This window comes from Rheinheimera sp. B2H12, assembly GCF_059620065.1.
Window position 1 is genome coordinate 113697 of the sequence record NZ_CM184363.1, and the last position, 230686, is coordinate 344382.

The 230686-nt window shown below is 49.7% G+C and carries 216 protein-coding genes, 8 tRNA genes, 3 rRNA genes and 2 pseudogenes (2 of these 229 only partly in view); 162 read left to right on the plus strand and 67 right to left on the minus strand.

Annotation, left to right across the window (positions count from 1 at the left end; genetic code table 11):
- Window positions 1-251: the 3' end of a signal peptidase I gene (lepB, locus tag AC53GJ_RS00555; protein WP_496730598.1), read on the plus strand. It extends 340 nt beyond the left edge of the window; 251 of the gene's 591 nt are visible here — the last part of the coding sequence; its start codon lies beyond the left edge, outside the window; its stop codon occupies window positions 249-251.
- Window positions 252-365: 114 nt separating this feature from the next.
- On the opposite strand, the gene AC53GJ_RS00560 is transcribed toward lepB, so the two are convergent.
- Entirely contained in the window at window positions 366-2354 is a 1989-nt protein-coding gene (locus tag AC53GJ_RS00560; RefSeq protein ID WP_496730599.1) for a transporter-like protein, read from the minus strand.
- Between the two features lie 198 nt (window positions 2355-2552).
- On the opposite strand from AC53GJ_RS00560, the gene proB reads away from it, so the two are divergent.
- Together proB and AC53GJ_RS00570 are read left to right on the plus strand one after the other, a co-directional pair.
- Window positions 2553-3668 carry a glutamate 5-kinase gene (proB, locus tag AC53GJ_RS00565; protein ID WP_496730600.1) on the plus strand — a complete coding sequence of 372 codons (1116 nt, stop codon included), beginning with the start codon at window positions 2553-2555 and terminating at the stop codon, window positions 3666-3668.
- A complete protein-coding gene (locus AC53GJ_RS00570; protein WP_496730601.1) occupies window positions 3665-4948 on the plus strand; it encodes a glutamate-5-semialdehyde dehydrogenase in 1284 nt (427 codons plus the stop codon). The genes proB and AC53GJ_RS00570 overlap by 4 nt, the downstream gene beginning before the upstream one ends.
- An 89-nt stretch (window positions 4949-5037) precedes the next feature.
- On the opposite strand, the gene AC53GJ_RS00575 is transcribed toward AC53GJ_RS00570, so the two are convergent.
- The 6 genes from AC53GJ_RS00575 to leuA form a co-directional block, all read right to left on the minus strand.
- Window positions 5038-7149 carry an InlB B-repeat-containing protein gene (locus AC53GJ_RS00575; protein ID WP_496730602.1) on the minus strand — a complete coding sequence of 704 codons (2112 nt, stop codon included), beginning with the start codon at window positions 7147-7149 and terminating at the stop codon, window positions 5038-5040.
- Between the two features lie 154 nt (window positions 7150-7303).
- Window positions 7304-7867, minus strand: a complete 564-nt coding sequence (locus AC53GJ_RS00580) for a hypothetical protein (RefSeq protein WP_496730604.1) — start codon at window positions 7865-7867, stop codon at window positions 7304-7306.
- A 142-nt stretch (window positions 7868-8009) separates the two neighbouring features.
- The gene (gene leuD, locus AC53GJ_RS00585; protein WP_496730605.1) at window positions 8010-8612 is read right to left on the minus strand and encodes a 3-isopropylmalate dehydratase small subunit; all 603 of its coding nucleotides are present in this window, start codon (window positions 8610-8612) and stop codon (window positions 8010-8012) included.
- Window positions 8609-10036: a 3-isopropylmalate dehydratase large subunit gene (leuC, locus tag AC53GJ_RS00590; protein WP_496730606.1), complete on the minus strand. Its 1428-nt coding sequence runs from the start codon at window positions 10034-10036 to the stop codon at window positions 8609-8611. The genes leuD and leuC overlap by 4 nt, the downstream gene beginning before the upstream one ends.
- Before the next feature lie 4 nt (window positions 10037-10040).
- A complete protein-coding gene (gene leuB, locus AC53GJ_RS00595) occupies window positions 10041-11111 on the minus strand; it encodes a 3-isopropylmalate dehydrogenase (RefSeq protein WP_496730607.1) in 1071 nt (356 codons plus the stop codon).
- Between the two features lie 32 nt (window positions 11112-11143).
- On the minus strand, window positions 11144-12697 hold the full coding sequence (gene leuA / locus AC53GJ_RS00600) for a 2-isopropylmalate synthase (RefSeq protein ID WP_496730608.1): 1554 nt from the start codon (window positions 12695-12697) through the stop codon (window positions 11144-11146).
- Window positions 12698-13193: 496 nt separating this feature from the next.
- On the opposite strand from leuA, the gene AC53GJ_RS00605 reads away from it, so the two are divergent.
- The 7 genes from AC53GJ_RS00605 to AC53GJ_RS00635 all read left to right on the plus strand — a co-directional run bounded on the left by AC53GJ_RS00605 (window position 13194) and on the right by AC53GJ_RS00635 (window position 19949).
- Window positions 13194-13280: transfer RNA gene (locus AC53GJ_RS00605), tRNA-Leu, on the plus strand.
- 104 nt (window positions 13281-13384) lie between these two features.
- The gene (locus AC53GJ_RS00610) at window positions 13385-14614 is read left to right on the plus strand and encodes an adenosine deaminase family protein (RefSeq protein WP_496730609.1); all 1230 of its coding nucleotides are present in this window, start codon (window positions 13385-13387) and stop codon (window positions 14612-14614) included.
- A gap of 1228 nt (window positions 14615-15842) precedes the next feature.
- Entirely contained in the window at window positions 15843-16037 is a 195-nt protein-coding gene (locus AC53GJ_RS00615) for a hypothetical protein (protein ID WP_496730610.1), read from the plus strand.
- A gap of 196 nt (window positions 16038-16233) precedes the next feature.
- On the plus strand, window positions 16234-17652 hold the full coding sequence (locus tag AC53GJ_RS00620) for a sensor histidine kinase (RefSeq protein ID WP_496730611.1): 1419 nt from the start codon (window positions 16234-16236) through the stop codon (window positions 17650-17652).
- The gene (locus AC53GJ_RS00625) at window positions 17649-18242 is read left to right on the plus strand and encodes a hypothetical protein (protein ID WP_496730612.1); all 594 of its coding nucleotides are present in this window, start codon (window positions 17649-17651) and stop codon (window positions 18240-18242) included. The genes AC53GJ_RS00620 and AC53GJ_RS00625 overlap by 4 nt, the downstream gene beginning before the upstream one ends.
- Window positions 18243-18244: 2 nt before the next feature.
- Window positions 18245-19597, plus strand: a complete 1353-nt coding sequence (locus AC53GJ_RS00630; RefSeq protein ID WP_496730613.1) for a sigma 54-interacting transcriptional regulator — start codon at window positions 18245-18247, stop codon at window positions 19595-19597.
- A 34-nt stretch (window positions 19598-19631) separates the two neighbouring features.
- Window positions 19632-19949, plus strand: coding sequence for a DUF2288 domain-containing protein (locus AC53GJ_RS00635; protein ID WP_496730614.1), 318 nt, complete (start codon window positions 19632-19634; stop codon window positions 19947-19949).
- Between the two features lie 25 nt (window positions 19950-19974).
- On the opposite strand, the gene AC53GJ_RS00640 is transcribed toward AC53GJ_RS00635, so the two are convergent.
- Window positions 19975-20682 (minus strand): hypothetical protein, encoded by a 708-nt coding sequence (locus tag AC53GJ_RS00640; protein WP_496730615.1) that lies wholly within the window; start codon window positions 20680-20682, stop codon window positions 19975-19977.
- Between the two features lie 859 nt (window positions 20683-21541).
- Here AC53GJ_RS00640 and AC53GJ_RS00645 point away from each other — a divergent pair.
- From AC53GJ_RS00645 to AC53GJ_RS00690, 10 genes are all read left to right on the plus strand, one after another.
- Entirely contained in the window at window positions 21542-21733 is a 192-nt protein-coding gene (locus AC53GJ_RS00645) for a hypothetical protein (protein ID WP_496730616.1), read from the plus strand.
- A gap of 156 nt (window positions 21734-21889) precedes the next feature.
- Window positions 21890-25729, plus strand: a complete 3840-nt coding sequence (locus AC53GJ_RS00650) for a two-component regulator propeller domain-containing protein (RefSeq protein WP_496730617.1) — start codon at window positions 21890-21892, stop codon at window positions 25727-25729.
- A 93-nt stretch (window positions 25730-25822) separates the two neighbouring features.
- Window positions 25823-26614, plus strand: coding sequence for a DeoR/GlpR family DNA-binding transcription regulator (locus AC53GJ_RS00655; protein WP_496730618.1), 792 nt, complete (start codon window positions 25823-25825; stop codon window positions 26612-26614).
- A 2-nt stretch (window positions 26615-26616) separates the two neighbouring features.
- Complete coding sequence (glmS, locus tag AC53GJ_RS00660; protein WP_496730619.1) at window positions 26617-28446, plus strand: glutamine--fructose-6-phosphate transaminase (isomerizing); 1830 nt, start codon at window positions 26617-26619, stop codon at window positions 28444-28446.
- A 327-nt stretch (window positions 28447-28773) separates the two neighbouring features.
- Window positions 28774-29034 (plus strand): hypothetical protein, encoded by a 261-nt coding sequence (locus AC53GJ_RS00665; RefSeq protein WP_496730620.1) that lies wholly within the window; start codon window positions 28774-28776, stop codon window positions 29032-29034.
- A 7-nt stretch (window positions 29035-29041) separates the two neighbouring features.
- Window positions 29042-29908, plus strand: coding sequence for a hypothetical protein (locus tag AC53GJ_RS00670; RefSeq protein WP_496730621.1), 867 nt, complete (start codon window positions 29042-29044; stop codon window positions 29906-29908).
- 132 nt (window positions 29909-30040) lie between these two features.
- Entirely contained in the window at window positions 30041-30625 is a 585-nt protein-coding gene (locus tag AC53GJ_RS00675; protein ID WP_496730622.1) for a Tn7-like element transposition protein TnsE, read from the plus strand.
- A 243-nt stretch (window positions 30626-30868) separates the two neighbouring features.
- Window positions 30869-32239 (plus strand): DNA cytosine methyltransferase, encoded by a 1371-nt coding sequence (locus AC53GJ_RS00680; protein WP_496730623.1) that lies wholly within the window; start codon window positions 30869-30871, stop codon window positions 32237-32239.
- A 3-nt stretch (window positions 32240-32242) separates the two neighbouring features.
- Window positions 32243-33835 (plus strand): ATP-binding protein, encoded by a 1593-nt coding sequence (locus AC53GJ_RS00685; protein ID WP_496730624.1) that lies wholly within the window; start codon window positions 32243-32245, stop codon window positions 33833-33835.
- Window positions 33832-36087, plus strand: a complete 2256-nt coding sequence (locus AC53GJ_RS00690) for a Z1 domain-containing protein (RefSeq protein WP_496730625.1) — start codon at window positions 33832-33834, stop codon at window positions 36085-36087. Before AC53GJ_RS00685 ends, AC53GJ_RS00690 begins: the two co-directional genes overlap by 4 nt.
- A gap of 79 nt (window positions 36088-36166) precedes the next feature.
- Here AC53GJ_RS00690 and AC53GJ_RS00695 read toward each other — a convergent pair whose 3' ends face one another.
- Complete coding sequence (locus AC53GJ_RS00695; RefSeq protein WP_496730626.1) at window positions 36167-37153, minus strand: hypothetical protein; 987 nt, start codon at window positions 37151-37153, stop codon at window positions 36167-36169.
- Between the two features lie 316 nt (window positions 37154-37469).
- On the opposite strand from AC53GJ_RS00695, the gene AC53GJ_RS00700 reads away from it, so the two are divergent.
- Window positions 37470-37937 (plus strand): GNAT family N-acetyltransferase, encoded by a 468-nt coding sequence (locus AC53GJ_RS00700; protein WP_496730627.1) that lies wholly within the window; start codon window positions 37470-37472, stop codon window positions 37935-37937.
- Between the two features lie 103 nt (window positions 37938-38040).
- Here the strand turns inward: AC53GJ_RS00700 and AC53GJ_RS00705 are convergent, their stop codons facing one another.
- The 4 genes from AC53GJ_RS00705 to AC53GJ_RS00720 form a co-directional block, all read right to left on the minus strand.
- Entirely contained in the window at window positions 38041-40740 is a 2700-nt protein-coding gene (locus AC53GJ_RS00705; protein ID WP_496730628.1) for a TonB-dependent receptor, read from the minus strand.
- A gap of 174 nt (window positions 40741-40914) precedes the next feature.
- Window positions 40915-43806: a TonB-dependent receptor gene (locus tag AC53GJ_RS00710; protein WP_496730629.1), complete on the minus strand. Its 2892-nt coding sequence runs from the start codon at window positions 43804-43806 to the stop codon at window positions 40915-40917.
- A gap of 142 nt (window positions 43807-43948) precedes the next feature.
- Window positions 43949-44974 (minus strand): FecR family protein, encoded by a 1026-nt coding sequence (locus tag AC53GJ_RS00715; protein WP_496730630.1) that lies wholly within the window; start codon window positions 44972-44974, stop codon window positions 43949-43951.
- Window positions 44975-44988: 14 nt separating this feature from the next.
- Window positions 44989-45561, minus strand: coding sequence for an RNA polymerase sigma factor (locus AC53GJ_RS00720; RefSeq protein WP_496730631.1), 573 nt, complete (start codon window positions 45559-45561; stop codon window positions 44989-44991).
- 264 nt (window positions 45562-45825) lie between these two features.
- On the opposite strand from AC53GJ_RS00720, the gene AC53GJ_RS00725 reads away from it, so the two are divergent.
- From AC53GJ_RS00725 to AC53GJ_RS00740, 4 genes are all read left to right on the plus strand, one after another.
- The gene (locus AC53GJ_RS00725; protein ID WP_496730632.1) at window positions 45826-46932 is read left to right on the plus strand and encodes a hypothetical protein; all 1107 of its coding nucleotides are present in this window, start codon (window positions 45826-45828) and stop codon (window positions 46930-46932) included.
- A gap of 421 nt (window positions 46933-47353) precedes the next feature.
- A complete protein-coding gene (locus AC53GJ_RS00730; protein WP_496730633.1) occupies window positions 47354-47755 on the plus strand; it encodes a hypothetical protein in 402 nt (133 codons plus the stop codon).
- Window positions 47745-49037, plus strand: a complete 1293-nt coding sequence (locus AC53GJ_RS00735) for a hypothetical protein (RefSeq protein WP_496730634.1) — start codon at window positions 47745-47747, stop codon at window positions 49035-49037. Before AC53GJ_RS00730 ends, AC53GJ_RS00735 begins: the two co-directional genes overlap by 11 nt.
- Window positions 49034-49219 (plus strand): hypothetical protein, encoded by a 186-nt coding sequence (locus AC53GJ_RS00740; RefSeq protein WP_496730635.1) that lies wholly within the window; start codon window positions 49034-49036, stop codon window positions 49217-49219. Before AC53GJ_RS00735 ends, AC53GJ_RS00740 begins: the two co-directional genes overlap by 4 nt.
- An 81-nt stretch (window positions 49220-49300) precedes the next feature.
- Here AC53GJ_RS00740 and AC53GJ_RS00745 read toward each other — a convergent pair whose 3' ends face one another.
- A complete protein-coding gene (locus tag AC53GJ_RS00745; protein WP_496730636.1) occupies window positions 49301-50188 on the minus strand; it encodes an AraC family transcriptional regulator in 888 nt (295 codons plus the stop codon).
- A gap of 207 nt (window positions 50189-50395) precedes the next feature.
- On the opposite strand from AC53GJ_RS00745, the gene AC53GJ_RS00750 reads away from it, so the two are divergent.
- Genes AC53GJ_RS00750 through AC53GJ_RS00760 form a run of 3 tightly spaced genes read left to right on the plus strand, consistent with a single transcriptional unit; the run spans window position 50396 to window position 52543 of the window.
- Window positions 50396-50797 carry a PadR family transcriptional regulator gene (locus AC53GJ_RS00750; RefSeq protein WP_496730637.1) on the plus strand — a complete coding sequence of 134 codons (402 nt, stop codon included), beginning with the start codon at window positions 50396-50398 and terminating at the stop codon, window positions 50795-50797.
- A gap of 1 nt (window position 50798) precedes the next feature.
- Complete coding sequence (locus AC53GJ_RS00755) at window positions 50799-51353, plus strand: HAAS signaling domain-containing protein (protein ID WP_496730638.1); 555 nt, start codon at window positions 50799-50801, stop codon at window positions 51351-51353.
- Between the two features lie 26 nt (window positions 51354-51379).
- A complete protein-coding gene (locus AC53GJ_RS00760) occupies window positions 51380-52543 on the plus strand; it encodes a metallophosphoesterase (protein WP_496730639.1) in 1164 nt (387 codons plus the stop codon).
- A 7-nt stretch (window positions 52544-52550) separates the two neighbouring features.
- Here the strand turns inward: AC53GJ_RS00760 and AC53GJ_RS00765 are convergent, their stop codons facing one another.
- On the minus strand, window positions 52551-53126 hold the full coding sequence (locus AC53GJ_RS00765; protein WP_496730640.1) for a LytR/AlgR family response regulator transcription factor: 576 nt from the start codon (window positions 53124-53126) through the stop codon (window positions 52551-52553).
- 494 nt (window positions 53127-53620) lie between these two features.
- On the opposite strand from AC53GJ_RS00765, the gene AC53GJ_RS00770 reads away from it, so the two are divergent.
- Window positions 53621-54799 (plus strand): acyltransferase family protein, encoded by a 1179-nt coding sequence (locus AC53GJ_RS00770; RefSeq protein ID WP_496730641.1) that lies wholly within the window; start codon window positions 53621-53623, stop codon window positions 54797-54799.
- 10 nt (window positions 54800-54809) lie between these two features.
- Here AC53GJ_RS00770 and AC53GJ_RS00775 read toward each other — a convergent pair whose 3' ends face one another.
- Window positions 54810-55877 carry an alkene reductase gene (locus AC53GJ_RS00775; protein WP_496730642.1) on the minus strand — a complete coding sequence of 356 codons (1068 nt, stop codon included), beginning with the start codon at window positions 55875-55877 and terminating at the stop codon, window positions 54810-54812.
- A 26-nt stretch (window positions 55878-55903) separates the two neighbouring features.
- Window positions 55904-56209: an ArsR/SmtB family transcription factor gene (locus tag AC53GJ_RS00780; protein WP_496730644.1), complete on the minus strand. Its 306-nt coding sequence runs from the start codon at window positions 56207-56209 to the stop codon at window positions 55904-55906.
- 230 nt (window positions 56210-56439) lie between these two features.
- Here AC53GJ_RS00780 and AC53GJ_RS00785 point away from each other — a divergent pair, with 230 nt between their 5' ends.
- Both AC53GJ_RS00785 and AC53GJ_RS00790 read left to right on the plus strand, forming a co-directional pair.
- Window positions 56440-56961, plus strand: a complete 522-nt coding sequence (locus AC53GJ_RS00785) for a lipocalin family protein (protein ID WP_496730645.1) — start codon at window positions 56440-56442, stop codon at window positions 56959-56961.
- A 98-nt stretch (window positions 56962-57059) separates the two neighbouring features.
- Entirely contained in the window at window positions 57060-57368 is a 309-nt protein-coding gene (locus AC53GJ_RS00790; RefSeq protein WP_496730646.1) for a hypothetical protein, read from the plus strand.
- On the opposite strand, the gene yjjG is transcribed toward AC53GJ_RS00790, so the two are convergent.
- Window positions 57320-58000 (minus strand): pyrimidine 5'-nucleotidase, encoded by a 681-nt coding sequence (yjjG, locus tag AC53GJ_RS00795; RefSeq protein ID WP_496730647.1) that lies wholly within the window; start codon window positions 57998-58000, stop codon window positions 57320-57322. The genes AC53GJ_RS00790 and yjjG overlap by 49 nt on opposite strands.
- 133 nt (window positions 58001-58133) lie before the next feature.
- Here yjjG and AC53GJ_RS00800 point away from each other — a divergent pair, with 133 nt between their 5' ends.
- The 5 genes from AC53GJ_RS00800 (at window position 58134) to rluF (ending at window position 60923) form a co-directional block, all read left to right on the plus strand.
- A complete protein-coding gene (locus AC53GJ_RS00800; RefSeq protein ID WP_496730648.1) occupies window positions 58134-58328 on the plus strand; it encodes a ribosome alternative rescue factor ArfA in 195 nt (64 codons plus the stop codon).
- Window positions 58329-58448: 120 nt separating this feature from the next.
- Window positions 58449-58871 carry a DUF1801 domain-containing protein gene (locus AC53GJ_RS00805; RefSeq protein WP_496730649.1) on the plus strand — a complete coding sequence of 141 codons (423 nt, stop codon included), beginning with the start codon at window positions 58449-58451 and terminating at the stop codon, window positions 58869-58871.
- A gap of 2 nt (window positions 58872-58873) precedes the next feature.
- Window positions 58874-59224 (plus strand): VOC family protein, encoded by a 351-nt coding sequence (locus tag AC53GJ_RS00810; RefSeq protein WP_496730650.1) that lies wholly within the window; start codon window positions 58874-58876, stop codon window positions 59222-59224.
- A 3-nt stretch (window positions 59225-59227) separates the two neighbouring features.
- A complete protein-coding gene (locus tag AC53GJ_RS00815) occupies window positions 59228-60055 on the plus strand; it encodes a PhzF family phenazine biosynthesis protein (protein WP_496730651.1) in 828 nt (275 codons plus the stop codon).
- A 112-nt stretch (window positions 60056-60167) separates the two neighbouring features.
- Entirely contained in the window at window positions 60168-60923 is a 756-nt protein-coding gene (gene rluF, locus AC53GJ_RS00820) for a 23S rRNA pseudouridine(2604) synthase RluF (RefSeq protein WP_496730652.1), read from the plus strand.
- A 37-nt stretch (window positions 60924-60960) separates the two neighbouring features.
- Here rluF and AC53GJ_RS00825 read toward each other — a convergent pair whose 3' ends face one another.
- The 4 genes from AC53GJ_RS00825 to trxA form a co-directional block, all read right to left on the minus strand.
- On the minus strand, window positions 60961-62022 hold the full coding sequence (locus tag AC53GJ_RS00825) for a DUF3083 family protein (RefSeq protein ID WP_496730653.1): 1062 nt from the start codon (window positions 62020-62022) through the stop codon (window positions 60961-60963).
- 240 nt (window positions 62023-62262) lie between these two features.
- Window positions 62263-63558 carry an NAD(P)/FAD-dependent oxidoreductase gene (locus tag AC53GJ_RS00830; RefSeq protein WP_496730654.1) on the minus strand — a complete coding sequence of 432 codons (1296 nt, stop codon included), beginning with the start codon at window positions 63556-63558 and terminating at the stop codon, window positions 62263-62265.
- A 231-nt stretch (window positions 63559-63789) separates the two neighbouring features.
- Window positions 63790-65058 carry a transcription termination factor Rho gene (gene rho / locus AC53GJ_RS00835; protein ID WP_496730655.1) on the minus strand — a complete coding sequence of 423 codons (1269 nt, stop codon included), beginning with the start codon at window positions 65056-65058 and terminating at the stop codon, window positions 63790-63792.
- 204 nt (window positions 65059-65262) lie between these two features.
- The gene (trxA, locus tag AC53GJ_RS00840) at window positions 65263-65589 is read right to left on the minus strand and encodes a thioredoxin TrxA (protein ID WP_496730656.1); all 327 of its coding nucleotides are present in this window, start codon (window positions 65587-65589) and stop codon (window positions 65263-65265) included.
- 158 nt (window positions 65590-65747) lie between these two features.
- On the opposite strand from trxA, the gene rhlB reads away from it, so the two are divergent.
- Both rhlB and gppA read left to right on the plus strand, forming a co-directional pair.
- Window positions 65748-67019 carry an ATP-dependent RNA helicase RhlB gene (rhlB, locus tag AC53GJ_RS00845; protein ID WP_496730657.1) on the plus strand — a complete coding sequence of 424 codons (1272 nt, stop codon included), beginning with the start codon at window positions 65748-65750 and terminating at the stop codon, window positions 67017-67019.
- 49 nt (window positions 67020-67068) lie between these two features.
- The gene (gppA, locus tag AC53GJ_RS00850; RefSeq protein ID WP_496730658.1) at window positions 67069-68529 is read left to right on the plus strand and encodes a guanosine-5'-triphosphate,3'-diphosphate diphosphatase; all 1461 of its coding nucleotides are present in this window, start codon (window positions 67069-67071) and stop codon (window positions 68527-68529) included.
- A 46-nt stretch (window positions 68530-68575) separates the two neighbouring features.
- Here gppA and hemB read toward each other — a convergent pair whose 3' ends face one another.
- The 11 genes from hemB to AC53GJ_RS00905 all read right to left on the minus strand — a co-directional run bounded on the left by hemB (window position 68576) and on the right by AC53GJ_RS00905 (window position 77998).
- The gene (hemB, locus tag AC53GJ_RS00855; protein WP_496730659.1) at window positions 68576-69583 is read right to left on the minus strand and encodes a porphobilinogen synthase; all 1008 of its coding nucleotides are present in this window, start codon (window positions 69581-69583) and stop codon (window positions 68576-68578) included.
- Window positions 69567-70367 (minus strand): GGDEF domain-containing protein, encoded by an 801-nt coding sequence (locus tag AC53GJ_RS00860; RefSeq protein ID WP_496730660.1) that lies wholly within the window; start codon window positions 70365-70367, stop codon window positions 69567-69569. Before AC53GJ_RS00860 ends, hemB begins: the two co-directional genes overlap by 17 nt.
- Window positions 70361-71194, minus strand: a complete 834-nt coding sequence (locus AC53GJ_RS00865; protein WP_496730661.1) for a TatD family hydrolase — start codon at window positions 71192-71194, stop codon at window positions 70361-70363. Before AC53GJ_RS00865 ends, AC53GJ_RS00860 begins: the two co-directional genes overlap by 7 nt.
- A 4-nt stretch (window positions 71195-71198) precedes the next feature.
- On the minus strand, window positions 71199-72008 hold the full coding sequence (gene tatC / locus AC53GJ_RS00870) for a twin-arginine translocase subunit TatC (RefSeq protein WP_496730662.1): 810 nt from the start codon (window positions 72006-72008) through the stop codon (window positions 71199-71201).
- Complete coding sequence (tatB, locus tag AC53GJ_RS00875; RefSeq protein WP_496730663.1) at window positions 71986-72363, minus strand: Sec-independent protein translocase protein TatB; 378 nt, start codon at window positions 72361-72363, stop codon at window positions 71986-71988. The genes tatC and tatB overlap by 23 nt, the downstream gene beginning before the upstream one ends.
- Window positions 72363-72674 carry a twin-arginine translocase TatA/TatE family subunit gene (gene tatA, locus AC53GJ_RS00880; protein WP_496730664.1) on the minus strand — a complete coding sequence of 104 codons (312 nt, stop codon included), beginning with the start codon at window positions 72672-72674 and terminating at the stop codon, window positions 72363-72365. Before tatA ends, tatB begins: the two co-directional genes overlap by 1 nt.
- Before the next feature lie 99 nt (window positions 72675-72773).
- Entirely contained in the window at window positions 72774-74402 is a 1629-nt protein-coding gene (ubiB, locus tag AC53GJ_RS00885; RefSeq protein WP_496730665.1) for a ubiquinone biosynthesis regulatory protein kinase UbiB, read from the minus strand.
- A complete protein-coding gene (locus AC53GJ_RS00890) occupies window positions 74403-75029 on the minus strand; it encodes a ubiquinone biosynthesis accessory factor UbiJ (protein ID WP_496730666.1) in 627 nt (208 codons plus the stop codon). It lies immediately after the preceding gene.
- Between the two features lie 2 nt (window positions 75030-75031).
- A complete protein-coding gene (gene ubiE / locus AC53GJ_RS00895; protein WP_496730667.1) occupies window positions 75032-75811 on the minus strand; it encodes a bifunctional demethylmenaquinone methyltransferase/2-methoxy-6-polyprenyl-1,4-benzoquinol methylase UbiE in 780 nt (259 codons plus the stop codon).
- 61 nt (window positions 75812-75872) lie between these two features.
- The gene (locus tag AC53GJ_RS00900; RefSeq protein ID WP_496730668.1) at window positions 75873-76976 is read right to left on the minus strand and encodes a DNA alkylation repair protein; all 1104 of its coding nucleotides are present in this window, start codon (window positions 76974-76976) and stop codon (window positions 75873-75875) included.
- Between the two features lie 5 nt (window positions 76977-76981).
- Window positions 76982-77998, minus strand: a complete 1017-nt coding sequence (locus tag AC53GJ_RS00905; protein WP_496730669.1) for a GGDEF domain-containing protein — start codon at window positions 77996-77998, stop codon at window positions 76982-76984.
- A 342-nt stretch (window positions 77999-78340) separates the two neighbouring features.
- On the opposite strand from AC53GJ_RS00905, the gene AC53GJ_RS00910 reads away from it, so the two are divergent.
- Window positions 78341-80086 carry a DUF885 domain-containing protein gene (locus tag AC53GJ_RS00910; RefSeq protein ID WP_496730670.1) on the plus strand — a complete coding sequence of 582 codons (1746 nt, stop codon included), beginning with the start codon at window positions 78341-78343 and terminating at the stop codon, window positions 80084-80086.
- Window positions 80087-80231: 145 nt separating this feature from the next.
- Window positions 80232-80753, plus strand: a complete 522-nt coding sequence (locus AC53GJ_RS00915; RefSeq protein WP_496730671.1) for a hypothetical protein — start codon at window positions 80232-80234, stop codon at window positions 80751-80753.
- 13 nt (window positions 80754-80766) lie between these two features.
- On the opposite strand, the gene AC53GJ_RS00920 is transcribed toward AC53GJ_RS00915, so the two are convergent.
- Entirely contained in the window at window positions 80767-81006 is a 240-nt protein-coding gene (locus AC53GJ_RS00920) for a hypothetical protein (RefSeq protein WP_496730672.1), read from the minus strand.
- A gap of 59 nt (window positions 81007-81065) precedes the next feature.
- Window positions 81066-81524 (minus strand): EVE domain-containing protein, encoded by a 459-nt coding sequence (locus AC53GJ_RS00925; RefSeq protein ID WP_496730674.1) that lies wholly within the window; start codon window positions 81522-81524, stop codon window positions 81066-81068.
- 221 nt (window positions 81525-81745) lie between these two features.
- On the opposite strand from AC53GJ_RS00925, the gene tesB reads away from it, so the two are divergent.
- A complete protein-coding gene (tesB, locus tag AC53GJ_RS00930) occupies window positions 81746-82624 on the plus strand; it encodes an acyl-CoA thioesterase II (protein ID WP_496730675.1) in 879 nt (292 codons plus the stop codon).
- A 57-nt stretch (window positions 82625-82681) separates the two neighbouring features.
- On the opposite strand, the gene plsB is transcribed toward tesB, so the two are convergent.
- The gene (plsB, locus tag AC53GJ_RS00935) at window positions 82682-85129 is read right to left on the minus strand and encodes a glycerol-3-phosphate 1-O-acyltransferase PlsB (RefSeq protein WP_496730676.1); all 2448 of its coding nucleotides are present in this window, start codon (window positions 85127-85129) and stop codon (window positions 82682-82684) included.
- 185 nt (window positions 85130-85314) lie between these two features.
- On the opposite strand from plsB, the gene lexA reads away from it, so the two are divergent.
- From lexA to AC53GJ_RS00960, 5 genes are all read left to right on the plus strand, one after another.
- A complete protein-coding gene (gene lexA, locus AC53GJ_RS00940) occupies window positions 85315-85941 on the plus strand; it encodes a transcriptional repressor LexA (protein ID WP_496730677.1) in 627 nt (208 codons plus the stop codon).
- 284 nt (window positions 85942-86225) lie between these two features.
- On the plus strand, window positions 86226-87374 hold the full coding sequence (gene coxB, locus AC53GJ_RS00945) for a cytochrome c oxidase subunit II (RefSeq protein ID WP_496730678.1): 1149 nt from the start codon (window positions 86226-86228) through the stop codon (window positions 87372-87374).
- 3 nt (window positions 87375-87377) lie between these two features.
- A complete protein-coding gene (gene ctaD / locus AC53GJ_RS00950) occupies window positions 87378-88985 on the plus strand; it encodes a cytochrome c oxidase subunit I (RefSeq protein WP_496730679.1) in 1608 nt (535 codons plus the stop codon).
- A 12-nt stretch (window positions 88986-88997) separates the two neighbouring features.
- Complete coding sequence (locus AC53GJ_RS00955; RefSeq protein ID WP_496730680.1) at window positions 88998-89582, plus strand: cytochrome c oxidase assembly protein; 585 nt, start codon at window positions 88998-89000, stop codon at window positions 89580-89582.
- A complete protein-coding gene (locus tag AC53GJ_RS00960) occupies window positions 89575-90456 on the plus strand; it encodes a cytochrome c oxidase subunit 3 (protein WP_496730681.1) in 882 nt (293 codons plus the stop codon). Before AC53GJ_RS00955 ends, AC53GJ_RS00960 begins: the two co-directional genes overlap by 8 nt.
- Before the next feature lie 3 nt (window positions 90457-90459).
- Here the strand turns inward: AC53GJ_RS00960 and AC53GJ_RS00965 are convergent, their stop codons facing one another.
- Window positions 90460-90669, minus strand: a complete 210-nt coding sequence (locus AC53GJ_RS00965; protein ID WP_496730682.1) for a DUF2909 family protein — start codon at window positions 90667-90669, stop codon at window positions 90460-90462.
- A 26-nt stretch (window positions 90670-90695) separates the two neighbouring features.
- Between AC53GJ_RS00965 and AC53GJ_RS00970 the strand changes: the two genes are divergently transcribed.
- From AC53GJ_RS00970 to AC53GJ_RS00990, 5 genes are read left to right on the plus strand one after another with little or no spacing between them, the layout of a single operon-like run.
- On the plus strand, window positions 90696-91412 hold the full coding sequence (locus AC53GJ_RS00970; RefSeq protein ID WP_496730683.1) for an SURF1 family protein: 717 nt from the start codon (window positions 90696-90698) through the stop codon (window positions 91410-91412).
- Window positions 91413-91934 carry a redox-active disulfide-containing membrane protein gene (locus tag AC53GJ_RS00975; protein WP_496730684.1) on the plus strand — a complete coding sequence of 174 codons (522 nt, stop codon included), beginning with the start codon at window positions 91413-91415 and terminating at the stop codon, window positions 91932-91934.
- Window positions 91931-92968, plus strand: a complete 1038-nt coding sequence (locus AC53GJ_RS00980) for a COX15/CtaA family protein (protein ID WP_496730685.1) — start codon at window positions 91931-91933, stop codon at window positions 92966-92968. The genes AC53GJ_RS00975 and AC53GJ_RS00980 overlap by 4 nt, the downstream gene beginning before the upstream one ends.
- Window positions 92968-93879: a heme o synthase gene (gene cyoE, locus AC53GJ_RS00985; RefSeq protein WP_496730686.1), complete on the plus strand. Its 912-nt coding sequence runs from the start codon at window positions 92968-92970 to the stop codon at window positions 93877-93879. The genes AC53GJ_RS00980 and cyoE overlap by 1 nt, the downstream gene beginning before the upstream one ends.
- Window positions 93880-93898: 19 nt before the next feature.
- On the plus strand, window positions 93899-94540 hold the full coding sequence (locus tag AC53GJ_RS00990; protein ID WP_496730687.1) for an SCO family protein: 642 nt from the start codon (window positions 93899-93901) through the stop codon (window positions 94538-94540).
- Here the strand turns inward: AC53GJ_RS00990 and AC53GJ_RS00995 are convergent.
- The gene (locus AC53GJ_RS00995; RefSeq protein WP_496730688.1) at window positions 94531-95565 is read right to left on the minus strand and encodes a polysaccharide deacetylase family protein; all 1035 of its coding nucleotides are present in this window, start codon (window positions 95563-95565) and stop codon (window positions 94531-94533) included. The genes AC53GJ_RS00990 and AC53GJ_RS00995 overlap by 10 nt on opposite strands.
- A gap of 463 nt (window positions 95566-96028) precedes the next feature.
- Between AC53GJ_RS00995 and AC53GJ_RS01000 the strand changes: the two genes are divergently transcribed.
- The 6 genes from AC53GJ_RS01000 to AC53GJ_RS01025 are packed head-to-tail and all read left to right on the plus strand — an operon-like array spanning window position 96029 to window position 102140.
- Window positions 96029-97024, plus strand: coding sequence for a Gfo/Idh/MocA family protein (locus tag AC53GJ_RS01000; RefSeq protein ID WP_496730689.1), 996 nt, complete (start codon window positions 96029-96031; stop codon window positions 97022-97024).
- Window positions 97025-97033: 9 nt separating this feature from the next.
- On the plus strand, window positions 97034-98044 hold the full coding sequence (locus AC53GJ_RS01005; protein ID WP_496730690.1) for a glycosyltransferase family 4 protein: 1011 nt from the start codon (window positions 97034-97036) through the stop codon (window positions 98042-98044).
- Complete coding sequence (locus AC53GJ_RS01010; protein WP_496730691.1) at window positions 98041-99459, plus strand: NAD(P)-binding domain-containing protein; 1419 nt, start codon at window positions 98041-98043, stop codon at window positions 99457-99459. The genes AC53GJ_RS01005 and AC53GJ_RS01010 overlap by 4 nt, the downstream gene beginning before the upstream one ends.
- Window positions 99452-100345: a DMT family transporter gene (locus AC53GJ_RS01015; protein WP_496730693.1), complete on the plus strand. Its 894-nt coding sequence runs from the start codon at window positions 99452-99454 to the stop codon at window positions 100343-100345. The genes AC53GJ_RS01010 and AC53GJ_RS01015 overlap by 8 nt, the downstream gene beginning before the upstream one ends.
- Window positions 100342-101043 (plus strand): HAD family hydrolase, encoded by a 702-nt coding sequence (locus tag AC53GJ_RS01020; RefSeq protein ID WP_496730694.1) that lies wholly within the window; start codon window positions 100342-100344, stop codon window positions 101041-101043. Before AC53GJ_RS01015 ends, AC53GJ_RS01020 begins: the two co-directional genes overlap by 4 nt.
- The gene (locus AC53GJ_RS01025; protein WP_496730695.1) at window positions 101040-102140 is read left to right on the plus strand and encodes a DegT/DnrJ/EryC1/StrS family aminotransferase; all 1101 of its coding nucleotides are present in this window, start codon (window positions 101040-101042) and stop codon (window positions 102138-102140) included. Before AC53GJ_RS01020 ends, AC53GJ_RS01025 begins: the two co-directional genes overlap by 4 nt.
- Before the next feature lie 34 nt (window positions 102141-102174).
- Here the strand turns inward: AC53GJ_RS01025 and AC53GJ_RS01030 are convergent, their stop codons facing one another.
- Complete coding sequence (locus tag AC53GJ_RS01030) at window positions 102175-102399, minus strand: hypothetical protein (RefSeq protein ID WP_496730696.1); 225 nt, start codon at window positions 102397-102399, stop codon at window positions 102175-102177.
- Between the two features lie 15 nt (window positions 102400-102414).
- Window positions 102415-102993, minus strand: coding sequence for a Fe-S biogenesis protein NfuA (gene nfuA, locus AC53GJ_RS01035; protein ID WP_496730697.1), 579 nt, complete (start codon window positions 102991-102993; stop codon window positions 102415-102417).
- Between the two features lie 127 nt (window positions 102994-103120).
- Between nfuA and AC53GJ_RS01040 the strand changes: the two genes are divergently transcribed.
- Window positions 103121-105700 (plus strand): M14 family metallopeptidase, encoded by a 2580-nt coding sequence (locus AC53GJ_RS01040; RefSeq protein ID WP_496730698.1) that lies wholly within the window; start codon window positions 103121-103123, stop codon window positions 105698-105700.
- Here AC53GJ_RS01040 and AC53GJ_RS01045 read toward each other — a convergent pair.
- Window positions 105691-106437 carry a ComF family protein gene (locus tag AC53GJ_RS01045; RefSeq protein WP_496732744.1) on the minus strand — a complete coding sequence of 249 codons (747 nt, stop codon included), beginning with the start codon at window positions 106435-106437 and terminating at the stop codon, window positions 105691-105693. The two genes, AC53GJ_RS01040 and AC53GJ_RS01045, sit on opposite strands and share 10 nt — an antisense overlap.
- A 52-nt stretch (window positions 106438-106489) precedes the next feature.
- Here AC53GJ_RS01045 and bioH point away from each other — a divergent pair, with 52 nt between their 5' ends.
- The 3 genes from bioH to AC53GJ_RS01060 all read left to right on the plus strand — a co-directional run bounded on the left by bioH (window position 106490) and on the right by AC53GJ_RS01060 (window position 108688).
- The gene (bioH, locus tag AC53GJ_RS01050) at window positions 106490-107260 is read left to right on the plus strand and encodes a pimeloyl-ACP methyl ester esterase BioH (RefSeq protein ID WP_496730699.1); all 771 of its coding nucleotides are present in this window, start codon (window positions 106490-106492) and stop codon (window positions 107258-107260) included.
- A 124-nt stretch (window positions 107261-107384) separates the two neighbouring features.
- Window positions 107385-107699 (plus strand): excinuclease ATPase subunit, encoded by a 315-nt coding sequence (locus tag AC53GJ_RS01055; RefSeq protein ID WP_496730701.1) that lies wholly within the window; start codon window positions 107385-107387, stop codon window positions 107697-107699.
- Window positions 107700-107707: 8 nt separating this feature from the next.
- Window positions 107708-108688 (plus strand): putative metalloprotease CJM1_0395 family protein, encoded by a 981-nt coding sequence (locus AC53GJ_RS01060; RefSeq protein WP_496730702.1) that lies wholly within the window; start codon window positions 107708-107710, stop codon window positions 108686-108688.
- Between the two features lie 101 nt (window positions 108689-108789).
- Here AC53GJ_RS01060 and AC53GJ_RS01065 read toward each other — a convergent pair whose 3' ends face one another.
- From AC53GJ_RS01065 to AC53GJ_RS01075, 3 genes are all read right to left on the minus strand, one after another.
- Window positions 108790-111105, minus strand: a complete 2316-nt coding sequence (locus AC53GJ_RS01065) for a Tex family protein (RefSeq protein ID WP_496730703.1) — start codon at window positions 111103-111105, stop codon at window positions 108790-108792.
- A 287-nt stretch (window positions 111106-111392) separates the two neighbouring features.
- On the minus strand, window positions 111393-111878 hold the full coding sequence (greB, locus tag AC53GJ_RS01070) for a transcription elongation factor GreB (protein ID WP_496730705.1): 486 nt from the start codon (window positions 111876-111878) through the stop codon (window positions 111393-111395).
- 59 nt (window positions 111879-111937) lie between these two features.
- On the minus strand, window positions 111938-113251 hold the full coding sequence (locus AC53GJ_RS01075) for a mechanosensitive ion channel family protein (protein WP_496730706.1): 1314 nt from the start codon (window positions 113249-113251) through the stop codon (window positions 111938-111940).
- 274 nt (window positions 113252-113525) lie between these two features.
- On the opposite strand from AC53GJ_RS01075, the gene ompR reads away from it, so the two are divergent.
- Window positions 113526-114251 carry an osmolarity response regulator transcription factor OmpR gene (gene ompR, locus AC53GJ_RS01080; RefSeq protein WP_496730707.1) on the plus strand — a complete coding sequence of 242 codons (726 nt, stop codon included), beginning with the start codon at window positions 113526-113528 and terminating at the stop codon, window positions 114249-114251.
- Window positions 114252-115589, plus strand: a complete 1338-nt coding sequence (envZ, locus tag AC53GJ_RS01085; protein WP_496730708.1) for a two-component system sensor histidine kinase EnvZ — start codon at window positions 114252-114254, stop codon at window positions 115587-115589. It begins immediately after the preceding gene.
- 125 nt (window positions 115590-115714) lie between these two features.
- Here the strand turns inward: envZ and AC53GJ_RS01090 are convergent, their stop codons facing one another.
- From AC53GJ_RS01090 to hslR, 3 genes are all read right to left on the minus strand, one after another.
- Window positions 115715-117253: a phosphoenolpyruvate carboxykinase gene (locus tag AC53GJ_RS01090; RefSeq protein WP_496730709.1), complete on the minus strand. Its 1539-nt coding sequence runs from the start codon at window positions 117251-117253 to the stop codon at window positions 115715-115717.
- 348 nt (window positions 117254-117601) lie between these two features.
- Window positions 117602-118453 (minus strand): Hsp33 family molecular chaperone HslO, encoded by an 852-nt coding sequence (gene hslO, locus AC53GJ_RS01095; protein ID WP_496730710.1) that lies wholly within the window; start codon window positions 118451-118453, stop codon window positions 117602-117604.
- 7 nt (window positions 118454-118460) lie between these two features.
- Window positions 118461-118874, minus strand: a complete 414-nt coding sequence (gene hslR, locus AC53GJ_RS01100; RefSeq protein WP_496730711.1) for a ribosome-associated heat shock protein Hsp15 — start codon at window positions 118872-118874, stop codon at window positions 118461-118463.
- A 231-nt stretch (window positions 118875-119105) separates the two neighbouring features.
- Here hslR and gspC point away from each other — a divergent pair, with 231 nt between their 5' ends.
- From gspC to AC53GJ_RS01160, 12 genes are all read left to right on the plus strand, one after another.
- On the plus strand, window positions 119106-120008 hold the full coding sequence (gene gspC / locus AC53GJ_RS01105) for a type II secretion system protein GspC (protein WP_496730712.1): 903 nt from the start codon (window positions 119106-119108) through the stop codon (window positions 120006-120008).
- A 24-nt stretch (window positions 120009-120032) separates the two neighbouring features.
- On the plus strand, window positions 120033-122135 hold the full coding sequence (gspD, locus tag AC53GJ_RS01110) for a type II secretion system secretin GspD (protein WP_496730713.1): 2103 nt from the start codon (window positions 120033-120035) through the stop codon (window positions 122133-122135).
- Window positions 122136-123635, plus strand: a complete 1500-nt coding sequence (gene gspE, locus AC53GJ_RS01115) for a type II secretion system ATPase GspE (protein ID WP_496730714.1) — start codon at window positions 122136-122138, stop codon at window positions 123633-123635.
- Window positions 123635-124858 (plus strand): type II secretion system inner membrane protein GspF, encoded by a 1224-nt coding sequence (gspF, locus tag AC53GJ_RS01120; protein WP_496730715.1) that lies wholly within the window; start codon window positions 123635-123637, stop codon window positions 124856-124858. Before gspE ends, gspF begins: the two co-directional genes overlap by 1 nt.
- A 4-nt stretch (window positions 124859-124862) precedes the next feature.
- A complete protein-coding gene (gspG, locus tag AC53GJ_RS01125) occupies window positions 124863-125297 on the plus strand; it encodes a type II secretion system major pseudopilin GspG (protein ID WP_496730716.1) in 435 nt (144 codons plus the stop codon).
- Window positions 125297-125983, plus strand: coding sequence for a prepilin-type N-terminal cleavage/methylation domain-containing protein (locus tag AC53GJ_RS01130; protein WP_496730717.1), 687 nt, complete (start codon window positions 125297-125299; stop codon window positions 125981-125983). Before gspG ends, AC53GJ_RS01130 begins: the two co-directional genes overlap by 1 nt.
- Entirely contained in the window at window positions 125973-126353 is a 381-nt protein-coding gene (gene gspI / locus AC53GJ_RS01135; protein WP_496730718.1) for a type II secretion system minor pseudopilin GspI, read from the plus strand. Before AC53GJ_RS01130 ends, gspI begins: the two co-directional genes overlap by 11 nt.
- Window positions 126346-126948, plus strand: coding sequence for a type II secretion system minor pseudopilin GspJ (gspJ, locus tag AC53GJ_RS01140; protein WP_496730719.1), 603 nt, complete (start codon window positions 126346-126348; stop codon window positions 126946-126948). The genes gspI and gspJ overlap by 8 nt, the downstream gene beginning before the upstream one ends.
- Window positions 126948-128054 (plus strand): type II secretion system minor pseudopilin GspK, encoded by a 1107-nt coding sequence (gene gspK / locus AC53GJ_RS01145; RefSeq protein ID WP_496730720.1) that lies wholly within the window; start codon window positions 126948-126950, stop codon window positions 128052-128054. Before gspJ ends, gspK begins: the two co-directional genes overlap by 1 nt.
- On the plus strand, window positions 128051-129262 hold the full coding sequence (gene gspL / locus AC53GJ_RS01150) for a type II secretion system protein GspL (RefSeq protein ID WP_496730721.1): 1212 nt from the start codon (window positions 128051-128053) through the stop codon (window positions 129260-129262). The genes gspK and gspL overlap by 4 nt, the downstream gene beginning before the upstream one ends.
- Window positions 129259-129723: a type II secretion system protein M gene (locus AC53GJ_RS01155; protein ID WP_496730722.1), complete on the plus strand. Its 465-nt coding sequence runs from the start codon at window positions 129259-129261 to the stop codon at window positions 129721-129723. Before gspL ends, AC53GJ_RS01155 begins: the two co-directional genes overlap by 4 nt.
- 72 nt (window positions 129724-129795) lie before the next feature.
- Window positions 129796-130554 carry a type II secretion system protein N gene (locus AC53GJ_RS01160; protein WP_496730723.1) on the plus strand — a complete coding sequence of 253 codons (759 nt, stop codon included), beginning with the start codon at window positions 129796-129798 and terminating at the stop codon, window positions 130552-130554.
- Between the two features lie 73 nt (window positions 130555-130627).
- On the opposite strand, the gene yrfG is transcribed toward AC53GJ_RS01160, so the two are convergent.
- Window positions 130628-131296, minus strand: coding sequence for a GMP/IMP nucleotidase (gene yrfG, locus AC53GJ_RS01165; protein ID WP_496730724.1), 669 nt, complete (start codon window positions 131294-131296; stop codon window positions 130628-130630).
- Between the two features lie 141 nt (window positions 131297-131437).
- Between yrfG and nudE the strand changes: the two genes are divergently transcribed.
- From nudE to AC53GJ_RS01180, 3 genes are all read left to right on the plus strand, one after another.
- The gene (nudE, locus tag AC53GJ_RS01170) at window positions 131438-132016 is read left to right on the plus strand and encodes an ADP compounds hydrolase NudE (RefSeq protein ID WP_496730725.1); all 579 of its coding nucleotides are present in this window, start codon (window positions 131438-131440) and stop codon (window positions 132014-132016) included.
- Window positions 132003-132821, plus strand: a complete 819-nt coding sequence (cysQ, locus tag AC53GJ_RS01175) for a 3'(2'),5'-bisphosphate nucleotidase CysQ (RefSeq protein ID WP_496730726.1) — start codon at window positions 132003-132005, stop codon at window positions 132819-132821. The genes nudE and cysQ overlap by 14 nt, the downstream gene beginning before the upstream one ends.
- Before the next feature lie 681 nt (window positions 132822-133502).
- Window positions 133503-134198 carry an HNH endonuclease gene (locus AC53GJ_RS01180; protein ID WP_496730727.1) on the plus strand — a complete coding sequence of 232 codons (696 nt, stop codon included), beginning with the start codon at window positions 133503-133505 and terminating at the stop codon, window positions 134196-134198.
- 97 nt (window positions 134199-134295) lie between these two features.
- On the opposite strand, the gene AC53GJ_RS01185 is transcribed toward AC53GJ_RS01180, so the two are convergent.
- Both AC53GJ_RS01185 and AC53GJ_RS01190 read right to left on the minus strand, forming a co-directional pair.
- On the minus strand, window positions 134296-134613 hold the full coding sequence (locus AC53GJ_RS01185; RefSeq protein ID WP_496730728.1) for a CcdB family protein: 318 nt from the start codon (window positions 134611-134613) through the stop codon (window positions 134296-134298).
- Window positions 134613-134858, minus strand: a complete 246-nt coding sequence (locus AC53GJ_RS01190; RefSeq protein WP_496730729.1) for a type II toxin-antitoxin system CcdA family antitoxin — start codon at window positions 134856-134858, stop codon at window positions 134613-134615. The genes AC53GJ_RS01185 and AC53GJ_RS01190 overlap by 1 nt, the downstream gene beginning before the upstream one ends.
- Before the next feature lie 159 nt (window positions 134859-135017).
- Here AC53GJ_RS01190 and AC53GJ_RS01195 point away from each other — a divergent pair, with 159 nt between their 5' ends.
- The 3 genes from AC53GJ_RS01195 (at window position 135018) to AC53GJ_RS01205 (ending at window position 136076) form a co-directional block, all read left to right on the plus strand.
- Window positions 135018-135389 carry a nuclear transport factor 2 family protein gene (locus AC53GJ_RS01195; protein WP_496730730.1) on the plus strand — a complete coding sequence of 124 codons (372 nt, stop codon included), beginning with the start codon at window positions 135018-135020 and terminating at the stop codon, window positions 135387-135389.
- A 139-nt stretch (window positions 135390-135528) separates the two neighbouring features.
- Window positions 135529-135786: a type II toxin-antitoxin system Phd/YefM family antitoxin gene (locus AC53GJ_RS01200; RefSeq protein ID WP_496730731.1), complete on the plus strand. Its 258-nt coding sequence runs from the start codon at window positions 135529-135531 to the stop codon at window positions 135784-135786.
- Window positions 135774-136076, plus strand: a complete 303-nt coding sequence (locus AC53GJ_RS01205; RefSeq protein ID WP_496730732.1) for a type II toxin-antitoxin system RelE/ParE family toxin — start codon at window positions 135774-135776, stop codon at window positions 136074-136076. Before AC53GJ_RS01200 ends, AC53GJ_RS01205 begins: the two co-directional genes overlap by 13 nt.
- A gap of 242 nt (window positions 136077-136318) precedes the next feature.
- Here the strand turns inward: AC53GJ_RS01205 and AC53GJ_RS01210 are convergent, their stop codons facing one another.
- A complete protein-coding gene (locus AC53GJ_RS01210) occupies window positions 136319-136648 on the minus strand; it encodes a winged helix-turn-helix transcriptional regulator (protein WP_496730733.1) in 330 nt (109 codons plus the stop codon).
- 89 nt (window positions 136649-136737) lie between these two features.
- Here AC53GJ_RS01210 and AC53GJ_RS01215 point away from each other — a divergent pair, with 89 nt between their 5' ends.
- The 3 genes from AC53GJ_RS01215 to AC53GJ_RS01225 all read left to right on the plus strand — a co-directional run bounded on the left by AC53GJ_RS01215 (window position 136738) and on the right by AC53GJ_RS01225 (window position 138010).
- A complete protein-coding gene (locus AC53GJ_RS01215; protein ID WP_496730734.1) occupies window positions 136738-137025 on the plus strand; it encodes a YciI family protein in 288 nt (95 codons plus the stop codon).
- A gap of 399 nt (window positions 137026-137424) precedes the next feature.
- Window positions 137425-137787, plus strand: a complete 363-nt coding sequence (locus AC53GJ_RS01220) for a DUF1801 domain-containing protein (RefSeq protein ID WP_496730735.1) — start codon at window positions 137425-137427, stop codon at window positions 137785-137787.
- Between the two features lie 55 nt (window positions 137788-137842).
- Entirely contained in the window at window positions 137843-138010 is a 168-nt protein-coding gene (locus AC53GJ_RS01225; protein ID WP_496730736.1) for a hypothetical protein, read from the plus strand.
- Between the two features lie 98 nt (window positions 138011-138108).
- On the opposite strand, the gene AC53GJ_RS01230 is transcribed toward AC53GJ_RS01225, so the two are convergent.
- Window positions 138109-138384: an EAL domain-containing protein gene (locus AC53GJ_RS01230; RefSeq protein ID WP_496730737.1), complete on the minus strand. Its 276-nt coding sequence runs from the start codon at window positions 138382-138384 to the stop codon at window positions 138109-138111.
- 300 nt (window positions 138385-138684) lie between these two features.
- Between AC53GJ_RS01230 and AC53GJ_RS01235 the strand changes: the two genes are divergently transcribed.
- Window positions 138685-139869, plus strand: coding sequence for a metallophosphoesterase (locus AC53GJ_RS01235; RefSeq protein WP_496730738.1), 1185 nt, complete (start codon window positions 138685-138687; stop codon window positions 139867-139869).
- A gap of 158 nt (window positions 139870-140027) precedes the next feature.
- Here the strand turns inward: AC53GJ_RS01235 and AC53GJ_RS01240 are convergent, their stop codons facing one another.
- Together AC53GJ_RS01240 and AC53GJ_RS01245 are read right to left on the minus strand one after the other, a co-directional pair.
- Window positions 140028-140264: a YheU family protein gene (locus tag AC53GJ_RS01240; RefSeq protein ID WP_496730739.1), complete on the minus strand. Its 237-nt coding sequence runs from the start codon at window positions 140262-140264 to the stop codon at window positions 140028-140030.
- Window positions 140264-141268 (minus strand): hydrolase, encoded by a 1005-nt coding sequence (locus tag AC53GJ_RS01245; protein WP_496732745.1) that lies wholly within the window; start codon window positions 141266-141268, stop codon window positions 140264-140266. Before AC53GJ_RS01245 ends, AC53GJ_RS01240 begins: the two co-directional genes overlap by 1 nt.
- Window positions 141269-141361: 93 nt before the next feature.
- Between AC53GJ_RS01245 and AC53GJ_RS01250 the strand changes: the two genes are divergently transcribed.
- Both AC53GJ_RS01250 and AC53GJ_RS01255 read left to right on the plus strand, forming a co-directional pair.
- A complete protein-coding gene (locus AC53GJ_RS01250; protein ID WP_496730740.1) occupies window positions 141362-141871 on the plus strand; it encodes a hypothetical protein in 510 nt (169 codons plus the stop codon).
- Window positions 141864-143462: a GMC family oxidoreductase gene (locus AC53GJ_RS01255; RefSeq protein ID WP_496730741.1), complete on the plus strand. Its 1599-nt coding sequence runs from the start codon at window positions 141864-141866 to the stop codon at window positions 143460-143462. The genes AC53GJ_RS01250 and AC53GJ_RS01255 overlap by 8 nt, the downstream gene beginning before the upstream one ends.
- A 112-nt stretch (window positions 143463-143574) precedes the next feature.
- On the opposite strand, the gene AC53GJ_RS01260 is transcribed toward AC53GJ_RS01255, so the two are convergent.
- The 3 genes from AC53GJ_RS01260 to AC53GJ_RS01270 all read right to left on the minus strand — a co-directional run bounded on the left by AC53GJ_RS01260 (window position 143575) and on the right by AC53GJ_RS01270 (window position 146205).
- Entirely contained in the window at window positions 143575-143709 is a 135-nt protein-coding gene (locus AC53GJ_RS01260; protein WP_496730742.1) for a DUF3149 domain-containing protein, read from the minus strand.
- Window positions 143710-143783: 74 nt separating this feature from the next.
- On the minus strand, window positions 143784-144311 hold the full coding sequence (locus AC53GJ_RS01265) for a TIGR02444 family protein (RefSeq protein WP_496730743.1): 528 nt from the start codon (window positions 144309-144311) through the stop codon (window positions 143784-143786).
- The gene (locus AC53GJ_RS01270) at window positions 144301-146205 is read right to left on the minus strand and encodes an ABC transporter ATP-binding protein (RefSeq protein WP_496730744.1); all 1905 of its coding nucleotides are present in this window, start codon (window positions 146203-146205) and stop codon (window positions 144301-144303) included. Before AC53GJ_RS01270 ends, AC53GJ_RS01265 begins: the two co-directional genes overlap by 11 nt.
- Window positions 146206-146308: 103 nt before the next feature.
- Between AC53GJ_RS01270 and AC53GJ_RS01275 the strand changes: the two genes are divergently transcribed.
- The gene (locus AC53GJ_RS01275; protein WP_496732746.1) at window positions 146309-146515 is read left to right on the plus strand and encodes a YheV family putative zinc ribbon protein; all 207 of its coding nucleotides are present in this window, start codon (window positions 146309-146311) and stop codon (window positions 146513-146515) included.
- A 54-nt stretch (window positions 146516-146569) separates the two neighbouring features.
- Here the strand turns inward: AC53GJ_RS01275 and AC53GJ_RS01280 are convergent, their stop codons facing one another.
- Entirely contained in the window at window positions 146570-146809 is a 240-nt protein-coding gene (locus AC53GJ_RS01280) for a SlyX family protein (RefSeq protein WP_496730745.1), read from the minus strand.
- Window positions 146806-147789: a WD40 repeat domain-containing protein gene (locus AC53GJ_RS01285; RefSeq protein WP_496730746.1), complete on the minus strand. Its 984-nt coding sequence runs from the start codon at window positions 147787-147789 to the stop codon at window positions 146806-146808. Before AC53GJ_RS01285 ends, AC53GJ_RS01280 begins: the two co-directional genes overlap by 4 nt.
- 98 nt (window positions 147790-147887) lie before the next feature.
- Between AC53GJ_RS01285 and fkpA the strand changes: the two genes are divergently transcribed.
- Window positions 147888-148658, plus strand: coding sequence for an FKBP-type peptidyl-prolyl cis-trans isomerase (gene fkpA / locus AC53GJ_RS01290; RefSeq protein WP_496730747.1), 771 nt, complete (start codon window positions 147888-147890; stop codon window positions 148656-148658).
- Window positions 148659-148760: 102 nt separating this feature from the next.
- Here fkpA and rsd read toward each other — a convergent pair whose 3' ends face one another.
- On the minus strand, window positions 148761-149249 hold the full coding sequence (gene rsd, locus AC53GJ_RS01295; protein ID WP_496730748.1) for a sigma D regulator: 489 nt from the start codon (window positions 149247-149249) through the stop codon (window positions 148761-148763).
- Window positions 149250-149393: 144 nt separating this feature from the next.
- Here rsd and nudC point away from each other — a divergent pair, with 144 nt between their 5' ends.
- Window positions 149394-150191, plus strand: a complete 798-nt coding sequence (gene nudC, locus AC53GJ_RS01300; RefSeq protein ID WP_496730749.1) for an NAD(+) diphosphatase — start codon at window positions 149394-149396, stop codon at window positions 150189-150191.
- Window positions 150192-150434: 243 nt separating this feature from the next.
- The gene (hemE, locus tag AC53GJ_RS01305; protein WP_496730750.1) at window positions 150435-151511 is read left to right on the plus strand and encodes a uroporphyrinogen decarboxylase; all 1077 of its coding nucleotides are present in this window, start codon (window positions 150435-150437) and stop codon (window positions 151509-151511) included.
- A gap of 71 nt (window positions 151512-151582) precedes the next feature.
- Here hemE and sthA read toward each other — a convergent pair whose 3' ends face one another.
- Window positions 151583-153004 carry a Si-specific NAD(P)(+) transhydrogenase gene (gene sthA, locus AC53GJ_RS01310; RefSeq protein WP_496730751.1) on the minus strand — a complete coding sequence of 474 codons (1422 nt, stop codon included), beginning with the start codon at window positions 153002-153004 and terminating at the stop codon, window positions 151583-151585.
- A 157-nt stretch (window positions 153005-153161) separates the two neighbouring features.
- Window positions 153162-154301: an acyl-CoA desaturase gene (locus tag AC53GJ_RS01315; RefSeq protein ID WP_496730752.1), complete on the minus strand. Its 1140-nt coding sequence runs from the start codon at window positions 154299-154301 to the stop codon at window positions 153162-153164.
- Between the two features lie 97 nt (window positions 154302-154398).
- On the opposite strand from AC53GJ_RS01315, the gene fabR reads away from it, so the two are divergent.
- Entirely contained in the window at window positions 154399-155007 is a 609-nt protein-coding gene (fabR, locus tag AC53GJ_RS01320) for an HTH-type transcriptional repressor FabR (protein WP_496730753.1), read from the plus strand.
- Here the strand turns inward: fabR and trmA are convergent.
- Window positions 154997-156091, minus strand: a complete 1095-nt coding sequence (gene trmA, locus AC53GJ_RS01325) for a tRNA (uridine(54)-C5)-methyltransferase TrmA (RefSeq protein ID WP_496730754.1) — start codon at window positions 156089-156091, stop codon at window positions 154997-154999. The two genes, fabR and trmA, sit on opposite strands and share 11 nt — an antisense overlap.
- A 125-nt stretch (window positions 156092-156216) precedes the next feature.
- Between trmA and murI the strand changes: the two genes are divergently transcribed.
- Complete coding sequence (murI, locus tag AC53GJ_RS01330) at window positions 156217-157002, plus strand: glutamate racemase (protein ID WP_496730755.1); 786 nt, start codon at window positions 156217-156219, stop codon at window positions 157000-157002.
- A 3-nt stretch (window positions 157003-157005) separates the two neighbouring features.
- On the opposite strand, the gene AC53GJ_RS01335 is transcribed toward murI, so the two are convergent.
- A complete protein-coding gene (locus AC53GJ_RS01335) occupies window positions 157006-157506 on the minus strand; it encodes an RNA recognition motif domain-containing protein (RefSeq protein ID WP_496730756.1) in 501 nt (166 codons plus the stop codon).
- A 691-nt stretch (window positions 157507-158197) separates the two neighbouring features.
- On the opposite strand from AC53GJ_RS01335, the gene AC53GJ_RS01340 reads away from it, so the two are divergent.
- The 5 genes from AC53GJ_RS01340 (at window position 158198) to rrf (ending at window position 163469) form a co-directional block, all read left to right on the plus strand.
- Window positions 158198-159722, plus strand: a 16S ribosomal RNA gene (locus AC53GJ_RS01340).
- 86 nt (window positions 159723-159808) lie between these two features.
- Window positions 159809-159885, plus strand: a tRNA-Ile gene (locus tag AC53GJ_RS01345).
- A gap of 229 nt (window positions 159886-160114) precedes the next feature.
- Window positions 160115-160190, plus strand: a tRNA-Ala gene (locus AC53GJ_RS01350).
- 190 nt (window positions 160191-160380) lie between these two features.
- Window positions 160381-163263, plus strand: a 23S ribosomal RNA gene (locus AC53GJ_RS01355).
- A gap of 91 nt (window positions 163264-163354) precedes the next feature.
- Window positions 163355-163469, plus strand: a 5S ribosomal RNA gene (gene rrf / locus AC53GJ_RS01360).
- The 16S, 23S and 5S rRNA genes sit together here with 2 tRNA genes alongside, the layout of an rRNA operon.
- A 391-nt stretch (window positions 163470-163860) precedes the next feature.
- Here rrf and AC53GJ_RS01365 read toward each other — a convergent pair.
- A protein-coding gene (locus tag AC53GJ_RS01365; protein ID WP_496732747.1) for an IS630 family transposase occupies window positions 163861-164896 on the minus strand; the annotation gives its coding sequence in 2 pieces (ribosomal slippage) (window positions 163861-164437 and window positions 164436-164896; 1038 coding nt in all).
- Window positions 164897-165112: 216 nt separating this feature from the next.
- On the opposite strand from AC53GJ_RS01365, the gene AC53GJ_RS01370 reads away from it, so the two are divergent.
- From AC53GJ_RS01370 to rplQ, 59 genes are all read left to right on the plus strand, one after another.
- Window positions 165113-165904 (plus strand): acyl-CoA thioesterase, encoded by a 792-nt coding sequence (locus AC53GJ_RS01370; RefSeq protein WP_496730757.1) that lies wholly within the window; start codon window positions 165113-165115, stop codon window positions 165902-165904.
- A gap of 175 nt (window positions 165905-166079) precedes the next feature.
- The gene (locus AC53GJ_RS01375; RefSeq protein ID WP_496732748.1) at window positions 166080-167924 is read left to right on the plus strand and encodes a GNAT family N-acetyltransferase; all 1845 of its coding nucleotides are present in this window, start codon (window positions 166080-166082) and stop codon (window positions 167922-167924) included.
- Window positions 167921-168835, plus strand: coding sequence for a histone deacetylase family protein (locus tag AC53GJ_RS01380; RefSeq protein WP_496730758.1), 915 nt, complete (start codon window positions 167921-167923; stop codon window positions 168833-168835). The genes AC53GJ_RS01375 and AC53GJ_RS01380 overlap by 4 nt, the downstream gene beginning before the upstream one ends.
- Before the next feature lie 77 nt (window positions 168836-168912).
- The gene (murB, locus tag AC53GJ_RS01385; RefSeq protein ID WP_496730759.1) at window positions 168913-169908 is read left to right on the plus strand and encodes a UDP-N-acetylmuramate dehydrogenase; all 996 of its coding nucleotides are present in this window, start codon (window positions 168913-168915) and stop codon (window positions 169906-169908) included.
- Entirely contained in the window at window positions 169901-170896 is a 996-nt protein-coding gene (birA, locus tag AC53GJ_RS01390) for a bifunctional biotin--[acetyl-CoA-carboxylase] ligase/biotin operon repressor BirA (protein WP_496730760.1), read from the plus strand. The genes murB and birA overlap by 8 nt, the downstream gene beginning before the upstream one ends.
- Window positions 170896-171618: a type III pantothenate kinase gene (locus tag AC53GJ_RS01395; RefSeq protein ID WP_496730761.1), complete on the plus strand. Its 723-nt coding sequence runs from the start codon at window positions 170896-170898 to the stop codon at window positions 171616-171618. The genes birA and AC53GJ_RS01395 overlap by 1 nt, the downstream gene beginning before the upstream one ends.
- A gap of 86 nt (window positions 171619-171704) precedes the next feature.
- Window positions 171705-171780: transfer RNA gene (locus AC53GJ_RS01400), tRNA-Thr, on the plus strand.
- Window positions 171781-171790: 10 nt separating this feature from the next.
- A tRNA-Tyr gene (locus tag AC53GJ_RS01405) sits at window positions 171791-171875 on the plus strand.
- Window positions 171876-171909: 34 nt separating this feature from the next.
- Window positions 171910-171984: transfer RNA gene (locus AC53GJ_RS01410), tRNA-Gly, on the plus strand.
- Window positions 171985-171999: 15 nt separating this feature from the next.
- Window positions 172000-172075 (plus strand) — tRNA-Thr (locus tag AC53GJ_RS01415).
- A gap of 81 nt (window positions 172076-172156) precedes the next feature.
- Window positions 172157-173341, plus strand: coding sequence for an elongation factor Tu (gene tuf / locus AC53GJ_RS01420; protein ID WP_496730762.1), 1185 nt, complete (start codon window positions 172157-172159; stop codon window positions 173339-173341).
- 400 nt (window positions 173342-173741) lie between these two features.
- Window positions 173742-173818 (plus strand) — tRNA-Trp (locus AC53GJ_RS01425).
- A gap of 86 nt (window positions 173819-173904) precedes the next feature.
- The gene (gene secE / locus AC53GJ_RS01430) at window positions 173905-174279 is read left to right on the plus strand and encodes a preprotein translocase subunit SecE (RefSeq protein WP_496730763.1); all 375 of its coding nucleotides are present in this window, start codon (window positions 173905-173907) and stop codon (window positions 174277-174279) included.
- 3 nt (window positions 174280-174282) lie between these two features.
- Complete coding sequence (gene nusG, locus AC53GJ_RS01435) at window positions 174283-174822, plus strand: transcription termination/antitermination protein NusG (RefSeq protein WP_496730764.1); 540 nt, start codon at window positions 174283-174285, stop codon at window positions 174820-174822.
- A 125-nt stretch (window positions 174823-174947) separates the two neighbouring features.
- On the plus strand, window positions 174948-175376 hold the full coding sequence (gene rplK, locus AC53GJ_RS01440) for a 50S ribosomal protein L11 (protein WP_496730765.1): 429 nt from the start codon (window positions 174948-174950) through the stop codon (window positions 175374-175376).
- 3 nt (window positions 175377-175379) lie between these two features.
- Window positions 175380-176081, plus strand: a complete 702-nt coding sequence (gene rplA / locus AC53GJ_RS01445) for a 50S ribosomal protein L1 (RefSeq protein ID WP_496730766.1) — start codon at window positions 175380-175382, stop codon at window positions 176079-176081.
- 305 nt (window positions 176082-176386) lie between these two features.
- Complete coding sequence (gene rplJ, locus AC53GJ_RS01450) at window positions 176387-176881, plus strand: 50S ribosomal protein L10 (protein ID WP_496730767.1); 495 nt, start codon at window positions 176387-176389, stop codon at window positions 176879-176881.
- 67 nt (window positions 176882-176948) lie between these two features.
- Window positions 176949-177314 (plus strand): 50S ribosomal protein L7/L12, encoded by a 366-nt coding sequence (gene rplL, locus AC53GJ_RS01455; protein WP_496730768.1) that lies wholly within the window; start codon window positions 176949-176951, stop codon window positions 177312-177314.
- Window positions 177315-177493: 179 nt separating this feature from the next.
- Window positions 177494-181519: a DNA-directed RNA polymerase subunit beta gene (gene rpoB, locus AC53GJ_RS01460; RefSeq protein ID WP_496730769.1), complete on the plus strand. Its 4026-nt coding sequence runs from the start codon at window positions 177494-177496 to the stop codon at window positions 181517-181519.
- 100 nt (window positions 181520-181619) lie between these two features.
- Window positions 181620-185801: a DNA-directed RNA polymerase subunit beta' gene (rpoC, locus tag AC53GJ_RS01465; RefSeq protein ID WP_496730770.1), complete on the plus strand. Its 4182-nt coding sequence runs from the start codon at window positions 181620-181622 to the stop codon at window positions 185799-185801.
- Between the two features lie 151 nt (window positions 185802-185952).
- Window positions 185953-186330, plus strand: a complete 378-nt coding sequence (rpsL, locus tag AC53GJ_RS01470; protein ID WP_031564163.1) for a 30S ribosomal protein S12 — start codon at window positions 185953-185955, stop codon at window positions 186328-186330.
- Window positions 186331-186412: 82 nt separating this feature from the next.
- Complete coding sequence (gene rpsG, locus AC53GJ_RS01475; protein WP_496730771.1) at window positions 186413-186883, plus strand: 30S ribosomal protein S7; 471 nt, start codon at window positions 186413-186415, stop codon at window positions 186881-186883.
- Between the two features lie 26 nt (window positions 186884-186909).
- Entirely contained in the window at window positions 186910-189015 is a 2106-nt protein-coding gene (gene fusA, locus AC53GJ_RS01480) for an elongation factor G (protein ID WP_496730772.1), read from the plus strand.
- A gap of 53 nt (window positions 189016-189068) precedes the next feature.
- Window positions 189069-190253, plus strand: a complete 1185-nt coding sequence (gene tuf / locus AC53GJ_RS01485) for an elongation factor Tu (RefSeq protein ID WP_496730762.1) — start codon at window positions 189069-189071, stop codon at window positions 190251-190253.
- Between the two features lie 299 nt (window positions 190254-190552).
- Window positions 190553-192298 carry an acyl-CoA dehydrogenase family protein gene (locus tag AC53GJ_RS01490; RefSeq protein ID WP_496730773.1) on the plus strand — a complete coding sequence of 582 codons (1746 nt, stop codon included), beginning with the start codon at window positions 190553-190555 and terminating at the stop codon, window positions 192296-192298.
- A gap of 260 nt (window positions 192299-192558) precedes the next feature.
- A complete protein-coding gene (gene rpsJ / locus AC53GJ_RS01495) occupies window positions 192559-192870 on the plus strand; it encodes a 30S ribosomal protein S10 (RefSeq protein WP_008899121.1) in 312 nt (103 codons plus the stop codon).
- A gap of 29 nt (window positions 192871-192899) precedes the next feature.
- A complete protein-coding gene (rplC, locus tag AC53GJ_RS01500; protein WP_496730774.1) occupies window positions 192900-193538 on the plus strand; it encodes a 50S ribosomal protein L3 in 639 nt (212 codons plus the stop codon).
- Between the two features lie 19 nt (window positions 193539-193557).
- Window positions 193558-194163 carry a 50S ribosomal protein L4 gene (gene rplD, locus AC53GJ_RS01505; protein ID WP_496730775.1) on the plus strand — a complete coding sequence of 202 codons (606 nt, stop codon included), beginning with the start codon at window positions 193558-193560 and terminating at the stop codon, window positions 194161-194163.
- Window positions 194160-194462, plus strand: a complete 303-nt coding sequence (gene rplW, locus AC53GJ_RS01510; protein WP_068059819.1) for a 50S ribosomal protein L23 — start codon at window positions 194160-194162, stop codon at window positions 194460-194462. The genes rplD and rplW overlap by 4 nt, the downstream gene beginning before the upstream one ends.
- Before the next feature lie 16 nt (window positions 194463-194478).
- On the plus strand, window positions 194479-195303 hold the full coding sequence (gene rplB, locus AC53GJ_RS01515) for a 50S ribosomal protein L2 (protein WP_496730776.1): 825 nt from the start codon (window positions 194479-194481) through the stop codon (window positions 195301-195303).
- 19 nt (window positions 195304-195322) lie between these two features.
- On the plus strand, window positions 195323-195601 hold the full coding sequence (gene rpsS, locus AC53GJ_RS01520; RefSeq protein ID WP_053426061.1) for a 30S ribosomal protein S19: 279 nt from the start codon (window positions 195323-195325) through the stop codon (window positions 195599-195601).
- 11 nt (window positions 195602-195612) lie between these two features.
- Window positions 195613-195945, plus strand: coding sequence for a 50S ribosomal protein L22 (gene rplV, locus AC53GJ_RS01525; protein ID WP_496730777.1), 333 nt, complete (start codon window positions 195613-195615; stop codon window positions 195943-195945).
- A 9-nt stretch (window positions 195946-195954) separates the two neighbouring features.
- A complete protein-coding gene (gene rpsC / locus AC53GJ_RS01530) occupies window positions 195955-196668 on the plus strand; it encodes a 30S ribosomal protein S3 (protein WP_031568317.1) in 714 nt (237 codons plus the stop codon).
- 12 nt (window positions 196669-196680) lie between these two features.
- Window positions 196681-197094 carry a 50S ribosomal protein L16 gene (rplP, locus tag AC53GJ_RS01535; protein ID WP_068059829.1) on the plus strand — a complete coding sequence of 138 codons (414 nt, stop codon included), beginning with the start codon at window positions 196681-196683 and terminating at the stop codon, window positions 197092-197094.
- On the plus strand, window positions 197094-197285 hold the full coding sequence (gene rpmC, locus AC53GJ_RS01540; RefSeq protein WP_068059832.1) for a 50S ribosomal protein L29: 192 nt from the start codon (window positions 197094-197096) through the stop codon (window positions 197283-197285). Before rplP ends, rpmC begins: the two co-directional genes overlap by 1 nt.
- Entirely contained in the window at window positions 197285-197539 is a 255-nt protein-coding gene (gene rpsQ / locus AC53GJ_RS01545; RefSeq protein ID WP_496730778.1) for a 30S ribosomal protein S17, read from the plus strand. Before rpmC ends, rpsQ begins: the two co-directional genes overlap by 1 nt.
- A gap of 750 nt (window positions 197540-198289) precedes the next feature.
- Window positions 198290-198508, plus strand: a complete 219-nt coding sequence (locus tag AC53GJ_RS01550) for a hypothetical protein (RefSeq protein ID WP_496730779.1) — start codon at window positions 198290-198292, stop codon at window positions 198506-198508.
- Window positions 198509-198569: 61 nt separating this feature from the next.
- Window positions 198570-198767 carry a hypothetical protein gene (locus AC53GJ_RS01555; protein ID WP_496730780.1) on the plus strand — a complete coding sequence of 66 codons (198 nt, stop codon included), beginning with the start codon at window positions 198570-198572 and terminating at the stop codon, window positions 198765-198767.
- 118 nt (window positions 198768-198885) lie between these two features.
- Window positions 198886-200085: a lanthionine synthetase LanC family protein gene (locus AC53GJ_RS01560; protein ID WP_496730781.1), complete on the plus strand. Its 1200-nt coding sequence runs from the start codon at window positions 198886-198888 to the stop codon at window positions 200083-200085.
- 23 nt (window positions 200086-200108) lie between these two features.
- The gene (locus AC53GJ_RS01565) at window positions 200109-203243 is read left to right on the plus strand and encodes a lantibiotic dehydratase (RefSeq protein WP_496730782.1); all 3135 of its coding nucleotides are present in this window, start codon (window positions 200109-200111) and stop codon (window positions 203241-203243) included.
- A gap of 15 nt (window positions 203244-203258) precedes the next feature.
- Entirely contained in the window at window positions 203259-204500 is a 1242-nt protein-coding gene (locus AC53GJ_RS01570) for a beta-barrel domain-containing protein (protein WP_496730783.1), read from the plus strand.
- On the plus strand, window positions 204500-206608 hold the full coding sequence (locus tag AC53GJ_RS01575; protein WP_496730784.1) for a peptidase domain-containing ABC transporter: 2109 nt from the start codon (window positions 204500-204502) through the stop codon (window positions 206606-206608). The genes AC53GJ_RS01570 and AC53GJ_RS01575 overlap by 1 nt, the downstream gene beginning before the upstream one ends.
- 246 nt (window positions 206609-206854) lie before the next feature.
- On the plus strand, window positions 206855-207223 hold the full coding sequence (rplN, locus tag AC53GJ_RS01580) for a 50S ribosomal protein L14 (RefSeq protein WP_031568313.1): 369 nt from the start codon (window positions 206855-206857) through the stop codon (window positions 207221-207223).
- 9 nt (window positions 207224-207232) lie between these two features.
- The gene (gene rplX, locus AC53GJ_RS01585) at window positions 207233-207547 is read left to right on the plus strand and encodes a 50S ribosomal protein L24 (RefSeq protein WP_496730785.1); all 315 of its coding nucleotides are present in this window, start codon (window positions 207233-207235) and stop codon (window positions 207545-207547) included.
- A 20-nt stretch (window positions 207548-207567) separates the two neighbouring features.
- The gene (gene rplE / locus AC53GJ_RS01590) at window positions 207568-208107 is read left to right on the plus strand and encodes a 50S ribosomal protein L5 (RefSeq protein WP_496730786.1); all 540 of its coding nucleotides are present in this window, start codon (window positions 207568-207570) and stop codon (window positions 208105-208107) included.
- Window positions 208108-208118: 11 nt separating this feature from the next.
- Window positions 208119-208424: a 30S ribosomal protein S14 gene (gene rpsN, locus AC53GJ_RS01595; protein WP_496730787.1), complete on the plus strand. Its 306-nt coding sequence runs from the start codon at window positions 208119-208121 to the stop codon at window positions 208422-208424.
- A 20-nt stretch (window positions 208425-208444) separates the two neighbouring features.
- The gene (rpsH, locus tag AC53GJ_RS01600) at window positions 208445-208837 is read left to right on the plus strand and encodes a 30S ribosomal protein S8 (RefSeq protein ID WP_496730788.1); all 393 of its coding nucleotides are present in this window, start codon (window positions 208445-208447) and stop codon (window positions 208835-208837) included.
- A 15-nt stretch (window positions 208838-208852) separates the two neighbouring features.
- Window positions 208853-209386, plus strand: coding sequence for a 50S ribosomal protein L6 (gene rplF / locus AC53GJ_RS01605; RefSeq protein ID WP_496730789.1), 534 nt, complete (start codon window positions 208853-208855; stop codon window positions 209384-209386).
- Window positions 209387-209395: 9 nt separating this feature from the next.
- Window positions 209396-209746, plus strand: coding sequence for a 50S ribosomal protein L18 (gene rplR, locus AC53GJ_RS01610; protein ID WP_496730790.1), 351 nt, complete (start codon window positions 209396-209398; stop codon window positions 209744-209746).
- A gap of 6 nt (window positions 209747-209752) precedes the next feature.
- A complete protein-coding gene (gene rpsE, locus AC53GJ_RS01615) occupies window positions 209753-210259 on the plus strand; it encodes a 30S ribosomal protein S5 (RefSeq protein ID WP_442966039.1) in 507 nt (168 codons plus the stop codon).
- 6 nt (window positions 210260-210265) lie between these two features.
- Window positions 210266-210448 (plus strand): 50S ribosomal protein L30, encoded by a 183-nt coding sequence (rpmD, locus tag AC53GJ_RS01620; protein WP_496730791.1) that lies wholly within the window; start codon window positions 210266-210268, stop codon window positions 210446-210448.
- 3 nt (window positions 210449-210451) lie between these two features.
- Window positions 210452-210886 (plus strand): 50S ribosomal protein L15, encoded by a 435-nt coding sequence (gene rplO / locus AC53GJ_RS01625; protein ID WP_496730792.1) that lies wholly within the window; start codon window positions 210452-210454, stop codon window positions 210884-210886.
- A 15-nt stretch (window positions 210887-210901) separates the two neighbouring features.
- On the plus strand, window positions 210902-212230 hold the full coding sequence (secY, locus tag AC53GJ_RS01630; RefSeq protein ID WP_496730793.1) for a preprotein translocase subunit SecY: 1329 nt from the start codon (window positions 210902-210904) through the stop codon (window positions 212228-212230).
- A 22-nt stretch (window positions 212231-212252) separates the two neighbouring features.
- Window positions 212253-212366, plus strand: a complete 114-nt coding sequence (gene rpmJ, locus AC53GJ_RS01635) for a 50S ribosomal protein L36 (protein WP_082335860.1) — start codon at window positions 212253-212255, stop codon at window positions 212364-212366.
- 135 nt (window positions 212367-212501) lie between these two features.
- Complete coding sequence (rpsM, locus tag AC53GJ_RS01640) at window positions 212502-212858, plus strand: 30S ribosomal protein S13 (RefSeq protein WP_496730794.1); 357 nt, start codon at window positions 212502-212504, stop codon at window positions 212856-212858.
- Between the two features lie 11 nt (window positions 212859-212869).
- Entirely contained in the window at window positions 212870-213259 is a 390-nt protein-coding gene (rpsK, locus tag AC53GJ_RS01645; protein WP_008899098.1) for a 30S ribosomal protein S11, read from the plus strand.
- A gap of 31 nt (window positions 213260-213290) precedes the next feature.
- The gene (gene rpsD, locus AC53GJ_RS01650; RefSeq protein ID WP_496730797.1) at window positions 213291-213911 is read left to right on the plus strand and encodes a 30S ribosomal protein S4; all 621 of its coding nucleotides are present in this window, start codon (window positions 213291-213293) and stop codon (window positions 213909-213911) included.
- A gap of 27 nt (window positions 213912-213938) precedes the next feature.
- Window positions 213939-214928, plus strand: a complete 990-nt coding sequence (locus AC53GJ_RS01655; RefSeq protein ID WP_260658529.1) for a DNA-directed RNA polymerase subunit alpha — start codon at window positions 213939-213941, stop codon at window positions 214926-214928.
- 39 nt (window positions 214929-214967) lie between these two features.
- Entirely contained in the window at window positions 214968-215369 is a 402-nt protein-coding gene (gene rplQ / locus AC53GJ_RS01660; protein ID WP_496730798.1) for a 50S ribosomal protein L17, read from the plus strand.
- Window positions 215370-215499: 130 nt separating this feature from the next.
- Here rplQ and AC53GJ_RS01665 read toward each other — a convergent pair.
- Window positions 215500-216526: pseudogene (locus AC53GJ_RS01665) on the minus strand (IS630 family transposase).
- Between the two features lie 234 nt (window positions 216527-216760).
- A pseudogene (locus AC53GJ_RS01670) lies at window positions 216761-216993 on the minus strand (transposase); the annotation flags it as partial.
- Between the two features lie 816 nt (window positions 216994-217809).
- On the opposite strand from AC53GJ_RS01670, the gene AC53GJ_RS01675 reads away from it, so the two are divergent.
- The 5 genes in view from AC53GJ_RS01675 to AC53GJ_RS01695 are tightly spaced (at most 20 nt apart) and all read left to right on the plus strand, a layout consistent with a single transcriptional unit that may run on beyond the window.
- Window positions 217810-220119 (plus strand): penicillin acylase family protein, encoded by a 2310-nt coding sequence (locus tag AC53GJ_RS01675; RefSeq protein ID WP_496730799.1) that lies wholly within the window; start codon window positions 217810-217812, stop codon window positions 220117-220119.
- Window positions 220116-221813 (plus strand): cyclic peptide export ABC transporter, encoded by a 1698-nt coding sequence (locus AC53GJ_RS01680; RefSeq protein WP_496730800.1) that lies wholly within the window; start codon window positions 220116-220118, stop codon window positions 221811-221813. The genes AC53GJ_RS01675 and AC53GJ_RS01680 overlap by 4 nt, the downstream gene beginning before the upstream one ends.
- Window positions 221810-224977, plus strand: coding sequence for a non-ribosomal peptide synthetase (locus AC53GJ_RS01685; RefSeq protein ID WP_496730801.1), 3168 nt, complete (start codon window positions 221810-221812; stop codon window positions 224975-224977). The genes AC53GJ_RS01680 and AC53GJ_RS01685 overlap by 4 nt, the downstream gene beginning before the upstream one ends.
- Window positions 224967-230423 (plus strand): type I polyketide synthase, encoded by a 5457-nt coding sequence (locus tag AC53GJ_RS01690; protein WP_496730802.1) that lies wholly within the window; start codon window positions 224967-224969, stop codon window positions 230421-230423. The genes AC53GJ_RS01685 and AC53GJ_RS01690 overlap by 11 nt, the downstream gene beginning before the upstream one ends.
- 20 nt (window positions 230424-230443) lie before the next feature.
- A protein-coding gene (locus AC53GJ_RS01695) for a type I polyketide synthase (RefSeq protein WP_496730803.1) crosses the window boundary here: on the plus strand, window positions 230444-230686 show its 5' end (the start). 3048 nt of this gene lie beyond the right edge of the window; 243 of the gene's 3291 nt are visible here — the first part of the coding sequence; its start codon is at window positions 230444-230446; its stop codon lies off the right edge, out of view.

Genomic DNA, 230686 nt, shown 5'->3' on the forward strand with positions numbered 1-230686 from the left:
CGCAGCATTATGCGGTATCAGCGCAATGGCAGCCCAGCACAGTGCAAGATTTTTCCACCTGCCATAAGCTCAATCAGGTGTTTTATCTGCAAGCGGATGAATATTATTTTTTAGGCGACAATAGCTACACCAGTCAGGACTCCAGGTATTTTGGTGCTATTGCCGCCAGTCAGATAGTGGCGACATCGCTTTACCTGATTCGATCCGATGGTTCGGTTAAACAACTCGCGGTTGAATTTAACAGACAGTGAATATGTAGCCGCTGGATTGGGTTGGCCCCATGGCGGACTGCCCCAGCGCTTTGCGTTGGGTCGAGTCCGCCCTACAGCGGCCAGGCAGGCTAGGCAACATAGCAGCAGGCTGGCTTAATCCGGTTTTTTCCCACGAACCATCGGGAAAAACAGTTGCAGTGGTTGTTGTCGTGCTTGTTCCCAGACGCTGGCCAATAAGGTCGGGAGCTTGCTGATACTAGTGCCACGGGCGCGTAGTGCGACTGTGAGTGCCAGGGTAAAACTGACCCATAAATTAACAAAACCTATCAATAACACCAGTAATAACTGACCGGCAAACTGCAGCGGAGTTAAATCTGCACTGACGCTGCTGTAACCAAGATTGGCCGAAGCAAAAGCCACATGGCGGATATCCAGCGGTAAACCGGTCAGGTAACCGAGATACCCGGTCATGCCGAGCAACAGACCAAAACAGAAATTACCGGCCAGCGCCCCATAGTTATCATGCAGATAGTCGGCCAACCGACGGCGTGCACCGTCCGGCAGCAGACTGCGCAGCCATGGATGTTGGTACAACCGCACCCGCAGTTCCAGATAATTGGCTCTGTTATCAAAAAAACCTGCGATGATGCCAGCGCAAAATAACCAGACACCGGCAATAGCAGCAAAAAATAACGCGCCGTGCAGCGGAGAAATCGCATTCAGCTGATAAGTGACCTGACTGGCGCTTAGCAACGGCTCGGCTTGGCAGAATTCAACGCCCGCAGCAATCAGACAGGCCAATAACACCGCACAACTGACATTGCCCCAAACCGCACCCCACTGCGAGCGATTGACCGCAATCAATAAAGCAGCCAGTTTTTTGTGCATGGCACGGCCGTTTTCACCTTTTTCAACTTCTGCGGCAAAGCTAGCGGCTGTCATCGCCGGTTGTTTGGTGGCAATGGTAAAATGCAGGATATGCACCAGCATAAAACCAAAGCCGTAATTCAGGCTGACCAGCAAGGCATGCAAAAACGGCGGATAAGCCAGGCTTTCCAGATGCATTTTATTCAGCGCCAGTAGCGCAATAATGACCCCGGCACCACAGGCCGAGCGCAATAACCGCAGAAACTGGCTGTTGTCATGGGCAATATAATGCTCGCCATGGCCGCTGGTATTAATGGTAATACTTTTCGACAACATCTGGCTGGCACTGCGCCATAACGACAACACACTGGTTTTGGCGGCTGCATCACAGAGTAACTGCGACAGCAGCGTTCGGCTCAGTGTCGCCTGATCCGGTTCTGCATTGAGAATTCTCGCCAGTAAGTTGATCCGATCCAGCGTTTGTTCCAGCCGCTCCAGTAAATGTGCCACCGATACCGTGCTACCAACACCAGCACCTCGGCGACGCAGGCGTTCCAGTTGCTGATAACACTGACTCAGCATCACGGCAAAATGGCCTAAGTCATAAGCTACTGCTGCCGTCGCATCAAGCTGCGTCGGTTTGCGGCTGGCAATTAACAGGCTGATTTCGCGGTGCAGCGCGATAAAAGGTGAATCCGTGCTGATAAGCCTTCGGTCCAGCCGCATCAGTTCAGGTTCAATTTCTTCGGCGGCCACCCAAATCCCCAGCATTTCCAGCGCGTACCAGGCTTCATCGTGGCAATAAGCACTGAATTGTTGTTGCTGTTCGGCGGGGGCCAGTCGCCATAACTGCTGAAACAAGCTCAGCAGCTCGCTGGCACCACCTGCTGCCAGCCAGTCACTGCAGCCGCTGGCAGAGAGTTGTTGCTCCAGTACATCTTTTAAATCTGCTGTCAGCCGTGGTGCCGGATTTAGTTTGTCATAAGCCCTGGCGGTCATTTCGCGCATAAAACCACGCCTGGCGTAAATGCCAAGACTGACCAGCGCCGGGTACAGTTGCAAACCGCCTAGCCATTGCAGCAGTTGGCTGGCGATAGCGCTGGCATGGGCCGGGTTCTCGCGCAGGGCGAGGCTCAGTTTTTCCAGCCGCTGCTCGGCGGCAATCTGTTGATGAGGCTGACTCAGCCAGTGGATCAGTTGCTGACAAATCAGCGCGCCATCCGGTTGTGGCGCTAAACTGCGGACTAAAGAGACCGCGCCTTGGGTATTGTGCATAACACTCCTGTTGCTCGCTGCGTGGCGCAGCTGGCGCGCCTGGCAGTAAAAACTGTAGCCGTTCTGACCAGCGCTAACCGAACAAAGTTCGGAAAAAGCCTAGCGCCTTGTTTTACGACTGGACATATATACGGCTATAAAGTTAAGCTTTGACTGATATTTGCTCAGTGCAGCAGCAACAACAGGGGATAACATCAGATGGCGGGCCTGCGGTGGAAACGGATAGTCATTAAAGTGGGCAGTGCGCTGATTGCGCCAGCGGGCAAAGGTTGTTCGACCCGTTACCTGCTAGCCATTGCCCGTTTTATCAGTGAATGTAAATTACGGGGCACTGAAGTGGTGCTGGTGTCCAGTGGCAGCGTCGCGGCCGGCCGGGCGGCGATAGCCTTTAGCCATCAGCCGTTGCCGATCAACGTCAAACAAGCGATGGCGGCGATTGGACAGAGCCAGATGATGATGATGTGGAGTCAGTTGCTGGATTGGCCTTGTGCCCAGTTGTTGCTGACGCATGATGATTTTCGCGATCGCAAAAGATATCTGAATATCGACAATACCTTACGTACCTTACTCAGCCATCAGGCGCTGCCTATCATTAATGAAAATGACACTGTGGCGACGGCCGAGCTGAAAGTTGGCGATAACGACAATCTGGCCGCCATGGTCGCGATCCTGGTCGACGCTGATGCGCTGATTATCTGTTCAGATATCAACGGTTTATATACGGCAAATCCACGTACTGAACCGACGGCGGAATTTATTCCTCAGGTCGATGCCATCACCCCGCAAATTTATGCCATGGCCGGTGGCAGCCATCATACTATCGGTACCGGCGGTATGCTGACCAAGCTGCAAGCCGCCGCCAAAGCCACCACCCAGGGCATCGACACCCTGATCATCAACGGTCAGCAAGCCAGCAGTTTTGAAGCTTTATTGCAGGGTCAGCCAGTCGGTACCTTGTTTTGCGCCCAACCGGTGCAGCTCAGTGCAAAAAAACACTGGTTATTACACAGCAGTAAAGCCAGTGCAACTGTCACGCTGGATGCCGGTGCTGTTGCTGCGCTACTGCACAAAGGCGCTTCTTTGCTGGTGAAGGGCGTTGTGGCGCTGCAAGGAGAGTTTGATAAAGGGGATGCCATCTGGCTGGTCGATCAGCAAGGCCAAAAACTGGCGAAAGGGGTGAGTCAGTACAGTGCGCCTGAACTGAACAAAATCAAAGGAGTGCATAGCAGTGAGATCAGCGCCTTACTGGGCTATTGTCCCAGTGAAGTGGCAGTGCACCGCGATGATTTAGTATTAATGGAGCAAGCAGGATGAATCAAATCACCACAACAGCCGCCAGCGCAGTAACTTTTGACATCGCACAATTGTGCCAGCAAGCCAAAGTCGCTAGCCGGCAACTGGCGCAATTGGGCGAAGCCGACAAAAACCGCCTGTTGCTGGCGATGGCGGCTGGACTGGAAGCGGCCACGGCAGAAATTTTGGATAAAAATCAGCTGGATATGCAGCAAGCCATCCAGAATGGTTTACCGGCTGCGATGCAGGACCGCTTGTTGCTGACGGCGGAGCGGATCAGTGCGCTGGCGGCGGCGGTACGACAAATTGCCGCTTTACCGGATCCGGTCGGGCAGATCCGACAGTTGGCTCCCAGACCCAATGGTATTCAGGTTGGCCGGATGCGGATCCCGCTCGGTGTGATTGCAATGATTTATGAAGCCAGACCCAATGTCACCGCCGATGCCGGGGCTTTGTGCCTGAAATCCGGTAATGCGGTGATTTTACGCGGCGGCCGCGAAGCCTTGCAGTCCAGTCTGGCGATTGCTGCTGTGTTACAACGGGTGCTGGTACAACACCATATTCATCCGGCAGCTATTTCGGTGGTGCCGGACCCGGATCGGGCGCTGTTATTGCAGTTATTACAGCAGGATGCCTATGTCGATTTGGTGATCCCGCGCGGCGGTGAAGGGCTGATCCGCTTTGTCAGCGAGCACAGCCGTATTCCGGTGATCCAGCATTACAAAGGCATTTGCCATTTGTTTGTCGATAAAGCGGCCGATCTGAACAAAGCCCTGGCGCTGCTGGTGAATGGTAAAACCCAGCGGCCCGGTGTCTGTAATGCACTGGAAACCTTATTGGTGCATGCCGATATCGCCGCCGAGTTTCTGCCATTGGCGCAGCAAATGCTGGCGGCACATGAAGTGGAGCTGTTTGGTTGTGCTAACACCCGAGCCTTGTTGCCACAAATACAAGCTGCTGCTGAAGGGCAGTTTGATACTGAATATCTGCGTCTGGCGATGTCAGTCAAAGTGGTGGCCAGTTTTGCTGAGGCGGTCGGCCATATTGAGCAGCATAGTTCTGGTCATACTGAAGTGATTTGCACGCAGGATATCAGCCGGGCGCAGCTTTTTTTGCGGCTGGTGAATTCGGCTGTGGTGATGGTGAATGCTTCGTCGCGGTTTTCCGACGGCGGCGAGCTGGGACTGGGTGCAGAGATTGGTATTTCTACCAGTAAGTTGCATGCCTATGGCCCGATGGGGCTGGAAGCGCTGACCACCGAGAAATACCTGGTGATTGGCGATGGTCAGGTGCGGTTATAAACCACCTCTGTTGGCAGCAACGTTGTTGCTTTCTTTGTGGTGATGTGGCCAATAAGTGCAGTATGAACTTATTGGCCATGCGCAGCTGCTTAGCTACAAGCCCCCCAGTTCACACCATCTTGACTACATTCTTTTAAGATGGTCTGATCATCGCGGGTGCTTTGTTTCTCCCAGCGGCCATCGCTGAATTTATCGATCTGAACACGGTTTTTCGTTCTGTCATCGGTGGAGCGTTTGTGCCAACCGGAAACCGCCACTTTTGGCTCTTCATCAAACAACAGACCTACTTGCGACAGCCGCTCGTACAGTACTTTTAACTCCAGCTTGTCAGCTTTGTTTTGCAGATTGACCCAATCTTTTAGCTGGTTGTACTCCACATCTGTTGCTTTAAAGTCGAAGCGGCCATAATAACTGATGCCATTGTGCTGGTAATTGACTTCATAATACTTCCAAGTTGAATTTTCGAAGTTGATCGGCTGACAGGTTTTAGGATCAGTCACGTCGTCGGAATGGCCACCGTTTCTTAAGGTGTAAGTGATGCCGGTGAGCGACTTTAAGGACAGAGACTCTCCGCCGGGACAGCGGAATGTTGGGTGATTATCGCCCTTGTCGTTCCAGGTATCTTTTGTGGATTCAAAAATGGCATTGCCCCAGTTTTGTTTTTGTATTTCTCGCAGATAGACAGGTCGCACCACTGTGGTTTGATCATCGCTCACTTTGACCAGTTCTGAGATAAAGCCAGTTGGTAACCAGACAGCTGTGTCGCGATACCAAGCCTGTGGATATGCATTGTTATAATCCGATGTGCTGCCTTGATAAAACAAAGTACGGATATAAGTGGCATCCGGATATTGCTTCTTCAGCGAATCGCGATAAGCAAAACTGGCTTTCAGACCTTTCACAATGCTTTGGGCTAAATCGTAACTGGCTTTGTCCTTATTTTGGATAAAGTCGGCAAAAATTTTCTCGGCCGAAATATTGTGTTTTTGCACTATGCTACGGATTTGATCTTGTAATTCATAGCTGATGTCTTGCCGCAGTTTTTGACTGGCTTTGACAGTTTCACAGCTGCCTAAGCCGGTCTCTTGCACCTGTAATTTCTGCAAAATTTGTTCATGCAGCACTGAGGTCAATGGCGAAATATGCAGCACATCTTCATTGCTGAGTGGTTTTAGTTGCGGTGGTCGAGCCATCTGATAAGCCGCTGTAACAGGGCCGCTATCTTCGTCAATGGCGCCGACCGGTACATCGACATATAAAGTGGCATAAGCGGCACATTCCAACTGCGCTGCTGTCATTTCTAAACTGTAATCACCTTGTTGCGTTGAGACTGCTGATGGTTCATCAGCGTCTTTATTTTTATTGCCATTGAGATCCAGCCAGACGGTGGCCCCACTGACATAGCCATCAATGACTTTACCGCTGATTCTTTGGTCATTAATGCGGGCAAAACTGGCGGTGACAGTACAATTGGCTGTGACTGCTGTGGTGGTAAATTGATTATCAGTTAAAGTGCCATTACAGCCGGTGGCGCTGGCAATTTTATAACCAGCAGCGGGCGTTAGCGTAAAAGTTGTCGTTGCACCATGCTCAACAATAGCACTGGTTTGGTTCAAGCTACCGCCTGCGCTGGTGGTGGCATTGACAGTGTAAGTATTGAGTTTAAATTGCGCTGTGATGGCACAGTTGGCTGTGACAGCACCTGTAGTGTATTGATTGCCATTGAGGCTGCCATTACAACCTGACACGCTGGCTAAGCTATAGCCAGCCGGCGGTGTCAGCGTAAAAGTTGTGGTGGCGCCATGCTCAATCGTAGTCGTGGTTTGGTTTAAAATCCCGTCTGTGCTGGTGGTAGTATTGATGGTGTAAGTATTTAATTTAAAACCGGCGGTAACGGTACAGTTGGTGCTGATAGCGCCAGTCGTGAAGATATTGCCATTTAAACTGCCATTACAGCCGGAAACACTGACAAGGGAATAACCTGCCGCTGGGGTAAAAGTCAGATTAGTGCTGGCGCCCTGATTGACAGAGACGCTGTTCTGACTGGCGCTGCCGCCAGTTCCTGTTGCCACCGCCACAGTGTAAACGCTGATTGGTGGCGGTGATGGCGGCGATTTCGACTCACTGCCGCCGCCACAGGCGGTTAATAACAGCAGTAACGATGGCACCAGAATAATGTTCGACTCAGGCCGACAGAGCATAAAGTTATTTCCTTGTGTAGATGTCCGTTTTTTCATCATGCTGAAGAAAAATATCATATAAATTTATCGAAATTAACTTTAAAAGATAAAAAATAAACAAAAGTTAAATTTGTTCGACATACCAATCGACGGTTGTCGCGCTGAGGTGCCAGCTTTATTGCATCGCTGTGGGTTCTGCAGCTAAGCAGGCGATGTTCGCAAGTGCAGTCTTGAGTGTCTGTTCATCTGTCAGCAGTTTAGTTTTGACCCGGCTTTCCCAAAAATGACCACTACAGCCATCTTCAGCATTGGCCTTTTTGGCGATATATTGATGTAAGCTGCGCAAAAACCAACTGAGATCACAGAGTCGATTGCGCCAGGTTTCCAGCACCGCCATGGTGTCTGGATCTTCCGCGAGCGGCAGTGTTTGCAGTGCCCTGGGTAATTGGTAAAGCATGGACCAGCGAGCGATAATTTGTTGTTGATCCAGTCGGACTGCTGCTGGCGGATCTAATCGCAGCACGAGCTGATATTGCCTGGGTTGAATGGCCAGTGCTACGACTTCAACCATAAACATGTCGCTCAATAACATCAGTCGTTCGTTGAACCATTGCCGCCGATGATCATAATGATAGTGTCCGGCAAAACCGGTTAAATAGGCAAAACGTACACAACGGCCGGTGACATGATAATAAAGCGCGCCATCATGAGAAGCGGACGCATTCAGTAACTGAGACATGGCAGGGCAGCTTGTGCAGCAAACAGGATAAGCTAACTTTAGTTGCAAAAGTGTCATTTGCAACTATTTTGTAAATATAATGTGTTTTTAGCAGGCAATGACTCCGGCAGTCGCTGGACCTGACTGCCGGATAGGGTTTAGCTTAACCCAACCAAGGCATCGCCTGGCGGCGCTTGGTTTCATAAGCGCTGATTTGTGGGGTCAAGGTTTCACTGGCACCGATAAAATCCAGCCCGGACAACAACCGTTGTTTTACATCCTGATCAATCTGAAAGCCAACGGCGGCGTTATTGCCAAGCAGAATTTCCTGATTCGCCAGGTCAATCTGCCACTGCTGCGGGCCTTGTTTGCAGCGATTAAACAAAAACTCGATATTGCTGGCGCTCAGGCTAATCAGCAACATGCCGTTGTTGACGCTGTTGTTAAAGAAAATATCGGCAAAGCTTTCGGCAATAATCACATTAAAACCGTATTGCTGAATGGCCCAAGGTGCGTGTTCGCGCGACGAACCACAACCAAAGTTGGCTCTGGTTAATAGCACCGAAGCGCCCTGAAATTGCGGTTCATTCAGCACAAACTCCGGGTTGGCGCTGCCATCGGCCAGATAACGCCAGTCAAAAAACAGCGCCTCGGCAAAACCATCACGGCTGACTGAAGTTAAAAACTGTTTTGGGATAATTTGGTCGGTATCGACATTATTTTTATCCAGCGGGCACACCAGGCCCTTGGCGAAAATCTGGCTCATGCGTTTGCTCCTGGCTGAATGTAGCTGATATCAACAAATTTACCGGCAATAGCGGCAGCGGCGGCCATCGCCGGGCTGACTAAATGGGTGCGACTACCGCGGCCCTGCCGGCCTTCAAAGTTACGGTTGGAAGTTGAAGCACAGCGCTGGCCTGCGTCGACGCGGTCATCATTCATGCCCAAACACATGGAACAACCTGGCTCACGCCATTCAAAACCAGCGGCTTTAAATATGTCGGCCAAGCCTTCAGCTTCGGCCTGACGTTTGACCTGACCTGAACCCGGCACCACCAAGGCCCTTACGCCAGGCGCTACTTTCTGCGAACCCACCACAGCGGCAGCAGCGCGTAAATCTTCAATGCGGCTATTGGTACAAGAGCCGATAAAGACCACATCAACCGCGATATCCGTCAGTTTTTGCCCGGCCGCTAAACCCATATAGGCCAGAGCGCGACGAGCGGCATCGGCTTTAATTAAATCGTTAAATGAATCTGGGGCCGGTACCGGCTGATCCACCGCAATCACTTGCTCTGGGTTAGTGCCCCAACTGATTTGGGGTTTGATTTGGCTGCCATCAAGCCGAATTTCGCTATCAAACACTGCATCGGCATCCGAATACAATGATTGCCAGTATGCCACTGCCGCGTCCCAATGCTCGGCTTGCGGTGCATGTGGCCGGCCTTTTAAATAAGCAAAAGTGGTGTCATCTGGCGCAATCAAACCGGCTTTGGCGCCCATTTCGATGCTCATATTACATAAGGTCATCCGGCCTTCCATCGTCATGCCGCGAATGGCTTCACCACAGAATTCAGCAACATAACCATTGCCACCGGCCGTGCCCAGCTGACCGATAATCGCCAGGATCACATCTTTAGGGGTGACAAAAGGTGATAATTGCCCAGTGACTTCCACTTTTAAGGTTTTTGCCGTTTGTTGCGGCAGCGTTTGCGTCGCCAACACGTGTTCCACTTCAGAAGTGCCGATGCCAAAGGCAATAGCGCCAAAAGCACCGTGGGTGGAGGTGTGAGAATCGCCACAAACAATAATCATCCCCGGTTGGGTCAGGCCAAGCTCTGGGCCAATCACATGCACAATGCCTTGATCCGGATGATGTAAATCCAGCAGCTCGATGCCATTTTCTGCGCAGTTGGCTGCCAGTGCTTCCAGTTGTTTACGCGAGGTTTCGCCAGCGGCAGCATAACTACGCACTTGGGTCGAGGTATTATGATCCATGGTCGCGAAAGTTAAATCAGGCCGGCGTACCGGCCGTCCGGCTAATTTTAAGCCGGAAAAAGCCTGCGGGCTGGTCACTTCATGAATTAAATGCCGGTCAACAAACAACAAATCTGTGCTGCCATTTAACGAGCCAACCACATGACTTTGATAGATTTTTTGATATAAGGTTTTACCTGATGGGGTGGTCATGACGTTATGCTCCTGCCTGAATTGCGGCCACTATGGCATCGCCGACAGCGGCGGTACCATACTGAGATGTCGGGTTGATATCGCGGCTGACAATGCCGTCTGCCAGCGTTTGTTCCACGGCCGCTTCAATAGCGCGGGCAGCAGCTTCTTCACCACAGCTAAATCTCAGTAACAAAGCGGCACTTAAAATTTGCGCCACCGGGTTGGCGATGCCCAAGCCCGCGATATCTGGCGCGCTGCCCCCGGCCGGTTCATACAGACCAAAGTTGGAGCCATTCAGGCTGGCCGATGGCAATAACCCTAAGGATCCGGCAATGGCGGCCAGTTCATCCGATAAAATATCGCCAAACAAATTGTCACATAACAGCACGTCAAAATGTTTTGGTGCCCGGATCAGCTGCATGGCGGCGTTGTCGATATACATATGTTCCAGCGTGACGGTCGGATAATCCTTGGCCACCCGCTCAACCACTTCGCGCCACAGCACTGAGGTGGCCAGCACGTTGGCTTTATCAATCGACGTCACTTTATGATTGCGTTTGCTGGCGGCGTCAAAGGCGACACGGGCGATACGTTCAATTTCCGCCACGCTGTAGGTTTGAGTGTCAAAAGCAGCCGTTTCACTGCGGCCTTTTTCACCAAAATAAATGCCGCCGGTCAGTTCGCGCACACATAAAATATCCATGCCCTGGCTACTGGTGCGCGGATGTAATGGCGATAAATCGGCAAAGGCCGGATAAATTTTACCTGGCCGTAAATTGCAGAATAAATCAAAGGTTTTGCGCAGCGGTAATAACGAAGCACGTTCCGGTTGTTGCGCAGGCGGTAATTGGGTCCATTTTGGCCCGCCGACTGAACCGAATAAAATGGCGTCGCTACGCTGACACAGCGCCAGGGTCGCGGCTGGCAAGGCTTCACCATGGGCGTCGATGGCGGCGCCACCTACCAGTGCCGTTTCGGTCTGAATGCTAAACCCGAATTTAGTGGACACCACATCTAATACCTTCAGTGCTTCCTGCATCACTTCCGGGCCAATGCCGTCACCGGCTAATACTGCAATTTGATAAGTCTTCATGCTGTTCTCTGTCATTCACTGATTTTTATAGGTTAAGCCTGGCGCCGGGCTTGCTTGACGGCGTCAATACGTTTGCTGCGTTCGATCAAATTCAGCACATGGACATAAGCCAGTACCGAAGCGCGGACTATATCGGTGGCTAAACCAGCACCGTGATAGCGCCGGCCTTGGTATTCCACGATGATATCGACCTGACCTAAGGCGTTTTCACCTTCGCCTTTGGCCTGTAAGTTGTAATCCACCATTTTCAGCGGCTGGCCGGTGATGCGGTGAATCGCCTGAAATGCTGCTTCGACCGGACCATTGCCGGTGGCGGCTTCGGTCAGCATTTGCTCACCAGCCCGAATACCAACGGTGGCGCTGGCAACATGGCCGGTATGCGTACTGGAACTTAAGAAATCCAGTTGATAATGCTCATCGTCATCCTGCAGATTCTGGAAAAACACCAGTGCTTCTAAGTCGTAGTCAAACACCCGGCCTTTTTGATCGGCTAAGGTGATAAACGCGGCATAAATCTGTTCTAAATCATAATCTTCTTTGCCGTAACCTAACTCTGCCAACCGATGAGCAATCACAGCTCGACCTGAGCGTGAGGTCAGATTTAATTCGTTTTGCCGGATGCCAACCTGTTCAGGTGACATAATTTCATAAGTATTTTGCGCTTTTAACATGCCATCCTGGTGAATGCCGGAGCTATGGGCAAAGGCGTTTTCGCCAACAATGGCCTTATTAGGCTGAATTGGCATATGGCAAATCTGGCTGACCAAATGACTGGAGCGGTAAATTTCGGTGCTTTTGATGTCGGTGTAAAACGGCAGAATATCGCTGCGGGTTTTGATAATCATGGCGATTTCTTCCAGCGAACAGTTACCAGCGCGCTCGCCGATACCGTTGACGGTACATTCAATTTGGCGGGCACCCGCCTGAATGGCGCTAATGCTGTTGGCCACTGCTAAACCTAAATCGTTATGGCAGTGCACACTGATAATCGCCTGATCAATATTCGGCACTTTGTTACGTAAGCCACTGATGATCTGCGCATATTCATTAGGGATGGTATAACCGACAGTATCCGGGATATTGATAGTGCGGGCACCGGCTTTAATAGCCGCTTCGACGATACGGCATAAATCTTCTAATGGCGTGCGGCCGGCGTCTTCACAGGAGAATTCAACATCGTCGGTAAAACGGCGCGCCAGTTGAATGGCTGCCACCGCCTGTTCGGTGGCTTGTGCTAAGGTGCGGCGTAATTTGTATTGTAAGTGCAGCGGCGAGGTGGCAATGAAAGTATGAATACGACGGCGTTCGGCGTCTTTTAACGCGGCGCCACAGGCTTCGATATCCGCGCTGACAGCGCGGGCCAGGCCACAAATAATCGGTCCTTTGACGCTTTGCGCTATGGCTTGTACTGATGCAAAATCGCCAGGGGAAGACACCGGAAACCCAACTTCCATCACATCGACATTCAGTCTGGCAATGGCATGGGCCAGCTGGATTTTTTGCTTATGGCTTAAACTGGCGCGTAACGCCTGTTCACCATCGCGTAAGGTGGTATCAAAAATCCAGATTTTATCTTGGCCGTTCATGTTGTTTTCCTCTTGCTGCAGTTGCTGTTTTTCTGTTCGCTGACAAGCCTGAGGCAACAAAAAACCCCGGCTTGTGGCTCGGGGTTTTTTGCTGGATCCGGTAAACGCGTGTTACCAATGCACAAAACCCCGTGGCCTGAGTAGGAGCACGAGGAGGTTGAGCGCGATGATGGTCACAAGGTTTTGGCTTTGCATAAAATTCGGTAATTTGGTTGCCTTACTGGCGAATGTTATTAGTAATATCACGGCACTTTTGGAAATGCAACAGTATAGATGGCCAAATCAGCTGAAGTCAGGTGGGTTAACCTGAACAGTTGCTGTGAAACTGCAAACCGAATCAGTGAGTTCTGTTGCAGCATCAGGTGGATGTTTATGTTGAAAAAAACAACAAACAAGCTGATTTCAGTGAAAAATGACAAAAAGAACATGACAAACTGTTGTTATTCGGCTTAAAATGCGCGCCGTTCTGCCAGTGCTTTTCAGCACACGCAACTCTGCCCGGGTGGTGAAATCGGTAGACACAAGGGATTTAAAATCCCTCGCTCGAAAGGGCGTGCCGGTTCAAGTCCGGCCCCGGGCACCATTTCTGCTTCATCTTATTTGCTCATTTTGCTATTTTTCTCTGTCGCATCTGCCGACGACTGCTGCTATAACTAAAACCAGTTTTGTTTTGCAGTGAGCTCTGATATGCCGTTTTATTCCGCTGATTTTATTAAAGAAATGCCTAAATCTGATCTGCATTTGCATCTGGACGGCAGCCTGCGGCTGGAGTCTTTGCTGGACATGGCGAAACGCAGTAAGTTGCAATTACCTTCCGACAGCGCTGCTGGCTTAAAAGAGTTGGTATTTAAAGGCGCCTATAACAATCTGGGCGAATATTTGCATTGTTTTCAGTACACTTGTGCTGTGCTGCGCAATATGGAAAATCTGGAACAGGCCGCTTATGAGCTGGCAATCGATAACCAGAACGAAGGCGTTAACTACATCGAAGTGCGGTTTGCCCCACAATTGCTGATTGATTTACCGGCCGGTATCGACTTTGACCGGGTGATGCATGCGGTGAATAATGGATTACTGCGGGCCAAAAATGAATACAACCGCCAGGCCGTGGTGATCGCTGGCGACAAACCACCTTTTGCCTATGGCATTATCAACTGTGCGATGCGGATGTTTGGCGATAAAGGTTTTTCACCTTATTACACCAATTTATTTCAACTGATGCGCGATTTTGAACCCATGCAGGTGATTAAACTGGCCGCGATGGAACTGGTGCGTGCCAGTGTGCGGCTGCGGGATGAAGCAGGGATGCCGATTGTAGCACTGGATCTGGCTGGTCAGGAGTCGGGGTATCCGGCACATAATTTTAAAGAAGTGTATGAATATGCTCATCAACACTTTTTATTAAAAACCCTGCATGCCGGGGAAGCTTATGGTGCTGAATCGGTATTTGAAGCTATTACCGAGTGTTATGCCGACCGTATTGGCCATGGTTATTCGATGTTTATTCCGGAGATGATCAAAGATCCGGCTATTTTAGATAAACAAAAATATATCAAAGAGTTGGCTTCCTATATTGCCGACAAACGCATCGCGATTGAAGTTTGCTTAACCTCCAATCTGCAAACCAATCCAGCTATTACCGACATCAAACAACATAAATTCCGCGATATGCTGGAAAACCGGATGGCGACCGTGATCTGCACCGACAACCGTTTGGTGTCTGATACGACGGTCAGCCGCGAGTATCAGCTGGCGCTGGATAACTTTGATATTCCGCTGAAACGACTGAAAGACATTGTGGCTTATGGCTTTAAGAAAAGCTTTTTCCCTGGTAGCTACGTGGAAAAACGCGAATATGCCAAACAATGTCTGGAGTACTTTGATGTAGTGGCGCGTAAGTATGGCTTTATTTATTAAAGCCTTTTCATTGAAACGGGTCTGTTTTTTGCCATGAGCGGTCAATGGCTGGACCTTGTTGTCGGCATAGCAGCCGACTTTTGCTGTCCGTGAAAACGGACTGTTTTTTTGTTTTAGTTTGCCGCTAGCTGGCTTCAAAAAGCTTTCGCCTTTGGCGAGTACCTTTCTTTTGCTTCGCCAAAAGAAAGGTACCAAAGAAAAGGCGACCCCGGGATCGCTCGAAAGCCCGCAATAAAATCAATCGTTTGAGGCAACGCCGTAACTCGGCCGCCGCTAGCGTCGGCGGCCTCAGACACCCGGCGTTTTAAAACCTCAAACGATTAATTTTATCACGGCTCGCTTTAAGGGGACCAAGAGCAAAAGAGTTTACAAAGGAGTAATTTATTGATTTTAAATAGATTTAATTCAAAGAGTCTTTACTTCGAGCTGGAAGTTTATTGAAGTTTGACTCTATCAATCTCATTTACAATCAATATCTTAAGTGCTCGCTTTTTCTTGTAATTAATTTCCCCGTAAAGCGAGCCGTGATAAAAGCAATGGTTTGAGGTTTTAAGCTGGCGGGTGTTTGAGCAGTTCGACGCTAGCGAACTGCGAGTTACGCCAGCGCCTCAAACCATTGATTTTATTGCGGGCTTTCGAGCGATCAGGGGTCGCCTTTTGTTGGTTACTTATTTTGGCGAAGCAAAATAAGTAACTCGCCGTAGGCGAAACGCTTTTCAAAACCAGCTAGCGGCAAGCTAAAAAACAAACACCATCCGTTGTCACGGATATCAACAAAAGCAACCGTCGGCTGCTATGCCGGCAAAAGCACAACGCTATTGACCGCTCATGGCAAACCCTGACTCGCCTATAAATAAACAATTGATTTTAAATGTTTTTTCTAGAAATTTCATTTCCTTGGCAAAACTGTCGCAAATAAGATACATCGTAACTTATTGATTTTAAATAAATTAATCTTATGGTCATGATAGCTGTCGCTAATAAGCAACAGTTCCAGTCCAGCTTTGCGGGTCACTTTGTGCGTCTTTAGATTGGACTGGTTATAAGCTATTGAATTAATTGATTATTTAATTAATTTAAAAACTTGGCACAGCCTGTGCATTATTAGAGTTGTCCAGGTAAATAACGCAAGTGATACACAAGGTTCCGCTTCCGTTTTTTACCTGATGAAACTAGGTAGTCAGAATTGTAAGACCTGCAACGGCAGGCACAGTCATAGAGGTGTAAGATGGACACATTTTTAATCGCAGCAGCAGCTTTCTTTATCGTCAATGCGTTTGTGTTTGTAACTTATTTACGCAAAATCGATGTCAATGGCCCAGCCGTTCGTCAACTGGAAAAAGCCCAGTTTGCTGATGCTTACAATCGTCAAGCCAGCAAAATCCGTAAAGCCCGTGCTGCCGGTGTTGCTGCCCGCGCTTAATACCACCAAACAAATTCCCTTCAGCCGGTCTATGACCGGCTTTTTTTATGTCCAGAGACGGACGGTACAGCCTTAGACCAGACGCGACCCAGCGCAAAGACTGCCACTCCGAATCAACAAGCTGCTTTTGTGTCGGCAAAAATCCGTTATGATAGCGCGTTCACTACAGGCAGCTTGGGCCAGGAGAGCCGTTATCATGAAAATGCCATTCCAGCCTGCATCGCTCAGGCAATTTATTTTGCTCAGTTTTTTTCTGGCGCTGATCCCGCTGGCAGTGCAGTTATGGCAAAGCAATAGCGCCTTGTCGGATGTCAGCCGTTTTGCCGTGGCCGAGGCGGAAAGTTCAGTCAGCAGCGTCAAACTGACAGAGAATATGCAAAATGTGGTGGTGGATATTGAACGGGCGGTGCGCCAATACAGTATTTTGCGCACTGAAGCACTGAGCCGGCTGGCCGGGACCCATCTACACAATTATCAGCAGATGCTGAGTGGGGTTTGCCAGACGCTGAATGCCGCCTTGTTATGTGAAGAGCAACAACGTCAGGTGGCGGTGTTGCTGGAAATTTACCCCAACAGCGGCATCGAAGATTTGGCACCCTTGTTATTGAAAATTCGCCAGTCACAGGTGCAACTGACGGAATATACCTGGGATCAGCTGGAGCAGCGGCTGCAAATTCAACAAAATTATGTGGTCGATGCGCAAAATCAACTGGCCTGGCAGAGTATAGTGTTGGTGATCCTGACGCTATTACTGGTGTTGTGGGCTTCAGCCCGGATCGCATCGCCGATTAAACAGCTGGATACCATGATCCGCTCTATCGGTCAGGCCAGCCATCATTTCCCGAATGAAAAAGTGGAAGGCCCGCGCGAACTCACCGAACTGGGTGAACAGTTACGCTGGCTGGCGTCCAGGTTGCAACAACTGGAAGCACTACGGCTGATTTTACTGCGCCACGCCTCACATGAACTGAAAACGCCGTTGTCGAGTATCAAAGAAGGTTGTGCCTTATTGTCCGAACAGTTGGTGGGGCCATTAAATGCGCCACAAATGGAAGTGGTCACTTTGCTCAATGGCAGCGCCGATCGGCTCAGTCAACTGACTGAGCAGTTGCTGGATTACAACAGATTATTGCAGCAAGCCAAACCAGAATTCACCTGGCAGGACAGCCAGCAACTGCTGCAAAGCTGTTTTAATGATCATGCGTTATCGTTACAACAACGGCAGCAATTTATCGAGCTGGATTGTCAGGTCAGCCGGATTTATACCGATGCGATGCTGTTTCGGCGTATTCTGGATAACCTGATTAATAATGCTCAGGCCTATGGCGGTCAGGCCAGCCCGGTGTGGGTGGTGCTGCGCCAGCATGATAAGTTTTTATTGTTAGATGTGGCCAATAATGGCACGCCAATTCCGGCCGAAATGCGGGCCAAACTGTTTGAACCATTCCAGCGTGGCACTGCCCCAAGATTTGATGCGGTGCAGGGCTCAGGCCTTGGCTTGTCTATTGTGGCGGATTGCGCCAGATTGTTAGGTGGGATGGCGGAAATTGTCGATGTGAATTATGCCGATGTCTGTATTCGGATCCGGTTACCTTTAGTTGAGGGTTCTTTATGAAGTCGTTTTTGCGTGTCGCGGCCGCGTCTTTGTTATGTGGCACCGTACTGGCAGGTTGTCAGCAGAAGCCTGTGATGTTACCTGTGATCAGCAAACCGCTGCCGCAACCGGAAAAAGTGGTCGAACTGCCGAAGCGAGCGCCAGAGCCGGTGAAGCCGCAACTGGCGTTGCAAGACAATGCGGAAACTCTGCAGGCCTGGACTGAGTTTCGTGCCACTTTGCTTGGCATCTCCGCAAAAGAGCGTGAGGCACTGAGCCGCAGTCTGCCAGCTACAGCAGTGGCAGAACTGCAACAATTATTGATCCGCACTCATCCGGAAACACCTTACGCCATTCGTTTTAAGGCTCAGATGGAATTGGCCGGGCAATTACAGACCCTGCCAAAAGGGCTGGCTGATTTACTGCGCTGGGATCATGCCTACAACCAGAAATTACTGGAAGCCGAATCTGCCGTTAAAGCGTTAGGCCGGTTGAATGGCCAGCAGCAGGATCAGCTGGAAAGGCTGCAAAAACGCAATACCGATCTGCAGAAGAAGATTGATGCGCTGACGCAGATCGAAGCCAAATTAAATGCTGCAGGCGGAGGTTAATCATGAGTGGTAACAATGCCCGGCTGTTATTGGTCGATGATGATCCAAGTTTATTGCGGCTGATGACGCTGCGGCTGGAAGGTGAAGGCTATCGGGTGATTAGCGCGGATTGCGCCGAAACCGCGCTGACCTTGCTGGCGAAAAATCCGGTGGACGTGGTGTTAAGTGATTTGCGGATGCCAGGCCTGGACGGTATGGCGCTGTTTGATGAAATTGCCAAACGCAATCCGGGTTTACCTGTGGTGCTGATGACGGCGCATGGCTCTATTCCAGAAGCGGTGGCAGCCACCCAGCGTGGTGTGTTTGGTTTTCTGACCAAACCATTGAATAACGTTGAACTGCGGGATATCTTGCAAAAAGCCGTGCATCAGTCGCATGTGCCCAGTAAAGACGAATGGCGGCAGGCCATTGTCACTCGCAGTAAAAGTATGGAGCAGGTGCTGGAGCAGGCTTATCGGGTAGCGCAGCGCGATGTCAGTGTGTTAATCACTGGCGCCAGTGGTACCGGTAAAGAATTATTGGCCAATGCCATTCATCAGGCCAGTCCGCGCGCGCGGCGGGCTTTTGTCGCGATTAACTGTGGCGCTTTGCCGGAACATTTGCTGGAGTCTGAGCTGTTTGGTCATGCCAAAGGCGCTTTTACCGGTGCCGTGACTGAACATGCCGGTTTATTCCGTGAAGCCGATGGCGGCACTTTGTTCCTCGACGAAATTGGCGATATGCCATTGCCGCTGCAGGTAAAATTATTAAGGGCTTTGCAGGAGCGGCAGATCAGGCCAGTCGGCAGTGCTAAGTCGATCCCGATTGATGTACGGCTGATTTCGGCCACCCATCGCGATTTAAAACAGGCGATGCAAGAGCAGAGCTTTCGCGAAGATTTATACTACCGGCTGAATGTGGTGAATCTGCAATTGCCGACGCTGCGGGAAAGAGCTGAAGATATTCCGTTACTGGCGCGCCATGTACTGGCGCAAAGTGGCGAACGTCATCATGTGCAGGTCAACCGCTTTTCCGAAGATGCGATGCAGGCGCTGGTGACGGCACAATGGCCTGGCAACGTGCGACAACTGGTCAATGTGGTAGAGCAATGTGTGGCGCTGACCAGCAGTCCGGTGATCAGTCTGGCACTGGTGGAGCAGGCGCTGGCGCAAAACCGCAGTTTTTGGCCGACGTTGAGCGAAGCGCGCGATCAGTTTGAACGGCAGTATCTGATCCGGGTGCTGAAAATGGCGGAAGGCAATGTCACCAGAGCGGCTGAACTGGCCGGACGTAATCGTACCGACTTTCACAAGTTATTGAAAAAACATGAACTCAGTGCGGCACAAGTCTCAGAGCAAGAAGATACTGGCGATTAGCCGCCTTACAAGTGACCAAGCAAGAAGCGATCGTATGAACGAAAATTTTACTGTTGAACCTGAAGTCCTCAAAGCCAAAATTACCGCAGAAACGGCGCGGATCAACTGGCTGGAACTGCAGAAGTTTTATGCCGCCGGTGCTGTGCTGCAGGTCGCGGCCGGTTTGGATCTGGTGGAGGTGGCTTATGCGGTCGCCACTGATGACAAAACCCAGGTGGCTGACTGGCTGGCGCAGCAACAACTGGGCGCCGTCAGTGACGAACAAGCCGGGCTTTGGTATCAGGCCAAAACCGAACTCTGGGCTGTGGTGATATCGCCCTGGGTCTTGGTGCAGGCACCGGCGTTACATTAATGTAATTGCGGCTTTGCCTGCGCCGTTATCTGACCTGTAATTGGCTCGGATCTTCGGTGGCGATAAACAACAATCGGGTGACAGTTTCACCATTGCTGTCACCACTGGTATTAATAAAGGTGTAATTGCCATCAAAAGTTGCAAAATCGTCGATCGTTTTCTGCTCAAGCGGCGTGCTGGTTGTCAGGCTTACGGCACAGAGTTGACCTGCGCAAGCAAACATCTCACCATGGATACTAGCGCCGAAGTTGTCATACATTTTTTGCTGTAGTTTGGCTTGTCGCTCTGCTGCCTGTTCTGTGGCTTCAACCGCCGCCAGACGATCGATAACGCTCTGAAAGTCTGGATGCGTGAATAGATGGCGCAGGCTTTGTTGCACGACCGCACCATCCGAATGAAGCAACGCCGTATCCAGCGCTGTGGCAGAGCTAAAAGCCGAACCTTGGCTAAAAGCAATGGCCTGTTGTTGTTCTGCACTCAGGTTGGAATTGCTGCCCGCTGGTGGTGGCAAATGTTCAGTGCTGTCCACTGTTGCGATACTGGTGTTTGCGGTTGCTACAGTCTGAACGGTACTTTGTTTGCTGAGCGCAGCGGCGGGTTGCCCGGGTTTAACTGAGGCTGGTAACGGAGTTGCTGCAGGCTCAGCCGTATGCCAGGACTGCCAGCCAAAATAGGTTGCCAGTAAAACAAAGACGGCTGCAATCAGCCATTTCAAAGCAGTATGAACCATCATCTATCCCCTGAATAACCTGAGCTCACCTCTGGTTGCTCAGGTGTTCATCATCAATTTTTTATAACTGGCAAGAAACCTGGCCACCTACCGTCACTGTCATAGTGCCCTTGGAACATTTGCAAATCATAGGTTTGGCGGTGGCAGAAAAAACGCTCAACAGGCATACAATTAACATAACTTTTTTCATAAATGAACTCCTTTTGTTGTTTAGATTGTACTTTGTGCGATCTAGTTTATTTTTTTATTATGAATATGTGTTTTTTTTGTATAAATTGATTCTAATCGTGTTGTGTCTTCAATGCGGGATCGCGGCTCGGTGGTACAAGGCTGAGCGATAGGTCGGTCCACCAGGTGGCTATCGATTGATTTTCGTCGATTGATTTTTGAGCTGAGCTGTTGCACTGTCGCTTGGCGGCGAGTCGATTACCATTGCCATTGAAAGAAAACAGGATGCGATGAAAACGCCGCTGATAGTTGGCTAATGGGCTGAATAAAAAAAGGGGGGATAGTTACAGGCTATCCCCCAAACTGCAGAAAAGCATAAACACCGTGGAGTTTGGATCCCTCCGCAAACCGTGCAAGTACAGTTTTGTCGTCCTGACGCAAAAGACTATAACCCAGCTTTTTTCGTATTGCAAATGATTCTCATTTAATTTATGCTGATTTTATCGGTCCTTGCTGTGATAGCTGTCTGGCCGATGAGAGGCAAGCTGTCATCACTCTCATTGCATCTGGTTTATTGTGTATTTGGCTGGGTTGGACGCCAGTGTTAAACGCATGTTTGGTGTCACAGCGACCAGATGGAAGGGTAACAGCATAGCTTGTTGGTTGAGCAGAAGGTTAAACCAAGGAGAAGAGCATGGCGGGAATGGCAAATCTGGCGCTGATCCAACTGACGTTGTTACTGCTGTTTTTATTGCCTGCATTGGTATTAGTTGGCATTGATTATCTGATTTATCAGTCGCTTGACCGACGAATTTTGTTGTTAGCTATGGCACTGGGGCTGGTTTTACTCTGCTGCTGCGCGCTGGAACAATGGTTGATGCATTAACTGCGGCACTGAGATGCAACTGACAGTTGCAGACCAGGGCAAAAGCTATGATACTGCTGTTTAATCACGGGCAGTAAAGGTCGCCAACAGATGCGGTTTGGGTGGTACTGGGTTTGTCTTTTTTGCTGCTTGCATCTGTGGTTGCCGCTGATTGCTATGGCAGCCTCAGTTGCCAATACTGCAGCGTCCTCTGCTGCCATGCCCGCCACTGAAGTTTATAGCCGCTTTATCCAGCTCAATCGCGACCATCCGCAGTTATCACAAACCACAGCGCTGGTGCAGGATCAACAAGGTTTCCTCTGGATTGGCACCCAACATGGCTTGTATCGTTATGATGGTCATCAGTTAGAAAGCTTCCGCGCCGATCCCACCAATCCAACCAGCTTATCTGCCGACTGGATTTCCAGTTTGCTGGTCGATCAGCAGGGTTTAATCTGGGTTGGTACCCGCTATGGCGGTTTGAACCGCTATGATCCAGCCACTGAACAATTTCGCCGCATCCCGTTACCGCGTGATCAGGGTGCTGTCCAGCAGGTCGAAATCAGTGTGTTGTATCAGGATCCACAATTGCGGATCTGGGTCGGTACCTTTGGTGCCGGTTTATATCGCTGGCAACAAGCTGGCCAGTTACTGGAAGAAATTCAACTGCCGGTCGCTGCCAAGGCGATTGATGCGCAATTTATTAATGCACTACAACTCGATAAAGAGGGCTTTTTGTGGTTAGGCAGTGGTAATGCGCCGCTGCGCAGTCGTGGTCAGGCCGAAGGCGGTGCGATGCGCTGGCATCCGGAGCGGCTGGAAAGTCAGATTTTCAGTGTGCACAATTCTGCGTTAACTGCTGCTGCTGTGACAGCTATTAAAACCGATGTCCAGGGTCAGATTTGGCTGACCAGTTATGGCGGCGGTTTATGGCAGTTTGAGCCGACACAACAGCAATTGCTGGCTGCGCCCGGGCAACCCGAATTATTGCAAAAATCGTTGTTAACTGATTTGTGGTTCGCGCCAGATGGTGCTTTATGGCTCAGTAGTTATGACCGTGGTTTGTGGCTATTGCCAAAGTCAGCCGAGAGATGGCAGTTATTTCGTGCCAACCCGGCTGTGAAACAGCAGTTGCCCAGTAACAACCTGACGGGTTTGTTACTCGATCAACAACAAAATTTATGGTTAAAAAGCCCGGCCGGAATTTTTGCCTTAAGCCCGATGGCGCAACAAGTGCGGACTATTGGCGCTGATGCCAATAATCACCATATGCTGGCGCATCCGGATGTGTTTGGCATTGCAGCAAAAGCGCCCGGTCAATTTTGGCTGGCCAACCGCGATGGTGGTTTGGTGGAAATCGACCTGACGACCGGCAAAGTCAGACGCTGGCCGATCCAGCCAGCTGCAACAGTGGTGCATAAACCTAGTCTGTTACGGGCTGTACTGCAGGATGTGGCCGGTAAAGTCTGGCTGGGCACAGATGCTGGTTTATTCTGGCTGGATCAACAAAGCGGCGACTGGCAGTTGCAACCGCTGGTGGACGGGGATGTGCAGCCGCATATTGGTGTGCTGCTGCTCGATCAGCAACAACAACTGTGGATTGGCAGTCGCGGCGACGGTTTGTTCCGTTTTCACCCCAAGGCAGTCAGCCAATACCGCCATGATCTGGCCTCCAATGTTGGTCTAGCCAGCAATACTATCAGTACCTTACAAACAGATGAATACAATGATCTGTGGATTGGTTATACCGATCAGGGTATTTCCCGGCTGGATCAACAAAGCGGAAAAATTCAAAGCTGGCGTGAAGGTACACCGCAGGCCGCCGGTTTGACGTTCAACGGTATCCAGTTGATTTACCGCCAGGATAAAGTGCTTTGGGTAAGGGCAGGGGGAGTGAACCATCGTGTCATCCGCGATCCGTTGCAACCGAAAATCATCCAGGGTTTTAAACCTTATCTGAATCTGGCTGATCAGGATGCTGAACTGCGTCAGGCCAGCCACTTTCTCTGGTTGTACCGCAACCGGCTGGAAGGGCAGGAACTGGTGCAGTATGGTGAGCCTTATGGGTTCCAGAGCACCACCTGGATTGGCTCCTGGTGGGTGACTGCAGACGGCATGCATTTACGGGGTGGCAATCAAGGGCTGGATTATTACTGGCCGTTACAACTGCCGCAGTTGAGCACACCACTGCAGGTGCGTTTTACCGGTTTTAGTTTATTTAATAAAAAAGTGAAACCGGACCAAAGCAGCTCCCAGCCAAGCTCCCAACCGTTGCTGGAAAAAGCTATTGGTTATGCTGAACAAATTTGGCTTCAATATCAGCAGGATATGTTTAGCCTGCATTTTTCCGCGCTGGACTTTGTTGAACCAGGTCAGATCCGTTACCGCTACCGGCTGCAGGGTTTTGACCGTGACTGGATTGAAACCGATGCCAGTAGCAGAGTGGCGACTTACACCCGGCTGGCTCCAGGCAGTTATCGCTTTGAGATGATGGCGCGTAAACCAGGTCAGCAGTGGCAACAAGCGCCGGTCAGCAGCATTAAAATTGTTATCCAGCCGCCATGGTGGCTAACGCTCTGGGCCAAAATACTGGCGGGACTGGCGTTGGCTGGGGCGATTTGGTTGTTTTTGCAATTCAGATTAAGGTACGAGCGCCAAAACCGCAACCGACTGGAACAGTTGGTCAACATGCGCACCACCGAATTACAAACGCAAAATCAGGCTTTGGCGGATGCGTATCGGGATATGACCTTGCTGCAGATGCTGGCCAAACAAATTACTGCTTCGCTGGATCTGCAGGAAATCATTTATTTGTGTCAGCACAGCCTGAACCAAATTATGGATGTCCATGTGCTGGCCATCGGCATGTACCATGCTGAGCGCCAGGTGCTGCAATTCAGTCACTGGCTGGAAAATGGTCGCAAAATGGAGTTTTTTGAACTCAGTCTGCAGCCGGAGCAACAACTGGCAGCCGTTTGTTTTAATCAGCAGCGTGAAATTAATATTCGTAACCGGGAAGAGTTTTTGCATTATCTGACGGTGATGCCAGCGCCGGTCAGTGGTGCGCCGATGCAGTCGGTGTTGTATTTCCCGTTAACGGTCAACGGTGAAAGAATTGGTTGTCTCAGCCTGCAAAGTCCGACCCGCAGTGCTTTTACGCCGCCACAAATTAATCTGGTGCGCACTTTGGCCAGCCATATTGCCATTGCGGTCGCCAATGCCAATATTGTCGCCAGACTGCAACAAACCCAGCAGCAACTGGTGATGCAGGAAAAAATGGCCTCCTTGGGTGGTCTGGTGGCCGGGGTGGCACATGAAGTGAATACACCACTCGGCATTTGCGTCACAGCTGCCAGTCATCTGCAAACTGAACTGATGGCGCTGCAACAGGCGCATCAGCAAAAAACGCTGGGTGCGCAAGGCTTTGGCCATTTCCTTGATACCGCCTTGTCGGCGGCGGACATTCTGACGTCCAATACCCAACGTGCTGCCCAGTTGATTAACAGCTTTAAACAAGTGGCGGTGGATAAAACCGCGGCCACGCAGCGCGAATTTGAACTGACCTCTTATTTACAGGAAGTGCTGAGTTCGCTGCAACCGGAGCTGAACCGGAAAAAATGTAAGTTCAGTCTGTTGTCACCCCCCGGTATTCAGTTGTATACCGATGCCGGTTCGCTGGCACAATTACTGACTCACCTAGTGATGAACTCGTTACAGCATGGTTTTGCCGACTATGCAGGGCCTGGCGCCGAAATCAGTTTAGTGGTCAGCAGTAGTGCCGGCCAGGTGTTACTGGAATACCGCGATAATGGTGCCGGCATGAACAGCGATACGCTGAAACGGTTGTTTGATCCGTTTTTCACCACCAAACGCAGTGAGGGCCATAGTGGCTTAGGGGCGCATATTGTCTACAATCTGGTGACAGCGCAGTTGCATGGCAATATTTATGTCAGCAGTGAGCCTGGTCAGGGCGTGCATTACCGCATCCTGTTGCCATTACAACGCCGACCCGATTAATTTCTGCACTTGAGGTTGCAATTATCTTTCGAATAGATAAAATGCCTTTCGAGTTTAGTTAAAATCTTTCGAATCGAAATATAAGCGAACGAGATGAACAAACGCAATACCCAACAACGCCGGCGCGCTATCGTCGATTTGCTGAATGAACAGGGCGAGGTCAGTGTTGATGCTCTGGCGTTGCGTTTTGATACCTCTGAAGTCACCATTCGTAAGGATCTGACCGCGCTGGAACATAATGGCTTGTTGCTGCGCAAATACGGTGGCGCTGTGCCTTTACCGCAAGAGCTGATGACCGAAAACGGCGTCGATAAAATTTCGCTGCGCAAACAAGCGCTGGCGAAAGCGGCAGCGGCGCTGATTCGTGATCATTACCGGATTATCATCGACAGTGGCAGCACCACAGCGGCGTTATTGCCGGAACTCTCCGCCAAACAAGGGTTGGTGGTGATGACTAATTCTTTGTATATCGCCAATAGCCTGCGCGAGTTAGAACACGAACCTAAATTACTGATGACCGGCGGCAGCTGGGACGCACAGTCGGAGTCCTTTCAGGGCCAACTGGCGGAACAGGTGCTGCGGGCCTATGATTTTGACCAACTGTTTATTGGTGCCGATGGCATCGATTTACACCGCGGTACCACCACATTTAACGAACTGACCAGCTTAAGCCGGGTGATGGCTGAAGTGGCGCGGGAAGTGGTGGTGATGGTTGAATCCGATAAAATCGGCCGCAAAATTCATAATCTTGAACTGCCGTGGACGTCGATAAAAATCCTGGTAACAGACGACAAGTTACCCGACACGGCAAAAAGGCAAATAGAACAGCAGGGTGTCAAAGTGATTTGTGCCCCTGTCCAACTCAATATGGAAAAACCGGAGTAAATATGTGCGGAATAGTGGGCGCAGTAGCGCAACGTGATGTGGTGGATATCCTGGTCGAAGGTTTACGCCGGTTAGAATACCGTGGTTATGACTCAGCCGGTGTGGCGGTGATTGGTGCCGATGGTGAATTACAACGGATCCGCCGCTTAGGCAAAGTAAAAGAACTGTCTGATGCGGTGAAACTGACGCCGACACCAGGCGGCACTGGTATTGCACACACCCGTTGGGCCACTCATGGTGAGCCTTCAGAACGCAACGCTCACCCGCATGTCTCGGCGAAAATTTCGGTGGTGCATAACGGTATTATTGAAAACCACGCCCCGCTGCGTGAAATGCTCAAAGCCAAGGGTTATGTCTTTAACTCAGACACTGACACCGAAGTGATTGCTCACTTAGTGGAAGAAGAGCTGAAAACGGCCGGTTCTTTATTAGCCGCAGTGCAAAAATCTGTGAAACAATTCAGCGGTGCTTATGGCACTGTGCTGATGGACAAAACCGATCCGTCGCATTTAGTGGTGGCCCGTTCTGGCAGCCCGCTGGTGATTGGTCTGGGTATCGGTGAAAACTTTATCGCCTCTGATCAACTGGCGCTGTTGCCGGTGACCCGTCGTTTTATGTTCTTAGAAGAAGGCGATGTGGCGGAAATTACCCGTTTCAGCGTCACTGTTTATGACAAAAACGGCGAAAAAGTAGAGCGGACTGTCACTGAATCAAACGCCAGTTATGACGCTGGTGACAAAGGTCAGTACCGTCACTTTATGTTAAAAGAAATTTATGAACAGCCGCATGCCATCAATAACACGCTGGAAGGCCGCTTAAGCGCTGAATCTGTGCTGGATGAGACTTTTGGTAACGGTGCCGCGGAACTGTTCAAAAAAGTGAAACATGTGCAAATCGTCGCTTGTGGTACTTCTTACCATTCAGGCATGGTGGCTCGTTACTGGTTAGAATCTTTAGGCGGCATTTCCTGTAATGTCGAAATCGCCTCTGAATTCCGCTACCGTAAATCTTTTATCCAGCCAAACAGCCTGCTGGTCAGCATCTCGCAATCAGGCGAAACCGCCGATACCTTAGCAGCACTGCGTTTAGCCAAAGAAGCCGGTTACCTCGGCAGCTTAACCATTTGTAACGTTGCTGGTTCATCGCTGGTGCGTGAATCTGATCTGGCCTTTATGACCCGCGCTGGCACTGAAATTGGCGTGGCTTCTACTAAAGCCTTCACCACCCAGCTGGTCGGTCTGGCGATGCTGACGCTGGCGATTGGTAAATACAATGGCCTGACCGCTGCTCAGCAACAAGAGATGGTAACGGCGCTGAAATCCTTGCCAGCCAAGCTGGAAGAAACCCTGACGCTGGCCGGCAGTATCGAAACGCTGGCAGAAGAATTTGCCGATAAACACCATTCATTGTTCTTAGGTCGGGGTGATCAGTACCCAATCGCGATGGAAGGTGCGCTGAAGCTGAAAGAAATTTCTTATATCCACGCTGAAGCTTATGCCGCCGGTGAATTAAAACACGGCCCGTTAGCGCTGATTGATGCCGATATGCCAATTATTGTGGTGGCGCCGAACAACGAACTGCTGGAAAAACTGCAGTCCAACGTCGAAGAAGTGCGCGCCCGTGGCGGTATTCTGTACGTATTCGCCGACGCCAACGCCCACTTTAAATCCGACGCCACCCAGCGCGTAGTGAATGTACCCCACGTCCACCCGCTGATCGCACCAATCATCTACACCATCCCGCTGCAACTGCTGAGCTACTACGTCGCCATCATCAAAGGCACGGATGTCGATCAGCCTAGGAATTTGGCGAAATCGGTGACGGTTGAGTGATTTAAGGTTTTGATTTAAATGATGTTGCGGGGTGAAAATAAAGTTTCACCCCGCAAAATAAAGTCTCATCATTGAAAATATAGTTCAATCAAAGGAGCTACAATACTACCCACTTTGGTTGTTATTTTTTCTAATTAGGCACTCCTGTTCTCCCCGATAGCTCTCTGCACTGAACATTATTCGCTTGCCTTTCTCTTCATTAATATCGCATTTACATTTGTGAAGCTTTGACACATCTCTTTTCTGCTTTACTTTTTGTTCATGCTTGTTTCTATTTTTAGGTTGGTTTAGTCTTTATATCTACTAGGGTTTTTCGAGGAAAATTTTATGGTTATTGATAGATATAAAAAAGCGCGATTAGTTTATAAACTTTTCAAATCAAAAATTGGCGAAGAGGTTCTTTCTTCAGAAATAATAGGGTGTACTGGGTGGGCTGAAAGCAGTGTTAAGTCCTACTACACAAAGAAATGGGCCGGAGTTGTGCTCAATAGATTAGATATTGATCGTTACTTAGTTTGTATGGACATCAATATGACAGAAGAACATTATATTAACCATCATAGCCAAATTGATGATGATGTTAGGTGATATTGGTATGACTAAATTTGTTTCAGAAATTCATCCTACAGGACTTCGAGATCTTGGGGAGAACTATATTAATGCTTTCGTCACGTTTATAGACATACTTGGATTTACAGACTTAATTAGTGGTAATAGTTCCGAGGAAGTCAATCATAAACTGGACGCAATGAAATATTTCAATAATGTACCTCAGCGGAGAAGAGTCGTATATCAATCAGATGAGTTACGTCCGATGGTGTATCAATTTTCCGATTCCATTATAAGAATACAGCCTGTGCCTTCTGAATTTTCTGATAAGGATGATGTGTATATTGAGGATTTTTTAGCTGGTGAAGTCGAATCGTTACTTATCGCCCAAGGCAATTTAGCATGTAATGGCGTTTTTGTGCGCGGAGGTATTACTTTCGGAGAAGTTTGTGTAAATAAATCAAGGGTGTTTGGCCCTGCATTTATTAGGGCTTACAAGCTGGAGTCAGTGATATCGAAGTATCCTAGGATTCTAATAGACCAAAGGCTTTGCTGTGACAGAAACAACTTGATGTCGAAATTTTTTATCGGTGATCACTGGCATAAGTCGAAAGATTTCTTTTTTGAATTACTACAACGAGATACTGATGGGCAGTATTATATTCAATATTTGACTCATTTATATGAATCTGCTCGTGCATCGTCATTGGATGCTAAGAATGTTTTAATTGCACACAGGAATAATGTTCAGTATCAATTAGACAAAGCTAGAATGTCTAATTCGGAAGATGTCTCAGGAAAATATTTCTGGGTTGCTAACTATCATAATAAAATAATTGAGAGCGCGTTTTCGAACTTGGATTATAAATTTCACGAAACCACGGGTGAATCGCTTCATATAGACTTCGATTAGTAAATTTCATATTTTATTTATGTTGCGTTGTATTTTTTGTGAAAAGTTTTTTTATTGTAGGACGTAATGGTTGTCGATTAAACTTATTGATATTTGGAACTTGATTAAATCACTGGGATACTCACGCTCTCAATGAGGAACGTCCGAGATGGCTGTTTATTAAACGGTTTAATTATAGTAGTCTATTGGAATAATCGGTTTAGATGGTCTGGCTATGGCAGGAAGCTCCAAAGGTCTTTCCGACCAGGAAATCCAGAAACGGACCGTTTTATTGCGCTTATCGAAGTTATTAATGAGTTATCTAACAGCTTTGATTTAAAGCTTCGTAAGCTAAACATCCAACCGTTGCCAATTGTAAAAAGATGCAGCTACCACTTGATGAGAGATGGGCGCCCTAGATGTTATTTAGTTGCCAAATTTCAATTTTCAGGCGGCTCTGAAGTCTGCTTACTAGAGATTGATACGTCTGATGGTGCCGCTTTATTTTCAACGCTGATAATTAAAATTCATTCAGATGAAGTAAATTTAGTAAGCCAGATCATTCAAAAGACATTAAAAAAGTCTTTACGATGGAGTGGATTTAAAAATGTTCAATACACGACCGTAATGCATCCTAAATCGAGTTTTCCTTTTGATAAAAAACAAAAAATCTATTGGTCATCTAGATTAAACGAAAAGATAAAACGTCTTGTTATTGAATTACATCGCGATGTGTAAAAATAAAATCTCGATAAAATTCTTGTAAAAGGTGCAAATATTTTTATCTTTTTATCTTTTTATCTTTTTGTCTTTGGTCGGTATCTTGAGCTTATAAAAGGCAGACATTGTTATGCTTTACGAATCACTTAAAGCAGTTTGTAATATTTTTGCTATGATGATCGCTGTTTATTTATACAGCTGTTTGTGTTAAAATAAAACTAACTTTATGGTTTGTAAAATTAGTAGCAAGAGAAATTCCCAATGAGTTTAGTAAACGGATTTAAATTCATAGACTTATTTTCTGGTCTAGGTGGCTTTCACCTTGCATTGCGTCGGCTGGGAGGTCATGGCGTTTTCGCTGCTGAGTGGAAATCTAGCCTTCAGGACCTGTATGAGAAAAACTTTGGTATCCGTCCTGCTGGAGATATTACAGAAGTTCCGACTGATATGGTTCCCGCTCATGATGTGTTAACTGCTGGATTTCCGTGTCAGCCATTTTCCAAAGCTGGAGAGCAATTAGGATTTGAATGTACTAAGCAAGGTGGACTTTTTTTTAATGTTGTAGATATTTTGGAAAAAAAGAAGCCCATGTTTTTTATACTCGAAAATGTACCTAACTTGTTGAAGCATGATAAAGGAGAAACGTGGCTTAAAATACAGAAGTTATTAGGTGCCGAGGGGCTTGGTTACCATATTGATGCCGCTAAGTTATCACCTCACAATTTTGGTATTCCTCAAATCCGTGAACGGGTCTATATAGTCGGATCTTTAAAGCCATTAACTCACTTTCAGTGGCCTGAAATTATTGATGAACCTACCGCTATAGATAGTATCTTGGACGATAATCCGTCTGATGCTAAGAAGCTTTCACCTCAAGTGTTGGAATGCTTGGAAGTGTGGGATTCCTTCATTAATTCATGCCCTCAAGGCTATAAATTACCATCTTTTCCCCTATGGTCTATGGAGTGGGGGGCTACTTATCCTTTTGAAGATGAAACCCCGTATGGGCTTGTAAGTAAATCTGGAAAGTTTGGATTAGAGGCTTATAAGGGTAGCCATGGTGTGGATTTAAAAAATGCAGAGAGTGTGGTGCAACAATGGGCTAATCTTCCTAGCCACGCTCGAACAGAGCAATTTAAGTTTCCAAAATGGAAGAAAGATTTCATTAGACAAAATCGTAATTTTTATTTGGAAAATAAGGATTGGATTGATCCATGGTTACCAAAAATACTGAAATTTCCTTCCAGCTTACAAAAGCTTGAGTGGAATGTTCAAGGAGGAGAGCAGAATATATGGAACTACGTTTTACAGTTTCGAGCATCTGGCGTGAGAGTCAAGCGTAGGACAACGGCCCCCAGTTTAATTGCAATGACGGATACTCAAGTACCGATAATTGCATGGCAAAAACGCTATATGACGCCAAGAGAATGTGCGCGATTACAAAGTCTTGAAGAGTTACAAAACCTACCTAAGAGTTCAACACAGGCCTTTCACGCTTTAGGTAATGCGGTAAACTCAACTGTTGTTGAGACAGTGGCCCGGAATTTAATTTTACAGGCTGAAAATTCAAAATCTTGTATGCAAACCAGTACAAGAAGAGCAAAAAGCTTATGTAAAAAGGAGATTATCTGAGTTATGGCGGATGAGAAAAAGGAATTTCCACCAATAGAAATTCGACCTGGTGTAACTGTTTTATCAATATTTAGGTACCTCAATTACAAAGCTTGGTTTGCGTTAGCAGAGTTCATTGATAATGCTATACAAAGCAGTTTGAACAATCAGTCTGCCTTGCAGGCGCTTCATGGCGATGAGTTTAAGTTAAAAATCAAAGTAACTATAGATACCACAGTCCCTGGCTCCATAACTATTGAAGATAATGCCGCTGGTATCTCAGGAGTTGATTTCCCTCGAGCATTTCGAGCTGCAGAACTTCCGACTAATCGAGATGGGTTATCGGAATTTGGGATGGGCATGAAAAGTGCCGCATGCTGGTTTGCGAAGAATTGGAGTGTAAGAACGAAATCAATTGGCGAAACTGTCGAAAGAACAATAAATTTTGACATAAAAAATATTGTCGATAACAATTTAAATTCACTAGTTCCCGATATGTACTATTGCGATAAAAATGCACATTATACAGTTGTTACGCTTAGGAACCTGCATCATATCCCTCATGGGCGAACGATTAATAAAATAAAAGAGCATTTAGCAAGTATTTACAGGATGTATATTAACGCCAAAAAAGTAGAGATTAAAATTGGTGATGATATTCTGCAATACGATACACCATCGATTCTTAAAGCTCCAAAATACAGTGAGCCAGGCATTATAGATGATGCCACAAAAGAGCAAGTTTTAGTTTGGAGAAAAGAAATTAATTTGGCTTTAGGCAATGGCCAATCAATTACAGGATTTGTTGCTCTCAGAGAAACCGGCTCTACTCGTCTGGCTGGCTTTTCACTCTTTCGAAGAAATCGGCTGATAGTTGGTAGTGTTGATGAAAAGTATCGGCCTGATTTAATTTTTAAAAATACCAATAGCTATGCCTATCAACGTATATTTGGTGAATTGCATGTTGAAGGATTTGAAGTTAGTCATACAAAAGATGGCTTTCGTTGGGAGCAGCACGAAGAATCTATCCTCGAAAAGTTAAAAGCTTTACTTGAACAAGAGCCTTTGAATTTGATTTCTCAAGCCGAGAATTACCGAGCCCTTCCGACAAAAAAACACATCCAACAACAAGCTATTTTGGCAACGGAACTCGTTGCTCAATATATCGAAGAGCAAGTTGCACCTTTATTGGTAGATTCTAGAGCGAACCCTGCAGTTCCGCCAGAACTGTTGCCAGAGATAATGCCGAGTCCATTGCAAGCCTCAGAAAGGAAACTGTGTATTGACGATGGCTATTATGTTTGGAACATAACACTGAGAACCTCAGTTGAACCTGCTCGTAATGAATGGTTCTTGATGTCAAAGCTTGACCAGAATGAAGGCTGCAATGCAAGAACGAGATCGTTGATCATCGATGTTTCCTTAGCGCACCCTTTCTCATCCAGATTTATTGGCACCTCACATGAGAATATAGAGCTATTCCTTCGTATTGCCTCTGCTATTGGTGTGTCATTGATGCTTTCTGAGGATATTACTGGTGAGCCACCGCAAAGTGTATTGCATCATTTCAACTACCTGATGCGTGGAAAGTTAATTAAAATGGAGTTTACTGAATGACCAATTTGAAACTTACAGATGCAGTTCTAAACCCTCCGCTCCGGTGGATTCCAGAGGTCGGTGATGTAACTACACAGTTTTTGCGTAGTAAGACTAAAGATGGAAATGGCCCGAGCTACGACGAATTAACTGTAGGGGATAACTCGGTATTGCAGGAAGCTCGCAGGATTTTAGGACGATGCTTACCACCGACAGCGCCGGATGGTAGAGAAACAGGCTTAGTAGTTGGGTATGTACAGAGTGGGAAGACAATGTCTTTTGAGACAGTAATTTCTCTCGCTAGAGACAATGGATATGGCTTGGTTATCGTTTTTGCCGGAACAAAAACAAATTTACGCGAGCAGTCAGAAGACAGGTTAACTAAAGATCTGGGAATTGACGATGGTCAGAATTGGTGCCATTTTTCTAACCCTACAGATACTATGGGTTCTCAGATCCAAGACCGATTGCGAGTCTGGCGTGGAAACCCGGTAAAAAAAAGAGCGGTTTTAATTACAGTACTAAAACATCAAGATCACTTAGAAAATCTTGCTATTGTTTTAAGCTCTTTAAAATTATCCGAACTAGCTGTTCTTGTTATTGATGATGAAAGTGACCAAGCTAGCTTGAATACAAAAGCTGGTGACATTAAGAAGAGTAAAGAAAAGCCTGATGCAAGAAGCTCTATTTTTAATAAAATCTGCATAGTCAGGGATCGTATTCCGCACCATTCTTTTCTACAATACACTGCAACACCTCAAGCTAACCTGTTGTTGACTCAGACAAATATCCTCAATCCAAATTTCGCTGAGATAGTAACACCTGGAGATGCTTACACTGGAGGAAAGTCTTTTTTTAGAGATAATTCAAATCTTGTTATTGAGATTCATCCCTCTGAAGTGCCAAGTAAGGATAACCAAGTCCATTCTGTACCAAAGAGTCTCTTGAGCGCTCTTCGATACTTCTTTTTGGTGTGTGCATATCATTCTATCCATAGCGATGGAAGAATAGATAGAAATAGATCGATGATGATCCATCCATCAATGGCGACTACTTCGCATAAGTTGTATTTTGGTTGGGTAGAAAAAGCTGTAAAATCTATAGAAAAAATAGTTGAAGAAGCTCGCCACAGCTCTCCTGCCACTATTGAATCAATGTTCAAAAAGGAATATGAATCGCTAAAGGAGACGTATCCCGACCTCAATACTTTGCCTGAATTGATTAGCGCGATGAGTTCTGAGGTATTAGGCGAGTTAAGGTGCGTCCAGGTAAATGGCTCCAAAGATGCTGAAAAGAAGGTGAAATGGAAGCTAACGCCATATTGGATATTGGTGGGTGGAGCTAAGCTTGATCGTGGTTACACAGTTGAAGGATTGGCTATCACTTATATGCCTAGACCTTTAGGAAGTTCGCCTGCTGCAGATACTTTGCAGCAACGAGCTCGTTTTTTTGGTTACAAGAAAGCATACTTAGGATTGTGCAGAGTTTTCCTTCAAAAAGAAGTTCGAGATGCCTTTAAAGCTTATGTTGAGCATGAAGAGAACGTAAGGGCTATTCTCGTGAAAAAGCGTGGATTACCTTTGAGCGAATGGCGTAGGGACTTTATTCTGAGCGCTTCTTTGAAAGCAACTAGACCTAATGTCGTTGAATTAAATTCTCGGCGAATTAAAGCAAGAGGATGGCTAGTACCACAAGCATTAAATCGAGATTCTGTTGCTGTCAAATATAATCAGAACTTAGTTAGCGAGGTTGTTAGTCTCTGGAGAAGTAAGTTTCCATGTGTAAACGCAGCTGATATTGAACGCTTTAAAGGGAAACGAGATAAATCACCAAACTACGTATTTACTGGAATTCATTTGTATGAAGTATTAAATAGCATTTTGCTGAATTTTAAAGTTCATGATCCTTTCGATGCAGAGTTACATAGTGCCATTCTTATCTCGCTTGCCGAAGTATTACAAACTTGGGGTAATGTCCCAATAGATGTATATCTGATAAACAATTTGAAGTCTCAATATCGTAGTAGAACCGACGGACGTGGTTTTACAAAGAGTAATTTGAACGCCCCAATAAATCAGTATTTTAGTAACAATGCTGATGCCATCAATGATAAGAGTTTTATGTCTAACAATAATATCTCTCTTCAATTGCGGAGTTTCGACTTGGGCGCGCACGAACGTCAAGCTACCTTAGCAGACTTGAAGAATGTTGCGTGGTTCGCGTTACACATACCTACCAACTTTGAAAAGCATGTGCACGTTGAAAAAGTGTAACGGTAAATAAACGCAAGCTTTTATTGTAAGTTCGTGAGAATGATTTTTTGCATCATTCCCACGAATAACGGAGTGCTAGCTACTTATTGTTTATAACGCTAATTAACCTTCCTTTTTCTATAGCACCAGCTTTTATAACTGCATCAATTTCTAAGGTTACTGATGTTGAATCTTTGAGCGCTGCGTACATGGAGTCTAGCTCAACTTGTTTTGTAAAACCTAAATCCACCTTTAATGAAAAACTTTGTCCAGACCTTAGGTCTGTTACGTTAAACAGGAGGTATTCTGGATATTTTTTAAGCCCATCCATCGAGAATTCAGATATTAGTTCTTGCTTATCTTTTACTGGTTTTTCTGATTTGGATATTTCTTTGATATCCACTTTGTTGAGCACTACATTCCCATATGTAACTTGATCAGCATCAGATACCGAACGAACAAGCGAGGCTTGCCCTTCGGACATCGTGGACTTGATCCACTCTGTTTTTTTGCCGATATGTCTATTGGCTTCTGGTGAAATTAATTCCGATATTGTTTTGTTATGTTGTTCAAGAACTGAGACAACTAATCTGGAGTTACCCCCTAGTTCAGCTTCTTTTTGTTTTGTCTGCAAGTATTCGCTAAATGCAAAATAACCGCCTGCGCATAAGATGAGGGTAATAAATACTGCAGTTTTATGTTTGGATTCCATATTCGCCATTACGTTACCCAAGTTGTCAAACGCTCGATTTAGCCAATCATCTGAAGCTGCAGTGTTCTGTGTTGAGCCTGCAGAGATTTCAAATATAAACTCAAGATCTTTTTTCTCTGTATCTGTGAGTTTTTGTAAGTTAGTCGTGTCATATTTTGCTATCGCATAGGCCCTGGAAAACGCTTCCTGAAGAGATAAAATTCCAGACATGGCGTTTGAGGGTAGACTTGAATTATAACGTTGTCCTTTAAAATTGAATCGTAGAGTTGGCCAGCCTTCAAATTTTACATCGGTGAAAACATCAATTGACTCTTCACTTAACCTGCCTAATAAATCTAAAAACGCATTTTCCGAGTCTATGATTATCTGCGACATTTGCTGTCCTTGCTCAATCTATTGATTAGGTATTTAACACTTTTTGTACCCAATAGGAAAGTGCTGGTAACTAAATAAGCCACGAATACGAATGGTGAAACTTTATTTTCAAGTTCTTGAAGGCGCCCAATCTAATCTGGTAGCTACATGATGAAACTTTAGATTTACCAAAAGCCGTACTAATTTAGCGGGATGCGTGCTACAGGTTGTTTCATGTTAAGTCTTTATTTTTAAACGACATTAAAAAACCGATTCGCCGGGTTTTTGCTTTTATCCGCACAGCAATAAACTGAAACCAGTTATTAAAGGAAATCCCATGCAACTGATAAACCTGCGCCAGTACCCTTCGGCGATTGAGTTGATTGCGCCCTGGCATTTTGCTGAGTGGGGGGCTTTGTTTCCTGACAGGTCGCTGGCGGATTTTGCTGCTGAGTTGGCGTTGTGTTTGTCGACTGATGCGCTGCCGCAGACTTGGTTGTTACAGGATGCAGCGGGTGAGATTGTAGGCACTGGTTCTTTGCTATTACAGGATATGGCGACCAATCAACAGCTCAGTCCCTGGCTGGCCAATATTTATTTAGTGCCCGCGGTGCGGGGGCAGGGCTTGGGTCGCTCCCTGGTGCAACAACTGATGCAGCAGGCGGCTCAGCTGCAGATCCAAACCTTGTATTTGTTTACTGAAGATCAGCAGGCGTTTTATCAGCGGTTGGGCTGGCAGTTCCATCATACCGAGCTTTATGAAGGACATATGGTCAGTGTGATGCAGTGGCAGCCTGGCTGTTAAGCTGCCAAAGCTGCCACAACTGACACAGCCTTAGGTGGCAACAACAAGGCAGACAGCCCCAGTGGCTGAGACTGTCTGCCTGCGACAACATCCAACGCTAACGTCAGAACTTATACATCAGGCCCAGAATAAAATTGCGCCCGCTGGTGGTGTAAGACTGGGTGCGGTTATCCTGGAATTGACGGATATGCTCATCGGTTAAGTTATTGCCTTCAAAGGTCAGTTGCAGACTGGCTGACCAGTTATAAAAGGCTTTAAAATCAACGAAGCTGCTATCATCAAAGCCTTCAACGATATTCTGGCTTTCACCTTCACCCGTGATAAAGTCGTCGCGAAAGGCCTGGGATAACCGTAAGCCCCACAGCTCAGTTTCATAATACAGCGTGATGTTATAGGCCAGTTCTGACAAACCAGGCGGGGTCACTTTAAAAGGTTTGCCTTCGTTAAATAAGGTGGTTTCGCCGTCGGCCAGCGTCAGATTGCTGGCCAGGCCCAGATTCTGCCAGTGACCAGGCAGGAAACGCAGATCGGCCTGCGCCGACAGTTCCAGCCCTTTGACAGTGGCACCTTCGCCATTAATCGGCTGATTAACGGTAAATTCAGTCTGGGCGTTGACGCGAGGGTCAAACGCCAGAAAATCCAGCGGATAACCGGTTTGCGCGTACGGCATAGTGACTGATTGTTCGACGATAAAAGAATCCATCTTTTTATGAAAAGCGCCCAGCGAAACGCGCAGATCCTGGCCGTAATATTCCAGGCTGCTGTCAAAGGAGTCGGCGATAAAACGGTTCAGCTTTGGATTACCGGCCGCTATTCTGGTGTCCGCCACGCCCACCTGACCGGCGGCGCGCAATTGATTCAGCGCTGGTCTGGAGATATTGCGGTTGGCGCCAACACGGACCAGCCAGGCATCCGTCAGCTCCAGTGCTAAGTTAAGGCTTGGCAATAAGTCGTTGTAACTGTTATTAAATTCAACATATTCCAGCTTTTTACCGGTGTTCACTTCACCGGCCGACTTTTGCTCGGTTTGATACCAGCGTAAACCGATATTGCCGCGCAGCACCATGCCGTCCAGATCCCGGTTAAAACTGTATTTGCTATACAGCGCACTGGTATTTTCTTCCAACTGATAAACAGTACCCGGCTGATTAAAACGCGCATCCAGACTGCGCGAAATGCGGCCTGTGGCTGCTAAGGCGCTAAAAGTGGCTTCGTTATCGGCCACCGCATAAGGCCGCAGCACCGGCATTGGGTTGAGCTGAAACACGGCTTTGGGCGCATTGGCGATATTTTTCCAGTCGATGCGGTCACGCCGTTCATAACCATCAGATGCATAAGCTTTATATTGCAGGCCCCAACTGAGACTGTCTTCGCTGTCGAGCTGATAACGCCAGTCACTTTGCAAGGTCTGAAAGCTATTTTCGATGGCATCTTCGCGCACATCAGAGCGCATCAGTACCCAGGCCTTGGGATCGGCAATCTCAAAATCGTAACTGTTCTGGCCATAGTTGGCGTTGCGCCAGTCCACACTAAAGGCATGACCCACGGATTCGGCAAAAATCTTGTCGTGAATTGGCTGGGCAAAATCAGAACTTGAGGTGCCAAGCAGCAGGTCGGTGCTGAGATCATCGCTCAGTTGTATCTTGCCGGTTAACGTCAGTTGATGAAAATCGGTTTCGCCGTAGCTGACTTTTGATTCAGTGCGTAAATCCAGATTTTTAAACGAGGCATACAGCAGGTTATCGCCATCCACTGCCGCATCCACCAGTAACTGGCCAGCCGTGACATCGCCGGTAAAAGCGTTGGTGCCAGCGGTCGATAACTGGTTTTCCTGGCGGTCGTTGGATAATTTACCCAGCAAGCCGTCCAGACTCCATTGCATCCGCTCCGATGGCTGCCATTGCAATGAGGTGGTGATCCCCAACCGCTCACGCTCGTTCAGCCAGGAAGCGATATTATTGGCTCTGGGAATAAATAAACGGTTAGCGCCTTTGGCATTGATCAGCCGATCGGCAATGGCCGGATTGACAGTGGCCGCCACGTTGTTGCGGCCAAAACTGGCCTGCCGCCAGGACCAGACATGGTAACCTTTTTCCAGCGTTTCAGCGCTGGAGTAGGCGACAGAAAACAAAGCGCCAACATCGCCCCAGGTGTTGGAAAGCAAGGCTGCCAGCCGTGGGCTGGTGCTGCGACTTAAATCATTGTGCACAGCCTTGGCCGACAAAGCGCCATTCATGCCGTCAAAATCAAAAGGCCGGGCGGTTTGTAAATCAACAGTGCCGCCTAAGCCGCCTTCATCCAGGCTGGCATCATAAGATTTGTGCACATCAATGCGGTTAAATAATTCTGAGGCAAAGACGCTGTAATCAAAGTCACGGGTGCGGGAGGCGCTGCCACGCTGGTCGATGCCGGAGTCGGTGGTAAACAGCGCTTCCATGCCATTGACGCGGGTGCGGGTGAAATTTGGCCCTAAGCCGCGTAACGAAATTTGCCGGCCTTCACCTGAGTCGCGTGAAATGGTGACGCCTGAGATGCGTTGTAACGATTCGGCCAGATTTAAATCGGGGAAACTGGCGATATCATCGGCCAAAATGCTTTCAGTGACATTGTCAGACTGTTTCTTCAGCAAGGCACTTTCCTGCAAACTGGAGCGATAGCCTTTCACTGCAATATGCTCAACTTCTGCCGCCGCTGGCGCCACTGTGGCTGAGGCTGTGGTCACTGCTGCGACAGCCGGTTGGCTGAAACCTAAGGCGGTGGCGACGCAAAAGGCAACTTTGTGCATGGTACGACTGACGTTCATAAATCCGGTTCCTGTAAGTTAAATGGTCGGTGCTGACAGGCGATCCCGCTCGCCTTGCTGTTCAGACGCTGACAAGACAATCAGGCGGTACAGGTTTTTCAGCCAAACCGGCAGATTCATCAAAGTTTCATATTGCGACGTCGCAGCACGGCAGCCGCAGTGACAAAGGGCAGGTTAAAACTGCAGTTGCAAGTCAAGCTGCAGGCTGCGGCCAGAGCGGGTGAACACCAGCGGACGGTTTGGCTCTAGGCCGGCAAACATATCAATGGCCTGATCGGTCACATTCAGCAGTGCCAGCGACAGCCGAAGGTCGTTACTGGCCTGGTAATAGGCCGAGGCATCGACAAACAGCAGCGGCCGCACGCCGATAAAACCATTGATCACATCGCTGTCGGTGATGTATTGATCGCGATAGCTGCCAACCAGGCGGGCACCAGCGCGAGGTGATTGCCAATACAAACTGAGCTGGCCGGAATAACGGGATAGCGCCGGTAGTGGCCCGCGCAGTTGTTGCTGATCAAGCGGGTATTCAGTATCGCCACTGACTCTGCTGAGATGAGCCAGCACACCAAACCCCTGCGGCCACTGATAACGGCCGGCCAGCTCCAGCCCGCGCAACTGTGCGGCCGCTTGATTCACCGGTTTAGACAGAGTGAACAGTTCGCCTTGCCGATCCGGCGTCAGCAACTCTGCTGGTAAACCCAGCGCCGCATAGCTGAGCAACTGGCTGTCCGTGACAATAAAATGCTGTAATTTTTTCTGAAACAGTGTCAGCGACAGGTTATTGATTGCATCCAACTGATAAGCGAGGCTTAGATCCAGCGCATCCGCCAGCACTGGCTGCAGCTCTGGATTGCCTTGTTCCACTTTATTATCGGCAATACTGATTTCTGTACTGGCCCGCAGCTGACTGAGGCCTGGTCTGGTCAGATTCCGGCTGGCTGCGGCGCGCAATGTCCATCGCTCGCTGACATCGACGGTGAGTTGCAGGCTGGGTAACCAGTGTTGCTGGCGTTGAGTCAGCCGGCTTGCTGTGCCCGGCAGAGCTGGCGTCGGCCCTTGATCGCCTTGCCGCTCAGTCTGATCCTGCACAACACGCAGCCCGGCATCGGCTTGCCAGTTGGCAGCTGTCCACTGATAGCTGCCGTACAGCGCCCATTGTTGTTCCTGCACTGTGAAGCTGGTACCGGGTTTATTGCTCAGCGCCGTTAATTCGCGCGCAAACGGCTGGCCTGAGATGCGGCCAGACAGGCCTTGTGCCAGCACTGTGGCCAAGGTTTGTTCGACATCAGCCACCAGCATTGGCTGTGGCAGCCGCCAGGCTGGGGTGGCGCTGACAAAAGGCAGTTGCAGTGCATTGAGATCGCGCACATCGTCGCGCCGCTCAAACCCTTCGGAGCTGAAGCTTTTTAGCTGCGCGCCCAGCGTCAGTGCTGCCGGCACAGTTCCAAAGCGAGCGCTGACATTGGCTTGCCACTGCCGGTTCAGTAATTGATCTTCCCGCACATCGGCGCGGTGCAGTTGCCAGAGCTGAGGTTCGCTGAGGTCCACATCATACTGCCGCAGCGGGCTGCGCCGGTTTGGCCGGAAATCATAACTGTAGCTATGGCCGGGCGCTTGCAGAAAAATTTTATCATGCAACGGGCTCTGAAAGTCCGACTGACTAAGACTGAGATCGGCTCGATACAGCTGGTTTGGCTGTGGCACCAGGCGCATAGCCAGGCTGCTGTGCAGCACCTCGGTTTGCGCCGCCGCCAGTTTGGCTTCACTGCGGATATTGGTGTGCTCAGCTTTGCCATAACGCACAGTGCTAAACTCATCCACTGCCAGGGCGCTGAAGCGCTGGCTTTGCAGATTGGCCAGATTATATTCCTGATCGGTACTTTTCAGTTGACCGGCGATATGGGTCCAGCGCCATTCAGTGTCGGCATTGGGCTGCCATTGCCAACTGGCGTTCAGTCCGAGCCGTTGTTGCTGGCGATTGGCCAGTGTTGCCGAAGTCACAGTCGGGCCAATCAACTGGCCGCTTTGCAACAGTGCGGCTAAATCCGGTGCTAAAGTGCTGGCGGCCTGGCGGTTAAAAGCACGCCAACCCCAGTCGCGGTAACCCGTTTCAATCTGATCACTTTGCTGATAATCCAATAGCAGCATGCCGGCCAGCTGCTTGCCGCCACTGAACAGGGCGAGCTGCCAACCAGGTGAGGTGGTTGCACTCAGACTGTTGTAGTGACCTGACCACCCAAACTGAGCTTTGGCAGTGGGTTCCGACAAGGGTTCGGCAGTGTGCAGCTCAATAGTGCCGGCAATGCCGCCTTCGCTCTGGCTGGCCTGATAGCTTTTACGCAGGCTGAGCTGCTGAAATAATGCCGACGAAAACAGATTAAAATCGACATTGCGGCTGCGCTCGGCGGAGCCACGATGATCAAACACTGAATTAAAGCTGGCTAAAGTATCAACGCCATTAATTTGCACCTGAACAAACTCCGGACCCAGCCCGCGTAAGCCCAGTTGTCTGGTTTGGCCATTGTCTTTTTCCGCCACCAGCCCGGGTAAACTTTGCAGCGCATCACCCAGATTCAGTTGGGGTAAAGTGGCGAGTTCTGCCGCAAAGACGATGTCGGTGGCCAGGCCCTGCCTGGCTTGTTCGTCCAGCGCCGCCGCTAATAAGGGCGCCTGGCCTTGGACCACGATATGTTCTGCCCTGACTTTAGTATCCGCTGTGTTCGCGGCCGCCGCAGCTGGTTTGCTGGCCGTTGGCAGGATCAAAATCAGCCCGGGTTGTAACTGGGCCTGCAGGCCACTGGCAGCGAGCAGCCGCTGCAACGCTGCCTGCAACGTCCATTTACCTTGCAGTGCCGGGCTTGGCTGGGCTGGTAACTGATCTGCGGCGACCAGGGCATAGCCGGTTTGGCTGGCCAGTTGTTGCAGGGCTTCAGCCAGTGGTGCGGCTGGGATCTGCAGCGAAAACTGCTGATTTGGCAGCGATGCTGGCAAAGTTTGCGGGTAGATGTCAGGACTGGCCGCAGCCAACAGCAACAGGGACAAAACAACAGGCAAGGGCTTCAACAGCGTCGCTTCTGGGGTCTGCAACAGGTGCGACAGAACTTAAGCGACAAGTATGACAACAATATGGCTGCCACTCACACATCAGCTATTTTTTTGCGGAACGACCCTCAGTGCGGACTGAGGGGCGCTTGTCGCAGCCATGTTAGCGTGATAACCAAAGTCCGGTTTGATCCTGACGGATTTTCAACTGGTGCGTTACTTGTAAACCGTCCAGCAACAGCTCGGACTGGTCGATGGCAAAAGTGGCAGTGATCGGCAGTTGTGCCAGGCTGGCATCGGCCAGTTTGATCGGCGTTTGCCGGTAACGATTGACCTCAGCCAATACTTCAGCCAGTGGTGTCTGCTGATACCGGAGGCGACCACTGCGCCAGCTCAGAGCGCTGGCGGCATGGTAAGTGCTGATTTCGCTAAAACCATGACGTGCTGAAAAGTGGATTTGTTGCCCTTGTTGTAAGCGAGGGGGTTGCATCGGTGCCAGGTCCTGGCTGCTGACGGCGACGACACCTTCATCCACGGCCACCATAATGTCAGCCTCGCGCCGCACGCTAAAAGCCGTGCCTACAGCCCGGACCTGCAGTTGATCGGCCGTGACGACAAAAGGCCGTGCGCTGTCTTTGGCCACCTGAAAATGGGCGGCGCCATAATGCAACTGCACAGCCCGTTGTGCGGCGCTGAAACGGACCAGTACTTCAGTATGGCCGCTCAGACTGAGCACAGAACCATCCGGCAAGGTTATCTGGCGATTGCCTTGATAGCTGGACTGGTAGAGCTGACTGTCGGGTTCGGCTGGTGGCAGCAGGCCACCGAGCAGCAGCAAAGTGGTGAAAAATAAACCAAGACAGGCGGTGACGGCGACATGCCACGGGCTCATTTGCTCTGTCAGCTGTTGCCAGCCATGTCGCAGTGATTGCCAGAAGGAGCGCTGTGCTGGTGCCTGCTGCATCTGGGGCGCAAAAATCAGCGTATCGGTCAGGCCGGTATCCTGCCATAACTGCCGGGCCTGCAAAAACGCTTGCTGATGGGCTGGGGATTGCGCCAGCCACTGCTGCAGTTCTTGTTGTTGTGGTTTGCTAAAAGCGCCGGACTGGGATCTAACCAGCCATTGCAGCGCTTGGGCTGGTGGGGTGTCCGGGTTGTGTTCAGCCGGTTGTTGCGGTTCGGTTGTCATCAGGCTTTCACTTGTTATCTGGCTTGCTGCAGGACCGACAGGGCGGCGTATAATTGTCGGCAAATATCAGCCTGACTCCAGCCGGTGGCGGTGGCTATTTCGGCATAGGTTTGACCCTTCAGCCGGCTTCGGATCAGAATGTCTTTTTGTTTGTCCGACAACAGCGCCATGGCACCATCCAGTTGCTTTAGTTGATCGGCTTTGGCCGTCAGTTGTTCCGGGCCAAGTTCATCCAGCGGCTCTTCTTCCAGCACCAGCTGTTGCTGCAGAAAACCACTCAGCTGGCGCTGTCTTTTCAGCGCATTCAGTGTCTGATTGACGGCCATTTTGTACAGATAAGCTTTCGGGTTTTCAATCTGTTGCCAGTCAGCACAACTGCCAAACTTGGTGAACACATCCTGCACTGTATCTTCCGGCTCTGGCGGGCCGAAACCATAATTACGTTGTAAATAACGGATCAAATTGCCGGCATGTTGCTGATAAAGCCGACTGAGCGCTGCCTGTATGGTCAATGGGTCACTTCTTAGCCTGCTGGCTGTGGTGGCTTGCTGCGGTTTGAGCTGTTCAATAGTTGATGATGCCAGCATGCTGTTGCTCTGAAACTTATCCTGCCCCCAAGACAATCCAGCACGCTGGATTTTTCAGTGCCAAGCAAGTTTTTTTATCGATTGACTGTTTTTTAGACAAATGACTTCCTGCGTTTGCTGCCGAGCGGCATTTTGCCGCTGCCAGATGAAGTTTTGATGAAGCTTAGCCATCCGCTGAAATATCTGCCGGGCTGCTTTGTTCTGTCATTGCCTGCCGTGTTGTCAGCACGGCAGCAGACATCCATCGATTAAACAGGAGCAGATATGAAGTTGAAGATGAAACCAGTCGCCGCGCTGTTGGCGCTATGTGTGGCCAGTACCTTGTTACCAGCCAGCCAAGCGGTCGCGTCCGTCCGCTTGAATAGTCCTATTGGCCAGACCCTGCAGAGCTTAGCTGCCAATTGCCAGAATTTTACCCTGGATACCGAGCAAGACCATGTGTTTGAAATCAGTGATCATCATCAGTCAATGACGCTCAGTCACCGCTGGCCGGATGGTTCGGCGCTGGCTTTTGTCAGCCATTCTGAAACCGGCAACGGCGATCAGGGCCAGTTGCTAGCCTTTAAGCTGGCGGCGCAGCATTTTCAGCCGGGTACTGATGTGATTGGCGCCGATGTGACCTTGCCACTGCAGCATAAAATCTATTTTAGCGAGCAACATCCGTCGGGTATTGCCTGGTTACCGGCGGCCGGTGTGCCCGAGCGCGGTTATTTGCTGGTGGCTTCAGAAAATCAGCGCAAAGTCAGGGTGCACCAGTTTAGCCAGAATGGCCAGACTGTGGAGCTGGTGGGGTTAGAGCAACAACAACTGGATCAGATCACCGATGTCTGGCTGGCGCAACAAGGCGAGTACCAATGGCTGATGCTGCACAATATGAACAAAGCCACCGGCAGCGCTTATCGCGCTAAAACTGCCGATTTGTTTCAACTTGGCACGTCACGCCAGGGCGAACTGGATTTGAACGCCTTTCGGTTGATGAACCAGTATCAGTCGCCGGCCAATACCGGTTGTGGCAAGAGTCTGGGTCAGAATGCGCAATTGGTGCAGGACAGTAACCAGCAGTGGTTTGTGGTGCACACTTACACTGGCGAAACTGTCTGTGGGGCGAATTCGGGCCAGAATTTCGTCAAAGCTTATCCGGCAGCGTTCAGTGCGCAGGGTGAGTTTAGTGTCAGTACCAATACTGTCCCAGTGGCACAAACCACGGTCGGCAGTTCCACCTTACCGGATGGTCGTGGCGCCGACGGTGCGGCCGGCTTTCGTGTCAGTCAGGATGGCCGGTTAGTGATTTATCTGGGCGGCCAGTACGCCTACAATTCCTGGTTCGACTGGAAAACCGCCGCGCGCGAGTGCCGTTCGGCGAAGCGCTAATAAAGCGCAGGCAGCGAGGATTTGCCACCCGACAGCGGCAGCAGTCACGCGAACTGGCGTGACTGCTTATTGATCAGACTGAGGCAGCGCCTGTTTTGGCAGACGTTGCTGGCGGTATTGCAGTGACGTCAGTTGGGTTTCTTTTTTAAACGCCGTGTCAAACGATGATTTGGCATTAACGCCCACGTTCATGGCGATATCGAGCACTGTGGTATCGGTACTGCTAAGCAGCGCGATGATAGTCGCGTCTTCTATCGCGTTTTATGCCGTGCTGCTGCCATTGTTGTTAGCAAGGGTCAACTGTCAGGGCAGTATCAGCGCGATCGCAGGAAACAGGCTGCAGAGGTGCCTTGGCAGGCATTTGACATTTGCCAGGTTGCGGCTATTTTTTCTTCAGGTTCAGATTGGTAATAAGCATGGAATGGCGCAAAGTAATTGGATACAGCACTGGAATCGGCGAATACTGGTCCGTTATGCCTTTGGTTTGCTTGCCATTTTCTCTTCGTCTTGTTCAGTTACCTATTACGACAACAACAGTCAGACTGTGCATGTGTTTGGGTTGACCCACGTTACAATGCGGGTACCAGCTGCCAATGCCGGTCAGGTGGTAATACATCAGGTTAACACCTACGGCATCTCAGCCGGTACTTTGCGGGAAGGCGGTCAGTTGAGTGTCGGTTATAGTGAACAGACCATCCTGGATCTCAGTGATGATAAGCAGTTGTGCCTACTTTGGCCAAACGCCGATCTGATAAATGTCAAAATCAATGAAGATATATCTGATCAATTTAATGCGAAGGGAGTCTGTGATCATGTTGAATGACCGATATCTAGCAGTCGTTATTGCCATCTGCGGTCTTGCGGTGCAGTACGGCTGTGTCGGCGTTGATTCCACTATCTTTTATACCAAAACGAATCGGGGTCTGGAAGTGGGCAATCAGCCGCCAGTTGCTGCTATTGATGCGTCCAGAGATGAAGGGGTGATCACGCCGCAGTTCAGTAACGGTGCCACCTTGCCCGTGTTAGCCAGCTTTAAAACCGAAGATGATGGTTTATATGCCGGTCTGATAGGTTCTACCTTTGCAACTGGTGATGCTGCTGCGACTATGGCCAGTTTATATAGTTCATCAGCCAGTCATCCGACGGCGACCTCGGCCATGGAACTGACGGCTGCACCCACAAAGTCTGACACGGATAACACCAATCCGTTGGCGGGGCATCGGATGCGTGCGGCGATATTTTCTACTAAAACCTCACTGGGCCTCAACCTTCACTGGTCTGCTGTATCCGCAGTGGTGCCGGAGCAATTTACTTTTGGTTATAACCGCAAAGAAGTGGCCGTGCTGCCTGTGTCGTATCAGTTAAAAGATAGTAAACATTATGTCGACCAGACTTCGTTTCTCGCTACACTGGGGTTTGCTTACGATCAGTTAAACTTAGTACCGGGAGGGCAGCAAACAGATCAGCCAAAACTGCTATATCTGCAATATTTCGCGACTGGAGTAGCTGCCACCAGGTTGGCGGCACAACCGCAGGTCAGAATTAATATGCTCAATAAACTGGATCCTTCAGCCAATCTGATGTTGTCTGAGTATGCTGTAAAAGTGCTGCCAACCTTTGTCATGCTGGCTAAGAACATGGCAAAACAGGATGTTTATGCCGCAGCATTACTGGCAAAAGTACAGCAAAAAGCTTTTTCCATCCCACCTGATAGTGCAATCAACCTGTATCAGCAGGGTTCTAAAGCTGAGATTCGAATGCTTGCCAAACAACCTACGCCGGCTATCACCACCTTCGAGCCCGTTTATGCTTACCTGAGCAGGTTAAAAGATCAACTGATCCTGGCACGACAAAATCTGGACAACATGAAAACAGCGCAGGCTGAAAAGCAAACGATGACACTGTATGAACAAAATGTGACGGACGATACTTGGGTAGCTGCATGGAGCAGGCCGCCAACCGAGACAGATATTGCTGCCCTGGAGCAGAATAATACTTTATTGCAGCATGAGTTTATCACTGTCTACCAGAGTATTGCTGCAGATAACGACATCAAACAATTATTTCGTTATGTGTCCAGTCAGGTCGCAGCCGAAGGGATATGAAATTAAATGAGAAGAAAAATATGAGAACTGAAGATGATCTTCTGACAGCCAATAACTCGTCCGCAAAAAAGAACCGGCTGATGGCGTTATTAACAGGTGCCTGGTATCAACTGGACTTGGTTAAAATTGAGTTTGTACCGACTGGGAACGGCAGTGAAGGACGTTGGGTTGGCTGGTCTTAACAGGCTCACAGTCGCTGCTGCGGCAGTCCTCGTATCGTTCAACAGGGAACTGCTGCAACAGTGCAGTAAGCTCGGGGGGGGTCAGCGCCGCAAATAACTGCGCATCTGCGTCAGCAACTGAGCAGGCTCAGTGTCTTTCACATCATTCAGATACTCTTCAAAGGGCGGAAAGTCGGCCAGTTCTTCACCGCTTTGTGGTAACCAGTGGCCAAACAACCAATTGTATGGTTGTTCCAGCTTGGCATAATCGCCCTGAAACAGCAGACTGACCACAGTGCCGGCCGGCAAGGTTAATCTTTGCAGCCTGGCGGCCAGAGCTGCTGGCAACTCCGCTTCCGCTGGCACGCTGACACAGGCCATTGCTCTCAGTTGTGCTGTTGCCACTGTCAGCGGGTCATCATAATACAAACCAAAAAAGCGACTGTCTGGCCCCAGCAAGCCGGCTTCGCCAGCCTGTATCGTCAGTTTATCGAAAGTTTGGCCAATGCCAAGGTAATCGCCCTGATGCGGCAATCCAAGCAACTGCACTTGTTCAAATGCTTGAATTTCAATCGGGAACTCTTGGATCTCTGGGTGTGTACTGGGTTGAGTCATCATGTAGGTAAACCCCTTCGGTTGACTGTCCGGCAGGTTCTGTTGGCGGTAATGCTGCGGACTGATGCCATATTGTTTGCGAAAAGCCCGGCTCAGCGCAGCAGCACTGCCATAACGCAACTGTTGTGCGATCTGCTGCAGACTGTGATCACTGCGCAGCAAGTGGCCAGCTGCCGCTTGCAGCCGTAACCGCCGGACTGTCATATTGACTGGTTCTGCTGCCAGCAGGCGGTAGGTCCGATGAAAATGGTACGGTGACATCCAGGCCTGTTCCGCCAGTTGTTCTAACGTCAGATCGGCGTCAAGGTGCTGATAAATATAATCAATCACCCGCTGCATCCGCTGCTGATACTGCATTGATGTCTGTGCTTTCATCTTGTTCCTCCTGCTGCTGTTGACCAGCAATTGCAATCTAACCCAGCTTAACATGACATTGTTTGCTGTTTTTGCGTTGCTGCCAGCCACAAAAGCGGCGCGGTAATTTTAACCAAATTAAACCTTGCCAAACGTGGATACTATGTTATAGGTTATACCTTGTAATGCAAAGTATATTTCGTAGCAAACACAAAGTGAGCCCAAGGCATGAGCACTGACAAGCAGGATCCGGCAGCGCCGGAAGAACAATTAGAGCAGAAATGGGAAATTCAGTTACGTAAAGGCACGCTGGAGCTGGTGATCCTGGCGGCATTGCAGCAGCGCACTTTATATGGCCTGGAGTTATTAAAGTTGCTGCAGAGTTTTCCAAGTACCGCCATCACTGAAGGCACTTTGTATCCACTGCTGGACCGGTTAAAGCGCGAGCAGTTGCTGGACGCGCAGTGGGTGCAGGAAGGCGACATCAGACCGCGTAAGTATTATCAGCTGACCGTCCAGGGTCAGCAAAAGTTACAGCAACTGACCCGGGTATGGCGGCAGTCAGTGCAGGATATCGAATATTTATTGGCTCATCCCGGGCCGGACCTAATGCCAGCGACAGGAGTTTGATATGGACCAGAGACAAATGATCAACCAATACCTCAATACGTTACAACGTTATCTGGCCAGACTGAGTCCAGCCGAAGCGACCGAGGTGATCCAGGAAATCGAAAGCCATATTTTCGATTTAATCGAACAACATCAAGCCAATGGTCAGACGGCGGATGCGGCGGCCATTTTGCAGGGTTTTGGTGAACCACGGCAACTGGCTGCGCAGTATGTGGCGCATATCACCACAGGAGCACCACCGCCACGGGGCTTTAAAGCCATTATGCAGGTGAAAAAAACCGTTTCTACCGCTTTGTATTACAGCATGGCGCTGTTTGGTTTTCTGACCTCAGCTTGTTTACTGTTTCTGGCCGGTGCCAAGGCGTTAACACCGGATGCGGTCGGGGTCTGGGCTATGGCCGAAGGCAACAGTCTGACCATTGCTTTTTTAGCCGAGCCTTTCCCGCCGGAGCAGGAACTGCTGGGGATGACATTGATCCCGTTGGCGACCGGGCTGGGTCTGGCCTTGTTTTGGTTAACGCAGCAGATTTTGCGGGTGCTGAAACAACATAGGTAAATGATCTCTGAACAAGGAGTAGGGTGATGCGTTTAATTTTGACGAACCTAAAGCATTTTTTCGCCACCCTGCTGTTGCTGGCATTATTGGCGCTGCTGCTGGCCAGCTACTTTGGCATTGACATCGACTATGGTGATGACCGGCGGGCTTATAAAGTCGGCGATGAAGGTCCGCATATTTTTTATCAGGACGGGCGCTTGCTGCTGCAACATATCCGTGGTGATGGCGACAACGGCTTTTATCTGCAGCAACAGCGGTTGGATCCGGCACAGCCAATCCGGACTGAGGTGTATTTTCCGCTGGATGATCAATCCTTTCCGCTGCAGATCAGCAGCAGTTTTGTCACGCCGCCGGTCAGCTATCAGGATCACGAGCCTATTCTGGCGTTGTCTGATATCGAAAGCTCTTTTGCCACGCTGCGCAGTTTTTTAATCCGCCATCAGGTGATCGACAGCAAGCTGAATTGGATTTTTGGCCGCGGCCATCTGGTGCTGCTGGGCGATTTTGTCGATCGGGATGTTTCGACCACTCAGGTGCTGTGGTTTATTTATCAGTTGGAACAACGGGCGTTGGCGGCTGGTGGTCGCTTGCATTATATCCTTGGCAATCATGAAATTAAGAATTTGCAGGGCGATTTTCAGAGCGCGGCCAAAAAGTACCAGTTTGTCGCCACTGTGTTAGGGCGATCGCAAGCGGCGTTATTCGGTGAGGATGCCTTATTGGGGCGCTGGCTGGCCAGCAAAAATACCGTCGAACTGATCAATGGCCATTTGTTTGTGCATGGCGGTCTGCATCCCAAGCTGGCGACGCTGGATTTGGATTTAACCCAAATAAATCAGCAGATCCGGGCGCAGTACCGGCAGGGGTATTATCCCAAACCCAATGAAAGTGCACAAAGGATGCTGGTGTCGACCCGGCATGGCCCGGCCTGGTATCGCGGTTATTTTGACGGCAAGTTAACCCAAGCCGAAGTGGAAGCACCGCTGCAAAAATTCGGCGCCAAGGCTGTGGTGGTCGGCCACGCGCCACAATGGCGGGTGAAAACTTTGTATCAGCAAAAAGTGCTGGCGATTGGCGTGCGCCATCCCCGCGACTATCGCGGCAGCATTCCGCCGCGCAGTTCAGAGGGGTTATTGATCAAACAAGGCCAATATTTCCGTTTGACAGAAGATGGCCAGCAGCAGTTGTAGGCTGCAGCTAACAGGGTGGCGGAAACTGATTTTTAAAGGCTTCTTTATAGCGGCGTGATAAGGCTAGGGTGTCTCCACTGTGTAGTAAAATTTCGCCATCGCCGCTGCTGTCATAACGAATACTGTGGATCGCCTGATGATTCACCGCATGACTGCGATGCACGCGGCTAAATCCTTGCGCTTGCAATAGTTGGACCGTATTCGCCAGCGTGGCACGCAGTGGGTAAATTCGGCCCTGACAGTATAAGTTGACGTAGTTACCACTTGCCTCCAGCCACTCGACATCGGCAACTTTCACCAGAAATTCTTTATCCAGCTTGCGCACCAGAAAGTGCTCTGGTACGGCGATTTCAGTCGTGGTTGAGGTTGCTTTGTTGTCTGATGCCTTGTTACTTTCGGTGGCGATCAACATGGCATCGCCTTTTAACCGATGATAGATAAACTGCGCCATCTGAAATAACAGCAATAAAAACAGATAGCCCCAAACGTCTTTGCGGTATTCATAGAAAAACTCCGGTAACACAGGGCCAAAGTCATAGTTGAGTTGCTGTAGGTTGTAGATAACTTTGCGCAGCCCGACCATCAATGCCACATGGCAGATACAAAAGACAAGGCTCGCTAAAAAGTGCCACAGCAACTGTGTGGCTAACCCTGCAAAGCGCAGCGGCAGACGCCGAAACAGCCACACTAAGATTGGGAGCAACAAGAAAGTACTGCATGCACTGGTATACTCCCAGACCCAAGGTTCCCACCAGCGCAAGCTGTGGTCGGGGTCTCGGCTATATTCCAACCACACCGAACTGGCGTTAATACCGTTGTTGAGGAGCAGATACAGCCCAAAACCCAGATAACTGTAAATCCAAGGATGTTGATCAAACTTTTGAAATGCACTTATGAATCGGTTATTCGTCCCCATGAGCCGCCTTTTATCCCTTGTTACCACCGGTCAACCATCCCAAGCTGTGTTTAAACGCTGCTTTGACACAGACTGCTACAGGTGTTGAAAAGGAGGAAAGCATGACACACCTCGGATGTGAACGTCGATATGATCTAGACTGGCTACGCTGTCTGGCTTTTGTGTTATTAATTTTCTACCACACGGGCATGTTGTATGTGCAGAACTGGGATTTTCATTATAAAAGCCAGTATCTGTCATCAGGTTTGGAATACTTGATGCTGCTGGTATCACCGTGGCGGATGTCTTTAATCTGGTTGATTGCTGGTTTCGCGCTGGCGATGTTAATACAGCGCTGTCGTTGCTGGTCCGACGCTCTGCAGCTTGTACTGCGCCGTTCCTTGTTTCTGTTGTTGCCGTTGTTGATCGGCTTGTGGCTGATTGTTCCGCCGCAACTTTATGCCGAAATGGTGCAAAAAGAAGGGATTACGCTGACATACTGGCAATTTTATCAAGCATTTTGGGTGACCGAACATCCACTCTTTGCCAATGTTCAAAGCGGTGTGTGGCCGCATGTCGACGTCAACCATCTATGGTTTTTGCGCTCGTTATGGTACTTCACCCTGGGGTTGCTTCTCCTCTCACCATTACTCAACATGGCATTTATCCGGTGCTGGACTCAGCGATTGTTTAGTCTGCATTTGATGTGGTTGATTATTGGGATAAGTGCCCTGTTATTGGCAAATCGTCTGTGGCAGGACAGCGATGCAGAGCGCGACGGTCAGGGGCTGTTATTTATGGTGCTAGGGTTTTTATTGGTACGCCAACCCATTTTTTGGCAGCAGTTGCCCCGGCATCGAATCTGGTTGGGTTGGTGTTCTAGTGTGAATGCCTGCTTAATTTGTGTTGGTTATGCTTGGCTGGACCAGTCGGGTATAGGGCTGTACGCATTAAGTTTTTGTTATTCGATTCAGGCGATCTTGGTGGTTTGTTGGCTATTAGCGCTGGCGCAGCGATATTTAAATCGACCACATCCTTGGTTAGCACACGCGAATCAAATGGTATTTCCGGTGTATCTGGTGCACCAAACCATATTGATCGTTGCCGCGCTGTGGTTGACACCTTGGCAGCTAGGACCGCTATTGGAACCTCTTGGCGTATTGTTGCTCACCATCGGCGGTTGTGTGTGCTTTGTTGCGCTATTTTGGTATTTGCCACCTTGGTTGCGCTGGTTGGGCCTTTGCGTTGGGCTGAGAACCTCTCGGGCTATTCAGCCACAGTGGCATCCAAGTCTGCAGTGGTTGGGATACGCCGCAGGCCTGTTGTTGGTGTTGCCTTTGGCGTATGAATTACTGTGCTAAATGCGCCAACTTAGCGCAATGCTGTCAAGGTCGGATAATCGGTATAACCTTCAGCGCCAGCGCCGTAAAACAATTCTTTGCGGGCAGGGTTGAGTGGCGCGTCCTGTTGCAGCCGCGCTGGTAAATCCGGGTTGGCAATAAAAGGGATACCAAAAGCCACGGCGTCGGCTTTACCTGCTGCCAGCCATTGGTTGGCAGTCTGTTTATCAAATTGTTCGTTGGCAATCACCACGCCGCCAAACTGTTGTTTCAGTAGTGGTGTCAGGCTATCGGCTGCGGCATGTTCGCGGGTTGAGATAAAGGCAATTTGCCGTTGTGCCAGTTGCTGCGCGACATAACCAAAAGTATCAGCCGGTTGGCTATCACCCATATCATGCGCGTCCATTCTTGGCGCCAGATGCACGGCAACCCGGTCTTTGCCCCAAACGTCAATACAGGCGTCTGTCACTTCCAGCAGTAAACGGGCCCGGTTTTGCAGTGAACCGCCATACTGATCCTGCCGCAGATTGGTGCTGTCCTGCAGGAACTGATCCAGCAGATAACCGTTGGCGCCATGCACATGCACACCGTCAAAGCCGGCTGCTTTGGCATTGATCGCGCCCTGGCGGTAAGCGGCGACCACTTCGGTAATTTCAGCCAGTGTCAGCTCACGTGGCGTTTCAAAATCTTTCATTGGCCGCAGCAAACTGACATGACCGGCTGGTTTGACCGCACTTGGGGCCACTGGCGTGGCGCCGTTTAAATACACTGGATCTGAAATCCGGCCAACGTGCCACAGTTGCAGGAAAATCAGTCCGCCTTGCTGATGGACTGCTTCGGTCACCAGCTTCCAGCCTTGCACCTGTTCATCTGACCAAATACCAGGAGTGTCGGGATAACCCACTCCCATAGGTGTGACTGAAGTGGCTTCAGATAAAATCAGACCGGCGCTGCTGCGCTGGCGGTAATAATCGGCCATCAGCGCGTTTGGCACCCGGCCGGCACTGGCGCGGCAGCGGGTCAGCGGTGCCATCACAATACGGTTTTTTAACGTCAGGCTGCCAATCGACAGCGGATCAAACAAAGTTGGACTTGGCATTTAAGGCTGCTCCGGGTTGAAAAAGGTTATAACTGTTGTTGTAAGCGGGCTAAAAAAGCCTGGATAGCTTCTTCATCCCGCGACAAAAAACTCCATTGACCAACTTTTTTGCTGCGAATAAAACCGGCGCGCTGCAAAGTCGCCAAATGGCTGGATACGGTGGATTGTGATAAGCCGGTTTTTTGGTCAATTTTGCCGCAGCACACCCCCAAACTGAGCGGGTGTTCCTGATCTGCAAAATGCTGCTCTGGCTCTTTTAACCATTGCAAAATGTCGCGCCTTACCGGGTGCGATAACGCTTTAATCATCTCATCCAGTTCTGATTTGCTCATCAAATAGCTCCTGTGTATATCCGTATATCGCGATTAATCAAACTATATATCGATAATTATCAATATTCAATGGTTGTTTTTTGCTCTTTGTTTAGTTCATTGTTTTATATAGTAAAAATATCAATAAAATGCGGTGAGTCAGTCGTTGTGATACAAGATGGTTGTTGCAACGTATCAAGCAGCCAGGCCGCCTGCTGACAATCCAACTGAAAAAACACAGGAACATCGACATGAAGCACAACTGGTTTTTATTACTGCTACTGTTGCTGGGTAGTTGTACCGGCATCCCAGCAGGCGTCAAAGTGGTGCAACCCTTTGAACTCACATCCTATTTGGGTACCTGGTATGAGGTGGCACGGCTGGATCATCGCTTTGAGCGTGGTCTGACGCAAGTCAGTGCCGAGTATAGTATGAATGCGGACGGGACTGTCAAAGTGCTGAATAAAGGCCTGGATGCCAGTAGTGGTGAGTGGCAACAAGCCGAAGGGGTGGCTAAATTTGTTGACCGCAGTGATCAAGGCCGGCTGAAAGTGTCATTTTTCGGACCCTTTTATGGCGCCTACAATATTGTCAAACTGACGCCGGATTACAGTATGGCATTGGTGGTGGGGCCGGATTTGAGTTATGGCTGGTTGCTGGCGCGCAGTCAAACGCCGGACCCTGTGCTATGTCAGTCATTTTATCAGACCGCCCTTGAACTTGGCATCGCCGACAGTGCTTGGATTCGTTTACTGCCCTGTGACGTGGGCTGAAATCTTTGGCATCAGACGCGGGCTTGCGTTGGATCAAGCTTATGCCGGTGTTGGGGGCTATAGTCAGAGTTGACAGCCATGTCGGTCAGAGGTCTCCGATGAGCCAACCAAATCAAAGCACCAGTCGCGTCGTGAAAGATCCGTTGTTATTTTGGCTCAAAATGCTGATGACAACAGGTATCGCACTGATTTTGTCCGGTCATTATCTTTGGGTAGGCTTGCAACTGCCTGAACGCATGGGCGTGCCAGGCATTATCATCGTCGCTGGTTGCTGCGCGCTCGGGCTGATTTTATCCTTGCCGACCAAAATTTATCTGACCTTGTTGCTGATGCAGCGCGAAAGTGCACAGCAGCAGACTCAGCCTGTGGTCAGTAAAGCCGGCACTTCAAATAACGATTGCACCTGATAGGTCGGTTGAATACCTGCAGGCAACGGCAGTTGATGCCGATTAAACCAACAACTGGCAATACCGGCATTTTGCGCGCCCAGTACATCAGAATGCGGATTATCACCGACCATCAACAACTGGCTTTTATCCGGCTCGCCCAGTTTCTCCAGACAATGGGCAAAAATAGCTGGATCTGGTTTTGCCACACCCACTTCTTCAGAAATCACCAGCACATCAAAGCGATCCGCCACGCCACAATGCTCTAGCCTGGCTTGCTGCATGGCGGTAAAGCCATTCGTGATAATACCAAGCCGGGCTTTGCCGTGCAGAAAGTCCAGTAACTCGCGCGCGCCTGGCAATAAAGTACAAAGTTTGGTCATGGCTTGCAGGAAATCGGCATTCAGTTGTAAAGCGCTGACCCCAAGCTGTTGAGCATAAGGTTCAAAGCGGCGCTGTTGCAGCTCGGTCGCGCTAATCAGGCCGTCCTGATATTGTTGCCATAACGGCAGATTCAGTTGCTGGTAGCGGCGAAACTCCGGCTGGTCAAACGGCAACTGGTAATGGCTGAACAGCTGTTGCAGGCCAGCAAAGGCATCAAAGTGAAACAAGGTGTCATCGGCATCAAACAAAATATGCGGGTACTTCAGCATCAGATCTCCACAGGCGGGCAGGGCCACATCAGACAGGGCGTGACAGGCAATGATGCCAGAAAAATTGTGCTCGCAGGCTTGAGATGGGGTCAGTCGCTGTTACAATACGGCGGATGTTAATCAGGAGCAAGTGATGAAAAAAACCAAGCATCAGGCCAATACCGAACATGGTCGTGGCACAGTCCGGCATAATGCGCTGGCTGCTTTAGTCACCAGTGTGATTTTTCGCAGTCAGGTGGAGAAACCGAAAAAAGGCAAAGGTTCTTACAACCGCAAACACAATCGTCAGGGGCACTCAGGTGCCCCTGATGGTTTTTGTCTGGCCTGAACGCTCTTACCTGCCCACCCCCCGCTGTTTCCTCCCTGTGTTTTTTGTTATCACTGCCTGCATTGCCTTTGTTATCAGCCCTTGTTAGGCTAAAACAGCTTTAGCGAACCGGAGCTCGTGATGACAACCACTGCGACTGAATTTGTGCTGGCTGATTTTCTGGCACCCTTGCCAGCGACCCAGCAACAGGATTGCCTGGCGCTGTGCCAACTGCTGCAACAATTGACGGGCAGTAAGCCCAGGCTGTGGGCGGGCAAAATGGTGGGTTTTGGTCAGTATCATTATCGTTATGCCAGTGGCCGGGAAGGTGATGCTTTTTTGCTCGGTTTTGCTGTCAGTAAAACGGGCCTGACTTTATATGCCGGATGTGAGCTGCAGGTTGATGCAGAGATCATCACCCGGTTGGGTAAAGTGAAACTGGCAAAAAGTTGTCTTTATTTGAAACAACTGGCAGATGTGAATTTGTCAGTCTTAACCCCACTGTTGCAGGCCAATTGCCAGCGTTTGCAACAGTTATATCCAACAATGCGGCAAAAGGAATGACCATGCAAAGACCGGATAAAATCAATTACCTCGAGTTACCCAGTTTGGACCCGGCAGCCAGTAAAGCGTTTTTCAGTGCGGTGTTTGGCTGGCGTTTTGTCGATTATGGCCCGGATTACCTGGCATTTTTTGATGCTGGCCTGGAAGGCGGCTTTTATCGGGCCGACCAGGTGGCAACGCCAGCGCAGGGCGCTGGGCTGGTGGTGCTTTACAGCAATGATTTGGCGCAAAGCCTGGCTGCGGTGCAAGCGGCGGGTGCAGTTGTAGTGAAAGATATTTTCAGTTTCCCTGGTGGCCGCCGTTTTGAATTTCTTGAACCAGGTGGCAATCAACTGGCGATTTGGTCCGAGTAGCAGGTGAAAGCAGTCCCCACAGAGCTGCGCTTGACGCTGGTGCGGGCCTTTAGTGCCCATCCTGCCGGCGGCAATCCGGCCGGCGTGGTGTTGCTGACTGCCGGATTTGGCAGTGAACTCAGTTCGGCACAACTGCAGCAACTGGCGGCGCAAAGTGCACAGCCGGTGACGGCTTTTGTCCGGGCTGTGGCCGGGGGCTACGGGATCCGCTGGTTTACCCAAGCCCGGGAAATTAATCTCTGTGGCCATGGCACGCTCGCGGCGGCGGCGGTGCTGTTCGCGCAACAACCAGCGTGCTCAAGGCTACAATTTTTCAGTGCTTATGGTGATATTGCCGTGGCAAGGTCCAGTAACGGCTTTTGTCTGCAACTGCCCTGTTTTGCGCTGCAGCCCATCGCAGTCACTGAATTACCGCAACCTGTGACCAAGGGGCTCACCATAGCTGCCGCTGTGGGCCGTGATTTGGTGCTGGAATTGAGCTCAGCCGCAGCGGTACGGGCTTATCAGCCAGATTTTCATGCGATGCGTCAGTTACCCTGGCATGCAGTGCTGGTGACAGCGCTCTCTGACGTCATGCCAACGGCTGGGCCGCCTGGTTACCTGCTCAGATATTTTGCGCCTGGCATCGGCATTAATGAAGATCCGGCCACGGGCTCAGCGCATTGCTCGTTATTGCCTTACTGGCAGGCCAAAATGCCACAATCAGACCAGCGTTGGCAGGCGACTCAATGTTCCAGCGAAGGTGGTGAGTTTCAATTACAGGGACTTGGTTCAGTGGTGCAGTTGACCAGTCAGGCCCTGATCTGTGGTGAACGTCTGCTACAGCTGTGACTGCGCTGAGCTCAGCGCTAAAATTCCCGACTTTGCTTGCTCAAAGCCGGGCGGCATCTTAAACTTTGCCGACTTTTCTGTGGCAGGTGAGCTGATTTTGACTGGATCCAGTGTGTTATACCGTTTAAATAAATTTATCAGTGATACAGGTTTTTGCTCCAGACGCGAAGCCGACAAATTGATTGAGGCCGGTCAGGTCAAAGTGAATGGCCAGGTGGCGCTGGTAGGAACTAAAGTCAGTGCTGCTGATCAAGTTGAAGTGGCAGGTAAACCGTTGCAGAACAAACCAAAACGGGTTTATCTGGCTTACCACAAACCTGTGGGGATCACCTGTACCACCGAGCTGCATATCAAAGGCAATATTGTTGATGCGCTGAAGTATCCAGAGCGGATTTTCCCGATCGGCCGGCTGGATAAAGAATCCGAAGGTTTGATTTTTCTGACCAATGACGGTGATATCGTTAATAAAATTCTGCGGGCTGGCAATGCGCACGACAAAGAGTATGTGGTGACTGTCGATAAACCCATTCATGATGGTTTTATCCGCAAAATGGCGGCTGGCGTGCCAATTTTGGATACTGTCACTTTGCCCTGTCAGGTGACGCAAAAGTCCCGCCATACCTTCAGCATTATTTTACGCCAGGGTCTGAACCGGCAAATCCGCCGGATGACGGAATACCTGGGTTTTAATGTGACGAAATTAAAGCGGGTGCGGATTATGCACGTGCGGTTGGCTGGGCTGGCGGTTGGCCAGTGGCGTGAGCTGACGGTAGAAGAAATGGCCGTGCTGGAGCAACTGCTGCAAAGCTCCAGCAAAACCGAAGAAGCGTCACGCTTAGCGCAGTTGCCGCTAGCAGACGAAGAATAACAGGCCGGGCTGACGGCGTCAGCCCGGATACTTCAGCCTACAACTGATAGCTGATATGTTGATGGAACCGGATCACCAGATCGGTACTGGCCGGGTCCAGCCCCAGCTGCTGTGCCAGTTGTTTCATGCTTTGTTCAATTTTGTTCATAAAACGGCCGTAGCCCAGTTCCGCCATATCATCCTGACCCGCCACTATCAGCAAATGAGCGCTTTCTACCAGGTGTTCGGCTTGCCAGTGGCTGGATAATTGTGGTCTGGGTGAGGTCAGGTCGAAATTCAGCATATGTAACTCTTTGCTGCGTCTTGATTTTTCCAACAAACTGCTGCGGACTAAGGGTGTGGTGCCATCGGCTATAAAGGCCAGTCGATTTAATTCCAGCGGTGCTGTCACATCCACCAGTAATTGTTGCAGGCTCTGATATAACTGCCGGTAATCCCCTTGCTGCTGAGGTTGCAACCGCTGTTTTAACTGCCGGTTCAGTGGCAGGGTGGCGGCGGCATAGGTCATCGCATGATGTTCGGCCGGCAGTAGGGTGTCTCTGGCCAGATAACGGGCTGCCAGTGAACGCAATTTATAGCCATAACTGTTATTACAGCCTTTGGCTTTGGCAAATAAATCATAGGACAGATGCTGATGGTCACGGATTTTCACTGGCACATCGGCCAGTGGTAATAAGGCTTTAAAGTCCTGTAACACCTGGCGCACGCTGCGGTGAAATTGGGCGGCTTCAGCTCTGATATCGCTGCCGGTGGCCAGACATAACAAACTGATTTTTCGGCTGCGGTACTGGCCATCAAAATAGCTGTTTTGCGCTTCATGATAAGCCGGGTTATAAAAAAACAGGATCTGATCTGAGGTCTGAAAGCAGAAAGCTTCAGTGTGAAACCGCACCACCGGCAGTTTATCGTTGGCAATAAAATGCACATTGCGTAAACCAGCCTGTTCCGTCAGGCGAAAAAACTGCTGGCTGAGCTGCTGATAACAGCTGAGTTCATCCGGAAAAGCGGCATAAAACGCCTGGCTTAACTGAATTTCGGCCAAAATATACTGGTTATCTTTGGCTGTATCCGGAATATAGACTTTATGTTGTGAGCTCATTATCATCATCCTTTATCGGCTGCAATTAAACGGCGCTGATCCTAGCGGTTCGCCCCTGGTTTGGTATTGTTCCAGCGCAAGCTTTTTACAATACTGTGCAACCGGCAGTTGCCGCAGCACCAAGGTGACGATGCTTTAGTTGTAGTGGAAGCAAAAGACAGGCTGATGACAGAAGATGATCCCAGCCTTGTTTAAGGCTGGGAGAGTCAGGCGGACAGGTGCATATCCGCCTGATGTGGCTTAGTGCAGTTTGAGCCGCGGCCGGATAATTTTATTGATCCGGCCAATGACTGAAATCATTAAGGTACGGAACCAGCCATGTAATGCTACCTGGTGCATGCGGTACAATGAGATATAAGCCATCCGGGCAATCCGGCCTTCGATCATCATGGCGCCACCCACCAAATTCCCCATCAAGCTACCGACAGTACCAAAACGGCTTAATGAAATCAGCGAGCCATGATCATGATAATGATAGGCCTGTTGCGGTTTGCCATTGAGTGCCGCCATCAGATTTTTGGCCACCACACTTGCCATCTGGTGGGCCGATTGGGCCCGTGGTGGCACCCATTTATTCTCCGGCAACGGACAACCGGCGCAATCACCGATCACATAAATCTGGCTGTCGCGGGTGGTTTGCAAGGTTGGCAGCACCAGTAGCTGATTAATTCTGTTATTTTCCAGTCCGGCTAAATCTTTCAGAAAGTCCGGCGCTTTAATGCCAGCAGCCCATACCATCAAGTCGGAAGCTAAATGTTGCTCGCCCAATTGCAAGCCATGTTCGTCGGCAGCAGTGACTTTGGTGGAGACCCGAACATCCACCCCCAGTTTGACCAGTTCTTTGTGTGCAGCTGCGGCAATACGTTCCGGCAGGGCAGGGAGAATGCGCGGGCCTGCTTCAATCACACTGATTTTCAGCCGGTCCCGTTTCATATCGTTAAAGCCATACAGGTTCAACTCGGCCGCAGCATGATGCAGTTCAGCGGCCAGTTCGACGCCGGTCGCACCAGCGCCGACAATGGCGATATTTAAGTTATCTTTTGGATGACCGGGCGAATTGAGTTTTAAATAAGCTTCCAATAAGCGACGGTGGAAGCGCTTGGCCTGGGTTGGACTGTCGAGGAAAATACAATTTTCCGGCACACCCGGCGTGCCAAAATGGTTTGAGATACTGCCGATGGCCAGCACCAGATAGTCATAACTTAACTGACGTTCCGATAAAATTTCTTCGCCATTTTCATCAAACAACGGCGCCAGCACCACCTGACGTTGCTCACGATCTAAACTTGTCATGGTGCCGAGCTGAAATTCAAAACCATGCGCGCTGGCGTGGGCGCGGTAGGTGACCTGATCAATATCCACATCCAGCGTACCGGTGGCAACTTCATGTAGCAGTGGCTTCCAGATATGGGTCGGATTACGGTCGACCAGGATAATTTCTGCTTTATGTGGGCGGCCAAGTTTGTTACCTAAGCGGGTGGCCAGCTCTAAGCCGCCAGCGCCGCCGCCGATAATGACGATACGTGCAAGTGCCATATTGTTGTTACCAAAGTTGCAAAAGAATGTGCGCTTAAGTCAGGCTATGACAACAAAACAGGAAAAAGGTGACTCAAGCCTGGCTCCCGGCACAGTGCCGGTTGAATGGAACGGCATTATACGCCTGATTTGGTCGAATCAGCACTAAAAAATGGCCTGCACAGCCGGATATTGGCGATAAAAAAACCGGCATTGCCGGTTTTTTCAGAGTCAAGTGAAGAGCAACGAAGCTTAGTTATTTTTCTGCCGCTTCATGGCATCAAAAAACTCATCATTGGTCTTAGTCATCTGCAGTTTGTCGATCAGGAATTCCATGCAATCGGTTTCATCCATCGGATGCAGGATTTTGCGTAAAATCCACATTTTTTGCAGTTCTTCCGGCGATGCCAGTAATTCTTCGCGGCGGGTGCCTGAACGGTTGAAGTCGATAGCCGGGAATACCCGACGCTCGGCGATTTTACGTGACAGGTGCAATTCCATGTTGCCTGTACCTTTAAACTCTTCGTAAATCACTTCGTCCATTTTTGAGCCGGTGTCGACCAGCGCGGTGGCGATAATGGTTAAACTACCTCCCTCTTCCACGTTACGGGCAGCACCGAAGAAGCGTTTTGGTTTGTGCAGCGCGTTGGCGTCAACACCACCGGTCAGCACTTTGCCTGAACTTGGGATCACAGTGTTGTAAGCGCGCGCCAGACGGGTAATAGAGTCCAGCAGAATGATCACGTCTTTTTTGTGTTCAACCAGACGTTTGGCTTTTTCAATCACCATCTCGGCGACCTGCACGTGGCGGCTGGCTGGTTCATCAAAGGTGGAAGCGACCACTTCACCTTTCACCATCCGCTGCATTTCGGTCACTTCTTCCGGCCGCTCGTCGATCAGCAGCACCATCAACACACATTCTGGGTAGTTGGCGGCAATCGATTGGGCGATGTTTTGTAACAGAATGGTTTTACCGGCTTTTGGCGGCGCCACAATCAGACCACGCTGACCACGGCCAATAGGTGAAGCCAGATCCAGCACCCGGGCAGTGATATCTTCTTTACTGCCGTTACCACGTTCCATCCGTAACCGGGAATTGGCGTGCAATGGCGTTAAGTTTTCAAACAGAATTTTGTTACGGGCTTGCTCAGGACGGCCGAAGTTGACTTCGTTGACTTTCAGCAAGGCAAAATAACGTTCGCCTTCTTTTGGTGGCCGGATTAAACCAGAAATACTATCACCAGTGCGCAGGTTGAAGCGGCGGATCTGGCTCGGCGACACATAAATATCGTCTGGGCCAGCCAGATAAGAACTGTCAGAAGAGCGCAAAAAGCCAAATCCGTCGGCTAAAATTTCCACAACGCCGTCGCCGAAAATCTCTTCACCATTTTTGGCGTGAGATTTTAATATGGCGAAAATAATATCCTGCTTACGCAGACGGGCCATATTCTCCAGGCCCATGGATTCGGCCAGATCAACTAACTCGTTAATCGGCTTCAGCTTCAGTTCGGTTAAATGCATATTGATGGGTTCTTGTGTATCAAAACAGAAAGATAGCTTTTCGCTGAGCAATTGAGTTTGGATTTGAATTAGTCAACGAGCAAGCGGGTTATTAGAGAAGTTGCTGACCTACACCATAGCAGGATAAGTTTTCATCGTCCAGATAACAAAGTAAAAAAGGCGTACAAAAATACACCTTTTTTTCATTTCACAGCAAACAGAGCTTTAGATATTTTTGTCCAGGAACTCTTTTAACTGAGTTTTGGATAAAGTACCAGTGTGGTTTGCCACCACTTTGCCGTCTTTGAACAGTAATAAGGTTGGAATGCTGCGAATGCCAAATTTTGGCGCTGTCAGGTTGTTGTGATCGATATTAACTTTACCGATCGTCACCCGGCCTGCATATTCCTGCGCCACGTCGTCCAGAATTGGTGCGATCATTTTGCATGGACCACACCATTCAGCCCAGAAATCGACCAGCACCGGGCCAGTTGCAGTTAATACATCAGCTTCAAAGCTGTCATCAGAAACCTGTAAAATATGTTCGCTCATTGTACTCTCCGATAGCGCTGGCAGGGTCACTGCATATTCAGCTGTTGTAGGGGCGCAGCAAGGTTTGCACTTTTTGCTGAACTCACCCGAGAAAAATCTGGTATCAATTTTATCCTGACTGTTCCTTATTGCAAGCGTAACGGTTATGCTTAGCCGGTATGAATAAAACACACCTCACTCAGCATAAATTTGCCGACTTTGCATTGGCACCCCAGGTTCTTGCCGCATTAGATGCGCAAGGTTACAGTTATTGCACGCCAATTCAGGCGCAGTGTTTACCATTGGCATTAGCCGGTAAAGACATCGCAGGTCAGGCACAGACCGGCACCGGGAAAACCCTGGCCTTTCTGACTGCCACTTTTCACTACCTGCTGACGCATGCACCTAAAGCTTCCGGGCAACCGCGCGCCATTATTATGGCTCCCACCCGTGAACTGGCGGTTCAAATCCATCAGGATGCGCTGCTGCTGGCCAAACACTCCGGTCTGAAGCTTGCCCTGATTTATGGTGGCGAAGGCTACGATTCTCAACGGCAGTTACTGGAAAATGGTGCAGATATTTTAATTGGCACCACCGGCCGTTTGATTGACTATATGAAACAAGGTCTGTATGACCTGAGCCAAATCCAGGTTGTGGTGTTAGATGAAGCTGATCGGATGTTTGATCTGGGCTTTATCAAAGACATCCGTTATATGTTCAACCGGATGCCGGCGGCCACTGAGCGCCTGAGTTTATTGTTCTCTGCCACTTTATCTTATAAGGTGCAGGAACTGGCGTTTGAGCAAATGAATCAGCCGGAACATATCCACATTGCGCCAGAGCAAATGACCGGTAGCCGGATTAGCGAAGAATTATTTTACCCATCCAGCGAGCACAAAATTCCATTGCTGTTGACGTTGATGGAAGAAGAGTGGCCGGATAAAGCCATTGTTTTTGCCAATACCAAACACTGGTGTGAAGATATTTTCAGCTGGCTGGAAGCCGATGGTCACAGAGTTGGTATGCTAACTGGTGATGTTATCCAGAAAAAACGCTTAAAGATCCTCGATGATTTCACCAGCGGAAAACTGGATATTCTGGTTGCAACCGATGTCGCGGCGCGTGGCCTGCATATTCCAAAAGTCAGTCACGTGTTTAACTTCGACCTGCCAGACGACTGTGAAGATTATGTGCACCGCATTGGCCGGACCGGTCGGGCTGGCGAAAGCGGTAAAGCTATTAGTTTTGCTTGTGAACGTTATGCATTAAATCTGACAGCGATTGAAGACTACATCAAACACCCAATACCGGTGACTCAGTATGATGCGCAGGCATTACTGACGGATCTGAAACAGCCGAAACCACGCGTACGACGCCGGCCAGGTCAGGCCCGCCCGGCAGGACGTAATCATCCGAATGGCCCAAGACCACAACGTCCAAGACCCCGTTAATAACGGCGTTTTTACTCAGGTTCAGTCACAGCAGCAGGATATCTATGCTGTGATTGATCTTGGTTCCAACAGCTTCCACATGCTGATGGTGAAAGTGGTCGGCGGTAGTGTCCAGGTGATTGGCCGGGTCAAACGCAAAGTGCGGTTGGCGGCTGGTTTGAATGACAGCCTGGTGCTGAGTAAAAAAGCCATGACCCGCGGTTGGGAATGCCTGGCTTTGTTTGCCGAACGTTTGCAAGACATCCCTGCAGACAATATCCGCATTATTGGCACCGCCACCTTACGGCTGGCGCACAATGTTCGTACCTTTCTCACTGAAGCAGAAAAAATTCTTGGCCACCAGATAGATGTGATCTCCGGTGAAGAAGAAGCACGGCTGATTTATCTTGGCGTCGCCCACACCTCCAATTGTGAAGCCAACCGGTTGGTGATTGATATCGGCGGTGCTTCCACTGAAATTGTGGTTGGCCGTGGCTTTCAGCCATTGCTGTTATCCAGTCTGAATATGGGGTGTGTCACTTATCTGGATCGCTATTTTGCCGACGGTATGCTTAGTGAAGAAAATTTCCAGGCTGCAATTACCGCCGCAGAGACTGAGATTGCCAGCATTTCGCAACAATATCTGGCACTTGGCTGGCAAATTTCGGTAGGTGCATCCGGCACAGTGCAGGCGATGCAGGAAATTCTGGTGGCACAAGGGCTGGATGAAGTGATCACGGTCGGGCGGCTGGAAAATATTATGCAGCAAGCCATCGCTTGTGGTCAGTTAGCGCAGTTACATCTGGTCGGGCTGGCGCAGGAGCGGCAACTGGTGTTTCCGTCTGGACTTGCCATTCTGATTGCGCTGTTCCGCAGTTTGCTGATCCCGGGCATGACCCTGTCGGGCGGAGCGCTGCGCGAAGGTGTTTTGTACGGCATGTTGCCGCAGCTACAGCACACTGATGTCCGTAACCGCACCACCGCCAGTCTGATGGTGCGTTATTATATCGACGAACAGCATGCCAGCCGGGTGGCAGAAATGGCGCTGGAGTTGGCGTCACAATTGCAACCGCAGTGGCAACTGAGCAAATTTGAAGGTTTGAGTATGCTCAGAAGTGGTGCTTTGTTGCATGAGCTGGGTTTGTTGATTGAATATAAAAATCATCATCATCACGGCGCCTATATAATCAGTCATACCGAAATGCCGGGTTTTACCCGGGCACAACAACAATTGTTGATGGCGCTGGTCTACAACCACAGAGCTGATATTAACCGCGATATCATTGCGCGTCAGACCATGACGTCGGTGTTACTGGCGGTGCGGTTGACACGGTTATTGCGCTTATCGGTGGTGTTGTCGATGCGTCGGCGTTATGAAGCTTTACCGGAAGTACAAATCAGCGCCCAGGCTGAAATGCTGACCCTGATATTGCCGAAAGGCTGGTTAGAACAACACCCGCTGATGCGGGCTGAGCTGGAACAGGAAGTGTTATATCAACAGCAGGCCGGCTGGCAACTGCAGTTACGCTAAATCAGCTGTCAGTGGTTACAACCAACTGACAGCCTGTGGCTGCAGCTTATTTCTGCTGTAACCAGATCGCTGCTTTTTTCGCGAAATAGGTCAGAATGCCATCAGCTCCGGCTCGTTTAAATGCCAACAGCGACTCCATCACCACCGCTTCTTCTGCCAGCCAGCCGTGCTGAATTGCCGCCATGTGCATGGCATATTCACCACTAACCTGATAAGCAAAAGTGGGCACGCCAAATTCGGTTTTGACCCGGCGGACAATATCCAGATAAGGCATGCCAGGTTTGACCATCACCATATCGGCGCCTTCTTCCAAATCCTGCGCCACTTCACGCATAGCTTCATTGCTGTTGGCCGGATCCATCTGATAAGACTTTTTATTGCCACCTTTTAAATTACCAGCCGAGCCAACCGCATCGCGGAACGGACCATAATAAGCAGAGGCATATTTGGCCGAATAAGCCAGAATTCTGGTGTTGTGATAACCTTCTGCTTCCAGCGCTTCGCGGATGGCGCCAATGCGGCCATCCATCATATCGGAAGGAGCGACAATATCGGCACCGGCGGCGGCATGCGACAGGGCTTGTTTCACCAGAATATCGGTGGTGATGTCATTTTGCACATAACCAGACTCATCGATAATGCCGTCCTGACCATGGGTGGTAAAAGGATCCAGCGCAACATCGGTAATAATGCCAAGTTCAGGCACATGCTGTTTCAGCAAGCGCACAGCCCGTTGCGCCAGCGCATCCGGGTTATAAGCTTCTTCTGCCATCAAGGTCTTTTTACCCGCTGGCGTCACTGGAAACAGAGCGATCGCCGGGATACCCAGTGCCACCAGTTCTTTGGCTTCCTGTAATAATAAATCCAGCGTCAGTCGCTCAATACCTGGCATTGAGGCGATTGTTTCGCGCTGATTGTCACCTTCGATAATAAACATCGGGTAAATCAAATCATCGACCGTCAACTGATGCTCTGCCATCAGCCGGCGGCTGAAATCATGCTGGCGCATCCGGCGTAACCGGCTGGCAGGAAAATAACTAGAGTTTGAGTTCATCTGGGTTTCCTTCTGCTACCGTCGACTCTGCCTCTGTTGGCGGCGACGGGTACAACTTAATCTGATTGCGGCCAGCAGTTTTGGCCTGATATAACGCCTGATCAGCGGCATGAATAAAATCGGTGCTGACCATCTCAGCAGTGGCGATCGCCACATAACAGCCGACACTGACCTGAACCCGCAGTTCAGCGACTTCGGTGCTGAAGGGTTGCTCTGCGATGCTGTGACGGATTTGTTCAGCCAGGGTCATCACCCCGGCAGCATCCGTGTTGGGCAGGATCAGTGCGAACTCTTCCCCACCATAACGGCAGACATTATCGCTGCTGCGCTTGAGTAAATCCTGCACCCGTTGTGCTACACCCCGAATTACCGCATCACCTGCCAGGTGGCCGTGGGTGTCGTTGATGAGTTTAAAGTGATCGATATCCAGCATGACGAGGGCTAAAGGGCGCTTTTCCCGCCGGCTGCGTTTGAGCTCCGCCTGAAATTTTTTATCAAAATAAGCGCGGTTACGCACGCCGCTCAGCGCGTCCAGCGTATTTTGTTCTTCCAGAATGCGGTTTTTATCGGCCAGTTCGTTCAGCACCACTTGTAGTTCAAAGGTGCGGGTCTGAATACTGTCTTCCAGTCGCTCTTCGGTGTCATGCTGCCAACGGCGGTGGCGACGATAGAGTACCCAGCCACAACTGCCCGCACCCAGTAGCAGGCTAAATAGCATCAGGCTGATAAAGTGCCAGGGAAATTGGCTGAACGGTTGTAACCAGAGTTGCAGCACCGTCAGCATAGCGACTCCAGACCAAACAACAACTGACAATTCTGTCGGCTGTGCCAGCTGATATCGGCCAGAGAATAACCGCCAATGGCTGCCACTGCGCTGGCAATCGCAGGTAAAAATGCCGGTTCGTTACGACGGGGCTTAGGTTTTACAGTCAGAGTACGTGGTAACAAATAAGGCGCATCCGTTTCCAGGATCAGTCGATCTAATGGCAGATACCTTAAAGCATCCTGCAATTCACTGCCACGTCTTTCATCGCATAACCAACCTGTGATGCCAATATAAAGACCAGCATCCAGATACTGTTGCATCTGCTGACGGTTGCCGGTAAAACAATGTGCGATGCCATGGCTGATCTGATGATCCTGTAACAGCTGCAGCTGAGTGTCAAACGCGGCGCGTTCATGCAGATAGACGGCTTTGTGCAGTTGGCGGGCCAGCGTCAGCTGGGCAGCAAAGACCTCGATTTGTTGCTGCTGTGGCGAAAACATCCGGTCGAAATCAAGGCCACATTCACCAATAGCCACCACGCCAGGCTGTTGTAACTGCTGGTGTAACTGCTGCAGCCAATCCGGGCTGACGGCCGCGGCCTGATGCGGGTGCACTCCGGCGGTGCAATACAAACCAGGCCAGTTGCGGGCGAACTCGACATTCAGTATCGTTTCCGCCAGATCACTGCTAATCAGCAACTGACCACAGACGCCAGCCTGTTGTGCTTGCAACACCAACTGCGGCCGGTCAGCATCGAACTGACTGCTGAACAAATTCACACCGGCATCAAACCATTGCAGAGTGTCTGACTGCAGCTTCGCCGCGCTTGGTTGCCCGGTCCCCATCAGTTTATCGATCCTGGGCTGATTTTTCAGCGACTGCAGTTCCTTCGGTATCGACTGCAGCTGTACTCTGTTCAGGGAGTTCATCTTCATCCGGTGTCGGTTGATAAAAACGACCTAACCAAATACCCAACTCATACAGAATACACATCGGCACGGCCAGCAAGGTTTGCGACAACACATCAGGTGGCGTCAGAAACATCGCAATCACAAAAGCGATCACAATAAAATAAGGCCGTTTTTCAATCAATTGCTCTCTGGTCATCGCGCCGGTCCAAATCAGCAGCAAAATAGCCACCGGAATTTCGAAGCTGAGGCCAAAGGCAAAAAACAATTTCAGCACAAAATCGAGATAACTGCTGATATCTGTTGCTATAGTCACCCCTTCAGGCGCCACGCTGGTGAAAAAACCAAAAATAATCGGGAACACCAGAAAATACGCAAAAGCGATGCCAGCATAAAACAGGATAGTGCTGGAAGCGATCAATGGCGCAATCAGATGTTTTTCTTTGGTATAAAGCGCTGGTGCGACAAAACGCCAGATCTGAAACAGGATGTATGGCACGCTGAGCAAACAGGCGACGATAAAAGTCAGTTTAAAAGGTGCAAAAAAAGGTGCCGCCACATCGGTGGCGATCATACTGGCGCCTGCTGGCAGTACTTTCATCAGCGGTAAGCTGAGTAAGTGGTAGATATCGTTCGCAAAGTACGCCAGCGAGATAAACACCAGTACCACAGCGGCGATACTTTTCAGCAGCCGGTTGCGTAATTCAATCAGGTGACCCATCAGGCTATTAGGGTTGTGCTGGCTTTTCATGGTGTGATTCATTGGTTCCGGTTGGCGCTGGCAGCGCTGCAGGCCCTGCGGGTTCCACGCTTTCAGCTGGTTTGGCATAAGGCGCATTGACATCCGCAGCAGCCTGGCGCAGTTCAGCTAAAGCAGCCAGTTCAGCCGCGGTGAGATTGAGTAAACCTTTTTCTTCGGCGTCTTTCAGTTTTTGATGCAATTCATGGGCGCGTAACTCATCACCCAGCTCAGCTTTCATCTGCTGGCCGAATTGTTTCACGCCATTGATAAACTGACTGACGCTGCGGATTGCACCAGGTAACCGTTCCGGTCCCAGCACAATCAGCGCGACGACGCCACAAACCACCAGTTCCCAGAAGCTCATCAGACTTTATCTTGACCTGAAGTCTGGTTGGTCGCTGCTGGTTTTGCCTCAGTGGCAGTTACTGGCGACACAGGCGCTGCAGCAGGCGTAGCAGTTTGTGGTGCAGCTACGGCATCACGGCGGGGCTCAGCAGTAAAAGCAGCATCTTCCTGCTCAGGCGCAGCTTCATGCTCTTTGATTGAATTGCGGAAACCACGGATGGCAGAACCTAAATCTGTACCAATATTGCGTAAGCGCTTAGTGCCGAATAACAGTACAATAATCACCAGAATAATCAGCAACTGCCAAATACTAATACCACCAAAACCCATAATCTTTGTCCTTCACAGCTATCAGATAAATAGTATACGCCTGTGGCGCGACCGAACTCTAGTTCTGGCCACAGACGACAGGCCGATTCTAAGAAATAATTATGACAATACCGCTTTCGCTGTAAAAAACAAAGCACCAGTGGCTAACAAAGCGGCCAACAGCGGCCAACCTGTGGCTAATAACACGCAGGCAGCCAGGCCGGCACCACTGGCCAGCACTGCCATTTTCAACGCTGCCCCCTGCTGCAACTGGCGTTGTTGCAGCAATTGCAGTTGTTGCAACAGCTGTTGCTGTTGTTTTGGCTGCTGCTGTAAATAACTGTGCAATAAAGTTGGCATTTCCGGTAATTTTTCGGCCCAGAACGGTAAATTTTCTTTGATTTGCCGGAACAGGGCTTTCGGGCCTATCTGTTCTTTCACCCAGTTTTCCAAAAACGGCTTGGCGGTTTTCCACAAATCCAGTTGTGGATACAACTGCCGGCCTAAGCCTTCGATATACAACAGGGTTTTTTGCAGTAATACCAGCTGCGGCTGCACCTGCATATTAAAACGTCTGGCGGTATTAAACAGGTTCATCAGCACCTGACCAAAGGAAATTTCGGCCAGTGGTTTTTGGAAAATCGGCTCGCACACAGTGCGAATGGCGCTTTCAAACTCCTCCACACTGGTGTCATAAGGCACCCAGCCGGAGTCGACATGCAACTGCGCCACTTTGCGATAATCGCGGTTGAAAAAAGCCACAAAATTTTCCGCCAGATAGCGTTTATCTTCCCGGTTCAGCGTGCCGACAATACCGCAGTCAATGCCAATATATTGTGGATTTTGTGGGTTTTGCCTGGAAACAAAAATATTGCCAGGATGCATGTCAGCATGGAAAAAACTGTCGCGAAATACTTGGGTGAAAAACACTTCTACCCCACGTTTGGCAAGCAGTTCCATGTCAGTACCCTGAGCTTCCAGCGCGGCATTATCCGACACCGGGATGCCGTAGATCCGCTCCATCACCATCACATTTTCCCGGCTGTGATCGCTGTAAACAAAGGGAATATACAAAGCTTCTGACTGTTCGAAGTTACGCCGCAGTTGGATAGCATTGGCAGCTTCACGTTGTAAATCCAGCTCATCCAAAATGGTTTTACGGTATTCGGCCACCACTTCGCGCGGTCGCAGTCTTTTGCCATCGGGTAAAAATTTGGCGGCCATCACGGCGAGATCGGCCATCAGTGCTAAATCGGCCAGAATTTGTTGCCGGATATCAGGCCTGATCACTTTGATCACGACATCCGCCAGGCTGCCATCTGGTTGTTGTAACCGCGCCGTATGAACTTGGGCAATGGATGCGGATGCCAGTGGTGTGATGTTAAAGTCGCTGAATAACTCGTGAATATGGTTTAAGCCCAGCGCTTGTTCGATCAACTGTTGTGCTTGCTCGCCAGGGAAAGGTGCTACTTTGTCTTGCAGCTTGGCCAGTTCGTCTGCCAATTCTGGCGGAAAGAGGTCGCGGCGGGTTGATAACATCTGACCAAATTTAATCCACACCGGGCCTAAACTTTGCAGTGCCAGCCGTAAACGCACACCGACACTTTTATCTGGGTGCTGGTTGTTCAGCCAGAACATGCTTCGGCGGGCTGTTTTTGCCCACCAGGGTTGCCATTGCGCGGGGATCAGTTCATCCAGTCCGTATTGCAACAAGGTTTTTTGGATCTGGTAAAAACGGCTGAAACTCACTTATTTCCCCTTCAGAGCTGACAGTTGTTGCAACCATCTGGCTAATTGTTCAGTGCGTGCCTGTAATTGACTGACATCTGTGCTGAATTGAGCCAACTCAGCACCGACCGGGCTGAGGCGAAGTTCCTCCAGCGCCAGCGCGGCCAGTTGTTGTTCGGCACTTTGCAGTTTCAGTTGCAGTAACTGCAACAGCTGGGTCAACTGGCTGGCAATCCGGTGGGCGACAGCATCACCCACATAACCGGACAAATGTTCGGCCCAGTCTGGCTGTAATTGCTGGAAAAACTGGCTGAATTTTTGTAATTGCTGCAAATCGCCATCAATGTCGAGCGCCTGCTCGCGGATCAATCGAGTCAGTTGGCTCGGGTCCTTTAGCTGCTGCAGACTGTCGAGGCGAGTGCTGACGACACAATCGACGGCTTCCTGATGCTGGTTGAGCCAGATACCATTCGGTTGGGCAGTCAGCACCAATCGGATCTTCAAATCCGTCAGCACCACCGCCAGTTGCCGGCCTTGCAACCCTTGTAGTCTGGCCTGCGCCGCCGGATCAAGCCGGATCAACCGATTCAGCACTGGCTCGGCGATCTGGCAAAACAGCTGGGGCAATAACGCGGGCAGTGGCAGCATAGTTAAAACTTATAACCGCGGTGTAAAGCGACAATACCACCGGTCAGATTATGGTAACTGGTCTGGGCAAAGCCAGCGTGCTCCATCATTTGGCGCAGGGTGTCCTGATCCGGGTGCATCCGGATCGACTCGGCCAGATACTGATAGGACTCACTGTCATTGGCGACCAATTTGCCCATCACCGGCAGTAATTTAAATGAATAAACATCATAGACTTTGCTCAACCAGGCTTCGGTTGGTTTGGAAAACTCTAATACCAGCAAGCGGCCACCAGGTTTCAGCACCCGAAACATCGAGCGTAAAGCTGCATCTTTGTCAGTGACGTTGCGTAAACCAAAAGCAATGGTAATGATATCAAAACTGTTATCGGCAAAGGGCAAGGCTTCGGCATTGGCCTGGACATAACTGATGTTATTCACTAAACCCAGATCTCTGAGTTTGTCTTTGCCGACATTCAGCATCGATTCGTTGATATCAGCCAGTACCACTTGACCGGTCGGGCCTACCCGACGCGAAAATAGTGCGGTTAAATCGCCGGTACCGCCGGCCAAATCCAACACTTTTTGCCCAGGTCGTACGCCGCTACAGTCAATGGTAAATCTTTTCCACAGCCGGTGAATGCCCAGCGACATCAAATCATTCATCACATCATATTTGGCGGCGACCGAGTGAAACACATTGGCGACCAGCGAGACTTTTTGTTCAGCCTGCACCGTTTGAAAGCCGAAGTGGGTGGTGTTGTTCTGCGCAGTGTGGCCTGCGTCCTGATGCTGCTCTGTCATAATTGGGCCTTTGCCAGCGATAAACTGGCGCTAGTGTAAAAGATCCGACCGGTTACGCCAATCAAAAGCCGGCAGAAGTTTGTTCAGCCGCTGCCGGCAGTACCCGAAACTGTTGTTGCGCCATGATTTGACCGTTGACGATGATGCTCAGTTGATGCTCACCAGCATAATGTTTGCGGGTGGTTAAGTCTTTGAATTGGTAACTACGGCTTAATTGCAGTTCCGGTTCGCTCAGTGGTCGATCCAGCCACTGAAAAACTTTAGGTCTGCTGCCGCCATGTTTACCGGCAAAATCAATGGCGTATTCCAGTCGCAGCCGCGCAGTGGGCGCAGCACTGAGTTGTAGCTGAAAATTGAGTCGCTCGCCAAGACGGATTTCAGGCTGAGGGATGGTCAATTGCACTTTGACGGCCAATGGCTGATAGCCAAACAATTGTAGTGCTTGTGGCTGACGTTGTTTCAGTAAACCGCGCATGGCATGACGCACAATCCAATCTGTCGCCGGATGCTGACCATACCAGCGGCTGGCCACTTCCAACGCCAGTTGTGGATGATCTTTGCTGATGTCATTCAGATGATTGGCCACGCTGCGCCTGACGTAATCGCTTGGATCCGCTTTGAGCTGCTGTAAAATTGGTAATAACAGCGTTGGATCGCGTTTAAAGGGTTGCAGCGCCTGACCCCAGGGTAAGCGGGGGCGGCAACCTTCGCTGGCCAGTCGGCGTAGATGGTGGTTGTCGCTGTGTGCCCACAGCAGCATTTGCTGTAATGTTTGCGCCGGGTAACGCAGCAAAAAAGGCCGGACAGCAAATTCAGCCGTGGAAAAACAAGTAAAATGGGCTAAAGTCTGCAACGACAGTTCCGGTTCGGCCAGGCCATATTGCTCGACTAAATCCGGGAAAATAAAACCGGGGATACCGCTGAACTGACTGCTGACTGGTAACAACAGCTGGCAGGCTTCGGCAAAAGGTCGATCCAACGCCTGATACAGCGCACTGGCACAATGCCGGATCCGCTGTTTCAGTTCTAGCTGGTCAAATTCGCTGGACAGTGCCAGTGCCAGAAAGGTAGCACTGGCAAAATTGGCATCCTGCTGCAGACAGGCCGCCGCGATACGCTGCACTAACGCCGGGTTAATCTGATGTTTCAGCAGCGGCGCAGTCATCTTGCTTACAGCATCGCCTCAGTCGCGACCTGGTTGCGGCCGCGGCGTTTGGCCACTTGTAACACCTGAGTGGAGCGGGCTAAAAACTGGTGCCAGTTTTCTTCGGCCTGATATAAAGCCACCCCTAACGAGATCGTGACTTTGGGCAGGGCTTTTTTGCTGCGCGACGAGACAAAACGCAGTTTCTCCACGCCACGGCGCACCTGTTCGGCAATTTCACCGGCAGTGCGTAAGTCCACATCTGGCAACAGAATTAAAAACTCTTCGCCACCAGCACGGACTGGCAAGCCACTTTCCTGCACGTAGGCGCTGATTTTCTTCGCCACTTTGGACAGAATGACATCCCCAATATTAAAACCATAATCCTGATTAAACTGGCGGAAATGGTCCAAATCCACCGCGATGGCGGCAATTTTGCGTTTGGGATCTTCTGTCAGCCACAGGTCAACATGTTCCTGCATTGCCAGCCGATTATATAAACCGGTCAGCGGATCGACTTGCCGGTTACGTTTGAGTTGTGTCAGTTCTTCCCTCAGGGTTTCAGCTTGCTGATGGGAATGTTGCAGCTGATCTTTCAGTTTTTGCTGGCTGGTACGGACATCATAAGTGGCATCCAGCATCCGATGGAGGGTATCGCGGGCTTGGGCCGGATTTTCCGTTTTCAGTGCCACTAAGCTGTGGTCAAGAATATCGATATATTCGCTGATGGCATCGTTGGCAGAGTTGCTGGAGTCGTTCAGTTTGTTAACCAACTGGCTGACGCGGTTAACGAGCTTATCATTTTCTTTGTTGTTGGTACTGATGAAGTTGCTGTACAACTCCGTCATCACAAAATCATCAAACGGGATCCGGGCTGCCAGTTTTTGTTCGATGGTCTGACAGAGGCCCGCGTTGGCGCCGGTAATGTAATCGTAAGCGACTGTGTAGTTTACCGGGTGAGCTGCCAAACGATGCCGTTGCAAAAAGGCAATGGCCAGCGCTGCCTTTTCACCCGCTTGATCGATTGAATCCTGATACATCATGCCAAGTAAAACTCCAATGGATACTACATAGACTTAGCGCAAATGAATGGCCTTATGTTACGGAAATGCTGGCTGAACGCAAGGTCTACTGTACATCTGAGCTGATTACGTATTTAAAATAACCAGCCTGATGGTTTACGCCAAGATTTTTTTCAATTAATTGCAGATTTTTTACTAAATTATCAGTTATTTGCTGCGGTTTGATGAAGGCTTATCCGGCGGTTACAGAAAAAATCAGCTCAACAGGCAAAAATGTCAGGCAGGCTGAAAACAGTGCATGTGCAGATTTGTATACAATCAACCTAATGCACCTTTGCGAAAGCCTAACTGCGGAGAAAAACTATGCTGAGCAAACCAAGGTTACTGGCGGTATTCTGTGGTGCTGCCCTGGCAGCCTGTAGTCATCAGCCCATCGGCCCCGCCACTGAGCGCGCGGTTGATTTTGCCGTGACAGCTGATCAAATCTGGCAGCAAGTGGAAAATATCACCCCCTATGATCCAACCGCGTTGCCGGATATGTCCGCAGCCACCTTAGCCAAAGCGCAGCAACAAAGACTGCAGCTGTTAGGGCAACTGCAAAAGGTAGATGTGGCTACGTTGTCGGAACAAAACCAAATCAACCATGCGGTGCTCAGTTACCGGCTGCAAAACGACGTCGATGAATACCGTTTTGGCGCACATTACCTGCCACTCAATGCCGAGTCAGGTTTTCACAGTGATCTAACTTTTATGCTGACTGGCGCAGCATTACGGACTGAAACTGATGTGAAAAATTATCTGGCGCGGCTGGCTGCAGTGCCAAGGTATATGGCGCAGCAAACCGACTGGATGCGACTGGGACTGGCTAAAGGTTATAGTCAGCCAAAAGCTGTGTTGCAGGGCTATCAGGACGGTATCCGTTCATTTATCACGGCAGATGTCAGTCAAAGCGTATTTTACCGGCCATTACTCAAACCGGCAGCTGGCATAGATGCCAGGCAATGGCAACAATGGCAGGATCAGGCGAAAACACTGATCCGTGAACAGGTCAATCCGGCTTACCAGCGCTATTATGATTTTTTTGTTCAGCAGTATTTACCGGCGGCGCGCGATGATATCGCTGCGACAGCTTTACCGGATGGGGCTGCTTATTATCAGAACCGGCTGGAGCATTACACCACCTTAAAGCTGACGCCAGCCGCAGTGCACCAGATAGGTCTGAGCCAGGTGGCCCGGATCCGGGCTGAAATGGAGCAAGTGATCCGGCAAACCGGTTTCACCGGCAGTTTCGCCGACTTCGTGCAGTTTTTACGGACAGACCCACGTTTTTATGTCAAAACGCCTGATCAACTGTTGAAAGAGGCAGCTTATCTGTCGAAGAAAATTGACGCGCAGTTGCCAAAATTATTCCTGACCTTGCCTCGCACGCCTTATGGGGTGGCTCCGGTACCGGCGGAAATTGCACCGAAATATACCACGGGCCGATATGCCGGCGGTCGTAGTGCTGGCGAAGCCGGTTATTACTGGGTCAACACTTATGCATTGGACCGGCGGCCTTTGTATGAACTGGAAGCCCTGACGCTGCACGAAGCGGTGCCGGGTCACCATCTGCAGATTGCACTGGCCAATGAACAAAGCAATCTGCCAGCCTACCGGCGCAGTTTTTATACCTCTGCCTTTGGTGAAGGTTGGGGTCTGTACGCTGAGTATCTTGGCTTGGAAGTTGGTTTTTATCAGGACCCGTACAGCAATTTTGGTCGTCTGACCTACGAAATGTGGCGAGCGGCGCGGTTGGTGGTGGATACCGGTATGCATACCATGGGCTGGAGCCGGCAGCAGGCCATCGATTTCCTCGCCAGCAACACGGCATTATCGATGCACAATGTCACCACTGAGATCGACCGTTATATCAGTTGGCCGGCACAGGCACTGTCGTACAAATTGGGCGAAATTACCATCCGGCAATTGCGTCAGGAAGCCGAGCAAGCGCTGGCAGCTCAGTTTGATGTGCGTGAATTCCATGATGTATTGCTACGCAATGGCAGCCTGCCGTTACCGGTATTGGAACAGCAAGTACGGCAATACATCCGGCAGAAAAAAATGCAATAATGCAAGCATTAGGTTAACAGCCCCTTGGCGTGCTTGTGCTGGCTGTCATAAATCTGATATTTTTCAAAGTTATATTTCAGCGCCGACTCTGTGGTAGCATGGCGGCGCTGTGATCTGGGCAGTTGTGGAGCGGAACTGAGATTCTATGTGGACGGTACTGATTTTTATCGGCTTTTTTGTTGTAGTTGTGTTGCTGGTGATCAAAATTGATACGCTGAGTAAAGATTACCGCCGGCTGATGAGTCAATTTAAATTGCGTGATCAAGAATCCCACCATGTGCAGCAACTGACCTACGAATTGGCCGAAGAGTGCAGCCAGATGTTGTTGATGCAACTGGCGGCCGAGCGCCAACTGACCAGGTTAACGCCCAATGATCTGCAATGTCTGGAGCTGTTATGTCAGGCTATTCCAGTGATCTGTAAAGATCTGGTCAATCGGCCACAACCCATACCACAAGCGCTACAGCGTTTTCTGAAGCGGCATAGTCAGATGGAGTGGGGCGAAATGGAATTATTTCTGAATCGCCACGGCCGGCTCATTCAGTGCTGGCAAAAGAACAGTTACCCTGGATATTTACAGATGTGCCAGGCTGGCATTCTGATGGCAAAAGAAAATTCTCACCGTGACAATTTACGTCCGGTTCGGCCGCAGGCAACACCCGCTTGAGACGACGCGCCTGTCAGTGCCGGATAATGACTTTAGGCTCAGTATCAATCTGGCCATCTTGATCCACTGCAGCAATCCGATCACCAGCCGTTAATACTGCCAGGCTGAAATTGATGCTGCGCCGGACAAAAGCCAACTCGTAACCAAAACGTTGTAATTCAGCCACAGAAAACTTCTGCGCCATGTTTAATTCATTCCAGAAATAATTCAGATCTTTAGTAACTTCACGTCTTTCCTGGGCCAAGGCTGCCATCTATTTTTTACTCCATTAGCTGACACATCATTATTATTTTATGTTTGCTCACTGATACTTTATGTGTTGGTTAAAAAAAGCACAAGGTCAAACTCTGCTTTTGTTACCGGCATCACCGAGAGGCGATTGCCTTTTTTGAGTAAGGTCATCGCCGAAAGTTCCGGTTGTTGTCTGAGTTCGGCCAACGACAAAATTCGTGGAAACTGCCGGACCGGACTGATACTCACCGCATACCAGGGCCAGCGCTCTGCAGTGGCCTTGGCGTCATAATACAGGTTGCCAACTTCAAATTGGGTCGGATCAGCAAAACCAGTGGCGCTTACAGTGGCGACGCCAGCCAGACCTACTTCAGCGCAACTGGAATGATGGATCAGTACCAAATCACCTATTTGCACCTGATCCCGCAGAAAATTGCGGGCCTGATAATTGCGTACGCCGAACCATAACACCGGCTCGGTGGCTTGCATGATGTCTTGCATGCTGCATTCAGCGGGTTCAGTTTTAAATACCCAATACATGACTGCGCCTTGTGAACTCTAGTGTGACCTCTGCTGCAGAGCCTAGCAGAATCAGGTGCAACAGGGCTAGCAGCAGTCAACGGATTTCTATGGTGTTTTAACCTGATTTTGCTAATTTTGTTGCTTTTATCGGGAATATCAGCAGCCGCTGGCCGGCTTTTTGCAGTTTTGCGCTTGCTGTTGCACAATGTGTACAGACGACAGATTTTACAGGAGCTGCTATGAGCCAGGTACTCACAGATTTATTATCGTTGTTAAAGCTTGAGACCATCGAAGATGGTTTGTATCGGGGCCAGAGTCAGGATCTGGGCTTTAAAGCCGTATTTGGTGGTCAGGTGATGGGGCAGGCGTTGTCTGCCGCCAAAGAAACCATTCCGGAAGATCGCAAGGTGCACTCATTCCACTCTTATTTTTTACGGCCGGGCGACGCCGCCAGGCCGATAGTGTATGAAGTGGAAAATATCCGTGATGGCAAAAGTTTCAGTACCCGTCGGGTCAGTGCCATTCAATATGGCAAACCTATTTTTTATCTGACAGCGTCTTTTCAGGCCGATGAACCAGGCTTCAGTCATCAGGATCTGATGCCGCAGGTGCCGCCACCAGAAGCCTTAGTGTCTGATTTGGAATTTTATCGGGAGCATGCTGAGCTGATCCCGGATGCGTTACGCAGTAAATTTATCTGTGAAAAACCGATTGAAATGCGGCCGGTGGATTTCCATAACCCATTCAAACCGGCCATCAGCGCCGCGAAGCGTTATGTTTGGTTTAAAGCTAATGGGGCCATGCCGGATGATTTACGGGTGCACAAATACCTGCTGGCATACGCCTCAGATTTCAATTTCCTGCCAACGGCACTACAGCCGCATGGTAAATCCTTTATGGCGCCGAATATGCAGGTTGCGACTATTGATCATGCCATGTGGTTCCACCAGGATTTTCGGTTTGATGACTGGCTGCTGTATGCGGTAGATAGTCCGAGTGCATCTGGTGCCAGAGGGCTGGTGCGTGGACAGTTTTTTAATCGGGATGGAGTGCTGGTTGCATCTACAATGCAAGAAGGGGTGATCCGCAGTTACGAAACCGCCAGAACCCCGGGTTAACTGGCGTTGGCGCGAGCGGGCCTTTGTCGGATTGCATCCGGCAACGGCCCACACTACTCAACTCAAGCTGCTGTGATGATGGGTAATCTGGCCAATACTTTGCAGCACATCTGGCTGTAATAACGCATTGACGGTATCCAGCAAAGCGACAAAATTCAGCCCGCACTCCAGGCGATACTGTTCATCCAATACCAGATAACCGGCATCTTTTAATGCATTGACCAAGGTGGCAAACAGCTGCTTGTCATAGTACTCAGGCGAAGTTAAGCCATGCAGCGTCAGCAACCGTTGTGCCAGTTGATGGCTGTGTTGCTCCAGCTCGGCGCGGGGTAACGGCTCTTGTAATTGCAATAAATTCAACACGATGGCATAGCGTTGCAAAATAGCATCACTGTTGTGTGCCAGTAACTGTAATCGCAGATAGCCTGGTGCCTGTGGTGCCAGACAGCGATAGTGCTGGCCGTCAAAACTCAGCAACTGCTGACTGGTCAAAAACTGCAGGGTGTTGTTGACATAACGACCGAGATCATCGGGTCGCAGGAATAATTCCTGCTGTAACAATGGTTGTAACAGCTGACAAATATTCAGCAGTTGCACCTGACTGAGCTGACGATGTTGCAATAAAGCAGTACAGACCAGTGCCGGCAGCACAAATAAATGGCAGACATTGTTACGGTAATAACTCATGGTGACAGCTTCGTCATTGCTGAGTTGAATTAATTCACCAAACTCATCCTGTTGCAGCTTGATTTTATGCAGATCCAGCGCGTGTTGCACCAGCTCAGCACCTTTGCCTTCCGGCAATGTCACTGCACTGTGGTAAGGCGCCTGGCGCTGTAGTGCCAGATAAAAATCCAGTTGTTCGGTCAGGGCTGCCCGGCTCAATACATGCTGCTCAGTGGCTAGTAAACTGGTCGCAATCAGGTTGATGCTGTTTAGAGCCGCACTCTGGTTGACTCTGGTCATCACTTCATCCGCTAATTTGGCTACCAAAGGATTTAGCCATTGCGGTTTTTGCGGTTCAACCGGATTGATCGATTCCCGCCAATCCGGCACTTGTTGCTGGATAAAGGCGTTCAGCGAAATAGGTTCACCAAAGTTGACATAGCCATAGCCGTAATCTCTTAACTGACGAGCCGCCTGCAGAATACCCAGCGCAGACTCTTTAGTTTTGGCTGAACCTTTCAGTTCGCGCAGATAAGTGCTGACTTCCATCACGTGCTCATAGCCGAGGTACACTGGCACCAGCGTAACGGGCCGGTCAATACCGCGTAATAACGCCTGCACAGTCATCGCCAGCATACCGGTTTTGGGTTGCAGCAAACGACCGGTGCGGCTGCGACCGCCTTCGCTGTAATATTTCACCGCATAACCTTTGCGGAACAATTGCGATAAATACTCACGGAACACGGCCGAATAAAGTTTATTACCGCTGAAACTGCGGCGAATAAAAAATGCGCCACCGCGGCGGAAAAATTTGCCGATAGGCCAGAAATTCAGATTAATCCCGGCAGCGATATGGGGAGCGGCCAGACCTTGCTGGTAAATCACATAACTAAGCAGTAGATAGTCCATATGACTGCGATGGCAGGGCAAATACACTACTTCATGGCCCCGTTGCGCCAGATCGCGGATGACTTCTGAGCGCTGGATGTTAATACCGGTAAAAAGTCTGGCCCAGAGCCAGCTTAATAATCTGTCGCCAACCCTTAAGGTGGACTCACGATAGTCGGCAGCGATTTCTTCCAACAGCAACAAGGCCTGTGCTCTGGCCTCGGCCAGACTGATATTTTTGCTCTGTGCTTCATCGGCGATGGCTTTTTTCAACGCTTCAGAGCCGAGGAGCGCATTAAATAGGGCGGAGCGGTCTGGTTGGCGTGGACCGGTGGCGGCCAGTTGTTGGCGATAAAAATGAAAACGTGCCACCCGTAATAATTTATGTGCGGTTTGTTCGTCAGCACCATATTGATCGGTCATCTGGCGCAAAGAGACAGCGCGGGAGAATTGCACCAGTGTATGGCGGCCGGAAATCAACACCACAAATAATTTGCGTAACCAGCCAGGCGTTGCTGTTTCCGCAAACACCGCTTTGACACTGGCTTCTTTGCCGGGCGCACGGCCCCAACAAACAGACACAGGTACCAATTGTGCTTGTTGTTGTGGCTGTGCCAGATGCGCCTGTAATAATTTTTGACCTTGTTGCAACGCCAGTGTCGCTTTCGTTTCGCCCCACAACGCCGCTGGTTGTTCCAGAAACAGTGTTCTGGGCAGGCTGACATCACCTAATGGTACCTGATCTGTTGGATCTGGCAGGTTGAGCTCACGACAGACCCGGCGTAAAGTGGCTAAATCTGAGGCTGAAGCCAGCCGCGTGATATAAAACAAGGGTTGTGCTGTCTGTAATTCCAGACTTTCGGCCGGTTGTAACGGCACCACTTTATACTTAACCAGCGGCCACAAGGGCCATTGCAGTAGGCTGGCAAACCACTTTAATCGCTTAAACATACTTTACCTGCAGGCAAAAACAGCCGGATAGCATAACATGGATCAAAAATCCCGCCAATTTTGCCCTCTTTCCAGCTGTTTTCACCTCTTTGTGCCATTTTCCGTGAATTTCCGCCTGATCGGACTTGGCACTGCCAATTTCACTGTATATACTCCCAGTATTCACTGTATAGGCATTCAGCACCATGCGTCCATTAACACCAAGACAAGCCGAAATATTACAACTACTTAAAGATTATCAGGCCCATTCTGGGATGCCGCCGACGCGGGCAGAAATTGCGACTCAGCTTGGCTTTAAATCAGCCAATGCCGCTGAGGAACACTTAAAAGCGCTGGCAAAAAAAGGTTTTATTGAGATGATGCCAGGCACCTCGCGTGGCATTCGGCTGATTGAAGAAGATCCAGTCGCCAATGAACCTGAGTTTGCTGGTTTGCCACTGGTGGGGCGGGTTGCGGCTGGTCAGCCAATCCTTGCCACTGAGCATATCGAGCAGTATTACCAGCTTGATGCCAGTTTATTTCATCCCACCGCCGATTTTTTACTGAAAGTGTCCGGCATGAGTATGAAAGACATCGGCATTATGGATGGCGATTTGCTGGCTGTACACAAGACCACCGAAGCCCGACAAGGTGAAGTTGTGGTAGCTCGGGTGGAAGATGAAGTCACAGTGAAACGTTTCAGACGTGATGGCCAATTTGTCTATCTGCACCCGGAAAATAGCGACTTTAATGTGATAAAAGTCGATTTAACCCAGCAGTTTTTTGCAATTGAAGGTTTGGCCGTTGGGGTGATCCGTAATCAAACCTGGTAAAAACCCAGTAAAAACTTAAATAAACTCAATACTTTTTTGCATCAGCACTGGTCTGACCTTTTGGTTAAACCGGTGCTTTTTGTTATCTGGGGTTTACAGTTTGGCTTTTGTGGTCAATTCTTAAGCAACATCTGGAAAAGTACAGAGAACAAAAATGTTCCTGCATGGATGTTATTTATAAAAATATAATAAAAACAATAAATTGCAGAATAAGATGCGCAGCATGGGTGGTAGTGTCTGGTTCTGGCAATTTGTAATTTGCAAAATGACAGAGGAGACGTTACGTGGCGAAAGCGCATCGTTATCGCTGCTCGCTGCTATCCTTGCTGTTTGTCGAAATGGCTTCTGCCGCAGAGATGCCCCTGAATATGACTCAGGGGGTGACCGATATCAGTCAGCAGGTGTACGACCTGCATATGACGATATTTTATATCTGTTGCGCTATTGGCCTGGTGGTGTTTGGCATCATGTTTTGGTCCATTCTCCATCATCGCAAGGCAAAAGGGGTACAGCCGGCACAATTCCATGAAAGTACCAAAGTAGAAATACTCTGGACCGCCATTCCTGTGGTGATCCTGATTGTCATGGCGATCCCCGCCACTAAAACGCTGATTGCGATGGAAGACACCACAGATGCCGATGTCACTGTGCTGATCACGGGTTCGCAATGGAAATGGCATTACAAATACCTCGATTATCCGGTGGAATATTATTCTCTGCTGGCCACACCACGGAAGCAAATCGACAACAAAATAGCCAAAGGTGAGAACTATTTGCTGGAAGTGGACCGGCCGCTGGTGATCCCTACCGGTAAAAAAGTTCGTTTCCTGACCACTTCAGATGATGTGATCCACTCCTGGTGGGTACCTGCTTTTGCGGTAAAAAAAGACGCCAACCCTGGCTTTATCAATGAATCCTGGGCCATGGTGAATACCCCAGGCGTGTACCGCGGTCAGTGTGCTGAACTCTGTGGCAAGGATCATGGTTTTATGCCCGTGGTGGTGATTGCCAAAGAGCCCGCTGAGTTTGAGCAGTGGATCCGTACTGCCGCCGAAACCCAGGCCAAAGCCAAAGCCGCTGAGCAGGAGCTGCTGTCGATGAATATGTCGATGGCTGATGCCATGGCGCTTGGTGAAAAAACCTATCTGGGTTATTGCGCGGCATGCCATCAGGCGGGTGGTCAGGGTTTACCCGGTGCATTTCCGGCCTTAAAGGGCAGCAAAATGGCGACCACTTCGTCTGAGCTGGCAGCACACATTGATATTGTGTTGCACGGTAAAGCGGGCACTGCTATGCAAGCCTTTGGTAAGCAACTGACTTTACAGGAAATTGCGGCGGTGATTACCTACGAGCGCAACGCCTGGGATAACAACACCGGTGATCTGGTGCAGGCTGCTGCGATTCATACAGCAAAATCCGGCGGCAAGGAGTAACCCATGAGCACAATCACAACTGATCCGCATCAGCCAACAGATGCACACTCGCATGATGATCATCATCATGCACCACCAGCAGGCCTGAAACGATGGTTGTATACCACCAATCATAAGGATATCGGCACTTTATACCTGCTGTTTGCGCTGACGATGTTTTTTATCGGTGGCGCAATGGCGATGGTGATCCGTGCTGAATTATTTCAGCCCGGATTGCAACTGGTACAAGCCGACTTCTTTAATCAGATGACCACTGTGCATGGCTTGATCATGGTGTTTGGTGCTGTAATGCCGGCCTTTACCGGACTGGCCAATTGGTTGATCCCAATGATGATCGGCGCGCCCGATATGGCGTTACCGCGAATGAACAACTGGAGTTTCTGGATCCTGCCCTTTGCTTTTACCATTTTACTGTTATCGCTGTTTATGGAAGGTGGCGGGCCGAATTTTGGCTGGACTTTTTATGCGCCATTATCGACCAAATACAGCGGCGACAGCACGGCGTTGTTTGTGTTTTCAGTGCACATCATGGGCATATCCTCCATCATGGGTGCCATTAATGTCATCGTCACCATTTTTAACCTGCGTGCCCCCGGCATGACCTGGATGAAAATGCCGTTATTTGTCTGGACCTGGCTGATTACGGCCTTTTTGCTGATTGCAGTGATGCCAGTGCTGGCGGGCGCAGTGACCATGGTGCTGACCGATAAATACTTTGGCACCAGTTTTTTTGATGCCGCCGGTGGGGGCGACCCTGTGTTATTCCAGCATATTTTCTGGTTTTTTGGTCACCCCGAAGTGTACATCATGATCCTGCCGGCTTTTGGTATTGTTTCCAGCATAGTGCCAACTTTTGCCCGTAAACCCTTGTTTGGTTATGCCTCCATGGTGTACGCCACGTCCAGTATCGCTTTGTTGTCGTTTCTGGTGTGGGCACATCATATGTTCACCACCGGGATGCCGGTGTTTGCCGAGTTGTTTTTTATGTACTGCACTATGCTGATTGCAGTACCAACCGGTGTGAAAGTGTTTAACTGGGTGGCGACCATGTGGCGCGGCGCGATGACCTTTGAAGTGCCGATGATGTTTGCGCTGGCTTTTATTGTGTTATTCACTATTGGTGGTTTTTCTGGTCTGATGCTGGCCATTACACCGGCTGATTTCCAGTACCACGATACCTATTTTGTGGTGGCGCATTTTCATTATGTGCTGGTCACAGGCGCGGTATTTTCGATTATTGCGGCAGCTTATTACTGGTTACCAAAGTGGACCGGTCATATGTATGACGAAACATTGGGTCAATGGCATTTCTGGTGCTCGCTGATTTCGGTCAATGTGCTGTTTTTCCCGATGCATTTTGTCGGGTTGGCTGGTATGCCGCGGCGGATCCCGGATTATGCCCTGCAATTTGCCGATTTTAACGCGCTGATCAGTATTGGTGGTTTTGCTTTTGGGCTGTCGCAGCTGTTGTTTGTCTGGTTGTTGGTGAAATGTATTCGCGGTGGCGACAAAGCGACAGCTCAAGTGTGGGAAGGTGCTGAGGGGCTGGAATGGCAGTTATCATCACCACCGCCTTATCACAGCTTTACCACACCGCCAGAGATTAAATAACCGGAGGTGGCGATGTCAGCGCAACGGACTTTGAATCACAGACCATTGATCAAAAAACTGCTGTTGATCACTGCTTTGATGTTTGGTTTTGGTTTTGCGCTGGTGCCGCTGTATGACGTGTTTTGTGATATTACCGGCATCAATGGCAAAACCAGCACCATGGCCGCGACCGCTGATAAAGCGGTGCCGGATATCAAACGGCAAGTGACTATAGAGTTTCTGGCCAGACCGAATGCCGATATGCCGTGGCTGTTTCAACCCCAGACCCGCAAACTGAAAGTTCATCCGGGCGAAATTCAGCTGGTGTATTACGAAGCGGAAAACCCCACGACGGGGACCATGACCGGGCAGGCAGTACCTTCAGTGTCACCGGGGCAGGCGGCGTTATATTTTAACAAGATGGAATGTTTTTGTTTTAACCAACAAGTCCTGACCTCAGGTCAGAAGTTATTGATGCCATTACAATTTTACGTTGATCCGGCGCTGCCGGAACAATTCAGCACTATTACTTTGTCTTATACGCTGTATGACATGACAAAGCATTACCCAGCTGAAACCGTGGCGGCAAGGGTCCCAACAGGGGGCAGTGATGAGTAAAACTTACCAGAAGTACTATGTACCTGAGCAAAGTCCATGGCCTATTGTCGGTGCTGTGGCTTTATTTCTGATTGCCTTTGGTGCCGGGCATTTTGTCAATGAAGTGACCCGCGACAAAGAAGGTTACGGCAGCTATCTGCTGTTAGCCGGTGTGGCGACGTTGTTATTTATGCTGGTCGGCTGGTTTCGTAATGTGATTGATGAATCGATGCATGACCTTTACAGCGCCCAGATGGACAGATCCTTCCGGCAGGGCATGAGCTGGTTTATTTTTTCCGAAGTGATGTTTTTTGGCGCTTTTTTTGGTGCGTTGTTTTATGCCCGGCTGATTGCGATGCCCTGGCTAGATGGCGCCAGCAATAATGCGATGACAGCACAGTTGTTATGGCCGGATTTCAGCGCGCATTGGCCGATGATTAAAACACCTGGCGGCACAGAAACTAACGCTATGCCGTGGCAAGGCTTGCCGTTATACAACACCTTAATTTTATTAACATCTTCAGTGACGCTGCAGTTCGCCCATACCGCCATGGAGCAAAATAAACGGGGTCAGCTCAAGCTGATGCTGACGCTGACCGTATTGTTAGGTGCGATCTTCTTAGCTTGTCAGGCTTATGAATATATCCATGCCTATCGTGATTTAGGCTTAAAGCTTGATTCCGGTATTTATGGCAATACCTTCTTTTTATTGACCGGCTTCCATGGTCTGCATGTCAGCTTAGGTGCCATTTTCCTGCTGGTCATTTTGCTGCGGATTGTGCTGAAAAACCATTTCACTGCCCATAAGCATTTTGCCTTTCAGGCGGCGGCCTGGTATTGGCATTTTGTCGATGTGGTCTGGCTGTGTTTGTTTATTTTTGTTTATGTGCTGTAACGGCTAATAAGGTCGCTGGTGCGGGCTGATCCAGCCCAGCGCCAGTGCCAGGATCACCAGCAAAATCACTAATGCAGAAAAAAACACCCGGCGGCCGAGAAACTTAGACATGCTGACTTGGGTTGGATCATTACGCAGCATCAGATAAAGCGCGCGGAACAAATTAAAAATAATAAAGAGCAGCAGTGCAATGAGCAGAACTTTGATCAGCATACAACCTCAGGCAGCAAGGAGCGCAGATGCAGATCCGGATGTTTAAGCAGGATTTTATCGTGCGCTGGTGGTTACTGCTGATCACTGTGGCTGCTTTTTTGCTGTTAATCAAGTTATCGGGCTGGCAATGGCAGCGGGCGGAACAAAAACAACAACAACTGCAGCAAATTGAACTCTGGCAGCAACGTGGCGCGCCGGACTGGCTAACGCTGCTGAGTTATCCGCTGGCTGAGCTGGACGGTGCGCCGCTGCAAGCGCAGGTTCGCTGGCTGGCGCCGGCAGTCTGGCTGGTCGACAATCAGTTGTGGCAAGGCCGGCCAGGTTACGATGTACTGATCCCGGTCCAACTAGCGGCGGATACCCCGGCCTTGCTGGTAAATCTGGGTTGGGTGGCAGCACCAGATAGTCGGCAGCAGTTACCGCAAGTGCAGATCCCGGCGCAGTTTCAGTTGACGGGTTTACTTCGCACCAAGCTTGGTGCATTCCGGCTGGGTGATAATCTGGAAGCCATTGGTCAGTGGCCACTGCGGGTGCAAACCATTGATCCGGCTTCGTTAGCACAAAGCGTTGATTTTACGTTGTTTCATGGTGTGTTTTATCAGCAACAAACCCCGTTTTTATATCATTATCAGCCCGTGGTGTTGCCACCGGCAAAACATCGGGCTTATGCCCTGCAGTGGTTGTTACTGGCTGTTGCGGTGTTGATTGTTGCCGCCGCAGCCAGTGTCAGAAAGGAAGCTTAGATGGCAAAACATAAATTTATCGGCTTATTTGTGCTCTGCTGTTTATTACCCTTGGTTGCCGCCTGGCTGGTATTAGCCAGTGGCTGGTATCAGGGGGGGATGAACAGCAAAGGCCAATGGCTCACCACTGAAATTCGGTTGTTACCTGCAGTGCCTGCGACGGCGCCACATTGGCGCTTGGTATTTATCGCACCAGCAAGCTGTCAGCAATCCTGTGTCCAGACGTTACAACTGATGACGCAAATTCATACAGCCTTGGGTCGTAAGCAGCAGCAACTGACGTTGCTGGTCGCTGCTGCACAATTACCCGCTGGCTTAGCAGATGGATTGCCCAAGGGGGTGCAATTTCAGCCATCGGATGTAACCGGATTCCAGGTTGGTAGTCTGGTGTTGGTGGAGCAGCAAGGGCTGGCGTTGTTGCAGTACCCACTGCCACTACAGTCGCAGCAATTTCCACTGGCTGGTAAAGCTGTGATGGCTGATTTAAAAAAACTGATGAACTATGACCGGGGGCCGGTATGAAACAGCTCAGAATGCTGGTGAGTCTGTCAGTATTACTGACGATGCTGGTTATTTTGTTAGGTGCTTATACCCGGCTGACTGACGCTGGCTTAGGTTGCCCGGACTGGCCTGGTTGTTATGGTTTCCTGAAAGTCCCGCATGCCGATGAACATATTGCGCTGGCCGAGGCCCGTTTCCCAGAACGGCCACTGGAACATCACAAAGCCTGGAATGAAATGGTGCATCGTTATTTTGCCGGCACGTTGGGGCTGGCCATTGCCGCCATTTTTCTGCTGAGCTGGCGATTACAGCGCAAAGTGACGTTATTACCCACGCTGTTATTGGCTTTGGTGTTATTTCAGGCTGCACTTGGCATGTGGACTGTGACCTTAAATTTGTTCCCGCTGGTGGTGATGGGGCATTTAATGGGGGGGTTCAGTTTGTTGACGCTGTTGATGATTTACCGCTGGCAACTGAGTCAGCAACATGTCCGAACTTTGCCCGTTGAGGCCCCCAGTAGTGCCACTTTGTCAACGATGGCCATTCAACCTGATGCCGTGTCGCCAGCCTTGGCCAGAGCTGGCTGGCTGGTGTTGCTCATCCTATTGCTGCAAATCGCACTCGGTGGCTGGACCTCAGCCAACTATGCAGCTATGGCCTGCGCTGAATTGCCGGTGTGTCAGGCGGGCTGGAGCCAGCAATTGAACTTCAGCGAAGCCTTTGATTTACATCTGGGGCATCAGAATTACGAGTACGGGGTGATGAGCCAGCAAGCGCGGCAAACGATCCATATCAGTCATCGTTTTGGCGCTGTACTGACGTTGCTGGCGGTCGGTTGGTTTGCCTGGCGGTTATGGCAAGGGAAAGCGGTCACTGGCATGCATCGGTTGCCATTATTACTGGCTGGCTTATTGCTGCTGCAATTCACGCTGGGGGTGCTGAATATCTGGTGGCAATTGCCGTTGGCCAATGCGGTTGCACATAACTTTGTCGCAGCCAACTTACTGATGTGTCTGGCTTTGATTTGCGTCCAACTACAACAAAGGAGGTCGTGATGGCCCAAAGCAAACTTCTGACCGCTGCCATGCATTGGCAACTCGGCTGGCGTGATTATTATCAACTGACCAAACCAAAAGTGGTGGCGCTGTTATTGCTGACGGCCTGGGTCGGCATGATGCTGGCGCAGCCTGGCTTGCCAGAGCCGGGTTTAGTGTTGGTGGCCACTGTGGGGATTGGGTTGCTGTCGGCAGCTGCAGCAGCGCTGAATCATGTGCTGGATCAGCGCATTGATGCACAGATGGCCCGGACTTACCATAGACCGGTTGCCCGCGGGCGGATCAGTACAGAGCGGGCAGTCTGGTTTGCCTTGCTGCTGGCGTTGTTTGGTTTTGTGCTGCTGTATAGTGCGGTGAATCCGCTGACTGCCTGGTTGACGCTGGCCAGTTTATTTGGTTATGCGGTGGTCTATACCATGTTTCTAAAACGGGCTACCCCACAAAATATTGTCATTGGTGGCCTGGCGGGGGCTATGCCACCCTTGCTGGGCTGGACCGCTATGACTGGCCAACTGGCGGCTGAACCTTTATTGCTGGTGATGATTATTTTTGCCTGGACACCGCCGCATTTCTGGGCGCTGGCGATCCACCGGCGCGACGATTATGCCAAAGTGAATATGCCGATGTTACCGGTGACGCATGGCATTGAATTTACCAAGACAGCTATTTTCCTCTATACCCTGCTGTTATTTCTGGTGTGTTTATTGCCTTATCTGGTGGGGATGACCGGCGTCATTTATTTGCTGGCCAGTTCTGTGCTGAACCTGTGGTTTATGGCCTGGGCCTGGCAATTAAAGTTCGCTGCCAAGCCTGATACTGCAATCCGCACATTCAGGTTTTCCATTGTTCATCTGATGTTGTTATTCTTAGCTTTATTGATCGACCATTATCTGAAATGGACGGCGTTGTAAGTAAAATAAGAGGCAAGTCATGCAAAAAATTCTGGCCGCTGTAGTGTTGTTGGTGGCGATAGCGGCAGGGGGGGCCGCTTATCAATTCTGGCAACAAAGCCAACAACCGGTATCAGCCCTGGTGTATCCGCAAGCCCGTGATCTGCAGGAGTTTCGGCTGACCGATCACACCGGGCAAACGATCGGGCGGCAACAACTGCGCAATCAATGGACGCTGGCTTTTGTTGGCTACACTTTTTGTCCTGATATTTGCCCGATGACGATGGCGATGCTGGCTGGAGCTTATCCAAAGCTGGCGCAAGCCTTACCGGCCGGTGAAAAGCTGGCGGTCTGGTTTATTTCGGCCGATCCGCAACGGGATACCGTCAGTCAATTACAGCAATATGTCGGTTATTTTGAGCAGCCAGCCATCACAGGGCTCACCGCCAGCCATGATCAGTTGTTTCCATTTGTCCGTGATTTAGGACTGATGTATGCCATCAGTAGCAGTACTGAACCGGATTATAAAGTGGATCACAGTGCTTCTATTGTGCTGTTGAATCCGACCGGCCAGTTGGTCGCAGTGTTTAAACCAGAATTGGCGGTCGGTCAGGTGCCCTTAGTACAAAAAGAAGCATTGCTGCGGGACTTCCCGCGGGTTATTGCTCAGCTTCAGCGCTGAACAAAAACCCAAGGCTGAGAAAACCAGTAGAAATAGCCTTTTTTCTGCTGGCTGGGGGCTGTGCAGTTGTATCTGTTATGCGCCAGTTTTAACGGTGCATCGGCTTTGGTGCTGAATGTCAGTTGCTGGCCTTGCTGGGCAATGATCTGCAGCGGAATGGCTTTGCCATTAAAAAAACACTGCAGCCGGTCGGTGGCAAAATCGGCAGTGTTCACTGTCAGTTGTAAGGTCGGCGGATTGACGCTGCTGACCGGATTTGCTTTGCTGTAGTCGGTCACCGGCAGCGCCAGCGTTTTTAGTTTTGGCATAAAATGTTTCAGCGCAGCAAATTGGCTGGAAGACGGATAACGTGGGATCCGCGTCAGTGACACCCCAGGCCCAACCGCGCCGGACTGTTGGCCAATGCCAATAAATCCAAGCTCACTGACGAGCTGTTCCAGCTCGGCACTAAAATCGCCATAAGGATAAGCCAGCCACTTACGTTTCACCCCGAGTTGCTGCTCTAACTGTTGTTCGGCCAGTAAAATATCGGCTTTCACCCGGCCACGCCACTGAGCTTTGCTTTCACCGGGTTGTGGCACTGCCAGCCGGTGATGATAAGAGCTGTGATTGGCAATAATCACCCCTTCCTGTTGCATGGTTTTCACTTGCGGCCAGGTTAACACTGGCCCTTGTTGTTGATCGATCAGTGCCGGACTCAAAAACATGGTGTAAGGGTAACCAAACGCTTTCAGCAGCGGCCTTGCCGTGGTAAAGACGTTAGCAAAACCATCATCAAAGGTAATAGCAACTTCATCATCGGCCAGCGCTTCACCCCGTTGCAACTGACCGATCAGCCGGTCCAGCGGTACGACTTTCAGCTTTTGATCTTTCAGATGTTGCAACTGCGCTTTAAATTCGGCCGGCGTCACGCTGGTGCTGCTGGGGGTGTCTGCGCTGACATGGTGATATTGCAGGATCACTGCTGCTGTGGCTGCCGGTATTGCTGCCAGCCACAGTAACATTATTGACACTATCATTCGCATAAAACACTCCGCTGCAAGTTGGCCTGTGTTGGTTCAGTTCAGATAAGACAAGGCTGAGCTGGTTGGCCGCAGTGATATCAGCCCAGCGCATGGTAACCGATCTGGCGTGGCTAATTCTATCAACGTCCTGCTGATGTCATACCGGTGCGCTTTGCATTTCAGCTGACGCTGACATCACACCATAAATTGAAACAATTAATATATTTTTTTGCCATAATTTTACCTTAAATGAATTGTAGATGTCTGTTTTTTGATTTTATGCTGATTTAATCCAGACTTTTTGGCCATATTTTGGTCAGTCGGTGATATTTATTTGATAATGACTTTCATTTGTGTGCTTTTAATGGGTAACGGTGGTATAAAATTGTTAACTTTCTGCTGCGGTTGATGGTGGATTGTCCTTAGTGCAAGAGAAGCGGAAATTGATGGAGCCGAATTGGTTCTTTAACAAGCAGGAGGCTTTATGTCCACGTCTGCCATGACCATGAGACCCGGCTATCGTCCCAGGATTGTTGTGCTGGGTGCAGGTCATATGGGGAAAAAGCATATTGATACTATTTTGGCTATGCCTGAACTGGAACTGACCGGGATCTATGATCCTGCCAGTTTCAATGAATTAAAGTTACCTGAAACCTGTTATGCATTGCATCAGCAATCGGCGCAGGCTTTACCTCAGATGCTGGCATCTGCCGATCTGGCAGTGCTGGCTTGTCCGACCCGTTTTCATTTCAGCATGGCGATGATGGCGGTCGAAGCCGGATTACACTGTCTGATTGAAAAACCTGTCAGTGAACATATCCGGGATGCACTACAACTGCAGCAAAGCAGCGCTTTAAAAGATATCCGTATTGCTGTTGGGCAAGTTGAAAGATTTAATCCGGCAATCCTGGCTGCCCGCCAGTTGATTGAACAACACAGCTGGCAGCAGGTCAGGCTCTCCCGGTTGAACCCTGCCAGCCAGCGGCTAGCAACCGATTCACTGGTATCAGATCTGATGGTGCACGATCTTGATATTGCCTTTAATGTTTTTAATTTAATGCCACAACATGGCTTGCAGGTCAGTGCCAGTTCGATGCAATCAGGCACACCTGATTATGTGGTGGCCAATTATCGGACCGCCAACGGCATGAGTGTTGAGATCAGTGCCAGTCGTTTGCCGGGACCGGCACTACGTGCCATCGTTGCCACCGGCGAGGCAGGTGAACTGAGCATTGATTTGCTACGCAGGCGATGTGATTTTACGCCAAAAGACGGACAACACAGCCATATCTCCAGTTGGGGCCATTCCAATGCGCTTAAGGTTCAAATGCAGTCTTTTGTCCAGTACGCGCTGCACCGCCAACCCGGACCGCTTGCGACGCTGGCAGAAGCCTTGCAAGTCCTGACCTGCTGTAAGCAGATAGAAACTCAGGCGGTATTCGCACTCAAACAGTATCAGACCGCTCACCATCCCGCTTAAGGATCAAGCATGAAAATTATTAAACTCACTGAATATGTCTACACCGCTAGTTTTGCCCGGATCCATCCCAGTTATCTGGAAGGGTTTCCACAACGTGAAAAGTATTTGCTGGCGGGTTTTGCCAGTCTGGATGTGCATTGGTATAAACACCCGTTGTTGAATGATGCAGCGGTTATTGCACAATCCCGCGACCAGCTAAAAGCCTATATCAAACAGGAACAGATAGATTTTATTCTGTTTGATAATCCGATTTCGGCGCTGCTGCTGGATGAAGAATTGATGCGTACCGCTATCTTTGACTGTTGCGACTGGTACCTGGATTATTTTCATTGCGAGTTTGGGGCTGATGCAGACAGCAGTGCATTGCAACAGGGCTTACAACTGGCCATTGCCAACTGTCCTTATTGCATTTTTCAGAGCACCACGATCAGGGATTGGTATCTGAATGAGCGTGGAGGCCGGCCAGTGATGGCGGAACTGATTCTGCCGAACGGTTTTGATGCTGAGTTCTTTTATCCGGGTACATCCAAGCTGAAATTTGATCGGCCGACCGTGTTATTTGCCGGTAAACTAGGACTGTGGTATCAGGGTTTACGGACAGTTGCTGCGGCATTACCGGAAGGCTGGCAACTGATTCTGGTCGGAGATGGTCCCTGTCGGGAAGAATATGCCAGTCTGCCAGCTGTACACTGCACCGGTCGGCTCAGTTTGCCAGAGGTTGCAGACTACATCAGGGCGGCCACAGTCTGTGTGATGCCGGTGGATGATTGTTCTCCGATCGCAACCAGTGAATATTTGGCCTGTGGTAAACCTGTCGTGCATATGGGACCGCGGATCAACTGGATGATCCAGGATGGTGTGAATGGTTACCTGGCTGGCCCGGATGTGGCTCAGTGGCGTCATCAACTGATCACCGCGGCACAGGCATCGCCTGACATACTGGACAAGGCCCGGGCCACGGCTAAATCCTGGCTGACATTACAGCAACAGCTGAAGCAATGGCTGGAGCAATTACAATGACAGAGCCGGCATTTTTTTCTACGCTGGCGGCGCGCCAGCGTACCGGTCAATTATGGCCGGACGGTAAACCTGGTGTGGTAGTCATGGGGGCAGGCAGTAGTGGTATCGCAGCGCTGGTTGAGTTACAACGTCTGCAGTTACCTGCTCTGGCACTGGAAAGCCGTGCAGAGATCGGTGGGATTTGGAGTCAGTCACCTCATCCGGCAACTTACCCGCATTTATTGCAAAACACGGCGCCTGAGCTGACGGTTTTTGCCGAACAGCGTGCTAATTTTGTCCAGTCAGGATCGCATTTGACCCGGCAGCAATATGCGAATTACCTGAAACATTACACTGAGCACTATCAGTTAACACCGCAAATTTACACCGGTTGCACTTTGCTAAGTATTCGTCAGATTCAGGACGGGTTGGAACTTGTGGTGCAGGATAGCACCCATCCGGATCAACAGCTGTGTATTCAGGCCAGTCACTTGATTAATGCCAGTGGTCTGTACCACCAACCGCAATGGCCACAGTTGCCCGGGCTGGACAGTTATACCGGTACTTTGTGGCATTCGTCAGAGGTGGACTACCAGGTTTTGCAACAACAGCAGCAACAAGTGCTGGTACTTGGGGCGGGAAATACCGCAGTTGACATGGTGGTGTTAGCCCACCGCGAAGGCAATCAACTGAGTTTGTCTTGCCGGACCCCGACTTGGGTGTTACCGAGGCTGGTCGATAGTTTACCGTTGGATGTGCTGCAACAACAACTGAGCAGGCACTATGGAAAAACTGAGGGCAGTACACAATTCAGGAGGCGTTGTCTGGAAGCCGGCGCTTGGTATTCCGCCGGTGAGCCAGCAGTGACGGAACTGGATTTTGCCAAAGCCCGCATTTCAGTCAGCACCGAAGTGTTGCCATTGTTACAACAACAGGTCGTGACGGTTTATCCGGGCATCAGTCATATTGCCGGTCGAACCGTGTATTTTCAGGATGGACGCAGTATGCAGCCCGATTGCATCATCTGTTGCACTGGTTACCAGTATCAATCGCCAGAGTTACCTGCCGCGGCACAGACGCAACAACCTTTGGTTGCTGAAGTGCGTCACCCCACACTGGCGCAATACTGGTGTCTGGGGGCTCCGGCTGTCTGGGGGGGCTCTCCTCCGGTAGCAAAAGCGCAGGCCAGGCTGGCTGCAACGGCGATTGCTGCGGGTTGGAGCGTTGCGGAGTTAGCACGCAGGGCACAGGATGGGCCGGTTTATCAACGCACGAAACAGTTGGTCGGGCCAGGTTTTGCCGTGGTTGAATATCAGGGTTATCTGGATTTTGTGGCCGCGCTTTGTGCAGATAGCATGTCGCCCGGTGCTGCGCTGGAAGGAGCGGCTTGTCAGGTTCCTCCTGTCAACATCACACGGGAATCCTATTATGTCTGAACCGCATTATCCGCTAAAAGCCATGCTCTGGAAGCTGCTTGACAGCTTTATTCTGAGTGTATTGTTGCTGCTGGGGACTCTGCTGGCGAAAGATTCGAATCCGTTACAGGTGGTATTTCTGGTCAATCTGCTGGCTGCAACTTTTGCTATCATTTGCTGTTCGCACGGGCAATGGCAGCGGATCAAACCGTCCAAACCCAGCCTGCATTTTATTCGTGGCTTGCTGGGGGTCACCTCAACCGTTTGTCTGTTGTGGGCACTGCAGTATTTACATTTCGCTGAAGTGACTGCGATTGGCTTCCTGACGCCTGCCCTGACAGCAGTTCTGGCATTATGGTTGTTTGGCGAACAGAAACGCTGGACCGATTTTATTGTACTGGCACTGAATATGGTGGGGGTATTTCTGATCCTTTCACCTTATCTGTTGAGTCCAGCCGATATGTCTGATCAGAACAGCTGGATAGGGATCTTGTTCAGTTTGCTGGCGGTGTTGTTATTGGTGATTTACAACATCAATCTGAAAAAAATTGGTGAGCAGGATACAGTGGTCGCCCAAATGGTGTTTGGTCCCTTATGTTCTGCCTGCTTATTATTGCCACTGATGTATTGGTGGTGGCAACCTTTATCCTTGCAGGCTTGGGGATTGCTGGGATTGTACGGGGCTTTACTGACCGTCAAACTGGCTGCCCGGTACTGGAGTTTCCAGCAAAGTCAGTTATCGCGGCTGATGCCACTGGAGTATTCTCAGATGCTGTTTTCAGCTGCACTTGGCTATCTGTTTCTCGGGCAGTCGCTTGGCGCTTTGGCTATCGCTGGTATTCTGGTGATCCTTTGCTCCAGTCTGACGCACTTGTGGCGTAACAGCCTGCAGGAGTTGCCGGAATGACGAAAACTATCTTCTGGGATTTAGACGGGACCTTAATCAATTCGGCGGCAGTACATCAGTGTTCTATGCTGGCGGCTTGTGAGGTCGCAGGTCTGGCTCTGCAAACGACGGCAGAACCATCCGCTGGCCTGGATGGCGCAGCCACTTTCCGCTGGTTCACCGGCATTGATGCCGAGTTGCAACCACAATTGTACCAAATGTGGTACCAAGCCACTATTCACTATGTCCTGAATCACTTAGCTGAATGTCAGCCCATCAGTTGGGCTTGTCGCTGGGTCACGCAACTGGCAGAGGCCGGAGTGCCGCAATGGCTGGTGACAAATTCAGATCTACAGCTTGCCAGTGCTGCTTTACAGCATTTGGCGCTCAACCATTGTTTTGCCGGCATCATCAGTCGTGATCAGGTGCAGCAGGGAAAACCAGCGGCTGAGCCATATATGCTGGCATTGCAACGCAGTGGCTGCACGCCGGATTGTGCCCTGGCCATTGAAGACAGTCTGAGTGGCTTAATCGCAGCGCGGGCGGCAGGGGTCAAGGTACTGGCCGTCACCGCTATACCGGAGCTGCCAGCAGATTTTATGCTGCCTGCAGGGATGACGGCGACGCAGGAAAAAGCTTTGTTTCATTTACTGTTTGGCAGCAGCCTGCCTGACAGCCTTAAGGATAATCCAGATTTAATCGCAATAGGAAATGCATGATGACAATCCCTTTTATTGATTTACAAACGCAGTACCAACAACTGAAACAGCCGATAGATGAAGGTATTTTACGCGTACTGGCCCATGGCCAGTACATCATGGGGCCAGAGATCGCTCAGCTTGAAACTGAACTTGCCGCTTTTACCGGCAGTCGCCATGCCATCGCCGTCAGTGATGGCAGTACTGCATTATTGATTGCCCTGTTGGCACTGGATATTGGGGTCGGGGATGAAGTCATTACCACTCCGTTCACTTTTATTGCGACGGCCGAGATGATTGCGCTGGCAGGGGCAACTCCGGTGTTTGTTGATATAGATCCAACGACTTACAATCTGGACCCGGCGCAGCTGGCTGCTGCGATCACGCCACGTACCAAAGCGATCATGCCCGTGAGTCTGTACGGGCAATGTGCGGATATGATAGCCATTAACCGGATTGCAGCTGAATACGGCCTGCCGGTGATTGAAGATGCGGCCCAGAGCTTTGGCGCCAGTCAGTTTGGTCAGATGTCCTGCAACTTGACGACTGTGGCGACCACCAGTTTTTTTCCATCGAAACCTCTTGGTTGTTACGGCGATGGTGGTGCCTGTTTTACCAACGATGCCGCACTGGCTGCGAAAATGCGCTCCATTCGGTTGCATGGACAGGAGCAGCGTTATCATCATCCTCGCTTGGGATTGAATGGCCGGATGGATACGATACAGGCTGCGGTACTTTTGGCTAAGTTACCTGGGTTCCGGGCTGAACTGGCGGCCAGAGCTGAGATAGGTGCTTACTACAATCAACATCTGGCGTCTGTGGTCTGCGTGCCTGCGACTGCGCCGGGCAACAGTCATATTTATGCCCAGTACACCATTGAAGTGGCCGAGCGTGATCTGCTGCAACAAAGGTTGACACAAGCGGGCATTCCCACAGCTGTGCATTATCCTTGTCCACTGCATCTGCAGCCGGTATTTACCGGGCTGGGACTGGCTACGGGGGCATTTCCGCATGCCGAAGCTGCAGCTGGACGGGTGCTCAGCTTGCCGATGCATCCTTATTTACAGCGAAGTTGCCAGGATCAGATTATCAGCACATTTGAGCAGTTATATCGTTAACTCGCTGGTCGTGGTCAGGACTATGGGGACTGTTTTAGTTGTCAGTGCTATCAAACAGTCCTAGCCGGTGCAATAACAGCAACAGATAGCTGCCCAGCGTTAGCACAAAGCTGCCGAGCCAGAGGGCGATAATCGCTTGCAGTAACCAGACTGGTTCGGCAGGGAGCAGCAAAAACAGCAGCAACAACAGCCAGAATGCTGCCATGCCGCGGATAAAATAACGGCCGCACAAGGCAGCCGCTGGTAATTTAAAGGTCACAGGCGAAATGCCGGATCAATAATACGAATGTTCGCCGCGCTGGTGCTCTGTGACGTCACGCACACCGCTCAGCTCACCACTGAAGCGGTTCAGCAGCTCTTTTTCGATACCTTCTTTGAGCGTCAGGTCGACTTGTGAACAACCATTACAGCCACCGCCAAACTGCAGCACCGCCACGCCTTCTTCCGTCAGTTCGACCACCGAGACACGACCACCGTGATTGGCCAGTTGCGGATTGATTTCTGCATCAATCACATACTGCACCCGTTCTTTCAGTGGCGCGTTGTCATTCACCTTACGAACTTTGGCGTTTGGCGCTTTTAAGGTCAGCTGTGAACCCATCTGATCGGTGACAAAATCAATTTCAGCATCCACTAAAAATGGTTTGCTGTCGGCATCAATCACGGCGGAAAAACCGGCAAAACTAATGGATAAATCTGTTGCTTCAACCGCATCGACCGGGCAGTAAGATACGCCACATTCCGCTTGCGCTGTGCCAGGATTAACGACAAAGACCCGGATATTGGTGCCTGTTGCCTGCTTTTCCAACAACTTAACAAAGTGCGCTTGCGCGGCTTCTGAGATATGAATCATGGCTGAGTACCTGACTAAATTACTAGGTTAATGACTATGATACTCCTCCGGATGCGACCTTGCCAAGCCTGCTTGAGTATCCACGGTTTTTATTGTTATGGTGCAGGCAGAGAAATGGGGGCAAAGAATGAAAAAAGCAATGATAAGTTCAGCTAAAGGTGGTCGCGGCGGCGGTCGGGCTGCTGTTGGTTGGCTGCTAATGTTGGTGGGGATGCTGATGGCCTTCGCTGCGAACGCCTCGGCCACTGCGCCGCTGCCAACGCCAAAACAATTGCTGGGCGTTGAACCTGGTGAATGGCATTTGCGTCATGATCAGATAGAGCATTATTTCACTGCACTGGCTGGGGCCAGGCCTCTGCAGACACGGCTGGAAGTGATTGGCCGAACGCCGGAACAACGACCTTTGTTGCAGTTGATTATCAGCTCGGCCGATAATATGGCGCGGTTAGAGCAAATTCGCCAGCAGCACCTGGCTGTGGTGGCTGGTACTGCAACGCCGGATCCAAGCTTACCGCTGATCATCTGGCTGGGTTATGGTATCCATGGCAATGAACCCAGTGCTGCCAATGCCGCGGTTAAATTTGCTCAGCAACTGCTGAGTCGGGATGACGCCCAAACGAAACAATGGTTGGCCAATAGTATTATTTTACTCCAACCCAGCCTCAATCCGGATGGTCATGACCGTTTTGCCATTTGGGCCAATATGCATCAGGGCAAAACCCCGGTCGCTGATCCGGCTCATCGTGAACATGTCGAAGGCTGGCCCAGTGGCCGGCCTAATCATTATTGGTTTGATTTAAACCGTGACTGGTTGCCATTACAACAGCCAGAAAGTCAGGCCAGACTGCAGCAGTTCCATCGCTGGCAACCCCAGGTGCTAGCCGATTTTCATGAAATGGGACCTAATAGCAGCTATTTTTTTCAGCCTGGGATCCCAAGCCGCAATCACCCACAAACGGCGGCGGAAAATGTCCGCTTGACCCGTTTGCTGGCACAGAGTCATGCGGCGGCCTTCGACAGTCGGCAGAAGCTGTATTTCACCGAAGAAGGTTTTGATGATTTTTATATTGGCAAAGGCTCTACTTATCCGGACTTACATGGTGCTGTCGGTATTTTATTTGAGCAGGCCAGCAGCCGTGGTCATTTGCAGCAAACCGTCAATGGTCCGCTCAGTTTTGCCATGACGATTGAAAACCAGTTGCTGACATCAGCCTCCACCTTGCGTGGCGCTGTAGCCCATAAAGCGCAGTTACAGCAATGGCAGGCCGAATTTTACCGGCTAAGTGCCAAGGCGGCAGCGGCGGATCCGGTGCAGGGCTATCTGCTGACAGAAAGCGAAGATCGCAGCCGCTTGCAGCAATTATTGCAGTTATTGGCTCAACATCAGATCAAGGCCTATGCCCTGACGGCAGATTATCAGCAGGATGGTCAGGTCTATCCGGCTGGCTGTAGTTATTTTGTGCCACTGCAGCAGCGGCAGTATCAGTTATTAAAAGCGGCCTTTAGCAGCCAACAACAATTTCAGGACAATACCTTTTACGACGTCTCGGCCTGGACCTTACCTTATGCCTATAACATTCAGTTCAGCAGTAGTCGCAAAACGCCAACTGCGCTCAGCGCTGAACCCTGGCAGCCAACAGTGCCGCAGGTCAAGCCTGCGCTGGTCGGTGCCTATGCTTATGCGCTACGCTGGACAGATCAACAAGCACCCGTGATGTTGCAACAGTTACTGGCCAAAGGAGTGGTGGTGCGCTCAGCGCTGCAGGCTTTTAGTGCGGTCACGGCTGAAGGTGTGCAGCAATTTGCGGCTGGTACTATGCTGATCCCGGCTGGCTTACAACAAGGCGATTGGTTTGCTGCTTTAGGCCAGGCGCAGCAACAATTTGGCTTGCCACTGACGGCGATCCAATCTGGATTAACCCCGATGGGGCAGGATTTGGGCAGCCAGCAACTGGTGCCAGTTTCCTTACCGCGGGTCTTGCTGATGGCAGGGCCGGGCGTCGATTCAGCCGAAGCTGGCGCTTTGTGGTTTAGTCTGGAACAACTGGCAGGTCTGTCACCCAGCCTGGTGGAGCCTGAACGGTTGCAACGGCTTGATCTGACCGCTTATAGCCATATTCTGCTGCCGGATGGCAATTACCACAGTTGGCAGAATGCTGAGTGGCAAGCCTTGAAGCTATGGGTGCAGGCAGGAGGGGTGCTCTGGGCACAGAAATCAGCGGTGCGGTTGTTAGCACAGCAAGGTATTTTACAGGCCAAAGTCCGGCCTAAAGCCGAGCTGGAAGCATTGATCCAGCCGCAGGAAGGCCGTTATGCTGAAAAAGAGCAATTGGCAGGTCAGCGTCGTATTGCCGGTGCTATTTTTCAGACCGAGTTGGATCTGAGCCATCCGCTGACGTATGGTCTGCCGCGGTCGGAATTGCCGGTGTTTAAAAATGATGTGATGTTGTTGCAGCGACCAGAGCAACCCTTTATTACCGTCAGCCGTTACCGTGATGGCCAGCAACTGGCGGGTTTTGTCGCCCCTGAACTGGCGGAGCAATTAAGCCAATCGGCCAGTCTGGTGGCGCATAACCTGGGTAAAGGCCGAGTGATTGCCATGACCGATGATCCAGTCTTTCGCGGCTATTTTCAGGGCTCGGCGCGGCTGTTAATCAATGCGCTGTATCTGGGCAAAGCCTTTGATGTCAGTGCCGATCAGCCTTGATGGCCACAGGCAGCGGCAGTCACTGACTGTGGCTGACTGTAAAGCTGACCACGCCGGCTGGCGGCCGTAATTGCCAGAGTCCAAACTTCAATCTGTTTGACGCCGGCGCGGCGCAACAGCCGGCAGAGTTGATTGACGGTGGCGCCTGTGGTGATGACATCATCGATCAGCAACAACTGCTGCGGTAAGGTGATTCCCGGCAACAAGCGGAACTGCCGGCGCAGATTGGCGCGGCGTTGCTGACGGTTCAGCCCAAGCTGATGGGTTTGATGACCGCTGTGCGCAAATAAGCTCAAGAGTGGTAACTGTAAACTGCGAGCCACTGTCGTTGCCAGCACTTGCGCCTGATTAAAGCCGCGCTGGCGCAGACGTTGCTGGCTGACAGGCACAAAACAGACCGCTTTCGCTGCTAGACTGGTTTGTGAATGCAATTGCTGGCTGACCTGCTGCAATTGTTGATTCAACAAGGCGCCACAAGCCAAATCCTGCTGGAATTTCCACTGACTGATAAAATGCGACCAGGGTAACTGATACCAGCTCAGGCTATACAGCCTGTCAAACTGGCGGTCCGTCAGGCCGCGGGCGACGGCAGGCAGTCGCAGCAGATTGGTGTGCTGTAACGACAAGCGTGGTAACGCTAGGTTACAATAGTCACACAGTTGCTGGCCAGCCTGTTGCACTGGCAACTGGCACCATAAACATTGTTGGGGTAACAACCCATGCAGCAAAGTTTTCATAGCCAAATAATAAACATTAAATTAACTTTTAACCAGTATGGTCGAGGATAGTGTGACGCGTAAAATTCCATTGGTGTTATTACATGGTTGGGGCGTCAATCAGGGCGTCTGGCAACAGTTAGTCCCGTTGCTGAGTGCCGATTTTATCGTGTTGACGCCGGACTTACCTGGTTTCGGCACTGCCAGTCAGCATTTTCCTGAGCCTTATCAGCTCAGTGCTATCGCGGCACAACTTGCCAGTGCAATTCCAGCGGGCGCTGTGGTGGTCGGCTGGTCGTTAGGTGGGCTGGTGGCGACGCAGCTGGCGCTGGATTATCCGGAAAAAGTGGCCGCGCTTGGCTGGGTGGCCAGCTCGCCTTGTTTTCTGGCACAACCTGACTGGCCTGGGATGGCAAGTGCAGTGATCCAACAGTTTGCTTCGGCGCTGACCCGTGATTTACCTTTAACGGTGGAACGTTTTCTGGCAATCCAGGCCATGGGCAGCGCTACGGCCAGGCAAGATATTAAAGTGCTGAAACAGGCCGTGCTGGCCTTACCTTTACCCCGGGCTGAGGTGTTGCTGGCGGCGCTGGATATTCTGACCGAGACTGATTTTCGGCCTCGGTTGGCGCAAATACGTCAGCCGGTGGCAGGCTGTTTTGGCAAACTGGATTCTCTGGTACCTGTTGCTATGTTGTCGCAGCTACAACAAGACTTACCACAGCTGCAATTGCAGATTTTACCCAAAGCCTCACACGCACCATTTATTTCCCATCCGGCAGAATTTATTGAGTGGATCCAAAAGTTTAGCAAGTTGAACCAGGCTGATAGCGAGCCCTTGTAAAGTCTGGCGGCCAAAGCATAAACAAAAAGCGGCAATTATTTGCCGCTTTTTGTTTGATTTGCTTGAGCTCGTGGCATGATCTGGCTAGAATTTAGCCATTATTGCTATCAGCCGGAGATCCACCATGGAAATACAATCTGCCTACGCCTCAGGTGCACTGGGGTTGCAACGTGCCTCCAACGGGATCACTGAAGCCAGCGTCAATATCAATCGCGAAACCACCAATCAGCAACGTTTGCAAAATGCGCAGGACACTGCTGCAGCCGAACGTAATCGTAGTGCGCAAACGCCGCCAGTGGCTGAAACCCAAGGAGCCACGCCATCGCTCGAACAAAGCCTGGTGCAGCTGACAGCCGAACAACGTAATGCTGAAGCCAATGTGCGCTCGATCGAAACTGCCGATCAGGTGTTAGGCTCGGTGATTGATATCAGAGTCTGAGTGCTGTTATGTCAGTGATTTCAGTCTATCCAAGCGTCAGTCCTTATATCGGCAATCCTGCTGTCGATCAGGCTCGGCGTGACAATCTGAAACGGGACATCATTGAGCCTGTGGCTTCGGCTGAGCGCGGTCAGGCAGAAAAAGGGGTGATTTCCGAAGATAAAAGCCGCAATCATAGCTCGCAAGTTGGCCTCACTTATAGTGATGAAAGCAAAAACCGGGGTACTGAATTAAAGCAAGCGGTGGAAGGCCGGCAGCCGCAAGACGAAGATTCAGGTCAGTCGCAATCTGGTCAGCAGGGCGAAGGATCTGAACAACGGGGCCGGCAGAGCAAAGGTTCTGAAGCTGAATTGGCAGCAGAACAAGCGATGATTGCTGAGCTGAAACAACGGGATGCTGAAGTTAAAATCCATGAGCAAGCACATGCAAGCGTGGGTGGGCAATTGGCTGGCAGTCCTTCTTATACTTTCCAGACCGGGCCTGATGGCCAAAAATACGCCATTGGCGGTGAAGTTCAAATTGATGTATCTGTGGTACCGGATGATCCACAAGCCACTATCGCCAAGATGCAACAAGTGAAAGCTGCAGCACTGGCGCCGGCACAACCGTCGGGCGCTGACCGGCAAATTGCTGCTGAAGCTAGCCGTAATATCAGTGAAGCCCAGGCTGAGCTGGCCAGAGCAGCGCTGCAGACCGAGTCTGGTTCAGCATCAGCTGTGGACGGTGCTGAGGAACCTGAATTATCATTTAATGACATCACAGGCCGGCTGGAATTACCGCTGACCGAATTATTACCCTCTTCTGATTTGGTGAAACCTGATCCTGAGTCGGCGCTGGTGGCAGCAAACAGCGATGCCAACAACAGGGCGCAGGCTGAACGTCGGACTCTGGCGGTCAACTCTGAAATGCAGCAACGCACCGATGTAATTGCAGGTTTTTATGCCCATGCCACCCAGCCATCACAACGACCGTTATTACAAATGGTCTGACAGCGACGGCGCGAAACCAGCCATAAACCAAAACAACAACGCCATCAGATTGATGGCGTTGTTGTTTTGCTCAGTCATTGCCCGTCTGGCCGGACAGAACGTTATTTTTTCAGCTTAGCCAGCGCTGCGGCAAAAGCATTGCCCATCGCCGCATTACTGTTATCGACAGCTTTTGCTGCTTTGGCTGCAGGTTTAGCCGCATAATTGCTGGTTTTGCTGCCATCTTTGCTGGCCGCACTTTTTGGCTGTGGTTGTTCATCCAGCCGCATGGTCAAGGCAATCCGTTTCCGATCGGCTTCGACTTCCAGTACTTTGACTTTGACGATGTCACCAGCTTTCACCACCTGATGTGGATCACTGACAAATTTATCGGTCAGCGAAGAGATATGCACCAGGCCATCCTGATGCACACCGATATCGACAAAAGCACCAAAGTTGGTGACGTTGGTGATCACACCCTCCAGCAGCATACCTGGGCTTAGATCGGACAGTTTTTCCACGCCATCTTTAAAGTTTGCGGTTTTAAACTCAGGTCTTGGATCCCGGCCCGGTTTATCCAGCTCTTTCAGGATATCGCTGATGGTCGGGATGCCAAAATGTTCATCGGCAAAATCGGCCGGATTTATGCTCTTTAAGAAGCTGCTGTTGCCGATGATGTCAGCCACTGACTTTTGCTGTTGGCTGACAATTTTTTCGACCAGTGGATAAGCTTCCGGATGCACGGCAGACGCATCCAGTGGGTTAGTGCCATTGTTGATACGCAGGAAACCGGCCGCCTGCTCATAGGCCTTAGGTCCGAGCCGTGGCACTTTCAGCAAATCTTTGCGTTGCATAAAACGGCCATTGGTATCGCGGTACAACACGATATTCTGCGCCAGGGTTTTATTCAGGCCAGCCACCCGTGCCAATAACGGCACTGAAGCGGTATTTAAATCGACCCCAACGGCGTTGACACAGTCTTCGACCACAGCATCCAGTGATTTCGTCAGCAGGCTCTGGTTGACATCATGCTGGTACTGGCCAACACCAATGGCTTTGGGTTCAATTTTCACCAGCTCAGCCAGTGGGTCCTGTAAGCGGCGGCCAATAGACACAGCCCCACGCAGCGACACATCCAATTGTGGGAATTCCTGCGCCGCCAGTTCTGAAGCTGAATACACTGAAGCGCCGGCTTCTGACACCATGACTTTGGTCAGACGCATCTCCGGCAACAGCCGGATCACATCCGCCGCCAGTTTATCAGTCTCACGCGAAGCCGTACCGTTGCCGATCGCGATCAATTCCACTTTGAATTGTTTGCAGTAGGCCGCCAGTGTTTTCACCGATTTGTCCCACAAGTTTTGTGGTGCATGTGGAAAAACTGTGCTGTTGGCAACCAGTTTACCGGTTTCATCGACAACGATGACTTTAACACCAGTGCGAAGGCCAGGATCCAAGCCAAGGGTGGCGCGCATACCGGCTGGTGCCGCCATCAATAAATCTTTCATATTACGGGCAAATACGGCGATAGCTTCCACTTCAGCTTTTTCCCGCAGTTCCCCCAGCAGATCATTTTCCAGTTGCAGATGCAGTTTTACTTTCCAGGTCCATTGCACCACAGTGCGCATAAAAGCATCGCCGGCGCGATTTTGCTGGCGTAAATTAAAGTGACTGGCGATCATTTGTTCGCAGTTGGCGTGGGCATTGGATTCATCTGCATCTGGCTGTAATTGCAGATTCAGTACACCTTCATTGCGACCACGGAACATCGCCAGTGCGCGGTGAGACGGCACATTTTTCCAGGCTTCATTGTGCTCAAAATAATCACGGAATTTAGCACCTTCAGTGTCTTTGCCTGCCACCAGCGTACTTTTCAGTACGGCATGCTGGGCTAAATGGCGGCGTAATTTCGCCAGTAAGTCGGCATCTTCAGCAAAACGTTCCATCAGAATATACTTGGCGCCATCTAACACTGCTTTTGCCTCGGCAAAACCGGCTTCGGGGTTCAGGTAAGCAGCGGCAGCTGTGTCCGGCGCCAGATCTGGATCCGCCAGTAAGGCGTCAGCCAGCGGTAATAAACCGGCTTCGATCGCAATCTGACCCTTGGTGCGGCGCTTGGCTTTGTAAGGCAGATATAAATCTTCCAACCGGGTTTTGTTGTCGGCGGCCAGAATATCCCGCTCCAGCTCGGCGGTTAATTTGCCTTGTTCCTGAATGGTTTTCAAAATCACCTGACGGCGATCTTCCAGTTCACGTAAATAGGTTAACCGCTGATCCAGCATCCGTAATTGGGTATCATCCAGCCCGCCAGTGACTTCTTTGCGGTAACGGGCGATAAAAGGCACTGTGGCGCCTTCATCCAGTAAGGCGACCGCAGCGGCCACCTGTTCGGCGCGTGCCGAAATTTCCTGAGCGATTTGTTTGACAATCAATGACATACTTTTATATTCCTTGAAGTCTGGCATGGTCATTCCGACCAAGCGACTGGGGTCACTATGCTGATAACCGGTATTGTCTATCTTCAGCGGCAAAAAATCCAATGCTGTTGTTCGCAATTGCGATCAGCAGGACGATTTGCCGTGCCACCGCCTTACCGCGAGCTGTCGAACACTGTGGCGGCTTGATGAGGGGGCTTGTTGTTTGAGCTCACTCACAGCTTGTGGGACTATGCCTGTCAACAGTCGGCGCTTAGACCAGACCGATGGCAAGACGCTTGCAGCAGTGCTTAGCGAGCGTCTGGTCCTTGATAACTAATGTTGTTCACAAACCACAGATGTTCACCGGTCGGGGTTTTCACCAGCACTTCACTGTCAATTTCCTTTTTCAGCAGAGCCCGTGCCATCGGTGCATCGATGGAAATATAATCGTTGCGGCCGTAAATCTCGTCCGGGCCCACGATGCGAAATTTCAGCACCTCACCTTGTTCATTTTCAATCTCGACCCAGGCACCGAAAAACACTTTACCGTCCTGCACCGGCGAGTATTCGACCACTTTCAGCACCTCTAACCGCTTGCGCAGAAAACGAATTCGGGAGTCGATTTGGCGCAGTAAACGCTTATTTTCCTTGTAGTCTGCGTTCTCGGATCTGTCGCCTAAACTAGCTGCCCAGGCCACTTTTTGGGTGATTTCAGGCCGGTACTCTCGCCATAAATGGTTCAGTTCTTTGGTTAATTTGTCAAAACCCTCGCGGGTAATTAAATCGGTTCTCAAAGATATATCCTGCTGCTTGGTCATAGATTTGACGGACTGGCTATGCTGATCGCCGCTGCTTAGGGTTGCGACTGTGGCCCTGACGTTGGCTGGTTTGGCAGTGGCCAGCCAGATTTCAAATGTAAATCGCGTTGTGGATAAGGGAAGCTAATGCCATGCTGTTTAAAACTATGCCAAATCGCTCGGTTGATATCGGATTTCACCGCGCCACGGCCGTTTTCCAGATCGGCAATCCAGACCCTCAGTTGCAAATGAATGCCGTTGTCGGCAAAGGCCAGCAGCCGCACTGAAGCTTCAGGTTGTTGCAGCACCCTGGGGGAAGCATGGGCACAGGCCAGTATTAAGGCCATTGCTTGCTCCGGATCATCCTGATAACTGACCTGCACATCCAAATCTAACCGGACATTTGGATCGGCATAACTCCAGTTCACCACTTCGTTGATGATTAAATGTTCGTTTGGGATCAACGAATCGACCCCTTGCCGGTTGCGCAGCACAACATAACGGGCATTCAGTTGCTCCACCCGGCCAAAATTCTCGCCGACTGTGATCAAATCGCCGGGTTTCACCGAGCGGTCCAATACCAGAATAAAGCCACTGATAAAGTTGGAAGCAATCCGCTGCAGGCCAAGACCCAAGCCGACCCCTAAGGCACCACCAAATACCGCCAGTGAACTCATATTGATGCCGGCAGCATTGAGCGCGACTAAAAAAGCCACAGTGACCAGGAAAAATTTACTGAATTTAGCCAGCCCCACTTGCATGCTGGGACTGATGCTGCGTGATTTTTTTACCTGCAGATTAATCAGATCAGCCAGCCACAGTGAAATGGTAAAAGCAGCCGTCACCAGCATCAGCAGTTCCATCACCATCAATAAAGAAATACGGCTGCTGCCGATAGTCAGGGCAATCTGGTCAAGCAAGGCGCGGGTTGCCGGCAACCAGCCGACCAGGTGCAGCACCACCACCAGCCAAATGAAGGTGGAAATCAATGGCTCCAGGGTCTTGAGCAAGGGACTGTCGCTAAAGGCTTTGCGCAGCATATACACCAACAGCCGGATCACCCCAAGCGCTAGGGCGAAAGGCTGCAGCAAATGCAGCAAGGATGCCTGTAGCTGTAGGTTGGTCATGATTTCAGCTGCCAGCCACCAGCATAATGCCAGCGAAAAAGGGAAAAAAATCCGTTGCGAACCCCGCAGTGCCACATGGCGCAGCTTGTTGCGGCCATCGTCGATCAAGATACGGCTCAGGCGTTGATTCAGCCAGCCACTGAGCAGGCTGGTCAGCAGAATAATGCCAAGTTGCCAGAGAAAATTCGGCTGAGCTAAAAAACGTTCTGCTGGTTGCAGTAAAGGTTGTAACAACTGTGGCATAGCGGCAGTCATGCGAAATAAAGATACAGCTACAGTAGCAAAAACTGGCCAAAAAAGCTGTAGTTGCTGGCAGACTTGTTCCGGGTTTAACTGGCAAGTTAAAACAAAACAGTATGATTTTTAAAGTAAATCAGCTGCCAGTTGGCGAGTTACGGCAACCATTGAGCAGCGACAGTGGCAGAAATGATTTGTAACACAGAAAGCACAGTGTGCCGATCGACGACTGCATTTTTTGGTTTATAGTGAAACCAATTCTGTGGCAGAGACCAAAAAGATGCAAACTCAGGAAACAACAAAAATTTTAGTGGTCGACGATGATATGCGACTGCGGGCTTTACTGGAGCGTTATCTGGTTGAACAAGGCTTTATTGTACGCAGTGTCGCCAATTTTGAGCAAATGACGCGGTTGATGGAACGGGAAAATTTCCATTTGCTGGTGTTGGATCTGATGTTACCCGGCGAAGATGGTTTATCCATTTGTCGTAAATTACGCCAACAGGAAAACGAAATCCCAATCATTATGCTGACCGCCAAAGGCGATGAAGTGGATCGCATCATTGGTCTGGAAATGGGCGCTGATGATTATCTGCCGAAACCCTTTAATCCACGCGAACTGTTAGCGCGGATCCGGGCTGTGCTCAGACGTAAAGCCAAAGATGTGCCGGGCGCGCCGACGCAGGAAGAAACGCTGGTGAAATTTGGCCCATTCAGTTTTAACCTGGCCACCCGCGAGATGAAAAAAGACGATCAACTGATGCCGCTAACCAGTGGTGAATTTGCCGTGCTCAAAGTGCTGGTCAGTCATGCCCGGGAGCCGTTATCGCGCGATAAACTGATGAATATGGCACGTGGTCGTGATTATTCGGCGATGGAGCGTAGTATCGACGTACAAGTGTCAAGGCTGCGGCGGATGATTGAAGATGATCCGGCCAATCCACGTTATATCCAAACCGTTTGGGGCCTGGGTTATGTGTTTGTACCCGATGGTGTCGCCGGATAAATGCGTTTTTTACCGGCAAGTGCTTTTGGTAAAACGGTGTTTCTGATTGGTTTTTTGTTACTAATCAATCAATTGGTTTCTTATTTTCTGGTGGTGGTTTATGTGATCAGCCCCAGTTTGCAGCAAACCACTCACCTGATCGCCAAACAAATTAAAGTGGTTTTTATCGAAGTAGGGGACGAAAGTGCCGGTTTGTCAGAAGAACTGACGCGCAAATTTCAGCAGGCGACCGGCATCGAAGTCTATAACCAGAGTCAGGCGCTGCAGCAAGGGCTGGCGCAGGCGATGCATTATCCTTATTTTTCCGATGAAATGTCGCGGGAATTGGGCGGACCAGCGGAAGTCCGCATTGAACAGCAACAAAGTTTTGCCTTTTGGGTGCGACCGCCGCAGGCACCGCAATACTGGGTAAAAATCCCGCTCAGCGGGCTGAATGAAACCGATTTTAAACCGCTGCAAATTTATATTTTGCTGATTGGTTTTCTCAGTGTGGCAGGCGGTTGGTGGTTTGCCCGGCAATTAAACCGGCCATTGCAGGGCTTACAGCAGGCGGCGCTCAGAGTGGGCCGTGGTGATATTCCAGAGCCACTGCCGGAAGTGGGCTCCAGCGAAATTATTGCGGTAACCCGGGCTTTTAATCATATGGCCAAGGGCATCAAACAACTGGAAAAAGACCGGGCCTTATTGATGGCCGGGGTGTCACACGATTTGCGCACGCCATTGACCCGCATCCGGCTGGCCAGTGAAATGATGAGTGAGCCTGACAGCTGGATCCGCGACGGCATTGCCAATGATATCGATGATATGAATGCTATTATCGACCAGTTTATTGATTACATCCGGCACCACAAGGAAGAAACGCCCAGTGAGGAGGATTTAAATACTTTAGTGCTGGAGCAGGTAGGCGCCGAGCGGTTACAGCAGCGACAAATCCAGACTGAACTGGCCAGTTATTTGCCTCAGGTACCGCTGCGCCGTATTGCAATTAAGCGGGTACTGACCAATTTGCTGGAAAATGCCTTTAAGTATTCGGAAGGGGTGATTGAGGTCAGTACCGGTTACGAAAAAGGCAGTCAGCGGGTTTATTTGCAAGTGCGGGACCATGGGCCTGGTATTCCTGAAACTGAGATGGCACAGATGTTTGAACCTTTCACCCAGGGGGATACCGCCCGTGGCAGCGCAGGTTCTGGGCTGGGTTTGGCGATTATTAAGAAAATTGTCGATATGCACCATGGTGAAATCACGTTGCATAACCATGCCTTTGGCGGTTTGGTGGCCACTGTGTATTTGCCGCTGAAACAAAAAACAACGGCTAAAAGCAAGCAAGCGCAGGTTTAAACTCAGGCTTGTCACTGTGCTCAGTGCTGGGCGATTGGCGCAGGGTAAAGATGCTGGCGACAGCAATAAAAAAATCCGCCGTGGCGGATTTTTTTATTGCAATGTTACTGCAAAAGCATCAGCGTTCAGGCTTTTGGACCGGCATTGCGGATAGCTTCAGACACATCATATTTCTTGAAGTTATTGGCAAATTCAGCCGCCAGTTTAGCCGCGTATTCATCATATTGCGCCTGGTCTGCCCAGGTATCGCGTGGGTTTAACAGCTTGCTGTCAACGCCAGGCACGGCCACCGGAATATTCAGGTTCAGCTGTGGCAGATGGATAGTGTCCACTTTGGCCAGTTCGCCAGACACAATAGCGTCGATAATGGCGCGGGTGGCCGGAATGGCAAAACGTTGACCAACGCCATGCGGACCGCCGGTCCAGCCGGTATTCACCAGATAGACTTTGCTACCAAATTCACGCACCCGTTTGATCAGCAATTCAGCATAAACGCCGGCCGGACGTGGGAAGAATGGCGCACCAAAACAAGTAGAGAAAGTCGATTCAATGGCTGAAGTAGAGCCAATTTCAGTGGAACCTACTTTGGCGGTGTAACCACTTAAGAAGTGATATGCAGCAGCTTCTTCTGACAATACCGACACTGGTGGTAACACACCACTGACGTCACACGTCAGGAATACCACAGCACGAGGTTCACCGGCGCGATTTGCCAGCACGCGTTTTTCAACGTGGGCTAACGGGTAAGCGGCGCGGCTGTTTTGCGTCAGGCTGGCATCTTTGTAATCTGGCGTGCGGTTGGCATCCAGTACGACGTTTTCCAGGATAGTACCAAAACGGATCGCATCCCAAATCACAGGTTCGTTCTTCTTCGATAGGTCGATACATTTGGCGTAACAACCACCTTCGATGTTAAACACACTGCCAGGGGCCCAGCCGTGCTCATCATCACCAATCAGATTGCGTTTTGGATCGGCGGATAAAGTGGTTTTACCGGTGCCAGACAGACCAAAGAATAAAGTGACATCGCCTTCATCACCAACGTTGGCAGAGCAGTGCATCGGTAACACGCCTTTGGCTGGTAACAGGAAGTTCTGCACTGAGAACATGGCTTTTTTCATTTCGCCGGCGTAACGCATGCCTGCTAATAACACTTTGCGATCAGCAAAGTTGATCATCACGGTACCGTCAGAATGAGTGCCATCCCGTTCAGGCACACAGGCAAAACCTGGCACGTTGATGATTTGCCATGGAGCTTTGTCAGCAACATTCCAGCGCTCTGGGGTGATAAACAGGTTTTTGGCAAACACATGCTGCCAGGCAGTTTCAGTCTGGACTATGACCGGCAGGTAATGTTCAGGATCTGCACCCACTTCCAAGTGAGAGACAAAATGTTCAATATCAGACAGATAAGTAGCGGCTTTATCCCACAGCGCATTAAAGACTTCGGCCGAAACCGGCTGGTTCACATTGCCCCACTGAATATCCTGTTCAGTGCTGGCTTCTTTGACGATAAAACGGTCTTTTGGTGAACGACCTGTGCGGTGACCCGTCTTGACCACTAATGCGCCGTTATCGGCCAAAATGCCTTCCTGGCGGCGTACGGCGTGTTCGACTAAATCTGCTACTGTTAAATCGACATGGCGAATAGATTGAGCGGTCATTATCAGCTGACTCCTTGGGGTACAGAGTTGTGTTGTCGTAGGTGTATACTTTCAGCGCATTCTACCGCAGAACTGTGCAAGCGGCGACAAATTCTTCATGCATTTCTGCTAAAAAAGCGGGCTATGCAGTTATCATGCGTTTTGCAGTGCATTTTTATGCATTAATTGGCTTGAAAAGGCTGAGTTTGGCGGGAATATATGCAGCATTGGTGTTGGTGGTTGGATGTTGTGTTGTCTGCTTTCAGTTTCGGCTGCAAAAATTGTCCGAAAAACCAACAGGGTGCATCACCAGACGCAAACAAAGCTCGCCAGACCGGCACATGGCGTGCCGGTCGTCACTCGCTAACGTCAGAACTTATGCGCTAACTCAACCAGCGCGCTGGCATCAAAGGTGTAAGTGGTATTGCAATATTCGCAGCTGATATCCAGCTTGCCTTCGGCGATATGCTCTTCAATGGCGGTCTGGCCTAAGCTGATAATCGCCGATTCGCATTTTTCTCTGGAGCAACCACAGACAAATTCAATCGGCTGTGCCGGGAATAATTCCACCACTTCCTGATGGAATAAACGGTATAACATGTCTTCCGGCGTCAGTTGCAGCAATTCTTCGGCAGTGACAGTGTCGGTCAGGGTTTCCAGCTCGGCGAAATCCTGTTTCGCTTTGTCCTGATCAACCGGCAGTACCTGTAATAACAAACCAGCAGCTTGACTGTGTTCTGCCTGAATATCGGTATGCAGATAAATGCGGGTTGGCAGTTGTTCTGACTGATTAAAATAAGCTTCCAGCGTTTCGGCCAGGCTATTGCCAGTGACCGGGATCACGCCCTGATAACGCTCGCCTTGCTCCGGCGTGACAGTGACCAGTAAAAAACCCTGGCCAATCAGATCGATAAAGCTGTCACCCTGAATTTCGCTTTGCATCCGCACCACGCCACGGAACTGCTGCTGGTTATTGCCGTTGACGGCGGCAAAACGGACCGGGCCATCACCTTGCACTTGCACAGCAATATTGCCTTCAAATTTCAGTGTGGCCGTCAGCAGACTGGTTGCTGCGACCAGTTCAGCCAGCAATTGTTTCACCGGATGGGCATATTGATGATTTTGCAGCATCAAATCCAGGCTGGCAGCAACTTTGACTATTTCTCCGCGCACATCTTTTTCGCGGAACAAAAACCGGACCAGTTGATCAGACGAACTCATAACACCCTCATTGTTGAGATTTCAGCAGCAACAGCTGTCGCCGCATTTTTTTGTCAGGTTTAGTGTCAGGATGAGGCGCAAATAGCAGGTTTAACTTCCGTAATTCTGCGCGCTCAGCCCGCATTGTGATACTTTCGGCTGTTTCTTCATACAGTTGCTGCGCCAGCGGTGCCGATAACCTTTGCTCGGATAAAGCCCTGACGATCACCGTTTTTTCATCGGTACCTTGCGTCAGGCGGATGGTTGCGCCCAGCTCCACCGTTTTACTGGCTTTACAACGTTGACCATTATACTGAACTTTACCGCCGTCTATCATGTCTTTTGCCAGACCGCGGGTTTTATAAAAACGACAGGCCCACAACCATTTATCTAATCGTAATATGGCTGTGGTATGTTGATGTCCGGTTTGCGTTTGTGCCACAGTAGTTACCTCATGCATCCTGACGCGAACATAGCATAAAGCATAGCTGGCCTCCAGCAGCTGTGTGGTGCACGTCTGGTTGTGGCGACGATACCTTGTTATTATTTGGTAAATTTTCATGCCACCCTTGTTGATAGGCGTTCAACTGAGTAAGATAAAATTTGACTGAGATTAGAAACAGACTTCATGAACAGGTTTACGCTTAAACAAATTGACTGGCAGCAGCTTCCCGTGACTCTTTACCAACGCTTGCCAGTGACAACATTAAATCGCATTTTCAGCTTGGTGCTGGTGATCCTATTGGCTTTGCTGGCAGCCCGGCTGACCTGGTCATTGTGGCAACAATTCACACCGCCAGTTGCCATCTTAGCTGCCACCACCACCGCCAATACGCAAGCCGCCAATCAGTCACCTTCGTTGGAACAACTGCAGTCTGCCGCCTTGTTTGGCCGTTATCAGGCTAAGCAGGAGGTTGCTGTCGCCCAACCTGTGCTGACCGATGCGCCGCAAACCAGTCTGAATTTAAAGCTGACCGGGGTGGTCGCGACCAGGTTAAAACCAGAACAAGGCACCGCCATCATTGAGAATAATGGGGTGGAGCAAGTGTATGCGGTGGATGAACAAATCGAAGGTACAGCTGCAGTGCTGAAACAAGTGCTGGAAGACCGGGTGTTATTACAGGTGGCTGGCCGGTTTGAAACCCTGATGCTGGATGGTGTGGAATATCAGCGCCTCAGTGATGAAAATGCCGCTGTCGGCACTGTAGTGACGAACGATGTCGGGCCACAACCTGAACCGATGGAAGTCAGCCCAATCCAAATGGATATCGCCAGCATGCGGCGAGAAATGCTGGCCGAACCGGCAAAATTTTTTGATTACATTCGGGTGACACCACGGCATCGCAATGGCCAGATGTACGGCTATGCGTTATTACCCGGTAAAGATCCGGAGTTATTCGCCCGGATGGGCTTAATGCCGAATGATGTTGCGATAGAAATCAACGGGGTGCGGTTGAATGATATGCAGCAGGCTTATGGCGTGATCAATGAATTACGCGAGGCAAAAGAAGCCTCAATCAAAGTGGAACGTGACGGTGAAATTAAAGATGTTCTGTTTAGCCTGTCGCAACAATAATCAGCAAATAATGGTTCTCCTTCAATGAATTTAAAGTTTATCCGTCGTCCGGCATTGCTGGCCTGGTTGGGTGCAGGCTCTTTAACGCTGCTGAGTTTTTTCGCCGCAGCTGTTGAATACCAACCAAATTTTAAAGGCACCGAAATTAATGAATTCATTAATATTGTCGGTAAAAATTTAAACAAAACCATCATCGTCGACCCGCAAGTGCGGGGCCGGATTAACGTCCGCAGCTATGAAATGCTGAACGAAGCCCAGTATTACCAGTTTTTCTTAAACGTGCTGGAAGTTTATGACTTCTCAGTGGTGGAAATGAAAAGTGGTGTGCTCAAAGTGGTGCGGCAAAAAGATGCCAAAACCTCCAACATCCCGGTGGTTGGCGATAACAACAGCGGTATCGGCGACGAAATGGTCACTCGCGTGGTGCAGGTGAAAAACGTTTCAGTCCGTGAGTTAGCGCCGTTATTGCGCCAGTTTACTGATCAGTCGGGTGGTGGTCATGTGGTGCATTATGATCCATCCAACGTCATTATGATGACAGGCCAGGCCGAAGCGGTAAACCGGCTGGTGGATATCATCCAGCGGGTGGATAAAGCCGGTAATCAGGACATCGAAATCATCCGGCTGAAGTTTGCTTCGGCGTCTGAAATTGTCAGAATTCTGGAAAACATCTATAAAAAACAAGGGCAAGGCGATCAGCAGCCGGAATTTTTAATCCCAAAAATTGTCGCAGATGAACGCACCAACAGTGTGGTGGTTTCGGGCGAGCTGCAAGCACGGCAACGAGCCGCTGATATTGTGAAACGACTGGACGCCGAACAGGAAAGTCTGGGCAATACCCGGGTCTATTATCTGAAATATGCCAAAGCCGAAGATTTAGTCAAGGTGTTGCAGGGCGTCAGTAATTCGATGGTTGCAGCTGCAGCACCGGCGCAAGGCCAGGCTGGCGCTCAGGGCGGTGGTCGTGGTGGCAGTGGTAGCAACCGCGATATCAGCATTGAAAGTCATGCTGAAAGTAATTCCATTATTGTCACGGCACAACCAGATATGATCCGCAGTCTGGAAGATGTGATTCGGCAAATTGATGTGCGCCGGGCTCAGGTCCTGGTCGAAGCTATTATCGTTGAAGTTGGTGAAACCGCGGGCATTAATCTTGGCGTGCAGTGGATCAGCGCTGAAGGCGGCATGCAACAGTTTACTAACGCTGGTACCCCTATCACGTCCGTGGCAGCAGCTGCTGCGTCGGCACGTAAAATTACCCCGCCGCCAAGAGTGGTGCAATCGACCATTCCGGGCGTGCCTAGCACCACAGTGCAAGATCCATCGACACCAGGCGACTATACCAAACTCGGTGAAGCCTTGGGTGGCTTGAATGGCGCTATGCTGGGTTTTGTCAAAAATGACTGGGGTGCAATTTTACAAGCCGTGTCCAGCGACAGTAACTCCAATATTCTGGCGACGCCCCATATCACCACGCTGGATAACCAAGAGTCCTATTTTATTGTCGGTGAAGAAATCCCAATTAAAACCACCACCAGCCCAGGTCAGGGTGGCACCAACCCATTCACCACCCTGGATCGGCTGGAGATTGGTATCAAGTTAAAGGTCACACCGCAAATTAACGAAGGCAATGCGGTCAAGCTGATGATTGAACAGGAAGTGTCCGGCCGGGCTGGCGAAATTGAAGGCAACCCTATCGTCAGTAAAAGAGAAATCAAAACTACAGTGATGGCCGATGATGGCGCGACCGTGGTGCTCGGCGGTCTGATTGACGAAGATGTGCAGGAAAGCGTGTCTAAAGTGCCGTTGCTGGGAGATATTCCGTTGCTTGGCCAATTGTTCCGCTCGAATAAATCAGAGAAGAAAAAACGTAATCTGATGGTCTTTATCCGCCCGACCATTATCCGTGATGGTGGTGTGATGAGCGAAGTCAGTCAGCGTAAATACAACTATATGCGTGCCAATCAGCTGATTCAGCAAGAGGATGGTATTAACCTGATGCCAAACACTGAAACACCGGCAATCCCGGTCTGGGGTCAGGAGCGCGAACTGCCGCCAGAAATTCAGCAAAGGCTGGATCAGATTGATCCTCTTAAGCAACAGCCGAAGTCGCAGGAGCAACAATAAATGACGGTACTGGCACCTGAACTGGCCAGTCCAAAGATCCGGTTACCCTTTGGTTTTGCCAAGCGCCATGGCGTGTTGTTGCAAGCCCAACCGGACGGCTGGCAGTTGTTGATCCATCCCGGCACTCAGGCGGCGGCATTATTAGAAGTGCGGCGGGTGCTGGCGGCGCCTTTTGTGCTGCATAAGCTATCGGCGGTTGAATTTGAAGCTATGCTGGAAGCCGCCTATCAGCGTGATTCCAGCGAAGCACAGCAGATCATGCAGGATATTGGCAATGAAGTGAATTTAGCGTCACTGGCCGATGAAATTCCGGAAACGGAAGATTTGTTAGAAAACGAAGATGATGCACCTATCATCAAACTGATCAATGCCATGCTCGGGGAAGCCATCAAGTTAGGCGCTTCCGATATTCACGTTGAAACCTTTGAAAAAGCGCTGGTGGTGCGGTTTCGCATCGACGGCATTTTACGTGAGATGCTCAAGCCAAACCGGAAGTTATCCAGTTTGCTGGTATCACGGATCAAAGTGATGGCCAAACTCGACATCGCCGAGAAAAGGGTGCCGCAGGATGGCCGGATCAGCTTGCGGATCGCTGGTCGCGCTGTGGACGTGCGGGTATCGACCATGCCTTCCAGCCATGGTGAGCGGGTGGTGTTGCGGTTACTGGATAAAAACAATTCACACCTGAATCTGGCAGACTTAGGCATGACGCTGTCGGTGCAGGAAAATTTTGCCAAACTGATTTTAAAACCACACGGCATTATTTTGGTGACAGGACCGACGGGGTCCGGTAAATCCACCACCTTGTATGCCGGTCTGACCGATATTAATACCAAGGATCGCAATATTCTGACGGTGGAAGATCCAATTGAATATGAACTGGAAGGTATAGGCCAGACTCAGGTCAACACCAAAGTGAATATGACCTTTGCCCGTGGCTTAAGGGCTATTCTGCGACAAGACCCGGATGTGGTGATGGTCGGTGAAATCCGCGATTTGGAAACAGCCCAGATCGCGGTGCAGGCCAGTTTGACCGGTCACTTAGTGCTAAGCACCTTACACACCAATACTGCTTCTGGTGCCATTACCCGGTTAGAGGATATGGGGGTGGAACCGTTTTTATTATCTTCCAGTTTACTTGGCGTGCTGGCACAACGCCTGGTCAGAACTTTATGCCCGCATTGCAAAGAAGCGCATGAACCGGATAAAGAAGAACGGGCCTTACTCGGCATCCAGAAAAAAGAAGAGCAGAAAATTTACCGGGCTGTCGGTTGTGAACAATGCAACCAGACCGGTTATCGCGGCCGGACCGGTATCCACGAACTGATAGTGGTCGATGAGTATTGCCGCGAGCTGATCCATAACGGCAAAGGCGAACAAAGTATTGAAAAATACGTCAGAAGCCAAAGCCCCAGTATTCGCCAGGATGGTTTTTCCAAAGTGTTGCTTGGTGTCACCACGCTGGAGGAAGTATTACGGGTTACCCGTGAGGACGCATAATGGCAGCATTTGAATATCAGGCGCTGGATGCGCGTGGCCGCAAAAGCAAGGGTGTGCTGGAGGCGGATAATGCCAGGCATGCCCGGCAAATTTTGCGTGAGCAAAAGCTGACACCCGTCAGTCTGGAACTGGCAACGCAACAGGAACAAATGCTGGCCAGTGGTCGTAACTGGTTTGCCCGTGGCATTAGTGCCAGCGATTTAGCCCTGATCACCCGGCAAATCGCCACGCTGGTGGAAGCGGCGTTGCCAATTGAAAATGCCTTGCAGGCCGTGGCAGAACAATGTGAAAAACCACGCTTGCAAAGCATGATGATGTCAGTGCGGTCTAAAGTGGTGGAAGGGTACAGTCTGGCCGAAGGTCTGGCCGAATTCCCCTATGTGTTTGATCATTTGTATCGCTCTATGGTGGCGGCTGGTGAAAAATCCGGTCACCTGGACGCAGTGCTGAACCGATTAGCCGATTACACCGAACAGCGTCAGCATATGCGTAGTCAGATTATGCAGGCTTTGTTGTATCCGGCGATTTTGTCATTTTTTGCCGTGGCGGTGATCAGTATTTTGCTGACTGCTGTGGTGCCAAAAATTGTCGAGCAATTCTCCCACATGGGCCAGAGCTTACCGGGCGCGACGTTATTTTTGATCGCGGCCAGTGATTTCCTGCGCAATTATGGTCTGTTCGTCGTGCTGGCGATGTTTCTGGCGATCGTGATGTTCAAACGCGCGCTGAAAAAGCCGGAATTCCGCCTGAAATATGATCGTATCGTGCTTAGGGCCGGCATGCTGGGGAAAGTCAGTCGTGGTCTGAATACCGCTCGTTTTGCCCGCACTTTAAGTATTTTAAACGCCAGTGCGGTACCGCTGTTAGAAGCGATGCGGATCAGTACAGATGTACTGGATAATACTTATATGAAACAATCTCTTGCGGAAGCAACTTTAAGGGTGCGTGAAGGCTCTTCGTTACGCAGTTCGTTGGATCAAACCAAACTTTTTCCGCCGATGATGTTGCATATGATTGCCAGCGGTGAAAAAAGTGGTCAGCTCGACGGCATGCTGGAAAGAGCTGCAAATACGCAGGACCGGGAATTTGAGACCTTAGTGACAGTATCACTGAAGGTGTTTGAACCTGTGTTGGTTTCGGTGATGGCAGGAATGGTGCTGTTTATTGTGCTGGCGATTTTGCAGCCGATTTTAGCGTTAAATAATTTAGTTGGAGGGGGTTAAGTCAATGCAACAACAACGTGGTTTTACTTTATTAGAAGTGATGGTGGTGATCGTGATCCTGGGCATTATCGCCAGTATGGTGGTACCTAACCTGATGGGGAACAAGGAAAAAGCCGATTTGCAAAAAGTCACTGTGGACGTGCAGCAACTGGAAAATGCCCTGGATATGTACAAGCTGAACAATGGCTTTTATCCGACCACTGAACAAGGCCTGCAAGCGCTGGTGAGTCAAGTGACCACCGAGCCAATGCCACGTTCGTTCCCGGATGGTGGTTATGTTAAACGTTTGCCGAAAGATCCATGGAATGGCGACTATCAGTTGGTCAGCCCGGGCGAAATGGGCAAAATTGATGTGTTTTCGATGGGGCCTGATGGCACCGCGGGCACCGAAGATGATATCGGCAACTGGAGCCAGGATAATCCAGAGCAGCAAAACTGATGACAACCCGGTTACCGCGGCAAGGTTTCACTTTAGTGGAAGTGTTGCTGGTCATTTTATTGATCGGCATGCTGGCGGTATCTGTGGTGGTCAGTTTTAGCGGCGACAGCCGGGATCAACGGCTGAGTAAAGAAACCGAACAGTTACAACAACTGATCCAACTGGCGTCTGAAACCGCCATGCTGAAGCAGCAGGAACTGGGCTTGTTTATTAATGCCGAAGGCTATCGTTTTATGCTGTTTAAAGACGACAAATGGCATAGCATCAGCCAGCCAAAAGCGTTAAGACCGCGCCAGTTCCCGGCTGGTTTTGCCGTCGAGTTAGAGTTGGAAGGCCTGGAATGGAGTGAAGGTAATTTACTCAGTCAGGTTGAATGGCAAGACGATGAAGAAGATGCCTTGTTTGAAGAAAACAGTTTTGATGAGATAGCACAGAAAAAACAGCAGGAAAAACAACAGCAGCAAGCCGAAAAAACCGGTCAGCCGCAGCTGACGACCGGTTTTGAAACCTTGCCCAGACAAAAAAGAGATCCCCGTCTGCCACAAGTGTTTATTCTGTCGTCTGGCGAAATTACGCCGTTTTTGCTCAGTATCAGCGAACAAAGCGATAGACCCGTGTGGCGGCAGGAATTGAAAGCTGTGTTCAGTATTCCACTGGAACGTTCTGAGGTGAGCCGTGATCGTTAAAGGCCGGCAAGCAGGTTTTACTTTACTGGAGCTGTTGGTGGCGATGGCGATTTTTGCCATTGCCGGCGTGGCGGTGATGCGGGCAACCAGTGAGCATATTCGGGCTGTGACACAACTGGAAGAAATGACAGTGGTCAGTTTTATTGCCGAAAATCAGTTGCAGCAAGTCAAACTGGATAAAACCTGGCCGCCCAAAGCCAAAAGTCAGGGCGAAGTGACGATGGCCAACCGGCGCTGGTTGTGGCAGCTGCAAGCGGCTGAAACATTGGATCCGGAATTTCGCCAACTGACAGTCAAAGTCAGTCCGGCTGATGAACCGGCGCGGGTGCTGTACAGTTTGCAGACTTTTATAGGTAAAGCCGATGAATAACCGTGGTTTTACCTTTATCGAAATGTTGTTAGCCACGGCAATTTTTGCCCTGGTCGGCCTGGCTTCTGTGGCTGTGCTGGACAGTGTCACCCGCAGTGATAGTGCGTCGCAACAAGCGATGCAAAGATTACAACGGCTGCAACAAGTGATGATGTTGCTGGACCGCGATCTGTGGCAGATCACCCCACGCCAGATCAGGGTCAATGGCGAAGCGCCAAATAAAGTCTTACTGGCCGGTGGCAATAACTGGCTGGAAAGTGATGATGGCGGTATTTCGTTCAGCCATGCCGGTTGGACCAATCCTGGCATGGTGTTAGCCCGCAGCGAAGTGCAATTGGTTGGCTACCGGTTAAAAGAACGCCGGTTAGAACGACTGTTTTATTTATATCCGGATGCAGTGACGGGCACCGAACCGCAAGTGCAGTTGCTGCTTGAAGACATTGATGGTTTTAAAGTGATGTTTTTAGATGCCGAAGGGGTCTGGCAGGACAGCTGGAATCAGCAAAAGTACCCGAAAGCGCTGAAGTTCACCCTGCAGCAACCGACAAGCGGCGAGATTGAACGCATATTTACCCTACCAGCGGGGTTAACCTGATGCAAGCTCGCAAGCAACAAGGTGTGGCGCTGATTGCGGTGATGATGGTGGTGGCGCTGGTGGTGGTGATAGCCGTCGGCATGAGTGGCCGGTTACAACTGCAACTGCAACGTCAGATCAATCTGCAAGACCGGCAACAGGCATTATGGCTGGCGCTTGGCGCCGAAGAGTTTTCCAGACGTTTGCTCAAACGCACGGCTGTGGGCAAAGACAATGTCAATCTAAGCCAGGATTGGGCGGCGAAAGGGGCAACCTTTCCGGTTGAACAAGGCACTATCAGTGGCACTCTGACGGATTTACAAAGCTGTTTTAATTTGAATTCGCTGCAAAAACCGCAGCAGTTGGCAAATAACAATAATGGTCGTCCTGCCGCTCAGCCTGGTCAGCCTGAGGATCCACAACGCGGGCAAGCGGAGCAAACCGGTACAGAGCCGCCAGTGAATACCGAGGCAAATGGCACGCCAGGCCCGGATGGCAAACCGCAATTGCCGGCGCAACTGGCTTTTAGGCGTTTACTGGAGCAGTCGGCGCCCGAACTTTCGATGCCGGCCGAATATCTGGCCGTGCGTCTGACCGATTGGCTGGATAGTGATAATGTGTTGCAAAATGCCGGTGGCGCCGAAGAAAATGATTATGCCGGCCTCGAATTTCCTTATTACAGTGCCAACAGCCTGATGGTGAGTAAATCGGAGTTACGGCTGTTGCTGGATATGACCGCCGCAGATTATGCCATGGTGGCACCGCTGGTCTGTGTGATCCCGCAACAAGACTTATTGCAACTGAATGTGAATACCATCAGCGAGCAGCAGGCGCCGATACTGGCGGCGTTAATTCCCGGTTTGCAACAGGATGCGGCGGTGGATTTGATCAACAGCAGACCGGAGAAAGGCTATAACAATGTCGATGAGTTCTGGAGCAGCAGTCAGCTATCGGCATTGTCGGTGCCAGCCAGTGTCAAAGCCATGTTTGATATCCGTTCCCGTTATTTTCAGGCTGAACTGACAGTGCAGTTGCCAGACAGCAGTTTTAAATTGACCTCAGTATTCAGAGTTGATGACAATCAAGCAGTACAAGTGGTCGCTCGGCGCTTTGGAGGCCCAGGGTGAATGAACAATTAATAATTCGGCTCGGCAGTACGGAGCAACAAGCAGTGGACTGGCTGGTGTGGTCGGTATTGTCGGAAGAAGTCATTGCTTCTGGCCGGTTGGCACAAGCGACTGAACTGCCCGCTTTAGCACAGCGGCTGGGTCATCGCCCTGTCACTGCGTTGGTACCGGCCTGTGATGTGATCCTCAAAACAGTGCCGTTACCTGGTAAACCGAATCGGCAGCTGTTGCAGGCGCTGCCTTTTATGCTGGAAGAAGATCAGGCGGAAGATATTGAGCAGTTATTGATCCTGCCAGCTAAAACGCTGGAGCAGGACAAACAGTATCAACAACAGGTCGCGGTGCTCAGCCGGCAACGGCTGGAACAATGGCTGGATTGGTTACAGCAAGCTGGTTTTACCGTGCAGCGCATGTTGCCGGATGCGTTGTTGTTGCCAGAACTGGAACATCAGCCGGTAGCAATCGAACTGGCAGCACAAGGTCACAGCCAGTCACAATGGCTGTTGAAACAAGGGCCATGGCAAGTCAGTTGTGTCGACCAAAACTGGTGGTCTGATTATCTGGCGTTGTTGCAGCTGCCTTCAGTGCTGAGTTACAGCCCCTGGCCTGAGCATCTGTTACAGCCGCATCAACTGGCACCGGCAGAATTACCCTTAGCACTATTGGCCCGGCAATTACCGGCGCAGAGTTTTAACCTGTTACAAGGTGAGTACGCGCCGAAAAAACCACAGAATAAACACTGGCAACAATGGCAACAAAGCATTTTATTGGCTGGTGCTACGCTGGTGCTGTATCTGGGATCGGTGGCATTGGAAGCCTGGCAGTTTAAGCGTCAGGCTGAGCAGCTCAGGGCGCAAACGACCACCCTGTACAAAAGCAAGTTTCCAACTGAGCGGGTGGTAAATTTAACCCGGCAGGTGCAGCGTAAGTTAGCGGCCGCTGGTGGCGGCGATCCGAACCAGAGTTTCTTAGGCTTGCTCAGCAAAGTCCAGCCACTGCTGGCGCAACAACCGGAGTTAATTCTGGATAACCTGCGCTTTGATGGCCGCAAAGCTGAACTGAAGTTTCAGGCCACCGCGGCAGGTTTTCAGAGTTTTGAGCAGTTAAAAACCCAGTTGCAGCAGCAAGGGTTTGAGGTTGAACAAGGTGCGTTGAGTAATATTGGCGGCAAAGTGCAAGGCACAATCAGCCTGCGGGGTAAATCATGAAACAATGGCAACTTTATTGGGCTTCACTGCAACAGCGCGAACAACAGTTGCTGAGTATGGCTGCCATGGTGTTAACCATTGGCGCTTTTTACTGGTTGGTCTGGCAGCCCTTGCACCAGAGCCGACAAAGCCAGCAACTGGCAGTGCAGACGGCGCAACAACAATTGGTCTGGTTACAAGCGCAGCTGCCTAAGCTCAGTCAAGCCGGCACGACGGTGCGCAGTAACAGCAGCCTGACTGAAGTGATTTCACAAAGCTCGCGTGAATTTAATATTCAGGTCAGCCGGATGCAGCCACAGAACGAACAATTGCAGCTTTCACTGGAAGATGTGCCTTTTGAGCCGTTATTAAGCTGGTTACATCAATTGCAATATCAGCATGGCTTGCGGTTGGTACAGTTTGAAGTGGCTGCAGCGGATGTGCCAGGGACAGTGCGGGTACGACGACTGGTGATTGAATAATGCGAATGACGATATTCTACAGCGCCATCAGCAAACTGATGGCGGCAATTTTGGCGGGTGCGAAGCGTTAACATGAAAAAATCAATGTTGTGGGGATGCGGTATTCTGGCCTATCTGCTGTTTTGTCTGATCCTGACACCAGCCAGTCTGTGGCTGAAGTTAGTCTCGCTGCCTGCCAGTGTGCAGCTAGGTCCTGTCAGTGGCACTTTATGGTCGGGGCAAATTCAGGGCGTGCAGCAAGGAGCCTGGTATTTGCCGCAATTAAGCTGGCAGTTACAGCTCAGTTCGCTGTGGCGTGGTCAGTTGGGCCTGTTGCTCAGTGGCGGGGAATTAAAAGATCAGGACCAGCCTTACCTGAAATTACAGGCCGAGCTTAGTCCAGGCGCTGTCACTGTCACTCAGTCGGTGCTCAGATTGCCAATGTCCGGGCTGATGTCCCAGCTGCAATTGCCAATGCCGGTTGATGCCAGTGGCATGCTGGTGATTAATTTGCAGCAGTACCAAAGTGGTTTACCTTATTGTCAGGCTGCGACTGGTAATGCCAGCTGGCAGCAGGCCAGGTTTAAAACCCCTTCAGGCTGGATTGATTTAGCTGCCATTGATGCCACCCTGGCTTGCGCTGACGGCAATCTCAGTTTACAGACCAGTGATGGTAATCCACTGGGCTTATTGGTGAAAGCCGAATTGCTGGCCGATAGCTATCGGCTCAGTGGTAGTTTAAAGCCTGACGCCAGCATGCCAAAAGAAGTGCATCAGGCGATGCAGTTTGTCGGGCAAGCGGATGCGGCTGGCCGTTTCCCGCTGAATTTGCAAGGGCAATTACAGCGTTAAGCCGTGCATGGATCAGAGCGTGAATGACAGCAGAGTCAGCAGGCCTACCTGCTGACTCTGTCCACTCGCTCCTTTAACGCGCAGCGCGGATATCTGCGAGTAACACCGAATAATCACTGATGGCGGCAAAGTCGCGGATGTCCCTGGTCGGTAGCTGACTATCCGGGTTGGCTACGGCCAGCAGATGGCGAATGCCAAAATCAGCGGCGGCTTGCAAAATAGGCAAGCTGTCATCGACAAACAAGGTGCGGGCCGGATCAAAGCCAAGCCGCTGTTGTAATTGTTGCCACAGTTGTTGCTGTTCTTTGGTGACACCAAATTCGTGGGTCGAAATTAACTGGCTGATATAACTCGCTAATTCAGTTCTTTCAATTTTCAGTGATAAGCTATCCGGATGGGCATTGGTCACCAGCACCACCTGGCGGCCACTGTCTTGTAATGCTTGCAAAAAGGCCGGCACATCAGCGCGCATGGCAATTTTATCCATCACTTCCCGTTTAAGCTCAGTGATCGGCAATTGCAGACGTTTGCCCCAATAATCCAGACAATACCACTCCAGTTTGCCCTGCAGCACATCGTATTCTGCTTTGAGCATAGCTTTGGCGTCGTCCAGTGAGGTGCCGCTGATTTCGCTGTAGCGTTTGGGTAAATGCTGCAACCAGAAATAATTATCAAAATGCAGGTCCAGCAACGTGCCGTCCATATCCAGTAACACAGTGTCAATTGCTGACCAGTCAAGCATAACGAAGTCCTGTTTAAGCTGAAGTTGCGCTGCGCTGCTGGGGTGACAGACAACGCCGGATTGACGCCTTTCCCCGTGTCCATTTGGCTGGCGATTGGGTATAGTAGGGCGCAGAAAATGCATTGTAGCAGAGGCAAAGGTATGGCTGAACGTCAGGGTGACAAACAAAAACCGCAAATCCTGCGCCAGGAAATAGTGGCGCAGAGCCGGTTATTTAAAATTGAACAACTGGATCTGCAATTCAGTAATGGCGAGTTACGCACCTTTGAACGGATGCAGGGCTCGGGCCGTGGCGCTGTGATGGTGGTGGCCTGCCCAGATCCGGAGCATTTTTACCTGATCCGCGAATACAGTGCCGGCACCCATGATTATCAGCTCGGCTTTCCCAAAGGGCTGATTGACCCGGGTGAAGATGCACTACAGGCTGCCAACCGCGAATTAAAAGAAGAGGCCGGTTTTGGTGCTGCAACTTTAGTCGTACTGAAAGCCGTGGCGCTGGCTCCAGGGTATTTTAATGCTACAATGCACATTGTCATGGCCACCGGACTCTATGCAGCATCGCTGCCAGGGGATGAACCTGAACCGTTAGAGCTGGTCAGGTGGCGCTGGCAAGACCTGGATCAGTTGTTATTGCAGGCCGACTTTACCGAAGCCCGCAGTATCGCTGCCCTGTTTCTGGCAAAAAAGTATCTGGATACGCATCAGGATGTTTTTAAGTAGATTGCTCGAACCGGTGAAAGCTGCCGCCAGGGAAGCTGGAGAAACCTTGTGGCAACTTTACCAGAGCGGGGATTATCAGGCTTGTCAAAAAGCGGATGAAAGCCCGGTCACCACAGCGGATTACGCTGCTAACCGCATTATTCTGAACCGGTTATCCGAACTGACACCGGATATCCCGATTATCTCCGAAGAAAGTAACTTGGTGCCCTTGGCGCAGCGCCAGCATTGGCCGCGTTATTGGCTGATTGATCCCATGGATGGCACCCAGGAATTTGTCGCCCGCAGCGGTGATTTCGCCGTCAGTATCGCCTTGGTAGAGCACGGCTGGCCGGCACTCGGGGTGATTTTCTGGCCAAAAGAGAATATCTGTTATTACGCCACCCGCGGTCATGGTGCTTTTAAGCAACATCGTAATCTGATCAATCATATTCAGGTGCGGCAACATCAGCAGGGCGAGGTCTTACGCATTGCCGTCAGCCGCCGCCAGCCGCTGCAACATATCCAGCAGTTGCTGGATGCGCAGCAACAAGTCGAGTTTATTGCACTTGGCAGTTGTTCGCTGAAAAGTTGCCTGGTGGCCGAAGGCGGCGCCGACTGCTATCTGCGACTGGGCCCAACCGGCGAGTGGGATACCGGCGCCGTGCATATTATTGTCGAAGAAGCCGGCGGTAAAATCCTCGACAGCCAGTTCGCGCCACTCAGTTACAACCAACGCGAAAGCCTGGCCAATCCGGATTTTATGGTGATGGGCCAGAGTAATGTCAACTGGCAGCAGTTGATTCAGCCGCATCACTGCGAGCGGTAAGCTTGCGGCGGGGCTCCGTGACAACGGGGGGGTGGTACGCCACTACCGTAGGTCTGACTCGACCCGATGCGAAGCGGCGGGGCAGTCGGACATTGTGGTTTGTCGCCCCGTAGGTCTGACTCGACCCGATGCAAAGCGGCGGGGCAGTCAGACATTGTGGTCGTAAACACGACAGGTTTTATTGGCTTGCTGCTGGCGGTGTTTTAAAAGCTTTCGCCGAAGGCGAGTTACTTATTTTGCTTCGCCAAAATAAGTAACCAACAAAAGGCGACCCCGGATCGCTCGAAAGCCCGCAATAAAATCAGCAGTTTGAGGCGCTGGCGCAACTCGGCCGCCGCTAGCGTCGGCGACCTCAAACACTCGCCAGCTTAAAACCTCAAACCACTGATTTTAAAGCGGCTCACTCAACGGGGCCAAAAGCGTTGTTGTGTGAAGGTAGATTTGCATTAAGGGCGGATCTTTACGAATGCAAAACATTCTTTCTCGTTCCCTGAACAACAACTAATGTTTATATCTTGTTGAAGTCAGACAAAAAAGCAGATAGCTTAAAACACCAATGCTCATGAAAAACGGCAGCATCCATCAGGGTCAGGTTTTTTGCTATCTGGCTAAAAAGGCAAGAAGCCTGCCCCTAAGCTACACGCCCCCTTTTTCCTGAAAAATGCCTTGACGAGGAGTGCTGTGAGTAGAAAAAAATTTATTGAGTCAGTAGGGGCAACCTGCAAAAACTGGAATTGGAGTTGGTCGTTTGTAAATCATCAAGAGAAATTTGTGATTTTCGGACTTTGGGATGTCAATGAAGATGGATTGATATTTGACCAAGCTTGGCATGGTAATGGTCGTAATCAGTCACTTGAACATATTGAGCTAATCGAAAAGCATGGCTACAAGCTTAAAACCTTCCTCATGCAGTATGATGAAGGTGAAAACGGCAAGGCAAAAATTAAAAGTTTCACTCCTTTGTTAGAAAATAAAATGCTTGCTGGAGTGTCTGGTCGCTGGTTCGCGATCAGCAGACAAAAGCATACTAAGCCATCAATTGCAGAGGAAGTATTATTTCCCGAACAATTCGTAGAAGGGGCAACCAAAATAATTTCTGTTAATGCATATGAGCGTAACGTTAATGCTAGGGAAAAGTGCATTGCACATTATGGTTGTAAGTGTTTTGTTTGTGGATTCAACTTCGAAGAGAATTATGGTGCATTTGGCAAAGGTTTTATTCATGTACACCATGAAGTGCCTTTATCTGAAATAAAAAAAGAATACAAAGTTGATCCAATAAATGACCTTAAACCTTTGTGTCCTAACTGCCATGCGGTAATTCATAGGACCAATCCACCTTTAGGTGTTCAAGACCTAATAAGAATTTTGAAATAAGCAAATCAGTCCATCAGGGTCAGGTCTAATGCCTTTTGCTATCTGGCTAAAAAGGCAAGAAGCAAGACCTGACGCTAAGCTAGCTCTGCTTTGGGCGTTATATGCCAGTAATCAGAAAGTCGATTGCAGCGATAATCTCATCTCTGAAAGGGCTTAAGTCTGTGACTGGCTCGGCTAATATTTTGGCTGGAATACTCGCCATTTGTTGGGTAAGAACGACAAAGTCGCCTTGTTCAAGATGAACTGTTGGACACAAATGACTTGGTGCTTTTTTTTCTAATAAATAGAGCGGTGTTAGTGGAATAACCAATCGAGTATTTAAGGTACTCAACAGCTCACTTTGCACGTCAACAAAATAGGGATAGGCTTTAGAGGTGTTATTGTCCAGATTTTTGTAAAGAATAAATTGAGACATCAGAATACTCGGTATGAATCAGAAAAAAGACCGTGTTTTTCAGTGAGCTCGTTGTAAGCTTGAATAGAATCAGCGTTCTGCGCTAACCATTCAGCTTTTAATCTGGAAGAAACCTCTTTTTCTAAAGCCTTTTCCATTGTCGCGGATAGATTGATATTAAGTCGTTTAGCTTCAGCAAGTAACTCACTGTTTAAGCTAAGGTTTGTCGCCTTTTTTGGTGCTTGCGTACTAAATGTGGTTCGCATAACGTAACTCCGTGCGTATGCTCGATGCGCATTGATTGTAGTGGCAATGATGGTATATAACAAATAAATTTTAGCGCCAGCAAAAGTCGCTGACTGCGACGTCAACCCGCTGAGCTGCTTGCCGCGCTAAATTTGGGGTTAGAGTTACATGGTGATTTGGTGGAAAATTTAAAGGCGAAGCTTATCGAATTAGAAGAGCATTTATTTAAGGCACAGACCAGAGCTTCATACGGCGAATTGGATGAACTCATTGCGGATGAGTTCACTGAAATTGCTGGTTCTGGCGTTCGATTTGGAAAAAAAGAGGCTCTGGAGCGTCTGCCAGCAGAATTGTCTCCTACCATCAGTGCATCTGAATATGAATTGAGACATTTAGCGCCAAATTGTGCCCAGTTACTTTATAAAGCTGTCATGGTAAAAGCTGGTGAGACCACCGCTATTTACTCATTACGATGTTCAATATGGTCTCTGATAAATGGGAGGTGGCAAATGATCTTCCATCAGGGCACCTTATGTAAACCATTTAAGTAGATACCTAACAAAGCCATTCATTATGCTCCTTACGGTCGCCCGAGGCTCCCGTCGCGCGCTGATGGCGGCGTTAGCTGGGATTGCACAATCTAGAAAGTGATACTATAGTGCCACTTTAAAGCTAGAACAGGGTGAACCTATGAAAGTTGAGCTAGTTACGAATCTAAAGCGCCAGGCTACCAAGATTCTGGCAGATCTGCACTTGTCGAAAGAGCCCGTATTGATTACCGAGCATGGGCTGCCATCTGCATACCTTGTTGATGTGCAAGATTATGAATTCATGCAGCGTCGGCTTGAGCTGCTTGAGGGGCTCGCTCGGGGAGAGCGAGCTGTACTTGAGGGAAGAACGCATAGCCAAAGTGAGTCCAGAGAGAAAATGGGTAAATGGCTGAAGTAATTTGGGCAGAGCCAGCCCTGCAAGAACTGGATGCCATTGCTGAGTATATTGCTTTGGACAATCCTGCTGCCGCAAGCGATCTCGTGAAGGCAGTTTTCGATAAGACTGAACCTTTGGAGAATTTCCCCAAATCCGGGCGGATCCCACCTGAGCTACCCGATTCGGTATACAGGGAGGTCGTGGTTCCACCCTGTCGCATTTTTTATCGTGAGGATGGGCAGCGGGTTTTGGTCCTCTTTGTCATGCGAGAGGAGCGACAGCTTCGTGCATTTATGCTTGGATACAGCTAACTATCCGCGTCATTTGCGGTGTTCGACCCCTACAACGCTCACACGCGGCGCGTTATGGTTTGCCAGCGGGAGGTATCAGTGTAAGACAATGAGATCGTCATCGGTATTGCCTGGTTTCAACCTGAAAGCTGGAAACGATTAAAGAAGATCGCTGATGATCGTGCGGACCGGGCAGACCAAAGGCGGAGCAAATTAGCTCCAACCCCTGTTTCAGCACCTTGTGGGGAGTCATTATGTCTCAGCTAAAGCTCTAGTGTGTCTTCCCATGTAGCAGCCCAGTCTCTCAAAGGATCAAGGGTTTGCATAAGAGAGTAACCCAGCCCTGTGAGTTTGTAGCCTTCTTCCGATGTGTAAATGAGCTGTGCTTCTGCTAGTTGTTTAATTCTATTGTTTAATACAGATGGCGACATTCCGCTGCATTGGCTTTGCAATGCCCTGAAGTTCAATGGTTTTGAGTTTAGTTCCCATAGAATTCTCATATTCCATTTTGTACCGAGCAGATCAAATACAGCCATGATGGCTATACCAGAATTTGAGCCTCGAACCGCTTTCTTTGGTAGTGGTGTATTCATATTTCTTGCGCTTCTAAATTAGTAGCGTTATAGTTTGCTACGAAATGAGTAGCACTTTACAGGTAGCCAACTAAAAAAGCGAGGTAGTTATGTATTTAGTCGATATGAACTTTACTGACATGAGTAAGGTTACTCCGGAGTTGACGGAACGGCATAAAAAATATTTGGAGAAGCAATACAAATCTAGCTTATTGATGTTTGGTGGCAGGAAGGTACCCAGAACAGGCGGTATATTGGTCTCAGCGCATCCAACTAAGGAGGCGCTTGTCGGTGTATTGGAGTCAGATCCATTCGTTGCTAGTGGTGCGGTAAGCTATGTTATTACTGAATTTATTCCTGTTATGGCTTCTGAAAAGTACGCTTCTATCATAGCCTGACAATCAAATTTTCGTCGGAAAAATGGGGTCAGATCTAATTATGTTATTTGAAGCGTCATAATTAGCAGTCACGGGTTCATCGAGCGTCATCGGTTTTGTCACTGACACCACAAGGTCTAAGCGCAGCAAAAAATGGCAAGCCTATGACGCTTATTTCTTTTTTTCTGTAAGTCATGGTGTATCGTCGGAAGCGGAAATTACAGCACTGTTGAGAGTGATGAGCGAGGGCTAATCAGCGGCTGCACCGGACGAAAAATGGGCGCGTAGCTTGTAAGCTCCCAATAGCCTACACTTGTTTCAAAAAATGCTGGCCGGGCAGACCAGAGGTGAAGCTAATTAGCTCCGCCCCCTTTTTCCGTCCAGAATTTGAGAAATTTTATATTAAATAGGTCTCTGAAAATGTCAGAAAAACGTATCGATAGCTTCCTCAGTGATATTCGGCTTAGCAAACCGGAGCACGCAGAAATTGTTGAGTCACTACGTGCAATTGCTCTTTGCATATCTAAAACGGTTTCTGAGGAGATTAAATACGGCGGATTACTTTTTTCCGATCCAAAGCCATTCTGCGGGGTTTTCTCATACAAAGAGCATATTACGCTTGAACTGAGCAATGGTGCTGGCTTAAAGGACGAGTTTGGTGTTCTTGAAGGCAAAGGAAAGACGAGGCGACACATAAAATTCCTGACAGCTGCTGATATTCAGGAAAATCATGCGCGTGAGTATATTGTTCAAGCACACAATTGTGCCTTAAATGATGCCTAGAGCATCGAGCAGTTTAAAAAATCGGCAGCAGCCGTGGGCAAATTGAGCAGTAGCAATGACTATTGCTCATTTTGCCCGCCTTGCCTGCGAGTTTTTTCGTCAGCTCTGCTGCTCGCGTTTTGAACTGATCGGTGCTCTAGCAAAGCCATTAAATTCGGTCCCTGAGGTCGGCAGTCGCTCGTTCCTCGCGCCGTTATTTACCCTTCTCGCTCAAAATAAGTAACTCGCCAACGGCGAAAACTTTTTTAAATCAGCATGCTGCAGGCAAAAATCACCAATCACCAACCACCAAAACCCCGCCGGTGTAGCGGCCAACCAGCACTACGGCAAGGTTGAAGCCGAAGTAGCCGCCTGCTGCAAGCGTTGCTGCCAAAACTCCACTGAGGCTGGTTTACCGAAAAAATAACCTTGTTGTTGCTGGCAACCGAGGGTGTTGAGAAAACGGCGCTGAATATCGTTTTCGACCCCTTCTGCGATCACCGTCAGTTGCAACGATTTTGCTAACTGAATGGTGGTGAACAGAATTTTCACCTGCAGTTTGTTATGCGGAATGCCTTCGACAAAACGCCGGTCTATCTTTAGCGTATCCGCAGGCAAATCAGCCAGTGTCTGTCATTTTTGCAGAAGTTGGCTGAATTTCACTTAGATCAGCAATAAATACTTGTCATTACTTAATTAATGCACTACAAATTACTTTGTATTGCAAAGTAACTTGCAATAAATATTGACAGGGTGGTGCTGTATTTTAGTCAGATGGATAATCAGGCCCACGGCATACCCGCTGCGTGGTTTATTTCAATAGCAGTGGTGATGGGAACCGGGCTTTTGTATCTGACTTGCCAAATAGCCCAGATTTTGAAAATGCATATTTAAAACACCAATCCCAAGGAGAGTGGTATGTCTCTTATTCTGACTAATTTGAAACACTTCGGTTTTACTTTTGTGTTGCTGCTGGCTGGACTTGTAAGCTTCGGTTTATTTATTGGGGCTGACGCTCATTTATTTGAAGACCAACTGGCTTATCAACTGGAGGGCGAAGTGCATGTGTTCTATGAAAAAGACCAAGCCGCCGCCTATGTCATAAAGGGGGACAATGACAAAGGTTTTTATTTGGACAGCATGGCACTTTCTTCTTCTGGCGCAGCATTTTCTGCTGAGAAAGACGTGACTATTCCTGTGGTTTATCCGGCCGATAACACAAACTTCAACTTGAATCTTAGCGGCACTATCGAAACTCCGGCAGCCATTTATGATGATGGTGAGCCTATAGTTGCCCTGTCAGACATCGAAAGTGGTTTTGGCGCCTTTCGGGACTTTTTAGTGTCCCATAACATCGCCGATGAAAAGCTAAACTGGACTTTTGGTAAAGGGCATCTGGTTCTGGTGGGAGACTTTGTCGATAGGGGCGCCTCCACCACGCAAGTGCTCTGGGGTATTTATAAGCTCGAACAATCGGCTAGGCAGCTTGGGGGTAAAGTACATTTTGTAATTGGTAATCATGAAATTAAAAACCTGCAGGGAAACTATCAGTCGGCCAATGAAAAATACTTTTATATCGCGGGCATCCTGGGTAAGCAGCAATTTCAGCTTTTTGATGACAACGCCTTGTTAGGACGCTGGTTAGCATCAAAAAATGTGTTGGAAGTGATCAATGGGATTGCTTTTGTTCATGGCGGGCTTCACCCCGACATTGCAAAATATCAGCTTAGTGTGCAAGAGATAAATCGTATTGTTCGTGATGGATATCGCAAGCTGTATTATACGCCGGTTCAGGTGACCAAAGAGTCATTCTTGCGTTCCAGCACCACCGGGCCTGCCTGGTACAGAGGTTATTTTAAAGACAATTTATCACAGCAAGAAGTAGAGCAAGGTTTAATAGCCGTTGGTGCGAATGCTGTTGTGGTTGGCCATACTTTACAAAGTAAAGTGAACGCCCTTTATAATCACAAAGTCTTTGCTATTGATGTCAGACATCCAAAAGATTATCTGCGTAGCTTCCCGTTTCGTGCCAGCGAAGGATTATTGATTAAGGATGGACAGTATTTTCGGCTATTAGACGATGGTGATGCCGAAGCTTTGTAAAACCGAACTGGAAAAAGGGAACGGAGCTAATAAACGCCCAATAGTCTGCACTTGTCTCAAAAAATGCGGACCGGGCAGACCAGCAGCGAAGCCAATTAGCTCTGCCCCCTTTTTCCGAAGAGTAATATCAGCTGGCAGCTGTTGATTCAACCAAGGCACTAAGACAAGGTAGTCGCTAATCTCCGATAATCCCTTGCGGTAAGCAAATCGACAGTTTCCTCTTGCTCTGAGTAACAAATTACCACTTCCCCTTGTTTGATTTGCTGCAGCACCAGCGCGACTTTATCAGCCAGACTGAGCTCAGTGTCGCCATAATCAGTACCTTCCCGCAGCACAAAAGCTTCAATCAGTGCTTCCAGCGTGGTTGGTGCCAGTTGTTGGTAGGGGATGAGCATCAAAGGACTCCTAAATGTTGTTGCAGGAAGGCGGGGATCACCTGATCCAGCCAGTAATGTGGCCGCCATGGCGTGCCGCCACTGATAAAACCGACGTGGCCACCCTGTTCAGATAATAATAGTTGCACCTGTGGGTTTAACTCCGCTGCTGTGGGGATCACGTTACTGGCCAGAAAAGGGTCATCTTTGGCGTGGATCAGCAGGCTAGGGCGGCAGATGCTGGCTAAATACGGCTTGGCGCTGGCTTGTTGGTAATAATCATCGGCATCGCGAAAACCATGCAGCGGCGCGGTCAGCTGTTGATCAAACTGGCGGATACTGCGGATTTGCTGTAAATCCGCTGGGCTGAGTGCAATTGGAAAATCGGCATGGCGTGCCAACTTGCGCAGCATGGTTTGTTTTAAACGGCGCAGTAAATATTGCTGATACACCCGGCTAAAGCCTTGATTGATCCGGTCTGCACTGGCGGCCAACTGCAGCGGTGCAGAAACGGCAACCGCCGCTTGCAGCGGATTGGCTGGCCCTTGTTCCCCACAAAATTTCATCAGCACATTGCCGCCCAGTGAAAACCCTACCGCCGCAAGCGGGGTGTTGGGGTAACGCCATTGCAGTTGTTGCAGTACATAAGCCAAATCGGCGGTATCACCGGAATGATAAGCGCGTGCTAATTTATTGGCTTGACCATGACAACCGCGAAAATGCATCAGCACGGCGGCAAAACCTTGTTGTTGCAGACTGTCGATCAATCCCCGCACGTAATGGCTGCGAAAATTACCTTCCAAACCATGCAAGATCAACACTAAAGGTTGCTGGGGTAGCGGCTTGGCTTGGGCAAAGTGCAGCATCAATTCGTCGCCATCTGGCAGCGCTAGCAGTTCAGGCTGCAGTGTCAACTCACGTTTGGGGGCTAAATATTTGGCGAATATAGTCTGTAAATGGTTGTTTCGCAGCCACCATGCCGGCGTAAATTCTGCTAAATCAGTAGCTTGTGCTTTAGTATTCACTGCTTGCAATATCACCAATCCTCATCAACAATGCTCTGTACTGGTCTAATCAGATAGAAGGCTTGCCGCGGCAAGCACAGAGCGGAGTCTGCGATGCAAAGACGACAGTTTATCATGCTCGGGCTGGCGACAGGGGCTGCATTTACCACTGGGCTCAGTGTTTATCCAACATTAAATCCCAGCGCCGAGTCCGCGCAGCAGCAAGCTGTGTTGGTATTGGATGCGCTGCTACCGGCCTTGTTACTGGGCGCTTTATCGACCGATGCCGCGCTGCAACAACAGCAAATTCAGCAGACCCGCACCGCTGTGCTGGAGTTTTTGCCGTTTTTACCCAAACGCACCCAAGCCGAATTGCAGCAATTGTTCGGCTTGTTGTGTCATCGCATCACACGGTTGGCCTTGACCGGTCATCTGCTGGCACTGCCGGAGCTTCGCATCGACTTGCGATTACAGTTGCTGGAGCGTTGGCGAACCAGCTACTTACAGCTGTTACAACAAGCGTTTCATGGCTTGCGGGCACTGTTGCTGGCGGCATTTTATGGTCAGCCGGAACAATGGCCGGCGTTAAACTATCAAGCCCTGGAGTTCCGGCCTTATGCATGATCCGATCAAACAAGGACTGGCCGCTGGCTGGAAACATCTGGATGCCGCTACCTTTAGCAGTGATCAGCAGTTTGAAGCTGATGTGGTGATTATTGGCACTGGCGCTGGCGGCGGTATAGCGGCTGAAATTTTGACTCAGGCCGGTTTAACGGTGATTTTACTGGAGCATGGTGCGCTGCACAGCAGCAGCGATTTTCGCCAGCAAGAGCGTTGGGCTTATCCGCATTTATATCAGGATGGTGCTGCCCGCAAAACCAAAGATCAGGCCATTGCGATTTTACAGGGCCGGACCGTCGGTGGGTCGACCACCGTGAACTGGACCACGTCAATCCGCACGCCACAGCCAACACTGGATTATTGGCGTGCTGCCTTTGGGCTGGATTTTAGCGGTGCGCATAGCCTGACACCTTATTTTGCCAAAGCTGAAGCCAGGTTACAGATTAGCCAGTGGCAACTGCCGCCCAATGCCAATAATGAGGCGCTGCGGCATGGCTGCCAACAGTTGGGCTGGCAGCATACTGTGATCCATCGCAATGTGCATGGCTGCGCCAATCTTGGGTATTGTGGCATGGGTTGTCCGCTCAATGCCAAACAGTCGATGCTGGTGACCACGATCCCGGCAGCTCTGGCGGCCGGGGCAACCTTGATTAGCCGGGTTTCAGCCCGGCAGTTGCTGTGGCAGGGCGATCAGGTCACAGGGGTGCTGGCGGTGCCGGTCGATGCCTGGTATCAGCCGGATCCGCGGCTACAGATCCGGCTCAAGGCCAGGCATTATGTGGTGGCGGGTGGTGCCATCAATTCACCGGCATTGTTATTACGCTCCAAAGTGCCGGATCCGGCCGGCCGCCTTGGCAAAGGCACCTTTTTGCACCCAAGTGTGATTTCCGGTGCTTTGTTTGCGCAAGATATTGCTGGCCATCAGGGCGCACCCCAATCGATTTATTCCGACCAATTTGTCTGGCCAGCCGGTACAGAGATGGGGTTTAAACTGGAAGTTCCACCGATCCATCCGGTGCTGATGGCGTCGACACTGACAGGTATGGCGCAATTACATGCTGATTTAATGAAAAATTTTAATCAGATGCAGGTGATGATCGCATTATTGCGCGACGGCTTTTCGCCGCAAGCGCCGGGCGGTCAGGTGGTTTTAGATCAGGCGGGTGAACCTGTGCTGGATTACCCGCTCACCCCTTATCTGTGGCAAGGCGTGCAACAAGCGTATCTGGCGATGGCCGAACTGCAATTTGCCGCCGGGGCCAAGACTGTGATGCCGGTGCATCAGAGTGGTCGTTTATATCGCAGTTTTGCCGAAGCAAAAGCGGCCATTCTGCAGCTACAGCTCGCGCCCTATCAGGTTGCATTGGCATCGGCGCATGTGATGGGCGGCTGCAATATGGCGGCAACTGCGGCACAAGGCGTAGTGAACCGTGAAGGCCAGCATTTTCAACTGCAGAATTTGTCGGTGCTGGATGGCTCCGTCCTCCCCAGTAGTCTGGGCGCCAATCCACAATTAACTATTTTTGGCTTGATTTGGCGTAATGCCAGTTTGCTGGCGGCGGAGTTAACCGGGCGGACAGGGCCGCAGCCATAAAAAAACGCCGGGAGGTTGGGCCATTCCCGGCGTAGCATAATGATGCTCAGTGATGTCGCAGGTAAAAAAACGTGTCGAAAGCAAAGGTATTCAGGGTCAAGCGGCAGCACGTTTACTGTGCTTTGTCGTGCCCAATTTTGTACATAAAGTACACTGCATAGAACAGGCATAAACCGATCACAATGGCCAAGCCTGTAAAAGAGATAAAAATTACCGGATCATTTAAAAACTCTTGCCAGATGTTCATGGCTTATCCTCCATTGTGTTGATAGAGGCAGTTTAGGCTGAAACAGCGTGGTAAAACCTGACCTGGATCAAGCTTTAGCGGCTGGGCCAGCCGACTTGGCCGGCGCTTTGATCCAGATCAAGCATCTGCTGCTGCAATGCGCTGGTGAGCGGGATTTGTAATTGTTGCAGATAAAGTGGCAGCAACAGCGTGGTGGCGGTTGCAATGGCTGGATTGTGATGGCTCAGCTGTGGCAGCGCCTGCACTAACAGCTGCTGTTCCAGTCGTTCTGAACAGAGCTCGGCCTGTAACAGGCTGTGTTTCAGCGGACTGGCTGCTGTTTCAGTCAGGTGCGGCGGCAATTGACGGCGTAATTGTCTGAGCTGGCGGGTAAACTGCTGTTGTGGCAGCAAGGCGTCACAGAGTTGTTGCAACTGCGATGCGGTCAGTTGCTGTTGTTGGCGCTGTAAATACAGCAGCAACAACAGCAGATTGACGTTGGCTTGATACTGATCCTGCCATTGCAGGCACTGGGGTTTGATCAGCGGATACAGCGCCAGGCTCCATTGCCACAGCTGCGCTTCATCCGGCCATTCATTGCACTGTGGGCTGTCAGCCGGCATTTTTCTGCCAGAACTCAGTGGTCAGTTGCTCCAGCTCTTCTTGCGCGGTAAACCATTGTTCTTCCACCGTCGACAGCGTCGCTTTGGCCTGGGTTTGTTCGTTCAGCACCTGGGTGAGTTCAGCTTTACGGTTTTGCTCATAAATGCCGACATCCGCCAGTTTCGTTTCTAACAGCGCCAGTTGATCTTCTACTTTTTGTTGTTGCTGTTCCAGCTTGTCGATGTTTTGTTTCAGTTTCCGTGTCAGGTTACGTAAATCGGCTTCTAACCTTTTTTGGTCCTTACGTTGCATGGCACCTGAGCTGGCGGAATCACTGACCGGCTGCTGTGCTTTAGTATCATCCTGTAACCATTGGTAATAATCGTTCAAATCACCGGCAAAAGGCGCGACTTTGCCATGCGCCACCAGATAAAACTCGTCGGTGGTGCTGGCGAGTAAGTGCCGGTCGTGCGAAACCACCACAATAGCGCCCTGGAAACCCTGCAGCGCCATCACAATAGCTTCGCGCATATCCAGGTCCAGGTGGTTGGTCGGTTCATCCAATAACAGCAGGTTTGGTCTTTGATAGACTAGCAGAGCCAGTACCAGCCGGGCTTTTTCGCCACCGGAAAATGGCGCGCAGGCGGCCAGTGCTTTATCGCCATGAAAACCAAAGCCGCCGAGGAAATCGCGCAGACTTTGTTCGGTCGCTTGGGGGGCCAGTCGCACCATATGTTGCAACGGCGAGTCTTCTGGCCGCAGTGTTTCCAGTTGATGCTGGGCAAAATAACCAATAGCCACGCCTGCGGCATACCAGATGTCGCCGCTTTGCGGTTGCAAACTGCCTGACAGCAGTTTAATCAAGGTCGATTTACCAGCGCCATTGCGACCGAGCAAGCCAATCCGGCTGCCTGGCAATAACTGAAAATTAATTTGTTGCAGGATACTGTGATCGCCATAACCGGCGCGGACGTTTTCCATCTTGAGCAGCGGATTTGGCAAGGCTCTGGGGTCAAGGAATTCAAACTGAAAAGGTGAATCGACATGAGCCGGTGCCAATAAGGTCATCCGTTCCAGCGCTTTAATCCGGCTTTGCGCTTGTTTGGCTTTGGTCGCCTGAGCGCGGAAGCGGTCGATAAACTTTTGCAGGTGGGCCACCTGACGTTGTTGTTTTTCGAAGGTTGATTGTTGCTGCGCCATATGTTCAGCGCGCTGACGTTCAAACTGACTGTAGTTACCACGGTATAACGTCAGTTGCTGGTTGTCGATATGCACGATGTTATCGACCACAGCGTCAAGGAAATCACGGTCGTGGCTGATCAGCAGCATGGTGCCTTCGAAGTTGCTGAGGTACTTTTCCAGCCACAACACAGCATCTAAATCTAAGTGGTTGGTGGGTTCGTCCAGCAGCAATAATTCGGCGCGTTGCATCAGGGCGCGGGCTAAGTTAAGCCGCATCCGCCAACCACCTGAAAAGGATTTCACCGGTTTATGCTGCATATCGCCGCTAAAACCGAGGCCATCGAGTAAAGTGCCGGCTTTGGCTTCGGCGCGATAACCGTCCAGCGCTTCGATTTGATGATGTACCGCAATCAGATCGGTGTCTTCATGCGCCTGACGCACTTGAAGTAACAGCGGGTACAAAGCTTCGTCGCCCTGCAGCACATAGTCCATGGCACTGACCTCAACGGCAGGTGTTTCCTGGGCAACAGTGGCGATGGTCCAGCTGTTCGGAATACTGACAGTGCCGGCATCTGCTTGCAGTTTACCTTGCAGTAAGGCGAATAAAGTCGACTTGCCGCAGCCATTGGCGCCAATGATCCCGACTTTTTGGCCGGGAAATACGGTAAGATCGGCCTGTTGCAGCAAACATAAAATGCCGCGGCGTAATTCGACTTGTTGCAGTTGGATCATTTGTTCTACCACTGGGACTGATTTGGGCTGCTAATGTAATAGGTTAGCCGCCACAAACCAAGAGTTTCACGGTTTTTTAGCGTTACAGAGGACATTTTCAGTGATGACGACCCGAAAGAAAAAACGTTTTATCGCCGGTGCCAGCTGCCCTAAGTGTAAGGCTGTCGATACCATGATGTTGTTTTTAGAGCACAATGTGGAAAAAGTAGAATGTGTGCAATGTCATTATCAGATGGCACAGCCTGAATCTCAGGTTGAACGGATGGCGCGCGAAGCGGAAACTGTGATTGGGGTGTTTAAGCCGGATTAAGCTCAGGCAGACGGTGCTGTTGGCATAGTCCGGCACCATGTTCATGGCGGATGTTCAATAATGCGGTGGTGGTGGTTCTTCGTGGCTGCGCAAAATGCCACTGTCGCCCTGTTGACCACCTTGCAGTTTTTCCGCCAATAATAAAAGCTGCCGTTGTAATTTATCGATGCGACGCTGATGTTCCAGCAGCTCATTATTGAGCTGCAATAAAGCGTCATCCTGAAAGGCCAGCCGGCTTTCCAGTTCAAACAGCTGATTTTGCAATTGTAATTCCTGTGGCGTTAATTCTGTCATGGGGTAAAGGTCCAAACTTCAGCCTGGCCGGTCGAGCTTTCGGTCAGCAACTGTTGGGGGGAGATGAAAGCAACATCATACACCACGGCACTGGTGGTTTTGTAGTGTTGCGCCAGACCGACCTGGAAATCCTGCACCAGTTGACCCGTCTGTAAATCCCAGATGCTGACCCGACGTGAGGCGGCGCCTGTCAGCAGGTAACGACTATCGTCACTGAACCGCACTGCGGTGAAAACGCGGCCCCGGCCCATATTTAACTGTAATTTAGCGCGGCCGTTGCTGAGATCCCACACTGTGGCCTGTTGCTGACTGTCAGCGGTAAAGGCCAGTTTTCCTTGAAGATCCAACGCCACTTTGGTCACCCGGGTCGGATGAACAAAGGTTTGCAGGATCTGACCGGTTTTGCTGTCCCACAAATATGCTTTTAAATCATTGCCACCACTAAGGGCATAACGGCCATTGGGCGAAAGCGCCACTGAATTGACTTGTTCGCTATGGCCCAGAAACTCCAGCCGGCGGCCAGTTTTCAGCGTGATATGCTGAATTTTACCGTTATCCTGCGCAATCAGCAGATGTTTACCCTGTTGCGAAACCGCAATATCCCGCACAGCGGCATCCGGTAATGACCAGTAACCCTGATTCTTGCCATCCTGCATCTGCCATAAAGATAAGCTGGTGCGATCAGCGGACAATAAAAATTGTCCATCCGGGCTGAACGTCAGATGGCTGACAATATTGTCGACCACAGCTTGTTGGCTGAAGCGAAATTTGGGCTGCTGGTTTTGCAGATCCCACACCACAATACCTGAAGTCAGGCTGGAGACTGCTGCTAACTGATTTTGTGGCGAAATTGCCGCGGCAACAGTGCCCTGGGCGGCATGTTCTGTGGTAGAAATTGCTTTGTTTTGAACTTCTGAGCAAGCAGTCAGCCAAAGGCTGAGAAAAATGCCCAGATATTTCATTCTATGTGTTAACGTCATCAGCACAAATCTGTAGTATAGGCATGGTTAAAGGTTAGTCCTTTATGACTATAACAACACACTTTTGCAGTTAAGTCTGCAGTTTAATGGAGAAACAAATGCGCTTATTGACCAAGGTGTCGCTGATTGCAGCCGCCATGATTTCACTGTCTGCCTGTCAGAAAGAAGCCGCTGCACCAGCAGCACCTGTGCTGGATACAGATGCCGCCAAGCAATCTTATGCCATGGGCGTATCTGTTGGTAAATACTTAAATGGTGCCTTAGAAGAGCACAAGAAATTAGGTTTACCTTTAGCTTCTGAAACTATTGTTCGTGGTGTGCAAGATTCATTAGCGGGTAAAGCGGCGCTGACTGATGAAGAAGTGCAGAAAATCATCACTGCGCTGGATGAACAATTCCGTACCAAACAAGCTGAAGCTGCCAAAGTAAAAGCTGAAGAAACTATTGCCAAAGGCAAGGCTTACCTGGAAGAAAATGCCAAGAAAGCTGGTGTAAAAGTGACTGAGTCTGGCCTGCAGTATGAAGTCGTCACTGCTGCTGAAGGTCCAAAACCTAAAGCGGAAGACAAAGTACGGGTTAAATACAAAGGTACTTTCATTGACGGTACTGAATTTGACAGCACTGACAAGTCAAATGGTGGTGAGCCGGTTGAGTTCCAGTTAAATCAAGTGATTCCGGGCTGGACTGAAGGCGTACAATTAATGGGTGTTGGTTCTAAATTCAAATTCACAATCCCATCAGCCTTAGGCTATGGCGAGCGTGAGCTGGGCCCAATCCCGGCCAATAGCGTACTGCTGTTTGACGTTGAACTGGTTGGCATCGTGGCTGAAGAAGAAGCGGCGCCAAAAGGCGAAGCGGCAAAAAAGTAGTGATTGCCACGCCTTACAAGGTGAAGTAACAAATTCCAAAGGAACGAGTGCTTCAGCAGTAAAAAACCGCCAGTTGGCGGTTTTTTACTGCTTGCCCAGTCTTCAGGCTGAGACAGATTTAGTGGCCGCTTTATTGTGTAACGTTTGGATCAGTTCATCTTCCAAACCAAAACGTTCTTCCAGTGCCTGACCGAGCCGTGACAGGTCGCGATCAAAACTGTCATGACTGGTATCGACGTCTTCGGCATAAGTATCATTAAATTCCAGTGCCAAATCGGTCGAAACGGCAATTTTAGGATAAAGCACTTCTGCCAATGCTTTGCAATTCTGCCCATCGCTTTCACATTGCGACACGATTTGATCATAAACTTCGAAGTGACCGGCAGACAGATAGTCCATCAGCAGTTGGCAAAAATTTTCGATATCTTCCTGACCCGGTAACTGCCGATCATGCTGCTGCTTGTCGAAAGGCGGTAATGCTGCCAGCTTGCAGTAGGTGACAATCAATTGCTGACGCTCTTCCAGCCAGTTATCGATGGCAGTCACAGAGCCGCCCCATTGTTGTTGCGCAGTTTGCAGGCGGGTATACATAACCGTTTCCTTGAATGATTAAATGCGAGTTATACAGCTAATTAAAAGAATTCTCTGACAAAGATCAACTACTTTTTGATTGGTCAGCGCAGTATTTCCCTTTATGATGACAGCCACCTGAATCACAGTAAAACAATTCATTTGATGAAAAGTATTCACCTCAGCCTGCAACCGGCAGACAGCGGACACTGGTTTGTCGTCAATCAGGGATCTTTGTTCCTGACAGACACCATACAGGTGCCGCAGGGGCAGTGGCAAGCGTTGCAAATCGATGAGCCTGAAATGATTTGCCAGATCGGTCAATGGCAAGGGCAACCTTGTTATCTGGTGGTCAGTAATGATCAGAAAACAGCTGCTGAGCGCTGGCATAGTCCGCGGACTTTATTGCAGCAAACAGAACCTTTTTGGTTTGAAATGGCGGCCAGAGCTTGCCAGCTTGCACTATTTTTACAAACGCACCGTTATTGTGGCCAGTGCGGCAATAAAATGCACCTGGTGAACTGGGAACTGGCGATGTTATGCCACAAATGCGGTCATCGTTGTTATCCGCGTATTTCTCCTTGTGTATTGGTGGCTATTGTCAAAGAGCAGCAGATTTTACTGGCGCGCTCCAATCGGCATAAACCAGGCTTTTTTTCTATTCTGGCTGGCTTTGTTGAATCCGGTGAGACTCTGGAACAAGCTGCGGCACGGGAAGTGCAGGAAGAAGTTGGTTTGCAGATTGCTAATTTACGCTATGCCGGTAGTCAACCCTGGCCTTTTCCACATTCGTTGATGGTGGGCTTTATTGCCGATTACGCGGGTGGTGATATTCGTTGTCAACCTGATGAGATTGAAGAGGCACATTGGTTCCCATTACAACAATTACCGCAGGTACCACCGGCAGAATCTTTATCAGGCGCTATGATTGCGGCTGTGGTTGCTGCGCAATGCGGACAATAGGAACTAAAGCGGTAAAAAATAAAAAAGCCACAACCGTGGCTTAACTGTAAACTGTTGGGGCCCTGAAGAGCCTCTTTATTTTTGCATTTCTTCACTAGCGCGGTTAATTTTATAACAGATGCTTTTTTCGACCGCAATAGCTAAACAAAAGAAATTTGCCTAAATATTCATAGAACAGCAAAGATAGTGTCATAACAGCTATGCTGTTAAAATAATTCAACACAGCCTGATGGTAGAGCCAAGATGCAATTAAAAAATGATCGTTACCTGCGCGCCCTGTTAAAACAACCTGTTGATCGCACACCAATTTGGATGATGCGCCAAGCGGGGCGTTATTTGCCGGAATATCGCGCAGTCAGAGCCCAGGCCGGTGACTTTATGTCCTTGTGTAAAAATCCGGAATTAGCCTGTGAAGTGACCTTACAACCATTACGCCGCTATCCGCTGGATGCAGCGATTTTGTTCAGTGATATCCTCACTATCCCTGATGCCATGGGCATGGGGCTGTACTTTGGTGAAGGCGAGGGTCCGAAATTCACCAAACAACTGAATGATTTTATGGATGTGGTGCAGTTACCAGTGCCGGATCCGGAAGTTGAACTAAAATACGTGATGGATGCGGTGCGAACCATTCGCCGCGAATTAAACGGCGAAGTGCCTTTAATCGGCTTTTCCGGGAGTCCATGGACGCTGGCTACTTACATGTTGGAAGGTGGTAGCAGCAAAACCTTCTCCAAAATTAAAAAGCTGATGTACAGTGAGCCGGAAGTGGTGCATATCCTGCTCGATAAACTGACGCAGAGCGTGATCCTGTATCTGAATGCCCAAATTGCCGCCGGTGCCCAGTCCGTGATGATTTTTGATACCTGGGGCGGTGTGTTATCACCAAACGCTTATCGCGAGTATTCGCTCAGTTATATGCAGCAAATCATTGAAGGTCTGACCCGCCATGCTGACGGCCGGCCAGTGCCAGTCACCTTGTTCACCAAAAATGGTGGTTTGTGGTTAGAAGATATGGCTGCTACAGGTTGTGATGCACTGGGTCTGGACTGGACTATGGATATCCGCCATGCCCGCGCCCGTGTCGGTGATAAAGTGGCGCTGCAGGGCAATATGGACCCGGCGGTGTTGTTGGGGTCACCAGAGCGGATCCGGTTAGAAGTACAAGCTATCCTGGACGGTTATGGCCAAGGTTCAGGCCATGTCTTTAACCTGGGCCACGGTATCACGCCAGATGTTGATCCGGAAAAAGCTGGCGTTTTCATTGATGCGGTGCAGTCGTTCAGCCGCACTTATCATATGAACACTGATTTTAGTTAAGACTTTACTTTGATTGATAAGCAAAACAGCCAGGCATTGCCTGACTGTTTTGCTTAAGCCGCAGCGTCACTTTAGAACAAACGGTTGAGGCCGTTCATGGCTGCAACCCGATAGGCTTCTGCCATCGTCGGATAGTTAAAAGTGGTGTGAACAAAATACTCGACGTTATTGCCGCCATTCTTCTGCATCATAATCGCCTGACCGATATGGACGATCTCGGCCGCTCTTTCACCAAAACAGTGGATGCCAAGGATCTCTTTGGTTTCACGGTGGAATAATAATTTCAGGCTGCCCACATTGGTGTTGGCAATTTGTGCTCTGGCCAGATGTTTAAACTGGGCTCTACCTACTTCGTAGGGGATACGGGCCGCTGTTAACTGCTGTTCAGTTTTACCGACTGAACTCATCTCCGGGATGGTATAAATCCCAACCGGGATATCTTCAATCAGTTGCATCGGACAAGCACCATATAAAATGGCATTTCCGGCGATGCGGCCCTGATCATAAGCTGCACTGGCCAGGCTCGGATAACCTATCACGTCACCGACCGCATAAATATTGGGTACTTCGGTTTGATATTTATCATTAACCTTGAGCTGACCACGGCTATCGGCTTTTAAACCCACAGCGGCCAGATTCAGCGTATCGGTATTGCCGGTACGGCCATTGGCAAACAGAATACAGTCGGCTTTCATTTTTTTGCCGGACTGCAGATGCAGGATCACGCCGTCGGCTAAACCTTCAATAGATTCGAACTCTTCACCATGGCGGATGGTGACCCCTGAATTCCAGAAATGATAACTGAGCGCATCAGAAATTTCGGCGTCCATAAAAGACAATAACCGGTCTCTGGTATTGACTAAATCAACCCGAACCCCTAAACCACGGAAAATGGAGGCGTATTCGCAGCCAATGACGCCAGCACCGAAAATGATGATGTGCCGCGGATCATCTTTGAGCGATAAAATAGTATCGCTGTCAAAAATATGCGGATGATTAAAATCAACATTGGCTGGCCGGTAGGGCCGTGAGCCGGTGGCGAGAATAATGGTTTCGGCGCTGATTTCCCGCTCCGGACCTGCCGCTGGGGTAATTTTGATGGTATGGCAATCGACAAAAGAGGCTTCGCCAGCGAAGACTTCCACCCGGTTGCGGTCATAAAAACTGCTACGCAGCCGGACTTGTTTGCGGATCACGCCGGCCGCATGCTTCAGGATTTGCGGAAATGTCAGATTCGACGATTGGTTGTCCATCTGAAATAATGGATTTTCATTGTACTCAATATAACGGCTGACCGAATGGCGTAAGGCTTTGGATGGGATGGTGCCCCAGTGGGTGCAACCGCCGCCGACCTGATCATGGCGCTCAACCACGGCCACTTTTTTGCCACTTTTCGCCAGATTCATTGCCGCGCCTTCGCCGCCAGGGCCGGTGCCGATGATAATAGCGTCATATTGATATGTTGGTTTTGCAGATGTCGATTTGGCAGGCACAGCAGATCCCTATTCAGGTGATGTCAGGTCAGCGTTGATAATAGCAGTTTAATTTCATCAGGTTGAAGCAGAAAAGGCAACTTGCGTTGCCTTTTTTGAGTGAGATGCTGTGGCGGTCAGGCTGCAGACTATCAGGGGTCTTGCTTAGCAAGCCGCGTTAAGCATACTGCGTGATAAACTGTTGCCATTGGCGTTGTTGCAACTGAAAGTTCAGTTTCATCTGCTGATAATGCTGGCGGGCATCATAGTCATTGTATTGCTGCAGCAATTGTTCTTTCTTTTGTTGCAGTTGTTGTTTCTTCTGCTGTAGCAGCTGTTTCTGAATTTCGTAATAAGCCTGCATTTTGTCCAGCAACAGATTATATTCCTGCTCCATTTTTTGCATCAGTAACTCGGCATCTGGCAAGGCAGAGACCTTGGCTTGGGCGCGTTTGAGTTGCATCAGTGCTTTGGCTTTCACAATCCGATCTTCCGGGCACACTTTCAGATTCTGTGTCAGACCAATCCAGGAGCAACTTTTAATCAGCCACTTGGTTGGATCAAATTGCCACCAGCGAATGCCATTGCGATAGTCGTATTCAAAGATATGGTGAAAATTATGGTAGCCCTCGCCGTAAGTCAGGAATGCCAGAATACCGTTGTCACGGGCACTATTCTGATCTGTGTAAGGCTGGCTGCCCCAGATATGAGCCAATGAATTGATAAAGAAAGTAAAGTGATGGCTAAGCACAAGACGCAACACGCCAACGCTAAGTAGCATCCCCAGATAGCTGTCGGTCAGAAAACCAAGAAATAGCGGGATCCCGACGTTGGTTGCCACTGTCAGAGCTAAATAATGTTTGTGCTGCCACATCACAATCGGATTCTTCTGCAGATCCCGGACATTACTGTAATCGTCATACTGCTGTTTCTGATATTCCCGCAGCATCCAGCCGATATGACTAAACCAGAAACCACGTTTGGCAGAGTAGGGGTCTTTATCGTTTTCATCGACAAATTTATGATGTACCCGGTGATCGGAAGACCAGTGCAGTGCGCTGTTCTGTAGTGCAAAAGCACCACCAATGGCAAAAAACCATTGCAACAACGGATGCGCATCATAAGTTTTGTGCGCCCACAGGCGGTGGTAACCGGCTGTGATCGACATGCCGCAATATCCCAGCGCTAAAATAGTGAGGGTGATTTCCAGCCAGCTAAAGCCAACAGTGATGGCGTAAAAAGGCACTGCCACTGCCGCAATCAGAAAGGTCAGGCTGAACAACACGACATTGGTCCAGATTATTGGAGGTTTAGTCATTTTAGGTACGCTTAGCTTACATCTGTTAGCTAATTTTACTGTGCATTTTACGATGGTCAAGGTATAAAATAGCCCGGACAGCAGACAGGATGTAAATGTGACCAGAGCCCAACAAAAAGAACGCACTCGTCGTGCCATTATCGATGCCGCTTTTGCCCAGTTAAGCCCGGATAAAGGTTTTTCCAGCCTGAGTCTGCGCGAAGTCGCGCGCGAAGCCGGTATTGCGCCTACTTCGTTTTATCGCCATTTTACCGATATGGATGAATTGGGCCTGACGTTGGTGGATGAAGCGGGCTTGATGTTGCGGCAACTGTTACGTCAGGCCAGGCATCGGATTGAAAAAAACGGCAGCGTGATCCGGACCTCCATTGAAACTTTTATGGAGTTTGTGGTAGGAAACAGTAATGTGTTCCGGTTGTTATTACGGGAGCGTTCAGGCACCTCAGCTTCTTTCCGGCGGGCAGTTGCGCGGGAAATTCAGCATTTTTGTGTTGAGCTGGCCGATTATCTGCGTAAAGAAACCGCTTGTCCGGACGAATTTGCGCAGGTGCAAGCAGAAGCAATGGTGACCCTGGTCTTTCATGCCGGTGCTGATGCGCTGGACGCCAGCACCGAGATGCGGCTGTTAATTACCCATAAAACCATTACCCAACTGCGCTGGTTGGCCCATGGCGCAGCTGGTTATGGCCGGCGGGCTAAAGAGTAATTTTTTTCAGCCAGACCCCACATTCAATGTGATGGGTATAAGGGAACTGATCAAATAAAGCAAAACGTTGCACCTGGTGAGTTTTGCACAAAGTCGTCAGATTGGCAGCCAGTGTTTCCGGGTTACAGGAAATATAGAGAATATCGTCAAAACGGCTGACCAGTTGTTCGGTCGCTGGATCTAAACCGGCCCGCGGCGGATCAACCAGGATGGTGTTTAATGTCAGGCCAGCTAGTTCAATATCTTTTAGTTTAGAACCTTCCGCCAGTGCGGCACTGACATCCTCTGCCGACATTTGCAAAACCTGCACATTATTGATCTGGTTCAGCGCAATATTATGCTGCGCACAGCGGATGGACGAGCGGGCTATTTCTGTGGCGACCACTTGTTGAAAATACGGTGCCAGCGCCAACGAAAAATTACCGTTGCCACAATAGAGTTCCAGTAAATCGCCTTGTAACTGACTGGCGATATCACAAGCCCAACTCAACATATGCTGATTCACTTCACCGTTCGGTTGGGTAAAGCTGTTTTCAATTTGCTGATAACGTAAAGTTCGGCCACCGACCTGCAATTGTTCAATCAGATAATCTTTATCCAGCAAGATTTTTTGTTTGCGGGCCCGACCGATAAAGTCGACTTGTTGGATGGCTGCCAATTCGGCTTTTAACGCCGCCGCCTCGGCTTGCCATTCGGCTGGGATCGGCTTTTTATAGATCAGGCTGACCAGCAGCTCGCCACTGAGACTGGCCAGGTAATCAATCTGATATAACCGGTTTCTCAGCAGGGGCCGCTTTTTGATGGCGTTGAGCAACACCGGCATAAAATCGGCGATGGTTTTACAGGCGATCGGGAAATAATCAATCCGTTGTTTCTGTTTGGTCGCTGGATCAAACATGATATGGAATAAATCATCGCCTTCATGCCAGATGCGAAATTCAGCCCTGAGCCGGTAATGTTCAGGCCGCGACGCAAAGACTTCAGCACTGGTTACGCCAAAAGGCTGAAATAAACTTTGCATTGCCGTGACTTTATCAGCCAGCAAAGCTTGATATTGTGCCGGAAAAACCTGGCCTAATTGCATCACATCACCTCATCCGGAAAAAGGCGGCTATTCTATGTGGTTTTGCCTGAAAGTCCAAATCAGCAACTGACTGCATTAATAGTGGCATTATGGCAAAATAGTCAGCTTGCGGCGAAGGAGCGAATATGCGGATTGGTTTTATTGATAGTGGAGTGGGCGGGCTGACAGTGTTTGCACATGTCCGGCAAAAGGTCGAAGCTGATTACATCTACCTGATGGATAATAAATATCTGCCTTATGGTGAAAAATCTGAAGATTTCATTCAACAGCGATTAAGCCAATTATCGGTGCATTTAATTGCACTGGGTGCCGAGTTGATTGTTATTGCCTGTAATACCGCGACCACTCAGGCGGTGGATTATTTACGGCAACAATTCAGCGTGCCTTTTGTTGGTGTGGTGCCGGCGATCAAACCTGCCGCCGTATTAAGCCAGGGTCAAGGCTTTGCAGTATTGGCAACACCAGGTACAGTTAATAGCGATTATCTGCAAGATCTGATTCGACAATTCGCTCCGACCGAGGTTGTGACTAAGGTAGGGAGTAGTGAACTCGTCCGGCTGGCAGAAGAAAAGATCTGGTCTGGTGTGGACGTCAGTCAACAAGTGGCAGACATTTTGTCGGTCAGTCCGTTACTGGAGGCTAAACCAAAAGTCGTGGTGCTCGGTTGCACCCATTTCCCGTTTCTGGCGGCGGAAATTCATGCGCAGTTGCCACTTGATTGCCAGTTGCTGGATACCGGTGATGCGATTGCCCGCCGAGTCGCCCAACTGGCCCGCAACATGCCACAGTCGGGGATTAAGGGTCATCATTGTTTTATCAGTACCAGGAAGTTGACTGAACAACAGCAAAGCAGATTGGTGGAGTTGGGCTTTGACCAGCATGAATGCTGGCCAGAGCCCTTTCAAGGATAAGGCTTATTCTTCGTTGTCTTCGTTATCCTGACGTTCTTTTGCTTCTCTTACTTTTAACGTGCGGCCTTCGAATTCAAAATCATTCAGTTTTTGGATCATCTTCGCTGCATCTTTGGCGGCAACTTCAACAAAACCAAAACCACGACGACGTCCGGTCTGGCGATCTTTCATCAGTCGGACGTTGACGACCGCGCCTGATTGCTGAAATAACTCCCTGACAGCTTCTTCGTTAGCTTTATAAGGCAGGTTTCCTACATATAAGGTGGCGGTGTCGCCAGATACAGTCGCAACAGCGGCTGCCTTTGCCGGTTTTGGTTCAGCGCCAGCCGGTAACGGCTTATACTCAACCAGGATAGGCACCAGGACACCTGCAAGTAAAACACCAATCACTAAGGAGATAGGTGCTGATGGCAATAGATCTGCCGGAAGAAAAATTGAAACAACATAAACGACGATGGCAAGCGCCAGTGTAAAGGGTAATGAAGTTCGTAGACTCGATGACATAATTAAATTCCTAAAGCTGATAGATGAGAGTGAATACCACAGAGAAAAATTCGATTGCCTACTACTATATAAAGCAGTCAAAACTATATTAACCACTGAATACCAGTTCGCCAACAGCTAACTGCGATTAAAATCCACTGTTTTTGTAGCTAATTTATGCATTTAGTGGCTTTAATGAGCACTTGAACTGAAAACTGCAAAAAACTATATTTTCGCGCTTGCGCCCGGCGAAAAACTCCCTATAATGCGCCCCATGCCGACGGGGTCCAGCGATAAGCAGGCTTCGAAAGCAGTAAGGTCGGTAAGTTTGAAGAAAGTTGAAAATGTCGATAAAAAGACGCTTGACACGAAATGAAAACTGACTAAAATGGCCGCCTCGCAGCGATGACAGGTTGAAAGGTCTGAAAGTTGTGGTGAGGTAGAAATCAGCAGTGATTTCTGAGGTAAGGCAGGTTGAGTAGAGAAGCTCATTTAAATAGTGAAATTCTCTGCTTGACTTAAATTCTGGGAAGTGTAACATACGCCTCCCGCTTCGAAGTCGAAGCACGCTCTTTAACAATTAGCAATCAATCATCTGTGTGGGCACTCGATTCATGAGATTCGCAAAACGAATTAACTGAGTATGAGTGACCAGATAGTAAAATATTTAGTCAGTAATACTGAGCAGCTACTTAGGTAGCGAAAAAACTTTTAATTGAAGAGTTTGATCATGGCTCAGATTGAACGCTGGCGGCAGGCCTAACACATGCAAGTCGAGCGGGGTTTTCGGACCTAGCGGCGGACGGGTGAGTAATGCGTAGGAAGCTACCCGACAGAGGGGGATACCAGTTGGAAACGACTGTTAATACCGCATAATGTCTACGGACCAAAGTGTGGGACCTTCGGGCCACATGCTGTCGGATGCGCCTACGTGGGATTAGCTAGTTGGTGAGGTAATGGCTCACCAAGGCGACGATCCCTAGCTGGTTTGAGAGGATGATCAGCCACACTGGAACTGAGACACGGTCCAGACTCCTACGGGAGGCAGCAGTGGGGAATATTGGACAATGGGCGCAAGCCTGATCCAGCCATGCCGCGTGTGTGAAGAAGGCCTTCGGGTTGTAAAGCACTTTCAGCGAGGAGGAAGGGTTGGTCGTTAATAGCGGCTAACTTTGACGTTACTCGCAGAAGAAGCACCGGCTAACTCTGTGCCAGCAGCCGCGGTAATACAGAGGGTGCAAGCGTTAATCGGAATTACTGGGCGTAAAGCGCACGCAGGCGGTTGGTTAAGTCAGATGTGAAAGCCCCGGGCTCAACCTGGGAATTGCATTTGAAACTGGCCAACTAGAGTACGTGAGAGGGGGGTAGAATTCCAAGTGTAGCGGTGAAATGCGTAGAGATTTGGAGGAATACCAGTGGCGAAGGCGGCCCCCTGGCACGATACTGACGCTCAGGTGCGAAAGCGTGGGGAGCAAACAGGATTAGATACCCTGGTAGTCCACGCCGTAAACGATGTCTACTAGCTGTTCGTGGTCTTGTACTGTGAGTAGCGCAGCTAACGCACTAAGTAGACCGCCTGGGGAGTACGGTCGCAAGATTAAAACTCAAATGAATTGACGGGGGCCCGCACAAGCGGTGGAGCATGTGGTTTAATTCGACGCAACGCGAAGAACCTTACCTACTCTTGACATCTAGCGAAGATTGTAGAGATACGATTGTGCCTTCGGGAACGCTAAGACAGGTGCTGCATGGCTGTCGTCAGCTCGTGTTGTGAAATGTTGGGTTAAGTCCCGCAACGAGCGCAACCCTTATCCTTAGTTGCCAGCACGTAATGGTGGGAACTCTAGGGAGACTGCCGGTGATAAACCGGAGGAAGGTGGGGACGACGTCAAGTCATCATGGCCCTTACGAGTAGGGCTACACACGTGCTACAATGGTACGTACAGAGGGAGGCAAGCTGGCGACAGTGAGCGGATCTCTTAAAGCGTATCGTAGTCCGGATCGCAGTCTGCAACTCGACTGCGTGAAGTCGGAATCGCTAGTAATCGCAAATCAGAATGTTGCGGTGAATACGTTCCCGGGCCTTGTACACACCGCCCGTCACACCATGGGAGTGGGTTGCAAAAGAAGTAGGTAGCTTAACCTTCGGGAGGGCGCTTACCACTTTGTGATTCATGACTGGGGTGAAGTCGTAACAAGGTAACCCTAGGGGAACCTGGGGTTGGATCACCTCCTTACCTATAGCGAACTGATGTTTCGAAGTGTCCACACAGATGATTGATTGTAACGTAGAGCAAACAGTAAGAACCATTGCGGTTACGGCTGGTCTGTAGCTCAGGTGGTTAGAGCGCACCCCTGATAAGGGTGAGGTCGGTAGTTCGAGTCTACTCAGACCAACCAAATTTCGCTTTATGCTTCGTTACTTTAAACCTCACATACAAATGTATGCTTCGGTTCAAAGTGCCTCGCCTAAAACGAAATTACCATTAAATCCGAAAGGATTTAACGCGAGTGGTTTGCTTTTAGACGAGCTGACTTTGTGAGATGAGGAAGGAGTGTACTGATGTACATGACTGACGATGCGAGCAAACAAAAGCGAAGTATAAAAGTAAAGAACGAAGCGATAAATGGGGTTATAGCTCAGCTGGGAGAGCGCCTGCCTTGCACGCAGGAGGTCAGCGGTTCGATCCCGCTTAACTCCACCATTCTTAAGAAATGAAATTACTGTTTGAAAACTCAAAGACAAACTCTCTGGTTAGAGACTTTATCTTTGAGCTTTATGCTCAACGCTCTTTAACAATTAGGCAAGCTGATAGTAGTAAAAATAAAGGTCAACAATTTTATTGTGAACCTTAAGCACAAACTTACGATTTCCAAGACAATTTGGGGTTGTATGGTTAAGTGACTAAGCGTACACGGTGGATGCCTTGGCAGTCAGAGGCGATGAAGGACGTGCTAACCTGCGAAAAGCTGTGAGAAGTCGGTAAGAGACGTTAGACTCACAGATGTCCGAATGGGGAAACCCACCAGATTTATCTGGTATCGTATGATGAATACATAGTCATACGAGGCGAACCGGGAGAACTGAAACATCTAAGTACCCCGAGGAAAAGAAATCAACCGAGATCCCCTTAGTAGCGGCGAGCGAAAGGGGGCTAGCCCTTAAGTTGGTGAAGAATTAGTGGAAGGCTCTGGAAAGTGCCGCGATACAGGGTGATAGCCCCGTACACGAAAAGTCTTCATCAGTGAAAACGAGTAGGACGGGACACGAGACATCCTGTTTGAATATGGGGGGACCATCCTCCAAGGCTAAATACTCCTGACTGACCGATAGTGAACCAGTACCGTGAGGGAAAGGCGAAAAGAACCCCTGTTAGGGGAGTGAAATAGAACCTGAAACCGTGTACGTACAAGCAGTGGGAGCCCCTTCGTGGGGTGACTGCGTACCTTTTGTATAATGGGTCAGCGACTTACATTCTGTAGCGAGGTTAACCGAATAGGGGAGCCGTAGGGAAACCGAGTCTTAACTGGGCGAATAGTTGCAGGGTGTAGACCCGAAACCGGGCAATCTACCCATGAGCAGGTTGAAGGTTGGGTAACACTAACTGGAGGACCGAACCCACTAATGTTGAAAAATTAGGGGATGACTTGTGGGTCGGAGTGAAAGGCTAATCAAGCTCGGAGATATCTGGTTCTCCTCGAAAGCTATTTAGGTAGCGCCTCGAGCGAATACCATTGGGGGTAGAGCACTGTTAAGGCTAGGGGGTCATCCCGACTTACCAACCCTTTGCAAACTCCGAATACCAATGAGTACTACTCGGGAGACACACGACGGGTGCTAACGTCCGCCGTGAAAAGGGAAACAACCCAGACCACCAGCTAAGGTCCCAAAGTCATGGTTAAGTGGAAAACGATGTGGAAAGGCATAGACAGCTAGGAGGTTGGCTTAGAAGCAGCCACCCTTTAAAGAAAGCGTAATAGCTCACTAGTCGAGTCGGTCTGCGCGGAAGATGTAACGGGGCTAAACCATGCACCGAAGCTGTGGACTTGCACTATGTGCAAGTGGTAGAGGAGCGTTCTGTAAGCCGTAGAAGGTGTCTTGTGAAGGATGCTGGAGGTATCAGAAGTGCGAATGCTGACATAAGTAACGATAAGGGGAGTGAAAAACTTCCCCGCCGGAAGACCAAGGGTTCCTATCCCATGCTAATCAGGGTAGGGTAAGTCGGCCCCTAAGGCGAGGGCGAAAGCCGTAGTCGATGGGAAACGGGTTAATATTCCCGTACCGACAGTACTGCGATGGGGGGACGGAGAAGGCTAGGCAGGCATGGCGTTGGTAGTCCATGTGAAAGTATGTAGGTTGGGTGTTTAGGAAAATCCGGACGCCTAAGACTGAGATACGAGACGAGCCACTAAGGTGGTGAAGCTGTTGATGCCACGCTTCCAGGAAAAGCCTCTAAGCTTCAGGTACTTGTCGACCGTACTCGAAACCGACACAGGTGGTCAGGTAGAGAATACCAAGGCGCTTGAGAGAACTCTGGTGAAGGAACTAGGCAAAATAGTACCGTAACTTCGGGAGAAGGTACGCTCTTGGGTGTGAAGGACTTGCTCCGTAAGCATCTGAGAGTCGCAGTGACCAGCTGGCTGCAACTGTTTATTAAAAACACAGCACTCTGCAAACTCGAGAGAGGACGTATAGGGTGTGACACCTGCCCGGTGCCGGAAGGTTAATTGATGGGGTTAGCGCAAGCGAAGCTCTTGATCGAAGCCCCGGTAAACGGCGGCCGTAACTATAACGGTCCTAAGGTAGCGAAATTCCTTGTCGGGTAAGTTCCGACCTGCACGAATGGTGTAATGATGGCCAGGCTGTCTCCACCAGAGACTCAGTGAAATTGAAATTGCGGTGAAGATGCCGTATACCCGCGGCTAGACGGAAAGACCCCGTGAACCTTTACTATAGCTTGGCACTGAACATTGACCCTGTATGTGTAGGATAGGTGGGAGGCTTTGAAGTTGTGACGCTAGTCACGATGGAGCCGTCCTTGAAATACCACCCTTGCATGTTTGATGTTCTAACGTGGGCCCCTAATCGGGGTTGCGGACAGTGTCTGGTGGGTAGTTTGACTGGGGCGGTCTCCTCCTAAAGAGTAACGGAGGAGCACGAAGGTTGGCTAAGTACGGTCGGACATCGTACGGTTAGTGCAAAGGCAGAAGCCAGCTTAACTGCGAGACAGACACGTCGAGCAGGTACGAAAGTAGGTCTTAGTGATCCGGTGGTTCTGTATGGAAGGGCCATCGCTCAACGGATAAAAGGTACTCCGGGGATAACAGGCTGATACCGCCCAAGAGTTCATATCGACGGCGGTGTTTGGCACCTCGATGTCGGCTCATCACATCCTGGGGCTGAAGTCGGTCCCAAGGGTATGGCTGTTCGCCATTTAAAGTGGTACGCGAGCTGGGTTTAGAACGTCGTGAGACAGTTCGGTCCCTATCTGCCGTGGGCGTTGGATGATTGATTGGAGTTGTTCCTAGTACGAGAGGACCGGAATGAACGAACCGCTGGTGTTCGGGTTGTCATGCCAATGGCACTGCCCGGTAGCTACGTTCGGAACGGATAACCGCTGAAAGCATCTAAGCGGGAAGCCGGCCAAGAGATGAGTCATCCCTTGTACCTTGAGTACACATAAGGGTTGTTGGAGACCACAACGTTGATAGGTGAGGTGTGGAAGCGTAGTGATACGTTAAGCTAACTCATACTAATTGCCCGAGAGGCTTAACCATACAACGCCCAAGTTGTTTTGAGCGTAAGAAGTGCTGAAGAACTACTATAAAGAACCAGCTTGTCTAAGTTAAAGAAGCTAAACAGTTTTTGCCTGGTGGCAATAGCGCTGTGGAACCACCTGAATCCATTCCGAACTCAGAAGTGAAACGCAGCTGCGACGATGGTAGTGTGGCAGATGCCATGCGAGAGTAGTACACCGCCAGGCTCCCAATAAATAAAAAAGCCCCAGTCGAAAGACTGGGGCTTTTTTATTTATCGTGATTCTGGCGCTGGAGTACTTGGAGAGTAGTACAGTGAAGCCCGAAACAGACAACGCCAACCATTTGGCGTTGTCCGGGCTGAACGGCCCTGAGCTCTGCGAAGGGCATGAAGGCTCCTCATAAAGCCAAAAAGGCCCAGTCTAACGACTGGGCCTTTTTGCTTTATGGGATCCAGGCGGAATATTGGTCGAGCTTGGCATTGCCATGCGAGGTAGTACAGTGAAATCGGGGTTTCAAAAAGCCAACAATTTGGCTTTTTGCCGATTGAACGCCCTGAGCTCTGCGAAGGGCATGAAGGCTCCCAAACTCGCTAGGCTTTTTTTATACCATTCCATCTTAAAGTCTGTTCAGTACCGCCCAGTTTCTTGAGCACATCTTGCTCACCCGTACTTTATCGCTGATAAAGTCATTCCAGGCATCGCTACAGGCATCCACAATCGCTTCGTAGCTCTCAAAACAACGATTGGCTATGTGGTGTTGACGTAGCCAGCTCCATACTTGCTCTATCGGATTGAGTTCAGGTGAATACGGTGGCAGTTTTAATATCGACAGGTTATGAAAATCATCTGCAATATCATCAGTATGCCAACCCGCGCCATCCATCACGACCACTGCATAGCGGCCCTTGGCTGTTGTGGCTGAAATTTGCGCTAAGTGCATTTTCATCACCTCTTTACTCAGAAAAGGAACTATCAATGCTTCTGTTGCGCCATTGGCCGGGCAGATGGCGCCGAAAAGATGAGCGTATTCAAATTGCTGCTGTTTAACCGCACGTGGCCGAGAGCCTGTGCTAGCCCATAAGCGCGTGGTTGTATTCTGCTGGCCGATACGAGCTTCATCCTGGAACCAGACATCGACATCTTCCAGCCGCACCGTGCCAGGAATGTTAAGGATCGTTTCCAATTGGAAGTTTTATATATGCGTCCTGGACGCCTTGTTGTTGCTTCGGGTGCCGCGAGCGACTGGTTATCCAGCTAAATCCAAGTTGTTTCAGTAACTTATAAATGGCGTTATGGTGATAATGTACACCAAACTCGGCTTTGATATAGTTGAGGATTTTTTCACCGGTCAGCCTGCCACCATGTTCATTCTGGCTTTGGCATGTAATAAAGTCGCCCAATTGTTTTTGCTGCTGGGCAGTCAAAAATGGCGTACGTCCTTTTGCTTTACGTGCTTCTAAACCCTCGAGGCCAGAAGCAAGGTAGTTGCTCACCCAAGTATTCACACTGGTGCGACTGATTTTAAGCTGCTCAGCAACTGATGTACGGTTTTTACATTGAAGAAACAGAGACAGCGCCAGCAAGCGCATACGCTTGCGGGCATTTTTTTCGGCTCGAGAGCGCTTCAGTAAGTCTTCAGGAGTAAGATCCATCATGCGAATGCCGTATTGATGCTAACCGCTTAATTAGAACAGAAAACTAGATGGAATGGTGTCACACGTCGCACTTCGTGGTGACTCCAACCGACGCATTTATTCAACTCAACCAACTCAATTACATTTGCATAGCAAACAAGATGAAATGGTATCACTGTTCGCAGCAACACAAAATTATCGTACACTGGCATAAAACACTTACAGAGTATGACGATGCAATTTAATCAGGTGATGGTGCAGTTTGAGCCAGGGCAAACCGACGACTTATCATTTGAAGTACCAGCGGGTTGGGGTCAAGGCAGGGCTGTATTTGGTGGTATGGCGGCAGCGCTGGCATTACAACATTTACTACAGTTATTACCTGCCGCGACGCAATTACGTTCTTTATCAGTTTCATTTGTTGCGCCATTAAATGCAGGCCCGGCTCAGGTCAGGCGTAAAGTGCTACGCCAGGGCAGTTCTGTGATCCAGGCGATGGCTGAAATTCAGCAACAGGGTCAAACGATGTTGGTGTTGCTGGCTAGTTTTGGCAGTAGCCGTAGTTCGAACTATCAAATCACTGGTATCACTGCGCCGGTGTGGGACTCTCAGGTCACTATCTTACCAAAACACGGACCTGTGCCAGAATTCACCACCCACTTTGACTACCAAATCCAGCAGGGCACATTGCCATTTAGTGGCAGTCTACAGCCTACCTTAGGTGGACAAATCAGATTTAGTGAAGGTCTGGAATGCAATACCGGTTATGCCGAATTACTGGCGTTGCTTGATGCCTGGCCACCCGTCAGTCTGACGTTATTAACAGCACCGGCAATGGCGAGCTCATTGACCTGGACAGTCGAATTTGTCGGTAGCAGCAGCCATTTTAGTACAGCGGATTGGTGGCGTTATCTGGCAAATATTGAATATGCTGCTGATGGCTATCACCATATTGAAGCAAAATTATGGGATCCAGCAGGTCAGTTGATCGCGATTAGCCGGCAGACAGTCACAGTTTTCGCCTGAGGTCATAAGTTTCGCAAGCAGCATATATTGGCTGATCGTCGCATAGCTTTACTGCAGGAAGATTATTAAACTCTGCGTTTAATGAGTGATATCTGCTGTCTATTTGTTGTGGCAGATCAAATGGTTTTGGAGGCATGGCGTCATAATGGGCAAAAAATCAACAGAGGCTGTTGTGATGCAAAATACTGCCACGGGACTGGACTGGAGTGAATTACTGCAGTCTGGTAACCGTATTTTTATTGGCTCGAATGCGGCGGTGCCAAACGCCTTGATCGATGATTTGATCCAGAATGCCAATCAGTTGCATGATATTGAAGTTGTGCACATTCAAACCATTTCAGAGAACAAATGGGTTGAAGAAAAGTATAAAGATCTTTTTAAAATCAATAGCTTATTTATTGGTGGCGACAAAATCCGCCAAGCGGTTGCAGAAGGTCGGGCCGATTACACGCCCTGTTTTTTATCCGAAATTCCTACCTTATTCAGTACCGATATTTTGCCACTGGATGCCGCTTTAGTGATGCTGAGCCCGCCAGATGAATATGGTTATTGCTCGCTCGGTGTTTCGGTGGATGTGGTTTCCGCTGCTGTTCGTTACGCCAAAAAAGTGATAGCGCAGTTTAATCCGCTGATGCCCAGAACCAGTGGTCATGCTTATATTCATAAAAGCAAAATTGATGCTTTTATCGAAGTATCCCAGCCATTACCGCAAGTAGCAACGCCTGAATTTGAACAGCGCATCGAACGGATTGGTCAATATGTGTCGATGCTGATTGAAGATGGCGCTACTTTACAAATAGGTATCGGCAAGATCCCAGAAGCTGTGCTGAGATATCTCGGTAATCATAAAAATCTGGGGGTCCATAGTGAAATGATTTCTGATGGCATTGTGCAACTGATGCGCCAAGGCGTGATCAACAACAGTCAGAAAACCTTTCATCCGGGAAAAACGGTCACCAGTTTCTGTGTCGGCAGCCAGAATTTATATGATTTTGTCGATCGTAATCCGCATATCGAATTTTACCCAAGCGAGTATGTGAACTCGCCAACCAATATCGCCCGCAACGATAAAATGGTGGTCATTAACAGTGCTATTGAAGTGGATCTGACCGGTCAGGTGGTATCAGATTCGATCGGCTATCAGTTTTACAGTGGGATCGGCGGTCAGGTCGATTTCAGCCGTGGTGCTTCGATGAGTAAAGGGGGCAAACCTATTATCGCCATGCCATCGACGGCGAAAAACGGCACCATTTCCCGTATCGTGCCGCATATTGCCGAAGGTAGCGGTGTAGTTACCTCCAGGGGTCATGTGCATTATGTGGTGACTGAATATGGTGTGGCGGCATTGCGCGGTAAAAGCATCCGTGAAAGAGCGCTGGAATTAATTCGGGTGGCGCATCCGAAGTTTCGCGCCGCATTATTGGCTGAAGTGCGTAAACATTATTGGGTGCCGAACTATCAGGTGCAGACGCCGATGGAAGTGCCAGAACTTGGCACCGTTGGACTTAAAATCCTCAATATCGGTGGCGAGACCTTTGATTTACGCCCGTTAAATCCGGCAGACGAACGCCGTCTGCAGGAGTTCTTTTATTCACATACCAAAGAAACCTTGTTATTGCGCTATAACCATCATCCAAAACAAATGTCGCGGGAAAAATCCAGCGTGCTGGTCAGTGTTGATCAATCCAAAGATCTGGCGCTCTGTATTGTAAGGCAGCAAGGCTCGGTACTGGAAATTCAGGCGGTCGGTCGGTATTACCTGATTGAAAGTAATAACAGCTGCGAAGTAGCCTTTGTCACCCGCGAGCGGCATCAGGGCAAAGGGATGGCCAAAATCCTGTTACAGGAGATGATCGCGATAGCGCGGCAGCGGAATATCCATGCCATGATGGCTTATGTGCGGGCGGAAAATAAAGCCATGCTGCGGGTGTTTGAAAAAGCTGGCTTTAAACGGTTACGCTCGGAAGAGCCGGATGAAGTGAATTTACAACTGATGTTACAAGCTGGATCCGATAAATGACAGTCACAGTATTCAGCCATCCGGCTTGTTTGCAACATGATGTGGGGCAGGATCACCCGGAAGCGCCAGCCCGCTTACATGCTATTGCTGATCAACTGCTGAGTTCTGGTCTGGAGTATGTCATCCGGCAAAAAGACGCGACGGCCGCCTCCGATCAACAACTGGCGTTGGTCCATGATCCGGCTTATATCCAACTGGTGCAGCAAAAACAACCGGACACTGGTTTAGCCTGGTTGGATGATGATACAGCCATCATGGCAAAATCAGTCAGGGCGGCCCGTTTTGCTGCTGGTGCAGTGATTAACGCTGTGGATTTAGTGATGCAGGCTGATGATCAACAAGCCTTTTGTGCGATTCGTCCACCAGGGCATCACGCCGAATCTGCTCAGGCCATGGGATTTTGCATTTTTAACAATGTCGCGGTTGGTGCCGCTTATGCCCTGGCTCAGTATCAACTGGAAAGAGTGCTGATTGTCGATTTTGATGTACACCACGGCAATGGTACTGAGCAAATTTTTCGCCATGATCCACGGGTGCTATTCTGCTCTTCGTTTGAACATCCGTTTTACCCTTATACAGATCCCACCAGTACCGAGCGGATGCTGAAAATGCCGTTGTCTGGTGCCAGTCATGGAACCTTGTTCCGCCAGTTATTCAGTGAACAATGGCGGCCTGCTATCGAACAGTTTGCGCCGCAGCTGATCCTGTTATCGGCCGGATTTGATGCACATGGTGAAGATGAAATGGCGCATCTGAAATGGAATGAATCGGATTATCAATGGGTTGCGGAACAATTAAAAGTGCTGGCCAACCAATGTTGCCATGGCCGGATCGTCGCTTGCCTCGAAGGCGGGTATGCCTTAAGTGCACTTGGCCGTAGTGTGGTGGCTATGCTTAAAGCCTGGGTTTAACCAACACCACCGGATAACACTTCTGCAAAGCCACGTTATTTATTACAATAGCGTTTTTTATGGCCTTTGGTTCTCGCATGCAACAACTCCAGGCGCAAGATGCCCGCCTTTATTCTACCTTTCGCTTAGCTGCCACCTTACAACAGGTCACACTGTTGTCGTCGCTGGCCGAGTTGCATACTTATCAGCCGCACAAGGCTCCCCTGGTGTTGGGCGAGGGCAGCAACAGTATTTTCCTGGCGGACTATCAGGGCGAAATTGTCCGTTATCTGGCAGCTGGCGTGACCGAGTCTGTGCAGCAAGATAAGCTATTGTTACACGTTGAAGCTGGCCATAACTGGCATCAGTTAGTGATGAAGATGGCCAGTGCCGGCTGGTGGGGACTGGAAAATCTGGTGTTGATCCCAGGCTCAGTCGGTGCGGCGCCGGTGCAAAACATTGGAGCTTACGGCGTTGAGTTTGCCGATTGCTGTGTTTATGTTGATTTTTATCACTGGCAACAGCGTAAGGTGATCCGGCTAAACCGTGCCGACTGCCAGTTTGGTTATCGTGACAGTATTTTTAAACAGCAACTGGCTGGTCAGGGCTTGATTGTGGCAGTCGGTTTACAGTTAACACGTCAGGGTTGTGCCGTAACCCGCTATCAAGGATTGGAGCAGTTAACTGCAGATTGCAGCCCGCAGGATGTGGTAGCCGCCGTTATCGCCTTACGGCAGTCAAAATTACCGGATCCGGCACAATTGGCTAATTGCGGCAGTTTTTTTAAAAATCCACTCCTCAACGCCAACCAGTTTCAATCATTACTGGCCATCTATCCGAGACTACCCAATTATCCGCAACCGGATGGCAGCTATAAAGTGGCGGCGGCCTGGCTGATTGATCAAAGTGGTTTCAAAGGCTATCGGCTGGGTGACGTTGGTTGTTATGAACGGCAACCGCTGGTACTGGTGAACTATGGTCAGGGCACAGCTACCGAGTTACTGGCGCTGGTTAATGCCATTCAACACAAAGTCCGGCAACAGTTTGCTATCGAACTGGAACCTGAAGTCAGGATGATGCTTGCTAATGAGTAAAGTGCTGCCACAAAGTCTGGCTCTGCAGCGTCAATTGATCCAGCAACTGGCTGCCGGTGCTCTGTGTTCCGGAGAAATGCTGGCACACCAAGCAGGGATCAGTCGAGCTGCCATTGCCCGCCATATCCTGGCTTTGCAACAACTCGGTCTCGATATCTATGCCATCAAGGGCAAAGGCTATCGCTTAGCAGCGCCGCTACAACTACTGGATATCAACAGGATCAAACAGTTACAGCAGCCTGGCTTGGCGGATATTCTGCTACAGCATGTCACTGACTCAACCAATACGCAGCTGTTAAAGCGGTTGCAGGATGGTGCATCTTTGCAAAAAGGTGCGGTGATCGTTGCTGAAGCCCAGACCGCAGGCCGGGGTAGACGCGGCAACAGCTGGTTTTCACCTTTTGGCAGCAACCTGTATTTTTCGCTGTATTGGCAGTTAGAGCAGGGGATCCAGGCGGCAATGGGTCTGAGTCTGGTGATTGGGATCGCAGTGGCAGAAGTGTTAGAACAACAATTTCAGTTGCCGGTGAAACTAAAGTGGCCGAATGACATTTATCTGGCCGATAAAAAACTGGCTGGTATCTTGGTTGAGCTGGCCGGGCAAAGTCACAGCCATTGCGATGTTGTGATAGGGTTGGGACTGAATGTGCAGATGCCAACCTTGGCAGAGCATCAGATCAGTCAGAGCTGGACTGATTTACAGCAGCACCTGAGCAGCAACGTCGACCGTAATATGCTAGTTGCCAGCTTACAGTCAGCAATGTGCCAGCATCTGCAGCAGTTTGAACAGCATGGCTTTCGGCCATTTGTCAGCGCTTTTAATCAGCGTGATCAGTTTGCAGGTCAGTTGGTCAGTCTGAGCAGTGGTCACCAGCACATGAAAGGTCTCTGCCTTGGCGTGGATGCGCAAGGTGGCATTGTATTGCAACAAGAAGGCCAGAGCCAAAGTTTTTATGGCGGCGAGCTGAGTTTGCGGGGGCTGGCATAATGGCAGTGTTATTACTTGATATCGGCAACAGTCGCTGTAAAGCCGTGTTGTATCAGCAAGGTCAGTTGCAGTTGCTGGCATCGCATCATGCTGCTGATTTAGCAGCTTTTGCTATAGAGGCAGTGTTTTGTTCTTCTGTTGCCAATAGCGAACGATATCAGGAAATCCAGCAGCAAACCGGACTGGCACAACTGGATTGGACCGAAATCCGTAGTGAAGCCAGCCGGCACGGCCTGACCAGTTGTTATCAGCAGCCGGAATTACTGGGTGTCGACCGCTGGTTGGCGATGCTTGGTGGCAGAACTTTATGGCCAGCGCAGGATTTACTGGTGATCGATGCCGGCACTGCCATTACCGTCGACTGGGTCGATGCCACAGGCCAGCATCTGGGCGGATGGATTTTGCCGGGATTACGGCTATTGGAAAAATCAGTGACCACCAACACGGCACGGGTGTTTTCACAAGATGGTTTGCTCAGTGGTTTGCAACCAGGCACTTCAACCGGGGCTTGCCTGCAAAATGGTTGTTTAGCGGCTGCCGCTGGTGCTTTACAAGCAGCCTTGCAACTGCGTTCCGTCTCGACCGTTATTTGCACCGGTGGTGATGCGGCCACCTTGCTCCCTCACCTGCAGTCAGACTTTGCTATCCAACTGGATCCGCTGTTAATTTTCCGTGGATTGGCGCTTTATCTGCCAAAAATGGCTAAATTGGCGAAGGATTAAGCACTCAGTTCAAAAATGTCAGTTTTTTTCGGTTTTACTGTTGCGCCACCTAAATCATTCCACTAGAATTCGCACCCACTGACGTAGCCGCTTTAGCTCAGTTGGTAGAGCAACTGACTTGTAATCAGTAGGTCATCCGTTCGACTCGGATAAGCGGCACCAGTTTTTGTGTGGAGGGGTTCCCGAGTGGCCAAAGGGATCAGACTGTAAATCTGCCGGCACTGCCTTCGAAGGTTCGAATCCTTCCCCCTCCACCATCTCTTCGTCAGGAAGAATAGCTACGAGTAGGCCGCGGGCATCGTATAATGGCTATTACCTCAGCCTTCCAAGCTGATGATGCGGGTTCGATTCCCGCTGCCCGCTCCAAAATTTGAAATAGATGCTGATATAGCTCAGGCGGTAGAGCGCATCCTTGGTAAGGATGAGGTCCCCAGTTCGATTCTGGGTATCAGCACCACTTCTTCAATAGCCTCCTCTTGCTTTAAAATCCAAAACAAATTCCATATAATCGCCGTTTTGTTTATAAAGGGTCTACTCCATGGCTAAGGCTAAATTTGAACGTAACAAACCGCACGTAAACGTAGGTACAATCGGCCACGTTGACCACGGTAAAACTACTCTGACTGCAGCTATCACCAACGTACTGGCTAAACACTACGGCGGTCAGGCTTTCGCATTCGACCAAATCGACAAAGCGCCAGAAGAAAAAGCTCGTGGTATCACGATCAACACTTCTCACGTTGAATACGATACACCATCACGTCACTACGCTCACGTAGACTGCCCAGGCCACGCTGACTATGTTAAAAACATGATCACTGGTGCTGCTCAGATGGACGGCGCAATCCTGGTAGTAGCAGCGACTGACGGCCCAATGCCACAGACTCGCGAGCACATCCTGTTATCTCGTCAGGTAGGCGTTCCTTACATCATCGTGTTCATGAACAAGTGTGACATGGTCGATGACGAAGAGCTGTTAGAGCTGGTAGAGATGGAAGTACGTGAGCTTCTTTCTGACTACGATTTCCCAGGTGATGACCTGCCGGTAATCCGTGGTTCAGCACTGAAAGGTCTGGAAGGCGACGCTAACTGGGAACCAAAAATCCTGGAACTGGGCGCAGCATTAGACTCTTACATTCCAGAGCCAGTCCGTGCAATCGATAAGCCATTCATCATGCCAATCGAAGACGTATTCTCAATCGCAGGTCGTGGTACAGTAGTAACAGGCCGTGTTGAGCAAGGTATCGTGAAAGTAGGCGAAGCGGTAGAAATCGTTGGTCTGAAAGACACAGTGACAACTACTTGTACTGGTGTTGAAATGTTCCGTAAACTGTTAGACGAAGGTCGTGCAGGCGAGAACATCGGTGCTCTGTTACGTGGTACTAAGCGTGAAGACGTAGAACGTGGTCAAGTATTAGCGAAACCAGGTTCAATCAAGCCACACACTAAGTTTGAAGGCGAAGTGTACGTTCTGTCTAAAGACGAAGGTGGCCGTCATACGCCATTCTTCAAAGGCTACCGTCCACAGTTCTACTTCCGTACTACTGACGTCACTGGTTCAGTAGAACTGCCAGAAGGCGTAGAGATGGTAATGCCAGGCGACAACCTGAAGTTCGTAGTAGAACTGATCAACCCAATCGCGATGGACGAAGGTTTACGCTTCGCTATCCGTGAAGGTGGCCGTACCGTTGGTGCTGGTGTAGTATCAAAAATCCTGGCTTAATTTGCTGGTGATTTAAAAAGGCCCTGCGGGGCCTTTTTTTGTACCCGCAAAACTGCCAGCGCCAGCTAGCTGGTCAGTAGAAATCAGCCAACTGTACTGAGAGCGGAGCTGCGTGCCGCCAAGCTTGGCGTATTTTGTTTACAGCTAAAGCTGCAACTGTAGCTGGCTTGGTGCTGTTTTGAACATTTTCTGCAGATTAGCCTCACTTTATACTGGCCGAAATCCACTGAATCCATTGGCGATTACGAAAAAAACTAAAGATAAACAGCTGAATCTGTTGATATCTTTAAACGAAACACAGAAAATTAGGCCAGTTATCAGACAGGCGCTTGTTTTAGCTGTCTGAGGCAGTATAATGAGCGGCTATTTTTGATACCTGAGAACAGGTAACAAAAGAAATAGGGGCATAGTTCCAATTGGTAGAACAGCGGTCTCCAAAACCGATGGTTGGGGGTTCGAATCCCTCTGCCCCTGCCAATTTAATGGCTTGAGTGCAGCATTGCATCCTGCATTGCAGCTGTAGTAGTGGCTTGTATTAACAAGCACGGAAAGTGAGTTTGAGCATGAACGCAGCAACAGAAGCGCCAAAAAGCGGATTAGATCTTGTCAAATGGCTGGCCGTATTTGCCATCCTGACCTTATTAGTGGTCGCCAACTACGTATTCGAATTTTCTACCCTGGAACGTGCTATCGGTTTAGTGGTGCTGATCCCACTGGCTGGTTTTGTCGCAGCACAAACCGGAAAGGGCCGTGATTTCTTAACTTTCGCCAAAGAAGCCAAGTTAGAAGTTCGCAAAGTCGTCTGGCCGACCCGGCAGGAAACCAATCAAACCACTTTAATTGTTGCTGTTGTCACCCTGATCATGGCTTTAGTCTTATTCGGTCTGGATTGGGTGCTGTTAAAGCTGGTGTCATTTTTAACGGGATTGGGGATCTAAACCATGTCAGAGAAAAAACGTTGGTACGTGGTGCAGGCCTTTGCCGGATTTGAACAACGCGTTGCGACTTCACTACGCGAGCACATCAAAATTCACCAGATGGAAGAAAAATTTGGTGAAGTGTTAGTGCCGACGGAAGAAGTGGTCGAAATGCGTGCGGGTCAGAAACGTAAATCTGAGCGCAAATTTTTCCCAGGCTACGTGCTAGTCCAGATGGAAATGTGTGAAGAAGCCTGGCACTTAGTTAAAAGTGTGCCGCGCGTACTTGGTTTCATTGGCGGTACTTCAGATCGTCCGGCACCTATCAGCCAGAAAGAAGCAGATACCATTCTGAATCGCCTGCAGGATAATGCGGACAAGCCGAAGCCGAAGACCTTGTTTGAAGCTGGTGAAGTGGTCCGTGTGACTGAAGGTCCATTTGCTGACTTCAACGGCGTGGTTGAAGAAGTTGATTACGAGAAGAGCCGCGTCAAAGTGTCTGTTCTTATTTTCGGTCGCTCGACTCCGGTTGAACTGGAGTTTGGACAGGTCGAAAAAGCATAACGGTGAAATAACCGTTGTCATGGGCCGCTGATTAAAATATAATCGCGGCCTTTTTAACATCAGGGGAGCCGTTTGAGTAAGTGTCCTCACACTTACGAGGCAATGACCCTACAACGAGGTGAAACATGGCAAAGAAAGTCACGGCACTTGTAAAATTACAAGTTAAAGCTGGTATGGCAAACCCGTCGCCACCAGTTGGTCCAGCTCTGGGTCAACACGGTGTGAACATCATGGAATTCTGTAAAGGCTTCAATGCCCGTACAGAATCACTGGAAAAAGGTATGCCAATTCCAGTTGTGATCACTGTATACAGCGACCGCTCATTTACATTTGAAACCCGCACCCCACCAGCATCTTTCTTATTACTGAAAGCAGCTGGCTTAAAAGGTGGTTCAGGCCGTCCTAATACCCAGAAAGTGGGTAAAGTGACCCGTGCTCAGCTGGAAGAAATCGTGAATATCAAACGCGCTGACTTAACAGCGGGCAGCGACGAAGCAGCCATCAGCACTATCGCTGGTACTGCTCGTTCTATGGGCTTAGTGGTGGAGGGTTAATCAATGGCTAAATTATCAAAGCGTGCTAAATTAATCCGTTCAAAAGTAGATTCTACTCGTGAATACGCGATCAATGACGCAGTGGCGTTATTAAAAGAATTAACTGCTGGCAAATTCGTTGAAAGCGTTGATGTTGCCATCAACCTTGGTATCGATGCCCGTAAATCTGACCAGAACGTGCGTGGTGCTACTGTACTGCCACACGGTACTGGCCGGACTGTACGTGTTGCTGTGTTCACTCAGGGTGCAAACGCTGAAGCTGCTAAAGCTGCCGGTGCTGACATCGTGGGTATGGAAGACTTAGCTGAACAAGTTAAGAAAGGCGTAATGGACTTTGATGTCGTGATCGCTTCTCCAGACGCAATGCGTGTTGTTGGTATGTTAGGTCAAATCCTTGGCCCACGTGGTCTGATGCCAAACCCGAAAACGGGTACTGTGACGCCAAACGTTGCTGAAGCTGTGAAAAACGCTAAAGCCGGTCAGGTTCGTTACCGTAACGACAAGAATGGTATCATCCATTCTACCGTTGGTAAGATTGACTTCGATACCGACAAACTGAAAGAGAACATCGAGTCTCTGATCATTGCACTGAAACGTGCCAAGCCATCTGTTGCAAAAGGTACTTACATCAAGAAAGTAACTATCTCTTCAACTCATGGGGCCGGTATCGTGCTGGACCAGGCTTCTCTGGAAGCCAAAGTCTAATTAAAGTTGCTTAAATAAGCTGCTTTACAGAGCCGCGCGGTTATTTTATAATCTCGCGCTCAAATTTTAGGGTAGAAGCCGGGCTTTGCTTGCAAAGTGTCTGGCTTCCGTCCAAGACCGTAGGTGCTGCAAAAGCTTAGCTGAGCAGCTTAAAACATCAACCTACGCAGACGGTGTTAGCCCCAGAAAGATTCCTATCAATCTGGCTCTCACCGTAAATCGCGCGCTTGATTCAGGTGACTGAATTTAAGCGATGTGTAGGCACCCGGACAATTCCGTCCGGATGAACCAGGAGTTAAGAGCCAATGGCTATTAAGCTTGAAGACAAAAAAGCGATCGTTGCTGAAGTCCAGGAAGCTGCCAATGGTGCTTTATCTGCGGTAGTCGCAGACGCTCGTGGTGTCGCTGTAGGCAAAATCACTGCTCTGCGTAAGCAGGCTCGTGAAGCTGGCGTATGGATGAAAGTTGTCCGTAACACGCTGGTTCGCCGTGCAGTATCAGGCACTGAGTTCGAGTGTTTAAGCGACGCGTTCGTCGGCCCAACGCTGATTGCGTTCTCTAAAGAGCACCCAGGTGCTGCAGCGCGGATCTTCAAAGATTTCGCCAAAGAGAACCAAAAGTTTGAGCTGAAAGGCGCAGCCTTCAATGGCGCCACAGTCAGTATCGATGTATTAGCAAGTCTGCCAACGCGCGACGAAGCTATTGCACGCCTGATGAGCACTATGAAAGAAGCAGCAGCCGGCAAACTTGTACGTACAATTGCCGCGGTTCGCGACCAAAAACAGGATCAAGCCGCGTAATTTTACGTGTTGTTTGGTAAGTAAAGTTTAATACGGGAATTATCCCGATAGTTTAGGAATCTGAGCAATGTCAGTTACTAAAGAGCAAATTTTAGACGCTATCGCAGCAATGTCTGTAATGGAAGTTGTTGAATTAGTTAGCGCTATGGAAGAAAAATTCGGCGTTTCTGCTGCTGCTGCTGTTGCAGTTGCTGCAGGTCCAGCTGCTGTTGTTGAAGAACAAACTGAGTTCACTGTTGTTCTGGCCGCTGTTGGCGCGAACAAAGTATCTGTTATCAAAGCAGTACGTGGTGCAACTGGTTTAGGTCTGAAAGAAGCGAAAGATCTGGTTGAATCTGCTCCAGCTCCAATCAAAGAAGCCGTTTCTAAAGCCGAAGCTGAAGCTCTGAAGAAAGAGTTAGAAGAAGCTGGTGCTACTGTTGAAGTTAAATAATCCGGATTTTTCTGGATTAGCCGCCTGATTTCAGGCTAGGCTGGTGGTGAAATAACCACCGGCCTTTTTGCGCTGTGGGACATTGATTTTCCCCGCCCCTTATGACGCCATTGTGGATGTTCATAACCACCGCCCCGCGAGGGTAGGTAGGGTAAAAAATCAGCAAGCTGAGGAACCCCATGACTTACTCTTATTCTGAAAAGAAACGTATCCGTAAGGACTTCGGTAAACGCCCACAAGTGTTGGACGTACCATATCTGTTGTCGATTCAAATCGAGTCGTTCAGCAAGTTTATTGAGCCAGATCCAGAAGGTGGATACGGTTTAGAAGCCGCTTTCCGCTCTGTATTCCCGATCAAAAGCTACTCAGGCAGTGCTGAACTGCAATATGTCAGCTATCGGATCGGCGAACCTGTATTTGACGTCAAAGAGTGTCAAATCCGTGGTGTCACTTACTCAGCGCCGCTGCGGGTGAAACTGCGGATGGTGTTATTTGATAAAGAAGCACCAGGCACCATTAAAGACATCCGCGAACAAGAAGTATACATGGGCGAAATTCCGCTCATGACCGAAAACGGTACCTTTGTCATCAATGGTACTGAGCGGGTAATTGTTTCTCAGCTGCACCGTAGCCCTGGCGTGTTCTTCGACCACGACCGCGGTAAAACTCACTCATCTGGTAAAGTGCTGTATAACGCACGCGTCATTCCTTACCGTGGTTCATGGTTAGATTTTGAATTTGATGCCAAAGATGCGTTGTTTGTGCGGATCGACCGTCGTCGTAAGCTGCCGGCCACGATTTTATTGCGTGCGCTTGAGCTGAGCACTGAAGACATTCTGAACACCTTCTTTGAAAATACAAAATTTGAAATCAAAGATGGTAAGTTGATGATGGCCGTTGTGGCAAACCGCTTACGTGGTGAAACTGCCCAGTTCGACATCAAAGACAACAACGGCGAGATTATCGTTGAAGCGGGTCGTCGTATCACCGCTAAACACGTTCGTCAGTTGGAAAAAACCGGCCTGACCCTGATGGAAGTACCGCATGAGTACGTCGTCGGCCGTGTGCTTGCACAAAATTACGCTGACCGTTCAACCGGAGAGATTATTGCCGAGGCGAACGCAGAGCTCACACTGGAGCTGTTAGCAAAATTAGCTAAAGCTGGCTACGATAGCTTTAAAACACTGTATATCAACGATTTGGACCAGGGTGCTTATATCTCTGACACACTGCGTATCGATCCGAGCAATAACCGGATGGAAGCGCTGGTCGAAATCTACCGCATGATGCGTCCTGGCGAGCCGCCAACACGCGAAGCTGCGGAAACTTTATTCCAAAACCTGTTCTTCTCTGAAGATCGTTATGATCTGTCGACGGTCGGCCGGATGAAATTCAACCGCCGCGTCAATTTTGAAGAAGGTAAAGGCGCCGGTGTATTGTCAAAAGACGACATCTTAGCCGTAATGAAAGTGCTGATTGATATCCGTAACGGTAACGGCGAAGTCGATGATATCGACCACCTGGGTAACCGTCGGATCCGTTCTGTCGGCGAAATGGCTGAAAACCAGTTCCGCGTTGGTTTAGTCCGCGTAGAACGTGCGGTGAAAGAACGTCTGTCACTGGGCGACTTAGACGCAGTGATGCCACAGGATTTAATCAATGCCAAACCAATTTCAGCGGCAGTGAAAGAGTTCTTTGGTTCAAGCCAGCTGTCTCAGTTTATGGACCAGAACAACCCATTATCTGAAGTGACGCACAAACGCCGTATCTCTGCGTTAGGCCCTGGTGGTTTAACCCGCGAGCGCGCAGGCTTCGAAGTCCGCGACGTTCACCCAACGCACTATGGTCGTGTCTGTCCTATCGAAACGCCTGAAGGTCCGAACATCGGTCTGATCAACTCATTGTCTATGTTCGCACAGACCAACGAGTACGGTTTCCTGGAAACCCCATACCGCCGGATTGAAGATGGTATCGTGACCGACGAAGTGGATTTCCTGTCTGCTATCGAAGAAGGCAATTTCGTTATCGCTCAGGCCAACGCCGAGTTGAACGAAGAAAACCGTCTGGTAGAAGAACTGGTGCCATGCCGTTATAAAAACGAATTCACCCTGATGCCAGCTGACAAAGTGCAGTATATGGATGTTGCACCGCAACAGATCGTATCTGTCGCTGCGGCTTTGATCCCGTTCCTGGAACACGATGACGCCAACCGCGCATTGATGGGTTCAAACATGCAACGTCAAGCTGTACCAACTTTACGTGCTGATAAGCCGTTAGTGGGTACTGGTGTTGAGCGTGTGGTTGCCAAAGACTCAGGTGTGACTGTGGTCGCTAAACGTGGTGGCGTGATCGACTATGTCGATGCCAGCCGCATCGTGATCAAAGTCAACGAAGATGAAATGGTACCAGGTGAAGCCGGTATTGATATTTACAACCTGACTAAATACACCCGTTCTAACCAGAACACTTGTATTAACCAGCGTCCTTGTGTCAACCATGGTGAGCCGATTGAACGCGGTGACGTCTTGGCTGACGGTCCGTCTACGGACTTAGGCGAACTGGCATTAGGTCAGAACCTGCGTGTGGCATTCATGCCATGGAACGGTTACAACTTCGAAGACTCGATTTTATTATCTGAGCGTCTGGTGCAGGAAGATCGCCTGACCACCATTCACATTCAGGAACTGAGCTGTATCGCTCGTGATACCAAGTTAGGTGCAGAAGAAATTACTGCCGATATTCCTAACGTCGGTGAGTCTGCGCTGTCGAAGCTGGACGAAGCCGGTATCGTGTACATCGGTGCTGAAGTGAAAGGCGGTGATATTCTGGTTGGTAAGGTGACACCAAAAGGTGAAAGCCAGCTGACGCCAGAAGAAAAACTGTTACGGGCTATCTTCGGTGAAAAAGCGTCTGATGTGAAAGACTCATCATTACGCGTACCAAACTCTGTGACAGGTACTGTCATTGACGTGCAGGTATTCACCCGTGATGGCGTAGAGAAAGACAAACGCGCTCGCGAAATCGAAGAGATGGAAATCAAACAGGCCAAGAAAGACCTGAATGAAGAATTCCGTATCCTCGAAGAAGGTATCTGCTCACGGGCTCGTAACCTGATTGAAGGTACTGGTGTCGATCGCACTCGTCTGAACAACATGCGTGCAGATGTATTGTTGTCACAAAGCCTGGCTGACGAAGACAAGCAAAATGACCTCGAGCAACTGGCTGCCCAATACGAAGAAATCCGTATTGAGTATGATAAGAAGTTCGAAGCCAAACGCCGCAAAATCATCCAGGGTGATGATTTAGCCCCAGGCGTGCTGAAAATCGTTAAGGTGTACCTGGCGGTGAAACGTCGGATCCAGCCTGGTGATAAGATGGCAGGTCGTCACGGTAACAAGGGTGTTATCTCTTCTATCGTGCCGGTTGAAGATATGCCATACGATGACAAAGGTCAGCCAGTTGATATCGTATTGAACCCGTTGGGCGTTCCGTCACGGATGAACATCGGTCAGATCCTGGAAACTCACTTAGGCTTAGCGGCCCGTGGTATCGGTGACAAGATCGATGGCATGATCAAAGATCAACGCGATGTTGCCGAGATCCGTGAATTCCTGGTGAAAGCTTATGCGCTGGGTGAATCACGTCAGAATGTTGATGTGGCCAACTTCACCGATGATGAAGTTCGTCGTCTGGCACAGAACCTGCGCAAAGGTTTACCAGTGGCTTCTCCAGTATTTGATGGCGCCAAAGAAAGCGAAATCAAAGAACTGTTAGCCTTAGGTGACCTGCCAACCAGCGGTCAGATCACGCTGTATGATGGTCGTACCGGTAATACTTTCGAACGGAAAGTAACTGTTGGCTACATGTACATGCTGAAACTGAACCACTTAGTGGATGACAAGATGCACGCCCGTTCGACCGGTTCGTACAGTCTGGTTACCCAACAGCCACTGGGTGGTAAAGCTCAGTTCGGTGGTCAGCGCTTCGGTGAGATGGAAGTGTGGGCACTGGAAGCATACGGTGCAGCCTATACCCTGCAGGAAATGTTGACTGTGAAGTCTGATGACGTGAATGGCCGGACCAAGATGTATAAGAACATCGTGGATGGCGACCACCGCATGGAACCAGGCATGCCAGAATCTTTCAACGTATTGATGAAAGAAATCCGTTCGCTCGGTATCAACATCGAATTGGAAGAGGAATAACCCTCAGCGCCCCCTGCGCAAGCAGGGGGATTGTTTGCTGAGTGCACTATTGGGGCGCTAGTCGCCCCGTTACCGGTTAAACCTCTGACAGGAGAGCAAAGTGAAAGACTTATTAAAGTTTCTGAAACAACAAACAAAAACTGAAGAGTTCGATGTGATTCGTATCGGCCTTTCTTCACCGGACATGATCCGTTCATGGTCATTTGGTGAAGTAAAAAAGCCAGAAACAATCAATTACCGTACTTTTAAGCCTGAGCGTGACGGTTTGTTCTGCGCCCGGATCTTTGGCCCGGTCAAAGATTACGAATGTCTGTGCGGTAAGTACAAACGCCTGAAACACCGTGGTGTGATTTGTGAAAAGTGTGGTGTTGAAGTCACACTGACTAAAGTGCGTCGTGAGCGCATGGGTCACATTGAACTGGCAAGCCCGGTTGCCCATATTTGGTTCCTGAAGTCCCTGCCGAGCCGTATTGGTTTGCTGCTGGACATGACGCTGCGTGATATCGAACGTGTGCTGTATTTCGAATCTTATGTGGTGACTGAACCAGGCATGACTTCTTTAGAGCGTCGTCAGATGCTGACTGAAGAAGAATATCTGGACGTGCTGGAAGAGCACGGCGACGAGTTCGAAGCCAAAATGGGTGCAGAAGCAATTCTGGACTTATTACGTGGTATTGAACTGGCGACAGAAATTAAACAAATGCGTGAAGAGTTGCCGACCATCAACTCAGAGACTAAGCGGAAGAAAATCAGCAAACGTCTGAAACTGATGGAAGCATTCCACACTTCTGGTAACAAGCCAGAGTGGATGATTATGACAGTGCTGCCAGTACTGCCGCCGGATTTACGTCCGTTGGTGCCACTGGACGGCGGTCGTTTTGCCACTTCAGATCTGAACGATTTATACCGTCGGGTGATCAACCGTAACAACCGTCTGAAGCGTCTGCTGGACCTGTCAGCGCCTGATATTATCGTTCGCAACGAAAAGCGGATGTTACAGGAAGCGGTTGATGCGCTGTTAGATAACGGTCGTCGTGGTCGTGCCATCACTGGCTCGAACAAGCGTCCGCTGAAATCTTTAGCCGACATGATCAAAGGTAAACAAGGTCGTTTCCGGCAGAACTTATTAGGTAAGCGCGTCGACTATTCAGGTCGTTCGGTGATTACCGTAGGTCCTACGTTGCGTCTGCACCAGTGTGGTCTGCCGAAGAAAATGGCACTTGAGCTGTTCAAGCCGTTTATTTACGGCAAGCTGGAAGCCCGTGGTTTAGCCACCACTATCAAAGCCGCCAAGAAAATGGTTGAGCGTGAAGTGGGTGAAGTGTGGGACGTGTTAGATGAAGTGATCCGCGAACATCCGGTATTACTGAACCGCGCACCAACACTGCACCGTCTGGGTATCCAGGCGTTTGAACCAGTGCTGATCGAAGGTAAAGCCATCCAGTTACACCCATTGGTGTGTGCTGCCTACAACGCCGACTTCGACGGTGACCAGATGGCGGTGCACGTACCGCTGACGCTGGAAGCTCAGTTAGAAGCACGCGCGCTGATGATGTCGACGAACAACGTGCTGTCTCCAGCGAACGGTGAGCCAATCATTGTTCCTTCTCAAGACGTTGTTTTGGGTCTGTATTACATGACCCGTGATGCCATCAACGCCAAAGGCGAAGGCATGATTTTCAAGAGCCCGAAAGAAGCTGAAAAAGCTTTCCGCGCTGGTGTTGCCAGTCTGCATGCCCGGGTGAAAGTACGTTTGACTGAAATCACTAACCACGAAGATGGCACTAAGACCAGCCACACTTCAGTGCGTGATACCACAGTCGGCCGTGCCATTCTGTTCTCTATCCTGCCGGAAGGGCTGGCGTTTGACAGCATCAACCAAGCGATGGGTAAGAAACAGATTTCTCGGTTACTGAACGGTTCTTACCGTCGGATCGGCCTGAAAAACACTGTTATTCTGGCTGACCAAATCATGTATACCGGTTTCCATTACGCGATGTTGTCAGGTGTGTCTGTTGGTATCAACGACATGGTTATCCCTGATGCCAAAGTCGATATCATTTCAGCTGCTGAAGCCGAAGTATCGGAAATCAATGACCAGTTCCAACAAGGTCTGGTGACTGCCGGTGAAAAATACAACAAAGTTATCGATATCTGGTCAACAGCGAACGAAACTTTGTCAAAAGCCATGATGGACAACCTGTCGAAAGAATCTGTGGTTGACCGTGATGGAAATACAGTTACGCAACCGTCATTTAACTCTGTTTATATGATGGCTGACTCAGGTGCACGGGGCTCGCCAGCGCAGATCCGTCAGCTGGCCGGTATGCGTGGTCTGATGGCAAAACCTGATGGTTCTATCATCGAAACGCCAATCACGGCGAACTTCCGTGAAGGCTTAAGCGTTCTGCAGTACTTTATTTCGACGCACGGTGCCCGTAAAGGTCTTGCCGATACTGCGTTAAAAACTGCGAACTCTGGTTACCTGACACGTCGTCTGGTTGACGTCGCACAAGACTTAGTCGTGACTGAATCCGATTGTGGTTCAGATCAGGGCATTATGATGAAGCCACTGATTGAAGGTGGTGACGTGGTAGAAGGTCTGCGTGAACGCGTGCTGGGCCGGGTTGTGATTGGTGATGTGGTAGTTCCTTCAACTGGCGAAGTGCTGGTGGAAGACGGCACCATGCTGGACGAGAAGCTTTGTGATCTGATTGAGAAAAACTCAATCGACGAAGTTTATGTCCGCTCAGTGATTACCTGTCAGACTAACTTCGGTGTCTGTGCCAAGTGTTACGGCCGTGACTTAGCCCGTGGTCATATCATCAACGCTGGTGAAGCTGTTGGTGTTATCGCGGCGCAGTCAATCGGTGAACCTGGTACACAGCTGACGATGCGTACATTCCACATCGGTGGTGCGGCATCGCGGGCTTCGGCAGAAAACAGCGTACAGGTGAAAAACGCCGGTATTCTGAAACTGCATAACGCCAAGTTTGTCCGTAACAGCGACAACAAGATTGTTATTACTTCACGTTCAGCCGAAGTCACGGTATTTGATGAGCTGGGTCGTGAAAAAGAACGTTATAAACTGCCATACGGTTCTATCCTGACCACAGATGACAATGCAGCTGTGTCTTCAGGCCAGATCGTAGCAAACTGGGATCCGCATTCTCACCCAATTATCGTAGAACGTGGTGCCAAGGTATCTTACAGCGATGTTGATGATACCAACACTGAAGTTCAACAGGACGACCTGACCGGTCTGACGCGTACTGTGGTGAAGGATTTATCCAAAGCCAACGCCAAAGAGCCGAAGTTAATCCTGGAAATGGACGACGGTGCGCTGCAGGAAATCCGTCTGCCAAGCTTCACCACCATCGAAATTACTGATGGCCAGAATGTGAAAGCTGGTGCTGTACTGGCGCGGATCCCGCAAGAAAGCTCGAAAACACGCGATATTACCGGTGGTCTGCCACGCGTGGCCGACTTGTTCGAAGCTCGGAAACCAAAAGATCCAGCCATCCTGGCCGAAATCTCTGGTGTCATTAGCTTCGGTAAAGAAACCAAAGGTAAACGTCGTTTGTTGATCACGCCTGAACAGGGTGACATCCATGAAGAAATGATTCCGAAATGGCGTCAGGTCAACGTGTTCGAAGGTGAACGGATCGAGAAAGGTGAAGTTATTTCTGAAGGCCCAGAGTCGCCACACGATATCCTGCGCTTACGTGGTATCCACCATGTTGCCAGCTATATCGTCAACGAAGTTCAGGACGTTTACCGTCTGCAAGGCGTGAAGATCAACGATAAGCACATCGAGACTATTATCCGTCAGATGCTGCGTAAGTGTGTGATCCTGCACCCGGGCGACAGTGAATTCCTTGAAGGCGAACAGGTTGAAGTATCACGCGTTAATCTCGCGAACGTGGAACTGGAAAAAGCTGGCAAGATCCCAGCGAAGTACGAGCGCAGCCTGCTGGGTATTACCAAAGCATCGCTGTCGACCGACTCTTTCATTTCTGCCGCGTCGTTCCAGGAAACGACCCGCGTATTAACCGAAGCTGCAGTTGGTGGTAAGACCGACGAGCTGCGTGGTCTGAAAGAGAACGTTATTGTCGGTCGTCTGATCCCGGCAGGTACTGGTTTTGCGTATCATCAAAATCGTGCCCGTCAGCGTCAACGTATCGCCAATGGTGAAGTCGCTGAACCGGCGATGAGTGCAGAATCAGCCGAGCAAGCGCTGACTGATGCACTCAATATGAATCTGTCTGGCAACGACGAATAAGTTCTTTTCGTTGTGAAGGCCTGACACACTTCTGGTGTGTCAGGCCTTTTGTGCCTTGACAGGTTAAAGGTTGACCAGTAAAATCCCGCAGCCCCAATTTTGGGTGCGATTTTACACACGTTTATGGGTATTTAATAACCAGGAGTATTTAATGGCAACAATCAACCAGCTAGTGCGTAAGCCGCGCAGCCAGGTGGTCTCTAAGAGCACCGTTCCGGCGCTTGAAGCTTGCCCACAGAAGCGTGGTGTTTGTACCCGCGTATACACCACCACACCTAAGAAGCCAAACTCAGCACTGCGTAAAGTATGCCGTGTCCGTTTAACCAACGGTTTTGAAGTTTCTTCTTACATCGGTGGTGAAGGCCACAACTTACAGGAACACAGTGTTGTTCTGATCCGTGGCGGCCGGGTAAAAGACCTTCCAGGTGTGCGTTATCACACCGTACGCGGCACTTTAGACTGTGCAGGCGTTAAAGATCGTAAGCAAGGCCGTTCTAAATACGGCGCTAAACGGCCGAAGAATAAATAACTTAACTCCGTTAAGTAAGGCCAAACTAAGTAACTTTTTTCATTAAAAGTTTTGGAATCACCTGAAGCAATCGGAGTTTCGAATGCCAAGAAGACGCGTCATAGGTCAACGTAAAATCCTTCCAGATCCTAAATTCGGAAGTGAATTACTTGCCAAGTTTGTAAACGTCGTAATGATCGACGGTAAAAAATCAACAGCTGAATCAATTGTATACGGCGCATTAGAAATCGCTGCGACCAAGTCAAAGAAAGCTGAACTGGACATCTTCGAAGTTGCACTGGATAACATCCGTCCAACAGTAGAAGTTAAATCACGCCGTGTAGGTGGTTCTACCTATCAGGTACCATGTGAAGTTCGTCAGGTTCGTCGTAATGCGTTAGCAATGCGTTGGTTAACTGAAGCTGCCCGTAAACGTGGTGAAAAATCAATGGCTCAGCGTTTAGCTGGTGAAATGCTGGATGCTATTGAGAACAAAGGTTCTGCCGTTAAGAAGCGTGAAGATGTGCACCGTATGGCTGAAGCCAACAAAGCATTCGCCCATTTCCGCTGGTAATTTCGACCTTTTAAGAGGATTTGATTGTGGCACGTACAACTCCTATTGAACGCTACCGGAACATCGGTATCTGTGCTCACGTTGACGCGGGTAAAACCACGACTTCTGAGCGCGTACTGTTCTATACCGGTCGTTCGCACAAAATTGGTGAAGTACACGACGGCGCTGCCACTATGGACTGGATGGAACAGGAGCAGGAGCGTGGTATCACTATCACGTCTGCTGCAACAACCGCGTTCTGGTCCGGCATGCAACAGCAGTTCGAGCAACATCGGATCAACTTGATTGACACGCCGGGACACGTTGACTTCACCATTGAAGTTGAGCGGTCTCTGCGTGTGCTTGATGGTGCCGTCGTTGTATTATGTGGCTCATCTGGTGTGCAGCCACAAACTGAGACTGTCTGGCGTCAAGCGAACAAATATGAAGTTCCTCGCATGATTTTCGTCAACAAGATGGACCGGACTGGTGCTGACTTCCTGCGGGTTGTTAAGCAGGCTCGGGATCGTCTGAATTCGACGATTGTTCCTATTCAGCTGCCAATTGGTGCTGAAGAGAACTTCAAAGGCGTGATTGACCTGATTAAGATGAAAGCCATCAACTGGAATGAAGCTGATCAGGGCATGACATTCACTTACGAAGATATCCCTGCGGATATGATCGAGCAAGCGAATGTATGGCGCCAGAACATGATAGAAGCCGCTGCTGAATCTACTGAAGAACTGATGGATCGTTACCTTGAAGGTGGCGAGTTCACAGAAGAAGAGATCCGGGCAGCATTACGTGATTTGACTCTGCGTAATCAAGTGGTTTTGGTGCAGTGTGGTTCTGCCTTTAAAAATAAAGGCGTTCAGGCCATGCTGGACAACGTGGTTTATTTCTTACCTTCGCCAACTGAAGTGAAAGCCATTAAAGGTATTCATGAAGATGAGTCAGAAGGTGAGCGTCACGCGGGTGATGAAGAGCCTTTCGCTGCATTGGCTTTTAAAATCGCGACAGACCCATTTGTCGGTACCCTGACATTCTTCCGCGTCTATTCGGGTGTGGTTGAAGCAGGTTCTGCTGTGTATAACTCAGTGAAGCAGAAAAAAGAGCGGATCGGCCGTATCGTGCAAATGCACGCCAACAGCCGGGAAGAAATCAAAGAAGTTCGTGCCGGCGATATCGCTGCTGCAATCGGTCTGAAAGATACTACAACTGGTGACACGCTGTGTGACCAGGATAATGTGATTATTCTTGAGCGGATGGAATTTCCGGAACCGGTTATTTCCGTTGCTGTAGAACCGAAAACGACTGTCGACCAGGAAAAAATGGGCATCGCGCTGAGCAAATTAGCGGCTGAAGATCCATCTTTCCGCGTTCACACCGATGAAGAGACGGGTCAAACCATTATCTCTGGTATGGGTGAATTGCACCTGGAAATTATCGTTGACCGGATGAAACGCGAGTTCAAGGTTGAAGCAAACGTCGGTAAACCTCAGGTTGCCTACCGTGAAACTATCCGTGCTAGCACAGAAGTCGAAGGTAAGTTTGTTCGTCAATCAGGTGGTCGTGGTCAGTTTGGTCATTGTTGGCTGAAGATTGAACCGCTTGAAGAAGGCAAAGGCTATGAGTTCGTGAATGCCGTGGTTGGCGGGGTTATTCCAAAGGAATACATTCCGGCAATTGATAAAGGTATTCAGGAACAAATGAAAAATGGCATCCTGGCAGGCTATCCTGTGATCGATGTCAAAGTCTCTGTGTTCGATGGTTCTTACCATGATGTTGACTCCAACGAAATGGCGTTCAAAATCGCTGCTTCAATGGGCTTCAAAAAAGGTGCGCTTCAAGCCAAACCAGTTCTGCTGGAACCTGTGATGAAAGTTGAGGTGGTGACACCTGAACACTTCATGGGTGATATTGTTGGCGATTTAAACCGTCGTCGCGGTATTATCAACGGGATGGAAGATGCCCCTGGTGGGATCAAAATTGTAGACGCTCAGGTCCCGTTATCTGAAATGTTCGGTTATGCGACTAGCATGCGTTCTCTGACACAAGGTCGTGCTTCTTATTCAATGGAACCATTGAAGTATATGGAAGCTCCGAATAATGTGACAGAAGCTATTATTGCTGCTCGAAGATCAGGCGAATAATTATTTAATTCAGCCCAATGCACATTGGGCTTACTTAACAGAAGGTAATTAAAATGGCTAAGGCTAAATTTGAACGTAATAAGCCGCACGTAAACGTAGGTACAATCGGCCACGTTGACCACGGTAAAACTACTCTGACTGCAGCTATCACCAACGTACTGGCTAAACACTACGGCGGTCAGGCTTTCGCATTCGACCAAATCGACAAAGCGCCAGAAGAAAAAGCTCGTGGTATCACGATCAACACTTCTCACGTTGAATACGATACACCATCACGTCACTACGCTCACGTAGACTGCCCAGGCCACGCTGACTATGTTAAAAACATGATCACTGGTGCTGCTCAGATGGACGGCGCAATCCTGGTAGTAGCAGCGACTGACGGCCCAATGCCACAGACTCGCGAGCACATCCTGTTATCTCGTCAGGTAGGCGTTCCTTACATCATCGTGTTCATGAACAAGTGTGACATGGTCGATGACGAAGAGCTGTTAGAGCTGGTAGAGATGGAAGTACGTGAGCTTCTTTCTGACTACGATTTCCCAGGTGATGACCTGCCGGTAATCCGTGGTTCAGCACTGAAAGGTCTGGAAGGCGACGCTAACTGGGAACCAAAAATCCTGGAACTGGGCGCAGCATTAGACTCTTACATTCCAGAGCCAGTCCGTGCAATCGATAAGCCATTCATCATGCCAATCGAAGACGTATTCTCAATCGCAGGTCGTGGTACAGTAGTAACAGGCCGTGTTGAGCAAGGTATCGTGAAAGTAGGCGAAGCGGTAGAAATCGTTGGTCTGAAAGACACAGTGACAACTACTTGTACTGGTGTTGAAATGTTCCGTAAACTGTTAGACGAAGGTCGTGCAGGCGAGAACATCGGTGCTCTGTTACGTGGTACTAAGCGTGAAGACGTAGAACGTGGTCAAGTATTAGCGAAACCAGGTTCAATCAAGCCACACACTAAGTTTGAAGGCGAAGTGTACGTTCTGTCTAAAGACGAAGGTGGCCGTCATACGCCATTCTTCAAAGGCTACCGTCCACAGTTCTACTTCCGTACTACTGACGTCACTGGTTCAGTAGAACTGCCAGAAGGCGTAGAGATGGTAATGCCAGGCGACAACCTGAAGTTCGTAGTAGAACTGATCAACCCAATCGCGATGGACGAAGGTTTACGCTTCGCTATCCGTGAAGGTGGCCGTACCGTTGGTGCTGGTGTAGTATCAAAAATCCTGGCTTAATTTGCTGGTGATTTAAAAAGGCCCTGCGGGGCCTTTTTTTATGCCTGTAAAACGCCAGTTACACTTCATCCGATTCACATTCACATGGCACCACCAATTCAAAGGCCGCAAAAAATGGCTGGTTGACGATGTAATGCCAAAGCCACATAGAGAAAAGGCAGCTCGACCGCGACGATAATAAGAAGGCAGTCTAAGCTGTGCTGTACAACAATACGGACAGCAAATCAGAAAGAAATCAAACAAGCGTTTGAATAATTCCGCGGCCCGTGTTAGAACAAACACATCGTACCAGATGGAGAATGCAAGTGAGCCACTACCAAGCACCGCTGACAGACATGCAGTTTAATTTATTCGATTTATGGCAAACCCAGCACTTCTGGCAGCAACAGCCAGCATTACAGGATGCCCTGGACCAAGAAACCGCCAGTGCCATTTTGGCTGAAGCGGCTAAATTCAGTGCCGAAATGATTGCACCTCAGGCTAAAACTGCAGATAACGAAGGGGTCCAGTGGCAAAACGGCGCCGTGACTACGCCAGCGCATTACAAAGCATGTTATCAACAGTTATGCGAAGGTGGCTGGACTGGCCTGGCCGGCGATCCTGAATATGGTGGTATGGGGATGCCGAAAACACTGGCCAGCATGTACGAAGAAATGATGTGCAGCGCAGATATCGCCTTTTCACTGTATTCAGGCCTGACCGCTGGCGCCTGTGTCGCTTTGTTACAACATGCAGATACAGCAACTAAAGATCTCTACCTGCCCAAACTCTACAGTGGCGAATGGTCAGGCACCATGTGTTTGACCGAAGCCCATGCCGGCTCCGATTTAGGCATTATGCGCACTCAGGCCGTACCGCAACCGAATGGCAGTTACCACATCACCGGCAGTAAAATTTTCATTACCGCCGGTGAGCATGATCTGACCGGGAACATTATTCATTTAGTACTGGCAAAACTGCCAGACGCACCGGCTGGCTCCCGCGGGATCTCATTATTTCTGGTGCCTAAATTTTTGCCAGATGGGCAGGGTAATCCAGGGCCGCGCAATAGTCTGAGCTGTGGTTCTGTAGAACACAAAATGGGGATTCATGCATCAGCCAGTTGTGTGATGAATTTTGATGGCGCCGTTGGTTATCTGATCGGTGCTGCCAATAAAGGTTTGGCTTGTATGTTTACCATGATGAATTACGAACGGTTAGCGATGGGCAGTCAAGGTCTTGGCGCAGCCGAGCGTGCTTACCAGAATGCACTCAGCTATGCCAAAGACCGGTTGCAGGGTCGGACTCAAACGAGCGACGCTAACAAAGCAGACCCGATCCTTGGGCATCCGGATGTAAGGCGGATGTTACTGAATATCAAATCGATGAATGAAGCAGGTCGTAGTTTCTCTGTTTATGTGGCCCATCAATTAGATAAAGCCAAATTTGCTGGCGATCAACAAGCAGAGGCCAGAGCAAATTTGCTGACGCCAATTACCAAAGCTTTTATGACCGATCGTGGTTTTGAAGCCTGTGTTACGGCGCAACAAGTGTTTGGCGGTCATGGTTATATTCAGGAATGGGGCATGGAGCAGTTAGTACGGGATGTACGGATCGCCCAAATCTATGAAGGCACCAACGGTATCCAGGCGCTTGATTTTGCGGTACGCAAAGTGGCAGCTGATGGCGGCGTCGCCTTAACTGCGTTACTCAATGAGATAGAAGCGGCCTTACAACAAGCTCCTCAACCGCAACTGCGTATGTTATTGACACAATACCGGCAGTTATTGACCTCATTACTCACCGCAGCAAAACAGGATGCCAATCTGCTGCCTGCGGTGGCCTGCGATTTACTCGACTTAACCGGCTATCTGCTGTATGGCTATATGTGGCAGCAAACCCTGACGGCATTGGATAAGAGTAAACATAGCGCTGATTTTATCGCCGCTAAACAGCAAACGGCGGCTTACTATTTCCAGCGTATTTTGCCAAAAGCGACAGGTTTGGTCGCTTTGTTACAGCAACCAGCGGAGATCGTCACTGATTTTGCCGAGTCATTGTTCTGATCATCGACAGTTCATCCAAGCCTTTGCTCAAATTTACAGCAGAGGCTTGTGTTTCTTGTACAGTTGAGTATAATGCGCGGCCGGTCATTTGAAATGACTGGCGCCTAGGTCAGACGGCAGCAATAAGCTGCGTGGTGATCAGGCTACTACAGTGCCCCCGATTGGGGGGCAAACGTAACATGGTGCATAGGCATTCTCCCTTTATGGTGTGAAAGCCCATGTTTATTTTTGCTCTTTTTTGCTCTTTGAGGCTTTGGTTTATGAGTAATCAAAGGATTCGCATCCGTCTGAAAGCGTTCGATCACCGTTTGATCGATCAGTCAACTATGGAAATCGTTGACACAGCTAAGCGTACGGGCGCACAGGTTCGTGGTCCTATTCCACTTCCTACTCGCCAGGAACGTTTCACTGTATTGATTTCTCCTCACGTCAATAAAGATGCACGTGATCAGTACGAAATCCGTACCCACAAGCGTTTAATCGACATCGTTGAGCCAACTGAGAAAACTGTTGATGCTCTGATGCGTTTAGATCTGCCTGCTGGCGTTGACGTTCAAATCAGCCTGGGCTAATCAGACAGGTTTTTAGAGAGGTTTAGGATATGGCTATCGGTCTAATCGGTCGTAAAGTGGGCATGACTCGCATCTTCACTGAAGATGGCGTATCAATCCCAGTAACCGTAATCGAAGCAACACCAAACCGCGTTACTGCCATCAAAACGCATGACGTTCATGGCTATAGCGCACTGCAAGTGACTGCTGGCACTGTGAAGGCTTCTCGCCTGAACAAGCCAGACGCTGGTCAGTTTGCAAAAGCTGGTGTTGAAGCCGGTCGTGGTCTGTGGGAATTCCGCCTGCAAGACAACGAAGGCGCTGACATTCAAGTCGGCAGCGAGATTACTGTTGAAGTTTTCGCAGAAACGAAAAAAGTTGATGTCGTCGGTACATCAAAAGGTAAAGGTTTTGCCGGTACTGTAAAGCGCTGGAATTTCCGTACTCAGGATATGACTCACGGTAACTCTTTATCACACCGTGCGCCAGGTTCGATTGGTCAAAACCAATCACCAGGTAAAGTATTCAAAGGTAAAAAAATGGCCGGCCATATGGGTGCAGAGCGTGTAACTGTCCAGTCTCTGGAAGTTGTACGTGTAGACGCAGCTCGCAATATCCTGTTAGTGAAGGGCGCTGTCCCTGGTGCTATCGGTGGTGATGTGATTGTTAAACCAGCGGTCAAAGGCTAACGTCTGGAGGAGATGAGTGATGGAATTAGCATTAAGAGACGCTAACGGCGTTCTTGAAGTTTCCGAAGCTACCTTTGGACGTGAGTTCAACGAAGCATTGGTACATCAGGTTGTAGTTGCTTACGCAGCTGGTGCCCGTCAAGGTACACGTGCTCAACTGACACGTTCAGAAGTACGCGGTGGCGGTAAGAAGCCATGGCGCCAGAAGGGTACTGGTCGTGCCCGTGCTGGTACAATCCGTAGCCCAATTTGGCGCGGCGGTGGTGTGACATTTGCGGCTAAGCCACAAGATCACAGCCAAAAAGTAAACAGAAAGATGTATCGCGGCGCGATCATGAGCATCCTTTCTGAACTGGTTCGTCAGGAACGTTTAATCGTAGTAGAAAACTTTGCAGTTGAAACTCCGAAAACGAAAGAACTGACTGCCAAGTTAAAAGCGATGGAACTGAAAGATGTTCTGATCGTTACTGACGAAGTTGACGAGAACCTGTTCTTATCAGCCCGCAACCTGTACAAGGTTGACGTGCGTGATGTTCACGGTATCGACCCTGTCAGCTTAATCGCCTTCGACAAAGTGTTAATGACTGCTGCTGCAGTTAAACAAATCGAGGAGATGTTAGCATGATCCGTGAAGAACGTTTACTGAAGGTTATTCTGGCTCCGCACGTGTCTGAAAAAAGCACGATTGCGGCAGAGACCAACAACACTGTCGTGTTCAAAGTAGCAACTACAGCCACTAAAGCAGACATTAAAGCTGCCGTACAGAAATTGTTCGAAGTGGAAGTTGTAGGTGTTCGTACTGTTAACGTTAAGGGTAAGACCAAGCGCACTGGCGTGCGTACTGGCCAACGTAGCGATTGGAAAAAAGCTTACGTTACTCTTAAAGAAGGCAGCGAGCTCGATTTAGTTGGCGGCGCTGAGTAATAAGAGGAGTTAGGAAATGGCACTTGTTAAGTGTAAACCTACGTCACCAGGTCGTCGCCACGTATTAAAAGTGGTCAACCCAGACCTGCACAAAGGCAAGCCTTACGCACCTTTGTTAGAGAAGAACAGCAAGACCGGTGGTCGTAACAACCACGGTCGTATTACGACGCGTCACATCGGTGGTGGCCACAAGCAACACTACCGTTTAGTTGACTTCAAGCGTAATAAAGACGGTATCCCGGCTAAAGTAGAGCGCCTGGAATACGATCCAAACCGTACTGCTAACATCGCTCTGGTGTTATATGCAGACGGCGAGCGTCGTTACATCCTGGCTCCAAAAGGCTTAAAAGCTGGTGACGTTGTCCAGTCTGGTATGGATTCTCCGATCAAATCGGGTAACACTATGCCGCTGCGTAACATCCCAGTGGGTCAAATCGTTCACAATATCGAACTGAAGCCTGGTAAAGGCGGCCAATTAATGCGTTCAGCTGGTGCATTCGCCCAGATCCTGGCGCGTGACGGTGCTTATGTCACTCTGCGTTTACGCAGCGGTGAAATGCGCAAAGTCCTGGCTGACTGCCGTGCAACCATCGGTGAAATCGGCAACGCCGAACACATGCTGCGCCAATATGGTAAAGCAGGTGCTATGCGCTGGCGCGGTGTACGCCCAACAGTACGTGGTGTTGTAATGAACCCGGTAGACCACCCACACGGTGGTGGTGAAGGTAAAACTTCTGGTGGCCGTCATCCGGTTACACCATGGGGCGTACCGACCAAAGGTTACAAAACACGTTCTAACAAGCGTACTGACAAGTTCATTGTCCGTCGTCGTGACAAATAATTTAATGTGAGGAATTGCCATGCCACGTTCTCTCAAGAAAGGTCCATTTATCGACCTTCACTTGCTGAAGAAGGTAGAGAAAGCGTTGGAAAGCGGTGACAAGAAGCCTATCAAGACTTGGAGCCGTCGTTCAATGATCATTCCACAAATGATCGGTTTGACCATCGCTGTCCATAATGGTCGTCAACATGTACCAGTATTAGTCTCGGAAGAGATGGTTGGTCACAAGTTAGGTGAATTTTCACCAACTCGTACTTACCGTGGTCATGCAGCCGACAAAAAGGCCAAGAAACGCTAAGGGGTAAATAAATGCAAGCATTAGCAAAACATAAATTTGCCCGTTCATCTGCACAGAAAGCTCGTCTGGTCGCTGACCAGATCCGTGGCCTTGCAGTTGGAAAGGCGTTGGATGTTTTAACCTACAGCCCGAAAAAAGCGGCTGATCTGGTTAAAAAGGTTCTTTTATCAGCCATTGCGAACGCAGAACACAACGAAGGTGCCGATATCGACACTTTAAAAGTGAAAACTGTGTTTGTTGACGAAGGTCCGTCAATGAAGCGGATCAAGCCACGCGCTAAGGGTCGTGCCGACCGTATCGTCAAGCGTACCAGTCACATCACTGTGATTGTTGCTGATAACTAGGAGTGAGAAATGGGACAGAAAGTACATCCTAATGGTATTCGCCTAGGTATCACTAAGCCTTGGAGCTCAACCTGGTACGCGAATACAAAAGATTTCCCGGATTTCCTGGTTGGTGACTTTAAAGTTCGTCAGTACCTGACAAAAGAACTGAAAGCCGCTTCAGTAAGCCGGATCGATATTGAACGTCCTGCCAAGAGCATCCGTGTGACAATTCACACTGCTCGTCCAGGCGTGATCATCGGTAAAAAAGGTGAAGACGTTGAGAAACTGCGCAAAGCTGTCGCGACTATCGCTGGCGTGCCTGCACAGATCAATATTTCTGAAATCCGTAAGCCGGAATTAGATGCCAAGTTAGTTGCTGATTCTATCAGTAGCCAGCTGGAACGCCGTGTAATGTTCCGTCGCGCGATGAAGCGTGCGGTACAAAACGCCATGCGTTTAGGCGCTAAAGGTATCAAAGTTCAGGTTTCTGGCCGTTTAGGTGGTGCTGAAATCGCACGTGACGAGTGGTACCGTGAAGGCCGTGTGCCTCTGCACACTCTGCGTGCTGACATCGACTACTCAACATCAGAAGCTTTAACTACTTACGGTATCATTGGTGTTAAGGTTTGGATCTTCAAAGGCGAGATCCTGGGTGGTTTACCACTGGCCAACAACAATAACGCCAACAACGACAAACAGCCTAAGGCGCCGAAAAAACCGGCTCCGCGCAAGGCTAAGTAGGAGTATTGAGCGATGTTGCAACCAAAACGTACTAAATTTCGTAAAGTGCACAAAGGCCGTAACCGTGGTTTAGCCCATGTTGGCGACAAGGTTAGCTTCGGTACTTACGCACTGAAATCAGTAGAACGTGGTCAAATGACTTCACGTCAAATCGAATCAGCACGTCGTGCCATGACCCGTGCCGTTAAGCGTGTTGGTAAAATCTGGATCCGTGTGTTCCCAGACAAGCCAATGACGCAGAAACCACTCGAAGTTCGTATGGGTAGTGGTAAAGGTAGCGTGGAATACTGGGTTTGCCAGATTAAACCTGGCAAAGTCCTGTATGAGATGGACGGTGTGTCGGAAGAATTAGCACGTCATGCGTTTACGCTGGCTGCTGCCAAACTTCCATTTAAGACAACCTTTGTAACGCGGACGGTATTGTGATGAAAGCAAGCGAACTGAAAGCAAAAAGCGTAGAAGAGTTAAAAGCTGAATTACTGGGCCTGTTACGTGAGCAGTTCAACCTGCGCATGCAAGCAGCGACCGGCCAGCTGGCTCAGACTCATTTGCTGAAAACGGTGCGTCGCGATATCGCACGTGTGAAGACCATCTTAACCGAGAAGGCAGGTGTATAATGAGCGAAAAAAACACCCGTACGCTGCAAGGTAAAGTAGTGAGCAACAAGATGGACAAGTCTATCGTTGTTGCTATCGAGCGTCACGTGAAGCACCCAATCTATGGGAAATTCATTACGCGCACTACCAAGCTGCACGTACATGACGAAACCAATCAGTGCAATGAAGGCGACATCGTGACTATTCGCGAATGCCGTCCTCTGTCCAAGACAAAGTCATGGACTCTGGTTGCTATTGTTGGGTCAGCTTCTTAATTGAATTGTTGATTCGTCTAAAAAGCCAGTCCTTGTGACTGGCTTTTTTATGCTTGAGATACTCCGGCCTGTGCAGTAGGTTAGTCATCTATTTGATCGGTAAACTGCCGGTGTTGATTTTTTAATTAAACTCCGAACCAGCTTGCGCCGATTCCAGACAATACACTGCGACACAGCCTTTCCTGCTACACAGGAGCTGCAACTGCAGTCGCAGCCGGGTCAGTGCAACACTATTCATTCGTGATCTGCAAGTATTAGCTGGCAGTATCAGAAATCTACTTTTCGCGCCAGCGCTTGTCCCTTTATCAACAAACTGCTTTTGTCCCCTTTTTATCAATTTATTTCCTGTTTCAGTATTAAAAATATCTTTATTGCGAATTTATTAGCTGTCCATCAATTATTTATCTAATAAATGATTAGATATAGCTTCGCTGTGCACAGCAAAACAAAAACAAAATTGTGATTGATACCCAAGGTTCAACAGCAGAGTTGTATTGAAAACACACTTTGGCTCCAGGGCCGCAAGCGAGCTACTGAAGATACTGGCTTGGGAACACCGGAGTGTTGCAGTCAAAGGTTTAGATGCCAATTTGGCACCTCAGCGCTGTTCGCTGTCAGTGATAGCGGATTGATGGCTGGAGGTGGAGGTGCTGCCGCAAACACACACTGTATGCGGGGCATCACAGCTTAAGCAGTGGCTGTGATTTGAGCTTTGTCGCTGAACTTCAAACTAATCAAGAGGACGTGAAAATGAAATTAACTTTAAAAAAAGCTGCGTTAGTCCACTTATCTAAAGACGAACAAATGTTACCCGCAGAACTGACGCCACAAATCGGTGGTGGTCAGAACGCTGATGTGAACAGCAGCTATGTCACCTATAACTGCCCGGTTGAAACAGCAGCTTGCTGGGAGCCACCAACACGGCCACATACACTGTGTACTGGTAGCGGCAATCACCACTGTTACTAATCACATCGGGAGCAGCTAGGCTGCTCCTTTTTAAATATTTTGTCTTCATATCAAGGAATCGATGATGAAACTCAGTTTAAAAAAAGCTGCCTTAATTAATTTATCGCTTGATTCACAAGTACTGCCAGATGAGTTAACGCCGCAGATCGGCGGTGCTGACAAAGCTGAAGCGCAGAGTAGCTATTTAACCTATAACTGTCCGCCTGAGCCGCCGACTTTACCACATAGGCTGTGCAGTGGCGCGATAGCCTGTTACTGACAGGCGGCTGGAATCACCTGAATAAAGGATTGCAGCAGCAATCCTTTTATTGGGTATGCGGCAATGTCAGCGTTAACTGAGGCTTGTTGTTACTGCAGTAAAAGTCACAGGAAAAATAATGTCCTCTATAATTTCACCAGACAGTGCCGATGGTCAACTGATACGGCAAATGTTGGCTGAATTAGCCAGTTATATCAAAGCCAACTTGCGACCAGAAGCCGCCCTGTTGAATGGCCGGGCCGGCCAGTTATTATTCTGCTATGAATTAGCTAAGTTTGATCCAAGTCTGGCGGATGATGAGTGGCTAAATAGCGAACTTGATTTATTGATTGAGCAAATTCCGCAGGTTTTACCTGAAACCAACTTATGTCGTGGGCTCACTGGCATTGGTTGGTTACTGGATTATATCAGCGGTGAACAGCTGCCAGAGTTGGATTTAACTCAGCAGTTGGATGAGTTTTTACTGCACCAAATCAGCGTTGAACATTGGCATGGTGATTACGAGAGTGTCAATGGGCTGGCCGGCTGGACACCTTATTTAGTGCGGCGATTAAAAAGAGGCCAGTGTCAGGCGCATGTACAGCAACTGTTGAGGCATTTACCACTGCTGGCCGATCATTTCAGTCCTGAGTTCTGGGCTTGGCCAACATCGCCGCAATCGCCGTTTCGGATTGAGACGACTGATGTGACAACGGCGGAGTACAACCTCGGTCTGGCACATGGCAATCCTGCCGTGTTAGCGGCTATGCTGCCATTGCTGCAGTTTACCCAGTTTCGACAGTCTGCGATTGACATTCTGCGGCCAGGTCTGAACTGGTTGCTTAGTCAAAGATTTCAACCACCCAGACAGCACTGTCATTTCAGTGCACTCAGTGGCCAGGAGAAGGGCAGCCGTTTAGGTTGGTGTTATGGTGATTTACCGATAGCTTTATTGTTAGCGCGTGCCGCCACGCTGCTGGACAACGCGGATTATCGCCAATTAGCTAGCCAGATCAGCCATTCGGCAACATTAAGAGATGAAACGCAAGGCAAAGTGCATGATGCCGGATTGTGCCATGGCAGCGCTGGTGTTATGTTACTTTTTATGTTGCTCAATAGTCACTTAAACAATAATGAGTTGTGTGTTGCAGCGGGCCGCTGGTTACAATTCACCCTGCAGCTGTATCGTGCAGAGGGATTACATGGTTTGAATCGCTATACCGGTGCTGAGTCGGAAGCCAACAGTTGTCTACTGGACGGCTATGCCGGCATCGGACTCTGTCTGCTGGCGGCGCTTGGTGCTACCACCAACTGGACTGATGTGTTGTTACTGGCATAAAACATAATTAGAGGATGCCTGTTATGCAAAAGAATCCACTGCAAGTGGCCGATTTTTTCGTGATCCGAACGCCAAGACTGAGCTTAAAGTTATTTCAAGCAATTCCGGCCGAGTCGACGCAGTTAAATGATTTTCTCCGCAGCTGGTTGCAGCAGCAGGGCGTCAGAGAAGCCTTGTATCTGGCCAGTCCATCTTTGCTGGAACGGGTTGATCAATGGTATTCTCAGCCTAAACAAGACGCCAAGTTGAATGAAGCTTTATTAAAATATTTAATCCGGATGAGCTGTCGGCCGACACCTTTTGGCTTGTTCTCCGGTATCAGTCTGGGTGCAGTCGCGGCTGACACTGTGTTAACGCCAGCCGAGATGCAGCAGGATCAGCGCATCACCAGACTGGATATGTTTTATCTGAACCAAATCCGCGACCACCTGACCAATCAAGCTGCGACAGATGCCAGCTTAAGCTATGTGGTGAATCCAACTTTGTTCCGTTTTGCTGATCGTTTTCATTATATCGAAAGTTACCAATCGGAGGACTTTCGCCAGTACCGTCTGAGCATGCTGAATGTCGATGAGGTGTTAATCGGTATTTTGGCCCAGTTTCAACCTGCTTGTTCGTTGCAACAGTTGGCAGATTGGTTAACTCAGCAATATCCGGATAATGATGCGGAAGAAATTTGGCAGTATGTGCAGCAATTACGCGCTGAAGGCGTGATCCAGACACAAATCAAACTACCATTAACCAGTGGTAATCCAGATGAGGCTTTTGTCCGCTCTTTAGCGCAGACGGGTCATACTGAGATTGCGGCCGGACTGCAACAGGTGATCACGGCGTTACGGCAGCTTGATCAAAAGTCGCAGAATGAACCTGCCGATTACCTGCAGATTTATCAGCAGTTAAAACAGTTACCGTTTCCGGTGTCAGCCAACAAATTGTTCCAAACCGATGTGCTGCGCAGTTTTTCCCACTGTGAGCTGGGGCAGGGGATAACCAATCAACTCGGGCAGGGCTTGCTGGCATTAATGGTATTACAGCAGCAGCCGGAAGCCAGATTCCAGGATTTCACTCAGCAGTTTAACCGCCGTTTTGAAGGACAGTTTGTCCCGTTGTTGCAATTGCTGGATGAAGAAGCCGGTATTTCTTTTTCATCAGATGTGGGTTATGCCACCCCGCTGCTGGCTGGCATCAACATTAACAACCGGCAGCGTCAAAGCAGCAGCAAGTTTAATCCATTAGAGTTTGAACTGTTAAAAGCCCTCGGATCCTTGCCCGCTGCGCCAGTCCAGTTGTCGGCGAAAACGCTATTAAAAGAGCAGGACCTTCAGCAACTGGCAGCTAAACTGCCAGCATCTTTTGCCAGTACTTTTGCCTGCTATCAGGACGCCGCGCAACAACCGCTGATCCATTTTCAGGGTTGTTATGGGCCATCCGCTGCCAATTTAATCGGCAGGTTTTGTCATTTGTCGGCTGAACTGACGGCCAAACTGCAACAACATCTGGCGCAGGAGCAAGCGGCTTCGCCGGATGCCATTTTTGCCGAAATTGTCCATATGCCGGATGGCAGGCCTGGTAATGTGATAGCCCGGCCGGCATTACGACCTTATGAAATTATCTTCTGGGCGGATACGGAGCAACCGGCTGAATATCAAATCCCGGTGGCTGACTTGTATGTATTTTACGAACAAAGCCAATTGAAGCTTTGGTCGCGCCGGCTGCAACGACAAATCATCCCGCGTTTGTCCTGTGCGCACAATTATTCCGGTCGTAGCCTTGGCATCTATCGTTTCCTTGCGATGTTACAAGGGCAGGATGTGCAATTGCCTTATGCCCAGTTGCCAGAAAAAATGCAGCAGATGAAAATGGTTCCCAGAGTACAAATAGATCAACTGATCATTCTGGAACAGCAATGGCAAGTCGAGCGCAATGATATTGCAGCACTGATTAAAGATGATTGCTGGCAACCAGAGCAGTGGCTGCGACTGCAACAAGAGTACCAGTTGCACCGCTATGTGACTTTTGCCATGGCAGATAACGTCCTCACTATCGATCTGCACAATATGCAACTGGTCAAAGTGTTGCTGGCCGAAACGCAACATCGCAAGTTTGTGGCGCTCAAAGAGGCTTTGCATTGCCAATATCAGCCGTTGGTCCATAATGCGCAAGGCGACTTTGCCCACGAAATTTTATTACCCTTCTTTAATCCACAAGCTAAAACAGCCCAAGTGCTGCATGACAATCCTGCAGCCCAACTCGAACAGCAACTAGCACGTTATTTTCCGCCGGGCTCAGATTGGCTTAGCTTAAAAATTTATGCTGCGCAAAGCACGGCTGAAATGGTGCTGTTACAACAACTGCAACCTTTTGTGCAGCATTGCATCGAGCAGCAATGGTGTAGCAGCTGGTTCTTTATTCGTTATGGGGATCCTGACTGGCATCTGCGGCTGCGCTTTCGCGGTGAGCCGGCGTTGTTACATGGGCAGTTACTGCCAGCCTTACAGCGTCTGCTGGCGCCACAGTTACAAGCGCAGTTATTACACCGTATTGAAGTGTTTACCTACCAACGTGAGGTGGAGCGTTACGGCGGCGCGGCAGCTATGTTGATATCAGAGCAGATTTTCCGTTATGACAGTGAATTGGTGCTGGCTGGTTTACAGTTGATTTCCAGTCATGATGAATCGGTGCGGTGGCGGTTAGCTTTGCTGGCTGTGCACGCGATGTTACAGGCTTTTGGTTATGATGCCGCGGCAAAACTGGCCTTGATTAGTCAGCTACGGACCTCCTTTGGCGCCGAGTTCCAGGAGCATGCACAATTGCGGCAGCAGCTTGGCACTAAATATCGTGAATTTAAACCCTCAATGGAAAGTGATTTTGCGCTGTTATGGCAATCAAAAGGTACGGCCGATCCGGTACAACAGGAGTTGCAACTGCTTCTTCAGCAATTTATGTTGAAAATCAGTCCATTAGCCAATGAAATCCGGCTGCTGCAGGTGCAGAATCAACTTGCTTGTTCGCTGGATACTCTGTTAGCTTCATTGCTGCATATGCTCAATAACCGGTTGTTTAAAGCGTATGGACGTGAGCAGGAGTTTGTGATTTATGATTTTTTACGACGATTATATCTGGCGCAACAGGCGCGTCAGCCTGTTGCGGCAAGCTGAAGGTCTGGGTCAGGCATGAAATCTTTATTCCGGCAGGAAGTTCAGGCTGAGCAAAGTAACAGATTGCAGGGCGAGGTCAGCATCACGCAGTTACCAGCTTTTTCCTGGCTGGCTGGCTTGCTGACCGTGATCGTAGTGTTGTCACTGTTGTTTTTATTCAGTGCTGAGTATAAGCGCAAAGAAACCGTGTTTGGCCTGTTGCAACCGCAACAGGGCGTAAACCGACTCACTTTTGGCCAAAGCGGCATCGTCAGTAAAGTCTGGGTCAGTGAAGGACAGCAAGTGAAGACGGGTCAGCCGTTGTTGCAACTGAGCATGCCGCATTATGGCCAGGGTGATACGGAGCTGAGCCAGACCTTGCAGCAAGAAATGCAGGCGATGATTGCCAGTCTTGCGTTACAGAAGCAACAGCAACAAGACCGGCATCAAATCCGGCTGGCAGAAGCACAAGCCAGACTGACGCTACTACAGCAACAAAACACTGAATTGGCAGGCCAGTTGCAAACCTTTACCGAACGGATGCAATTGAACGAAAACCTGGTCAGGCAAGTGCAACAACTGGCTGGTTCCGGCTATATTTCACAACTTGAACTAAACCGGCAAAAAGATACCTTGTTGTCGCTGAAGCAACAGGTTCAGTCGCTCAAAGGCCAGCAATTATTGCTGCAATCGCAGCAGCGGGAGCAGCAGAGTTTGCTGGAGCAGTTGCCGTTGGAGTTAAAGTCGCAGCTTTCGTTGTTAGATCAGCAACTGTCAGAACTGCGTAATCAACAAACCAGATTGCAACATGAGCAGACCGTGGTTTATCGCGCCTCTGCCGATGGCGTGGTCAGTGGTTTACGTTATCAGGCCGGCCAATCAGTACAAGCCGGTGCTGTTGCCATGAGTATTGTGCCAGCCGCAGTGCAATTGGAAGCGGTTGTCTATGTACCAACCCGGGCAGTTGCTTTTATCGAAGTGGGGCAAAAAGCCCGCATCCGTTTTGATGCTTTTCCTTATGAACGCTTTGGTGTGCATCAGGCAACAGTGAAAGCCGTCAGTCAGGCCGTGTTATTACCTGCAGATGTACCAGAATTTGCGTTAAAAGAACCCGGTTATCGGGTGATATTACAACTGGAACGTCAGTCGGTGCAGGCCTATCAGCGTGAATTAGCGCTGCGACCTGATATGACGCTGAATGCGGATGTGATCACTGGGCAGCGTAATTTGTTGCATTGGTTATTCGAACCTGTATTGAGTCTGAAAGGACAGTTGTGATGAGTAGTTTAGCAAGCCGGGTGTCGTTGTGGCCAAGCGACAAATTACCCTTGATCCGGCAAACCGAAGCGGCGGAATGTGGCCTGGCTTGCCTGGCTATGGTGGCGGCCTTTCATGGTTATCAAAGTTCGCTGGTGGAATTGAGGCAAAAATTCTCGCTGTCGCTCAATGGTTGTACTTTGCTTGATTTGATGAATTTTGCCGAGCGTTTACAGCTCAGCAGCCGGCCATTACGGTTGGAACTGGAACAGTTAAGTCAGCTCAGTACACCCTGTATCCTGCACTGGGATATGAACCACTTTGTGGTGCTGAAATCTGTGTCAAAACAGGGCTGTATTATTCATGATCCGGCCTACGGTGAACGCAAATTGCCGCTGAGTGAAGTGTCAAAACACTTCACTGGTATCGCATTGGAACTGCTGCCAGTGGCTGGTTTTGAACTAAAACAAGGCCAAACCGGCTTAGGTCTGAGCCACTTCTGGTCCAGGATCACCGGTCTGAAGCGTTCGCTGACATTATTGTTTTTGTTGTCGATCTTGCTGCAATTATTCACCATCGCCGCACCTTATTATATGCAATTGGTGGTGGATGATGTGATTCTGACCCACGACACCAGCTTATTGGTGGTGTTGGCAGTTGGCTTTTTTATGCTATTGCTGTTTGAAGTGATGACCAGTGCGGTGCGTAGTTTTGTGCTGTTGCATTTTGGCAGTTTGCTGAATATTCAGATGGCCGCCAATTTATTCCACCATTTGATCCGTCTGCCACTGTCGTATTTCGAGAAACGTCATATCGGCGATGTGGTGTCGCGTTTTGGTTCGCTGCGGCAAGTGCGGGAACTGCTAACTGCCGGTATGGTGGAAGCGTTAATCGATGGGCTGATGGCGCTGGGTGTGCTTGGCGTGATCCTGTTTTACAGTCCGCAATTGACTGTGGTGGTGCTGGTGGCCGTGCTCATTTATGCCGTGTTCCGGCTGGCCATGTATCGGTCATTGCGGCAGGTATCAGAGCAGGAAATTCTGGCGCAGGCCAAAGAAAATACCAACTTCATGGAAACCATGCGGGCGATGCAGACTATCAAGCTGTTTGGCTCGGAAGTGAAGCGCGAAGCGCTGTGGCAAAACTATTTTGTTGATGTTACCAATAAAGCCATCACGCTTGGGGTGTTTAACCTGACCTATACCTCAGTGAATCGGCTGTTATTTGGCATTGAAAATATTGTGGTAGTGTATCTGGCCGCTTTATTAGTACTGGATGGAAGCTTCAGTACCGGCATGTTGTTTGCATTTATCGCGTATAAAGCGCAATTCCTGGAACGGATGGCCCGACTTATCGAAAAATTTATCCAATTTAAAATGCTCAGCCTGCATTTTGACCGATTGTCAGATATTGCTTTAACCGAACAGGAAAATATCCACCAGAACCAGGTGGGGAGCAGGGCGGTCGAAGGCGCGCTGGAAGTGCGCGACTTGTCATTTCGCTACAGTGATGCCAGCAAATGGGTGGTACAGCAGGTTCACCTGCAGATCGCAGCTGGTGAGTCGGTGGCGCTGGTGGGGCCGTCTGGTTGTGGCAAAACCACGCTGATGAAGCTGATGCTGGGTTTGTTGCAGCCACAGCAGGGTGAAGTCCTGATCGATGGTGTGGCACTGGATAAATTTGGCTTGCGCAGTTATCGCCAGCAAATCGCGGCGGTGATGCAGGATGATCAATTGTTATCAGGGACTATCCGCGAGAATATCACCTTTTTTGCAGAGCAGCCGGATGAGCAACTGATGCTTGAGTGCGCGGCTTTGGCGGCTATTGATCATGATGTACAACAAATGGCGATGGGTTATAACAGTTTAATCGGTGATATGGGCTCGGCGTTGTCAGGTGGTCAGAAACAACGTTTATTACTGGCCCGGGCTCTGTATCGCCAGCCAAAAATTCTTTTTCTGGATGAAGCGACCAGTCATTTGGATATAAAAACTGAATTTTGCGTCAGTGAAGCGATAAAAGGTTTAAAAATAACCAGAGTGGTGATCGCTCACCGGCCAGAAACTATCGCTTCTGTCGATAGGGTTATCCGGCTTGGCGATAGCAGCCAAGATTCGAACTCAAACTAATAGCGCAATATAAATCAATATCTTGCCGCTGGTATTTTTTGCTGGCGGCTTGAATCCTGCTCTTTTGGGCACCATAACAAGTCCAGATTTCAGTACAACAGTGCATGCTCAAGATGTTTTTATTTTGAGCTACCTATTTGTAGAAAGTGCTGTTATAATCACGCGCCCTTTTGTATGGGGAAAGTAGTTAGTAAAAAGCATCGTAATCCTTCGGGATTACTCGTAGTGGAATAGCGGAGCACTAAGATGATCCAAATGCAATCTATGCTGGAAGTCGCAGACAACAGCGGCGCGCGCAGCGTAATGTGTATTAAGGTCTTAGGTGGTTCGCATCGCCGTTATGCAGCAATTGGTGACGTTATCAAGATCACCGTCAAGGAAGCAATTCCTCGCGGTAAGGTCAAAAAAGGTGACGTTCTGAATGCTGTGGTGGTGCGTACACGCAAAGGCGTACGCCGTCAGGACGGTTCTCTGATCCGTTTTGATCGCAATGCAGCTGTGTTGTTAAACAACAAGCTGGAACCGATCGGCACACGTATTTTTGGACCTGTTACCCGCGAACTTCGTGGTGAAAAATTCATGAAGATCGTTTCTCTGGCCCCAGAAGTACTGTAAGGAGTCACCATGGCTAGTAAAATCCGTCGTGATGACGAGGTTGTTGTTCTTACTGGTAAGGACAAAGGTAAACGCGGTACAGTTTCTAAAGTATTAGTTGCTGAAGGTCGTGTTTATGTTACCGGCGTGAACCTGGTTAAAAAACATCAGAAGCCTGTACCGGCTCTGAATACGCCAGGCGGTATCGTCGAGAAAGAAGCCTCGATTCATGTATCAAATGTAGCGATTTTCAACCCTGCCACTGGTAAGGCTGATCGCGTTGGTTTCCGTTTTGAAGATGGCAAGAAAGTTCGCTTCTTCAAATCGAATAATGAAAAAATCTAAACAGCTATTGGAGTAATACGATGGCGAAACTGCATGAAATTTATAAAGACACAGTAGTTCCTGAGCTGTTCAAACAGTTCGGCTACACTAGCGTCATGCAAGTCCCTCGGATTGTGAAAATCACACTCAACATGGGTGTGGGTGAAGCTGTTGCTGATAAAAAAGTTTTAGATAACGCTGTAGCAGATTTAACTGCTATCTCTGGCCAAAAGCCATTGGTTACTAAAGCTCGCAAATCAGTAGCTGGTTTCAAAATCCGTGAAGGCTACCCTATTGGTGCTAAAGTGACCCTGCGCGGCGAGCGTATGTGGGATTTCCTCGAGCGTTTAGTGTCTATCGCTATTCCTCGTATCCGCGACTTCCGCGGTGTAAATCCTAAGTCGTTCGACGGCCGTGGTAACTACAGTATGGGCGTTCGTGAGCAAATCATTTTCCCTGAAATCGATTATGACAAAGTAGATGCGGTACGTGGTTTAGATATCACTATCACAACGACTGCGCGTACTGATGACGAAGGGCGTGCATTACTTGCCGCGTTTAACTTCCCATTCAAGAAATAAGGTGTAGGGTCATGGCAAAACAATCAATGAAAGCACGCGAAGCAAAGCGTGCAGTACTGGTAGCCAAATACGCTGAGCAACGTCATGCATTACGGGACGCTATTGCTAATCCGGCAACTTCTGACGAAGACCGCTGGGCAGCAGTTCTGAAGCTGCAAACGTTACCGCGTGATTCAAGCCCTGCCCGTCAACGTAATCGTTGTCGTGTAACAGGTCGTCCTCACGGTTACCTTCGCAAATTCGGCATGAGCCGGATCAAGGTACGTGAAGCAGCGATGCGCGGTGAAATTCCTGGCCTTCGTAAGGCTAGCTGGTAAGAATCACGGGAGTAACAGCTATGAGCATGCAAGATCCAGTAGCGGATATGTTTACTCGCATCCGCAACGGCCAAGCTGCCAAGAAGTTTGCGGTTAAGATGCCATCTTCAAAAATGAAGATTGCTATCGCGAAAGTATTAAAAGACGAAGGTTACATCGAAGATTTCGCTGTTTCTGCTGATGTAAAAGCAGAACTGGAAGTTACTTTAAAGTATTTCCAGGGCAAATCAGTTATTGAAACTATCGATCGTGTTAGCCGGCCTGGTCTGCGTATCTATAAGAAACGCGGCGAATTACCAAAAGTAATGGGCGGTTTAGGTGTAGCAATTATTTCTACGTCTAAAGGGTTAATGACTGACCGTGCCGCGCGCAAGGTTGGTATCGGTGGCGAAATCATCGGCTACGTAGCGTAACGGAGGTAGTAATCTATGTCTCGTGTTGCTAAAGCCCCCATCGCCGTCCCAGCAGGTGTGACTATCACACTGAATGGTCAGACAGTTGTGGTAAAGGGTAAAAACGGCGAGTTGACGTTAAACGTTAACCCTGCAGTTGAGATCGTTGTTGATGGTAACGTTGTACGTACCAATCCACGTGACGGTTTCGAGAATGCAGACGCACAAGCGGGTACCGCTCGCGCGTTGATCAACAATCTGGTTACTGGTGTTGCTGAAGGCTACACCCGCAAGCTGGAATTAGTTGGTGTTGGTTACCGTGCTAAAGCAGAAGGTAAGGTATTAAACCTGAGCCTTGGCTTTTCTCACCCGGTGGCGTTTGAGGTACCAGCTGGTATCACAGTCGAAACCCCTTCTCAGACAGAAGTGTTGGTGAAAGGTGCTGACAAACAATTAGTTGGTCAAGTCGCTGCAAACATCCGCGCGTATCGCAAACCAGAGCCTTATAAAGGTAAAGGTGTTCGTTACGCTAATGAAAACGTGCGTCGTAAAGAAGCGAAGAAAAAGTAGGGTAGGACGATGGATAAGAAACTTGCTCGTCTGCGCCGCGCTAAACGCGTTCGCAGAAATATTATCGAACAAGGTGCGAATCGCTTGGTTGTACACCGTACGCCACGTCACATCTATGCCCAGCTTATCGCACCAAATGCTGAAGTGATTGTTGCTGCGTCTACTGTTGAAGCTTCAATCCGTGAATCGTTGAAGTACACTGGTAACGTCGACGCCGCTAAAGCTATTGGTAAGGCGATTGCTGAACGTGCACTGGCTCAAGGCGTAACGAAAGTTGCCTTTGACCGTAGCGGTTTCCAGTATCATGGTCGTGTGCAGGCGTTAGCCGACGCGGCGCGTGAAGCCGGTCTTCAATTCTAGGAGTAGATCATGGCTAACGTAGAAGCAAAACAACAATCTGACTTGCAAGAGAAGCTGGTTGCTGTGAATCGTGTATCCAAAGTTGTTAAGGGTGGTCGGATTTTCTCCTTCACCGCTCTGACAGTTGTTGGTGACGGTACCGGCCGTGTCGGCTTCGGTTACGGTAAAGCACGCGAAGTACCAGCTGCTATTCAAAAAGCAATGGAAAAAGCGCGCCGTAACATGACTCAAGTTGAGTTAAACGGTAATACACTGCACCACCCTGTGAAGGGTGTTCACGCTGGTTCGAATGTTTACATGCAACCAGCTTCTGAAGGTACCGGTATCATCGCCGGTGGTGCAATGCGTGCTGTGTTAGAAGTAGCAGGCGTACAAAACGTACTGTCTAAGTGCTACGGCTCAACTAACCCGATTAACGTGGTTCGCGCCACTATCAACGCCCTGTCTGCGATCAAATCGCCAGCTCAGGTAGCCGCTAAACGTGGCTTACGCGTTGACGACATCCTGGGGTAATTTGCCATGGCTCAAAAAACAGTAACAGTAACCCAGACTAAGTCAAGCATCGGTCGTTTACCGAAGCATAAAGCGACTCTGGTTGGTTTAGGCTTACGCCGTATTGGTCACACTGTCACACTGGAAGATACTCCTTCAGTGCGCGGTATGATCAACACTGTGTATTACATGGTTAAAGTGGAGGAGTAAGCGATGTTATTAAATACACTTTCTCCGGCACCAGGCTCGAAAAAAGAGAAGCGCCGTTTAGGTCGTGGTATCGGTTCTGGCTTAGGTAAGACTGGTGGCCGTGGTCACAAAGGTCTGAAATCTCGCTCTGGCGGTAAAGTACGTCCAGGTTTCGAAGGCGGTCAAATGCCTCTGAAACAGCGTCTGCCTAAGTTTGGTTTTACATCATTAAAAGGCTTAGTCTCTGCTGAAGTTCGTTTACACGAACTGGCTGCAGTAGCTGGCGATGTAGCTGATTTAGCCACTTTGGCTGAAGCAAATATCATCACACGCAACATCAAGTTCGCGAAGGTTGTCCTGTCTGGCGAGTTAACTCGTCCAATCACAGTGAAAGGCTTACGTGTAACTAAAGGTGCACGTGCTGCTATTGAAGCTGCTGGCGGCAAAGTCGAAGAATAATAAGGATAGGACGCGATGGCTAAACCAGGTCAGGACTCAAAAAGTGCAAAAGGCGGCTTCAGCGAGCTGAAAGCCCGTCTGTTATTTGTACTGATGGCCATAATCGTATTTCGGTTAGGCTCTTTTGTGCCAATTCCTGGAATTGACGCCACCGTGCTAGCTCAATTATTCGAACAGCAAAAAGGTACCATCGTTGAAATGTTTAACATGTTCAGCGGTGGTGCACTTGAGCGTGCTTCTGTATTTGCGCTTGGTATTATGCCTTACATTTCTGCTTCAATTATTGTTCAGTTGCTGACGGTGATGCACCCGAAGATGGCTGAATTGAAGAAAGAAGGTGAAGCAGGCAAGCGCAAAATTAATCAGTATACACGTTACGGTACCTTAGCTTTAGCATTGGTCCAGGCGGCAAGTATTGCCACTGGTCTGCCAAATATGATGCCAGGTCTGGTGATTAACCCAGGTTTTGGTTTCTACTTTACTGCCGTTGTCAGTTTAGTCACTGGTACCATGTTCTTAATGTGGTTAGGTGAACAAATTACTGAGCGTGGTATTGGTAATGGTATCTCGTTGCTGATCTTTGTCGGTATCGTTGCTGGCTTCCCGTCGGCCGTAGGCCAGACGATTGAGATGGCGCGTCAAGGCGATCTGCACTTTTTGTTATTGCTGTTTATTGTGGCGATTGTTGTGGTTGTTACCTGGTTCGTAGTATTTTTCGAACGCGGACAGCGCCGGATTGTGGTAAACTATGCGAAACGTCAGCAAGGCCGTCAGGTTTTTGCAGCGCAGAGCAGTCATTTACCGCTGAAGGTGAACATGGCCGGGGTAATCCCACCAATTTTCGCTTCAAGCATAATTCTGTTTCCTGGTACAATTGCGACTTGGTTCGGCTCAGGTGATGGTATGGTTGCCAACTTCTTCCAGGAGTTAGCACTGAATCTATCGCAGGGACAACCGCTGTATATCATTTTGTATGCTGCAGCGATTATCTTCTTCTGTTTCTTCTATACAGCGTTGGTATTTAACCCACGTGAAACAGCGGATAACCTGAAAAAATCTGGTGCTTTTATTCCAGGCATTCGTCCGGGTGAACAGACATCAAAATACATTGATAAAGTAATGACTCGCCTGACCTTAGCTGGCGCGGCGTATATCACCTTTATCTGTTTGGTTCCTGAGTTCATGATGGTTGCACTGAACGTGCAATTCTACTTCGGTGGTACATCATTATTGATTATCGTTGTGGTAATCATGGACTTTATGGCACAGGTACAGACCCATCTGATGTCTCATCAGTATGATTCTGTGCTTAAAAAGGCAAATCTTAAGGGCTTCGGTCGTTAAGGTAATTTTGCGGAGTTAAGTCATGAAAGTACGAGCTTCCGTTAAGAAGATCTGCCGTAACTGCAAAGTTATCAAGCGCAACAACGTTGTGCGGGTAATTTGTGTAGAGCCTAAGCACAAGCAACGCCAAGGCTAATACCGCAGAAAAAATTAAGAAAGGGCTAGACTTTTTAGTTTAGCCCCGACTTATTGTTGCAATATGGCCGCCGTTTGAGTATCCTTACGGGCTTTTCAAATCGGCACCCTTTTAATTTTTTATAGGAGAACGTTAGTGGCCCGTATCGCTGGCATTAACATCCCCGATAATAAACATGCAGTCATCTCTTTGACTTATGTTTTTGGTATCGGTAAAACCCGCTCAAAGGCTATCCTTTCTGCAGTGGGTATCGAAGAAACCCGTAAAATCTCTACGTTAACTGACGCAGAGTTGGACACGCTTCGTGAAGAAGTTGCTAAGTACACCGTTGAAGGTGACTTACGCCGTGAAATTACATTAAACATTAAGCGTTTAATGGACCTGGGTTGCTACCGTGGCCTGCGCCACCGTCGTAGTCTGCCGGTCCGTGGTCAGCGCACTAAAACTAATGCGCGTACCCGCAAGGGCCCACGTAAAGCGATTAAGAAATAAGGTGATTCAACATGGCTAAAGCACCAGTTCGTACTCGTAAACGGGTAAAAAAGCAAGTTTCTGACGGTATGGCTCATATCCATGCGTCTTTCAACAATACCATTGTCACGATCACTGACCGTCAAGGTAACGCTCTTTGCTGGGCAACTGCCGGTGGTTCTGGTTTCCGTGGTTCGCGTAAGTCTACGCCGTTCGCTGCACAGGTTGCTGCTGAGCGCGCTGGTACTGCCGCGTTAGAATATGGTCTGAAGAATCTTGAAGTGTTTGTTAATGGTCCAGGCCCAGGCCGTGAATCAGCCATTCGTGCGCTGAACGCAGCTGGTTACCGCATCACAAACATCACCGACGTGACGCCGATTCCACACAATGGTTGTCGTCCACCGAAAAAACGTCGCGTGTAATTAGCGCTTCTAAGATTATTGGAGAAAGAAGATGGCAAGATATTTGGGTCCTAAGCTCAAACTGAGTCGTCGCGAAGGAACAGACCTGTTCCTGAAAAGCGGCGTCAGAGCAATCGATTCAAAGTGTAATTTAGCAACTGCTCCTGGTCAGCACGGCGCTCGTCGCGGTCGTTTATCAGATTACGGTTTGCAATTACGCGAAAAACAAAAAGTACGTCGTATTTATGGCGTGCTGGAAAAGCAGTTCCGTAATTTATACAAAGAAGCTGCTCGTTTGAAAGGCAACACTGGCGAAAACCTGCTTCAGTTACTGGAGTCTCGTTTAGATAACGTGGTTTATCGCATGGGCCTTGCTAGCACTCGTGCTGAAGCGCGTCAGTTAGTAAGCCACAAAGCTATTCTGCTCGACGGTAAAGTTGTGAACATTCCTTCTTATGCTGTTGCTCCAGAACAAGTTGTTGCTGTTCGTGAAAAAGCTAAGAAGCAAGCGCGTATTGTTGCTGCTTTAGAAGTTGCTGAACAGCGCGAAAAACCAACTTGGATTGAAGTTGACACGAAGAAAATGGAAGGTGTTTTCAAACGTCGTCCAGAGCGTTCAGACTTGTCAGCTGACATCAACGAACAGTTAATCGTCGAACTTTACTCTAAGTAGTAAGGCATTTTCTTAAGAGAGGATACAATGCAGGGTTCTGTCACCGAATTCCTTAAGCCGAGATTAGTTGGTATCGAAAAAATCAACCCAACTCGTGCCAAAGTTACTTTGGAACCACTTGAGCGCGGTTTCGGGCATACCTTGGGCAACGCGTTACGTCGGATCCTTTTATCGTCCATGCCAGGTTGTGCAGTGACGGAAGTGGAAATTGACGGCGTGCTTCATGAGTACAGCGCCAAAGAAGGCGTACAAGAAGATATCATCGATATCCTTTTGAACCTGAAAGGCTTAGCCGTTCGTTTGGAAGACAAAGATGAAGTCACACTGACTTTAACCAAGAAAGGTGCTGGCCCTGTAACTGCTGGTGATATCCAGCGTGGCGACGGTGTTGTGATCGTCAACCCTGAGCACGTAATCTGCAACCTGACTGGCGAAACTGAATTCAGTATGCGTCTGAAAGTGCAACGTGGTCGCGGTTATGTTCCGGCATCTGCCCGTGTCTCCTCTGAAGATGACGAACGTCCAATTGGTCGTTTGTTACTTGATGCGTCTTTCAGCCCTGTTGAGCGTATTGCTTATGCAGTGGAAGCCGCGCGGGTAGAACAGCGTACCGATCTGGACAAACTGGTTATCGACATGGAAACCAACGGCACAGTTGAGCCTGAGGAAGCGATCCGTCGTGCAGCAACTATTCTGGCCGAACAGCTGGAATTCTTTGTTGAGCTGCGTGACAAGAGCGAGCCAGAAAAACGCGAAGAGAAGCCGGAATTTGATCCGATTCTGTTGCGTCCGGTTGATGACCTGGAATTAACAGTTCGTTCTGCCAACTGCTTAAAAGCAGAGCAGATTCAGTACATCGGTGATCTGGTGCAACGTACCGAGGTTGAGCTTCTGAAAACGCCAAACCTGGGTAAAAAGTCACTTACCGAAATTAAAGACGTGTTGGCGTCACGCGGTTTGTCCTTAGGTATGCGCCTGGAAAACTGGCCGCCAGCTAGTTTGGTAAACAAAGACTAACCAGATACCAGTTCCTGGTTTAGTGAGAAGGAATAGATCATGCGCCATCGCAAGAGTGGTCGTCAGTTAAATCGGAACAGCAGCCACCGTCAGGCAATGTTCCGCAATATGGCAAGCTCGCTGGTGAAGCACGAAATCATCAAAACGACTTTGCCAAAAGCAAAAGAGTTACGTCGTGTAATCGAACCTCTGATTACACTGGCTAAAAATGATAGCGTTGCAAACCGCCGTTTAGCTTTTGCCCGTACTCGTGATAAAGAAGTTGTTGGTTTACTGTTCAACGTGCTGGGCCCGCGTTACAACACGCGTCCAGGTGGTTACACTCGTATTCTGAAGTGTGGCTTCCGTGCCGGTGACAATGCACCAATGGCTTATATTGAGTTAGTAGACCGTCCAGCAGTGGACGCAGCTCTGCCAGTTGAAGAAACTGCAGCTGAATAAGCTAATTTGATGATAAAAGCCGGCGTCAGCCGGCTTTTTTTATGGCTACGCCGAGCGTTTTGCGCGCAAGCGCAACCAGATTGACTGTGGTAGTCAAACTAGTGGCTTGGAGGTGTAATACCATTCCATCTTAAAATCTGTGCAGTACCGCCCAGTCTCTTGAGCACAGCTTGATCATCCGAGCAGTATCGCTGATAAAGTCATTCCGGGTATCGCTGCAGGCATCCACAATCGCTTTGTAGTTCTCAAAACAACGTTTGGTTAAGTGGTGTTGCCGTAGCAGGCTCCATACTTGCTCTATCGGATTGAGCTCAGGTGAATACGGTGGCAGTTTTAATATCGTCTGATTTAAAAATTCGTCTGCAATACCATCAGCATGCCAACCCGCGCCATCCATCACGACTACTGCATAGCGGCCCTTGGCTGTTGTGGCTGAAATTTGCGCTAAGTGCATTTTCATCACCTCTTTACTCAGAAAAGGAACTATCAATGCTTCTGTTGCACCATTTGCCGGGCAGATGGCGCCGAAAAGATCTGCGTATTGAAATTGCTGCTGTTTGACCGCACGTGGCCAAGAGCCTGTTATTGCCCATATGTGCGTGGCTGTGTTCTGCTGGCCAATTCTGGCTTCATCCCCCAAACCAGACATCGACAGCTTCCAGTCGCACCGTGCCAGGAATGTTAAGGACCGTTGCCCGTTGGAAGTTTTATCTATGCGCCCTGGACGCCTTGTTGTTGCTTCAGGTGCCGCGAGCGGCTGGTTATCCCGCTAAACCCAAGTTGTTTCAGTCGTTTATAAATGGCGTTGTGGTGATAATGCGCTCTAAACTCGGCTTTGATGTAGTACAGGATCTTTTCACCGCTCAGCCTGCCACCTTATTCATTATGGCTTTGGGAGGTCATAAAGTCGCCCAATTGTTTTTGCTGTTGGCCAGTCAAAAATGGCGGACGCCCCTTTGCTTTACGCAGCTTCCAAACCCTCGGGGCCAGATGCAAGGTATTGGCTCACCCGGGTATTGACACTGGTGCGGCTGATTTTAAGCTGGTTGGCAACCAATGTGCAGTTTTTACACTCACAGCGCCAGCAAACGCATGCGCTTGCCGGCATTTATTTCGGCGCGGGAGAGTTTGAGCAAATCTGCAGCGGTATGATTCATAAGGCTAAGCCGTACTGATGCAGAAACTCAACTAGAACGGAACACATGATGGAATGGTATATAGCGATTTAGCCTTTGTAGCAGGGTAAGGCGGCTAATATCACTAGAGCCCAATACTTGGCTAACAATGCAAAACTGCTCCACTGCAACAATTGAAATCTGAACCACTTGTTTTACTATGTTCCTGCTCGGAGGTGAGACTGTAAAATTCTCTGTGTAAGTGGCTGTTTACCATCACGATAGACGGTCACCGTACATGAGCATAAATTGCGTCATCGCCGGTTTCCTGTCACGCAGCGGCATTGTCCACTTTTTGGCTATCTTGCTGTAGATCCGGATACAGTAGCTTCAGCACCGCATCATCATTAGGGAAGCGGCCGTCTAGTTTTAGTGACCTGATGCAGGCTGGCATTGAATGATTCGATAGCGTTGGTAGTGTAAATCACTTGACGGATTTGCGGTGAGTATCAAAAAGACGCATTGTTCACCAAGCAGGTCTTCAGAGGATTTATCGTCAGCGAATAACTGACCGATAAGTTGGTCTGATACTGGCATTGTTATTTTCTTTCAAATATATAGGTTGAATACCGCTTACGCAGTTTTAACACTGTTCTTGGCGACCATACTCGGTATGATTAATTTGATGACACTGATAAAAGTTTTCAGTCGTCCTGCCAGATCGGGCCAGCTGCAAATATATATTTTCAATCCATAGCTACCTTTACTGAACTAAGAAAACGATTATCGAGTTCTCACCTTGTTGCCAAGTATAGTCATTGCTGAATTCTGCAACTGATGCAACATACTGTTTTCATTATAACGGCATTGCCGTGATATTTTTTTGATAATCCCTGATTTAATTTTTTTGTTTGGATGCTGTTGGCAAGATCTTACAGCAGTTAAGGGCAGGGGAAGGCAGGTATTTAACGCTAGGCTGGCTTTTGTTATAAACAATTGATCTATTTTATCTTCTTGATAAATATAGAAAAAACAGAGTAATTCAATCTTTATTTATTGAAAATAATTTATAAATAACTTTTTTATCATTTTTTAAGGTGAGTTTTGTCACTTGCGGTGTGCGAAGTTAACAGTAGTGAATTTCATTCATTAATTGTTAACAACCAAGCCGCCAGAAGCTTGTGATTAAAACAATATTTAGTCAGCATTTTTCTGCGGTTACGGTGATGCATACAGGAAAACATATGTTGACGCGTTATCCGCTCATGTACCGATTATTACTAGTTGTGTTTTTGCCTGTTGTGGCTGTGTGCCTGGTCTTTGCAATGCATCTTTATCGCAGCTTGCCGCAGTATGATGCTGACTTCACCGTTATTGGGTTACAGCATCCCCTACAAATTCAGCGGGATAACTTTGCGGTGCCGAAAATCGTCGGCAACACCGATCTGGATGTGTTTTATGGCATGGGCTTTGTGCAGGCCCAAGATCGACTCTGGCAGATGGAGATTCAGCGTCGGACCGGTGAAGGCCGACTGGCTGAGATTTTTGGTGAAACAGCAGTTGATACCGATATCATGATGCGCACTTATGGCCTGTCATTGAGCGCTAGGCAAGCGTATGAGCGCTTACCTGCTGAGACTCAACAGGTGTTGGCCGCTTATAGTCAAGGGGTAAACGCCTGGATCGCGCAACAAAAGCAGCAATTGCCGGCAGAATTCAGGATGTTTTCTGTCCAGCCTGAACCTTGGCGGCCAGAACATTCAGTATTAGTGGGCAAGTTGCTGGCGCTGGGGTTAGCATTTGGTATCAGCCAGGAATCAGACCGGCTGATTACGGCCGCAGCACTAAGACAGGATCAATTTGCCAGCCTTTACCCTGGAGTTGTATCTGAGGTTCCACTCGCTAAATCAGCGACACATTCTGCAATAAAAGCGAGCCTTGGCAGCCAGCAACTGACGCAGCAACTTGGCATTGGTAAAATTGGTGCTGGCAGTAATGCCTGGGTTGTGGCCGGCCAGCATACCCAGAATGGCCAACCTTTGTTGGCGAATGACCCACATTTAGCCTTACCTATTCCCTCCTCATGGTATCAAGCTGAATTAGCAGGCCCTTCCTTAGCGGTCAAAGGGATGACCATGCCAGGTTTGCCGGTGATTTTGTTTGGACATAATCAGTTCATCAGTTGGGGAGGTACCAACCTGCCAGCTGACACACATGATTATGTGATTGAACAACTTGATCCGACCCGGCCTAACTTTTACCGCACTGCTGCCGGCTGGCAACCTTTGCAATTCCGACAGGAAACCATCCTGGTCAGAACCGATTTTCCTGCTGCATTAAGGCCCCCTGCACAGCCGATGCAGATCACAATTGCCGCAACTGAACACGGTCCTTTGATTGGTTATCAGCAAGGCGATACCACTGCAATGTCACTGAAATGGACTGCTCTGCAAGCGGAAGATCAAACCATCACGGCATTAATCAAGCTGAATTATGCAACCAATTGGACGTCATTTCGCGCCGCGCTGCAATTGCAGGTCGCTCCAACCATTAATTATTTGTATGCCGATCAACAGGGGAATATTGGTTATAGTGCCGCCGGTTTGATCCCAATTCGTCGTACTGCAACCGGTATACTACCCACGGCACAGCAAGATTTTGGCTGGACAGGTATGATCCCATGGCAGGACATGCCACAGCAATTTAATCCGGTGTCAGGTTACATCGTTAACGCTAATCAAAATCAACTGCCGCCAGACTATCCCTATCACCTTAGCTATGACTGGGCTGAACCTGCCAGAGCGCAGCGTATTGAGCAATTGTTACAACAACGGATGAAGGCAGGTGCAAAGCTTACGGTCAAGGATATGCAGGATATCCAGATTGATCAACTGGATACTGCAGCGCCGGAGTTGATTCAGCGCTTGTGTATTGATCATGCCATCCGAGCAGATTATACCCGTTTGTGCCAATGGAACGGCGATATGCAACAAGATCCGGCTGCTGCCGCTTTGTATCAGGTGACTTTGCGATATCTAACCAAAACATTATTCAGCAAAAGCTTTGCCTCAATCCAGCATGAAAGATTGCAGCAGCGTTGGTTAAATGCCGGCACTTCAGCAGAGTTACCGACACGCCAGCAGTTTAAAGCTGTACTGGATCAGCCTGAATTATGGTGTGCGCCGAAACCAGTGGCATGCAGTATAGAAATTGCTCAAGCACTGAAAGGGGCGACGCAGGAACTGACGCGACTGCAAGGAACTGACCCCGCAGGCTGGAATTGGTCGCGGCTTGCTCCCAGAGTGTATATGCACATGCCTTTTAGTGGCTTCAACTCAGTTCGCAGTATTTTTGAACGGCGGGAAGTAGGGGTTGGTTCGATAGATACCGTAAATGTTGGTGGTTATATCTATGATCCGGTCAACGGCTATCAACAAGATTTTGGCGCCAGCTTTCGTCAGGTGATCGCTGCTGAAAAGCGTGGGTTTAGTCATTATTACGTCAATTCAACCGGTCAGTCGGGTTCTTGGCTCAGTCCACATTATGACGACATGCTGCCACTGCTCAGCAAGGGGCAGTTAATCCAGCCGTCCTCTGCCCCCGTTCATTTCAGTCAGTTAAGGCCCCAACCATGAAAATTTTCACTGAATTAGGTCGATTTGCGCCCAATGCCATGGTGCTTTCGTTAGTCACGAGTGTGGTGGCCGGCTTGTTATACAGCGCTTTGTTACCCTTGTTATTGATTGCAGTTGATAATTTCGCTGCTTTGGCAGAAGGGCGCAGCGAACAGACGTTATGGCTTGGAATGCAGGTCGCCCATCCGCAACTGGCTTTGGTATTTCTGCTGGCCTGTGTCCTGATCCTGCTAACTCAGACTTGCTCCATGCTGGTGTTACAACGGTCTGCGGTAGGGTTTGCCACTGCAATGCGGCAAAATTTATACCAACGTATTCGCAAATCGCCAATTTCTAATCTGGAGCAAACTGGCTCGTCGAAACTGATTACCACCCTGACCACAGATGTGAACAGAGTAGTCGCGGGTGCGGAAACGGTGCCGGTATTACTGGTGAGCCTGGTGATGATTGTCGGCGTACTGATTTATCTTTGCCTGATCAATAGGCCCGTTTTTTATTTTATCATCGGTTTTCTGCTGGCTGCGGGCCTGAGTTACCAATTGCTGCTGGTTATTGCTGCCCGTTATTACACCGAAGCCCGTCACTTTACCGAGCACTTGCAGGATTCTTTTCGTGGCTTGGTCACCGGCGCAAAAGAACTGAAACTGAATCATGCCAGAAGGGAGAGTTTTTACCGTCGGGAACTACTGTTCAATGATGACGGTGTTAGAAGCAATACCTTCCGGGGCGAACTGGCGCGCATCTTCGCCGAAAACTATGGAATGATGCTGAGTTATTTCATTATTGCCTACATGGTGTTCGTGTTTGTTAACTATTATCCAGTGACGCAGTCCGAATTGTTGGCTGTGGTGATGGTACTGCTTTACATGTCAGGTCCAGTGAAATGGGCACTGGATTCTTTTCCAGCAATTGTCAGAGCCAATATTTCGTTGCAGCAGATCAATGCTGTGTTTTCACAACTCTCCGAAGAGCCGCATGCCGAAAACTATCAACCGTCAGCCCCATGGCAGCAACTTACATTTCAGGCTGTGCGTTATCAGTATGATGGCAGTGGTTTTGCAGTTGGGCCGGTAGATTTAACCATCAAGCGTGGTGAAATTACCTTTATTGTCGGAGGAAATGGTTCAGGAAAATCGACCTTCTGTAAAGTCGCCACCCTGCATTACTTGCCCACTGCCGGCGAAATATTGTTTGATGATGTCTTGCTCAATGCGACAAATATCAATAGTTACCGTCAATCGATTTGCGCGGTGTATAGTGATTATTTCCTTTTTAATCAATTGCATGGCATTGACTGGCAGCGGCCGGAATGCGCATTGGAAATTCAGTTTTTGCTTGATGTACTGGTGCTGAAAGACAAGGTTCAGATCCGTGATGGCAAATTCTCCACCTTGCAATTATCGGATGGTCAGCGCCGTCGGCTGGCATTAATGGTGGCCTTACTGGAAGACCGGGATTTATATCTGTTTGACGAATGGGCGGCCGATCAGGATCCAGAGTTTCGGGAGTTGTTTTATCTGCAAATTTTACCGGGCTTAAAAAAACGCAACAAAGCCGTTATTGCCATCACTCATGATGACCGTTATTTCCATTGCGCCGACCAGTTGGTGAAGTTTGAAGCAGGTCAGATGAGTAAACTTCAGCAGACCCCGGTTTGCGTCCCGACTGGAACTGTTGCGCAGGAGTCGGTATGAATGCAGCCGTGAACCAGTTTCCGCTGTCTTTGGTGCAACGGGATGTCTATTTTGATCAGTTACATTTGGCTGGTACTGCCAAATATACCATTGGTGGTTATATCGATATTGCCCAGGCAGACGCGGCGCAGCTGACGATTGCGCATCGGGCAGTTGTCGCAGCGCATCCAATGTTCAGGTTGCGTTTGTCATACACCGGCTCAGGTCCGGTGTTTGGTGATGATGCTGATCAGCAGGATGATTTAACCTTGCTGGATTTGCGCCAACATCCGATGGCAGAACAACAGGCACTGGCTGAAATCAACACCTTATTTGCGCAGCCGTTCCGGCTGGAGCAAGCGCGTTTATATCAGGCTTATCAGATCCTGTTACCAGGCGAACGTATCTGGTTTGTCGGGCTGGCGCATCATCTGATCATTGATGGCTGGGGCTTTGCGAACTGGGCGACAGCGCTGGCGGAGGCATACAGCTCAGGCAGAGCAGAGCAACTTCCCGATCAACTGACGCAGTATTATGCTGATGATCTGCATTATCAGCAGTCAAACCGGTTGCAGAAAGATGCTCAGTTTTGGCAGATCTATTTGCAAGATGTACGCAGAACCGTGTTGGAACGTCAGTCGGGTCAGAGCAAACTCAGCGGTCTGGCCAGCAGTGCCAGATACAGGTTGCCGATTGAGCGCCAGCAATACCAGCAATGGCTCAGTGCGGATCCGTCGTTTGCTGAAAGTCCGCATAGTCTGATCCTGGCATTAACTTTCTTGTGTTTTGCCCGTTTGACAGCACAGACCCAATTTTGTATCGGGGTGCCGGCGCATAACAGAACTGCAGCCAGACAGAAGCAGATGATTGCGCTGTTTACCAGTCTCAGTCCGGTGGTCTTACAACTAGATGAGAACCAGAGCTTCCTGCAATTCTTGCAACAGGTCAAACAGCAGCAGCAGCGGGTGTTCCGCCATCAGAAATATCCGATCGGTAAGATGGTCGATGCTCTGGGGCCGGATGCGCGCAAGGGGTTGTTTGATATTGGCGTGAATTATCTGAAATTAAATAACAGCTGCCAGTTTGCTGGTGCTGCCGCCAGCTACCAGTATATAGAAAACCCTTATCAGACAACCCCTTTTAATTTAACGATCTGGGACAACGGTGAAATTCAGCCGGTGGAATGGCAACTGGATTATCACCTGCAATATTTCACGGCGGAAACGGCTGCTGACTGTTGCCGTTTACTGCTGCGGTTGATGGCGCAAGTGGTCAGCAATCCGGCAATTATGTTATCAGAGCTGCAACTGAATGCGCCTGACTGGCAGGCTCCGGTGGCAGAAGTTGCCACTATACCGACGCTGTTACAACAATTTGAGCATCATGCGAGGCAATCGCCACAGCGGCCGGCGCTGCATTTTTGTCAGCAAAGTTACAGTTATCAGCAATTGGAGCTGATGGCCACGGCATTGGCATTGCTGTTGCGTGATAAAGGTGTTCAGCCTGGGGACCCTATTGCATTGCTGTTTGGCCGTTCGCCGCTGATGCCGCTGGCGATGTTGGCTGTGCATAAGTTAGGGGCTGTTTTTGTGCCGATGGATCCCGCGTATCCACAGCAGCGGTTGCAACTGATGTTACAGGACAGTCAGGCCAGTTTGCTGCTGACCGCGCAGGAATGGCTGGAGTTGTCAGTGCAGCTTAGTGCTGAAGCGCTGGTGATTGACGTTGCTGCGCTTGCGCAGATGGCTGTGCAAACGTCTGAGTTGCCGCCGGTTCCGGTCGTTCATCAGCCGCTGGCATATCTGTTGTATACCTCGGGTTCGACCGGCAGGCCCAAAGGCGTGGCGATCCCACAACAGGCGTTGGCGAATTTTTTGGCCAGTATGGCTGTCAGACCGGGGTTAACCTGGCGGGATACGGTGCTGGCGGTGACCCCATTCAGTTTTGATATTGCGCTGCTGGAATTATTATTGCCGCTGTATGTCGGGGCTGCAGTGCGGATCTTGCCGCAACCGCTAAGTCAGGATTTACCTGCCTTGCTACAGGCGTTGCACAGTCCGGATATTAGCATGGTGCAAATGACGCCAAGCGCCTGGAAACTGGTGCTGGCCAGCGGCTGGCAAGGCCGGACTGATCTGATTGCGCTGACCGGAGGCGAGGCGTTACCCGAGTATCTGGCCACTGAACTCAGGACTAAAGTTGCCCGGTTGTGGAATATGTATGGTCCCACTGAAACAACCATTTGGTCCAGTTGTATTGAAGTGACGGCGCAGTGGCAGCCCCACAGTATCGGCTATCCGATTGACAGAACGGCAATGGTAATCCTGGATGCACAGTTACGGCCATTGCCCGATGGCTGGCAAGGTGAGTTATATATTAGTGGGCAAGGGCTGGCTCAGGGGTATCTGGGATTGCCCGACCAGACGGCAGAAAAGTTTATCCAGTGGCAGGGTCAGCGCTGGTACCAGACAGGTGATCTGGCGCTGCGATTGGCCGATGGTCAGTTTTTGTTTGTAGGCCGTCAGGATCAACAACTGAAATATCTTGGTTACCGGATTGAGCCCGGTGAGATAGAAGCTGCGCTGCGACAATTAAGCGGCATCAGAGATGCAGCGGTGCAAGTGAGAACGCTGGCCTCCGGGCGGGAGTCATTAGTTGCTTACTATTGTTCTGCTGAACCACTGGACGTTCCATCCATGCGGGCAGCTTTATACCTGATGTTGCCGCCGCAGATGCTGCCGGCATTGTTTGTTCATCTGTCTGCTCTGCCATTAACACCGAGTGGAAAAACCGATCTGAAAGCGCTGCCGATACCGGCAGAGCACTGTGCTATCGCGACGAATTCCACAGCAGAGCGGCCAGCCAATGATGTCAGTCAAAAGCTGCTGCAATTGATCAGCGGCCACCTGCAAATCGCAGGGCTGACCGAATATACCAATCTGTTTGATGCCGGCGCGCGCTCGCAGGACATGATCGAATTAGCCAGCCTGATTAGTCAGCAGTTCCAGCGCACGCTGACGGTCGTCGATTTATTTGCCAACCCATCAGTACAGCGGTTGGTCGCACACTGGCAACAACAACACCAGCCGACCATCGCCGAGCCGGACCAGAGCGTCAAAGTGCAGCATGGCCGTATGCGTTTGCAACAACGATTAAACACAAGGAAACAGTTAGATGCAGTCTGAAACAGGCTATCAGGGCAGCGAGATTGCAATTATCGGCATGGCAGGCCAATTTCCATCCGCCCCTTCAGTTCATGAATTCTGGCAACTGTTAATGCAGGAACGCAGCGGCATTCAGCATTTTACCGAACAACAACTGCTCGATGCCGGTATACCGGCCAGCCAATTGGCAGATCCAGCCTATGTGCGCAGTAAAGGTGTGCTGGCAGACAGTTTTGCTTTTGATGCCAATTTTTTTCAGTACAGTGATCGCGAAGCTGTGCTGATGGACCCACAACTGCGTTTGTATCATGAAACGGCTTGGCAGGCGCTGGAAGATGCAGGTTATGCCGGTCTAGTACCGCCAGGCTGCTTGGTCGGGGTATTTGGCGGCGCTTCCGCCAATCCGTTGTGGACAGCGCAGTACAGTGAAGTGGCAACTGAAGGTGGTGCTGCTGCTTACGAAGTGCTGAATCTGATCAGCCGTGATTTTTTTAATAGCCGGCTGGCTTATAAACTAGACTTGACCGGACCTGCAGTCACGGTGCAGTCTGCCTGCTCTACCGGTTTAGTGGCTGTGCATCAGGCTTGTCAGAGTTTACTCAGTGGTGATTCGGATCTTGCGCTGGCAGGCGCGGTGTCATTGTCTACGAATCCGGAACTTGCTCAGCCCGAGCTGCAAGGTTATCTCTATCAGGAAGGCATGATCCTGGCACCCGATGGGGTGTGCCGGCCATTTGCCGCCGATGCCAAAGGGACAGTGCTCAGCGATGGGGTGGCCTTTGTGGTGTTACGGCGGTTGCAGGATGCGATCGAGGCTGGTGATCAGATTTATGCGGTGATCAAAGGTTCGGCCGTCAACAATGACGGTCAGGATAAAGCGGGCTATACCGCGCCCAGTGTCGGCGGGCAGCAGCGGGTGTTGCAGGCAGCGCTGCAACTTGCAGGCGTCAGCGCCAGCAGTGTCAGTTATATTGAAGCACATGGCACCGGCACTTTACTGGGCGACCCTATTGAAACGGAAGCGTTACAACGGGTTTATGGTCGGCAGCGCAGTAGCGCCTGTTATATTGGTAGTGTTAAAAGTAATATCGGCCATCTGGATACTGCTGCTGGTCTGGCTGGTCTGATTAAAACAGTTCTGGCACTGCACCATCAGAAAATTCCGGCCAGTCTGCATCTGACTGAAACCAATTCGAAGTGCCAATTTTCAGCAGAGAGTCTGCAGGTTGCTGACAGGACCCTGGACTGGCCTGGCAGCGGCTTGCATCGTGCCGCAGTCAGTTCCTTTGGTATCGGTGGCACCAATGCCCACGTCATTCTGGAGCAATACCCGCGAACCCGGCCTGTGTTGTTACCGAATACCCCGGCACAGCCCTCGTTACAGCTATTGCCGGTTTCAGCACATTCTGCTGCGGCATTAACAGCTCAGTTAACCAGCTTAAAACATCAACTGCAGGCTGGTGGTGTCAGGCCAACTGATATGGCGTTCAGTTTATGTTACAGACGTCGACGTTTCTCGCACCGGGCTGTGCTGATTTGCCAGTCTGAAGGTGCGCTTGTTGCAGCAACTGCACCAGTGCAGACTGCTTCGACTGGGCCTTTGTATCTGCTATTTACCGGACAGGGCTCGCAATATCCGCAAATGGCGGCCGGACTGTACCGGCAGCTACCAGAGTTTCGTCGGCATGCTGAGCAGTGCTGTCAGCTCGTACTGGAGCAACAGGGGCCAGATCTGGCGGCATTATTGTGGGGCGATAACGATCAGATCGCCAGCGCCGAACAACTGCGGGCTACCGACTTAGCTCAAATCAGTCTGTTTGTGGTGGAGTATGCGCTGGCAAAAACCTTACAACACTACGGTTTGCAGCCACAGGGCCTGATTGGCCATAGTCTAGGTGAATATGTCGCGGCTTGTCTGGCCGGGGTGTTTTCACTTCCTGATGCGATCAGGCTGGTGTTAGCCAGGGGACGTCTGATGGCGGTAGCTCCGGTTGGTGCAATGCTGGCGGTCCATGCGGCAGAGTCGCAACTGGATCTAACCCTCTGGCCGGCTTTGGCCATCGCTGCCTGGAACAGTCCGGAAGATGTGGTGTTGTCTGGTCCGGTCCATGCCATTCAGGCTTGTCAGAAAACGCTGCAACAACAGGGCATTGCCTGTACTTTGCTGCAGACATCACACGCTTTTCATTCTGTCATGATGGACAGTGTGTTACCAGCTTTTGCTCAGGTGCTCGCGTCAGTCCGGCTGCAGCCGCCGACCTTACCTTTTGTGTCGAATCTGACCGGGCATTGGGCCGACCCGGCACAAGTATGCCAGCCGGATTACTGGCTGGCACATTTACGGCAGCCGGTGCGGTTTGCGGACGGTATCGGCAACTTACTTCAGCAGCCAAACGCGCTGATTCTGGAAGTCGGGCCTGGCAAAACGCTGCTCGGTCTGGCAGCAAAACACCCGGCCTGGCAACATCAGCAGTTGACCAGTTTGCGGGGCAGTCGCTCTCAGGAAGATGATGTCCATGTCTTTTATCAACTGCTGGGGCAGTGTTTCGGGGCTGGACTGGAACCGGACTGGTCGCAATTGCTGGCTGCAGATGCCCGCCATATCCAATTACCTCCTTATGCTTTTGAACGGAAACATTATGCGCCGCAATTCCGCGGTTTTGCCAAGGCTGCCGTTGTGGCAGGTGCCGGCTTTTACCAGCAATGTTGGCGTTGTCGTGAGTTCAGCGGTTTAGTACCGGCGCCCAGCCAATTGGCTGCTGCAGAGGCCGGAGCCTTGTTGTGGTTCCGTTCGATGCAGGATGATGAAAAGCCGCTGGAGCAGTTGCTGCATCAGTCAGGCCGTCAGGTGATTAGCGTACAGATTGCTGCGCAGTATAGCCGGTTGCAGACAGACAGTTACCAGTTAGACCCGGAGCAGCCTGCCCATTATCAGCAATTATTACAAGAGTTACTGCGGTTGGGGCAGATGCCCTCTGCTGTGTTGCTGAACTGGCAGGCCAGGACTGTGGCGCAGAGGTATCAGCCTTTTGCGGCGTTATTTCTGCTGGCACAGAGTATGGCTCAATTTGCGGCTGAGCCGATCGTCTGCCTGGCTCTGACTGAAGATGCCTGCCGCGTCAGTGGCGATGAACAGATTAATCCGGATGCAGCTTTGATCTACGGTCCGTTGCGCGTCATTTCGCAGGAGTTTCCCCATTGGTCTTGCCACCAGTTGGATCTCCGGCAGGGGCAATTACCACAACAGAGTGCACGGATAGCACTTTTGCTGAACAGTCCGGCGCTGCAAGCGGCGCCAGGGCAAGAGCAAGCTGATCGGTTATTGCCGTTGCAGTCAGCGCTGCGCGGTGACTTACTCTGGCACGCCGAGTATCAGCACCAGGCTGAGGTCAGTCAGCAGCCTGATACTAAATTGAAAAAAGCAGGGGTTTACCTGATCACGGGCGGTTTTGGCGGTGCCGGCGCAGTGCTAGCGCGATATCTGGCTACCCATTATCAGGCCAGGCTGATTTTAGCCAGTCGCCACGCCAGGGCCGATCATCCGCTTTTAGCACAGATCCGCGCCCTTGGCGGTGAAGTGATTGCGGTGGCGGCAGATCTGCGACAGCCGACAGCTGTTGCTCAGTTACTGGATAGTGCTCTGACTGCATTCGGTACATTAAATGGTGTCTTTCATCTGGCAGGTGTGCCGGGTGAGCAAATGTTGTTGCGCCATGAACTGAGCCGGGCTCAAGCCGTGATTGACACCAAAATTGCCTGTGCCAGCGCCCTGGTTGAGTTATGTCAGCAACAACAGCTGGACTTCTTGTTGCTGTTTTCTTCAGTCACAGCAGTGCTCGGCGGTATGGGCCAACTGGATTATTGTGCGGCCAACGCCGCGCTGGATGCAGTGGCGCAGATGGCTCACAGTCGTGGCATCTATCAGGTTCGCAGTGTTCGCTGGGATGCATGGCAGGAAGCGGGCATGGCGGTTGATGCACTGAATGGTAAGGTGCAAACGCTGAAAGCTGCCGTTCATCCGTTGTTGGGGGATTTGCTCGTCCAGCAGGAACAACTGCAGGTCTATCGCACCACCTGGCAGCCAGAGCAAGACTGGCCGCTGGCAGAGCATTGGGTGATGGGCGTGCCGACGGTGCCGGGGACGACCTATTTGCAACTCGCTGCTGCGGCTTGGCAGCAGCAGAGTGCGACATTGGCGGTGCAGTTTTCTGATGTGTATTTCCTTGCGGGGCTGGCATTACAGCCAGGTGAACATGCCGATGTATATACCAGTCTGGAACTGGTGAATGGCAACTGGCAATTTGAAATCAGCAGTTATCAGCCGTTATCACAGCAGTATCAGTTGCATGCCCGTGGTCAGTTGACCGTTGCGAAAACGATGCCTGCAGTCAGTGGATTGCAGGCAGAATTGTTGTTACCACGACTGGATCAGCACCGGTTAACCGAGATCCGGGGGGCAGCTGATTTAGGTGCCCAGGCGATGTCAGTGCAGATGTCGGCAGCGGAACAAGATGGATTAATGAAATACGGTCAACGCTGGGATTGCTTTGACAAAGTCTGGATTGGCCAGGCGGAAGGTTTGGCACTGCTGCAATTACCGGCCGCTGTTGTTGCTGATGTCCGCAGTTTAACTCTGCACCCGGCACTGCTGGATTGTGCGGTGTCTTTTCTGCGCGCTTTCATTGATGACGGGGTGTATATACCGATCAGTTATCACCGCCTCAGCCAGTATTTACCTTTGCCGGCGACCTTCTACAGCTATGTCAGACTGGAACCGGGGCAGCGCGGTGATGGCGTGATGAGTTTTACTGTCGAGTTATTTGATTTACAGGGGCAAATGCTGGTTCAGGCGCAAGGGTTCACCATGCGCCGGATCGACAGCGCATTACAGAACCAGGCTGCTGCGGCCAATCTGCCTTTGCCTGCTTATGTCTACCGGCACCAAAAAATGCCGCTTGGGATCACGAATGACACTGCAATGCAGGTGATGGAGCAAGTATTACGGCAGCCCGCAGCCGTCAGTCTTTATGCCGTCAGTGACTTTAACAGCCGGTACCGCAAAGCAGCCGATGGGCACACGGGGTTATTTGCCGAGCCGGACATTCAACAACGTCCTCAGCGGCCAAGACCTGAGCTGGAGAGTGCTTTTGTACCGCCAAGAACGCCGGCGCAACAACAACTTGCCGGGTTATGGCAGCAACTGCTGGGATTGGAACAGGTTGGGATCCAGGACGATTTTTTTGCCTTAGGGGGAGATTCGTTACTGTTGATGCAAATGCATAAAAAACTGCAGCAGTTGTTTAACACCCAACTGCCGGTTGTCGAATTGTATAACCATCCGACTATTCAGCGTCTGACCGATTTTATGGCCAGGGCGCAAGATCCAGCCGAAGACCAGGTGTTATCTGCTATCAGCGCCAGACTTGAGAAGAAAAAAGCCGCTGCGGCGCGTCGGCGTCAACAGTGATAAAAATGAGGGAAAAGCAAATGCAACAGATTTCAGAATTAGCAGAACAATATCAGGACGATATCGCTGTGATTGCGATGGCCGGCCGTTTTCCTGGGGCTCGCAGCGTTGAGCAGTTCTGGCAGAACCTGCAACAAGGGGTCGAATCGGTCAAGTTTTTTAACCGGCAGGAATTATTGGCTTCGGGGGTGGACCCGGCGTTGCTGGAAAATCCAAATTTTGTGGGTGCGGAAGGGGTGCTGGACGGGGTTGAATTATTTGAT

What these genes read in the sequence shown, in the direction of transcription:
- rpsK (WP_008899098.1), top strand. Translation starts at nt 212,870, where the DNA reads ATGGCTAAAGCACCAGTTCGTACTCGTAAACGGGTAAAAAAGCAAGTT.
- leuD (WP_496730605.1), bottom strand. Translation starts at nt 8,612, where the DNA reads ATGAGCCAGATTTTCGCCAAGGGCCTGGTGTGCCCGCTGGATAAAAAT.
- murB (WP_496730759.1), top strand. Translation starts at nt 168,913, where the DNA reads ATGCAACAACTCCAGGCGCAAGATGCCCGCCTTTATTCTACCTTTCGC.
- AC53GJ_RS00615 (WP_496730610.1), top strand. Translation starts at nt 15,843, where the DNA reads ATGGACACATTTTTAATCGCAGCAGCAGCTTTCTTTATCGTCAATGCG.
- rplE (WP_496730786.1), top strand. Translation starts at nt 207,568, where the DNA reads ATGGCGAAACTGCATGAAATTTATAAAGACACAGTAGTTCCTGAGCTG.
- AC53GJ_RS01015 (WP_496730693.1), top strand. Translation starts at nt 99,452, where the DNA reads ATGTCTGAACCGCATTATCCGCTAAAAGCCATGCTCTGGAAGCTGCTT.
- AC53GJ_RS00640 (WP_496730615.1), bottom strand. Translation starts at nt 20,682, where the DNA reads ATGATGGTTCATACTGCTTTGAAATGGCTGATTGCAGCCGTCTTTGTT.
- leuA (WP_496730608.1), bottom strand. Translation starts at nt 12,697, where the DNA reads ATGAACGGCCAAGATAAAATCTGGATTTTTGATACCACCTTACGCGAT.
- gspJ (WP_496730719.1), top strand. Translation starts at nt 126,346, where the DNA reads ATGAATAACCGTGGTTTTACCTTTATCGAAATGTTGTTAGCCACGGCA.
- AC53GJ_RS01685 (WP_496730801.1), top strand. Translation starts at nt 221,810, where the DNA reads ATGAATGCAGCCGTGAACCAGTTTCCGCTGTCTTTGGTGCAACGGGAT.
- AC53GJ_RS00620 (WP_496730611.1), top strand. Translation starts at nt 16,234, where the DNA reads ATGAAAATGCCATTCCAGCCTGCATCGCTCAGGCAATTTATTTTGCTC.
- rplJ (WP_496730767.1), top strand. Translation starts at nt 176,387, where the DNA reads ATGGCTATTAAGCTTGAAGACAAAAAAGCGATCGTTGCTGAAGTCCAG.
- glmS (WP_496730619.1), top strand. Translation starts at nt 26,617, where the DNA reads ATGTGCGGAATAGTGGGCGCAGTAGCGCAACGTGATGTGGTGGATATC.
- AC53GJ_RS00720 (WP_496730631.1), bottom strand. Translation starts at nt 45,561, where the DNA reads ATGCTGGCATCATCAACTATTGAACAGCTCAAACCGCAGCAAGCCACC.
- AC53GJ_RS00690 (WP_496730625.1), top strand. Translation starts at nt 33,832, where the DNA reads ATGACCAATTTGAAACTTACAGATGCAGTTCTAAACCCTCCGCTCCGG.
- AC53GJ_RS00990 (WP_496730687.1), top strand. Translation starts at nt 93,899, where the DNA reads ATGCAAAAAATTCTGGCCGCTGTAGTGTTGTTGGTGGCGATAGCGGCA.
- AC53GJ_RS01285 (WP_496730746.1), bottom strand. Translation starts at nt 147,789, where the DNA reads ATGACGTTAACACATAGAATGAAATATCTGGGCATTTTTCTCAGCCTT.
- ctaD (WP_496730679.1), top strand. Translation starts at nt 87,378, where the DNA reads ATGAGCACAATCACAACTGATCCGCATCAGCCAACAGATGCACACTCG.
- hemE (WP_496730750.1), top strand. Translation starts at nt 150,435, where the DNA reads ATGCAATTAAAAAATGATCGTTACCTGCGCGCCCTGTTAAAACAACCT.
- gspK (WP_496730720.1), top strand. Translation starts at nt 126,948, where the DNA reads ATGCAAGCTCGCAAGCAACAAGGTGTGGCGCTGATTGCGGTGATGATG.
- leuC (WP_496730606.1), bottom strand. Translation starts at nt 10,036, where the DNA reads ATGACCACCCCATCAGGTAAAACCTTATATCAAAAAATCTATCAAAGT.
- AC53GJ_RS01255 (WP_496730741.1), top strand. Translation starts at nt 141,864, where the DNA reads ATGCATGATCCGATCAAACAAGGACTGGCCGCTGGCTGGAAACATCTG.
- AC53GJ_RS00750 (WP_496730637.1), top strand. Translation starts at nt 50,396, where the DNA reads ATGAGCACTGACAAGCAGGATCCGGCAGCGCCGGAAGAACAATTAGAG.
- rplA (WP_496730766.1), top strand. Translation starts at nt 175,380, where the DNA reads ATGGCTAAATTATCAAAGCGTGCTAAATTAATCCGTTCAAAAGTAGAT.
- nudE (WP_496730725.1), top strand. Translation starts at nt 131,438, where the DNA reads ATGGCTGAACGTCAGGGTGACAAACAAAAACCGCAAATCCTGCGCCAG.
- rplP (WP_068059829.1), top strand. Translation starts at nt 196,681, where the DNA reads ATGTTGCAACCAAAACGTACTAAATTTCGTAAAGTGCACAAAGGCCGT.
- hemB (WP_496730659.1), bottom strand. Translation starts at nt 69,583, where the DNA reads ATGAACTCAAACTCTAGTTATTTTCCTGCCAGCCGGTTACGCCGGATG.
- AC53GJ_RS00975 (WP_496730684.1), top strand. Translation starts at nt 91,413, where the DNA reads ATGGCAAAACATAAATTTATCGGCTTATTTGTGCTCTGCTGTTTATTA.
- leuB (WP_496730607.1), bottom strand. Translation starts at nt 11,111, where the DNA reads ATGAAGACTTATCAAATTGCAGTATTAGCCGGTGACGGCATTGGCCCG.
- AC53GJ_RS00765 (WP_496730640.1), bottom strand. Translation starts at nt 53,126, where the DNA reads ATGGTCGGGCTGCGCAAAGTTATCTACAACCTACAGCAACTCAACTAT.
- plsB (WP_496730676.1), bottom strand. Translation starts at nt 85,129, where the DNA reads ATGTTTAAGCGATTAAAGTGGTTTGCCAGCCTACTGCAATGGCCCTTG.
- AC53GJ_RS00995 (WP_496730688.1), bottom strand. Translation starts at nt 95,565, where the DNA reads ATGCGAATGATAGTGTCAATAATGTTACTGTGGCTGGCAGCAATACCG.
- AC53GJ_RS00810 (WP_496730650.1), top strand. Translation starts at nt 58,874, where the DNA reads ATGCAAAGACCGGATAAAATCAATTACCTCGAGTTACCCAGTTTGGAC.
- AC53GJ_RS00570 (WP_496730601.1), top strand. Translation starts at nt 3,665, where the DNA reads ATGAATCAAATCACCACAACAGCCGCCAGCGCAGTAACTTTTGACATC.
- rpsL (WP_031564163.1), top strand. Translation starts at nt 185,953, where the DNA reads ATGGCAACAATCAACCAGCTAGTGCGTAAGCCGCGCAGCCAGGTGGTC.
- AC53GJ_RS01220 (WP_496730735.1), top strand. Translation starts at nt 137,425, where the DNA reads ATGTCAGAAAAACGTATCGATAGCTTCCTCAGTGATATTCGGCTTAGC.
- AC53GJ_RS00630 (WP_496730613.1), top strand. Translation starts at nt 18,245, where the DNA reads ATGAGTGGTAACAATGCCCGGCTGTTATTGGTCGATGATGATCCAAGT.
- AC53GJ_RS00685 (WP_496730624.1), top strand. Translation starts at nt 32,243, where the DNA reads ATGGCGGATGAGAAAAAGGAATTTCCACCAATAGAAATTCGACCTGGT.
- hslO (WP_496730710.1), bottom strand. Translation starts at nt 118,453, where the DNA reads ATGAGTTCGTCTGATCAACTGGTCCGGTTTTTGTTCCGCGAAAAAGAT.
- AC53GJ_RS00610 (WP_496730609.1), top strand. Translation starts at nt 13,385, where the DNA reads ATGCCGTTTTATTCCGCTGATTTTATTAAAGAAATGCCTAAATCTGAT.
- AC53GJ_RS00905 (WP_496730669.1), bottom strand. Translation starts at nt 77,998, where the DNA reads ATGATGTATCAGGATTCAATCGATCAAGCGGGTGAAAAGGCAGCGCTG.
- AC53GJ_RS00775 (WP_496730642.1), bottom strand. Translation starts at nt 55,877, where the DNA reads ATGCCAAGTCCAACTTTGTTTGATCCGCTGTCGATTGGCAGCCTGACG.
- AC53GJ_RS01025 (WP_496730695.1), top strand. Translation starts at nt 101,040, where the DNA reads ATGATGACAATCCCTTTTATTGATTTACAAACGCAGTACCAACAACTG.
- AC53GJ_RS00865 (WP_496730661.1), bottom strand. Translation starts at nt 71,194, where the DNA reads ATGGGGACCGGGCAACCAAGCGCGGCGAAGCTGCAGTCAGACACTCTG.
- rplN (WP_031568313.1), top strand. Translation starts at nt 206,855, where the DNA reads ATGATCCAAATGCAATCTATGCTGGAAGTCGCAGACAACAGCGGCGCG.
- tesB (WP_496730675.1), top strand. Translation starts at nt 81,746, where the DNA reads ATGAGCCAGGTACTCACAGATTTATTATCGTTGTTAAAGCTTGAGACC.
- AC53GJ_RS01185 (WP_496730728.1), bottom strand. Translation starts at nt 134,613, where the DNA reads ATGTCTCAATTTATTCTTTACAAAAATCTGGACAATAACACCTCTAAA.
- rplL (WP_496730768.1), top strand. Translation starts at nt 176,949, where the DNA reads ATGTCAGTTACTAAAGAGCAAATTTTAGACGCTATCGCAGCAATGTCT.
- envZ (WP_496730708.1), top strand. Translation starts at nt 114,252, where the DNA reads ATGCGTTTTTTACCGGCAAGTGCTTTTGGTAAAACGGTGTTTCTGATT.
- gspE (WP_496730714.1), top strand. Translation starts at nt 122,136, where the DNA reads ATGACGGTACTGGCACCTGAACTGGCCAGTCCAAAGATCCGGTTACCC.
- AC53GJ_RS01690 (WP_496730802.1), top strand. Translation starts at nt 224,967, where the DNA reads ATGCAGTCTGAAACAGGCTATCAGGGCAGCGAGATTGCAATTATCGGC.
- AC53GJ_RS00965 (WP_496730682.1), bottom strand. Translation starts at nt 90,669, where the DNA reads ATGCTGATCAAAGTTCTGCTCATTGCACTGCTGCTCTTTATTATTTTT.
- AC53GJ_RS01250 (WP_496730740.1), top strand. Translation starts at nt 141,362, where the DNA reads ATGCAAAGACGACAGTTTATCATGCTCGGGCTGGCGACAGGGGCTGCA.
- rpsS (WP_053426061.1), top strand. Translation starts at nt 195,323, where the DNA reads ATGCCACGTTCTCTCAAGAAAGGTCCATTTATCGACCTTCACTTGCTG.
- AC53GJ_RS01655 (WP_260658529.1), top strand. Translation starts at nt 213,939, where the DNA reads ATGCAGGGTTCTGTCACCGAATTCCTTAAGCCGAGATTAGTTGGTATC.
- AC53GJ_RS01190 (WP_496730729.1), bottom strand. Translation starts at nt 134,858, where the DNA reads ATGCGAACCACATTTAGTACGCAAGCACCAAAAAAGGCGACAAACCTT.
- AC53GJ_RS00700 (WP_496730627.1), top strand. Translation starts at nt 37,470, where the DNA reads ATGCAACTGATAAACCTGCGCCAGTACCCTTCGGCGATTGAGTTGATT.
- rsd (WP_496730748.1), bottom strand. Translation starts at nt 149,249, where the DNA reads ATGTATACCCGCCTGCAAACTGCGCAACAACAATGGGGCGGCTCTGTG.
- AC53GJ_RS01490 (WP_496730773.1), top strand. Translation starts at nt 190,553, where the DNA reads ATGCAAGTGAGCCACTACCAAGCACCGCTGACAGACATGCAGTTTAAT.
- AC53GJ_RS01260 (WP_496730742.1), bottom strand. Translation starts at nt 143,709, where the DNA reads ATGAACATCTGGCAAGAGTTTTTAAATGATCCGGTAATTTTTATCTCT.
- yrfG (WP_496730724.1), bottom strand. Translation starts at nt 131,296, where the DNA reads ATGCTTGACTGGTCAGCAATTGACACTGTGTTACTGGATATGGACGGC.
- rpmC (WP_068059832.1), top strand. Translation starts at nt 197,094, where the DNA reads ATGAAAGCAAGCGAACTGAAAGCAAAAAGCGTAGAAGAGTTAAAAGCT.
- AC53GJ_RS01160 (WP_496730723.1), top strand. Translation starts at nt 129,796, where the DNA reads ATGAAAAAATCAATGTTGTGGGGATGCGGTATTCTGGCCTATCTGCTG.
- fkpA (WP_496730747.1), top strand. Translation starts at nt 147,888, where the DNA reads ATGCGCTTATTGACCAAGGTGTCGCTGATTGCAGCCGCCATGATTTCA.
- AC53GJ_RS00830 (WP_496730654.1), bottom strand. Translation starts at nt 63,558, where the DNA reads ATGGCACTTGCACGTATCGTCATTATCGGCGGCGGCGCTGGCGGCTTA.
- AC53GJ_RS01235 (WP_496730738.1), top strand. Translation starts at nt 138,685, where the DNA reads ATGTCTCTTATTCTGACTAATTTGAAACACTTCGGTTTTACTTTTGTG.
- AC53GJ_RS00680 (WP_496730623.1), top strand. Translation starts at nt 30,869, where the DNA reads ATGAGTTTAGTAAACGGATTTAAATTCATAGACTTATTTTCTGGTCTA.
- AC53GJ_RS00780 (WP_496730644.1), bottom strand. Translation starts at nt 56,209, where the DNA reads ATGAGCAAATCAGAACTGGATGAGATGATTAAAGCGTTATCGCACCCG.
- murI (WP_496730755.1), top strand. Translation starts at nt 156,217, where the DNA reads ATGCGGATTGGTTTTATTGATAGTGGAGTGGGCGGGCTGACAGTGTTT.
- rpmJ (WP_082335860.1), top strand. Translation starts at nt 212,253, where the DNA reads ATGAAAGTACGAGCTTCCGTTAAGAAGATCTGCCGTAACTGCAAAGTT.
- AC53GJ_RS00805 (WP_496730649.1), top strand. Translation starts at nt 58,449, where the DNA reads ATGACAACCACTGCGACTGAATTTGTGCTGGCTGATTTTCTGGCACCC.
- AC53GJ_RS00980 (WP_496730685.1), top strand. Translation starts at nt 91,931, where the DNA reads ATGAAACAGCTCAGAATGCTGGTGAGTCTGTCAGTATTACTGACGATG.
- rpsG (WP_496730771.1), top strand. Translation starts at nt 186,413, where the DNA reads ATGCCAAGAAGACGCGTCATAGGTCAACGTAAAATCCTTCCAGATCCT.
- AC53GJ_RS00575 (WP_496730602.1), bottom strand. Translation starts at nt 7,149, where the DNA reads ATGCTCTGTCGGCCTGAGTCGAACATTATTCTGGTGCCATCGTTACTG.
- gspG (WP_496730716.1), top strand. Translation starts at nt 124,863, where the DNA reads ATGCAACAACAACGTGGTTTTACTTTATTAGAAGTGATGGTGGTGATC.
- AC53GJ_RS00670 (WP_496730621.1), top strand. Translation starts at nt 29,042, where the DNA reads ATGACTAAATTTGTTTCAGAAATTCATCCTACAGGACTTCGAGATCTT.
- AC53GJ_RS01555 (WP_496730780.1), top strand. Translation starts at nt 198,570, where the DNA reads ATGATGAAACTCAGTTTAAAAAAAGCTGCCTTAATTAATTTATCGCTT.
- AC53GJ_RS01550 (WP_496730779.1), top strand. Translation starts at nt 198,290, where the DNA reads ATGAAATTAACTTTAAAAAAAGCTGCGTTAGTCCACTTATCTAAAGAC.
- AC53GJ_RS00675 (WP_496730622.1), top strand. Translation starts at nt 30,041, where the DNA reads ATGAGGAACGTCCGAGATGGCTGTTTATTAAACGGTTTAATTATAGTA.
- rplR (WP_496730790.1), top strand. Translation starts at nt 209,396, where the DNA reads ATGGATAAGAAACTTGCTCGTCTGCGCCGCGCTAAACGCGTTCGCAGA.
- rpmD (WP_496730791.1), top strand. Translation starts at nt 210,266, where the DNA reads ATGGCTCAAAAAACAGTAACAGTAACCCAGACTAAGTCAAGCATCGGT.
- AC53GJ_RS00715 (WP_496730630.1), bottom strand. Translation starts at nt 44,974, where the DNA reads ATGACAACCGAACCGCAACAACCGGCTGAACACAACCCGGACACCCCA.
- AC53GJ_RS01225 (WP_496730736.1), top strand. Translation starts at nt 137,843, where the DNA reads ATGACTATTGCTCATTTTGCCCGCCTTGCCTGCGAGTTTTTTCGTCAG.
- rplX (WP_496730785.1), top strand. Translation starts at nt 207,233, where the DNA reads ATGGCTAGTAAAATCCGTCGTGATGACGAGGTTGTTGTTCTTACTGGT.
- AC53GJ_RS01315 (WP_496730752.1), bottom strand. Translation starts at nt 154,301, where the DNA reads ATGACTAAACCTCCAATAATCTGGACCAATGTCGTGTTGTTCAGCCTG.
- tuf (WP_496730762.1), top strand. Translation starts at nt 189,069, where the DNA reads ATGGCTAAGGCTAAATTTGAACGTAATAAGCCGCACGTAAACGTAGGT.
- tatB (WP_496730663.1), bottom strand. Translation starts at nt 72,363, where the DNA reads ATGAGCTTCTGGGAACTGGTGGTTTGTGGCGTCGTCGCGCTGATTGTG.
- AC53GJ_RS00705 (WP_496730628.1), bottom strand. Translation starts at nt 40,740, where the DNA reads ATGAACGTCAGTCGTACCATGCACAAAGTTGCCTTTTGCGTCGCCACC.
- rplC (WP_496730774.1), top strand. Translation starts at nt 192,900, where the DNA reads ATGGCTATCGGTCTAATCGGTCGTAAAGTGGGCATGACTCGCATCTTC.
- lexA (WP_496730677.1), top strand. Translation starts at nt 85,315, where the DNA reads ATGCGTCCATTAACACCAAGACAAGCCGAAATATTACAACTACTTAAA.
- AC53GJ_RS00800 (WP_496730648.1), top strand. Translation starts at nt 58,134, where the DNA reads ATGAAAAAAACCAAGCATCAGGCCAATACCGAACATGGTCGTGGCACA.
- AC53GJ_RS01575 (WP_496730784.1), top strand. Translation starts at nt 204,500, where the DNA reads ATGAGTAGTTTAGCAAGCCGGGTGTCGTTGTGGCCAAGCGACAAATTA.
- rhlB (WP_496730657.1), top strand. Translation starts at nt 65,748, where the DNA reads ATGAATAAAACACACCTCACTCAGCATAAATTTGCCGACTTTGCATTG.
- AC53GJ_RS01395 (WP_496730761.1), top strand. Translation starts at nt 170,896, where the DNA reads ATGGCAGTGTTATTACTTGATATCGGCAACAGTCGCTGTAAAGCCGTG.
- AC53GJ_RS01060 (WP_496730702.1), top strand. Translation starts at nt 107,708, where the DNA reads ATGTCAGTGATTTCAGTCTATCCAAGCGTCAGTCCTTATATCGGCAAT.
- AC53GJ_RS00650 (WP_496730617.1), top strand. Translation starts at nt 21,890, where the DNA reads ATGGCAGCCTCAGTTGCCAATACTGCAGCGTCCTCTGCTGCCATGCCC.
- rpoB (WP_496730769.1), top strand. Translation starts at nt 177,494, where the DNA reads ATGACTTACTCTTATTCTGAAAAGAAACGTATCCGTAAGGACTTCGGT.
- trxA (WP_496730656.1), bottom strand. Translation starts at nt 65,589, where the DNA reads ATGAGCGAACATATTTTACAGGTTTCTGATGACAGCTTTGAAGCTGAT.
- AC53GJ_RS00730 (WP_496730633.1), top strand. Translation starts at nt 47,354, where the DNA reads ATGGCGCAAAGTAATTGGATACAGCACTGGAATCGGCGAATACTGGTC.
- rplB (WP_496730776.1), top strand. Translation starts at nt 194,479, where the DNA reads ATGGCACTTGTTAAGTGTAAACCTACGTCACCAGGTCGTCGCCACGTA.
- AC53GJ_RS01240 (WP_496730739.1), bottom strand. Translation starts at nt 140,264, where the DNA reads ATGCTCATCCCCTACCAACAACTGGCACCAACCACGCTGGAAGCACTG.
- AC53GJ_RS01370 (WP_496730757.1), top strand. Translation starts at nt 165,113, where the DNA reads ATGCAATTTAATCAGGTGATGGTGCAGTTTGAGCCAGGGCAAACCGAC.
- AC53GJ_RS01335 (WP_496730756.1), bottom strand. Translation starts at nt 157,506, where the DNA reads ATGTCATCGAGTCTACGAACTTCATTACCCTTTACACTGGCGCTTGCC.
- tatA (WP_496730664.1), bottom strand. Translation starts at nt 72,674, where the DNA reads ATGGGTTTTGGTGGTATTAGTATTTGGCAGTTGCTGATTATTCTGGTG.
- AC53GJ_RS00725 (WP_496730632.1), top strand. Translation starts at nt 45,826, where the DNA reads ATGAAGTTGAAGATGAAACCAGTCGCCGCGCTGTTGGCGCTATGTGTG.
- tuf (WP_496730762.1), top strand. Translation starts at nt 172,157, where the DNA reads ATGGCTAAGGCTAAATTTGAACGTAACAAACCGCACGTAAACGTAGGT.
- rpsQ (WP_496730778.1), top strand. Translation starts at nt 197,285, where the DNA reads ATGAGCGAAAAAAACACCCGTACGCTGCAAGGTAAAGTAGTGAGCAAC.
- AC53GJ_RS00915 (WP_496730671.1), top strand. Translation starts at nt 80,232, where the DNA reads ATGTGGACGGTACTGATTTTTATCGGCTTTTTTGTTGTAGTTGTGTTG.
- rplD (WP_496730775.1), top strand. Translation starts at nt 193,558, where the DNA reads ATGGAATTAGCATTAAGAGACGCTAACGGCGTTCTTGAAGTTTCCGAA.
- AC53GJ_RS00860 (WP_496730660.1), bottom strand. Translation starts at nt 70,367, where the DNA reads ATGCTGACGGTGCTGCAACTCTGGTTACAACCGTTCAGCCAATTTCCC.
- AC53GJ_RS01270 (WP_496730744.1), bottom strand. Translation starts at nt 146,205, where the DNA reads ATGATCCAACTGCAACAAGTCGAATTACGCCGCGGCATTTTATGTTTG.
- AC53GJ_RS00970 (WP_496730683.1), top strand. Translation starts at nt 90,696, where the DNA reads ATGCAGATCCGGATGTTTAAGCAGGATTTTATCGTGCGCTGGTGGTTA.
- cysQ (WP_496730726.1), top strand. Translation starts at nt 132,003, where the DNA reads ATGTTTTTAAGTAGATTGCTCGAACCGGTGAAAGCTGCCGCCAGGGAA.
- AC53GJ_RS01130 (WP_496730717.1), top strand. Translation starts at nt 125,297, where the DNA reads ATGACAACCCGGTTACCGCGGCAAGGTTTCACTTTAGTGGAAGTGTTG.
- AC53GJ_RS01275 (WP_496732746.1), top strand. Translation starts at nt 146,309, where the DNA reads ATGACGACCCGAAAGAAAAAACGTTTTATCGCCGGTGCCAGCTGCCCT.
- AC53GJ_RS01020 (WP_496730694.1), top strand. Translation starts at nt 100,342, where the DNA reads ATGACGAAAACTATCTTCTGGGATTTAGACGGGACCTTAATCAATTCG.
- proB (WP_496730600.1), top strand. Translation starts at nt 2,553, where the DNA reads ATGGCGGGCCTGCGGTGGAAACGGATAGTCATTAAAGTGGGCAGTGCG.
- secY (WP_496730793.1), top strand. Translation starts at nt 210,902, where the DNA reads ATGGCTAAACCAGGTCAGGACTCAAAAAGTGCAAAAGGCGGCTTCAGC.
- AC53GJ_RS00695 (WP_496730626.1), bottom strand. Translation starts at nt 37,153, where the DNA reads ATGTCGCAGATAATCATAGACTCGGAAAATGCGTTTTTAGATTTATTA.
- AC53GJ_RS00825 (WP_496730653.1), bottom strand. Translation starts at nt 62,022, where the DNA reads ATGAGCTCACAACATAAAGTCTATATTCCGGATACAGCCAAAGATAAC.
- ompR (WP_496730707.1), top strand. Translation starts at nt 113,526, where the DNA reads ATGCAAACTCAGGAAACAACAAAAATTTTAGTGGTCGACGATGATATG.
- AC53GJ_RS01155 (WP_496730722.1), top strand. Translation starts at nt 129,259, where the DNA reads ATGAAACAATGGCAACTTTATTGGGCTTCACTGCAACAGCGCGAACAA.
- AC53GJ_RS01375 (WP_496732748.1), top strand. Translation starts at nt 166,080, where the DNA reads ATGCAAAATACTGCCACGGGACTGGACTGGAGTGAATTACTGCAGTCT.
- AC53GJ_RS01280 (WP_496730745.1), bottom strand. Translation starts at nt 146,809, where the DNA reads ATGACAGAATTAACGCCACAGGAATTACAATTGCAAAATCAGCTGTTT.
- tatC (WP_496730662.1), bottom strand. Translation starts at nt 72,008, where the DNA reads ATGAAAAGCCAGCACAACCCTAATAGCCTGATGGGTCACCTGATTGAA.
- AC53GJ_RS00560 (WP_496730599.1), bottom strand. Translation starts at nt 2,354, where the DNA reads ATGCACAATACCCAAGGCGCGGTCTCTTTAGTCCGCAGTTTAGCGCCA.
- rplQ (WP_496730798.1), top strand. Translation starts at nt 214,968, where the DNA reads ATGCGCCATCGCAAGAGTGGTCGTCAGTTAAATCGGAACAGCAGCCAC.
- AC53GJ_RS00745 (WP_496730636.1), bottom strand. Translation starts at nt 50,188, where the DNA reads ATGAAAGCACAGACATCAATGCAGTATCAGCAGCGGATGCAGCGGGTG.
- AC53GJ_RS01045 (WP_496732744.1), bottom strand. Translation starts at nt 106,437, where the DNA reads ATGAAAACTTTGCTGCATGGGTTGTTACCCCAACAATGTTTATGGTGC.
- AC53GJ_RS01215 (WP_496730734.1), top strand. Translation starts at nt 136,738, where the DNA reads ATGTATTTAGTCGATATGAACTTTACTGACATGAGTAAGGTTACTCCG.
- rho (WP_496730655.1), bottom strand. Translation starts at nt 65,058, where the DNA reads ATGCATTTAACCGAACTGAAGCTGAAGCCGATTAACGAGTTAGTTGAT.
- nudC (WP_496730749.1), top strand. Translation starts at nt 149,394, where the DNA reads ATGAAAAGTATTCACCTCAGCCTGCAACCGGCAGACAGCGGACACTGG.
- AC53GJ_RS01005 (WP_496730690.1), top strand. Translation starts at nt 97,034, where the DNA reads ATGAAAATTATTAAACTCACTGAATATGTCTACACCGCTAGTTTTGCC.
- nfuA (WP_496730697.1), bottom strand. Translation starts at nt 102,993, where the DNA reads ATGATTCATATCTCAGAAGCCGCGCAAGCGCACTTTGTTAAGTTGTTG.
- rplV (WP_496730777.1), top strand. Translation starts at nt 195,613, where the DNA reads ATGCAAGCATTAGCAAAACATAAATTTGCCCGTTCATCTGCACAGAAA.
- AC53GJ_RS01200 (WP_496730731.1), top strand. Translation starts at nt 135,529, where the DNA reads ATGAAAGTTGAGCTAGTTACGAATCTAAAGCGCCAGGCTACCAAGATT.
- AC53GJ_RS01010 (WP_496730691.1), top strand. Translation starts at nt 98,041, where the DNA reads ATGACAGAGCCGGCATTTTTTTCTACGCTGGCGGCGCGCCAGCGTACC.
- AC53GJ_RS01055 (WP_496730701.1), top strand. Translation starts at nt 107,385, where the DNA reads ATGGAAATACAATCTGCCTACGCCTCAGGTGCACTGGGGTTGCAACGT.
- AC53GJ_RS00635 (WP_496730614.1), top strand. Translation starts at nt 19,632, where the DNA reads ATGAACGAAAATTTTACTGTTGAACCTGAAGTCCTCAAAGCCAAAATT.
- AC53GJ_RS00580 (WP_496730604.1), bottom strand. Translation starts at nt 7,867, where the DNA reads ATGTCTCAGTTACTGAATGCGTCCGCTTCTCATGATGGCGCGCTTTAT.
- AC53GJ_RS01565 (WP_496730782.1), top strand. Translation starts at nt 200,109, where the DNA reads ATGCAAAAGAATCCACTGCAAGTGGCCGATTTTTTCGTGATCCGAACG.
- rplO (WP_496730792.1), top strand. Translation starts at nt 210,452, where the DNA reads ATGTTATTAAATACACTTTCTCCGGCACCAGGCTCGAAAAAAGAGAAG.
- AC53GJ_RS01210 (WP_496730733.1), bottom strand. Translation starts at nt 136,648, where the DNA reads ATGAATACACCACTACCAAAGAAAGCGGTTCGAGGCTCAAATTCTGGT.
- AC53GJ_RS00920 (WP_496730672.1), bottom strand. Translation starts at nt 81,006, where the DNA reads ATGGCAGCCTTGGCCCAGGAAAGACGTGAAGTTACTAAAGATCTGAAT.
- ubiE (WP_496730667.1), bottom strand. Translation starts at nt 75,811, where the DNA reads ATGACAGAGCAGCATCAGGACGCAGGCCACACTGCGCAGAACAACACC.
- AC53GJ_RS00665 (WP_496730620.1), top strand. Translation starts at nt 28,774, where the DNA reads ATGGTTATTGATAGATATAAAAAAGCGCGATTAGTTTATAAACTTTTC.
- rpsN (WP_496730787.1), top strand. Translation starts at nt 208,119, where the DNA reads ATGGCAAAACAATCAATGAAAGCACGCGAAGCAAAGCGTGCAGTACTG.
- AC53GJ_RS00655 (WP_496730618.1), top strand. Translation starts at nt 25,823, where the DNA reads ATGAACAAACGCAATACCCAACAACGCCGGCGCGCTATCGTCGATTTG.
- trmA (WP_496730754.1), bottom strand. Translation starts at nt 156,091, where the DNA reads ATGCAATTAGGCCAGGTTTTTCCGGCACAATATCAAGCTTTGCTGGCT.
- AC53GJ_RS01560 (WP_496730781.1), top strand. Translation starts at nt 198,886, where the DNA reads ATGTCCTCTATAATTTCACCAGACAGTGCCGATGGTCAACTGATACGG.
- rplK (WP_496730765.1), top strand. Translation starts at nt 174,948, where the DNA reads ATGGCAAAGAAAGTCACGGCACTTGTAAAATTACAAGTTAAAGCTGGT.
- rplF (WP_496730789.1), top strand. Translation starts at nt 208,853, where the DNA reads ATGTCTCGTGTTGCTAAAGCCCCCATCGCCGTCCCAGCAGGTGTGACT.
- nusG (WP_496730764.1), top strand. Translation starts at nt 174,283, where the DNA reads ATGTCAGAGAAAAAACGTTGGTACGTGGTGCAGGCCTTTGCCGGATTT.
- birA (WP_496730760.1), top strand. Translation starts at nt 169,901, where the DNA reads ATGAGTAAAGTGCTGCCACAAAGTCTGGCTCTGCAGCGTCAATTGATC.
- rpsJ (WP_008899121.1), top strand. Translation starts at nt 192,559, where the DNA reads ATGAGTAATCAAAGGATTCGCATCCGTCTGAAAGCGTTCGATCACCGT.
- AC53GJ_RS00760 (WP_496730639.1), top strand. Translation starts at nt 51,380, where the DNA reads ATGCGTTTAATTTTGACGAACCTAAAGCATTTTTTCGCCACCCTGCTG.
- secE (WP_496730763.1), top strand. Translation starts at nt 173,905, where the DNA reads ATGAACGCAGCAACAGAAGCGCCAAAAAGCGGATTAGATCTTGTCAAA.
- AC53GJ_RS00960 (WP_496730681.1), top strand. Translation starts at nt 89,575, where the DNA reads ATGAGTAAAACTTACCAGAAGTACTATGTACCTGAGCAAAGTCCATGG.
- AC53GJ_RS00785 (WP_496730645.1), top strand. Translation starts at nt 56,440, where the DNA reads ATGAAGCACAACTGGTTTTTATTACTGCTACTGTTGCTGGGTAGTTGT.
- AC53GJ_RS01675 (WP_496730799.1), top strand. Translation starts at nt 217,810, where the DNA reads ATGCATCTTTATCGCAGCTTGCCGCAGTATGATGCTGACTTCACCGTT.
- rpsD (WP_496730797.1), top strand. Translation starts at nt 213,291, where the DNA reads ATGGCAAGATATTTGGGTCCTAAGCTCAAACTGAGTCGTCGCGAAGGA.
- AC53GJ_RS01205 (WP_496730732.1), top strand. Translation starts at nt 135,774, where the DNA reads ATGGCTGAAGTAATTTGGGCAGAGCCAGCCCTGCAAGAACTGGATGCC.
- AC53GJ_RS00890 (WP_496730666.1), bottom strand. Translation starts at nt 75,029, where the DNA reads ATGCTGCCACTGCCCGCGTTATTGCCCCAGCTGTTTTGCCAGATCGCC.
- AC53GJ_RS00740 (WP_496730635.1), top strand. Translation starts at nt 49,034, where the DNA reads ATGAAATTAAATGAGAAGAAAAATATGAGAACTGAAGATGATCTTCTG.
- AC53GJ_RS01680 (WP_496730800.1), top strand. Translation starts at nt 220,116, where the DNA reads ATGAAAATTTTCACTGAATTAGGTCGATTTGCGCCCAATGCCATGGTG.
- rplW (WP_068059819.1), top strand. Translation starts at nt 194,160, where the DNA reads ATGATCCGTGAAGAACGTTTACTGAAGGTTATTCTGGCTCCGCACGTG.
- AC53GJ_RS01380 (WP_496730758.1), top strand. Translation starts at nt 167,921, where the DNA reads ATGACAGTCACAGTATTCAGCCATCCGGCTTGTTTGCAACATGATGTG.
- AC53GJ_RS00625 (WP_496730612.1), top strand. Translation starts at nt 17,649, where the DNA reads ATGAAGTCGTTTTTGCGTGTCGCGGCCGCGTCTTTGTTATGTGGCACC.
- AC53GJ_RS00790 (WP_496730646.1), top strand. Translation starts at nt 57,060, where the DNA reads ATGAGCCAACCAAATCAAAGCACCAGTCGCGTCGTGAAAGATCCGTTG.
- AC53GJ_RS01265 (WP_496730743.1), bottom strand. Translation starts at nt 144,311, where the DNA reads ATGCCGGCTGACAGCCCACAGTGCAATGAATGGCCGGATGAAGCGCAG.
- AC53GJ_RS00925 (WP_496730674.1), bottom strand. Translation starts at nt 81,524, where the DNA reads ATGTATTGGGTATTTAAAACTGAACCCGCTGAATGCAGCATGCAAGAC.
- AC53GJ_RS00900 (WP_496730668.1), bottom strand. Translation starts at nt 76,976, where the DNA reads ATGACTGCGCCGCTGCTGAAACATCAGATTAACCCGGCGTTAGTGCAG.
- gspD (WP_496730713.1), top strand. Translation starts at nt 120,033, where the DNA reads ATGAATTTAAAGTTTATCCGTCGTCCGGCATTGCTGGCCTGGTTGGGT.
- AC53GJ_RS01570 (WP_496730783.1), top strand. Translation starts at nt 203,259, where the DNA reads ATGAAATCTTTATTCCGGCAGGAAGTTCAGGCTGAGCAAAGTAACAGA.
- AC53GJ_RS00645 (WP_496730616.1), top strand. Translation starts at nt 21,542, where the DNA reads ATGGCGGGAATGGCAAATCTGGCGCTGATCCAACTGACGTTGTTACTG.
- AC53GJ_RS01040 (WP_496730698.1), top strand. Translation starts at nt 103,121, where the DNA reads ATGAAAAAAGCAATGATAAGTTCAGCTAAAGGTGGTCGCGGCGGCGGT.
- AC53GJ_RS01090 (WP_496730709.1), bottom strand. Translation starts at nt 117,253, where the DNA reads ATGACCGCTCAATCTATTCGCCATGTCGATTTAACAGTAGCAGATTTA.
- AC53GJ_RS01065 (WP_496730703.1), bottom strand. Translation starts at nt 111,105, where the DNA reads ATGTCATTGATTGTCAAACAAATCGCTCAGGAAATTTCGGCACGCGCC.
- yjjG (WP_496730647.1), bottom strand. Translation starts at nt 58,000, where the DNA reads ATGCTGAAGTACCCGCATATTTTGTTTGATGCCGATGACACCTTGTTT.
- AC53GJ_RS01075 (WP_496730706.1), bottom strand. Translation starts at nt 113,251, where the DNA reads ATGCCACAGTTGTTACAACCTTTACTGCAACCAGCAGAACGTTTTTTA.
- rpsC (WP_031568317.1), top strand. Translation starts at nt 195,955, where the DNA reads ATGGGACAGAAAGTACATCCTAATGGTATTCGCCTAGGTATCACTAAG.
- AC53GJ_RS01000 (WP_496730689.1), top strand. Translation starts at nt 96,029, where the DNA reads ATGTCCACGTCTGCCATGACCATGAGACCCGGCTATCGTCCCAGGATT.
- AC53GJ_RS00755 (WP_496730638.1), top strand. Translation starts at nt 50,799, where the DNA reads ATGGACCAGAGACAAATGATCAACCAATACCTCAATACGTTACAACGT.
- AC53GJ_RS00955 (WP_496730680.1), top strand. Translation starts at nt 88,998, where the DNA reads ATGTCAGCGCAACGGACTTTGAATCACAGACCATTGATCAAAAAACTG.
- AC53GJ_RS00735 (WP_496730634.1), top strand. Translation starts at nt 47,745, where the DNA reads ATGTTGAATGACCGATATCTAGCAGTCGTTATTGCCATCTGCGGTCTT.
- gspF (WP_496730715.1), top strand. Translation starts at nt 123,635, where the DNA reads ATGGCAGCATTTGAATATCAGGCGCTGGATGCGCGTGGCCGCAAAAGC.
- AC53GJ_RS00910 (WP_496730670.1), top strand. Translation starts at nt 78,341, where the DNA reads ATGCTGAGCAAACCAAGGTTACTGGCGGTATTCTGTGGTGCTGCCCTG.
- rpsH (WP_496730788.1), top strand. Translation starts at nt 208,445, where the DNA reads ATGAGCATGCAAGATCCAGTAGCGGATATGTTTACTCGCATCCGCAAC.
- cyoE (WP_496730686.1), top strand. Translation starts at nt 92,968, where the DNA reads ATGGCCCAAAGCAAACTTCTGACCGCTGCCATGCATTGGCAACTCGGC.